Annotated in this window: 191 protein-coding genes, 5 tRNA genes, 2 pseudogenes and 1 riboswitch (2 of these 199 running past the window's edge); of the genes and pseudogenes, 80 read left to right on the top strand and 118 right to left on the bottom strand. The window is 45.3% G+C overall.

Annotated elements, in window-relative coordinates; all coding sequences use genetic code 11:
• The 5 genes from CS948_RS13400 to CS948_RS13380 all read left to right on the top strand — a co-directional run.
• Nucleotides 1–1,263: the 3' portion of a RagB/SusD family nutrient uptake outer membrane protein gene (locus CS948_RS13400; RefSeq protein ID WP_099292222.1), read on the top strand. It extends 297 nt beyond the left edge of the window; only the last 1,263 of its 1,560 coding nucleotides appear in the window; its start codon lies off the left edge, out of view; its stop codon occupies nucleotides 1,261–1,263.
• Nucleotides 1,264–1,296: 33 nt separating this feature from the next.
• Nucleotides 1,297–1,926, top strand: a complete 630-nt coding sequence (locus CS948_RS13395) for a fasciclin domain-containing protein (RefSeq protein ID WP_099294509.1) — start codon at nucleotides 1,297–1,299, stop codon at nucleotides 1,924–1,926.
• Between the two features lie 24 nt (nucleotides 1,927–1,950).
• Nucleotides 1,951–2,499 (top strand): hypothetical protein, encoded by a 549-nt coding sequence (locus tag CS948_RS13390; RefSeq protein WP_099292221.1) that lies wholly within the window; start codon nucleotides 1,951–1,953, stop codon nucleotides 2,497–2,499.
• A gap of 120 nt (nucleotides 2,500–2,619) precedes the next feature.
• Nucleotides 2,620–3,042 carry a hypothetical protein gene (locus tag CS948_RS13385; RefSeq protein WP_099292220.1) on the top strand — a complete coding sequence of 141 codons (423 nt, stop codon included), beginning with the start codon at nucleotides 2,620–2,622 and terminating at the stop codon, nucleotides 3,040–3,042.
• Nucleotides 3,043–3,080: 38 nt separating this feature from the next.
• Nucleotides 3,081–3,365 (top strand): helix-turn-helix domain-containing protein, encoded by a 285-nt coding sequence (locus tag CS948_RS13380; RefSeq protein WP_099292219.1) that lies wholly within the window; start codon nucleotides 3,081–3,083, stop codon nucleotides 3,363–3,365.
• A gap of 117 nt (nucleotides 3,366–3,482) precedes the next feature.
• Here the strand turns inward: CS948_RS13380 and CS948_RS13375 are convergent, their stop codons facing one another.
• From CS948_RS13375 to CS948_RS13360, 4 genes are read right to left on the bottom strand one after another with little or no spacing between them, the layout of a single operon-like run.
• Nucleotides 3,483–4,142, bottom strand: coding sequence for a nucleotidyl transferase AbiEii/AbiGii toxin family protein (locus CS948_RS13375; RefSeq protein ID WP_099292218.1), 660 nt, complete (start codon nucleotides 4,140–4,142; stop codon nucleotides 3,483–3,485).
• On the bottom strand, nucleotides 4,123–4,635 hold the full coding sequence (locus tag CS948_RS13370; protein WP_099292217.1) for a HigA family addiction module antitoxin: 513 nt from the start codon (nucleotides 4,633–4,635) through the stop codon (nucleotides 4,123–4,125). Before CS948_RS13370 ends, CS948_RS13375 begins: the two co-directional genes overlap by 20 nt.
• A 60-nt stretch (nucleotides 4,636–4,695) precedes the next feature.
• Nucleotides 4,696–5,079 carry a DUF3037 domain-containing protein gene (locus CS948_RS13365; protein ID WP_099292216.1) on the bottom strand — a complete coding sequence of 128 codons (384 nt, stop codon included), beginning with the start codon at nucleotides 5,077–5,079 and terminating at the stop codon, nucleotides 4,696–4,698.
• The gene (locus CS948_RS13360; RefSeq protein WP_099292215.1) at nucleotides 5,057–5,839 is read right to left on the bottom strand and encodes a HipA family kinase; all 783 of its coding nucleotides are present in this window, start codon (nucleotides 5,837–5,839) and stop codon (nucleotides 5,057–5,059) included. Before CS948_RS13360 ends, CS948_RS13365 begins: the two co-directional genes overlap by 23 nt.
• Nucleotides 5,840–5,972: 133 nt before the next feature.
• On the opposite strand from CS948_RS13360, the gene CS948_RS21695 reads away from it, so the two are divergent.
• The gene (locus tag CS948_RS21695) at nucleotides 5,973–6,113 is read left to right on the top strand and encodes a hypothetical protein (protein ID WP_176555056.1); all 141 of its coding nucleotides are present in this window, start codon (nucleotides 5,973–5,975) and stop codon (nucleotides 6,111–6,113) included.
• Nucleotides 6,114–6,353: 240 nt separating this feature from the next.
• Here the strand turns inward: CS948_RS21695 and CS948_RS13355 are convergent, their stop codons facing one another.
• From CS948_RS13355 to CS948_RS13340, 4 genes are all read right to left on the bottom strand, one after another.
• Nucleotides 6,354–6,629, bottom strand: a complete 276-nt coding sequence (locus CS948_RS13355; RefSeq protein ID WP_099292214.1) for an RNA-binding protein — start codon at nucleotides 6,627–6,629, stop codon at nucleotides 6,354–6,356.
• Between the two features lie 36 nt (nucleotides 6,630–6,665).
• Nucleotides 6,666–7,109, bottom strand: coding sequence for a cold-shock protein (locus tag CS948_RS13350; RefSeq protein WP_176555055.1), 444 nt, complete (start codon nucleotides 7,107–7,109; stop codon nucleotides 6,666–6,668).
• Nucleotides 7,110–7,131: 22 nt separating this feature from the next.
• Complete coding sequence (locus CS948_RS13345) at nucleotides 7,132–8,256, bottom strand: DEAD/DEAH box helicase (protein ID WP_099292212.1); 1,125 nt, start codon at nucleotides 8,254–8,256, stop codon at nucleotides 7,132–7,134.
• A gap of 396 nt (nucleotides 8,257–8,652) precedes the next feature.
• Entirely contained in the window at nucleotides 8,653–9,465 is an 813-nt protein-coding gene (locus CS948_RS13340) for a DUF1573 domain-containing protein (protein WP_099292211.1), read from the bottom strand.
• Nucleotides 9,466–9,704: 239 nt separating this feature from the next.
• Between CS948_RS13340 and CS948_RS13330 the strand changes: the two genes are divergently transcribed.
• From CS948_RS13330 to CS948_RS13285, 10 genes are all read left to right on the top strand, one after another.
• Nucleotides 9,705–11,111 carry a hypothetical protein gene (locus CS948_RS13330; RefSeq protein ID WP_099292209.1) on the top strand — a complete coding sequence of 469 codons (1,407 nt, stop codon included), beginning with the start codon at nucleotides 9,705–9,707 and terminating at the stop codon, nucleotides 11,109–11,111.
• Nucleotides 11,112–11,115: 4 nt separating this feature from the next.
• Complete coding sequence (gene dcuC, locus CS948_RS13325) at nucleotides 11,116–12,489, top strand: C4-dicarboxylate transporter DcuC (protein WP_099292208.1); 1,374 nt, start codon at nucleotides 11,116–11,118, stop codon at nucleotides 12,487–12,489.
• Between the two features lie 3 nt (nucleotides 12,490–12,492).
• Nucleotides 12,493–13,644, top strand: a complete 1,152-nt coding sequence (gene iadA / locus CS948_RS13320; RefSeq protein WP_099292207.1) for a beta-aspartyl-peptidase — start codon at nucleotides 12,493–12,495, stop codon at nucleotides 13,642–13,644.
• A gap of 14 nt (nucleotides 13,645–13,658) precedes the next feature.
• A complete protein-coding gene (locus CS948_RS13315) occupies nucleotides 13,659–15,005 on the top strand; it encodes a porin (RefSeq protein ID WP_099292206.1) in 1,347 nt (448 codons plus the stop codon).
• Between the two features lie 21 nt (nucleotides 15,006–15,026).
• Nucleotides 15,027–16,559, top strand: a complete 1,533-nt coding sequence (locus CS948_RS13310; RefSeq protein WP_176555054.1) for a M14 family zinc carboxypeptidase — start codon at nucleotides 15,027–15,029, stop codon at nucleotides 16,557–16,559.
• 15 nt (nucleotides 16,560–16,574) lie between these two features.
• On the top strand, nucleotides 16,575–17,798 hold the full coding sequence (locus CS948_RS13305; RefSeq protein ID WP_099292204.1) for a porin: 1,224 nt from the start codon (nucleotides 16,575–16,577) through the stop codon (nucleotides 17,796–17,798).
• A gap of 27 nt (nucleotides 17,799–17,825) precedes the next feature.
• Nucleotides 17,826–18,722, top strand: coding sequence for a hypothetical protein (locus CS948_RS13300; RefSeq protein WP_099292203.1), 897 nt, complete (start codon nucleotides 17,826–17,828; stop codon nucleotides 18,720–18,722).
• Nucleotides 18,723–18,830: 108 nt separating this feature from the next.
• Nucleotides 18,831–19,403 (top strand): rubrerythrin, encoded by a 573-nt coding sequence (rbr, locus tag CS948_RS13295; RefSeq protein ID WP_018336532.1) that lies wholly within the window; start codon nucleotides 18,831–18,833, stop codon nucleotides 19,401–19,403.
• A 160-nt stretch (nucleotides 19,404–19,563) separates the two neighbouring features.
• The gene (locus CS948_RS13290; RefSeq protein ID WP_099292202.1) at nucleotides 19,564–19,941 is read left to right on the top strand and encodes a RidA family protein; all 378 of its coding nucleotides are present in this window, start codon (nucleotides 19,564–19,566) and stop codon (nucleotides 19,939–19,941) included.
• Between the two features lie 269 nt (nucleotides 19,942–20,210).
• On the top strand, nucleotides 20,211–20,603 hold the full coding sequence (locus tag CS948_RS13285; protein ID WP_099292201.1) for a DUF6146 family protein: 393 nt from the start codon (nucleotides 20,211–20,213) through the stop codon (nucleotides 20,601–20,603).
• A 58-nt stretch (nucleotides 20,604–20,661) separates the two neighbouring features.
• On the opposite strand, the gene CS948_RS13280 is transcribed toward CS948_RS13285, so the two are convergent.
• The 4 genes from CS948_RS13280 to CS948_RS13265 all read right to left on the bottom strand — a co-directional run bounded on the left by CS948_RS13280 (nucleotide 20,662) and on the right by CS948_RS13265 (nucleotide 25,479).
• Nucleotides 20,662–21,381: a sugar phosphate nucleotidyltransferase gene (locus CS948_RS13280; protein ID WP_227214569.1), complete on the bottom strand. Its 720-nt coding sequence runs from the start codon at nucleotides 21,379–21,381 to the stop codon at nucleotides 20,662–20,664.
• 37 nt (nucleotides 21,382–21,418) lie between these two features.
• Nucleotides 21,419–22,069, bottom strand: a complete 651-nt coding sequence (locus CS948_RS13275) for a response regulator transcription factor (protein WP_099292200.1) — start codon at nucleotides 22,067–22,069, stop codon at nucleotides 21,419–21,421.
• Nucleotides 22,070–22,079: 10 nt separating this feature from the next.
• Nucleotides 22,080–23,021 carry a sensor histidine kinase gene (locus tag CS948_RS13270; protein WP_227214568.1) on the bottom strand — a complete coding sequence of 314 codons (942 nt, stop codon included), beginning with the start codon at nucleotides 23,019–23,021 and terminating at the stop codon, nucleotides 22,080–22,082.
• A 121-nt stretch (nucleotides 23,022–23,142) separates the two neighbouring features.
• Nucleotides 23,143–25,479 (bottom strand): BamA/TamA family outer membrane protein, encoded by a 2,337-nt coding sequence (locus tag CS948_RS13265; protein ID WP_255302013.1) that lies wholly within the window; start codon nucleotides 25,477–25,479, stop codon nucleotides 23,143–23,145.
• A 48-nt stretch (nucleotides 25,480–25,527) separates the two neighbouring features.
• Here CS948_RS13265 and CS948_RS13260 point away from each other — a divergent pair, with 48 nt between their 5' ends.
• Nucleotides 25,528–26,295 carry an RNA methyltransferase gene (locus tag CS948_RS13260; RefSeq protein ID WP_099292197.1) on the top strand — a complete coding sequence of 256 codons (768 nt, stop codon included), beginning with the start codon at nucleotides 25,528–25,530 and terminating at the stop codon, nucleotides 26,293–26,295.
• 34 nt (nucleotides 26,296–26,329) lie between these two features.
• Nucleotides 26,330–26,875: a porin family protein gene (locus CS948_RS13255; RefSeq protein ID WP_099292196.1), complete on the top strand. Its 546-nt coding sequence runs from the start codon at nucleotides 26,330–26,332 to the stop codon at nucleotides 26,873–26,875.
• Between the two features lie 39 nt (nucleotides 26,876–26,914).
• Here the strand turns inward: CS948_RS13255 and CS948_RS13250 are convergent, their stop codons facing one another.
• The 10 genes from CS948_RS13250 to CS948_RS13205 form a co-directional block, all read right to left on the bottom strand.
• Nucleotides 26,915–27,262, bottom strand: coding sequence for an efflux RND transporter periplasmic adaptor subunit (locus CS948_RS13250; RefSeq protein WP_141560950.1), 348 nt, complete (start codon nucleotides 27,260–27,262; stop codon nucleotides 26,915–26,917).
• 172 nt (nucleotides 27,263–27,434) lie between these two features.
• Nucleotides 27,435–27,992: a hypothetical protein gene (locus CS948_RS13245; RefSeq protein WP_099292194.1), complete on the bottom strand. Its 558-nt coding sequence runs from the start codon at nucleotides 27,990–27,992 to the stop codon at nucleotides 27,435–27,437.
• Nucleotides 27,993–28,003: 11 nt separating this feature from the next.
• Nucleotides 28,004–29,344 carry an LPP20 family lipoprotein gene (locus tag CS948_RS13240; RefSeq protein WP_099292193.1) on the bottom strand — a complete coding sequence of 447 codons (1,341 nt, stop codon included), beginning with the start codon at nucleotides 29,342–29,344 and terminating at the stop codon, nucleotides 28,004–28,006.
• A 29-nt stretch (nucleotides 29,345–29,373) separates the two neighbouring features.
• Nucleotides 29,374–30,621, bottom strand: a complete 1,248-nt coding sequence (locus CS948_RS13235) for a DUF6175 family protein (RefSeq protein ID WP_099292192.1) — start codon at nucleotides 30,619–30,621, stop codon at nucleotides 29,374–29,376.
• A 9-nt stretch (nucleotides 30,622–30,630) separates the two neighbouring features.
• Nucleotides 30,631–31,542, bottom strand: a complete 912-nt coding sequence (locus CS948_RS13230; RefSeq protein WP_176555053.1) for a hypothetical protein — start codon at nucleotides 31,540–31,542, stop codon at nucleotides 30,631–30,633.
• 49 nt (nucleotides 31,543–31,591) lie between these two features.
• Nucleotides 31,592–32,788, bottom strand: coding sequence for a hypothetical protein (locus CS948_RS13225; RefSeq protein ID WP_099292190.1), 1,197 nt, complete (start codon nucleotides 32,786–32,788; stop codon nucleotides 31,592–31,594).
• Between the two features lie 53 nt (nucleotides 32,789–32,841).
• Nucleotides 32,842–33,135, bottom strand: a complete 294-nt coding sequence (locus tag CS948_RS13220) for a hypothetical protein (protein ID WP_099292189.1) — start codon at nucleotides 33,133–33,135, stop codon at nucleotides 32,842–32,844.
• A gap of 33 nt (nucleotides 33,136–33,168) precedes the next feature.
• Nucleotides 33,169–35,451: a zinc-ribbon domain-containing protein gene (locus CS948_RS13215; protein ID WP_099292188.1), complete on the bottom strand. Its 2,283-nt coding sequence runs from the start codon at nucleotides 35,449–35,451 to the stop codon at nucleotides 33,169–33,171.
• A gap of 33 nt (nucleotides 35,452–35,484) precedes the next feature.
• On the bottom strand, nucleotides 35,485–37,224 hold the full coding sequence (locus tag CS948_RS13210) for a C25 family cysteine peptidase (RefSeq protein WP_099294505.1): 1,740 nt from the start codon (nucleotides 37,222–37,224) through the stop codon (nucleotides 35,485–35,487).
• 14 nt (nucleotides 37,225–37,238) lie between these two features.
• Nucleotides 37,239–38,678, bottom strand: coding sequence for a murein transglycosylase domain-containing protein (locus tag CS948_RS13205; protein ID WP_099292187.1), 1,440 nt, complete (start codon nucleotides 38,676–38,678; stop codon nucleotides 37,239–37,241).
• 609 nt (nucleotides 38,679–39,287) lie between these two features.
• Nucleotides 39,288–39,392: riboswitch (SAM riboswitch) on the top strand.
• A 305-nt stretch (nucleotides 39,393–39,697) separates the two neighbouring features.
• Between CS948_RS13205 and CS948_RS13200 the strand changes: the two genes are divergently transcribed.
• The 10 genes from CS948_RS13200 to CS948_RS13155 all read left to right on the top strand — a co-directional run bounded on the left by CS948_RS13200 (nucleotide 39,698) and on the right by CS948_RS13155 (nucleotide 53,271).
• Complete coding sequence (locus tag CS948_RS13200; RefSeq protein WP_099294503.1) at nucleotides 39,698–40,840, top strand: homocysteine biosynthesis protein; 1,143 nt, start codon at nucleotides 39,698–39,700, stop codon at nucleotides 40,838–40,840.
• A gap of 268 nt (nucleotides 40,841–41,108) precedes the next feature.
• Complete coding sequence (locus CS948_RS13195) at nucleotides 41,109–41,528, top strand: NIL domain-containing protein (protein ID WP_099292186.1); 420 nt, start codon at nucleotides 41,109–41,111, stop codon at nucleotides 41,526–41,528.
• Nucleotides 41,529–41,645: 117 nt separating this feature from the next.
• Nucleotides 41,646–42,395 carry a UPF0280 family protein gene (locus tag CS948_RS13190; protein ID WP_099292185.1) on the top strand — a complete coding sequence of 250 codons (750 nt, stop codon included), beginning with the start codon at nucleotides 41,646–41,648 and terminating at the stop codon, nucleotides 42,393–42,395.
• A gap of 12 nt (nucleotides 42,396–42,407) precedes the next feature.
• Nucleotides 42,408–45,932, top strand: a complete 3,525-nt coding sequence (gene metH, locus CS948_RS13185; RefSeq protein ID WP_255302012.1) for a methionine synthase — start codon at nucleotides 42,408–42,410, stop codon at nucleotides 45,930–45,932.
• A gap of 92 nt (nucleotides 45,933–46,024) precedes the next feature.
• Nucleotides 46,025–46,978 (top strand): methylenetetrahydrofolate reductase [NAD(P)H], encoded by a 954-nt coding sequence (metF, locus tag CS948_RS13180; protein ID WP_099292184.1) that lies wholly within the window; start codon nucleotides 46,025–46,027, stop codon nucleotides 46,976–46,978.
• A gap of 13 nt (nucleotides 46,979–46,991) precedes the next feature.
• Nucleotides 46,992–48,278, top strand: coding sequence for a Na+/H+ antiporter NhaC family protein (locus tag CS948_RS13175; RefSeq protein WP_099292183.1), 1,287 nt, complete (start codon nucleotides 46,992–46,994; stop codon nucleotides 48,276–48,278).
• Nucleotides 48,279–48,315: 37 nt separating this feature from the next.
• Nucleotides 48,316–49,065, top strand: coding sequence for a sulfite exporter TauE/SafE family protein (locus CS948_RS13170; RefSeq protein WP_099292182.1), 750 nt, complete (start codon nucleotides 48,316–48,318; stop codon nucleotides 49,063–49,065).
• Nucleotides 49,066–49,187: 122 nt separating this feature from the next.
• Nucleotides 49,188–49,562, top strand: coding sequence for a thioesterase family protein (locus CS948_RS13165; protein ID WP_099292181.1), 375 nt, complete (start codon nucleotides 49,188–49,190; stop codon nucleotides 49,560–49,562).
• Between the two features lie 94 nt (nucleotides 49,563–49,656).
• A complete protein-coding gene (gene uvrB, locus CS948_RS13160) occupies nucleotides 49,657–51,663 on the top strand; it encodes an excinuclease ABC subunit UvrB (protein ID WP_099292180.1) in 2,007 nt (668 codons plus the stop codon).
• Nucleotides 51,664–52,386: 723 nt separating this feature from the next.
• Nucleotides 52,387–53,271, top strand: a complete 885-nt coding sequence (locus CS948_RS13155) for an Rpn family recombination-promoting nuclease/putative transposase (RefSeq protein WP_099292179.1) — start codon at nucleotides 52,387–52,389, stop codon at nucleotides 53,269–53,271.
• Nucleotides 53,272–53,417: 146 nt separating this feature from the next.
• Here the strand turns inward: CS948_RS13155 and CS948_RS13150 are convergent, their stop codons facing one another.
• Both CS948_RS13150 and CS948_RS13145 read right to left on the bottom strand, forming a co-directional pair.
• Nucleotides 53,418–53,840: a PaaI family thioesterase gene (locus CS948_RS13150; protein ID WP_099292178.1), complete on the bottom strand. Its 423-nt coding sequence runs from the start codon at nucleotides 53,838–53,840 to the stop codon at nucleotides 53,418–53,420.
• Between the two features lie 69 nt (nucleotides 53,841–53,909).
• Complete coding sequence (locus CS948_RS13145) at nucleotides 53,910–54,218, bottom strand: DUF4491 family protein (protein ID WP_099292177.1); 309 nt, start codon at nucleotides 54,216–54,218, stop codon at nucleotides 53,910–53,912.
• 112 nt (nucleotides 54,219–54,330) lie between these two features.
• Here CS948_RS13145 and bcp point away from each other — a divergent pair, with 112 nt between their 5' ends.
• The 3 genes from bcp to CS948_RS13130 all read left to right on the top strand — a co-directional run bounded on the left by bcp (nucleotide 54,331) and on the right by CS948_RS13130 (nucleotide 58,159).
• Nucleotides 54,331–54,798 (top strand): thioredoxin-dependent thiol peroxidase, encoded by a 468-nt coding sequence (bcp, locus tag CS948_RS13140; protein ID WP_218014311.1) that lies wholly within the window; start codon nucleotides 54,331–54,333, stop codon nucleotides 54,796–54,798.
• A gap of 88 nt (nucleotides 54,799–54,886) precedes the next feature.
• Nucleotides 54,887–55,909: a recombinase RecA gene (gene recA, locus CS948_RS13135; RefSeq protein ID WP_099292175.1), complete on the top strand. Its 1,023-nt coding sequence runs from the start codon at nucleotides 54,887–54,889 to the stop codon at nucleotides 55,907–55,909.
• A 174-nt stretch (nucleotides 55,910–56,083) separates the two neighbouring features.
• Entirely contained in the window at nucleotides 56,084–58,159 is a 2,076-nt protein-coding gene (locus tag CS948_RS13130; protein WP_099292174.1) for a S9 family peptidase, read from the top strand.
• 39 nt (nucleotides 58,160–58,198) lie between these two features.
• On the opposite strand, the gene CS948_RS13125 is transcribed toward CS948_RS13130, so the two are convergent.
• The 8 genes from CS948_RS13125 to CS948_RS13090 all read right to left on the bottom strand — a co-directional run bounded on the left by CS948_RS13125 (nucleotide 58,199) and on the right by CS948_RS13090 (nucleotide 71,788).
• Complete coding sequence (locus CS948_RS13125; RefSeq protein ID WP_099292173.1) at nucleotides 58,199–59,671, bottom strand: putative Ig domain-containing protein; 1,473 nt, start codon at nucleotides 59,669–59,671, stop codon at nucleotides 58,199–58,201.
• A 116-nt stretch (nucleotides 59,672–59,787) separates the two neighbouring features.
• A complete protein-coding gene (locus tag CS948_RS13120) occupies nucleotides 59,788–62,445 on the bottom strand; it encodes a zinc-dependent metalloprotease (RefSeq protein ID WP_099292172.1) in 2,658 nt (885 codons plus the stop codon).
• 31 nt (nucleotides 62,446–62,476) lie between these two features.
• Entirely contained in the window at nucleotides 62,477–63,574 is a 1,098-nt protein-coding gene (locus CS948_RS13115; RefSeq protein WP_176555052.1) for a thioredoxin family protein, read from the bottom strand.
• A gap of 29 nt (nucleotides 63,575–63,603) precedes the next feature.
• Entirely contained in the window at nucleotides 63,604–64,542 is a 939-nt protein-coding gene (locus CS948_RS13110) for a hypothetical protein (protein WP_099292170.1), read from the bottom strand.
• A gap of 31 nt (nucleotides 64,543–64,573) precedes the next feature.
• On the bottom strand, nucleotides 64,574–66,163 hold the full coding sequence (locus CS948_RS13105) for a RagB/SusD family nutrient uptake outer membrane protein (RefSeq protein ID WP_099292169.1): 1,590 nt from the start codon (nucleotides 66,161–66,163) through the stop codon (nucleotides 64,574–64,576).
• 15 nt (nucleotides 66,164–66,178) lie between these two features.
• Entirely contained in the window at nucleotides 66,179–69,790 is a 3,612-nt protein-coding gene (locus CS948_RS13100; RefSeq protein WP_255302011.1) for a SusC/RagA family TonB-linked outer membrane protein, read from the bottom strand.
• Between the two features lie 149 nt (nucleotides 69,791–69,939).
• Nucleotides 69,940–71,103, bottom strand: coding sequence for a FecR domain-containing protein (locus tag CS948_RS13095; protein WP_099292167.1), 1,164 nt, complete (start codon nucleotides 71,101–71,103; stop codon nucleotides 69,940–69,942).
• Nucleotides 71,104–71,230: 127 nt separating this feature from the next.
• Nucleotides 71,231–71,788 (bottom strand): RNA polymerase sigma factor, encoded by a 558-nt coding sequence (locus CS948_RS13090; protein ID WP_255302010.1) that lies wholly within the window; start codon nucleotides 71,786–71,788, stop codon nucleotides 71,231–71,233.
• A gap of 311 nt (nucleotides 71,789–72,099) precedes the next feature.
• On the opposite strand from CS948_RS13090, the gene CS948_RS13085 reads away from it, so the two are divergent.
• The 4 genes from CS948_RS13085 (at nucleotide 72,100) to CS948_RS13070 (ending at nucleotide 75,900) form a co-directional block, all read left to right on the top strand.
• Nucleotides 72,100–72,786 (top strand): response regulator transcription factor, encoded by a 687-nt coding sequence (locus CS948_RS13085; RefSeq protein WP_099292166.1) that lies wholly within the window; start codon nucleotides 72,100–72,102, stop codon nucleotides 72,784–72,786.
• Nucleotides 72,783–74,051: a cell wall metabolism sensor histidine kinase WalK gene (locus CS948_RS13080; protein WP_099292165.1), complete on the top strand. Its 1,269-nt coding sequence runs from the start codon at nucleotides 72,783–72,785 to the stop codon at nucleotides 74,049–74,051. Before CS948_RS13085 ends, CS948_RS13080 begins: the two co-directional genes overlap by 4 nt.
• Nucleotides 74,052–74,153: 102 nt before the next feature.
• Nucleotides 74,154–74,999: a PepSY-like domain-containing protein gene (locus tag CS948_RS13075; protein WP_099292164.1), complete on the top strand. Its 846-nt coding sequence runs from the start codon at nucleotides 74,154–74,156 to the stop codon at nucleotides 74,997–74,999.
• A 55-nt stretch (nucleotides 75,000–75,054) separates the two neighbouring features.
• Nucleotides 75,055–75,900 (top strand): PepSY-like domain-containing protein, encoded by an 846-nt coding sequence (locus CS948_RS13070; protein WP_099292163.1) that lies wholly within the window; start codon nucleotides 75,055–75,057, stop codon nucleotides 75,898–75,900.
• A gap of 139 nt (nucleotides 75,901–76,039) precedes the next feature.
• Here the strand turns inward: CS948_RS13070 and CS948_RS13065 are convergent, their stop codons facing one another.
• The 4 genes from CS948_RS13065 to CS948_RS13050 form a co-directional block, all read right to left on the bottom strand.
• A complete protein-coding gene (locus CS948_RS13065; protein WP_099292162.1) occupies nucleotides 76,040–79,402 on the bottom strand; it encodes a hypothetical protein in 3,363 nt (1,120 codons plus the stop codon).
• Nucleotides 79,403–79,566: 164 nt separating this feature from the next.
• Complete coding sequence (locus tag CS948_RS13060; RefSeq protein ID WP_099292161.1) at nucleotides 79,567–80,748, bottom strand: transglutaminase family protein; 1,182 nt, start codon at nucleotides 80,746–80,748, stop codon at nucleotides 79,567–79,569.
• Between the two features lie 4 nt (nucleotides 80,749–80,752).
• Nucleotides 80,753–81,748: a dihydroorotate dehydrogenase-like protein gene (locus tag CS948_RS13055; RefSeq protein WP_099292160.1), complete on the bottom strand. Its 996-nt coding sequence runs from the start codon at nucleotides 81,746–81,748 to the stop codon at nucleotides 80,753–80,755.
• 125 nt (nucleotides 81,749–81,873) lie between these two features.
• Complete coding sequence (locus tag CS948_RS13050; protein WP_099292159.1) at nucleotides 81,874–82,560, bottom strand: YggS family pyridoxal phosphate-dependent enzyme; 687 nt, start codon at nucleotides 82,558–82,560, stop codon at nucleotides 81,874–81,876.
• A gap of 159 nt (nucleotides 82,561–82,719) precedes the next feature.
• Here CS948_RS13050 and truA point away from each other — a divergent pair, with 159 nt between their 5' ends.
• The 5 genes from truA (at nucleotide 82,720) to CS948_RS13025 (ending at nucleotide 87,811) form a co-directional block, all read left to right on the top strand.
• Nucleotides 82,720–83,484 (top strand): tRNA pseudouridine(38-40) synthase TruA, encoded by a 765-nt coding sequence (truA, locus tag CS948_RS13045; RefSeq protein WP_099292158.1) that lies wholly within the window; start codon nucleotides 82,720–82,722, stop codon nucleotides 83,482–83,484.
• Nucleotides 83,481–84,635, top strand: coding sequence for a DUF4105 domain-containing protein (locus CS948_RS13040; RefSeq protein WP_099292157.1), 1,155 nt, complete (start codon nucleotides 83,481–83,483; stop codon nucleotides 84,633–84,635). The genes truA and CS948_RS13040 overlap by 4 nt, the downstream gene beginning before the upstream one ends.
• A 76-nt stretch (nucleotides 84,636–84,711) precedes the next feature.
• Nucleotides 84,712–84,784 (top strand) — tRNA-Phe (locus CS948_RS13035).
• Between the two features lie 428 nt (nucleotides 84,785–85,212).
• The gene (locus CS948_RS13030; RefSeq protein WP_099292156.1) at nucleotides 85,213–87,036 is read left to right on the top strand and encodes a DNA mismatch repair protein MutS; all 1,824 of its coding nucleotides are present in this window, start codon (nucleotides 85,213–85,215) and stop codon (nucleotides 87,034–87,036) included.
• Between the two features lie 73 nt (nucleotides 87,037–87,109).
• Nucleotides 87,110–87,811 carry a hypothetical protein gene (locus CS948_RS13025; RefSeq protein WP_099292155.1) on the top strand — a complete coding sequence of 234 codons (702 nt, stop codon included), beginning with the start codon at nucleotides 87,110–87,112 and terminating at the stop codon, nucleotides 87,809–87,811.
• Nucleotides 87,812–87,813: 2 nt separating this feature from the next.
• On the opposite strand, the gene CS948_RS13020 is transcribed toward CS948_RS13025, so the two are convergent.
• The 4 genes from CS948_RS13020 to CS948_RS13005 all read right to left on the bottom strand — a co-directional run bounded on the left by CS948_RS13020 (nucleotide 87,814) and on the right by CS948_RS13005 (nucleotide 91,464).
• On the bottom strand, nucleotides 87,814–88,413 hold the full coding sequence (locus CS948_RS13020) for an aminotransferase class IV (RefSeq protein WP_099292154.1): 600 nt from the start codon (nucleotides 88,411–88,413) through the stop codon (nucleotides 87,814–87,816).
• A gap of 11 nt (nucleotides 88,414–88,424) precedes the next feature.
• Nucleotides 88,425–89,399, bottom strand: a complete 975-nt coding sequence (locus CS948_RS13015) for an aminodeoxychorismate synthase component I (RefSeq protein WP_099292153.1) — start codon at nucleotides 89,397–89,399, stop codon at nucleotides 88,425–88,427.
• An 87-nt stretch (nucleotides 89,400–89,486) separates the two neighbouring features.
• Nucleotides 89,487–90,233, bottom strand: a complete 747-nt coding sequence (locus tag CS948_RS13010) for a lysophospholipid acyltransferase family protein (RefSeq protein ID WP_099292152.1) — start codon at nucleotides 90,231–90,233, stop codon at nucleotides 89,487–89,489.
• Nucleotides 90,217–91,464 carry an MFS transporter gene (locus CS948_RS13005; protein ID WP_099292151.1) on the bottom strand — a complete coding sequence of 416 codons (1,248 nt, stop codon included), beginning with the start codon at nucleotides 91,462–91,464 and terminating at the stop codon, nucleotides 90,217–90,219. Before CS948_RS13005 ends, CS948_RS13010 begins: the two co-directional genes overlap by 17 nt.
• A gap of 173 nt (nucleotides 91,465–91,637) precedes the next feature.
• On the opposite strand from CS948_RS13005, the gene CS948_RS13000 reads away from it, so the two are divergent.
• On the top strand, nucleotides 91,638–92,210 hold the full coding sequence (locus CS948_RS13000) for an aminodeoxychorismate/anthranilate synthase component II (RefSeq protein ID WP_099292150.1): 573 nt from the start codon (nucleotides 91,638–91,640) through the stop codon (nucleotides 92,208–92,210).
• 1 nt (nucleotide 92,211) lies between these two features.
• Here CS948_RS13000 and CS948_RS12995 read toward each other — a convergent pair whose 3' ends face one another.
• The 3 genes from CS948_RS12995 to CS948_RS12985 all read right to left on the bottom strand — a co-directional run bounded on the left by CS948_RS12995 (nucleotide 92,212) and on the right by CS948_RS12985 (nucleotide 95,445).
• Nucleotides 92,212–93,855, bottom strand: coding sequence for a B12-binding domain-containing radical SAM protein (locus CS948_RS12995; protein ID WP_099292149.1), 1,644 nt, complete (start codon nucleotides 93,853–93,855; stop codon nucleotides 92,212–92,214).
• A 136-nt stretch (nucleotides 93,856–93,991) separates the two neighbouring features.
• Nucleotides 93,992–94,831, bottom strand: coding sequence for a mechanosensitive ion channel family protein (locus tag CS948_RS12990; protein WP_099292148.1), 840 nt, complete (start codon nucleotides 94,829–94,831; stop codon nucleotides 93,992–93,994).
• Nucleotides 94,832–94,848: 17 nt separating this feature from the next.
• Nucleotides 94,849–95,445, bottom strand: coding sequence for an ACP phosphodiesterase (locus tag CS948_RS12985; protein ID WP_099292147.1), 597 nt, complete (start codon nucleotides 95,443–95,445; stop codon nucleotides 94,849–94,851).
• A 160-nt stretch (nucleotides 95,446–95,605) separates the two neighbouring features.
• On the opposite strand from CS948_RS12985, the gene CS948_RS12980 reads away from it, so the two are divergent.
• Nucleotides 95,606–96,121: a C40 family peptidase gene (locus tag CS948_RS12980; protein WP_255302009.1), complete on the top strand. Its 516-nt coding sequence runs from the start codon at nucleotides 95,606–95,608 to the stop codon at nucleotides 96,119–96,121.
• Here CS948_RS12980 and CS948_RS12975 read toward each other — a convergent pair.
• The 17 genes and pseudogenes from CS948_RS12975 to CS948_RS12895 all read right to left on the bottom strand — a co-directional run bounded on the left by CS948_RS12975 (nucleotide 96,060) and on the right by CS948_RS12895 (nucleotide 114,249).
• Entirely contained in the window at nucleotides 96,060–96,959 is a 900-nt protein-coding gene (locus CS948_RS12975; protein WP_099292146.1) for a FimB/Mfa2 family fimbrial subunit, read from the bottom strand. The two genes, CS948_RS12980 and CS948_RS12975, sit on opposite strands and share 62 nt — an antisense overlap.
• Nucleotides 96,960–96,993: 34 nt before the next feature.
• Nucleotides 96,994–97,983 (bottom strand): FimB/Mfa2 family fimbrial subunit, encoded by a 990-nt coding sequence (locus tag CS948_RS12970; RefSeq protein WP_099292145.1) that lies wholly within the window; start codon nucleotides 97,981–97,983, stop codon nucleotides 96,994–96,996.
• Nucleotides 97,984–98,121: 138 nt separating this feature from the next.
• Nucleotides 98,122–99,765: pseudogene (locus CS948_RS12965) on the bottom strand (FAD-dependent oxidoreductase); the annotation flags it as partial.
• A 17-nt stretch (nucleotides 99,766–99,782) separates the two neighbouring features.
• Nucleotides 99,783–100,085 (bottom strand): thioredoxin, encoded by a 303-nt coding sequence (gene trxA, locus CS948_RS12960; protein ID WP_099292143.1) that lies wholly within the window; start codon nucleotides 100,083–100,085, stop codon nucleotides 99,783–99,785.
• A 55-nt stretch (nucleotides 100,086–100,140) separates the two neighbouring features.
• Nucleotides 100,141–101,001, bottom strand: a complete 861-nt coding sequence (locus CS948_RS12955) for a nitroreductase family protein (protein ID WP_099292142.1) — start codon at nucleotides 100,999–101,001, stop codon at nucleotides 100,141–100,143.
• Between the two features lie 166 nt (nucleotides 101,002–101,167).
• Nucleotides 101,168–102,724, bottom strand: a complete 1,557-nt coding sequence (locus CS948_RS12950) for an ATP-binding protein (protein WP_099294495.1) — start codon at nucleotides 102,722–102,724, stop codon at nucleotides 101,168–101,170.
• A gap of 178 nt (nucleotides 102,725–102,902) precedes the next feature.
• Complete coding sequence (locus tag CS948_RS12945; protein ID WP_099292141.1) at nucleotides 102,903–103,094, bottom strand: hypothetical protein; 192 nt, start codon at nucleotides 103,092–103,094, stop codon at nucleotides 102,903–102,905.
• Nucleotides 103,095–103,096: 2 nt separating this feature from the next.
• Complete coding sequence (locus CS948_RS12940) at nucleotides 103,097–103,759, bottom strand: DUF6266 family protein (RefSeq protein ID WP_099292140.1); 663 nt, start codon at nucleotides 103,757–103,759, stop codon at nucleotides 103,097–103,099.
• A gap of 34 nt (nucleotides 103,760–103,793) precedes the next feature.
• A complete protein-coding gene (locus tag CS948_RS12935) occupies nucleotides 103,794–104,444 on the bottom strand; it encodes a DUF6266 family protein (protein WP_141560949.1) in 651 nt (216 codons plus the stop codon).
• A 10-nt stretch (nucleotides 104,445–104,454) separates the two neighbouring features.
• On the bottom strand, nucleotides 104,455–105,045 hold the full coding sequence (locus tag CS948_RS12930) for an N-acetylmuramoyl-L-alanine amidase (RefSeq protein WP_255302008.1): 591 nt from the start codon (nucleotides 105,043–105,045) through the stop codon (nucleotides 104,455–104,457).
• Between the two features lie 44 nt (nucleotides 105,046–105,089).
• Nucleotides 105,090–105,461, bottom strand: coding sequence for a 3TM-type holin (locus tag CS948_RS12925; RefSeq protein WP_099292138.1), 372 nt, complete (start codon nucleotides 105,459–105,461; stop codon nucleotides 105,090–105,092).
• Nucleotides 105,462–105,769: 308 nt separating this feature from the next.
• Nucleotides 105,770–106,474, bottom strand: coding sequence for a hypothetical protein (locus CS948_RS12920; RefSeq protein ID WP_099292137.1), 705 nt, complete (start codon nucleotides 106,472–106,474; stop codon nucleotides 105,770–105,772).
• 88 nt (nucleotides 106,475–106,562) lie between these two features.
• Nucleotides 106,563–107,105 (bottom strand): hypothetical protein, encoded by a 543-nt coding sequence (locus tag CS948_RS12915; RefSeq protein ID WP_141560948.1) that lies wholly within the window; start codon nucleotides 107,103–107,105, stop codon nucleotides 106,563–106,565.
• An 11-nt stretch (nucleotides 107,106–107,116) separates the two neighbouring features.
• The gene (locus CS948_RS12910) at nucleotides 107,117–107,773 is read right to left on the bottom strand and encodes a hypothetical protein (protein ID WP_099292135.1); all 657 of its coding nucleotides are present in this window, start codon (nucleotides 107,771–107,773) and stop codon (nucleotides 107,117–107,119) included.
• 32 nt (nucleotides 107,774–107,805) lie between these two features.
• Nucleotides 107,806–109,344, bottom strand: coding sequence for a RagB/SusD family nutrient uptake outer membrane protein (locus CS948_RS12905; protein WP_176555051.1), 1,539 nt, complete (start codon nucleotides 109,342–109,344; stop codon nucleotides 107,806–107,808).
• A gap of 12 nt (nucleotides 109,345–109,356) precedes the next feature.
• Nucleotides 109,357–112,938 (bottom strand): SusC/RagA family TonB-linked outer membrane protein, encoded by a 3,582-nt coding sequence (locus tag CS948_RS12900; RefSeq protein WP_255302007.1) that lies wholly within the window; start codon nucleotides 112,936–112,938, stop codon nucleotides 109,357–109,359.
• Nucleotides 112,939–113,043: 105 nt separating this feature from the next.
• On the bottom strand, nucleotides 113,044–114,249 hold the full coding sequence (locus CS948_RS12895) for a FecR family protein (protein ID WP_099292133.1): 1,206 nt from the start codon (nucleotides 114,247–114,249) through the stop codon (nucleotides 113,044–113,046).
• A 264-nt stretch (nucleotides 114,250–114,513) separates the two neighbouring features.
• On the opposite strand from CS948_RS12895, the gene CS948_RS12890 reads away from it, so the two are divergent.
• Entirely contained in the window at nucleotides 114,514–114,777 is a 264-nt protein-coding gene (locus CS948_RS12890; RefSeq protein ID WP_141560947.1) for a hypothetical protein, read from the top strand.
• Between the two features lie 59 nt (nucleotides 114,778–114,836).
• Here the strand turns inward: CS948_RS12890 and CS948_RS12885 are convergent, their stop codons facing one another.
• The 21 genes from CS948_RS12885 to CS948_RS12785 form a co-directional block, all read right to left on the bottom strand.
• Nucleotides 114,837–116,393, bottom strand: a complete 1,557-nt coding sequence (locus CS948_RS12885; protein ID WP_099292131.1) for an ATP-binding protein — start codon at nucleotides 116,391–116,393, stop codon at nucleotides 114,837–114,839.
• 98 nt (nucleotides 116,394–116,491) lie between these two features.
• Nucleotides 116,492–117,067, bottom strand: coding sequence for an RNA polymerase sigma-70 factor (locus CS948_RS12880; protein WP_099292130.1), 576 nt, complete (start codon nucleotides 117,065–117,067; stop codon nucleotides 116,492–116,494).
• Nucleotides 117,068–117,395: 328 nt separating this feature from the next.
• Nucleotides 117,396–117,998, bottom strand: coding sequence for a GNAT family N-acetyltransferase (locus tag CS948_RS12875; RefSeq protein WP_255302005.1), 603 nt, complete (start codon nucleotides 117,996–117,998; stop codon nucleotides 117,396–117,398).
• 224 nt (nucleotides 117,999–118,222) lie between these two features.
• Nucleotides 118,223–118,870, bottom strand: coding sequence for a YiiX/YebB-like N1pC/P60 family cysteine hydrolase (locus CS948_RS12870; protein WP_099294487.1), 648 nt, complete (start codon nucleotides 118,868–118,870; stop codon nucleotides 118,223–118,225).
• 5 nt (nucleotides 118,871–118,875) lie between these two features.
• On the bottom strand, nucleotides 118,876–120,129 hold the full coding sequence (locus CS948_RS12865) for a DUF4857 domain-containing protein (protein ID WP_099292129.1): 1,254 nt from the start codon (nucleotides 120,127–120,129) through the stop codon (nucleotides 118,876–118,878).
• Between the two features lie 2 nt (nucleotides 120,130–120,131).
• Nucleotides 120,132–120,797, bottom strand: coding sequence for a hypothetical protein (locus tag CS948_RS12860; protein ID WP_099292128.1), 666 nt, complete (start codon nucleotides 120,795–120,797; stop codon nucleotides 120,132–120,134).
• A 4-nt stretch (nucleotides 120,798–120,801) separates the two neighbouring features.
• Nucleotides 120,802–121,692: an ABC transporter ATP-binding protein gene (locus CS948_RS12855; RefSeq protein WP_099292127.1), complete on the bottom strand. Its 891-nt coding sequence runs from the start codon at nucleotides 121,690–121,692 to the stop codon at nucleotides 120,802–120,804.
• Between the two features lie 15 nt (nucleotides 121,693–121,707).
• A complete protein-coding gene (locus CS948_RS12850) occupies nucleotides 121,708–122,937 on the bottom strand; it encodes a DUF4857 domain-containing protein (RefSeq protein WP_099292126.1) in 1,230 nt (409 codons plus the stop codon).
• A gap of 2 nt (nucleotides 122,938–122,939) precedes the next feature.
• Nucleotides 122,940–123,617 carry a hypothetical protein gene (locus CS948_RS12845; protein ID WP_099292125.1) on the bottom strand — a complete coding sequence of 226 codons (678 nt, stop codon included), beginning with the start codon at nucleotides 123,615–123,617 and terminating at the stop codon, nucleotides 122,940–122,942.
• Between the two features lie 4 nt (nucleotides 123,618–123,621).
• Nucleotides 123,622–124,512 (bottom strand): ABC transporter ATP-binding protein, encoded by an 891-nt coding sequence (locus CS948_RS12840; protein WP_099292124.1) that lies wholly within the window; start codon nucleotides 124,510–124,512, stop codon nucleotides 123,622–123,624.
• Nucleotides 124,513–124,776: 264 nt separating this feature from the next.
• Nucleotides 124,777–126,357 carry a PKD-like family lipoprotein gene (locus CS948_RS12835; RefSeq protein ID WP_099292123.1) on the bottom strand — a complete coding sequence of 527 codons (1,581 nt, stop codon included), beginning with the start codon at nucleotides 126,355–126,357 and terminating at the stop codon, nucleotides 124,777–124,779.
• A 12-nt stretch (nucleotides 126,358–126,369) separates the two neighbouring features.
• Nucleotides 126,370–127,092: a DUF4843 domain-containing protein gene (locus tag CS948_RS12830; protein ID WP_176555050.1), complete on the bottom strand. Its 723-nt coding sequence runs from the start codon at nucleotides 127,090–127,092 to the stop codon at nucleotides 126,370–126,372.
• A gap of 32 nt (nucleotides 127,093–127,124) precedes the next feature.
• The gene (locus CS948_RS12825) at nucleotides 127,125–128,624 is read right to left on the bottom strand and encodes a RagB/SusD family nutrient uptake outer membrane protein (protein ID WP_099292121.1); all 1,500 of its coding nucleotides are present in this window, start codon (nucleotides 128,622–128,624) and stop codon (nucleotides 127,125–127,127) included.
• Between the two features lie 12 nt (nucleotides 128,625–128,636).
• Nucleotides 128,637–132,146, bottom strand: coding sequence for a SusC/RagA family TonB-linked outer membrane protein (locus tag CS948_RS12820; protein ID WP_099292120.1), 3,510 nt, complete (start codon nucleotides 132,144–132,146; stop codon nucleotides 128,637–128,639).
• 35 nt (nucleotides 132,147–132,181) lie between these two features.
• The gene (locus CS948_RS12815) at nucleotides 132,182–133,564 is read right to left on the bottom strand and encodes a RagB/SusD family nutrient uptake outer membrane protein (protein WP_176555049.1); all 1,383 of its coding nucleotides are present in this window, start codon (nucleotides 133,562–133,564) and stop codon (nucleotides 132,182–132,184) included.
• 12 nt (nucleotides 133,565–133,576) lie between these two features.
• Nucleotides 133,577–136,366 (bottom strand): SusC/RagA family TonB-linked outer membrane protein, encoded by a 2,790-nt coding sequence (locus CS948_RS12810; protein WP_099292118.1) that lies wholly within the window; start codon nucleotides 136,364–136,366, stop codon nucleotides 133,577–133,579.
• 33 nt (nucleotides 136,367–136,399) lie between these two features.
• On the bottom strand, nucleotides 136,400–137,596 hold the full coding sequence (locus tag CS948_RS12805; protein WP_099292117.1) for a FecR domain-containing protein: 1,197 nt from the start codon (nucleotides 137,594–137,596) through the stop codon (nucleotides 136,400–136,402).
• Between the two features lie 251 nt (nucleotides 137,597–137,847).
• Entirely contained in the window at nucleotides 137,848–138,426 is a 579-nt protein-coding gene (locus CS948_RS12800; RefSeq protein WP_099292116.1) for an RNA polymerase sigma factor, read from the bottom strand.
• Nucleotides 138,427–138,779: 353 nt separating this feature from the next.
• Nucleotides 138,780–140,225 carry a TlpA disulfide reductase family protein gene (locus tag CS948_RS12795; RefSeq protein ID WP_176555048.1) on the bottom strand — a complete coding sequence of 482 codons (1,446 nt, stop codon included), beginning with the start codon at nucleotides 140,223–140,225 and terminating at the stop codon, nucleotides 138,780–138,782.
• An 11-nt stretch (nucleotides 140,226–140,236) separates the two neighbouring features.
• Nucleotides 140,237–141,316, bottom strand: a complete 1,080-nt coding sequence (locus CS948_RS12790; RefSeq protein ID WP_176555047.1) for a TlpA disulfide reductase family protein — start codon at nucleotides 141,314–141,316, stop codon at nucleotides 140,237–140,239.
• 23 nt (nucleotides 141,317–141,339) lie between these two features.
• Nucleotides 141,340–142,707 (bottom strand): TlpA disulfide reductase family protein, encoded by a 1,368-nt coding sequence (locus CS948_RS12785; RefSeq protein WP_099292113.1) that lies wholly within the window; start codon nucleotides 142,705–142,707, stop codon nucleotides 141,340–141,342.
• A gap of 126 nt (nucleotides 142,708–142,833) precedes the next feature.
• On the opposite strand from CS948_RS12785, the gene CS948_RS12780 reads away from it, so the two are divergent.
• From CS948_RS12780 to CS948_RS12750, 7 genes are all read left to right on the top strand, one after another.
• Nucleotides 142,834–143,409 (top strand): RNA polymerase sigma factor, encoded by a 576-nt coding sequence (locus CS948_RS12780; protein ID WP_099292112.1) that lies wholly within the window; start codon nucleotides 142,834–142,836, stop codon nucleotides 143,407–143,409.
• 402 nt (nucleotides 143,410–143,811) lie between these two features.
• Entirely contained in the window at nucleotides 143,812–144,945 is a 1,134-nt protein-coding gene (locus CS948_RS12775; RefSeq protein ID WP_099292111.1) for a FecR family protein, read from the top strand.
• 126 nt (nucleotides 144,946–145,071) lie between these two features.
• Nucleotides 145,072–148,710: a SusC/RagA family TonB-linked outer membrane protein gene (locus CS948_RS12770; RefSeq protein ID WP_176555046.1), complete on the top strand. Its 3,639-nt coding sequence runs from the start codon at nucleotides 145,072–145,074 to the stop codon at nucleotides 148,708–148,710.
• Nucleotides 148,711–148,787: 77 nt separating this feature from the next.
• On the top strand, nucleotides 148,788–149,807 hold the full coding sequence (locus tag CS948_RS12765; protein WP_141560946.1) for a hypothetical protein: 1,020 nt from the start codon (nucleotides 148,788–148,790) through the stop codon (nucleotides 149,805–149,807).
• Between the two features lie 17 nt (nucleotides 149,808–149,824).
• Nucleotides 149,825–153,259 (top strand): SusC/RagA family TonB-linked outer membrane protein, encoded by a 3,435-nt coding sequence (locus CS948_RS12760; protein ID WP_176555045.1) that lies wholly within the window; start codon nucleotides 149,825–149,827, stop codon nucleotides 153,257–153,259.
• 21 nt (nucleotides 153,260–153,280) lie between these two features.
• Nucleotides 153,281–154,789 carry a RagB/SusD family nutrient uptake outer membrane protein gene (locus CS948_RS12755; protein WP_099292107.1) on the top strand — a complete coding sequence of 503 codons (1,509 nt, stop codon included), beginning with the start codon at nucleotides 153,281–153,283 and terminating at the stop codon, nucleotides 154,787–154,789.
• 11 nt (nucleotides 154,790–154,800) lie between these two features.
• Nucleotides 154,801–155,778: a hypothetical protein gene (locus CS948_RS12750; RefSeq protein WP_099292106.1), complete on the top strand. Its 978-nt coding sequence runs from the start codon at nucleotides 154,801–154,803 to the stop codon at nucleotides 155,776–155,778.
• A gap of 37 nt (nucleotides 155,779–155,815) precedes the next feature.
• Here the strand turns inward: CS948_RS12750 and glmM are convergent, their stop codons facing one another.
• A complete protein-coding gene (gene glmM, locus CS948_RS12745) occupies nucleotides 155,816–157,198 on the bottom strand; it encodes a phosphoglucosamine mutase (RefSeq protein WP_099292105.1) in 1,383 nt (460 codons plus the stop codon).
• 163 nt (nucleotides 157,199–157,361) lie between these two features.
• Nucleotides 157,362–157,736 (bottom strand): glycine cleavage system protein GcvH, encoded by a 375-nt coding sequence (gene gcvH / locus CS948_RS12740; RefSeq protein ID WP_099292104.1) that lies wholly within the window; start codon nucleotides 157,734–157,736, stop codon nucleotides 157,362–157,364.
• A 298-nt stretch (nucleotides 157,737–158,034) separates the two neighbouring features.
• Between gcvH and CS948_RS12735 the strand changes: the two genes are divergently transcribed.
• Nucleotides 158,035–158,108 (top strand) — tRNA-Asp (locus CS948_RS12735).
• 28 nt (nucleotides 158,109–158,136) lie between these two features.
• Nucleotides 158,137–158,210: transfer RNA gene (locus CS948_RS12730), tRNA-Asp, on the top strand.
• A gap of 86 nt (nucleotides 158,211–158,296) precedes the next feature.
• Here CS948_RS12730 and CS948_RS12725 read toward each other — a convergent pair.
• Nucleotides 158,297–159,046, bottom strand: coding sequence for an N-acetyltransferase (locus CS948_RS12725; protein WP_099292103.1), 750 nt, complete (start codon nucleotides 159,044–159,046; stop codon nucleotides 158,297–158,299).
• A 356-nt stretch (nucleotides 159,047–159,402) separates the two neighbouring features.
• Between CS948_RS12725 and CS948_RS12720 the strand changes: the two genes are divergently transcribed.
• The 3 genes from CS948_RS12720 to CS948_RS12710 all read left to right on the top strand — a co-directional run bounded on the left by CS948_RS12720 (nucleotide 159,403) and on the right by CS948_RS12710 (nucleotide 162,637).
• Complete coding sequence (locus CS948_RS12720) at nucleotides 159,403–160,464, top strand: nitronate monooxygenase family protein (protein ID WP_099294485.1); 1,062 nt, start codon at nucleotides 159,403–159,405, stop codon at nucleotides 160,462–160,464.
• A gap of 227 nt (nucleotides 160,465–160,691) precedes the next feature.
• Complete coding sequence (locus CS948_RS12715) at nucleotides 160,692–162,041, top strand: MATE family efflux transporter (protein WP_099292102.1); 1,350 nt, start codon at nucleotides 160,692–160,694, stop codon at nucleotides 162,039–162,041.
• Nucleotides 162,038–162,637 carry a Crp/Fnr family transcriptional regulator gene (locus CS948_RS12710; protein WP_099292101.1) on the top strand — a complete coding sequence of 200 codons (600 nt, stop codon included), beginning with the start codon at nucleotides 162,038–162,040 and terminating at the stop codon, nucleotides 162,635–162,637. Before CS948_RS12715 ends, CS948_RS12710 begins: the two co-directional genes overlap by 4 nt.
• Here the strand turns inward: CS948_RS12710 and CS948_RS12705 are convergent.
• The 4 genes from CS948_RS12705 to CS948_RS12690 all read right to left on the bottom strand — a co-directional run bounded on the left by CS948_RS12705 (nucleotide 162,609) and on the right by CS948_RS12690 (nucleotide 166,038).
• Complete coding sequence (locus tag CS948_RS12705) at nucleotides 162,609–163,232, bottom strand: hypothetical protein (protein ID WP_099292100.1); 624 nt, start codon at nucleotides 163,230–163,232, stop codon at nucleotides 162,609–162,611. The genes CS948_RS12710 and CS948_RS12705 overlap by 29 nt on opposite strands.
• Before the next feature lie 9 nt (nucleotides 163,233–163,241).
• Nucleotides 163,242–163,664, bottom strand: a complete 423-nt coding sequence (locus CS948_RS12700; protein WP_099292099.1) for a Fur family transcriptional regulator — start codon at nucleotides 163,662–163,664, stop codon at nucleotides 163,242–163,244.
• Between the two features lie 6 nt (nucleotides 163,665–163,670).
• A complete protein-coding gene (locus tag CS948_RS12695) occupies nucleotides 163,671–165,542 on the bottom strand; it encodes a heavy metal translocating P-type ATPase (protein WP_099292098.1) in 1,872 nt (623 codons plus the stop codon).
• Between the two features lie 148 nt (nucleotides 165,543–165,690).
• The gene (locus CS948_RS12690) at nucleotides 165,691–166,038 is read right to left on the bottom strand and encodes a helix-turn-helix domain-containing protein (RefSeq protein WP_099292097.1); all 348 of its coding nucleotides are present in this window, start codon (nucleotides 166,036–166,038) and stop codon (nucleotides 165,691–165,693) included.
• A 165-nt stretch (nucleotides 166,039–166,203) separates the two neighbouring features.
• Between CS948_RS12690 and CS948_RS12685 the strand changes: the two genes are divergently transcribed.
• Nucleotides 166,204–166,737 (top strand): DJ-1/PfpI family protein, encoded by a 534-nt coding sequence (locus CS948_RS12685; protein WP_099292096.1) that lies wholly within the window; start codon nucleotides 166,204–166,206, stop codon nucleotides 166,735–166,737.
• Nucleotides 166,738–166,815: 78 nt separating this feature from the next.
• Here CS948_RS12685 and CS948_RS12680 read toward each other — a convergent pair whose 3' ends face one another.
• The 3 genes from CS948_RS12680 to CS948_RS12670 form a co-directional block, all read right to left on the bottom strand.
• Nucleotides 166,816–167,853, bottom strand: coding sequence for an inorganic phosphate transporter (locus CS948_RS12680; protein ID WP_099292095.1), 1,038 nt, complete (start codon nucleotides 167,851–167,853; stop codon nucleotides 166,816–166,818).
• A gap of 5 nt (nucleotides 167,854–167,858) precedes the next feature.
• Nucleotides 167,859–168,509 (bottom strand): DUF47 domain-containing protein, encoded by a 651-nt coding sequence (locus tag CS948_RS12675; protein ID WP_099292094.1) that lies wholly within the window; start codon nucleotides 168,507–168,509, stop codon nucleotides 167,859–167,861.
• Nucleotides 168,510–168,597: 88 nt separating this feature from the next.
• Nucleotides 168,598–169,596, bottom strand: a complete 999-nt coding sequence (locus CS948_RS12670; RefSeq protein WP_099292093.1) for a 4Fe-4S binding protein — start codon at nucleotides 169,594–169,596, stop codon at nucleotides 168,598–168,600.
• Between the two features lie 133 nt (nucleotides 169,597–169,729).
• Between CS948_RS12670 and CS948_RS12665 the strand changes: the two genes are divergently transcribed.
• On the top strand, nucleotides 169,730–171,994 hold the full coding sequence (locus tag CS948_RS12665; RefSeq protein WP_099292092.1) for a cation:proton antiporter: 2,265 nt from the start codon (nucleotides 169,730–169,732) through the stop codon (nucleotides 171,992–171,994).
• Nucleotides 171,995–172,066: 72 nt separating this feature from the next.
• On the opposite strand, the gene CS948_RS12660 is transcribed toward CS948_RS12665, so the two are convergent.
• A complete protein-coding gene (locus CS948_RS12660; protein WP_141560945.1) occupies nucleotides 172,067–172,531 on the bottom strand; it encodes a hypothetical protein in 465 nt (154 codons plus the stop codon).
• Nucleotides 172,532–172,722: 191 nt separating this feature from the next.
• Nucleotides 172,723–173,805 (bottom strand): annotated as a pseudogene (locus tag CS948_RS12655) (DNA polymerase III subunit gamma/tau); the annotation flags it as partial.
• Nucleotides 173,806–174,377: 572 nt separating this feature from the next.
• On the opposite strand from CS948_RS12655, the gene CS948_RS12650 reads away from it, so the two are divergent.
• From CS948_RS12650 to CS948_RS12620, 7 genes are all read left to right on the top strand, one after another.
• Entirely contained in the window at nucleotides 174,378–175,859 is a 1,482-nt protein-coding gene (locus CS948_RS12650) for a 4Fe-4S binding protein (protein WP_099292089.1), read from the top strand.
• Nucleotides 175,860–175,879: 20 nt separating this feature from the next.
• Nucleotides 175,880–177,289, top strand: coding sequence for an aldo/keto reductase (locus CS948_RS12645; protein ID WP_099292088.1), 1,410 nt, complete (start codon nucleotides 175,880–175,882; stop codon nucleotides 177,287–177,289).
• 83 nt (nucleotides 177,290–177,372) lie between these two features.
• Nucleotides 177,373–179,730 carry a TonB-dependent receptor domain-containing protein gene (locus CS948_RS12640; protein ID WP_099292087.1) on the top strand — a complete coding sequence of 786 codons (2,358 nt, stop codon included), beginning with the start codon at nucleotides 177,373–177,375 and terminating at the stop codon, nucleotides 179,728–179,730.
• 11 nt (nucleotides 179,731–179,741) lie between these two features.
• The gene (locus tag CS948_RS12635) at nucleotides 179,742–180,254 is read left to right on the top strand and encodes an ECF transporter S component (protein WP_099292086.1); all 513 of its coding nucleotides are present in this window, start codon (nucleotides 179,742–179,744) and stop codon (nucleotides 180,252–180,254) included.
• 12 nt (nucleotides 180,255–180,266) lie between these two features.
• On the top strand, nucleotides 180,267–180,458 hold the full coding sequence (locus CS948_RS12630) for a twin-arginine translocase TatA/TatE family subunit (RefSeq protein ID WP_099292085.1): 192 nt from the start codon (nucleotides 180,267–180,269) through the stop codon (nucleotides 180,456–180,458).
• Nucleotides 180,455–181,246 (top strand): twin-arginine translocase subunit TatC, encoded by a 792-nt coding sequence (gene tatC / locus CS948_RS12625; RefSeq protein ID WP_099292084.1) that lies wholly within the window; start codon nucleotides 180,455–180,457, stop codon nucleotides 181,244–181,246. Before CS948_RS12630 ends, tatC begins: the two co-directional genes overlap by 4 nt.
• Before the next feature lie 11 nt (nucleotides 181,247–181,257).
• A complete protein-coding gene (locus CS948_RS12620; protein ID WP_099292083.1) occupies nucleotides 181,258–182,232 on the top strand; it encodes a DUF362 domain-containing protein in 975 nt (324 codons plus the stop codon).
• 93 nt (nucleotides 182,233–182,325) lie between these two features.
• Here CS948_RS12620 and CS948_RS12615 read toward each other — a convergent pair whose 3' ends face one another.
• Nucleotides 182,326–182,514: a hypothetical protein gene (locus CS948_RS12615; protein ID WP_099292082.1), complete on the bottom strand. Its 189-nt coding sequence runs from the start codon at nucleotides 182,512–182,514 to the stop codon at nucleotides 182,326–182,328.
• Between the two features lie 218 nt (nucleotides 182,515–182,732).
• On the opposite strand from CS948_RS12615, the gene CS948_RS12610 reads away from it, so the two are divergent.
• Both CS948_RS12610 and tpx read left to right on the top strand, forming a co-directional pair.
• Nucleotides 182,733–182,809: transfer RNA gene (locus CS948_RS12610), tRNA-Arg, on the top strand.
• 250 nt (nucleotides 182,810–183,059) lie between these two features.
• The gene (gene tpx / locus CS948_RS12605; protein ID WP_099292081.1) at nucleotides 183,060–183,566 is read left to right on the top strand and encodes a thiol peroxidase; all 507 of its coding nucleotides are present in this window, start codon (nucleotides 183,060–183,062) and stop codon (nucleotides 183,564–183,566) included.
• Between the two features lie 135 nt (nucleotides 183,567–183,701).
• Here the strand turns inward: tpx and CS948_RS12600 are convergent, their stop codons facing one another.
• Together CS948_RS12600 and CS948_RS12595 are read right to left on the bottom strand one after the other, a co-directional pair.
• Nucleotides 183,702–185,078 (bottom strand): tryptophanase, encoded by a 1,377-nt coding sequence (locus CS948_RS12600; protein WP_099292080.1) that lies wholly within the window; start codon nucleotides 185,076–185,078, stop codon nucleotides 183,702–183,704.
• Nucleotides 185,079–185,336: 258 nt separating this feature from the next.
• Complete coding sequence (locus CS948_RS12595; RefSeq protein ID WP_099292079.1) at nucleotides 185,337–186,641, bottom strand: DEAD/DEAH box helicase; 1,305 nt, start codon at nucleotides 186,639–186,641, stop codon at nucleotides 185,337–185,339.
• 236 nt (nucleotides 186,642–186,877) lie between these two features.
• Between CS948_RS12595 and CS948_RS12590 the strand changes: the two genes are divergently transcribed.
• Together CS948_RS12590 and CS948_RS12585 are read left to right on the top strand one after the other, a co-directional pair.
• The gene (locus CS948_RS12590) at nucleotides 186,878–187,126 is read left to right on the top strand and encodes a DNA-binding protein (protein ID WP_099292078.1); all 249 of its coding nucleotides are present in this window, start codon (nucleotides 186,878–186,880) and stop codon (nucleotides 187,124–187,126) included.
• Nucleotides 187,127–187,274: 148 nt separating this feature from the next.
• A complete protein-coding gene (locus CS948_RS12585; protein ID WP_099292077.1) occupies nucleotides 187,275–188,453 on the top strand; it encodes a class I SAM-dependent rRNA methyltransferase in 1,179 nt (392 codons plus the stop codon).
• An 81-nt stretch (nucleotides 188,454–188,534) separates the two neighbouring features.
• On the opposite strand, the gene CS948_RS12580 is transcribed toward CS948_RS12585, so the two are convergent.
• Nucleotides 188,535–189,368: a PepSY-like domain-containing protein gene (locus tag CS948_RS12580; RefSeq protein ID WP_099292076.1), complete on the bottom strand. Its 834-nt coding sequence runs from the start codon at nucleotides 189,366–189,368 to the stop codon at nucleotides 188,535–188,537.
• A 151-nt stretch (nucleotides 189,369–189,519) separates the two neighbouring features.
• On the opposite strand from CS948_RS12580, the gene CS948_RS12575 reads away from it, so the two are divergent.
• Complete coding sequence (locus tag CS948_RS12575; protein WP_099294483.1) at nucleotides 189,520–190,722, top strand: MFS transporter; 1,203 nt, start codon at nucleotides 189,520–189,522, stop codon at nucleotides 190,720–190,722.
• A 149-nt stretch (nucleotides 190,723–190,871) separates the two neighbouring features.
• On the opposite strand, the gene CS948_RS12570 is transcribed toward CS948_RS12575, so the two are convergent.
• Nucleotides 190,872–191,480 (bottom strand): response regulator transcription factor, encoded by a 609-nt coding sequence (locus tag CS948_RS12570; protein ID WP_099292075.1) that lies wholly within the window; start codon nucleotides 191,478–191,480, stop codon nucleotides 190,872–190,874.
• Nucleotides 191,467–192,171 carry a hemerythrin domain-containing protein gene (locus tag CS948_RS12565; RefSeq protein WP_227215257.1) on the bottom strand — a complete coding sequence of 235 codons (705 nt, stop codon included), beginning with the start codon at nucleotides 192,169–192,171 and terminating at the stop codon, nucleotides 191,467–191,469. Before CS948_RS12565 ends, CS948_RS12570 begins: the two co-directional genes overlap by 14 nt.
• A 298-nt stretch (nucleotides 192,172–192,469) precedes the next feature.
• On the opposite strand from CS948_RS12565, the gene CS948_RS12560 reads away from it, so the two are divergent.
• From CS948_RS12560 to CS948_RS12535, 6 genes are all read left to right on the top strand, one after another.
• Entirely contained in the window at nucleotides 192,470–192,997 is a 528-nt protein-coding gene (locus CS948_RS12560; RefSeq protein ID WP_099292073.1) for a sigma-70 family RNA polymerase sigma factor, read from the top strand.
• Between the two features lie 73 nt (nucleotides 192,998–193,070).
• Nucleotides 193,071–194,123: a FecR family protein gene (locus tag CS948_RS12555; protein ID WP_099292072.1), complete on the top strand. Its 1,053-nt coding sequence runs from the start codon at nucleotides 193,071–193,073 to the stop codon at nucleotides 194,121–194,123.
• 366 nt (nucleotides 194,124–194,489) lie between these two features.
• Nucleotides 194,490–197,846 (top strand): SusC/RagA family TonB-linked outer membrane protein, encoded by a 3,357-nt coding sequence (locus CS948_RS12550; protein WP_099292071.1) that lies wholly within the window; start codon nucleotides 194,490–194,492, stop codon nucleotides 197,844–197,846.
• Nucleotides 197,847–197,857: 11 nt separating this feature from the next.
• Entirely contained in the window at nucleotides 197,858–199,327 is a 1,470-nt protein-coding gene (locus CS948_RS12545) for a RagB/SusD family nutrient uptake outer membrane protein (RefSeq protein WP_099292070.1), read from the top strand.
• A 19-nt stretch (nucleotides 199,328–199,346) separates the two neighbouring features.
• Complete coding sequence (locus CS948_RS12540) at nucleotides 199,347–200,045, top strand: DUF4843 domain-containing protein (RefSeq protein ID WP_099292069.1); 699 nt, start codon at nucleotides 199,347–199,349, stop codon at nucleotides 200,043–200,045.
• A gap of 25 nt (nucleotides 200,046–200,070) precedes the next feature.
• Nucleotides 200,071–201,672, top strand: a complete 1,602-nt coding sequence (locus CS948_RS12535) for a PKD-like family lipoprotein (protein WP_176555044.1) — start codon at nucleotides 200,071–200,073, stop codon at nucleotides 201,670–201,672.
• Between the two features lie 80 nt (nucleotides 201,673–201,752).
• On the opposite strand, the gene CS948_RS12530 is transcribed toward CS948_RS12535, so the two are convergent.
• From CS948_RS12530 to CS948_RS12505, 6 genes are all read right to left on the bottom strand, one after another.
• Nucleotides 201,753–203,819, bottom strand: coding sequence for a cation:proton antiporter (locus CS948_RS12530; protein ID WP_099294481.1), 2,067 nt, complete (start codon nucleotides 203,817–203,819; stop codon nucleotides 201,753–201,755).
• Between the two features lie 15 nt (nucleotides 203,820–203,834).
• Complete coding sequence (locus CS948_RS12525; protein WP_099292067.1) at nucleotides 203,835–205,736, bottom strand: dihydrofolate reductase; 1,902 nt, start codon at nucleotides 205,734–205,736, stop codon at nucleotides 203,835–203,837.
• A 2-nt stretch (nucleotides 205,737–205,738) separates the two neighbouring features.
• Complete coding sequence (locus CS948_RS12520) at nucleotides 205,739–206,587, bottom strand: hypothetical protein (protein ID WP_141560944.1); 849 nt, start codon at nucleotides 206,585–206,587, stop codon at nucleotides 205,739–205,741.
• A gap of 3 nt (nucleotides 206,588–206,590) precedes the next feature.
• The gene (locus tag CS948_RS12515) at nucleotides 206,591–207,265 is read right to left on the bottom strand and encodes an RNA methyltransferase (protein ID WP_099292065.1); all 675 of its coding nucleotides are present in this window, start codon (nucleotides 207,263–207,265) and stop codon (nucleotides 206,591–206,593) included.
• Nucleotides 207,266–207,426: 161 nt separating this feature from the next.
• A complete protein-coding gene (locus tag CS948_RS12510) occupies nucleotides 207,427–207,696 on the bottom strand; it encodes an HU family DNA-binding protein (protein WP_099292064.1) in 270 nt (89 codons plus the stop codon).
• A 147-nt stretch (nucleotides 207,697–207,843) separates the two neighbouring features.
• Nucleotides 207,844–209,388 carry an NAD(P)/FAD-dependent oxidoreductase gene (locus CS948_RS12505; protein WP_099292063.1) on the bottom strand — a complete coding sequence of 515 codons (1,545 nt, stop codon included), beginning with the start codon at nucleotides 209,386–209,388 and terminating at the stop codon, nucleotides 207,844–207,846.
• Between the two features lie 175 nt (nucleotides 209,389–209,563).
• Here CS948_RS12505 and CS948_RS12500 point away from each other — a divergent pair, with 175 nt between their 5' ends.
• Nucleotides 209,564–210,319, top strand: a complete 756-nt coding sequence (locus tag CS948_RS12500; RefSeq protein WP_099292062.1) for an SDR family NAD(P)-dependent oxidoreductase — start codon at nucleotides 209,564–209,566, stop codon at nucleotides 210,317–210,319.
• Nucleotides 210,320–210,469: 150 nt separating this feature from the next.
• Here CS948_RS12500 and pbpC read toward each other — a convergent pair whose 3' ends face one another.
• From pbpC to CS948_RS12445, 11 genes are all read right to left on the bottom strand, one after another.
• On the bottom strand, nucleotides 210,470–212,839 hold the full coding sequence (pbpC, locus tag CS948_RS12495; protein ID WP_255302004.1) for a penicillin-binding protein 1C: 2,370 nt from the start codon (nucleotides 212,837–212,839) through the stop codon (nucleotides 210,470–210,472).
• Between the two features lie 11 nt (nucleotides 212,840–212,850).
• The gene (gene fmt, locus CS948_RS12490; RefSeq protein ID WP_099292061.1) at nucleotides 212,851–213,807 is read right to left on the bottom strand and encodes a methionyl-tRNA formyltransferase; all 957 of its coding nucleotides are present in this window, start codon (nucleotides 213,805–213,807) and stop codon (nucleotides 212,851–212,853) included.
• Nucleotides 213,800–215,263: an LptF/LptG family permease gene (locus CS948_RS12485; RefSeq protein WP_099292060.1), complete on the bottom strand. Its 1,464-nt coding sequence runs from the start codon at nucleotides 215,261–215,263 to the stop codon at nucleotides 213,800–213,802. The genes fmt and CS948_RS12485 overlap by 8 nt, the downstream gene beginning before the upstream one ends.
• 212 nt (nucleotides 215,264–215,475) lie before the next feature.
• Nucleotides 215,476–215,853: an START-like domain-containing protein gene (locus CS948_RS12480; RefSeq protein ID WP_099292059.1), complete on the bottom strand. Its 378-nt coding sequence runs from the start codon at nucleotides 215,851–215,853 to the stop codon at nucleotides 215,476–215,478.
• 132 nt (nucleotides 215,854–215,985) lie between these two features.
• Nucleotides 215,986–217,314: a YihY/virulence factor BrkB family protein gene (locus CS948_RS12475; RefSeq protein ID WP_099292058.1), complete on the bottom strand. Its 1,329-nt coding sequence runs from the start codon at nucleotides 217,312–217,314 to the stop codon at nucleotides 215,986–215,988.
• A gap of 76 nt (nucleotides 217,315–217,390) precedes the next feature.
• Nucleotides 217,391–218,671, bottom strand: a complete 1,281-nt coding sequence (locus CS948_RS12470; protein WP_099294477.1) for a cysteate synthase — start codon at nucleotides 218,669–218,671, stop codon at nucleotides 217,391–217,393.
• Between the two features lie 94 nt (nucleotides 218,672–218,765).
• Nucleotides 218,766–219,860: a hypothetical protein gene (locus CS948_RS12465; RefSeq protein WP_099292057.1), complete on the bottom strand. Its 1,095-nt coding sequence runs from the start codon at nucleotides 219,858–219,860 to the stop codon at nucleotides 218,766–218,768.
• Between the two features lie 137 nt (nucleotides 219,861–219,997).
• On the bottom strand, nucleotides 219,998–220,963 hold the full coding sequence (locus CS948_RS12460) for a nitroreductase (RefSeq protein ID WP_099294475.1): 966 nt from the start codon (nucleotides 220,961–220,963) through the stop codon (nucleotides 219,998–220,000).
• Nucleotides 220,953–221,576, bottom strand: coding sequence for a TetR/AcrR family transcriptional regulator (locus CS948_RS12455; protein WP_099292056.1), 624 nt, complete (start codon nucleotides 221,574–221,576; stop codon nucleotides 220,953–220,955). The genes CS948_RS12460 and CS948_RS12455 overlap by 11 nt, the downstream gene beginning before the upstream one ends.
• Before the next feature lie 292 nt (nucleotides 221,577–221,868).
• Entirely contained in the window at nucleotides 221,869–222,111 is a 243-nt protein-coding gene (locus CS948_RS12450; protein ID WP_099292055.1) for a helix-turn-helix domain-containing protein, read from the bottom strand.
• A gap of 598 nt (nucleotides 222,112–222,709) precedes the next feature.
• Nucleotides 222,710–222,782 (bottom strand) — tRNA-Lys (locus CS948_RS12445).
• A 217-nt stretch (nucleotides 222,783–222,999) separates the two neighbouring features.
• Here CS948_RS12445 and CS948_RS12440 point away from each other — a divergent pair.
• From CS948_RS12440 to CS948_RS12430, 3 genes are all read left to right on the top strand, one after another.
• Entirely contained in the window at nucleotides 223,000–224,421 is a 1,422-nt protein-coding gene (locus tag CS948_RS12440; RefSeq protein WP_099292054.1) for a S41 family peptidase, read from the top strand.
• Nucleotides 224,412–224,975: a helix-hairpin-helix domain-containing protein gene (locus CS948_RS12435; RefSeq protein ID WP_255302003.1), complete on the top strand. Its 564-nt coding sequence runs from the start codon at nucleotides 224,412–224,414 to the stop codon at nucleotides 224,973–224,975. The genes CS948_RS12440 and CS948_RS12435 overlap by 10 nt, the downstream gene beginning before the upstream one ends.
• Before the next feature lie 69 nt (nucleotides 224,976–225,044).
• A complete protein-coding gene (locus CS948_RS12430) occupies nucleotides 225,045–227,567 on the top strand; it encodes an AsmA-like C-terminal region-containing protein (RefSeq protein WP_099292053.1) in 2,523 nt (840 codons plus the stop codon).
• A gap of 57 nt (nucleotides 227,568–227,624) precedes the next feature.
• Here CS948_RS12430 and CS948_RS12425 read toward each other — a convergent pair whose 3' ends face one another.
• Entirely contained in the window at nucleotides 227,625–228,596 is a 972-nt protein-coding gene (locus CS948_RS12425) for a hypothetical protein (RefSeq protein ID WP_099292052.1), read from the bottom strand.
• 678 nt (nucleotides 228,597–229,274) lie between these two features.
• Nucleotides 229,275–230,255 (bottom strand): alpha/beta hydrolase, encoded by a 981-nt coding sequence (locus CS948_RS12420; RefSeq protein WP_255302002.1) that lies wholly within the window; start codon nucleotides 230,253–230,255, stop codon nucleotides 229,275–229,277.
• An 87-nt stretch (nucleotides 230,256–230,342) separates the two neighbouring features.
• On the opposite strand from CS948_RS12420, the gene CS948_RS12415 reads away from it, so the two are divergent.
• On the top strand, nucleotides 230,343–230,686 hold the beginning of the coding sequence (locus CS948_RS12415; protein WP_099292050.1) for a DMT family transporter. The gene runs 547 nt beyond the window's last position; the window shows 344 of its 891 coding nt (coding positions 1–344); the start codon lies at nucleotides 230,343–230,345; its stop codon lies beyond the right edge, outside the window.

Here is a 230,686-nt window from a genome sequence, read left to right as displayed (position 1 = left end):
ATCTCATACGCTAATGTACCATTACCTTATATTGATAAAATTGACATGCCAAAAGAGAGACGCGATTTTTACAGGGGACAAATCTACTTCTTTAAAGCATTTGCTTACTTGCATATCGTTCGTCTATGCGGAGATTGCGTCTTGATTCGTGACGAAGTGGAAACCACCCCACAAGGGCAAACCTCTTGGATAAAAGTAATAGATTACGCCATTGAATTAGCTAAAGAAGCGGTACAACTTCTCCCCGAATGGGACAAATTAACGGACGCAAACGGCAATGCTGTAACTCATCGTGCCCGTCCATGCAAAGGTGCGGCAAATGCCTTGTTAGCCCATTTGTGCGCGTGGAAAGCTGGTTGTAAATACATGGCAAAACCGGAAGACCGAAATTATGATGAACAGGAACTGTGGAAAATAGCGGAACAAGCTTGCACGGACATCATCAAGCGGGAAGATATTTATAAACTAGCGGATGCCCCGGAAGACATGTGTGAAACAACCTTCATGGGTGGTTCAAAGGAGAGTGTTTTCGAGAGTATTTTCCGAAATTATTGGGATGAATTGGCTCAGACAAAATGGGATCAACGTCTAGCTTCAACCGATATGGCAGTATTTTATCAAGGCTATCCGGTGGTTACGGGGGCAACAATGGCTAATATACAATACATGAGATTCCGAATCACGAATGAAACCGTTGAAAAAATGTTCTCCAAAGACGATTTAAGACGAGATGCTTGGTTTTATCGGTATGAATATATGCGTGATTCCGTGGATATTGATATAACAGGCGGATACGCTTACCCTTACAAACACCGTAAAGCCTATGTTTCCACGGACGGAGGTGCGGGCGGCGGAGAATTTATCAATTTCGACGCTAATAAAATCTGGTGGCGATTAGCCGATATTATTCTATTGAGAGCTGAATGCCGGGCTAGATTAGGTGGCAGTTACCTGCAAGGTGCGATAGACGACCTGAACACGATCCGGACTCGTGCAAAAGCAAAATTATATGATGCATCCGAGTATGGCGGTAACTTGCGTTATACAATATTCAAAGAACGGGAAAAAGAATTCCTGATAGAGGGTGGACGTTGGTTTGACGTGTTACGCAATGAATACTACAAAACGGAATTATATGGCGGTTTTCGTAACGTAAGCGCCCAAGATATTATTGACGGTGTATTCTTTGGTGCCCTTCAAAGTTCAAATTTTTGGGATAACCCCTTGTTAAGGCAAAATATATATTGGCAACGAAGAATGTAAATGGAACAACGTAAATCTATTAAATTGAATTTTATGAAAAAAATATATAATATATTTGTTTGTATTAGTGCCGCAATCTTCCTGTCTTCTTGTACCGCACAAGATTGGTATGACAGCGGGGTTTCCAGCCCTTATCATGATTGTTCTATCATGGAGTATTTACGAAAAGATACATATAACTGGGAATTAACCGTAAAATTGATAGAACGGGCAGGATTAACCGATATGTTCGAGGGAAAAGACTCGAATTACAAAGAGATTACTTTCTTTGCTCCCCCGAGTTACACTATATTACGACATTTATGGAATAACGGTATGGAATCAGTGGACGAGATGAGTATAAAGGATTGTAAAGCAATCGTGCTATGCCACGTGTTGAACAAAAAATACTTGAAAGCCGACTTTGCATACCGTAATGTAGACTATATGATTGACGACGAATTACAAGACGGAGGAACGGATGTTGAAACTTTAGGCGGCAGTCATTTACGAATTTATCGAGATAAATCGGCTTATGGCGGAGTTCCTGATTTAGGTCCCGAGACCATGTACATTTATTCTTTTACAAAAGCAACAATGGTTCCTCTCGCCACCCCAGACATTCAACCTCTGAATGGAGTAGTTCATGCATTGAATTATAATTACGATTTGGGAAGAATATAATGGAGGTATTAAAAAATTAAAACTATGAAGAATATAATTATATTGACGATTATTGCCATGGTTACTTGGCTTGGAGTCGGGTGTCAAGATGTAACCATAGGCTATTTATTGACAGAAAATGCCAGTTATGAAACCGATTCAATGATTGTAAAAAAAGATTTAGATATTACACCTCCAAGTTGGGGTATTTGGTCGAACCCGGAATATTACGATTTAATCAACATGGGGATACCACCTGAAGAAATTCTCGAATGGGGAATCGAACCTACTTATGAAGGTATGGGAGGAGAAGGAGAAGATTATTATCGGTTAAAGTGGAAACAACCATGGGTAAGCGTACCTATCGAAGGCATTCAAGGAACTCAACAGATTTATGTTACCGTGAAAGAAATCAAAACAACGAATGGCGATGCTAATAAATTAGCGGATTGCCTAACTGTTAGAGGTAATGGAATATTCGAGGTTCCTATTGAACATGATATTCCCGTCGGACGTTACGTGATCTCCTTAAATTTCTCGAACGAGGGGTACTCGAAAGACGTAAATGATTGTTTCACCATCATCGTTAAATAAACCATCGTTGTGTGTCAGGAGGGCACTTTCACTAATGCCCTCCTCTACCCCTTCACAAAAATAATCCTTGTTTTCCCGGCGTTTGACAAGGAATGTTAAGCCTATAAAGTCGAAATAGACTTGAATTTATTAATCACCAAAGGAAACGAGCTCGTGTCTTTACAGGATTTGTCAAATGACCACCGGAAATATCTTGACCGGTTTCTCACCTTGCAACGAGAGTCTTTCGAAAGAACTAAAGCCAGCCTGCTCGGCACGACCTCTTTCCGTCCATCCGATTTCATGCTTGAAGGTACCGAAATAGACTTGAACGAATTAATCAATTTCCTATGGCATTCCGGTGCGGTGAAAGGCATCACTCCCGGTGTCACGAAAAAGGCTTTCGCGGGATACTTCTCGGCCATGATGAACCGGAAATGCGCCAATAATTTCGAAGATAGGATACACCAATCTCTCGGGCGTTACAACCCGCTTAAATACGTGGACAAACTGCGGGAGCAGTACCTCGATTACGCGGAGCAACGAGAACAGAGAAAAAAATAACTTCCCTTCCTTTTCACTAACCACAAATCTACAATATTATGGAAAAATATATTGACATCGAGTATCAACTCCACGTGTTACTGGAATGTAACCACACGTTATTGAACCAAGTGGAAATATTGCTCAACCGAGTGGACCAACAAACGATAGCACCGACTACAGAATGGCTGGACGGCAACGATGTCTGTCGCATTCTGAAAATATGCCCCCGAACATTACAAGTTTATTGCAACAAAAATATCCTCCCCTTCCGGCGTTTAGGAGGCAAAGTATTTTTCAGCAAAACGAACATCGAGGCAACATTGGAAGCGAAGAAATTTTAACGAAGAACACGTATTAAACAATCTGCATTTCTTGCAAATCCACTTGTTAAAAGTGGATTTGCAAAACAATGACAAGTTTATACTAAAATCAAAACCATTAAAGAATACATGAGAACCTTATTTTTCCACATATTCATCAGCAATCTCAATTAGGTCAAGTTTTATATCATCCCAATTTTTACCAAGCAAACATATAGGATCAGGAAATTCATCCGCAACACTAAAATCAGTGAACAATCGTAACAACTCTTTGGGCTCATGTTCCCACGGATGCCTTTTCTCATGAAAAGCAAACATTTCAGATAGTGGAAATCTAGCAAGCAAAAGATGTAAATCCCAGAAATCCTTTTTTCGTCCACCGCGAGACACCACATTCATTTTCATCGCAATAATATCGCTTAGGCTAGCCATACGTATATTGTCAATGATTTCAATCTCATTTATAAAAGAATCCGTGTACATCAGATCAAGTTTTATATAATTATCAGCAGACAACCCTATATAATATGATCTGCCATTTCCCACTACCGAAGTTGTATCCGTGGATTCATAATATGGAAATCTAGCACGAAGATAAGATTCAAAATTCCGGTAATTTAGACTACCGTATTCTACATCTGTGAATAAATCAATATCTTCTGAAATACGATGACCAAATCGCAAACTGAGATTAGTTCCACCAACTAAACGAAACGGGTTAAACAATTCTTCCGCCATCAGCATATCAAGAATTTCCTTCAAATATGGTTTTACCGTTTCATAATGTAATACTGTCATTAGAATGTTTCGTTTTAGTAATCCGATAATAATTGTTCGATTTGTAACTTTCAAGTTCAGTAACGTCTATATTATAGAAACGTGCTATTTCTTTCTTCTCTGCTTTATTTCCTCGTTCTAAAACCCTTTGTATTACGGCTTTTTTGTATTTACCCCAGTCTATCGAATCAAAATCTACGTCCCAAAACAAAGACTTTCGGATATTGGGAATTCCAGATACAGACCGACTTAATTCCTTATTCTTAAATTCTATTACTAAATAATACGCCTGAAGAGCATATAAGAATCCATCTTCGTATCCCAATGCCTGTTCTATCTTAAGAGATAATTCAATTGTCAGTTGCCGCCGCCCGTTAATTATAGCATTAAGAGTTTGACTATGAACACCAATAGAAGCAGCGAAAGAACGCTGGCTGAGATTTTTCTTTTTTAAATCTCGGCTAATGATCTTTCCCGGATGAATTCCTTTTAATATGTCAATTTTATGCACCATAATTCTTTTTACAAAGATACGAAAATGCAAACAAATTTGTTTGCATTTTTATAACAAAAATCACAACACTAATTCCCGAAACAGTTTCTCGAACGTCACGTCAAGGTCGGCAGAGAAACCGGGATGAGGACGGGAGGTCTGTATTGAAGTACTCCGGACGGCGGTAAGCCAACGGAAACGTTCCGGAATTTCAAATTCGGCAATAGGACCGCCCTCTTTCGCTCCGGAACAGATACGATCGAAAACACGCAGATTATTTTCTATCACCTCAACCTCCGCCTCCGGAAAAAGCGTTCTCAATTTATCCTCGTGCAGGATATATTTTGCCTTGAGGTATTTTTTCCGTTTGGAAAACAAAATGATTCCCACGTTCACAAATTCTTCCCGTTCCACCCGGGGCACAACCCGGATGACCGCATATTCATACAAGTATTTCTCTAGCATGTTGAGCTTCTTTTATAAATATTTCCGAATTTGCTACCCGCTCCACAAGGAAACGCACGTAAGTATCTTTAACCTCCGAAGGCAATACGCCGAAATCTTCCCAATTTAACCATTCGTCGGGAATCAAATGAACAATCTCCCGTACTTTTTCCGGCGTGAGCAAGGCTTTCAGTCCGGCATCCACTTCCACCAACCGGCTCGCCCGAGGCAACAAGACATGATCTTTTACCTGCCCGAAAGGACTCAAGACGTGTTTTTCCCAATTCACCCACGAGTAATGAAAATAAAGTGATGAACCGTGGTCTATCAACCAAAGTTCCTTGTGCCACATCAACAAATTGGTATTTCGTATCGTGCGGTCGATATTCGTGAGCAAGGCATCCAACCAAACAATTTTCGATGCCAATTCGGGATCAATTATATTCACCGTGGGATCGAACCCTAATGCCCCCGACAAGAAATGAAGCCCCAAGTTTAATCCCCGGCTCGCTTTCAGCAAATCCTGTATCTCCTCGTCGCCTTCCGCCTGCCCGAATGCTTCGTCCAGTTGAAGAAATACGATCTCGGGCACCCGTAATCCCAAAGCACGAGCCACCTCTCCCCCGATCAGTTCAGCGATCAAAGCTTTTGCCCCGTGACCTGCACCCCGGAATTTCACCACGTATTTGAATTCATCATCCGCTTCCGCCAATGCCGGCAAAGAGCCGCCTTCACGCAAGGGCATGATATACCTCGTAACATTTGCAGTCCGTAACTCCATATCGTTCCTTTATTTTAGCAAAAACAAAGATATAAATAAACGACAATTTTACCGGAGATTTCACTCGAAATACTCTATTAACTTTTTTTATTTAAGCAGTAATATTGTATGTACAAATTAAAAAACAAAAGATATGAAAGAAAAAAGTATGACAGACGAAAACATGAGTCTATTGTTGAAAAACAGCAGAACATTGATAGACAAAGTCAACTTGTTGCTGGAAAAACTGGAACATTACACTTACACCCCGGCAACCGAATGGTTGGATTCCTGAGAGGTATGGCGTTTCCTGAAGATGGGAAAAGAGGATATGAATTAAAAACAAGAAAGCGGTAAAAACCCCTTTTCTTCAAAAACTCCTACGTCTGCTTCGCAGCCACCTCCTCTATAAACAGAAGAGGAGCTGGTGAATCTTTCCAAAAACGGCGAGTAACCAAGCTCCCCCTCTGTTTATAGAGGGGGTACGGCGTAGCCGAGAAGAAGCTAAAATGACTTTTACCCCTTTCTTGTTTTTTTAATATCTCCGATTGTTCCCGCCGCTTCTTTCAACACGGGGACGTGCAACGGTTACGCTAATTGTCTTTCCTTCAAATTCCGTTTCATTCAATTTAGCAATAGCCTCTTGAGCCTCCGGCTCATTCGCCATTTCAACAAACCCGAAACCACGTGACCTTTTAGTTTCGCGGTCTGTAATAATGTAGGCAGAAGTTACACTACCATACGCTGAAAATAATTCTTGTAAGCTTTCACTCGTCGTGCTATAGCTTAAATTGGATACATAGATGTTCATCATTTAGGTATTTAATTATTGATAATGGGTTATCCTTTAACTTGCAAGAGCGATTCTCACGGCATTCATGCCTTTACGACCGCGTTCCAACTCAAAAGTAACCATATTTCCTTCAACAATAGGGTTTTGGACGCTGGTAATATAGAAAAAATATTTTTCCGTACTATTGACATCCTTGATAAAACCGAATCCCCTGTCCTCGTTAAAATATTCCACCCGACCTCTCAACACGGTTTCTTCGGTTTCCTCTTTCTTTAATGTAGAGACAGCAATGTCTTCTATATTAATCTCCTGTTTGTTATTCATATCAGGAGGGGTATCGGTAATAAGACCATTTTCATCGACATAAGCGATCATATCCTCAAAAGATCCGTTACCGGCATTTGCTTTACGCTCCTCTTTGCGTTTCTGTTTTTCCAGTTTCTTACTCTGTTTCTTCTTTTCTAATTCTCTTTTACTAAACGATATCGCCATAGGCATTTATAAATTATTATAGTTATATTTACGCGGAGACAGATACCGCATTCAATTCTTTTCCTGTCAGTTTCTGTATATTTTTAAGCATGATACTTTCTTCCTGTGAACAGAACGTCAGAGCAGTCCCGCTATTCCCGGCACGCCCGGTACGTCCGATCCGGTGCACGTAAGTTTCCGCCATATCAGGCAAATCGTAGTTAATCACAATCTCCAGATTGGCAATATCTATTCCCCTCGCGGCAATGTCCGTGGCAATAATCACGCGAGTTTTACCCGATTTAAAATTCGAGAGTGCACGCTGCCTGGCGTTTTGAGTCTTATCACCATGAATAGCCTCACAGCCTATGCCCTGCTTGTTCAGCACCCGGGCAATTCTATCCGCCCCGTGTTTGGTTCTTGAAAAGACCAAAACCGTCTTTTTCTTTTCCTTTGCCAGAATCTCGACAAGCAATTTGCTCTTTTGAGATTTTTCCACGAAATACAATCTCTGGTGGATAGTATCGACGACCGACGACACGGGTGCCACCTCTATTCTAACAGGTTTGTACAGAATTGATTTGGATAGGTTAGCAATTGTCACGGGCATGGTTGCCGAAAAGAAAAGACACTGCTTTTGTTTCGGTAGCATAGGCAACAATCGTTTTATATCGTGTACAAAACCCATATCGAGCATCCGGTCTACTTCATCCAAGACGAAGTGACGGATATGGCTAAGGGAAATGTATTTTTGATTAATCAAATCCAGCAAACGCCCCGGCGTTGCCACCAGAACATCCACCCCGGATTGAAGTTGTTCTACTTGTGATCGTTGATTTACTCCCCCGAATATTACCGTGTGGCGTACACTCGTGTATTTGGCATAATCACGAAAACACTCATCTATCTGGATTGCCAATTCTCGTGTCGGGGTAAGGATTAATGCCTGAATCTCCCGTTTCCGGTTCTTGGGCATCTGTTGATCAAGCTGTTGAATAATGGGAATAGCGAACGCTGCGGTTTTACCCGTTCCCGTTTGTGCCAAACCTAATAAATCACGCCCCTCCAATGCGACCGGTATCGCCTGTTCCTGAATGGGAGTCGGCGTTTCATATTTCTTATTTACCAAAGCCTTCAATATCGGCTCCGAAATATTCAATTCTCTAAATGTCATAAAATATCTGCTACTTTACAGCTAGCTCTGTCTAATTAAAAATTTAAAACAAATAAGTTGATTTTGAAGTCAATTTTGACGATGAAAAGACCTGCCTGAATACGACAGAGCAAAGCACAGCTCTAAAAGATACAATATGAACTCGATTGTTTGTTCTGCAAAGATACGAAAAATAATTTAACAATCCAACTCACTCCCGCGCTTCACTAGGGCAAACGCATCAAAACGCTTTTCGCCCGGTTCATAAAGTTGAGCTTTCAGCTCCTAAAGTTTATAAAGTTCATAAAGTAACGGGCGTCCTTCGGACAAAGTTTACCGGCAGCCATGCTGCCGTGGACAAAGCGCCCGCTAGGGTCCATAAACCTTATGAACTTTATAGACTTTATAAACTTTTAACTAAAAGGGCGAAAAGCGTTTTGACACGTTTGCCCTGCGCACTTCACCTTTGATTATGAATTGGAGGATGGGGCGGCGGGGATCGTTGCAGTAGAGCGTAATTTGTTTGCGTTGTTTGCCGATTCTTCCGGCGGAGTGGAAAACGACGTCAAGTTGAGTGGATTTGCCGGGGAGAATGACGCGTTGCCCGGGGACGACGGCGGTACAACCGCAGGTGGTTTCGATTTTGCGGAGCAGAAGGCTACCGCTGCCTGTGTTACGAATAGGGATGATGATCGATTTTTCTTCACCTTCCTTTAGCGTTCCGAAATCATATTCCAAAGAATCAACCTCTATTCGGGGAGCTTTGGCTTTTTCTTCCTCGCTCCACTCGTTAAAATTCTCCTTTACTTCAGCTTCGGCAACAACGCCGAAAGAATAATCCACTTCTCCATCAACCAAAAAACGGAGAACATTATAATATTCACCCAACAACATTTCATTTTCCGGTCGGAAAGTGATAATCAAAGTATCTATCTCACCGGAAGCAATATCATATCCTCCCAAACGCCAGTCTTGAACGCTCCCTCCTATTTTCCGACAAGTCAACTCAGGGAAATTATTAAAGCCTTCCAATCGAACAGCCTTACTCTTGGGATTATATACCATGACGGTATCCGTGTACTCCCGCCCGACATAAGTCGTACCTAAAGCAATATTCTCTTTATTGAACAACAGATCGCCCAAGGGGTAAATAAACCCTTCCGGAACTTTCTTCCCGGAACAGGCACAAACCCCCAAAGACAATATAAAAATCCAATAAAAATTTCTCATGACAAATCATAAATCGTTTATGAATTTCAAAGCTACTATTAAATTCTTAATTTCGTCCGGGCATTCTCCGAATTTTGTGGAGAAAACGTATTTTTGCCTCGAAAACAGCATAATTAATCAGAGAAAAGTAGTAATTAATGGTTTCGTTAGTGGATTATTTACTGTTCTGTTTATCCCTCCAAGATAAATTTGTTGCAGTAAAATGAAGCAAAATCTTTAATTATAAATTTTAATCCACCATGAAAACAAAGAATTTATTCATTGCACTTATTTCGATGTTGTTCGCCTTTCAAGCGTGCACGACGGATGACGTGTCATTAACAGAAACAGGTCCCGGTGACGGGACGAATCTTTATGCCATCAAAGACAATGCTTTCGGGGAATATCTAAAATACCTGAAGGTTGGCGGAGTTTATTCCCAAGTATCCAACGAGAGCGGGAACGCCGTTATCTCCTACGTGATCGACACGGTTGAATCCCAAGGCTACACGGGAGAGATCAACCTCAACAAGAGTAACAGTTCCATGACGAAACTGGAAACAGCCGGACTGACGACAGCTAAAGAGAAAATCAAAGACTTGGACGGCATCCAGTATTTTCCGGGAGCCACGTCATTAATCCTCACGTCAAACGAGTTGACATCCATCAATTTGAGCAAGTCTGTGAATCTAACCTTATTGAATTTGAACAACAACTGGATAGGTTCGTTGGATTTGTCGCAAAACACGAAATTAAAAACACTTTTATATAACGCCAGTAGCAGCGCATCTGCCCCGGAAAACAGCAAACTTATCGAGATTGATCTTACTCACAACGTGGAATTAGACACGATATCCATGACAAATCACGAGTTGGAAAATATCGACCTGTCACAGAACACGAAACTACGGGGAGTAAACTTTAAAGGTAACAGCAATACTTTGTACATACCGCAAGAAGTGTACGACAGATTGAATACGGCGACCGGATTACAGCCGAGCAAAGAACCGGAAATCCCGGGAGAAGGGGATTACTACACGATTCCGGATAAAGCCTTCGGCGAATTTTTGCACTACCGTTTAAAAGATCAGGGTATCGTGGCAGAAGAAAACGGAACGTATAAAATTGACAAGACAAAAGCCGCCGCCTACACGGGAGAACTGGATCTGACCAAAAGCAAAAGCGCTATTACTGAACTCACGGAGGCCGGACTTGAAACGGCAGAAACCAAATTAACCGACTTGAGCGGTATCGAATATTTCACGGGAATCACCTCGTTGAAACTGGTTTCCAATCAAGTTACCTCTTTAGATATCACAAAACTCGTGAACCTCACTTATCTGGATTTGAACGCTAACTGGATCGGCAGTTTGGATTTAACCAAAAATACGAAGTTAGAATACCTGCGTTACGGGGCTAGTTCAAGTAAAGATGCCCCGGAAAACAGCAAACTTTCCAATCTCGACTTAACACAGAACACAGCATTAACCACCATTTTATTAAGCGGTCATTTATTGAATGACTTGGATTTAAGTAAAAACACGAAATTGACTGTCATTGACTTAAGTAAAAACCCGGGAGTTCCCTTTGTCGTTTCCTCTGAAGTTTACGACAATGTTGCAGCCGAAGGCAATAAGAACACGGTCATCGACAGTATCAAAAAATAACACCATGATTTACATAGGAGCACTTATTTCAATTCAATTCATTGCCCTGACTGCCTACTGGCTGTTCAAGAAATATCACGCGCAGGCGGTACTGCTTTTCAGCGGTTTGGCGATGTTGACCTTAGCATTGCTGCTGGGGTTCGATATTCCCGAACTGAAGAACGCTACCGGACTGAAAGAGTTCGATCTCTTCAAAGTGATACAGGAGATTTTCAGCGAGAAAGGTGCGGGAGTGGGATTGATGATTATGACCATCGGAGGATTCGTGGCTTACATGAAGCACATCAAGGCAAGCGATGCCCTCGTGTACGTTTCCATGCAGCCGCTGTCTATTTTCCGGAAGTACCCCTATCTCGCCGCATCACTGGTGATACCTATCGGGCAACTGCTGTTTATCTGCACTCCCTCGGCGACGGGGCTGGGACTACTGCTAGTAGCTTCCATCTACCCGGTTCTCGTGAGTCTGGGTGTCAGCAAACTGTCTGCCGTATCGGTAATCTCGGCATGCACGGTATTCGACATGGGGCCCGCCTCGGCAAATACAGCCAGAGCATCGGAACTCGTGGGGATGAATAATGTGATGTACTTCATCGAACACCAGATGCCGCTGACCATCCCTATGACGATACTGCTCATGGTAGTGTATTACTTCAGTAACCGGTATTACGACAGGAAAGACGCGTTGCACAAACAACCCGAAGAACCCAAACGGGAAGATTTCAAGGTAGATGTACCTCTGATTTACGCCATTCTTCCGGTATTGCCGTTGATCCTGTTGATCGTGTTCTCGAAATACATTCAATTGTTCAACTTCTCGGTAGAACTCGACACGACGACAGCGATGTTCATGTCATTCTTTATCGCTATCATCTTCGAGCTGATCCGGCAAAAGAACCTCAAGAATGTATTCGCTTCCATCAAAACGTTCTGGGACGGCATGGGAAAAGTCTTCGCCAGCGTGATCACGTTGATCGTGGCCGCCGAAGTCTTCTCCAGAGGATTGATCAGCCTCGGCTTTATCGATTCGCTGGTGATGCTCTCGCAGCACATCGGGTTCTCCGGGGCAGCCATAGCCATATTGATGACACTGCTCATCTTCGCGGCTTCCATGTTGATGGGCAGCGGTAACGCATCATTTTTCTCGTTCGGACCGCTAGTTCCTTCCATCGCAACCAAAGTAGGATTGGATGGGGTGAACATGATATTACCGATGCAGCTTGCCTCCAGCATGGGGCGCGCGGCATCACCAATCGCCGGGGTTATCATCGCCATATCGGAAATCGCCGGGGTATCGTCCTTCGACCTTGCACGCCGGAACCTGATTCCGCTATCGGTTACCATGATAGTCATGCTGGCATATCACTTCTTAATCGGATAAGGTATGAATATTACAATTATAAGAAACGCGAATATATACGCCCCGGAAAAACTGGGGATAAAAGATCTTCTCGTGTGTAACGGGAAAATAATCATGGTGGATGAGAAGATCGAGTTGACGAGTGTTAGCCACTCGAAGATCGATGCCGGGGGCATGATCGTGACCCCCGGTTTTATCGATCAACACATGCATATTATCGGTGCAGGCGGCAAAAGCGGTTATTTCTCCATCACCCCCGAAGTACAACCGAGCGAACTGATTCGCTGTGGAACCACCACGGTAGTAGGTCTGCTGGGTACCGACGGTATCACGAAAGAATTGACCACTCTCTACGCCAAATGCAAGTCACTGGAACAGTACGGTATCGGGGCATATATGCTCACGAGTTATTTCGCCGTACCCCCGAAAACGATCATGAACAGCGTGGCAGAGGATATGTTGTTTATTGACAAAATCATCGGTTGCAAGGTAGCCATTAGCGATGAACGGTGTTCATTCCCGACCAAGGAGGAGCTACTGCGCCTGATCAATCAAGTACACACAGGTGGTCTGACTTCCGGCAAGGGAGGAGTTTTACATATCCACTTGGGAGCGTTACCTTCCCGTATGCAACTCCTGTTGGAAATCGCACGGGAATATCCCACGCTGGTAAAACACATCTCTCCCACTCACGTGGGCAGAACGGCAGCCTTATTCGAGGAAGCCGTCAAGTTTGCCCTTCTGGGAGGAATGATTGATATCACCACGGGAGGCACCAAATACGATGAACCCTACAAGATTCTGTTGCACGGTCTGGAAAAAGGAGTACCTATCGACCGCATGACTTTCAGCAGCGACGGCAACGCGGGAATGAGCAAGAAAGATCCGGAAACGGGCGAACTCGTGTTCTACAAAGCCCCCTTGCACTTGAACCTGCAACAAGTGCAGAAACTGGTGAAAGAAGGTGGACTACCGTTAGAAGAGGCTCTCCGCCCGGTAACGACCAATCCGGCAAAGAACATGACCTTGCGCACGAAGGGACGCGTAGCCCCGGATTGTGACGCCGATTTCTGTTTATTCGACAACGAACTGAACCTGCAAGGCGTGATCGCGGGTGGTGTGGAATGGATGCGCCGGGGACAGTTGGTAAAGGTTGGGAATTTCGAAACGCTTTAACTTGAAACGAAAAGATGAAAAAATATAAGTTCATATTTATGCTGTTTATGCTGGGGTTCTGTTTTCCCGCTCTCTCCCAAGAGAACGAAACGGAAGACGACGACTCGGAAGCCGTAACGGCAGATTCCGATGCAGCTAAAATCATCGTGAATAAATACCGTCCGGGTGACGGAATCACGTTCTCCGCACCGGACGGGGGGTACAACATCAACCTGCGGGGATTTATTCAAACTTCCTTTGAAACCCGCAAATACGAGGGTGACGATAAATTCTATTCCCGTTTCCGGATGCGACGTTTACGTCTTCGCTTATCCGGTGACGCTTGGGGTGGTAAAATCGGCTACCGTTTACAGACAGACTTCGCTCAAGCCAATGGCGGCGACGGCGAATTAAGCGGGATGCTACTGGATGCCTTTATTTCTTACAAACCCGTGAAAGGACTAACCTTGACTTTCGGACAAAAGTCCACCCCGACGGATAACCGGGAATTGGGAATGACTTCAAACACGCTACAATTGGTCGACCGCAGTAAACTATCCTCTTATTTCGGTTCCATCCGGGAAGTGGGTATTTTCGTGGACGGTTCTTTCCGTGTCGGACACACGGGTTACATCCGTCCCTCGATTGCCATCACGGACGGCGATGGTAGCGCCACCTTTACCCGCCGTCACGGGGGATTCAAATACGGGGCTCGTGTCAATTACCTGCCTTTCGGGCTATTCCGGGCTTACGGGGAGAGCCGTGGCGGGGACATGGTAAGAGAAGTAGTCCCGAAACTTTCCATCGGTACGGCATTCAGTTACAATGTCGGCATCAGTGACCGGAGAGGTCGGGAAAGCGGTTCTATCCTCTACTTGAACGACGAGAACAAAGAAGCATTACCGGATTACATCAAATTCGTGGCAGACTTCCATTTCAAATACATGGGATTCTCCATGCTGGGCGAGTTCGTGAAAACATGGGCGCACGTGCCAAGTGAAATCACGCAACGGGTGAGAAACGACGGGACAACCTCGACCGACTTCAGCGGAGATATGGAAAAATACGTGAAGGGACGCATGATGCTGGGTTCCGGGTACAATATCCAAGCCGGGTATATGTTCCCCTGCCGCCTGTCGATCGATGCCCGGTACACGCATTTCGATCCGGCAAAAGATTCGTTCCTGCATAACGAACTATACTTCAACCGGAACAACTTTTACGAAATCGGACTCGGCAAATACCTGACGAAATCATACGCCGTGAAAGTACAGGCTTCCGTCGTATTCGTGGATGCCGAACCGGGTAGTAAAAACGTGAACAGTGTCGTGACCAAGGGCAACGAAACGCTCTTTCAAGCTATGATCCAGTTCTCATTCTAATAACAGCAAAAGATGAATACGATGATAAGATACTTATTGACATTATTGATTCTCGTGCAGGTCGGTTCACTTTGGGCACAACAACCTGCCAAGGTTGCCAAAAAATTCTTCCCTGACCCCGAGATGGATATTCAGACACCGTGGTTCCAGAAAGGACGGAAATTCACGACATACAACGAAATGATGACATACATCCGTCAACTCGTTACGCGACATCCCGACAAAGCGACGCTGAATTTTATCGGGAAAACACAGAAAGGTAAAGAGATCCCCGCCGTCACCATTTCCGGGAAGACCAAAAATACCAAGATGAGAGTATTATTCCTCGGACGGGTACACGGCGATGAACCGGGCAGCACGGAGAGCATGCTCTACACGATGGAACGCCTGTTGAACGATCCGGAACTGGCATACCTGTTGCAACGTCTGGAAATCACGATCATCCCCATGGTCAATATCGACGGGGGCAGTCATCTGGAACGGGTAACCGCCAACACGCTGGACCTGAACCGGGATCAAAGCAAACTCGCTACACCGGAAGCCGTGGTTCTACGGGCATTTTACAACAACTACAACCCGCAAGTCGTGATCGACTTCCACGAGTTCCAACCTCTACGTGCCGACTACACGCTAATCAGCACGGATAACATCACCAACTCGTTCGACGCCATGTTCCTCTACACGGGCAACCTCAACGTGCCCGAAGAGTTGCGCAACCTCACGGCGGGCAAATTCGTCGGAAACGCTCGTGAAGCACTTGACGCCAAGGGACTTCGCCATCACGACTATTTCACGACCTCGAAGAAATTCGGGGAAGTGGTATTCAACGTGGGCGGTATCAATCCTCGTTCAACAGCCAACGCTTTCTCTCTGGGTAATTCCGTGGCTATATTAATGGAATTACGGGGCGTGAAAATCGGTAAGACATCCTTGAAACGCAGAATCAACACCGCTTTCACGCTAGCCGAATCGTACTTGAAAACGGCATATGACAACTTCGACGAGGTAATGAATATCACGGCGGAGGCTGCCCGCTCTAAAAACGATATCGTGGTCACCAGTAAAGCCAAAACGGTAGATAATTACGTGCTTCCGTTCATCAGCATGAACACGAATGAAATCGTGGAACTGGAAGTAAACGCCAACCTGTCGTTGGAGTCCACCCCTACCCTCACCCGGAAACGCCCGGAAGCCTATTATATTACCGCTTCCCACCCGGAGATCACTCAAAAACTGAAACAACTGGGGGTAACGGTCGAAACCCTAACCGCCCCGGCAACCGTCGAGGTGGAAGCATACACGGTAGAGTCGCACAAAGCGGAATACTCGTTATTCGAGAAATTCTATCCCGTGAAAGTGAAAACAAGTGTCGCCGCCAAAACCGTGACCTTCCCCATCGGATCGTTCGTGATTCCCATGAATCAGAAGAACGGTAACGTGGCGGCATCGGTACTCGAACCGGAAGCACCGAACGGTTTTATCAATTACCGGGTTTACGAAACAAAACAAGGAGAGGAATTACCGGTCTACCGGAAAATGAACAGTGAAAAATAAGGGAATTACAGCAATATGAAAACATTATTTATAGCTATCATAACATTATTATCAGCAACCGCAGTTGTTGCACAAGATAATAAAAACACGGCCAAATTTGAATTGGGCAAAGGATTGGATATCAATTTAAACAATGGCGAGTACCACTTCAACTTGAACGGATTTATTCAAGTTTACGGGGCTTACCGCAACCAGAAAGACGGCGAGGACGAATCGGTTTTCGGCGTGAAGAACGCTTTCTTCGGGTTTAAAGGAGGCGCTTTATACAACAAGTTCACCTTTATGCTGGAAGTCAATTTCGCGGATTCCAACCCGTTGATGGACGCGTGGGCAGCCTACAATTATAAAGACTACCTCACGATTACCGCCGGACAGAAACAGACATTCACCAACAACCGGGAGATGATGATGCACGAGAAAGGATTGAGCATGGCGGAACGGAGCATCGTGAGTCAATATTTTTCGGGTACGGGACGTGAACTCGGACTTTTCTTCGAAAGCAGATTCCATATCGGGAATGTAGGCTTGAAACCCTCTATCGCCATCACCACAGGCGACGGGAGAAACTCGTTCGGCTCCAGTTCTGTTGACGCGGACATGGGCGGTTTAAAATACGGGGGACGTCTGGACGTACTTCCCCTCGGTGAATTCAAACCGGGCAACGACGGCGTGGGTGCAGACTTCGCGCGGGAAGCCACCCCGAAATTATTGATCGGTGGAGCCATGAGCTACAATGACGGGGCAAGCAACAGCGCGGGTGAAGGCCATGGTGATTTTATCCTCTACGACAAGGACGGGGATACACGATTCCCGGCACTCCGCAAGATTGCAGCCGACTTGTTATTTAAATGGCAAGGCCTGAGCGTGATGGCCGAATACGTGAACTCCTCGGCTACCGACTTGAAAGGTATTTACACCAAATCAACGGGTGATCTTCCCCTCCAGCCGGAAGAGATTGCCAACTACTTGAGCATCGGAAACGGGTACAACGTACAAGTGGGTTATATCTTGAAAAACGGCTGGGCATTCGACGCCCGTTACAGCAAAGTAAAACCGGAATTTAAGGAAACCGCTAAATCCGTATTACTTGAAACCGATGAATACGCCGTGAGTGTTGCCAAATATTTCATTGACAACCGCTTGATGTGTCAAGGCTCTTTCAGTTACTGGAAAAACCCGAACCTGAAAACTTCAAACGAGAAATTAAGCGCAGAATTATCGTTACAAATCATCTTCTAAATCACAAATAATAATCAGAAACGCTTTATGAATTTAAGAATATCTATATTACTGTTGCTTTTCGGCTTTACACTCACGAGCTGTGAATGGAAAAGCGACGTGGATGATCCCATTCTGAATCAACTGGGGACAGGACGGGGAATCGTGACCTACACGGGCTACGAACCGTTGAAGGACAAACCGATAAATTTACATTTCTACATCCCGGAAGGCGATATCAAGGCAATGCCGATCGTGTTTATTTTGCCGGGGACGTCCAGAAATGCCAATGACTATCTGGATGCTTGGGTGAAACATTTCAAAGACCGGAAAGTAATTGCCATTGCCTTGGAATTTCCCCAGAATCATTATTCCACGAGCGAATACATAGAGGGAAATATGTTCAAGAACAACAAGGCACTTCCGGAAGAACAATGGTCATACTCGGTGATTGAAGCCATTTTCGATCACGTGAAATCAGAAACGGGCAATCAATCCGTGCAATACAACATGTTCGGTCATTCCGCGGGAGCTCAATTCGTGCATCGTTTCGTCACTTTCAAACAAAACACGCACCTGAACAAAGCCATAGCGGCAAATTCCGGCTGGTACACGGTGCCCGACACGAGAATAGAGTACCCTTACGGGTTGAAAAACTCCGGTTTCTCCGATCTGTCTACCCTAACACATTTATTCGGCTCCAACTTGATCGTGGCATTAGGGGATCAAGATACCGACCCGAACGACAGTTCTTTACGCCACACGCCGGAAGCCGACGCGCAAGGTCTATACCGTTACGCCCGCGGGGAACACTATTACAGCGAAAGCCAACAAATCAGCCAAACCAACTCGATGATTTTCAACTGGAAAAGAGTCATCGTGAAAGGTGTGGCACACGATTTTGAGGCAATGATGGTGGAAACGGCGGATTACTTGGGTTTATAAACTCATCGTTAATTTCTATAACTATATAAAAAATAAATATTTGTTTGCTTCCTCAAATTGTAGTAATATTGTAATGCGAAAATACAACAACAGCTAATATATAAGACTATGAGTATTAAAGGAACAAAAACAGAACAGAACTTATTGAAATCATTTGCTGGTGAATCACAAGCCAGAAGTCGTTACACATTCTTTGCAAGCGTGGCTAAAAAAGAAGGCTTCGAGCAAATCGCCGGAGTATTCATGGAAACCGCGGAACAAGAAAAAGAACACGCCAAGAGATTCTTCAAGTTCTTGGAAGGCGGAATGGTTGAAATCACGGCGTCTTACCCCGCGGGAATTATCGGAACTACCGCTGAAAACCTGAAAGCTGCCGCCGAAGGTGAAAACGAAGAATGGGCAGACCTTTACCCTGAATTTGCTAAAGTAGCCGAAGAAGAAGGATTTACCGCTATCGCTGCCGTATTCCGCAATATCGCGAAAGTAGAGGCTGAACACGAGGCTCGTTACAGAACTTTACTCGCTCGCGTTGAAGAAGGAAAAGTATTCGAGAGAGATGAAGAAATCCTGTGGCAATGCCGTAACTGCGGTTACGTGCATAAAGGCAAGACCGCCCCGAAAGCATGCCCGGCATGTGCTCATCCGCAAGCATACTTTGAAGAAAAGAAGAACAACTATTAACGAGAAAAGTTAATAGTTAAAAACTGAAAGCCGGGGATATATTTTTCCGGCTTTCAGTTTTTTATTTTTACACGTGGTAGAAAAATAACAAGGTGATTTTCGTTATATTCGCGTCGAGGAAATAGAATTATATTTTTAAATCAATAAAATAAAAGTCATTATGAAAAAAGTTATCAATTCACCGAAAGCACCGAAAGCAATCGGGCCTTACAGTCAAGCTATTGAAGCCAATGGAACGCTCTATATCAGCGGACAACTTCCTATTGACGTGAACACCGGTAAATTCGCGGAAGGTGGCGTGAAAGAGCAAACCGAACAATGTTTGAAGAACATCGGTTATATCCTCGAAGAAGCCGGATACACTTTCGACAACGTGGTTAAATCAACTTGTTTACTCGGTGATATGTCTTATTTCGCTGAAATGAACGAAGTATACGCGCAATTCTACAAGAGTGACTGCCCGGCACGTGCCGCGTTCGCCGTGAAAGCACTTCCCATGGGCGCTATGGTGGAGATCGAAACGATAGCCGTGAAATAAAAAAAGGAGGTGTGTCAAACACACCTCCTGTCTGTAATGTCTATAAAGTCGAGCCTCCGGATCCTAAAGTCCATAAAGTTCACGGCGCAATAACATAATGATATACAGTATCATAAACAAAACATTCCGATAGATTTGACCTTATGACATTATGGACATTCAGACCTTATGGACGAGAGGGCGATACATGGATCATGTCATGATTTTTGTTTTTCTCCGTTTTTTTTCGTAACTTGGACTGCACTTATAAATACATAAAAACAATGATTATGAGAACATTCGGATTTCTTCTCGTGCTTGCCTTCTTTTGCTCGTGTGCCTCACAGAAAGACATTACCCAAAACAAGAAGGGACGTTGCGCTATCAAAGACTCCGCGCAATATGAATTAATCGTTTTCGATTCCGGGTTTGACTATTGGCTGGCAACTCACCAATCCGTCGCGAACCAACACAGCAACGAATATTATCAAAGCATGAATCTGCAATACTCCATCGAATGGAACAGGCGCTATGCCATGGGCGATCCGAGGATAAACAGTTATATCGATTATAGTATGAATAAAAACTACGGCTTCGATTTTAATTACAAGCTATACATGTATTTCAAATTCTTCGAGGACACGAATCACATCAAACTGATACCGGGAAGCAGAAGCATTTAAATGATTTTAGATTTCAACCACACGAGGCTATATCTTTTTTTCAATCCGAAATCGTAAATCATAAATCGTAAATCATCCCGTTTGCCTCTTTTATCGCCTCCGGAGTTCCGAGGTCAAAGGCAAGTCCGTCATGTTGAAAAAGTTCGATAGGATGATTCTTTGCTTGTGCCAGATGTTCGTCGATGATAGAGAAAACATCCCCATGGATCATGTTATGTAAATATTCGGAACTAAGCACCTGTATCCCGCAATAGTTGTATTCTTTCGCCCTGTAAAAACCGTCGTCCACGATTTTCTGTTCTCCAGTCCGCTTGTTCTCCCAACCTTTCAATATACCGCCATTAAACTTTAACACCCGATCTGCCAGACAAGGCTTCACCACTAACGTGGCATACGCGTCGTGTTCCTCGTGCTGCCGAATCAAAGCATTCAAATCCAGATCGGTTAATATGTCCACGTTGTGTATCAGCACCGGAGTGTCAGGAAGGAATAAATCACGGGCTTTCAGAACTCCTCCCCCCGTATCGAGCAATTTTTCCCGCTCTTCGGATAGAACGATATCCATTCCGAAATTCTCATGCTCGCGTAGAAAGATCTTTATCTGATCGGCAAAATGATGAATGTTTATCACCAAACGCTCGACCTTCACTTCTTTCATTCTCCCGATCACCCGTTCCAACAAGGCTTTCCCGTTCAATTCCACCAAAGCCTTCGGGCGATCATCCGTCAACGGTCTTAGCCGTGTGCCTAATCCGGCGGCGAAAATCATTCCATTCATCAACTAATTTTAAATTTAATGATTTATCTTTTAGCTTTCAGATCTCTATTATGTTGTTCTTTATGGCGTACATAACTAACGCGGCAGTATTGCGGCATCCCGTCTTGCTTAGCAAATTGGCACGGTGTTTATCCACCGTCCGTTTACTGATAAACAACTCGTCGGCAATCTCTTGGTTGGAAAGCCCGCGACAAACGTGGTACAATATTTCCAATTCCCGTTCCGAAATGTCATTATCCACCACTTCCGGCACGTCATTTTTATTATCCCGCATATTATTCAAGATATTCACCAACAACTCTTCCGAGAAGAAACTCTCCCCTTCCGCCACCTTTTGAATCGCCGTTACCACTTTATCAATACCGGAATTTTTCAACAAAAATCCTTTCGCTCCCGCATCGATCATTTTGTAATAATATTGCTCGTCCCCGTACATGGAAAGCACGATAATTTTCAAGCCGGGCTTCATCTTCATCGCCTCGATCGTCGCCTCGATCCCGTTCATTCCCGGCATCTCGATATCCATGAGTACCACGTCACAATCCACGAACGAGAGATTCTCGATAAACTCCCGACCGTTCGAAGCCTCGTAGATATGTCGCACGAAATCCTGCGTCGAGAGCAACAGCTTCAATCCCTCGCGAAATAACTTGTGGTCGTCGACCAGATATATTCTCAATTTATCCATATTTAAACAACTACTTACATTTTATAAAAGCCCGGGCAATCATTCCCTTTCCCCGCTCGCTCAATATCTTGATATCCCCGTTACCGGAGTTCAGACGATATTGCATATTACTCAATCCCATTCCCCCGTCACTTTCCGCCAGTTTCACGTCAAATCCCATGCCGTTATCCTCGTATTCGAGGTATAGGATATCATTTTGTAATTGCAGGTCAATACTGATTTTACTCGCTTCGGCATGGCGCAACGTGTTATTGAGCAATTCGCAAACCACACGATACATGATAACCTCGACATTATAAGCGAAACGGCGATTTTCTACATTTGTTTCAAAAGTTATCTCGATACCTTCGGCCGGACGCAATTTCTTGATAAATGACCCCACGGCATCCTTTAGCCCGAAATTGTTCAATATGTGCGGACTGATATTCGCGGATATCTCCCGGACTCCCACGATGGCCTCGTCTACTGCCTGTTTCAGGTTCACCTTGATTTTCTCGTTTACCTCCGGGGTATTACTTTGGTCAAAACCGGAAAGCAGCATTTTTATCACGCTCAGCAACGGTCCCAGACCGTCATGCAATTCTTTGGCAAATCGTTGCCTTTCCTGTTCCTCCGTGCGGATCACTGCCGACAAAACCCTTTTCTCCGTTTCACTCCGTATCCCGTCCAAACGCCGCAGGAATTGAAATACTTTCCGTATATAAAACGCCCCGATGGCAAATGCCAAGGAAATCACGAACGACAGCCATACTTTCGTCTGGTATAACTCTTCCGATTCTCCCCGGTGCATGGACGGAACCAACTCTATCGCCCGGTAAATCGCCATGAGAAAAAAGCCCGTGGAAATCAATATCCACGCCGCATTGAATTTTGTCCGCTTAAATAAGCTGATTGCAAATCCCATCGCCACGATCTGCAACAACAACGATAAATATACAACGATCTGTGTCACCAAGAGATATATTAAATTAAAAGTTAAAAACTAAAAGATAAAAGTTATCTGTCAAATATCGGTATAATTTACAAATTTACCAAACGCCACAGGGCAAATACGTTAAAACGCTTTTACCCTGCTAGAACGGATACCCGATTGCCACATTAAATACCGAACGACGGAAACCTCCGCCCGAGTTAAACAACACGAAACGCTGTCCGGCGGGGAGCGCGGGATCTTTCAGTTTTATACCCAAGTCGAAACGCAGAAGGAAGAAATTAGCGTTCAATCGTAATCCGGCTCCCGTACCTATCGCTATCTGGTTGAAGAAATTGTAATTCAATTTTGCACCGTGACGGGTTTCTTTCGGGTTGATATTCCACACGTTTCCGGCATCGAGGAACAAAGCACCCTCCAGTAGCCAAAGTAATTTGAAACGATACTCGATATTGGCTGCCAACTTGAAATCCCCCACGCTATTCGGGTACTTTTCCGTTGCCAGATATGACCCCGGTCCCAGTGTCCGAGCCTGCCAAGCCCGCATATCGTTAGCCCCTCCCCCGTAAAAGGCCTCCTCGAAAGGCAACACTTTCATGTTCCCGTACGGGTAACCGCAACCGACAAAGAAACGCCCGACGAGGGAGTTCGCCCGGTTGATATACCAATTGTAACGGTATTCGGCATCCGATTTGACAAATTGCGCGTACCGTACACCCAACAACTTATAATATTTCTCGTCCAGACTCTCACCTGTCTTCTTGCCGCCGGAAAGGCGATCTATCGCGTTCAACACGTTACCGGAAGTTTCCACGTTCACCCGGAAATAATTATAATTCATTGCTTTCGCGTTCAGAAGCTGATCGGTAAAGGTCGCAGAGAACACGGCCGAAAGAATCATGTGGTCCGTGTAGGCATTCTTGATATACTCATTTTTCAGCCCGTCAATAAAACTCTTGTCGACATCCTTCATCAACACGTAATTCAAATCGATCAAATCAAAATTATACCGCCATTTCTTATCCGCTTTCCGCCACAAGTAACCGAACCGGGCGTTGGCAATCGAACGGGTATAATAAGGCGTGTATTCATAACTGTAAGAGAAAGATATCGACGTCTTCGGGGCATAATTCCGACGGAAATCTTTCATCCGCAAGAAAGGCATCCAGAACTGCGGCGTCACGAGTTTCAATTCCGCCCCGATCTCCGTGGTATTAAATAATTTTCCCTCCCCGTTCACTTGCTCCTTACGCAGGCTTCCCCACACGCTGGCAGAGATATTCTCGCCCGCCCGAAACACGTTACGGTGGTTATACGTGAAGTTTCCCCCGACTCCCAAGTTACCCGAATTATGAGTTCCTTCCAAGAACACGTTATATGACTGTCTTTTCACGGGGGACAACTGTATCGTGCAATCCAACGCTTTCACCTCCCCGTCGGATTCCACCTCTTTGAAGTCGATATTCACCAGCTTGAAAAGATTCAACGCCTGTAAACGCACGTAAGTATCAATCACCCGTTGCGCGTCGTACAATTCCATTCGCTGCAACTGTATCGTCTCGATAATCATCTTCGGCTTGATCTTCAACTTATCCTTGTACAATATCGTGTACCCGTTATACACCAATGAATTATAGGTCGCGGCAACCTGTTCCGCGCTCACGAGAGGATCATAGTCAAAGTTGACGCTGATATTCCGCACGAAATAACGCTTGTAGGCATTACTGTCCACGGCATTCTCGACAATACGCACGAAGACTTTGGCCATATTCTCTTTTTTCACGGTCGACGTGTCTGCCATAAAACGAATAAAATTCTTCGAGAAGTTGAAGTACCCCTTTTCCCGAAGCGCTTTCGTGATCCTTTCCCGCTCGTCATCCAGCACGTCCAAATCCAAAGGTGCATTTTTCTCCAACAGCGTGTTCACCGTGTCTCTCCGGTAATTCGCCATTAAGCCGCTTTCTTCCGCTATCCGATTTTCCGGCCGTCCTTCGGGGGCATCAAATTTTATACTCTCGATCGAGGTCACGGGACCGACTTTCACCTTATACTCCACGTTCGCCCTTTTCTTCTTGTAATACACCGTATCATGCACTTCCGCTTGATAGAATCCTTTATTGTGAAGGAATAATTCTATTTGCTCGACACTCCGTTTCGTTAAAAAGGGATCGTAAATCACGGGAGCCTCCCCGATACGACGCAACCATTGATTAAATTTCTTTTTTTCGTTCCGTCCGCTTAAATTATAAAGCCCCAAATGGAACCGCACGGTACCCAGAATCCGGGTGTTCGGTTTTTGTCGTATACTCCGCCTCACATCACTCCTATTCAGCTTGTAATCATCCACTTTCACCTTCACGTGATCCAACAAATACTCATCCTTCCCGACATACTTCGTCGGGGAACACGAATACAGGAAGTAGAATATAAAAAGAATAAAACTTATCTTGTACGCTCCACGCATGCTCAAAAATCTCAAAAAAATACTATGTTTGTGTTTTAATTCTAATCAGCAAACTTGAAAAGTATGCTTAGTAAACACTTAACAAATATAATCCAAAACCTTGAAAAAAAGAAATTCAGGGAAAAATATAATTTGTTCAAAATAGAGGGTGAAAAACTCGTTCAGGAATTATTCCTTTCCGACATGAAGGTTGACACCTTGATCGCCCGCCCCTCGTGGATTGAACGCAACAGGCAAAAAGCACAGTCATACAACACGATAGAAGTCAACGAAATTGAAATGGGACGAGTTTCCAACTTCAAGTCCCTCCCCGAAGTAATAGCTTTGGCACAGATTCCGGTCAAAGAACACTCGCCGGAAGAAATAAAAAATGAGCTTAGCATCGTGCTCAACGGTATTCAAGATCCCGGTAATCTCGGCACGATTCTTCGCTTGAGTGATTGGTTTGGAGTTAGGCACGTGTTTTGTGACCACGATTGCGCGAACATTTTTAACCCGAAATCCGTTCAAGCGAGTATGGGTGCAATTTTCAGGGTGAACGTGTTCTACTTGGATCTTGTTGAATTTATCCCGCGATTCGTGGATCAGGATTTCCCCTGTTACGGGGCGTTTCTGGAAGGAGAAAACATCTACCGGACTGAACTTCGAACGAAAGGATTTATCGTCATGGGAAACGAGGGGAACGGTATCAGTCCCGAAATAGAAAGGTTTGTTACCCGAAAAATAACAATCCCCAGCTTTGCACACAGCCCCTATTCGACGGAATCCCTGAACGTGGGCGTTGCCACTGGCATCATCCTCTCGGAATTTAAACGGATAGAATATAAATAGCAACAATTTATTTAATCACACAAAAAAGAACAGTATGAAAAAGATTGTAATTTTAGCGTTCTTCAGCCTTATCGGTTTAACTACCATGGCTCAATCCCTCCCTATCAGTCTGGGTATCCACGGCGGTTGGAACGACACGAAAATCAAGGCAAAACACTTGAAAGTAGATTCTCACGGCGGATACATGATCGGTGCCTTTGCCAGAATCAATTTCGGAAGTATTTATCTGGAACCGGCTTTAAACTTCGCTCACAAGGAAAGTAAAGTTACCGCCGGAAATATCGGGAAATTCAAATACAGCTCTATTGACATTCCGGTTATGGTCGGTTACCATATACTGGAACTCCCGATCTTCAAACTTCGCGGATTCGTTGGCCCGGTAGCCTCTTTCACAACAAAAAAACTTAAAAAAGATATGTTTGACACCGACAAGATGATGTGGAACGGTAAAGTCGGCGCCGGTGTAGATGTATGGAAAGTTACTTTCGATATCGACTACGAATTCGGTTTAAAGAAATTCGGTGACGGCATCAAAGCCCCGAAATCATGGAACTTGACTCTTGGATTCAAGATTATTTAATAAACTGTATATAAAATGAAGGAGTGTAAAAACACTCCTTCATTTTATATACAACCCCTCCTTATCCCGGTATCTTCCCATATCCGACAATATCACCTTCTCTCCCGAAGTCAGTCCCCGCACAACCTCCACGTGCTCAAAACCGCTCTCTCCCAACACTACTTTTCGCTTCTCGGCACGGTCGCCGTTCACTACCCACATATCGTAATCGCCTTTACCCATGTAATAAGCTCCCGTCGGGATCCGTAACACGTCGTCTTTCATGGCGTGGGTAACATGTACATCCACTTTCAGCCCGGAACGTAAACGGGTGTTGTTATGCTCCGTCAGGAACACGACAAACTTGATAATCCCGTTATTCACCGAGCTGGCTATCTTGTAATCCAATTCCAACGACCAGATTTCCGATCGAGAGGCACTTTGCTTGTTCTCGAACTTACGCTTCAGTTGCTAATACTATAGTTATTCTGTTTGCGTATCAACGAAGTAATCTCCACGGTAGACTCGTAAACCAATTATAGTCCCCCTGCCCTTCTTTTCTCCGGGCAGGGGAAATATTTTACTTTTTCGCGTTTGCGTCAATAGACTTCAAGAAAAGGCGTTGCAACAATTCTTTATCAATAGAATCCTCGTTATTTTTGCCTAATTCCTTGTAAAGAGCATCCAAATATTCAGCTCCTTTCAGTTCCAGAACAATATAATTCGTGTATTGTCCGGTTTGCTCATCCTGTGTCCAACGGTCGAATACAATAGTAGCCCCCACCAAAGTCTTTTTCACCGTTACTTTCGTCTTGTCCTGAAGCAAAGATTTGGACGCGGACGACAACCCCTCGGACAGCACCGTGGTGTATTCTTCAACGGTAGCCTCCACGGTTTTAGACAACATGGCGGCCAATTCAGCGGAAGCCATCATCTGTGCTTTCTTCCGGGCAGAAGCCTCGCTGTCGGACTTCCCGGAACCCCATCCGCGAAGCACACCGTTGCCGCTGACATATTCGGAACCGGGCATGATAAAAGTGGATACGGGAGATGTTTCCTGTACTTTCTTCGATGAGCCGCAACCGACTAACGAGAAAAACAGAACTAAAAATATTACCCACAAGGCATAATGTTTCATAATCTTACATTTTAATTGATTTTTAATTTTTTAATCCGGTCCGGTAATTCACGGTTGACACGTTTCATAACTTCCCGCACACACATTGAAATAGTTTCTTCCGCAGACTTACTGATAGGTACCAGAACTTTCACGCGATTCACCGAATAGTTTAGTAACATCTGCTGATTCTTGTTATTATAAATCTTGAGAACGAGTGTACAATAACACGCGTTCAAATCATAAATACCACCGGTAACCGTTTCCCCCATCTCCATTTTTGTTGACAAATCGACAAAATATTGTGGAGCATCCGGGTCTTCCGACAGCGTGAAATAATTGTTGGTCAATAAACTGCTGATATGGCGTTCACATCCTTCCAAGTCATTATCGTTGACATACAAGTAAGCCGTGATCGGGGCACTTTTCAACAGAATAGAAACCTTGGCAGCCGACCACGTTTGATTTTGTAACAGCCGACGATACGCTTCAGGAAGAGCGTCCGTGAACGACTCGTCAATAGAAACGCGTAACTCCTGCACATCTTCTTTAGACGTGATATTCGTCACGTAAAATTCAGCCGTCCCCGTGTGATCCGTCTGTATGGCAGGCGACACGGCACCGCTACCGGACACGAACGACGCTTTCAACTTCACATTGGGAACAACAACGCCATTCTTTGAAAGACACCCGGCAATAGGCTCAGCAACCGCCTTGAAAGCCTCCCCTTCCACTTGAACGACATTCGTGGTAATAGCCATACCGCTGAATACATTCATGTAGGCATTGTAAAGTTCAACGGGAACATTTACAGACCTTCCCCCCTCGTCCGTCGTCAAATCCATAAACACCCACGGTTCCGCGGCTTCAAGTCCTTTACCGTAAAGCTGGACGGCTTGCGTGAGATTCATGGCTTCTTCCGCGGCACGTCCCTTTTGCAGGTAATCCATACCCGTTTTTATCGCCTGCTGCCTGCGTTCCTCCGCCTTCCGGGCATACACGTTTTTATCCAGAACATAATACACGTAGTATTTTTGTCCGGATTGGTAGGTATCCTTCAACTCCTGCCCTTCTATCCAAGCCACCAGCGAACCGTGAATCTTGTCCTCGAACATCTCGCGCGACTTCCCGTCTACATCCACCCGATGTAAAAAAGAATTATTTTCAAGTTTTATCGCTATCTGTGAAACAATGTCCAACAGAGCATTTTGAGTGGCCTTTTTCATGTAGTCGGTTTCTGTCAGCGATGCCATGCCTATGCCGATATACATATCCGGCGAAGTCGGACGCTTGTTTACCCATTCGGGTTCCTGCGCTCCGGCTTGAAAAACACCGTACACGGAAAGCAACAAGCTTAAAATAATCTTTCGCATAATCCTTTTCTTTTAACTGTTATTACTCTCTACAAATCCAGCATCAGCAAAATCGTGCCGCCCTCGATACGATAAGAGGCGGAAACACCCTGTTCTTTGAGTTGCCGTCCCAGTTGACCGGCGAATTTGTCCGCGGTCATTTTGTAACCGTTCTCGTCTTGCATAGGAATCATGACATAATCAAATATAGCCGACTCTCCCATAATACCCTGCATATGATAATCCCCTTCAAAAGCGTTACGATCCAACCAATTCTGGATAAAATCCAAAATCCGCTCTCCATTAGAGCAGGAAGCATCGTTCAAGGAACTTATAGAACTTCCGCTAATGGATATTTGCAAAACGACACGTGCCGGCTGAGAATAATTCTTAACAATCTGTTCCAAGAACTTCGGAAGATTGTCCTTAACGGCATGAGAACACAAAACATCCGTGGCTCTGGTACGGAAACGATTCGTCCACCCATCTTCCGATGCCCAGATAGTTCCGCTTGCCGTTTCGTAAGCCTTCATTATCAATGATACGCGGGCATCCTGTTCCGTGACATCCTTTTTCATATCCACGGTGACATACACATCCGCACCCGACGACAGCAAAAGCTGCTTATCATTGGAATCCGCCGCACCGGCATTGTCCTCGTATTGCATACGCCGTTTCATCGCGTCGATAGTCCCCTGCAAATCCCTCGTTTTAATATCACAATCTTCAAACCCTTTCTGCACGGCAGCCACGGCAACACGAAGATCATAGTCATTCTCCAGTATGCTTTGAAAACTTTCGCCTTCCTTCTTGTAAGGAACAACAATGATTGTGGGTTTAGGCAGGCGGGGTTTAGGAGTTTCCGCCACCATCTGGTCATAACCCGTGTTCTTCCTCACGTCGTTTATCAATTGGCGAAGGCGCAACGTGACACGCGTCGTCCCTTGGTAACGTCCGCCAATCTTCGCGGCCTTGACAGCCTCTTCGGTACGCACCACATAAGAAGCGTAGCGCGCCTGATTATTAAAAAACGAATTGGTATAGGCCTCGTTAGGCTTGCTAACCAAAGGTTTCCCGTCATTAACACCTTCTACACCTTGAAAAAACAAGGTATAGATAAGTGATTTTATAGCGTCTGTTTCAATCCCTTTTTTATTCTCAGCCGCCCCCGCAGAAGAAAAAACAGCTTGTGTCCCGTTATCCGATTCCAAAGAAACAATCTGAAGATAATCCTGAGCCTTTACTGAAATTACACCCCCGAATAATAGTACACAAAATAGGCTAATTATTTTTTTCATAGCTGACTATTAAAATGATAATAAAGGCGCCACCGTCGATTTAATCTTTAGAGCTTGTTTCTTCTGTGCCGCTTCATCCAGTGCTTGAAAACTTTCCATCGCGGCAAACACTCGCTTGTCCCCTTGCACCACCTTACACTGCGACATGGTTCCGTCTACCACTTCTTCCACTCTTAACCGCCCCACTTCGCTGTAAGTCGTGCGACCGGCTCTTACGCTGGGCGACAAAACGGAAAAATAATCTCCTTTCTTAACCCCGTGTTCAGCCCCCAAATCAATGTAACACTTTACCATTTTGTCCTTCTTCACCTCATAGTCCAAAGGGATAACTGTACCTTCCAACGGAAATTCCTTGATCAGGAAATCCTGAATATCACTGGAAATCATATTAACGGCACCGGCAATTGCCTTTTCTTTCGAATCCGACATATCCAAAAGTTTACCCACGGTACCGCCTATCCCCGAAGGTGAATGATCGAACGCTTTGGTTGCAACAGTCGTTGACGTGGTAACTTCCGTCAACGTGACAGAATAATTCAAAACACAGGTGTACATCGTCTTGCCGTCTTTTTGTTCGGATTTCACGGAACAACCCAATACATTCCCGCTCAAGATATAATCATGGGCGGCGGCAGACATGGTTTGTGTACGGGCTTTTTCATCTCCCATCGCTTTCTCGTCGGAACGGCGTTCCTCTTCCTTTTTAAGAGAGCTTTCAACATCCCGGTCTACCAACTCGAAACGCTTTGTCTTGCTGAGGGCATCAATCACCGCCTGACGAACTTTATCGCCGTCCGCTTTCGATACTCCATTCGCTTCCGTGAAATACTCCACGTACAAACGCGGTTTCTTAACTTCCTGAGCTTGAACTGCAATTGCTACAACACAGAACAAGGCAACACTCAAAACAATTTTTAACATAGCGCCAATTTTAGTCATTAGTAAATTCTATTAATATGTTTTTTTATTTTCATTTCAATTTCGCTTTCGCGTCTTCATTTCCCATATCGGCAGCTTTCTTAAAATTCTGCCGTGCCATCATTGCGTTGGCAGCCACTTTACCGCAGCCGCTTTCATAAATCCTACCCAGCATATAATAAGACGTCGCACTGCCGGATTTCTTGAAAAGGCGAATGGCTTCAATCCCCTCCTTCTTATCATAAGCCGCCATTCCCGCATCATAATCAGCATCTTTCTTCGCCACCACGGGTTGTTCAGCCTTTACCGCCGTTTTTTCCGTTTTCGCCGGAGTTGTGACCTGTGGTGCGGCTTTCTGTTCCGCAGCCGGAGCCGCTTGTTTAGAAACCGTCTGTTTTTGTTCCGTCGGGGGAACAGAAGCCGTTTCTTTGGAAGAATTATCTTTCTTGCCAAAAACGAAAAAAACGCCAATCACGACAAACACGATAACAACCGCAGGAAGCCACTTGTTTTTCCCTTTGCTTGTCGAACGAGGCTGAAGAGGTTTGTCCCCGGTTAAAGCTCCCACGCCTTTTCCGGCTATTTCCGCTTGCTGAACGGATTGTCCCGTGAATGTTGCAGCACCCCCAACCAAGGGTTGTACAGCCTTATCCACCGGTTTGTACAATTCATTCATCTCCTCCTCGATAGCCTCTTTCGAGTCCTCCACGTCCAACTCTCTCGCCTTCTGATTCATCATCTGCCGTCCGGCAATACCAATATTCCCGTTCGTCGTCAAGAGCAATTGCTGAAAAGCGACACTGTATTCGTTCACGGACTTTTTCTCGCACTCCACGCAACGATTCTTGTTCTTCACCTTACAGTCAAAACATATCTGTTTGCCGCATTTCGGACAACGAGCGTGTTTCTCCCCGAAAGGATTCCCGCATACCTCACAATATTCAATCTCCCCCTTTCCCATCACTATCGTCGTGTTATTATGGACGGTAGCGGAATTATCCACATGAGAGGTATTGACATTAGTATGTGTAGTTGAAGTTTTATTGATGCCCCCGGTAACGTTTGCCCGCGCCCCCGCGCCGATGATAGATCCCTCCGTGTCCGAAGGCTTGACCTCGTTCAAAACCGCCTCCGCCGCGGCACAGTCTTTATCCGGATCACACGGTACCTCTGCCCCGCAATCCTGACAAAAACGTTCATCCGTTTCCATAGCCTGACCACATTCCGGACAATATCTCTTTTTGTTCATAATCTCGTATTTTTAATTCATTTTTTTTCTTTAAACTCGTACAGCACATAGGACTAAACAGACTCGTCGGCAACGGGAGGTTCTACCGGTTGCGAAAAAACTTCCGTTCCGTCATCCAATAGAATAGATGTTACACAAAAACTCCCTGTCGCTTCCTCCGCGTTTCCGGAAATCCCGACCCGCATCCCGTCATAAGGGATAAAAAAAGGATCCCCGGCAGGTAAGATGCCAACCCGATAGAGTTTATACGTCCTGCCGTCATCTCCTTTCAGAACCGCTCTCACGCCTTCCGACTTCGACCCGATATGCTGCAAACGACACTCTATGATTCCATGAATTATTGTCATATCCTTAACTCTTTGAAATGAGAAATTCTTTTGTTAAACCTCGGCTCCGCAATCCTCGCAAAACTTGATTCCGGCCTCCAACTGCTTCCCGCATTCCGGACACACGACAAAAGCAACTGTTTTCGCTCCCGCTTGCCGTGCTACCTGCTCCAACTCCGCGTTCTGCCTCGGTTGAGCGGGTGCGTTACCGCGGGTGCTATAATCCAACGCACGGTCGTAAGCCGTATCCATCCGTCCCTCCTGCCGCAGAATACGCTCATCGCGTTCACGCAACTGACGGTCTTTTTCCTCCATCTTTTCCCGTGTCCGACTATCCCGATCCTCCGCTTTCTGGGCTTGAATACCCCCGGTCATAGCCATCATGTCGCGCATCATCCCGAACATCTGACTCTGATTATCCCGGTGTTCGGCATCACGGGACGCGCGTTCCGCTTCCAGGCGCGCATCCAACTCGCGCCGTTGGGCTTCCAGACGTTCGCTCGCTTCCCGCTCGGCATCCGCGCTATACCTGTTCTCGGCATACGCCACGGCAGCATCGCCACCGCTTAACGCCCACACCTTCTCGTCAGAAAGTTCCTTGGAGTTCTCCCACTTCAGACGTTCCAACTCCTCGGCACTCTTCAAACGCGTTTGTTCCAGTTCCGCCTCATGCCGGCGCTGATTTTCTTTTCCTTCTTCCTCCCCCTTTTGCATCGCCATGAACTGTTGGAATTGGGTATCGTCATCCTCCCGTTCCATATCGTGCATACGCTTGACATCCTGATAGTCCATATCACGGCTACGCTGTTCCAAATCCAAATTAGTTTCGGCAAGCGTACGCTGTTTTTCAACTTCTTTATAGAAACGGCTGTCGTCATAATCGTCACGTAAACCGGTCAACTCGAGTTCCTTCTTGATAATCACTGCCGCCTTGTCAGCTTCACCTTCCAGACGAACACGCTCGAACTCGATACCGTCACGAAGTTGCATCATCTGGAATGCCATCCCCCGCTGGTAGCTGTTCGTTTGCAACTGATCCTGAAGCGCATACACTTCATCTTCACGGATCAAGCCCGTCTTGGCCAATTCCGCTAAAGCCGCGTTACGCTCGTCATCATTCTGCGCCTCACGCACGATACGCTCGTTTTTCAGGAAATATTTGAATTTTTCCACTTCATCCTCGTGCAACAACCGGTCATGATTGATCACTTCCAATTGCTTGTCCAAATCCAAATCGGACGAGGCTTCATGCAACCGTTGCGCGTTCACGGTATCGGACAATCTATTCTTGAATTCATTGGAACGACGCAGGTAATCCAACTCTTTCTCTGAAAGATACAATTCACGACTCAACGCCCTGAAACGATCCAAATCCTCGTTCGCCGCCGAAATCTCCACGATACGCACGACCGACACACCGAAGAACGCCTCGGCGGCAACCGCGTTAATCTTGTCTTTTAACATCGAGTGAAGTTCCTTCGGGATACGATTGGAAGAGAGTTCCACGTCATACAACGCATCTTGGAGTACCGTACGAACGGTATCGGTTATCTCGTCCACGATAAACGCCGTGTTCAGCACCTGCCGCTCCGTCAAATAGTGAATGATAAACCGTTCCGGGTCTGAAATCTTGAAATAGGCATTCACGCCCAATTCCATATCGAGATACCGGGTCTGAATATTCATCGGGGTAAAATCCTTGTACCCGTCAATCTGCTGCTGTTTGGAACCGATGAGAAGCGGAAACGCTTTGTCCAACAAAATGATAATTGAAAAAGCCGCTCCCCGCTTCGCGTTTTCCTGAATCACATTCTGCTGTTGCCGGTAAAGTTCCTCCCCGGTCTTATCTCCCTCCTCCCGCTTGCGGCTTTTAAATAAATTGACAATAAATTCCCATCCTTTCCGCAAATTTCTTCCCGCATTATTAATCGCTTGTTCCGATGAACCCGTAAAATCATAAGTACCGCCGCTGATAGAAGCGATAGTGCGCCCGTTAGCCCGGATATATGCTGTTGTTCCTTCCGGTATGATAATGCCTTGAATCTTATTATAAGAGTCAAATTCCGCCTCACTGATCACCCGGGCAACTTGCCCCGGTTGTATATTCCAATAAATACGCCCCTTCACCGTATTCAAGTCGGACGCTTCCGGTTGCGGTGAAGCCGGTGCTTTTTCCGCCGAAACCATTCGATGGCCGCATTGGGTACAAAACTTGGTCCCCGGTTTCAAGGGAGCACTACATTGAGGACATTCCATCGAGGCCTCTATTTTCTGTCCGCAAGAAGTGCAAAACTTTGCACCTGCACGAAGGACTGTATTACATTTAGGACAATTCATAATATTTCGTTTTACAATCTTATTTTAAATATTTCATTTTGCCGTGTAAACACGCTTGATTTCCCCGCCGACAGTGGTCGTTATGACATAACGGGCAGGTATTTTTCCCTTTTGAGCCTCCATGTCATAATTAAACTGTAATTCTTCCCGCCCGTCTTTATATCGCACTTTAAAAATCCCGTCAACCTCACGCGGTGCCACGCCATAATTCGCGTACAGGTATTGATTTATCATCGTGTGAATTTGGAGAATATTAGCATCAACGGCACCACGCACCTGTTCCAGAATGGAACCGCTCCTGTTCCCCGATTTAATTCTCTCGACAGTACACCCGATTTTAGCGTCTTCAGGAACCAGAGCCTTCTTTCCAAGCCTTTCGCCCTCCGACTTTCCCCCCTTGTAAAAATTCATCGAGAGAGTCGGGTCACCGAAAAGATTAAATTCCACGATCGTCAAAGCCGAGTATAAACTGCCCAGCTCGGTTCCCTGTAACAAAGCACTACGCGCGATAAACAACGCCTGCGCCACGGTATATCCTTGCAAAACGGCATTCATGAAGCAACTGGCGATGATATCCGCCTCGCACAAAGCAACCGTGGAAGGAGTCGCGTTCAAAGAATCCACGGAACCCCAAGCCACCCGCGACGAACCCACGAAAGCCAACGTGTTCGCGGAAAGCGAGGCCAATAACATACTGTGATACCTATCCAGCCCGATAAAACGTCCCCCGTAACAAGCCTCGCTGATAACGATATTAGGAGCCAGACAAGTCATCATGTGTTCCGGCTCGATGACCGGATAAGCTCCCTCCCCGCTTTTATGAAGCATGGCTCCGAAATAACCGCGTGACTCCACCCCTTCCCCTCCATGAAGGTTATAATAATACAAAGAAGCTCCCGCGTGGAAAACTTGGCTGACATTCTCCTCCATAACCATGGGAGAAAGAATAAGCCGGTTATAATAACAATCAGCCGGCAAACGACCGTCGAAATTACGCAAATAATTACCACTCAAAAGATCACCCGCCACACGGACGGACACATTCTTCCAGTTAGGATCGCATTGCCCGTAAGCCGCGGTCATCGGAATACCGTGAGAATTTTCGATATCCCGCTTCAGGTAATCGAGTAAATCTTCACTCGACGCATCCTCCCCGAAAGGCAACCGTCCCACGAAAAAAAGCTGTTCGTACTTGAATATCTCCTGACTTTCAAGTAAAGCAAGCATCTCCTTGCCGTAGGGATAAGCGTAAAGTATATCCGTATCGATACTGTCATCATTACTATCATCCGGGATATAATGACGGACGCACGGCATGGGAATAATATCGCTTCCTCCTATAATAAACAGGTATTGTGATTCTTCCTTTCCCGCCGCTTTCTCCCGTTGATGAACGTCCATCAGTATGTCCATATAATCCCACAACGAACTGTCGGCATTTAAACTGACCGTTCTGGTCTTCCCGAAAAAACCGCTCTTCCCGTAAGAATAATTACCGGCATCGACAAGTTTGTACGAAACGCCACACTTCCTTTTCTCCACGATAAATTTGTCAAACACGGCTGTTAAACTTTGCTCGTCAACATCCAGTTTTTCTGCCAGCAAATTCAGATTCGTGAAAAGCAATCCATGAATACCCGCTTCTTTAGACGAGGACGAACCCATGGAATCCTTGTTCATCGTGTGAACGTCCCTCTCCAATTTTGTTCCGCATTCCGAACAAAAAAGCACGTTCCCGTCTTCTATTTTATTTCCGCATTCAGGGCAATACATCGTTATTTCATTTTTTATTTGAGATACTTTTTCTGTCGTTTCGTCACCCCCGAAACATAATTCCGGGCTTCACTCGTGCTCAGACGAGTCGTGAGATGACTGTATAATTGTTCATAATTGCATTCGTTTATCAACGGGATAGCTTTATTCAGATTCGTCGCTCCCGTGAAAGCCCTGCTCACGTTTCCCGCCCCGGTATTATACCCGGCAATCACGCACAACTTGCGGCAATCGGAATTGGCAACCGACGCGAACTGGTTCGACAGAACACGCAAATAAGCGGTACCCAATTCGATATTATTACGCGGGTTGAAAAGATAACTCCGCGTGGGAATCCACTCGCGCTTGTACACGTAGCGAAACGCGTCAAAACCTCCCGACGTCGGGACAAGCTGCATCAACCCGTAAGCCGGAACCCAACTCGTTGCCTCGGGATTGAAACAGGATTCCTGCTCCATCACGGCATAAATAAGTGACGCCTCAATCTGGTAGACGCGCGAAAATTCCGCTACAAGGTCTTTATAAAGAGCTGCGTTTTTCGAGAGATTATCGGCAACAAGGCTCATTTGCACCTGCACCACTTGACGTGCTTCCTTGTTCATTCCCGTTACCTTGACCGTTTTTTTACTTTGCGCCGCGATAGCTTTCGCGATAGATGCCGTTTCCCCTTTACCCGACCATTCCTGCTTTTTTTGTTCGGCACGCTCACGAGCCTCTTCCTGTTTACTAGCGAGAGGATTACCATTTCTTTTATCGTCTTTCTCCAAAGCACGCTGTGCCATCGTTTTCCCCGTGCCGACAGTTCGTGTCAGCGAATCCTGCTTCCGATCAACCGTCAGATTTTTCCCCTTCACGGTCGGCACCGGGGGGACAGGACGGGCGGATGTCAGTTTCCTGTCCGTTGAGGCTGACGACGTATCGAATTTATACTTGGAGAAATCAACAAGCCCGTCAAGGATAGGTTTTTGCGTTAAGGCTTCCGATGCGTCAACAGAAGATTGGTAAGGACAGGTCGAACCCCTGCTGTTCAACATCCGTTCTATGGCTTCCGCCAAACGTGCGTTTATCTCGGTAGAATCCGTAACGCCGATATCGTCAAGCGTTATCTCCACGAAAATCTCCCCTTTGTCAAAATCGACAATGGAACGGCTATGATAATCATCACTGTATTCCACCCATTCCGTCCGGGTGTTGTCAATAACACTATCTTCCCCCCATACCTTTTTGATAGAACGGACATAACGAAAATAATCCGCTTTTGCTTGTGCCTCGTATTTCGCGTACTCTTCACGAGCCTGTTTACTATACGCCTCAAAATCAGACGTGATTTGCTTGGCATCTTTCTCGAACTGCACACGAAGCGAATCGGTAAGCGTCTTCGTCGATGTTACCGTCTGTGCATAACCATAAACCACTAAAATCATGATCAAAAAAACAAACACACATTTCTTCATACTCGCAACACATTGACAGTGTAAATATCCATATTAACTATCCGCAAAAACTCACACGAATCGCTCCTGTTCTCCCTTTCACACGCGACACTTCTCTAATTTTACAATAATATCAATTAATTTTTATTCACTGATACACAAAAGTAATTAATTTTTGATTAACACAAAATATAAATACATGAAAATTTGTCGTTATAAATCTTATATTTAAAATTATCACATTTATCGTAATAATATCAGTTTGTGTTTCATTTCTCGCAATTCACAAAATGTTAAATTGCGATAAACGAAACATTGCATTTTCATCCCTTCACTCACACCCGGCATCCCCCGGACTATACTTAGGCTATGGTTTCCCGCTACCAAGTTCGAAGCATGAACGTAGCATCTTCGAAGCATGAACGTAAACCAGCGTTCATGCTCTGTTAATGATATGAAATTGCAATCTTTTTGATAGAGGCCAAGGGTTGAACAGGGGTTATTCACGTGTAATGAAGAGTTATAGCAGTAAATTAGAATCCCCGATCGCAAAAAAGATGAAAAATATTTGCATTCTTCATTTATTCTTTTTTTCTTTGTCCCGATCAATTCAATCTGCGAGGATTGTTTGAATTATAAAGAGGAGTCGAGAGAACAGGCTCATTGAAGCTCCGACAACCTGCAAAAGATTTGCAAGGTGCCAAAACCTGACCTGAGAACCAGGAGTTATAATTTAAGCTGAAGAAAAATGAAAAAAGAAACAACAAACCAGAACAGCAGTTATTGCACCGCCAATTGTAGAAATCTTTTCATCCTCTCTATTGCCATGTCCATATGTATGCGCTGCATGCGCTAATATCTTTTTTACCCCGGAACTTATTCATTTTAGATTTTTTGATTTTAGATTTATGATTGATCGTTGTGTCATGACTTTTATGACACAAACAACATCTACAATCTAATAATCAGATAGTTGCAAGGCAATTATCTTGAAAAAATCATTATTCAAACATTTATTTATCAAGAAATTGGACAATATCATGGCAAAAACATACGCGGAAATAAACGACAAGATAAAAAAGGGAACGGCAGTGGTTCTGACCGCCGAAGAAGTTTCCGAATTGGCAAAAACACTCTCGCCGAAAGAGATCGCCGAAAAAGTAGATGTGGTAACAACCGCCACTTTCGGGGCAATGTGTTCATCGGGCGCATTCTTGAATTTCGGTCATGCCAATCCCCCGATTCGCATGGAAAAAATCGAATTGAATGGGATACGTGTCAGTGGCGGACTCGCCGCCGTGGACACCTACGTGGGTGCCACGGACTGCAACCCGGAGAACCCGGCATACGGGGGAGCGCACGTTATCGAAGATCTCGTGGCAGGAAAAGAAATCGCCTTGGAGGCTTGGGGAAAAGGAACAGACTGCTATCCCTGCAAACATATTAAAACCCGTATCACGAAAGACTCGATCAACGAAGCAATCCTGTACAACCCGAGAAACGCGTACCAGAACTACAACGTGGCAACAAACTCCACGGACAAAATCAAATACACTTACATGGGAACCCTACTTCCAAAATTGCGCAACGCCTCGTACAGCACGGCAGGTGAACTCTCTCCCCTGTTGAATGATCCGGAATGTCGCACGATAGGATTGGGAACCCGCATTTTCCTCTGCGGCACGGAAGGGTACGTCACATGGAACGGGACACAATTCCACTCCACCAAAGAAGTCAACGAATACGGCATCCCGACCAGTAACGCCCGCACGATAGCGGTAATCGGCGATTTGAAGAACATGAGTACCGACTTCCTGCGAGGCGTGTACTACGAGAAATACGGGGTAAGCCTGTTTGTCGGGATCGGTATCCCCATCCCTATTCTGGATGAAGACCTCGCGCGCAGGGTATCCATTCGTAACGAACAGATTGAAACAACCGTCGTGGATTACGGGGACGGAAACAAGATTCTAGGAAAAACAAACTATGCCGCCCTCCAATCGGGTGAAATAGAAGTAAACGGACACAAGATCAGAACCACCCCCGTGGCCAGTCTGGCAAAAGCCCGACAAATCGCCGATATACTGAAATCATGGATTCAAAAAGGTGATTTCCTGCTCTCGGAACCCGTTCGACCGATGCCGACAGGAACCGCACTGAAACAATTGAAAATTGAAAGTTGAAAATTGAAAATGAACTCCTCCGTCTGCTTCGCAGCCACCTCTCTATAAACAGAGGAGGAGCTGGTGACACTAGCCAAAGACGGTGAGTAATTCAGCTCTCCCTCTGTTTATAGAGGAAAACTGGCGAGTAAGAGAGAACAGACTGAGAGCTTGCTCGTTGTCTGTCGAACGAGAGCCAGTTCGAGACCGGTTTCCGGGCTCAATACCCCGAAGGAGGGAGGGAGTTCAATCTAAAATCTAAAATTTAAAATCTAAAATTATTCCGGTTATGAATAAAAAAGTAATATTGACCTTCCCGGTCGACGCAACAGACAGACCTTTGACATACGAATTGATTCGTATTTATGATATAAAAATAAATATACTGAAAGGAGAAATACAACCCGGAAGAACCGGCTCTTTACTCATTGAAATGGATGCCGACGAATTGCGTATAGAACAAGCTATCGCATTTCTGAACGACAACGGAGTCACCGTGAGTCCCGTTTCCAGCAAAATCTCGTATGACGAAACCCGTTGCATCAATTGCGGCAACTGCGCATCCGCCTGTTTCTCCCACGCCTTGACTATTGAGGCTCCGGACTGGAAACTGCAATTCAACCCGGAAAAGTGTATCGCCTGCAAGCTATGTCTGAAAGCCTGCCCGCTGAAACTTTTCAAGATTGAATTCAGCGATTCGCTGAATTAGTTTATAAAGTTTATAAAGTTCATAAGGTTTATAAAGTTAGCAGACCTTATGAAAGCAAAAATAATAACACTAGACACTTTATAAACTTTACAAACCTTATAAACTTTACGAACTCAAATGGAATACAAAGATCGTACATACAGGGAACATTTACAGGAAGAGCGCTGGCATTCTTTCACGGTCGCTTTCAAGGAAACCGATTTGTGGATAGGGATTGACAAAGTCTCGTTTCACCCGGAGATTCCCGTCTTCACGGAAACCCGTGTACGGGCGTTACGGGAGAAAATGGACGCTTACATAGCCCAAGATCCGGACTACTTGAAAGCATTGGTACCACACGAGGCACAACCGACAGCACCGGTTATCTTCCGTGAGATGGCGGAAGTGGCTGTCCGTTCGGGCATCGGTCCCATGAGTGCCGTTGCCGGAGCTGTCGCCCGCGAAATAGGCATAGAAGTCAAAGAAAAGTTCGGGGTACAAGAGATTATCGTGGAAAACGGCGGAGATATATACGCCGACATCCGGACAGACATGGATATCGCCGTGTTCGCCGGGCAATCTCCCCTGTCCGAGAAAGTCGGTTTCACGATCAACGCCGGATATGCCCCGCTGGGAATATGCACCTCATCGGGCACCGTAGGTCCATCGCTCAGTTTCGGGAAAGCGGACGCGGTAATGATTATCTGCAAAGACTGTGCTTTGGCCGATACATACGCCACTGCCTTCGCCAACCGGATACAGACCGTGGAGGACATTGCCCCCTGCATGGAAGAGATAGGAAAAAAAGACGAAATCCTAGGAGCTATTTGTATCAAAGACGATAAAATCGGTATTCACGGGATATTTGATTTGAAGATTTGGAAATGAAGAAATTTAGAAATGAAAACATACAAAGACATACAACCAAACAACACCGACACGGGAGTTCCTGTAACCTGTAACTTGCCAAAGGCAAATGCAACCTGCAACCTGCAACTCGCCGCAGGCGACAACAAACGCATCCTCATCCTCGACGGAGCCACGGGGACAGCCTTACAAAAATTCGGATTAACAGAAGCCGATTTCCGGGGAGAAGAATTCGCGGGGCACCCTATCCCTTTGAAAGGCAACAACGACGTGTTGAATATCACCCGTCCCGACGTGATTCGCCGAGTGCATCAAAGTTATATTGAAGCGGGTGCCGATATTATAGAAACAAACACATTCAACGCCAATGCCGTATCCCAAGCCGAATACGGGTGCACGGAATGGATTACCCGAATAAACCGGGAAGGGGCACGAATCGCCAAAGAAGCGGCTACCGCCTGCCGAGAACGCGAAATACTCGTGGCAGGAAGTATCGGTCCCACGGACAAATCTCTCACGCTTGCCCCCGATCCGGAACAGCCCGCCTACCGTATCGTGGACTTCGACACATTAGTCGCGGCTTACACTACCCAAGTTACCGCACTAATCGAGGGAGGCGTAGATCTCTTGCTCGTGGAAACCATTTATGACGGCCTGAATGCCAAGGCAGCCTTGTATGCTATCGCCAAAGTACAGGAGGAACGCGGGACACAACTCCCCGTGATGCTCTCGGCAACGATCAACGACAAAAGCGGTCGTACGCTGACAGGGCAATCACTGGATGCACTGTTCACCAGTTTGTCCCACTACCCCATCGTGAGTTTCGGGTTAAACTGCTCGTTCGGGGCAAAAGAATTACACCAATTCATCCGGGAACTGGCGCCACATATACCTTGCGCGATCAGCATCTACCCGAATGCCGGGCTTCCCAACGAAATAGGTGAATACGACGAATCTCCCGAATTCACGGCACAATGCCTGCAAAATATGGCAAAAGAAGGGTTAATCAACATCGCGGGCGGATGTTGCGGAACGACACCCGAACACATTCGGGCTATCGCCGAAGTGTTGAAAAACATCCCTCCCCGTGAAATCCCGGTTTCGGAACACCGGTTGAAAGTGAGCGGACTGGAAACTGTAATTGTTGATAAAGAGCAAAGCAATTTTATCAATATCGGGGAACGCACCAACGTAGCAGGTTCCGCCAAATTCGCCCGTCTGATACGGGAAAAGAATTACACGGAAGCCGCTATCATCGCCCGCAAACAAATCGAGGCGGGAGCGTCCATCATAGACATCAACATGGACGATGCCATGCTGGACGGCACGGCGGAAATGGAACGCTTCATTCGTATAATCAGCAACGAACCGGATATAGCCAAGGCACCCTTGATGATCGATTCGTCGAAATGGGAAACCATTCTTGCAGGATTGAAAAATTCGCAAGGGAAATGTATCGTGAACTCCATCAGCTTGAAAGAAGGGGAAGAAGAATTTCTGCACAAGGCGAAAGAGATACAACGCCTCGGGGCAGCAGTCGTGGTTATGGCTTTTGACGAGGAAGGACAAGCAACCACTTTCCAACGGAAAATAGACATCTGCCAACGCGCTTACCGATTACTGACTACCCGCGCCGGATTTACCCCCGAAAATATTGTCTTTGACGTGAATATCCTCGCTATCGGCACGGGTATCGACGAACATAACAATTATGCAGTGGACTTCATCGAAGCCGTGCGCTGGATAAAACAGAACCTGAAAGGCTGCCGCACATCGGGCGGAGTATCCAACCTCTCTTTCTCGTTCCGCGGTAACAATACCGTGCGGGAAGCCATGCATTCCGTTTTCCTGTACCACGCGATACGGGCGGGACTGGATATGGCTATCGTCAATCCCGCCATGTTGCAAGTGTATGACGAAATCAACCCGGAACTTCTGAAAGCAGTGGAAGATGTTGTCTTAAACCGCACTCCGGAGGCCACGGAAACATTAATCGCCCTAGCCGAGAAATATAAAGAAGTAAAGGGCGAAAACAAAAACGTACAAAACGAGGAATGGCGCACCCGCCCGCTGGAAGAGCGCTTGGGACACGCACTCGTGAAAGGCATCACGGACTATCTTCCCGCGGACATAGAAGAGGCCCTCGCCCAGTATTCCAATCCGGTAGAAATTATCGAAGGACCGCTCATGAAAGGCATGGAGCGCGTAGGCGAATTTTTCGGGGACGGCAAAATGTTCCTCCCGCAAGTGGTGAAATCGGCAAAAGTGATGAAAGAAGCGGTGAATATCCTGCAATCCGAAATAGAACGCCATAACGCGGCGGCACAAAACGTGAAACGATTGCCCAGAGTAATTCTTGCCACGGTAAAAGGCGACGTGCATGACATCGGCAAAAACATTGTAAACATTGTATTAACGTGTAATAATCTGGAAGTGATCGACCTTGGTGTCATGGTAGACAACCAAAGGATTATCGAGGCTATTAAAGAACACGAGGCGGATATTGTCGGGGTTAGCGGATTGATCACTCCCTCACTGGGGGAAATGGAAAATCTATGCGAACTGTTACAGAAAGAACAACTGCAAGTACCGCTAATCGTGGGAGGTGCAACCACCTCATCCGTGCACACGGCTGTGAAACTGGCACCCAAATATGATCATTGTGTTGTACCCGGGGGGGATGCTTCACGTACCGTGGGAATCATAAAACGTTTGCTGAACGACCGGGAAAATTATACCCGTGAACTCAAACGGGAGCAGGAAGAAATCCGGACGCATTATTACCACCGTCAACAAAAACACATATCGCTTGAAGAAGCCCGCCGAAGAGCGCCACGCTTTAATTGGGATAACGTTCAACCGACAACATTCGGGGAACACAATTTACTGGTAAAACACCTTAATATCGAAGACCTCGTGGAAAGAATTGACTGGACCCCGTTCTTCCATTTCTGGGGATTCAAAGGAAAATACCCGGAGATCGTTTACACGAATGACGAGGCTGACCGCACTTATCAGGCAGCACTGGATATGTTGGGGAAAGTCATTGCCGGCAACGAATTTGACGCTTCCATCATCGTGCGCTTTTTCGATGCCTGTTCGGAAAACGACGAAATCGTGCTGGATGGCAAATTCCGCTTCCCGATGCCCCGGCAACAGGCAGACCTGCAAGAATGTATCTCTTTGGCAGACTTCGTGATCCCCAAAGAGAAAGGGACGGAAAGTGTCGGTTTGTTCTGCCTGAAAGTATCCGACAAGCACAAGTGTAACGACTGTCGTGATTTCGAGCACCTTCTACGGGAAAGCCTGTGCGCCCGACTGACGGAAGCCTGCGCGGAATGGATGCAGGAGCAGATAAACGAGGGTACGCGTGTCATCCGTCCCGCTTTCGGTTACCCCTCTTGCCCGGATCACGCGTTAAAAAAGATCGCTTTCGAAGCATTAGATGCACCCGCCCAAATCGGGGTACAACTGACAGAAGGATATTCAATCTATCCCTCAACCAGCCTCTGCGGAATGCTGATCTCACACCCGGAAGCAAAATATTTCAGCGTGTAAACGCTGAAATAAGATAAAAGCTAAAGAGGGGGTAGTTGAAGCGTTGGTTCAAGCGCAGGGAATCTAAAATCTAAAATCTAAAATCTAAAATCATGAAAGTTATTGACATCTTAAACAAATCAGATAAAGCGGTATTCTCTTTCGAGCTGGTGCCACCGCTGAAAGGGGGAGATATTAACAAGATATACGAGGCAATTGAGCCGCTTATCGCTCTCGCTCCCCCGTTTATCAATATCACGTTCCACCGAGATGAATTGGAATACAGGGAATTACCAGACGGAACAATTAAAAAAGTTACCGTCACGAAGCGTCCGGGTACGGTAGCTCTGGCAGCCGCCATCATGAGAAGATACAACGTGGATATGGTTCCGCATATCGTGTGCGGTGGGGCTACCCGCCACAAAATCGAAAACGAATTGATTGATCTGAACTTTCTCGACATCGAGAACATAATGGCTCTCCGGGGAGATCCCATACCGGGACAGCGTTTTTTCTCACCCGAAGAAGACGGACACAAATACAGTTGCGAGTTAGTCGAACAGATATACCGCATGAATCACGGGCAATATCTTGATGATACTTTGACGGATTCCGTTCCCACGAATTTCTGTATCGGCGTGGCTGGTTACCCGGAAAAACATTACGAGGCGCCGAACCAAGCCTGTGATATCGAAAACCTGAAACGAAAAGTAGATGCCGGGGCAAATTATATCGTGACTCAAATGTTTTTCGACAACTCTAAATTCTTCCGGTTCGTGGAAAAATGCCGGGCGCAAGGAATCACGGTTCCGATTGTTCCGGGATTAAAACCGATCTCCACGCTCAAACATTTGGAGATGCTGCCCCGTACATTCAGCATTGATATTCCCCAAGAGTTGGTGAAAGAAATCCGCTCCTGTAAAAACAACAAGGAAATCAACCAAGTCGGTATCGAGTGGTGCGTGACACAAAGCAAGGATCTGATCGCGCATGGCGTTCCCGCTGTCCACTATTATACCATGGGAAAATCGGAAAACATACAAGAGATAGTGAAACAAGTATTTTGAAAAAATCAAAAAGATGAACCAAGAACCGAAACCACGCTTTTTCGCACTGATACCACTGATTGTCTTTCTACTAATCTACTTGGTAGCTTCAATTATCATCGGAGACTTCTACAAGATGCCCATCACGGTAGCGTTTCTCGTATCATCCGTGGTTGCCGTGGCAATATCTTCGGGAGGCAAGTTACACAAACGAGTAGATTTATTTTGTAGAGGAGCGGCAAACAGCAACATCATGCTTATGGTGTGGATTTTCATTCTTGCCGGAGCTTTCGCCCAGACCGCCAAAGCGGTTGGAGCCGTCGATACCACGGTAAATCTTGCTTTAGCCGTTCTCCCGGATAACTTGCTGCTCGTGGGAATGTTCATTGCAGCCTGCTTTATCTCGCTATCGATGGGAACCTCTGTCGGCACGATTGTCGCCCTCACTCCCGTCGCCGCGGGTATTGCCGCGCAAACAGACATAGCATTGCCCTACATGGTGGCAATCGTGGTTGGCGGCGCCATGTTCGGGGATAACCTTTCTTTTATCTCTGACACGACCATCGTGGCAACCCGCACACAAGGATGCAACATGAAAGACAAATTCAAGGTAAACAGTCTGCTCGTCATTCCCGTAGCCGCACTCGTCGCTCTTGTCTACCTGTTTCAAGGAACGGAAATAACCACGCATCCCGTGATCCATGAAATCGAATGGTTGAAAATAATCCCCTACATTCTGGTTCTCGCGACCGCTTTATCCGGAATGAACGTCATGTTGGTATTGTTACTTGGCATTTTATGCTCGGGCATAGTCGGCATCCTTGCCGGAAGTATCCGATTCTGGGATTGGATCGCGGCCATGGGAACAGGGATATCCGGCATGGGGGAACTCATCATCATCACGCTGCTTGCCGGGGGGATGCTGGAAATGATCCGCTATAACGGGGGAATCGCCTACATCATACAGAAACTGACCACCCGCGTGAACTCGAAAAAAGGAGCAGAATTGAGTATTGCCGCGCTCGTGAGCTTCGCTAACCTCTGCACGGCAAACAACACGATAGCGCTTATCATGGCAGGTCCCATTGCCAAGGATATTGCCGCCAGTTTTGGCGTAGATCCCCGGAAATCGGCCAGTTTATTGGACACGTTCTCCTGTTTTGTACAGGGAATCATTCCCTACGGGGCACAACTACTCATGGCTGCCGGATTAGCAGCTGTTACCCCACTCGCTATCATGCAATATCTTTATTACCCGTACCTCATGGGAATAGCCGCCCTTTTAGCCATATTTTTCCGGTACCCGAGAAAATACTCCTAACAATTGTAAATCTAAAATTAGTATGTAATTTCGCACCATGACAATAACAGAAGCACTCATCACCATATTGCTCGGCATGGCAGCCGGGTTTATCAATACAGTGGGCGGAGGTGGTTCCATGTTGGTGGTGCCCTTCCTGATCTTTATCGGTCTTCCGGCAAATGTAGCCAACGCGACAAACCGGATTGCCATTTTGTTACAAAACGTGGTTTCCGTCGGAAGTTTCAAACAAAAGAAAATACTTGATTTCAAAACCGATTACAAACTTCTGCTCCCCGTTGCCCTCGGAAGTATCGTGGGGGCTTTGATAGCGGTAGATATTAACGAGGACGTCTTCAAAAAAGTCATTGCCGGACTGTTGATTATCATGTTCTTCATGCTGCTTCTCAATCCCGACGCTTGGGTAAAAGCCAACGCGGATAAAGCAAAAATGAAACAACCGTGGCTGCGAAACCTGATCTTCTTTTTTATCGGTATTTACGGCGGCTTCATCCAAATCGGTATCGGTTTCTTTCTGCTTGCCGGACTGGTGCTGGGGTGCGGTTACGACCTGTTGAAAGCTAATGCCATAAAACTGTTTATCGTTCTCTTTTACACGATTATCGCTCTAGCAATCTTCATATACAACGATCTGGTCAACTTCAAAGTAGGTCTTATCCTTGCCTGCGGCAATATGCTCGGCGCGTGGCTCGGCGTACGCTTCAGCGTGAAATGGGGTGCGAAATACATTCGCTATTTCCTGCTCGTGATACTGGTAGTCGTGGCTATCCGCCTGTATTTTAGCTAAAAATAAAAAAATACAAATACTGGAAAATGACGGAAATAGGAAATTATTGAAATAAGTAGGCGACAAAAAAGCATCGCATACGATATATTTTGGTAACTTTGTCCTATAAATTTTACATCACCATGGAAATAAAAATAGGACACTCGTTCACGCAGGAAATAACAGTTCAGCATAAAGATACCGCGGCTGTTTACGGTTCGGGGAAATTGGAAGTATTTGCAACCCCGGCAATGGTCGGATTGATGGAAAACACGGCAATTAAATGCCTCGAAGGAATGCTCGACGCTGACAGCGATACCGTGGGTATTGAAATCAACACCAAACACGTGAAAGCTACCGCCGTGGGCAAAAAAGTAGGCTGCAAAGCCACCATTACCGAAGTCGACGGTCGCCGTATTCGCTTTGAAATCGAAGCGTGGGACAAAACCGCCCCTATCGGAACAGCCGTCCACGACCGTTTCATCATCAACCCGGAGAAATTTATGAGCAAACTTTAATAATTGAAAATTGAAAATGCAGAATTGAAAATGAAATAATCTTTCAAACACTTCAATTCACATTTTCAATTTTCAATTCTCAATTTTCAATTGTATGTTTAAGCTTACCTCAGAATTTCAACCCACCGGCGACCAACCGGAAGCAATAAAACAACTGACACAGGGACTTGAAGAAGGTACCCCGGGACAAGTGTTGCTGGGGGTCACGGGTTCGGGGAAAACATTCACGATCGCGAACGTCATAGAAAAGGTACAACGCCCTACCCTTATTTTAAGTCATAACAAAACATTAGCCGCACAGTTGTACTCGGAGTTCAAAGCGTTCTTTCCGGAAAATGCGGTCGAATATTTTGTTTCCTATTACGATTATTATCAGCCGGAAGCCTATCTTCCGACAACAAACACTTATATAGAAAAAGACCTCGCTATTAACGACGAGATCGATAAACTACGCCTACGGGCAACCGCTTCCCTCCTCTCCGGACGACGGGATGTGGTCGTAGTTTCATCTGTTTCCTGCCTGTACGGTATGGCAGACCCGACAGCTTTCGGGGCAAATATCATCTTCCTGCGCCGGGGACTGAAAATCGCCCGCAATCAATTATTACGACGTCTGGTAGACGCCCTTTACGTGAACAACGAACTCGAGTTCAAACGGGGAAGTTTCCGGGCAAAAGGTGAAACCGTGGATATATTCCCCTCCATCGAAACTTTCGAGGGCATGGCTTACCGGATAGAATTCTGGGATGATGAAATCGACCGGATCACTTCTTTCAGCCCACAGACCGGAAAGACCATGGATGAAATGGAAACATTGAACATCTACCCGGCAAACTTATTCGTCACGGACAAAGCCACGTTGGCAAAAGCCATCCACGACATAGGACACGACCTCACTATACAAGTCGATTTTCTTAATTCTGTCGGGAAACACATGGAGGCCAAACGTCTGGAAGAACGGGTAAATTACGATCTGGAAATGATTCGGGAACTGGGATACTGTTCCGGAATCGAAAACTATTCCCGTTATCTGGACGGTCGTGCCGCAGGTGTACGTCCATTCTGCTTACTGGATTACTTCCCGCAAGATTTCCTGTTGGTTGTCGATGAATCGCACGTGACGCTACCACAGGTGAGAGCCATGTACGGGGGCGACCGCTCCCGCAAACAATCGCTCGTGGAATACGGCTTCCGGCTTCCCGCCGCTTTTGACAACCGTCCGCTTACTTTCGAGGAATTCGAGGCAAACACGGGACAAACGATATACGTCAGCGCTACCCCTGCCGATTACGAACTCGAGAAATGCGAAGGCGTCGTGGTCGAACAAATTATCCGCCCCACGGGTATCCTCGATCCGGAAATCGAAGTCGTACCCAGCAAAAACCAGATAGATCATCTTGTCAACGAAATACAGCAACGAATAGAAATAAAAGAGAGAGTTCTCGTTACCACGTTGACCAAACGCATGGCAGAGGAACTGAGTAAATATTTAGACCGTATTCGCATCAAATGCCAGTACATCCACTCCGACGTGGACACGCTGGAACGAGTGCAAATCATCGAGAACCTGCGCAAGGGAATTATTGATGTCATTGTCGGGGTAAACCTGCTCCGTGAAGGATTGGATATGCCGGAAGTTTCTCTTGTCGCCATTCTCGACGCCGACAAAGAAGGATTCCTACGCTCCACGCGCTCACTCATACAAACCTCCGGACGTGCAGCCCGTAACTTGAACGGAAAAGTCATCATGTACGCCGACACGATTACCCGTTCCATGCAGGCAACCATAGACGAAACCAATTATCGTCGGGAAAAACAAATGGAATACAACCGTGAACACGGCATCATCCCCACCCAAATTCACAAAACAACCGAATCCGTGCTAAAAGAAACTTCCCGTGCTTACGTGGAAGAAGAGCATATCAACATGGCCGCCGATCCGGTTACCGCTTACATGAGCAAACCCGAACTGGAAAAGATGTTGCAAAAAACAAAAGCCGCCATGCAAAAAGCCGCCAAAGAAATGGACTTCCTCGAAGCCGCCCGCCTGCGTGACGAAATGTTCAAACTCGAAGAAACAATAAAACGGCTGGAACTTTAAGATTGTTCAACGGACAACATATCGCTGCATCTTAAGAATATATTCAAAGAAAACGAACTGGACGAAAATTCAGTTACCGAGGAATTCTCGGTAACTGAATCTGACGACAAATCTCGCTTAAATACTTTTACTCAAAAGGTTATCTTTCCAAGATAATTTTATAAAATAAAAGCAAGAAGAGAGCATAACTTTTCTGACAGCACATAAACTTTTCAACTTGGTCTTTTCTATATCTAAAAAATAATATAAACTATCCTCTATAAAAATCGGAATAAACCAACCATTAAATATCTGATAACTATAGAAGAACTATCTTTATCGGAATATTCAAATCTATTTCCGTGGTGTTTTATATACACAATCTTATACCAAAAAACAATTATGCCACGACATTTTTTTATCCTAATAGGTGTTTCATGGGGGTATGATAGGAGTATGATAGAAGTATCACCCAACCAACACCCTGCAAACAGCTTGGTATATAGCTGTTATGTTACCAACTTGCCTAGGTTTACCTATAATATACCACGAGAACACACCTCGTTCAAATTCTTGCTCTCTTCATCGAAATTATAGAATCGATTTTTTCACATGGTAATCTTGTCTATCCGATATTTTCTAAATAAAGTGTATACAAATTGATAGAATCCCCGCACAAGCGTGATTTTTTGTTTGTAAAGTAATTATACTTATATTTGTTGGTAGAACTAATAAAGAATGCATATGGAAACAGGAAACCGATATATCCGTTTTGATTGGGCCATGAAGCGCTTGCTGCGTAATAAAGCTAATTTTGCCGTGTTGGAAGGATTGTTGACCGTGTTGTTGGGTGAGCGTATTACTATCCAGAAATTATTGGAGAGCGAGAGTAATCAGGAAGACGAATATGATAAATATAATCGGGTGGATATGTTGGCTGAAGATTCCAAAGGCCAACTTATCTTGATAGAGGTACAAAATAATAATGAGTACGCTTACTTCCAACGTATGTTGTTCGGGACGTCAAAGTTAGTTACCGAATATATCAACCGGGGAGAGGGATATGACAAGGTACGCAAAGTGTATAGCGTGAATATAGTCTATTTCTCCCTGGGACACGGGAAAGATATCGTTTATCATGGTAAAACGGAATTTCACGGTATTCACACCGGTGAAGTGCTTGAATTAACACCTTTTCAGCGACAAACATTCAAGGTGGATACAGTTAGCCAACTTTACCCCGAGTATTACATCTTGAGAGTGAATGATTTCAATCAAATAGCGAAAAGTCCGTTGGAAGAATGGATTTATTATTTGAACACGGGTAACATTCCGGAATCTGCTACAGCACCCGGTTTGAACGAAGTTCGTGAACGTCTGAAGCTTGATAGAATGACTAAAGAAGAGTTAGACGCATATTATCGGCATTTGGATAATGTGGTTATTTTGCGGGATAATATTTTTACCGAACGTGCGGAAGGACGCGCGGAAGGACGTATGGAAGGACGTGCGGAAGGTGAGTTACAAAAAGCTAAGGAAATAGCATCAAACTTGAAAAAAGCAGGTTTGAATATTGAAATAATCGCTCAAAGTACAGGGCTATCGATTTTAGAAGTAGAGAAACTTTAAACTACATAAATAGGGTATTTTGTAAACATGAAAACCAGAAGAGCCCAAACAATGAAACTCTTTTGGTTTTCGTGCCATGTCAATTTTTTTCCTCATCATCCGGCAAACTTCCGATTTTTTGTTTTTTCGGCAAAAATTATAACTTTTTATTTGTGATCTGACGACTTCGGCAATACCACGTTCGTGATACGGCACACGGAAGCCAAGTTCCCGAATTCATCCGTCACGTTCACGGCAACCACGTGGGTTCGTTGTCCCTTATGGATAAATTCAGCTCGCCCGATAACATAACTCCCTTGGGCTTTACGGATATGATTGCCATTAATCTCGATTCCGAACACGTGATTTTCTTCCAAATTTTCCCCGATATAGGTTAATCCACTTCCCACGGTTTCCACCAATGCCATAATCGCTCCACCGTGCAACAATTGTCCCGGACGCATCGTGCGTTCATCAATCGGCATCTTTGCTTCCAACCAATTCTCTCCCACCCCGATAAACTCAATTCCCAAACTTTCCATCAATGTCCCCCGGCGTTCCCGGTTCATCTGTTCTATAAGCTCTAACATGTATTGATTTTAGATTTATGATTTTAGATTTTAGATTTCCACCCACAACCCAAGGCTTTTAATCGTAAATTAATTTCTCTTTTTTTTGGGATTCGCGGGAAACCATCCTTTCTTTACCCTTTCTTCCTGCTCGAAAACTTCCTTAATCGTCCAAAAAGACGAGAAGGCAAATACACCCAGCAAAGATGACCACAACACGTTGGTAACCCACAGGGCAGCAAGCGTTCCGGCGATTCCCAATACAAGGAATATCCACCAACATTTTGTACCCCAGTAATACTCCGCTTTTACTACCACGGGATGAAATAACCCGATAATCAGGAAGGTACAAATCCCGATAATTAATCCAGTCAAGTTATATGATTCAATGAATTCCATAAATGTTTTTTTAGACTCCCGCAAATGTACAAATATTCCCAAAACACTACCTTATTTCTCCAAAATATTCCTACTTTTGTATGGAAGTACGAGAAAAAACTAAGCAACTATGATAACACTGAAAGAAGGAGAAAAAGCCCCTTATTTCGAGGGCATAAATCAAGACGGCAAAAAAATTACCTTGGATGATTTCAAGGGGAAAAAATTAATACTTTATTTCTACCCGAAAGATAACACTTCAGGATGCACGGCAGAGGCTTGCAGCTTGAACGACGGGTATTCCTCCCTCACGAATAATGGCTTTGAGGTTGTAGGAGTTAGCCCCGATTCGGCAAGTTCTCATCAGAAATTTATAGCGAAATACAACTTGTCGTTCAACCTTATCGCCGACACGGACAAAAAGATACTGGAAGCTTACGGCGTATGGGCAGAAAAGAAAATGTACGGCAGAACTTACATGGGCGTATTACGCACCACGTTTATCATTGACGGAAACGGTATTATTCAAAAAATCATCACGAAAGTGAACACGAAGGAGCACGCGAAGCAAATCCAAGAGCAATTGAAAATTGAGAATTGAAAATTGAAAATGAAATGCGAGAACAACAACTTGTAACTCGCCGAAGGTGAACAAAAATCATAAATCTAAAATCATAAATAAATCAAGTATGGCAAATGCAGAAACCAACCAAGACAAGTTAAAAGCACTTCAACTCACGCTCGACAAGATCGAGAAGAATTTCGGGAAGGGAAGCGTCATGAAACTTGGGGATAATGTCGTAGAAGATGTTATGGCTATCCCCTCGGGTTCTATCGGACTGGACAGAGCTCTGGGCGTAGGCGGTTATCCCAAGGGACGCGTCGTAGAAATCTATGGCCCCGAATCTTCAGGTAAAACAACACTCGCTATTCACGCTATCGCTGAAGCACAGAAAATGGGTGGTATCGCCGCTATTATCGACGCGGAGCACGCTTTCGACCGGGTATACGCGGAGAAACTGGGCGTTGACGTGGATAATTTATTTATTTCACAACCCGACAACGGGGAACAAGCCCTTGAAATAGCGGAACAATTGATTCGTTCGGCTGCTATCGATATCATCGTGATTGACTCTGTTGCCGCCCTTACCCCGAAAGCTGAAATCGAGGGAGAAATGGGTGACAGCGTGATGGGATTACAAGCCCGTCTGATGTCCCAAGCCCTACGTAAATTAACGGGAACAATTAGCAAAACAAATACTTGTTGTATCTTTATCAACCAATTACGTGATAAAATCGGTGTTATGTTCGGTAATCCCGAAACGACAACCGGTGGTAACGCACTGAAATTCTACGCTTCCGTGCGTCTGGATATCCGCCGTATCGGTCAGATCAAGGACGGGGAGGAAATTTACGGTAACCACACCCGCGTGAAAGTAGTGAAAAACAAGGTAGCTCCTCCATTCAAAAAAGCGGAATTCGATATCATGTACGGGGAAGGTATCTCCCGTTCCGGTGAAATCGTTGACATGGGTGTTGAATACAACGTGATCAAAAAAAGCGGAAGTTGGTTCTCTTACGGGGAAAGCAAACTGGGACAAGGACGGGAAACCGTGAAACAACTTGTCATGGACAACCCGGAATTGGCAGAAGAACTCACGCAAAAGATCGTGGAAGCAATAAAGAGTGGTGTGCAACCGGCAACGAAATAAGTTATAAAGTTCATAAGGTTCATAAAGTTTATAAAGTAATTGTTTTTCCCCACAGGATGCTTTTCCACGGTAGCTAAAGCTACCGTTAAATACTGTCCGAAGGACACCCGTCACTTTAAGAACTTTATAAACCTTATAAACTTTACAAACCCTATAAAACAGCTGAAATATACAATGAAAAATCGTTTATTTTCTGCACTTATCCTGCTATCCGTTGTGTCGTGCGATAGCCAGAAAGAGGCAGTAAAAACAAGTTATAAAACACCGGATATGAAATTAGCATCCGACGTGATGACTCCCGAAGTGTTATGGTCATTTGGCAGACTCGGCGGAATAAGTGTATCCCCCGACCAGAAATCACTCGTGTACGAGGTGACTTACTTCAACAAAGAAGAAGACCGCTCGTACAGTGATGTCTACCTGATGAATCTTGCTGACGGAACATCCAAACAATTAACCGACACGGATTACAAGGAATTCGGGACAACATGGACTCCCGACGGTAAAATTGCCTTCATGTGCAGCAAATCGGGTTCCGTCCAATTATGGGAAATGAACCCGGACGGCAGTAATCTCAAACAATTGACCAACGTGGAAGGTGGTATCGGGGGATATATTTTCTCCCCGGACAAATCCAAACTTCTCTTCTTGAAAGATGTGAAACTGGAAAAAGATGTACACGACTTGCACCCGGACCTCCCGAAAGCGAATGCCCGCTTGATCAACGACCAGTTCTATCGTCACTGGAATGATTGGGTGGAAGCGTACACCCACCCGTTTGTCGCCGACTATATCGCGGGACAAATGATTACCTCCGGTAAAGACATCATGGAAGGCGAGAAATGGGAATCTCCCGTTCGTCCTTGGGGTGGCACCGAGCAACTGACATGGACAAAAGACGGTCAAGGCGTTATCTACATGGCACGCAAAAAAGAGGGTATCGATTACGCTTTCTCTACAAACACGGACTTATACCTTTATAACGTGAAATCCGGGAAAACCGAGAATCTCACGAAAGGTATGATGGGGTACGACCAAAATCAAGTGATCTCTCCCAACGGGGAATTCATGGCATGGGAAAGTATGGAACGTGATGGATACGAGGCTGATAAAATCCGCCTTTTCGTGATGAATCTGAAAACAGGCGAGAAAAAGGAGTACACGAAAGACTTCGACCAAAACGTGGGTGGTCTTACTTGGGCTGACAATAACACGCTCTATTTTATTTCCGATCACCACGCCACCGACGAGATTTACAAGTTGACGTTGAACGACGGGGTTATCACCAAATTAACCGAGGGCGTACACAACTATACTTCCGTTATCCCGGTAAACGATTACCTGATCGCTACCAAAGTATCCATGAGCAAGCCGGCAGAAATCTACAAAGTAGACCCGAAAACCGGAAAGGACACGGAACTCTCGTTCGTGAACAAAAAGATACTGGATCAACTGACCATGGGTAAGGTGGAATCCCGTTGGATAAAAACTACCGACAACAAAAAGATGTTGACATGGATTATCTATCCTCCCCATTTCGACCCGAACAAGAAATACCCGGCAATCCTTTATTGCGAGGGCGGACCGCAAAGTACCGTCAGCCAGTTCTGGAGTTTTCGCTGGAACTTCCAGATGATGGCAGCCAACGGCTATATCATCGTTGCTCCTAACCGCCGCGGTTTACCGGGATTCGGTCAGGAATGGAACGAACAGATCAGCGGGGACTATTCCGGACAAAACATCAAGGATTATCTTTCTGCCATCGACGAGATGAAGAAAGAACCTTATATTGACGAGAATCGTTTGGGATGCGTGGGAGCCTCTTATGGAGGGTACTCCGTGTTCTACCTTGCCGGACATCACGACAAACGTTTCAAAGCGTTTATCGCCCATTGCGGTATCTTCAACATGGAAATGCAATATTTCAACACCGAAGAGATGTGGTTCGCACAATGGGACATGGGCGGTGCGCCTTGGGACAAGAAAAACAAGGTGGCTCAACGTACTTTCGAAAATTCCCCGCACAAATTTGTCGGAGAATGGGACACCCCGATTCTGGTGATCCACGGTCAAAAAGACTTCCGCATCGACGCATCGCAAGGTATGGGAGCTTTCAATGCCGCACGTATGCGTGGCATTCCGGCACAATATTTATATTTCCCGGAGGAATGTCACTGGGTACTCGGATGCCAGAACGGTATTTTATGGCAACGAACTTTCGCCGCTTGGTTGGACAAATGGTTGAAATAATATAAAAAAAGCCTCGTTTTTCACGAGGCTTTTTTATTTCTATTCCAGCTTAAATACGGCTGTCACGTGCGGTTCTAAATTGAGTTTCAATTGCTCAAATTCTCCCACGTTCTGATGTAACCAGACATCTCGCACGAACGCTTTCCCGAATCCCAATAAATCCAATGGTACCACGACCTCTTCCGGTTCATCCCCCCGATTCATCACGGCTAAAGCGACACGCCCGCCATCCAGCGGTTTCATCCATATCTCGCAATTTCCCTCTTTCTTCATCATTCTCCCTTGCAGTCCTAGCACATCTTGATTAATCGCGATAATCTCCGGATTTGTCAATATTCTTAAAACAGAGTCGGGCATATTCCGAACATCGTTCCCGCATAACAGAGGGGCAGCCATCATACACCACATACTCATGTGTGTACGATACTCTTTTAAGTTACAACCATATTGCACGTCGCCGGAGTTAATACTCGAACTCTTCCCGCAAATTCCGACAACCAACATATCCGGGTCATTCCATGCCCCCGGGAAAGCGTAATCGGCCAATTTAGCGTTCTTGTCAATAATATCCAGTATGCCGTATAATCCTGTTCCCGATTCTCTCAAATCCCAAGCGTCACGAATATCCTCCGTTGTACGCCAATAATGCCCGCCGACTTCTCTCGCCCACTCCCACGGTTCACGACGTCCCCACTCGCAAACACTGTAAATAATCGAACGATCGGTAGACCGCAGAGCCTCTCCCATCTTCCGATAACGTGCAATCGCCGTATCCCGTGATGCCGGAGCACCACAATAATCATATTTCAACAAATCCACTCCCCACTCGGCGAAATCACGGGCATCTATTTCCTCGAAGCCGTAACTTCCGCACACGCCCGCACAAGTATATTTCGAGGCGTCCGAATAGATACCTAAACGGAATCCTCTCTCGTGCAGGTAATCGGCAACATATTTTATTCCTCTTGGAAACTTCGTCGAGTCAATGACAATATGCCCGTCCGCCCCTCTCTCTTTCAACTGCCACAAATCGTCAATATTAATGTAATTATATCCTAAATCACGCATTCCGTTCGCGATCATCGCCTCTGCCGTTTCGATAACCAAGGCTTCCGTCAAATCTTGTCCGAAAGTATTCCAACTATTCCACCCCATCACCGGCGTCAGCGCCAACTCCTTGCCAATCTGTATTTTCAACTCGCTCACCCTGCTTCCCAGCTTATTAGTAGCCGTAATCTTCACCTTATACTCCCCGGCATTCTCCACGATACCCCGTATAATTCCCGTCTCGCCATTCAAGGTCAATCCCCCCGGTAACCCTTCCGCCGTCCAAGTCATGGGACGCTCACCCGAAGTCGGAATAGCGAAAATAAACTCCGTACCGGGATAATTCCCCACCACGTAAGGCGGATTCACACGAGGCTCCCCCTCGAAGACGCCCTCGAACTTCCCTCTCTTCCCCGTACACCCGAACAGGGCAAATATCAAAACAAACCACAATACATTTTTCATATACTATATTTTAACAATCATGCACAAATATAATGCTTGTTAATTGAAATATTCATGAAAAATCCCGAAGAATTCAAATCATTCCCCGGGATTTTTTCAAAAAACAGTAAATTCTACTACATTATCGCTTTCATCACTCGTTTCAACTCGAATAACATCATTTGATAATGCTCCCTAGAATTCCGATCCGGAGCGGAGCCTACCGCTTGAGCCAATAACTTTTCTAATTTTATCGCTATCGCGTACAAACTGGAACTTGTTTCATCAATCGTTCCCATTTCCACGCTCTTCTGCCAGCCATAACCGGAACCGAATTGATCGAGTCCCAATTTCTTGGCAACCGCCCCGTGTCCCAGTTCAGCCTCTATCAAGCGCAATTCATCAATATATTGTTCAACCACTCCGCTTTCGTCCAACCCATACAAGTAGATTTCATCAACAGACGGTAAAAACGATTCGCCCGAAGTTATTCCCAACGTGAGCTTCTGCTGATTTTTATCAGCTAATGAAGTGGATATGGAAGCAAGCATCATTTTTTGCAAAGCCCGATCGCCCGCCGTCACTTTTCTTCCCTTAATGGCACTTTCCCACACGCCATTGTACAAATCATCAAAATACTCGCTTAACGTGTATGGATTCTTGGCGATATGAGAAGACAACATCACGTTTTTACGGATATCAAACAACATTTTTGCACCTAGAGCCTGAACACGGGTAGAAATAGCCACGTCCAAACCGATTTTTCCCGTAACGTCTTTATTATCCAGCCAATCACAAGACTTTACTTGTTTCAAAACCCATTTTAACGCGGTTCGCTGAGTTTTCTCCGGCACGGGCTCAAAACGTTTCCCCGGGGTTCCGTCTTTTACCTCTGTCAGATAAATACCTCCCACGTTATAGATCACGTTTTGCAAGTAACGCACGTATTGATTAGCCATAAAATTATACACCAATTTTCTATGCGAACCATCCGGGTCATCCGTAATCCATTCATTCACGTGTGCCAATATATATTTCAAGTTTCTTATCCCGTAATCACTGGCTTTCATGGCATCATCACCCAAATCTTCTTCCAATGCCGTCGGGTCAAAGCGGGCTGCAACCTGTTGTTTCCCGTAACGATACATGGGATCACCCGCTTTCTCGTCCACCCAATTTTCCAAAATCACCGCTTCCTCTTTCTCGTCCTTCGCTTTCGGAAAACAAGTATACAACCATTTAATGGCATACTCGTCGTATATACCCAACTCGGGTGGTGACACGTTAACACCTTTATCCGTCGGTTGAGCCACATAATTATAGCGGGCATAATCCATGATAGAAGGAGTTGTACCGTACTTACTTGTAAATGACGCGGAACGCAAGGAATCTACCGGATAAACCGAAGATGCCGACATATTATGCATCAGCCCCAACGTATGCCCGATCTCGTGTGCCGTGGCATAAGCAAGTGACTCGTGTACCACGTCATCCGGCATTTTTTTCGTCCGCACTCTCGGGTCCAACTGAGCCGTCTGCGTGAAACGCCATTGATTGATCAAACGAATCAAATCGTTATAGATAATCACGGAAGCATTAACAATTTCGCCGGTTGTCGGGTCAACCCAAGAAGGTCCCATGGCATTTGCCGTGGTACTGGGAATATAGCGAATACAAGAATATTTCAGGTTATCCGGATCAAAATCAGGATCATCTTTCGGGAAATCGCGTACCTGCATCACGTTCTTGAAACCAATTTTCTCGAAAGCCTTGTTCCAACGCAATACCCCTTCTTTAATAGGTTGGATCCAAGACTCCGGAAAAGCATCATCCACGTACCAAACAATAGGTTTTACCGGCTCCACCAACTCGCCGCGTTCATACGCCCCGACATCCGAGGGTTCTAGGCGCCAACGATGAGCGAAAGAAATTTTCCGTATCCGGTCATCATCATTCGAGATCAAATCTTTTTCCGTCAAAAAAATCCCCACTCTCGAATCAGAATAACGCGGGCGCATTTTACGCTCCGGCAATAGCAACAAGGAACGAGTAGCTTTAATTGTCAGGGGCTCATTCGTCATCAAGGTGATCATTCCCATCATATTCAACGAAACGCCATACGCGTACCACGTCTTAACAACCACGTTATCCTCGAAAGCCTTGATCTCATCCAACTTCACGCCATTGGTTTTCGGGGAAGCTGTTATGGTAACCACCCCTCCTCCTCTCGAGACCGGCGACATCTCCCCGCCGGTAAACAACGCCGTCATATCAAACACGACGGCAGAACTATCTTTATTGTAAGCCTCTACCTTATAAGTATTAATCAACGGATCTATGAAACTCCGGCTTCGGATAATATCCTCGCGAGCCTCGTTCATCCTGAATTCCGCGGCAGCGTTCACTCGCCTCATACACACGCTGCTGTCCTCCAAAGTGAACTTGATATGCATCGGATCGTTTTCCTTGAATCCCATCTTACAGAAAATATCATTACTGGACTCCGACGCCACGGAAGCCAGCAACATCTCTCTTCCCATGTACTTCAAAGGCAACTCGAAATAAAGCTTATTACCCACCTTGTGCAACGTCATAAATCCATTTTCCGTGGCAACATGCCCGCTCTTGTTGAATAACTTCTCGTACTTGCTCAACGGCTTGGGTGCCGGTTTCTTCTCCACGACTTCTACTTGACCCTTTTTTTTCTTTTTCTTTGATTTTGTATTCCCGTACGAGCTTTCACTCAAAGAAAATACAAACAATGCAATTACAAACAATACAATACAATTTTTCATACATACTTTATTTAAGTTTATAAAATCCATTTCAGTCAAGCCCCTCGCCTAACCCGTCGATAATCTCTCCGTACTTCTTTTTATCACTCTCCATCGAAAACGTGTCCAGTATTTTGTCTTTCATGGCAATCACCCCGGATGCAAGCACTTTATTTCCTTGCTTCCGAATGATCCGCAAGATTTTAGGCAGAATCATCGTGTTCCCCCTCCGCGAAACGACCATCTCTTCCAAAGCTGCCAGCTCCCCCCGCGCGTCATCTCGTAAACAGGCTTCCACGAAAGATATTTGTTCCAACAACATCGCCTTGCTCTTCATATCAATCGTTGCCAATAACTCACGCGAATCGCTCATCTCCTTCTCGGCTGCTTCCTTGTCCGACCATTCCCCTTTTTCAAGCTCATCCATATATTTGTTGATCACTCCCGAATAACACTGGTTTAGAAACATATCCACTTTCCACGCCCCCACGTTCTTTCTCAGGGTATCCAGATTCGCCATCACGAACTCAAAACCTTCATCTTTATATTCCCGGTTCTCGAACAAAAACCAATACTCGGCTTGAACTTTATCCCCATCAGTCAAACGGGTCCAAAGTTCCCGCAGTACCTCCGCCGCACGTTCCCCCTCGGCTGTCTCTTTCAACAAAAAATAGTATTTCCGTAACTCTTTGTTATTCATTCTGCCGGACACGTGCAACTTCTCCAAGTAACTGAAAGAATTCTCTTTCTCCATGCCTTTCTTCACTTTGGCTACAAAATCATCCGCGGAAAGACTACTCCCCACAAGCTTATGATAAAGCGTTCCATCCGGGTGAATAATCAGATACGTGGGAAACACCCGAACCCCAAACAGCTTCCCCAACTCCTTCCCTTCCCGTTCCATATCGTACTCGACACATACAAACTTCGGGTTAAAATACTCCCCCGCACTCGCCCGGGTAAGTACATGTTCCCTCATCTGTTTACACGGTCCGCACCACGTCGTGTAACAATCAACAAAAACATACTTGTTTTCCGCTTTCGCTTTGGTCAAGGCCTGTTGAAAATTCAACTCTTGAAAATTCACACCCTGACCGAAAGCAAAAACAACAGGCATGATAAAAACCACGATGAAAATCATTCTTTTCATAGTCATACCTCTATTCTAAAATAAACATTCTACCGAACACTTTGACTTGCTTCGAATTGCTCGACCAAAGCCTTCATTATATCGAACTTACGTGTTACTTTCGTGTAATTCTCATATCTCTCCTTCAATTCAGCCTCTATTCCCCGGTAAGCATAGACATAAGCAATATACTCCGCAATATCCTCTTCAAGTTTCGGGGATCTATACCCTTTATTATCCCATAATTTCACCTGCCAACGGAAAAAACCTTGCTTTTCCGGAGCATCCCAAGGAGAAGTACCCACGTTCTGGTCGTAATAGGAACCAAAAAACTTATCTTCATTCGTGATCTTCTCGAAATCCTCAAGTTCCTTCCCGCAATTTGCCTGTATCCAAACCGAACTTTTAGCTGCCAATATACGCCCCGCCCATACTGCCAACTCATCATCGTTCATACCCGGTATCTCGTACAGTTTCCCGACCGTAACTCCCTTCAAACTTCCGGGATATATTTCCACTTCCCCCCACAGCATAGATCCCATCTCATTATACCCTTTATACAAAGAATCTACCAAAAATACAGACGAAGGCCTATACAGCCCGCTCTCGGGCAAATAGGGAACGACCTTTTCCCGAATCACCCGCAACGCTTTCAACATTGCCGCCGAATCGGCAGACAATTTTATAGACACGAACACATCCGTGCTAAAAACATAATACCCTGGGTCAAAAAGTACCAGATCTGCCACGGGATTCCCGAAATAATCCACGCCCCCGTCCCCGCAGTAAATCGTATCATTGATAAATACCGTCAAGTGATCATTTTTATATATATCATATATCAATTGATGCACATCACCCGGTTTATCCTGCACCGCGAACCAATCGATCATATTTTCTGCGGCAAACACATCATCATCGTCCCCCGTGCTACACGCCCCGAAAAGAGAGATAAAAAAAACGCCATACAATAAATAACTCTTTAACATATCTTCATTATTAAAGTATTTCACTAAAAAATCAGTCGCGATCTATCCTTTCCGGATTATCTTTCATCACGCCATTATTAAACACAAGCTCCTCCTGAGGAATAGGCAACACCCAAGCCGGGTCCTCACCGTAAGGTTTCAACACGTAAACTCTGTCCAACTCCGCTTTTCCATTATAACTAGTTGCCGACCGGTAAATATTATGTGATATCGACTTCTTTTCCGGGTATTTCGGAGACACGGCATAACGACGCAGGTCAAACCAGCGATGCCCCTCGAAACACAATTCCTTACGACGTTCCTCCCGAATAAACGTTACCAATTCCTGTCCCGTCAACCCGTCGACAGACGGGCACTTGCCATCCGCGTACCGCTTTTCCATAAGCGCTTTCATCGTGTTCGCCGCTTCCGGTTGATCAAGCATAGCCTGGGCTTCCGCCATATTCAGGTAAACTTCTCCCGCGCGAAGAATAAACGAATCGAAAACCGTGGGATCAGGTTTTGGATAATAACCGGGTTCCTTCTCCGGACTCTTCCTCATGTAATAGTGAGTACCCTCCCCGGGCATTTTGGACACTTCCAAAAAGCATTTTTTACGCAAATCCTCTATTCCCCGCGATTCATATTTTTTATACAAACCGGCCAACTCGTCGGAAACACGATAACGCGTTTTTTGGTACTCGTAATTCTCCAGCAACAAACCGACCGTCGGGGACCCTTGCGTGAAGAAAACTTCCGGCGAATCGGATGTATTAAAATAATCGCGGGTACTGCCACCGGCTATCCCGTTCCCGGCATCAAAACCATTCAGATCCCGCAACACGCATCCCGATTCCATGATTTTGCTACACTCGTTTATCGCCAGTTGCCACTCGCCCATGTACAAATACACCCTGCTCAACAACGCCCGGGCTGCCACTTCATCCGCGCGATAAATCGTGGGTTGCGTTATCCCGGACAAATTCTCGATGGCATCTTTCAAATCGGCCACAATCTGCTTATAAACGGCAGCCACAGACTCGCGCCCGAAATACTTTGCCTCGATATACTCCGTGAGGTTCAAAGGCACTCCCGGGTCTTCATCTGCCGTTTCCTTGGAATAAGGATTAGCGTAAAGGTTCACGAGCATAAAATAATACCCGGCACGCAGGAATTGCGCCTCGCCTTTAACCCTGCGGCGCGTCTCTTCCGGGTCGGACTCAAATTCCTTCACGTAAGAAATAACCACGTTCAAATAACCGATATGGCGATATATCCTTTTCCAATCCACATCCGTCATCGCCGAAGCATTGTTATCCCTGAAAGGGTTTTTAGCCCAAGTGTAAAAACCGCGCATGTAAAACACCGGAGTTGAAGCAGAACTTGTCAAATACACCTGCCCGGTAATACACTCCTCCGTGTCATCATCCATCAAATGAAGATAAGGGTAATACCCGTTTTCCTCGGTATAATAAAAACTACTCAAATTCTTTGCCTGCCTCATATACCCGTTCCCGATCAATATCTCGTCCAGATCGGCACACGAATTGGCATACGTCAAGTCTTGTGAATACTCCTGTAAAAAATCCCCGCACGAGGTCAAAAGCAAGCCCCCTATAATATAACCAAATAATCTTTTCATAACATCTTAATTTACTTAAAATGTAACATTTAACTGCAACGAATAAGTCGGTCGTACCGAAATATTAATTAATTCCGAGGTCCCGGACTGCGACGGGTCCTGCCCTTTCAGCTTACGGCTGCAGATCGTGAACAAATCCGTTCCGCTGATACTCACGTAAGCCGATTTCAAACGCAACTTCTTGCAAAAGGCGTCCGGAACCACGTACCGGAAAGAAGCACTTTGTAACTTCACGTAATTTCCCGAAACCACCCGCAAATCGGAATTATCATACATATCCCAGATCGTTTGGGCGAACTTGTACGGTTCGTTACTCCACCACGGGTCTTGTGTCTTGCTCCACTCGCTGTTCGGCAATATGGCGGGCACGCTCGTGTGAGCCTCGTCACCCGGGCGCTGCCAACGTTTCGTGAACTCCCGGCGCAGATTCCGTTCCGGACCTACAATATTCCCCGATGAAGAGTACATCCTGAACAAACGTATTTTAGAACCGAAACTGTAACTCAAGTTAAAAGAAAGCCCGAAATTCCTCCAGCCCAAATAGTTTGAAAGTCCGCCTTGCAGGAAAGGCTCCCGGCAACCGGAACGCTTCATCACGGTCGTGAACACCTCTTCTTTATCCATTTCCGCATACACCTCTTTCATATCGATCTCCTCTTCTCCCTGCTTCACGAACCGGTCGGTATCATAAAACATCGCCGAACCGTCCCGCGGATTCAAACCTTTAAACTTGTACGAGTAAAACGTGTTCAAAGGACGCCCCGCAACCTGTACCGTCCCGTTCACGTAGTCAGCGTACGTTATCTCGTCCTGCAACACCTTATCCTTCGGTTTGATCTTATCCACCAGCTGATTGAATACGGAACCAAAATTCGGGTCGAAACGCCACACGAAACCTTTTCGCTCGCCACTCGCGCTCATCGTGTTAATCGGCGTAAAGTTGAGCGAAAGCTCAAAACCTTGGTTACGCAACCGACCGGCATTCACCGTGTAATTATCTATCCCGTTCACCGTTGAAACCTTCTTCGCCAGAAAAGCGTCCGTCGTGTTGCGGTAATAGTAACCGATCGAACCCCTCACCTTATTCTTGAACATCGCGAACTCCAGATCGACATTATACGTCGAAGTCTTTTCCCACTTCAAATTCGGGTTTGGGTACCTATCAACCAAAGAATAGAACTCCTTGAAAAGATTATTCGTCCCCTGCCTTTGAATGATCAAACGAGGAGAATCCTGTGCGGACATATTTCCCTGGTACCCGAAAGACATCTTCAATGCGAGCATATCCAACCAACTCGTGTTGCGCAACACGTTTTCATGCATATTCCAACGCCCCGAAACAGACCAGATAGGCAACAAGCGATCGTTACTCGCGTCCCCGAATTTATTGGAAGCGTCTATTCTCATGTTAGCGTTAAGGATATAACTATTCCGGTAAGCGTACGTCACGCTCCCGATCAAGCCGACCAGATTCGTCAAGTTATGCGACAAACGGCCGAGTGCGCTCTCGGATTGTAACCAATCCCTGTAATTCGGGTAATTCGTGCCACTGATATCCACGCCGTCAAATATCATCCCCCGTTCCGGCAAATAGCCTCGCCGGGTAATCCGGAACCCCGTGTATTTGGACGAACTCAACTCCCCGATAACGCTCGCGGACAACTGGTGAAACTGCTCCTTGTCCAACATCCGGTTGAAATTCAGCGAAGCGCGCACGTTGTAGAACTCGTTTTTCGTGTTACTCAATTGCAATTCACCTCCCGCCGGGCATTCCGAATAAAGAGGGATCTCCCCCGTCGCCGCAATTTTCTTTCTAAAATTAGAAATATACCAGGTATCCTCCCCGAAAAAAATCTTCTCGTCCGTGTTCGACACGTTGTAAGCGAAAACAAGTTCGGCTTTCAGGGAAGGAATAATCCTATACCCTAAAGCAAGATTCAACCCGACCTGATTCGTGCTGATATCATCATACGAATTCTTACACTCGTTTATGATATTGAACGAGTGCTCCTCCATCGTGTTGGCAGTACTGTTCAATCTTTGGTAATACCACAAATCACCCTCTTCCGTGTAAGCCGCCACACTTCGTGAAGTATTGTACGCGTAGTCGGTCACCGCCACGTCTTTCGGCGTGTACTCCTTTTTCTGCGAATTCGCCTTCAACCCGAAACGCATCGTGAAACGGTCATAATCCAGATTCAAATTTACCATACCCGAGTAGCGCTTATTCTCCTCGTTCCTGATATTCCCCAATTCATCCAAATACCCCAGGGAAGCGTAATAACGTATATTCTCCGTACCTCCCGAAATACTCAACGAATGATTGTGTGAATACGTGTCCTGCATCAAAATATCCAACCAATCCGTGTTTGCGGTTTCCATCCCGCACACCCGGTCCACGAACTCACCGTGCGTGATCACCTTATTACAATAATCGTAGTAAGCCGACTCGTACCCGACCCAACTCTTCAAGTCCGGCACCGCCAACTGCGCGCCTATCAACTCCCGGGAATAAGCGATACGTTCCTGTGAATTCATCACGTTCACCGAACGATCCGTGTAACGGGGGCGACGGCGATAAGTACCCGACACAGAATAAGACACCGAGGGCTTTCCGACCTTGCCTCGCTTCGTGGTAATCACGATAACCCCGTTCGAAGCCTTCGGACCGTAAATAGCGGTAGCGGAAGCATCTTTCAACACGTCGATCCGGTCAATATCATCCGGGTTTAACCCGGAAATAGCGTTACCCAACAAATTCACGAAATCCAAATCATTGATAGAAGCCGGATCCACGTTTACCGGATCTGTCAAAATAACCCCGTCCAACACCCATACCGGGGCGGTAGAACCCAGAATAGTGGTCGTTCCCCGTATCTTCAACTTCGGTGCGACCCCCACCTGCCCGGAATTCTTCATGAAAATCATTCCCGGCACGTGTCCCTCCAGCATTTGGTCAATAGTGCTCACCCCGGGCAACAGAATATCCTCCGCTTTCAACGATGTCACAGAACTCGTCATGTGACGCTTGTCCACTTGATAATACCCGTAAGATACAACCTCGTCCAACATCTCGGTATCCTCTTCCATGACCACGTGAATAGATTCTCCCGGACGGAATTCCTTCTCTAGTTGCTTCATCCCGATAAAGGTAAAAACAAGCGTTACCCGCGAGTTCGATTCCGGGAGCGGCAAAGAGAAATTACCTTGTGCGTCCGTCACTGTCCCGACCGTCGCACCCTTCAATCTCACGGTCACACCCGGCAGGGGCATAGAATCCGTGTCCGTCACCTTCCCCCGCACAGGAACGGGTTTCTTCACTTGTTGTTGTCGTACCCGGATAACAATCGTGTTATCCACCAATTCGTAATACAATCCCGAACCTTTCAAGCAATCATCCAACACCTCGGACACACTCTTGTCAACAACATCAACAGTAACTTTCCCCACTTTCGCCAACTGCTCGTGATTATAAACAAACACGTAATCCGACTGTTGCTCTATCAATAGAAATACCCGTTCCACCAGAGAGTTTTTCACTTGAATGGAAACCCTCTTGTCCTGCGCGCATACAGTTGCAGACACTTGCATAAAGCTGGCAATCAGCAAAAAAGATGTCAATTTCATAATGTTCACCACTTTTTTTAAAATACGATTCCTGATAAATCGCATTTGTCGATTTTTTCTCATAAATTTGTTTCGCTAAAAAATTAAACACTTATTGTTTGTCCAAGCTGTTGAAAAATTGGTCCTTTTCAACAGCTTTTTATTTCATCCTATTTCGACACGATTAACGTCTTTCCTTCCAATGTAAATTTCACCATATCCGTTTTCTCCAAAAACTTCAACACATCGGCAATATCGCTATGCCGTTTTATCGTACCCGTGAAATGCAAATCCTGCAAACCAGGATTCCGGTAAAACACGGCAACATCGTACCAACGGGACAATATATCCAAAACATCCCGCAATTGCCGCCTTTTAAAAACAAACCACCCGTCCTTCCAAGCCACAAATTCCCTCGTATCCACGTTCGACATGGAGACGTTGCCATTCTCTACCCGGATCTGCATGGAAGGTTCAAGAATATACTTCTGTTTACCGACATGCACCCCCACCTTCCCCGTTACCAAAGTGGCGGCGAACTTCCCGTTATAATCGTTTATATTAAAACTCGTACCCAACACTTCAACCTCCTTATCCCCGACTTCCACGACAAAAGGTCGCACCGTGTCTCCCGCCACTTCAAAATACGCCTCCCCGGTCAACCTCACCCGCCGTTCCTCCCCCGTGAAACAGGAAGGAAACTCCAGATTCGAGGAAGAATTGATCCAGACCCCGGTTCCATCAGCCAAAACCAACTTGTATTCACCTCCCCTCGGAATCACAATCCGGTTATACTCGACCTCTTCTTTTACATTTTCCAACTCCTGTTTCTCCACCACCACAACTCCTTTATCCCCGGAGCGAATACGAGTCCCCCCCGCATTTGCGCTTATCGTGCTTGAACTATCCAACACGAAACACTCGCCATTCGCCAACTCCAGGTAAGCCTTGCTCCCTCCTTTCACGACAACGGAACCCTCGTGGGACAATTCAATTTTACTCGTATTCCCTTCCCGCAACAAATACAACATCCCTCCCGCACATGCGATAACGGTCAAAACTGCCGCGTAACGCATCGCGTACCAAAAACGCCTCCGTCCTCCATGAATTTTCCTTTGCACGTTCTGCCACCCCTTCTCTTTATCATTCTTCTCCCGGAAATGCAATCTACTCAATAGTAACCGATCATCCTGCAACCTGCGCAACAACTCTTTATTAGAAGCCGACTCCTCCAACCAACGTGAAAAATCCTTGTCCCCGGATGGTGTTAACGTCCCGTCTAAATAAGCCTTTGCCAACCTGATTCTATCCTCTATGCCTAAATTCTTTTCCATTATAAAACAGTTACGGCTAATTTCATCACATAACTACTCTAAATACAAAGAATTCCCCCATGAGGATGACAAGGGATATAATCTTTTTTGAAAAAAGAATTGCAATTCAATTAAAACAAGTTGAAAATCAAATTCCTAGAATAACAGAAATAATAAAAAGATCATTCAATTTTATTCTCAATTGTTGACGGGCACGAGCCTTATGAGTCTTTACGGTATTCACGGTAACTTTCATAATCTCCGCTATTTCAATATTATTTTTCCCCTCGAGGTGCATTAACAACACCCGGCGCTGCTCATGTGGCAAAGCATCGATCTCTTGCATGACCAAACGATACACTTCCTCTTCAACAACAGCATTGACAAACTCCCCCTCGGAAGTTAACATCATATACTCATCCCGATAATTCGCCTCCAATCTTTTCACTCGGATGTAATTCAAGCAACGATGACGCATGGATTGATACACGTACATTTTCAAATGCAACTCGGACTCGATCCCCTCTCTTGCCTTCCATAAATTGACAAAAACATCCTGCGCTATATCTAAAGCGACCTCTTCCTCCTTCAACATACGCATCCCGAACAAACACAATGAATCATAATACATCTCGTAATAATAACGAAACGCACTCCCATCCCCTTTTTTAAAAGGCCCCAACATCTCCTCTGAAACAATCCTCATCCTCTAAATCTATAATATCAAACACTCTATTCGATACAAAAGTATATAAATTCCTATCAGTATCAAATAAACGAATAAAAAACAACATTGTTCCGGTTTCCCACACGGCTAAAAACAAAGAAAATAATTCTTATCTCGAAATAAAGAAGCATCGGAACAGATCAAACACATCAAAATAAAATAACAGTAAAGATTGAACTTTTTTCACTCGCATTCGGGCCAAAAAACTTTAACACTAGTTTACTGATCTTTTATTCCTAATTCTTTCCAGAATATTTTTCTATTTTTGTGTAGACTAAAACCGGAAAGCCATGAAGATACTGATTGTCGAAGATGAAAAAGGATTACGGGAAGTGATGACACAATCACTCGAAAAAGAACGTTTTATCGTGGAAACCGCCACGGACTACGCCACGGCATTGCAGAAAATCAATGATTACGACTATGATTGCATCCTGCTGGACATCATGCTTCCCGGTGGCAACGGACTGTCGATCCTCGAGGAACTGAAAAAACTACGCAAACGCGAAAGCGTTATCATTGTTTCCGCGAAAGACTCCATTGAAGATAAGGTGACAGGGCTAGACCTCGGCGCAGACGATTATCTGGCAAAACCTTTCCATCTGGCGGAACTCCACGCCAGGGTAAAGTCCGTCATCCGGAGAAAACAAAACGACGGGGATATCAAAATAGAGATCGGCAATCTAATTGTCTACCCCGACAATCACACCGTCTTTATTGATGGTAATGAACTGAAATTGAACCGTAAAGAATTTGACCTTTTGTATTATTTTGTCGCTAATCCCGACCGCCTGATCAATAAAACCACTCTCGCGGAATCCGTTTGGGGCGACAACATCGATCAGGCAGACAGTCTGGATTTTATTTACTCCCAAGTAAAAAATCTACGCAAGAAAATGAAACAAGCCGAAGCTATTCCGGAAATCAAAGCCGTTTACGGCTTCGGCTATAAACTGATAACCACCCCGGAAGCATGAAACTCATCCACTATACCATAAGCAAACTCTCTGTCGTGTTGATCATCATCCTCACGACATGGGCTTGTCTTTTCTATTTTAACATACTCGATGAGATTCTTGATGAAACGGACGATAGTCTTGAAAACTATAAAAACCTTATCATCCGTCAGGTACTCACGGATACATCCGCCATTGACAATCATAACGATCTGATGAGCCAATACATGCTCAAGGAAATACCCGAGGAAGAAGCCATCCATTACCGGGAACGCTATTTCGACTCCACCCGCTTCTACGAGACAGAACTGGAATTCGACCCCGTGCGGGTACTAAAAACCGCATTCCGGGGACAGGACAAGAGATTCTACGAGTTGACTGTCATGATCTCCACGCTGGAACAGGACGACATGATCGAGGCCATCCTGCAATGGATTATCATTCTCTATTTCACCCTTCTCGTGTGTATTATACTCGTATCCGAGCTCGTGTTTCGCCGGAGCCTGTCGCCTTTCTACAAGCTGCTTCGCTGGCTCAATACATTTACTCTCGGGGAAAAGAATCCCCCGTTGGACAATCCCACGAAAATCAAAGAATTCAAACAGTTAAACGACACGATACGCAAAATGACTCTACGGAGCGAAGAAATGTATTCCCAACAGAAGCAATTCATCGGGAACGCCTCCCACGAGTTGCAAACCCCGTTGGCAATATGCCGCAACAAACTCGAACTCTTCGCCGAAAGACCGGACTGTACCGAGGAACAATTGCAAGAAATTGCCGATATTCACCGCAACGTGGAACGCATCATTAAACTCAACAAATCCCTGTTGTTCCTTTCCCGCATTGAAAACGGGCAATTCCACAACGAGAAAGAGGTAGAACTCAACCCGATCATTCGGGAACTTATCGAGGATTTTCAAGAAATATACGAACACAAGAAACTCCGGGTACACCTCGAGGAAACGGGCATCTGCAAGATTCGCGCGAACGAATCTTTAGCCAATACCCTCGTGACAAACCTGCTCAAAAATGCCATGATACACACTCCGGTAAACGGCGAAATTATGGTCAGCATACTTCCTTATCAAATCACCATTTCCAACAGTGGCGAAGGAAAACCTTTGGATAATTCCCGCCTTTTCACCCGCTTCTATCAAGCCGACAACAAGAAACCGGACTCCACAGGGCTGGGACTTGCCATCGTGCAAAGCATCGCGAATCTTTATGGTATCCGTATCACCTACTCGTACGACGGGATGCATCATTTCACGGTAAAAATCTAAAATTTTTCAATTCCTCTCTTTTTTCCCAAATCTTTCCCAAATTGCCCCTTTACTTTGTTCTCAGAAATTGAATTAATACATGAACATTAAAAATAAAAAGCTATGAGAACAAAGAATTTTCTTTTTACCGCACTTTTATTATCAGGTTTCGCTTTCACGAGCTGTGATGATAACGACGACAACTACACCCCGGACGGGAAGATACAGGAAGCATTTATCACCAAGTACCCGAACGCCCAACGCGTGGAGTGGGAAAAGAAATATGACCATTACGTGGCAGACTTCTATCTCGAGGGTATCGAAAGAGAGGCTTGGATCAACGCGCAAGGAGAATGGGTAATGACCGAAAGCGACATCCGCTACACCGATCTCCCGGCAGAAGTACAGTCAGCATTTCAAGCAAGCGAGTACAAGGATTGGAAAATTGACGACGTGGATATGCTCGAACGAGTGGAGATGGAACCCGTGTACGTGATCGAGGTAGAACAAGGGAAACAGGAATTTGACCTGTACTACGCGGCAGACGGCACGCTCCTCAAGGCCGTGGAAGACATGGACAACAATAATGAACACCACCCGACAACTGTCCCCGAAGCGTTAAAGACAGCTATCGACAACCGCTATCCGGGAGCCGTGATATTGGATATAGACGTTGAGAAAGGTATCACTGAAATTGATATCCGCCACGAGGGTAAGTCCAAAGAAGTACACTTCAACGCCCAAAACGAATGGTTGTACACCTCATGGGACGTAAGACAGTCGGAAGTTCCAACAGAAGTGATGACCACTATTAATAACGCTATTAGTCAAAATCATAAAGGCTACAAAATCGACGACATCGAATACGAGGAAAGACCTAATGGCGATGTGTATGTATTCGAATTGGAGAAAGAAAATGACCGAGATATTTACGTAACCGTGGACATGGAAGGAAACATCGTGAAGTAATCACACGTAAAAGGAGTGAAAAGCTATATTGTAAAACAAAAACTAACATGAAATTATGAAAACAACATTTATCGCTGCAATAATCATGCTCTCCTCCATGTTCGCTTTCAGCAGTTGCAAAAGCGACGGCTACGTCCCCGCCAAGAACATCGTGAACGCGTTTAAGGCCAAGTACCCGAAAGCCAAACAAGTGGAATGGGAAGTGAAGAACACGTATCAAGTCGCCGAATTCCGCATCGGATTCACGGAAGCAGAAGCTTGGTTCGACAACAACGGCAAATGGGTGATGACGGAAAGCGACGTATCCTTCCGCTCTCTGCCCGCCGTTATCCGTAACAGTTTTGAAACCGGGGAATATGCCAAATGGAAAGTGGAAGACGTGGATAAACTCGAGAGAGACGGTATGGAAACCCTTTACATCATCGAGGTGGAACTCGGCGAACAGGAAGTAGACCTACATTACCTTGAAAACGGTACTCTCGTGAAAACGGTAATGGACAAAGAAAACAAAGGCTATTTCCCGGAAACGATGCCCCAAACCGTCCTGCAATTCATCAAACAAAAATACCCGCAAGCAAACATCGTGGAAATTGATCAGGAAAAAGGACTGTTGAAAATAGAAATCATCGACAACCGTCTCAAAAAAGACGTGGTATTCAACCACAAGAACGAGTGGGTGGTCACGACATGGGAAGTTCGCCAAAGTGAAGTCCCCACCAACGTGATGAACGTTCTGAAAACCTCGGCATACGCCAATTATCGCATCGACGACATCGATTATGAAGAAAGAGCCGACGGAACGAATGTCTACATCTTCGAGGTAGAACAAGGCAACAAAGAAGTTTATGTCACGATAAACGCCAATAGTCTGGAAGTAATATCCACGACACCGAAAAATTAATAAAAGGGACTCTCGTCCCTTTTATTAGTCCATAAAACACGGGTGTCCTTTGGACAGAGTTTAACGGCAACCCGAGCAGCCGTGGACAAAGCACCGCAGGTCTATTGACCTTATAGACTTCATGTACTTTACAAACTTCCTACATTCTCACCCACTTCACGGCATCCGCCATAATCACGATATCTTTTCGTCCCCGCTCGTCTTTATCCGAAAGAATCACGCTGACCTCTCCCGCCGGAAAATCGAATTCCCCGAGAACCATCCAGTCGTCAATCGTTCTGTTTTCTACCCCTTCACCCATGTTAAAGTCGATCTTTTCCTCTTGATCCCCGTGTTTTATCGTGTAAGCTAAAGTGAAATCGGAGTAATCCAAGCCCATTTCTCCATAACTTATTTTTTCCAAGTTGGTCTTAACCATCACCCGGTATTTCCCTTTTTCTTTCAAGCGGGCAGTCCACGTTGCAGAACAATCGCCCTTGCCGAAGCTCTTGAAATACGCCCGCCGAAGGGAATCCCCCTCGTAATTGTTCCTGATCACGGGAGTCCAATAGCGCAGTTCTTGCCGCCCGACAAGACCGAAAACTTCTTCCCGGCTAACCCCGAACCATTTTTGCAAGATCGTCTGGTTAGCCCGGTCGTCAAACGAGAACCCCTCGTCCGTGTCGTCCACCACGGTCACATTCGGGTCAGGCAGGAATGCCGCAATATCCGTATCTACCCATCTTCCCGGGGTTTCCGCCAACCCCGCGGGTTTACTTCTTTCCTCGTGCACGAACTCGAAGTCGACAGGTCGATTGATTGACATTCCCGAGTTGAAATTCCCGTACAAATCATACGCCCTTTCCACCCGCCGTGCCATATAAAAAGCCTTCGCCTTTCCCGGCTCCACGTAACAACTATAATATTTTTTCTCCCCTTTCTCGCTCATATCCATGTACACGAAGCCTCCTTCTTTTCCGCAATTCATGACCTTCGCCTCAATCTCTATCCATCCCGGCCCATACACTTTATCATCCGGGTAAAAATAACTGTTCATATCGGCTACTTTAAAATATTGGTCATGCCGAACCCCGATCCATTTCTCGAACACCCGTTCCAGATCACCTCCAACCCGCTCGCCCAATACCCGCGATAATTCGTCAAAATGAATCACCCCGGAACGGGTATGATAAATGTCATCCAAAGCTCTGAAAAGGGAATCCACGGAAACCTCCAACCCGAGATAATTCACGAGATCCCGAACGTTCGACAGCATCATCCCAGCCAGCAATACCCGCGGAAATCCCCGCTCGAGGAAGGCTTCTTCCAGACTGTGCTCCCGTGCGTACGCATTGATTTTTCGGGCATCTTCCAGCGGAACGTACATCCCCACGTGCCCGAGTATAAATTTGCGCTCGGAATATAACTTGTCGATCAACACGCCAACATAAGGATATTTCTCGGAATAAACAGACAAACGAGGGGATGCGAACAACGTATGTATATTCCAAAGATTGAACCCGGTTCGTTCCCGATCAAAACCCAACTGCAGTATCGGATGGCTACATTCATGATTGTCAAATAGATTATCCGAGCTACCGAATAACATATTCATGTGTCCAGCCGCCCAAGGCGTTCGCTCAGGAAGCGCCACACCTTCACCGAGAAATGCCAGATCCGGTTCCGTTTCCTCGATGGGCATATTCAACACCGTCATAAGTTTCATATCGAATTCCTTTTCCGGCAAAAATACCACACCCGGCTCCATTTGCCCGCTAATCAATCGCCCCTCGTTAAACTCGGTTCGAAAAGGAAGTGGGGTTTCTATCAAGCGATAACAAGGTTGCTCCTTCTCGTACCAACTCAAATCGGCGAATTTCATCACGGGTTTAAAAAAGTACTCAAAGTACCCTTTGATTCCATTCAAGTCGAGAGCCTCGAAATGCTCCGACAAGGGAGCCGGAATCCCGAAAGACGACACGACAAATTTCATACTGTCAATATCCAATTCCACCGTTTCAAATTGTCCCCCGCAAAGCGAAATCCCGGACAGGACGTGGGAAGGACGGAAATAAGAAGAATCCGCCCCGGTGGAAGCGATCCCCTGGGAAAACAACTCCCGCTGCCGGGGATGAGCCACGGTCAAGCGAAAACGGGTCATATCCTTGCCGCTGCATACCGGGTATACCGGGTTCACGGGAGGCAATGCCGTCGGATACCACCCGCAAGCGGAGGTCACCAGAAGATAATCATCCGACACGAAAGCGCTCCGCCGTCCCGTGGGAAAGAAATTGTCAAACCGGAAACTATCCTCGTAACTATCATCCGGTATATGCAAATCGGTAAATCGTTCATCGCTCCTACCGGAATATGACACCCGCAAACGCAAGGTATCGCCACTTGCCAAGGAACGATCGATAACAAGTACCTGCCCGTCCCGAGTGAAAGGCAACGCCCGCCCGCTTTCCTCCAACGCAGTCACACGCAATCCCGGGTTCAGGAAGAGAAGTGGCTGTTTCACCTCCTTGCCATTCAGGTTGCATACCACCAGATCACTACGCACATCAAGATTCTCACCTTCCTGCCTCAGCGTAATATCGTGGCTGCTGACATGACAAGGCATGCCGATCCAATGTTTCCGGAAACTCTCCCGGTAACTTTCACGGGCACTCCGGGCAGGTATATAACTTACCGCCATCACCACCCCGCAAAGAAGCCCCGACACGACAAGCGTCACGCCCCCGAGCGAGTAACGCCTCACTTGCTTCAAGGTACTTGGCAGGCGTTCCACGCCCCACACGCTATAAGCCAAAAGTCCCAGTCCCAGCAATAGGAAACCCAGCCGATGCAACAGGTAATACCACAATCCCACGTGTCCCGTCACGCCCGAGAACAAGTTAGGTACTCCCGTACCCAAGAAATCCAGTATCCCATGCAACCGATAAGGCAACCAGATAACAGATACCACACACCACAAGAACAAAAGCACCATAGTCAGGTAACGCCACCTGAACACCCGTGACAACCACAAGCTCAACCCCATCACGAAGACCAGCGACGGGATGTTCAAGGTGACGAAATAGAATATATAATATTGGATACCGAGAGGCGCCATACTATTCAAGTTCACGAAAAAGACGCAGCACAACATCACGAGCAGGTTCACCGCACCGAAAAGTATCATATTACCCAACACCCTTCCCCACGTGTATTCCCCGTTCTCCATCGGGCGGGCATGAATAGGGTCAAGCGCCCCGCCCAACTTTTCCCGGCGAGGAAAATCGGTAACCATCAGAATCACGAACAGCGATTGCACAACACTATACAAGTAAGCATTCACCAGCGGTACGGAACAAGGCAAAGCCACCATCTTCCAGTTCGAGCAGTAGCCCTGCCCTTGCAAAAAGAACTGGTACAACGTTATACCAATCACCGCAATAAAAACAAATAAACGAAATTCCCATTGCCTACGCTGTTGCTTCGCCTCGTACAAGGCAACATGTAAAATGTCATGTAGATTCATAGCTTGAATTTTAATAAAACATCGACGCACAAAGCTTTACCACCTATCGCTCAAATATAGGGATATTTTATTAAAAAAGGCAATTATTGTAACACAAATAATAATTCAAGAAAAATCCCGGAAGTTTACGCTTCCGGGATTTTCTATTTAGAATATTTCATTCTTTACAGATGCAGTTTCACCTCTACCGGTTTTTCTTTCACTTTCACGTTCTCTCCGACCCACTTCCCGTCTTTATTGAAATAATACAAGGTGTATTCTTTATTCTTTTCCACGACAAACTCCAACACGTCATTCATATCCTGTCTGGGGCCGGCTGTACGTCCGCCACCGATCTGGTCTTTACCGCAGAAAATGTCCACGTTGGCTGCAACCCGGTCGTCCGACTTGCGCGTATTACGCTTGTCTTTGTACATCATCACTTTCATCTTCACGTAATTTCCGCCTTCCAGTTGCTCGTTATACACTTGCTTGTAAATATCAAGGTAGCGTTGAGTCACGTTTAACGCAGGTACATACTTGATGTTGAAATCCCACACGAGCGGGAAACTCTCCCCGGTCGGTTTGAAAGAGGAAGCCCAGATAGCGTGCATACGGTCATTCGGGTCCGCTTTCCCGGCATCGGCAAGGAACCATGAACGATCCAACTTGTTGGGATAATACTCCGTGAAGTACCATTTCCCGTCCAACCACACCTCACACCAGTTATGGTTTCCGCGATTGTCATGCCAGTTGGCAGTACCGGCAATGCGCGACGGAATCCCGACAGAACGGAAAGCATCCGTCAACAAAATAGACAACCCGCTACAAGAAGCCATATTCTGGCGCATGGACTCGAACGGACTCTGGTCCGGTTTTTCACGGCCGGTGTTGTAATCCACCTTTACCTCATCCCGGATATTCCTGTTCACGGCAGCAATCGCCTCGTCCAACGTTTTACAATTCTCCACGTACGGGGCGAATCGCCTGTAAAAATCGGCACGCCAATTCTCGCGAGTTTCGTTCAAGGAAGCGTACGGCAACACGTCATTCAAGAAAATTGAATCCGGCACGCTCTTCGCCCAAGCAAAACGATTTCGAGCCTCGTAAGCCAATTGAACGTTCGACAACAAATCGTCGCCTGTCATGGAAGTCAAATCACGCTCCGGCATATAAGCAATAAGGAAAGCAACCCCTTCTTTCATCTCGGGTGCGGCAGTCTTCAGAGCTTTCACGAGCTCGGTTTGATTAGCACCCGCTTTGTCCAAAGCTTTGTCCAGTAACGCATGGTATTTTTCCGGTACTCCCGGATATTTCGCGCATGCCACGCACACGCAACACAACAACAAGATAAATAGGTTTTTCATTAATTTAATTGGATTTATTACTAAAGTATTTCATAAACTGTGCTCGCTCGTATAAATCGGGATTATCGATGGAAGAGTAAGACAGCATGCCCCGAAAGTCATCAATACTCTCGAAAGCTTTGGACTCCATCCACGTCTTGATAAAAGTATTCATCTCACCGATCACGCTTATCCCCTTCTCGTAAAGCACGGAGCACAATTGCACGGTGGTAGCTCCCGCCAACAGCAGTTTCACGACCGCCTCACCGCTATGCACTCCCGTCGAAGCAGAAATCTCCAGATTCTTGTCCTTACCCGCCAGAATCCCCGTCCACCGCAACGTCGTTCTCAACTCCGTCGCCGTACTGAACACGGAAGCCGCTCCTATTGTCAAGCTATTAATATTAATATCCGGTTCGTAAAAACGGTTGAATATTGTCGTGGCATTCGCCCCGTAAGCTTTCATCTTATCCACGAAAGCCGATAAATTCGTGAAATAATGACTTATCTTGATGGCAACGGGTATCTTTACCTGTTCTTTAATCGATTTCATGATCTCATAATATACATTCTCCACCTCCGCACTCTCTGTAAACTCGTTCACAGGCAAAATAAAAACATTCAATTCCAAAGCATCAGCCCCGGCATCCTGCAATTGACGGGCAAAACTAACCCATTCACCACCACTGAAACAATTCACGCTGGCAATAACGGGAATCGATAAACGACTTTTGGCGTTGCGCACCAATTCTACATATTTCTGTATCGTGTTGGAACGGATATAAGCCTTGATGTAATCCTCCGCTTCCGGGTAACCATCACTCATCCCATATCCGGCATTAAACACACCGCTCGTTTCTTGGTTTATCTGTTCCTCGAAAATAGATTTCAACACGACTGCCCCAACGCCCGCTTCTTCCATTTCCACCATCTTCTCAACATCGGAAGTCAACCCGCAACTCGCCGCGATAATCGGACTCCGTAATTCCAGTCCCATGTACTTCGTCTTCAATTCTGCCATAATTAATTTTAAATTTATGATTTATGATTTTTGTTCGCCTTCGGCGAATTACAAGTTGCAAGTTACATTTGCCTTCGGTAAGTTGCAAGTTGTTATTCTCTCATTTCATTTTCAATTCTGCATTTTCAATTTTCAATTGCTTTGTATTGCCTTGCCCCGAATATCGAACTTCCTACCCTCACCATCGTGCTTCCTTCTTCAACAGCAATCTTGTAATCCCCGGACATACCCATAGATAACTCTTTAAATTCCGATTTATCCGCAAAATACTGTTGCTTCAACTCATTGAATATCCTTTTTAAATGCCGAAATTCCTCCTGAACCTGCACCAGATCGTCCGTGAAAGTCGCCATTCCCATCACACCCTCAATCCGCACGTTCTTCATGTTCGCGTAACTCTCGCTTTCCAATAACTCCCGGGCTTCTTCCATGTTCAACCCGAACTTCGTTTCCTCCTTTGCCACATGGAATTGTAACAAACAAGGGATCACCCGGTTGTGTTTTTTTGCTTCCTTGTCTATCGTCTCCAGCAACTTCAAGCTTTCCACGCCGTGAATCATTGCCACGAATCCAGCCACGTATTTCACCTTGTTGGTTTGTAAATGTCCTATCAGATGCCATTCTATATCTTTCGGGAGCACCTCGTACTTCTCCGCCAACTCCTGTGCCCGGTTCTCCCCGAACACCCGTTGTCCGGCATTATACGCCTCTTCTATCGCCTCTACCGGCTTCGTTTTTGACACAGCCACCAGCTTTACCCCTTCCGGCAAACTATCGGCTATACGTTTCAAATTTTCAGCTATACTATTCATCTCATTTCAACGTTTATCGATGTCCGTGAAACTATGGACTTACAAATATAACGTAAAATCCATAATGTCGGGATAAACATCTTAAAATTTTAAGACTTTACACCGACGGTTGCAAGTCTCCCCGAATTGTGTTAATTTTGGACTTTCAAAAGGAAAAATATGCACAGGTATTTTATAGAACTAGCTTACAACGGAAGTGGTTATAACGGTTGGCAAATCCAGCCTAACGCTCCTTCCGTGCAGGAAGAGATAAACAAAGCCTTGTCCCTGTTGCTAAAGCAAGACATCAACGTAACCGGCGCCGGACGTACCGACACGGGTGTGCATGCATCCTTTTTTGTCGCCCATTTCGACAGCGTCACTCCCGTAGCGGACACGAAAATCCTGACCGATAAGCTTAACCGTTTCCTAGGGAAACACATCTCCATAAAAGAGATCTATCCCGTTCTTTCGGACGCTCATGCCCGGTTCTCTGCGCTCTCGCGGACATACAAATATTACATCAATAAAACAAAGAACCCGTTCATCTACCCGTTTGCTTACACACCTCACCCGTTACCCGATATCCGGTTAATGAATCAAGCATGCGAGTTACTTACACGTTACGAGGACTTCACCAGTTTCTCGAAACTCCACACGGACGTGAAAACCAATATTTGCCGAATTATGCAAGCCGGATGGGAAGAAACCGACGAACAACTTATCTTCACGATAAAAGCAGACCGTTTCCTGCGAAACATGGTACGGGCTATCGTGGGAACCCTGCTAGACATCGGTCAGAAACGGATCGACTTGAAACAATTCCAACAAATCATCGAAAGCAAAAACCGCTGCAACGCGGGCACTTCAGTCCCCGGAAACGCACTGTTCCTCTGCGATATCGAGTATCCGCCATGTAAAACACAACTAACACCCGAAGCATGAAAACAAAAATATTCATATTATTCATCCTTTTTCTATGTATGTTTGCCCGAAACACATCGGCAATCAAACTAACGAAAGATGCCACGATCAGCATCCTCACGTGCGCACCGGGAAATGAACTCTACTCTCTTTTCGGGCACACGGGCATCCGTGTCACTGACAAGGCAAATAATTTGGATATCGTATTCAACTATGGCACGTTTGATTTCAACACGCAAGGTTTCTATTTCAAGTTCGCCCGAGGATTACTTCCCTATCAATTGTCCTGTTCGGATTTCGACCGCTTCATGGCCTCTTATGTTTACGAGGAACGTAGCGTGTACTCGCAAATCTTGAATCTGGACTCCATTCAGAAACAACGACTCATGGATCTACTCGTGGAAAATTATCAGCCACAAAACCGGACTTATCTCTATAACTTCCTTTACGACAACTGTACAACCAGAGCGAGGGATATTGTCGAGAAAAGCACCGACAACAGTATCACGTGGATAGCAGAACCTTCCACCAAGAGTTTCTGGAACATGTTGGACGAATATCTCTGCCGCTCCCAGTGGACGCAATGGGGTATCCATACCATTCTAGGTTCCCCTGCAACCTCTATCGTGACCACCCGGGAACAGATGTTCCTGCCCGATTACCTCATGTATCGACTGGACTCTGCCTATTTCAACGGCAAGCCTCTGGTTGAACCGATTAAAGTGATTTACCAAGCCCCAGACCAGACTCCCAATAACCCGTGGTACATTTCCCCGTTTTTTGTCTTTGCCGTTTGCACGTTAGCACTTATCCTGCTCCTGCAAAAATACAGAAGCAGACGCTTGTTGAAAGCCATTGCCATCCCGTTTTTTATCATCACGGGTATCATCGGTTGCCTTATCGTCTTCCTTTGCTTTTTCACCAAACATCCCACGATGTACCCCAACTTCAACGCTCTTTGGGCTAATCCACTCAACCTCATCGCCGCCTTTTTTATCGGCAAAGAGAAATTACCGTGGATTATCAACAAATACATCTTCGTATATCTCTACGTCCTAATCATCGGCTTCCTGCTCTGGTTCCTTTTCATTCCGGCAGTACCTTACGCCTCCATGGTCATTTTCGTGTGGATGATATACCTCTGCATCCGTTTGCGACAAGTACAGAAATAATATTTTTCCACTTTTTGCATCCCACGCCTTGCAAGTTCAAATAAAACCTCTATATTTGCACTCGCAATTCCAAAATGGTGCCATAGCTCAGTTGGTAGAGCAAAGGACTGAAAATCCTTGTGTCCCCGGTTCGATTCCTGGTGGCACCACTGAATCAGAGAGAGTTACAAAAGTGACTCTCTTTTTCTTTTTGGTTATTTTTAGGTGTTTTTGACCGTTTTGTCAACCAATTTGTCAACCAGAAACTAGAATTCAGACATAAACATGGAGTAATCAAATACAAAAGATACTTAACCACTATTCTTGTGAAAAATTGAAATTTAACATACTCCAAATACACTTCTTTACTCTACAAACTCCTATAGAGAACCCACTGTAAACCTACCCAAGACCTAGGGTAATAAGTACATAGTGCCGATGCTACTCTGCTTTAACTCCAGCATTTCTATATTGGAGATAACAGGAAGTTCAGAGGATAAACGGAGCATAACTGAAGATGAGGTAGGATTACGGTATTACTTGGGTAGGTTTACAGTGGGTTCTCTATAGATTCACCATAAAAAACAATGAAAATTCCATGTTTAGCCGTATATTCGCGAAAAACAGCACACGAGTCATGCAACAACCTGAACAATACTATCACGGCAAATTAGAAGAAGTAACCGCACTGTTGAAGAATCACAAACAGAAACGGAACGGGATCACGCTAGTAAAAATCATCCTATTCCTCTCGGCCGTCTTTTTTATATACACGTTTGCGAACACGAGTGCTGTCGTTTACCTTTGCGCTTTCTTTGTAGCGATTGCCTTGTTTATAGTTATAAACATTTTTGAAACCAAATTATTGAAGAAGATCGCATTCCTGAGTGAATTGAAAAAATGTTCGGAAGTGGAGTTGGAATATCTGGCGGGAAATCTGCAACACCTCCCCGCGGGAAACGAATATAAAGATCAGACGCATCCTTACGCGCATGATCTCGATCTTTTCGGTGACAGCTCGCTTTTTCAAGCGGTCAATCGGACGGTGACTCCTCACGGGAGGGAAAAGATGCGCCAATGGTTGCTCAATCCCTTGAAGTCAGCAAAAGAAATCACCGCACGGCAACAAGCGGCAAGCGAGTTAAGCGGCAACCCGGACTGGTGTCACGCATTCCGTGCCACGGGAAACAGTCAACGGGTATCCCCTCTCGCCATACAACAAATCGAAAAATGGCAACAAGAGCGGGAATCATTGCCCCGTTGGATCACACCGTTTCTGTATATTCTCCCGGTAATCACCATTTCCGCATGGATATTGAATATCTTTTCCGTGATAGCTTGGAATCTCCCGTTCACGCTTTCCTGCTTCTCGCTCATTCTTTGCTATGTCCCGGCGAGCCGCACGCTTCGGGCGCACCTGCGGTTAGATGAATTTACACGTTCGTTCAGCAACTTGCACGAATTAATTCATCATTTTGCCGACTTCCCGTGCCATAGCAGCCAACTGCTATCCGTTCGAGAGCAATTGTTCTCCATCTCCTCGAACGCGGACACGGCACTCCGTTCCCTGCGCAAGATTCAAGAAGGTTTTGACCAGCGTACTAACGTATTGGTCGCCATATTACTGAACGGGCTACTATTACGGGAATTGCATTTACTCAAACGACTCGTGGCATGGAAACGGGAATACGCCGAAGCCATCCCGGCATGGGTAAACGCCACGGGAGAACTTGACGCTCTTGTCAGCCTCGCCAATTACAAGTACAACCACCCGGATTTTGTCACTCCCGCGCTGAACACGGACGTGATCCTGCGAGGTGCGGCTATCGGGCATCCCCTGCTATCCGCCGAAGGTTGCGTGACAAATGATTTCGGGATTGACCGTCTTCACGAGTTCTATATCATCACGGGGGCTAATATGGCAGGTAAAAGTACATTCCTGCGTGCAGTCGGGGTTAATCTAGTGCTGGCTTGCTGTGGTGCGGTGGTACGTGCCTCCTCGTTCGAGTTTCAACCGATGGCGATATTTACCAGCATGCGCACGGTTGATGATCTTGCCAAGGGCACCTCTTATTTTCATGCCGAACTGCTTCGCCTGCAAAAGCTGGTTACCATGGCAGAGCGGGAAGAAAAAACATTTATCATTCTCGACGAGATACTGAAAGGAACGAACTCCCGCGACAAACTCAACGGTTCCCGTCGTTTCCTGCAAAAACTACTGACACTTCCCATTGCCGGACTCGTTGCCACGCATGATCTGGAACTCGGTGCGCTTGCGGATACTCAACCGGAGCACTATTTCAATCGTTGTTTCGAGATCACTCATACCGATGATGACATCGTGTACGACTACAAGTTGAAACCCGGTATCAGTCAAAATATGAATGCTTCAATATTATTGGAAAAAATGAAATTGGTCTAAATACCCTATCTAAATTCTAAATACGTGAACCTTTCAAGCTTTTTCCCCGTTTTACTTCTAAAACAAAAAAGCAATGAAAACACACGCATTATTATTCGTATCTATCATCATCGTCCTTTGCGGATGCAAAAATAAAACAAAAACAAAAGAAGCACGGCAACCTGCAACATCCGTGGATACCGTGTTAAGTGCCATGCCGACCTCCGCGGCCGATTACTATTTTGCCGGAGAATACGTGCTTACAGGCAAAGAAGCAACACTAAAAGATTGTGCCACGGGGAAATCGCTTTCGATTACCTTCGGTGAGGTGGCCTACAAGGTTGAGAAAGAATACAAGGCATTACATCTACCCGAGGGGACTCCGGTATACGCTCAATTTTATGGTTATATTACCCCCAACGATGAGGTTGAACAAATTCCCGGACAGCAGCTCGTTATCACGCGTGCCATCAGTCTTAACCCGGAAACAAAATGTCAGGCATCACGTCTTTTAACCGGAAGTTATATCACCTATATTCCCAATAATATCAAACCGTCCGAGAGATTCACGTTCACGCTTTATCCCGACTATACTTATAGATTCAGCATTCTCGATATCGCAGCCAATACCACAAGAGAAGCCAACGGGACATGGTATTTGTTAAAAGAAGATTACATCCAGTTTGCCAGCAACCCGCTCACGAATTTCCGTAGCGAGGCCTTCGTCAATTACGATAAAATGGAATTGATATTCAAAACCAGCAAACGGGTGTATTACCGGACAACGGCAGAATAATATCAGAATCTCACCGCACTCAACGGAAGTGATATGTTGTCTTCAAGTCCGATCATGGCATTAATCAAGTATAATCGGTCATAACGACAAAGTTCACTCAACGGAACAGCACGCTCCCGCACGACACCCTCGTCAAGTAATCGCTGACGCCGGGTACCGTTGAGTAAAAACGTATCGGGCGTGTACAACCCCGTGGCATCTTCCAGCACGATATTAGAGAAAGAAGTGTCGGTAATCATCCCTTGCCGCACGACAAGTACATCGTCACACCCGTCCCGTCGCGCAAATACATGTTCAAGCGCGACACGATCGGTTGATTTGAAACGGTAGTCTATCGCGTTATCTTCAATCAACCGTAAAGAACCGATACGCCGAAAAGTATAGGGAGAGAAAGTCACGTCCCTTATTACCGTATCGTACACGACACGACACTTCACCACCCCTTGGCGTGCCTCATCAGGTACAACCATTCCGGCAACATCCCATTCCAAGGGACAACCGAACACAGCAAGGGAAGTAGCCCTAGCCCTGTATTCGTGATAAGCCAAATGGCAAAATTGCCCGTTATTCACTCTGATTGTTTCCACGAAACTACTTTCCATACCGTATATATTTAATTATCACAAAACGGCAGATACACCTTTTCCAACACTTCTTTATATTCCGCTTCCCGGTCACTATTGATCGTGATTCCCCCGCCACTACGGAAATAGAACTTTCCGTCCCGTTGCTCGATAAACCGGATCATTACCGCCGAATCGAATCCTTCGCCGTCAAAATAACCGAATACACCCGTGTAATAACCTCTGGGTTCCTTTTCCGCACGGGCGATAATATTCAGAGTCGAGGGTTTCGGCGCCCCGGAAATGGAACCGGCAGGCAATAGCCCGAACACGATATCTCCTAAACGGGAGAAACAATCTCCAGTCAGATCTCCCGCCACTTCGGAACTCACTTGAAGTATTTCCCCGTTACTTGTACCCAAACGATCGATATAACGGAAACGAGGAACCCGCACCCGCTCGGCAACCCGATTCAAATCATTACGGATTAAATCCACGATGGTATAATGCTCGGCACGCTCCTTGTAATCTTCAAGAATCACCCGCTCGGCATCCGGCACACGGGCATCAATGGTTCCTTTCATCGGAAAAGATGAAATCACCCCGTCCTTGATTCGCACGAAAATCTCGGGAGAGAAGCAGACAAATTCACCCGGCACCAACAAACGATACGGGGAACGTGCCCGATAAAATATCCCCTCCAAAGTCCAATCCGTTTCAAGAGCGGTCGCGACAGTCAAATTTAGTAAAAACGAATCCCCTCTCATCAATCCTTGCCTCACGACATTAAACTTCCTCTCGTATTCCTCACGGGAAACCGGATGTCGCTCGAATAATCCTCCTGTCGGAACATTTTTGCTTTCCGGTACATTGGTCACACCTCCTACTTCAAAAAGAATGTCCTGCTGTTGCAAAGGAGAAGGTATAAAAAAGCCTTTTGTCAACTCGAAATCCACCCCGAACAAGAATGGTTCCCGCCGACCTCCCGACAGATTCATTCGCTCTCTTATTTCATTCGCGGTCATCCTATTTTAGATTTATGATTTTAGATTTATGATTTCCGCCCCGCTTACCGACGAAAGAGTTCATTTTCAATTTTCAATTCTCCATTTTCAATTATAAAAGAGGTGCTTCAAATAAAGCGGCTTCTCCTCTCCTTCCGCGTTATAAAAACTCTCTAGATAGCGGTTAAAAGGCAGTCTTCCTTCTTCCGCATAACGTACGGCGTCCCCCGTGATATCTTCAAAGGTAATTGTCACATCCCGACGAGGTACGAAAAAAATGAAATTCGCCAATACGTAAAAGATAGCTTTCATATAAGTCCACAAGAAATTAGGAGATTTCCCCGTCTTGGCCCTAGACCACATACTCCCCCACAATCCTTGAATCCGCATACCGACCACTCGCGTTCCGTTCGGCAACTGGCGGCACACTTGCCACGCACCCTGTTTGTTGCCGACATGCTCCAGCCCGCCGTTGGTCAACTGTCCTGCCGGATAAATCAACACGTTTCTGCCTGCTGCCAAAGCGTCCACCACGACCTTGTTCAATCCTGCCACGACTTCCACGCCCCGACGGCTTTTTTCAAGATCGGGAACCCGCACGGCTCCCATCAAATGAAGTATCTGTGCCACAACGGGAATCTTAAAATACCCTTCTGTCACTAACGGGGATACATCCGTGTAACGCAATAATTGAGAACACACGATCTGCGGATCGACCGAAGCCTGATGATTCGGCAGAAACAATGTTGTCTTCGACTCCGTCAACAATTTCGCTCCTTTCAAATGTACCCGGTAACGGGAACTCAACACGCCCCGGTAAAAAGCTGCCAATACTCTTTTATACCTTGCTACCATAAAAAAACTTTACTATCCTCAACTTACGGAACCGTTCCCGGACTTCAACCACCCTGACAAACAGGATGAAAGTTATCGCGAATGTCAGTACCGCAAGAAAAATAAACACAATTCTGGAATCAAAAAACATATTTATCGCCCCGAAACATCCCGAAGCAAAAAGCATAAACAAGAATGTGATCAAGTTAGAATAAGCCAACATATCCCCCAACTCCCGTCCTTTCACGTTTGCCTGAATCCAAGCATCCAACGGAACCTTGAACATCCCGCTGAAAAACGCCGCGAAGAATACCAGTACGGCAAAGAACACCCCCCCCGCGTCAAAAATAAAAATTGCCAACAACATCAGTCCCGTGGTAATCCCCCCGCACGGCACCAACCCTAATTCGACATCATGACGGGATAACACTCCCGCCAGATAACATCCCGCCCCGATACCGATAGCCGCCAACGACATCACGATACCCGTTTCCGAATCACTCATCCCTAAATCGGAACGGCAATACACGATAAGCACCATCTGTATCATGGAACCGATAAACCAAAATGTGGCAAGTCCTACCACGATAAGGTTCAATCCTTTAAAAGCTTTCGCACGCAAGAACATATCTTTCACGAACTTCAAGGGATTCAACGTCTCGTGACTCTCTTTCAACGGTTCGCTCTCGTTCGCACGAATCGTCAGACTCGACAACCAACCGAATAACGCCATCCCGAAAAGGATCGCACACAACACCGGAATACCCGCGCTTTCCGATAGGAAAGCAGCCATCAGCGTTCCGGTCAGAATCCCCACGAAAGCAAACATTTCCATTGCACCCGAACCGAAAGAAATACCCTCTTCACCCCCGATATCTCGTATCAATCCGTATTTAGAGGGCGAAAATAAAGCACTTTGCAATCCCATGAGAAGGATAGAACCCAACACGAGCGATGTCGAGTGCGCCAGAAACCCTGCCGCGGCCACGAGCATGATCAACATCTCCGCGAACTTTGCCCATACCACGATTTTCCGTTTCTTGTATATCTTCGCCAAACGTCCCGCCAACGGGGAAAACAATAAATAGGGAATTACCAATGCAGCCGATGCCAACGTGACGACCATTGACTCGTTCTCTTTACCCACCCAAGCGATACAAATAAAGCACGCTAATGTCTTCAGGAAATTATCATTCAATACTCCTAAATAATTCGTGAAGAACAGGGAGAACCAATTTTTTCTTTTTGCCATAACATACACTTATAACCAACAGACTACAAGTTGCAAATTCATTGCAACCCCGGGAATCACGCGCTTCTCCCGAAAAACTGTCAGGTCAAAGGTAGTTTATTTAGCTCCGAATTCCTACTTTTGCAACCGAAAGAGTTTATAAAGTTTGCAAAGTAAAAAAACAAATTGCCTTCATGAAACGCATTCTAGTCATTGACAATCACGATTCTTTTGTCTACAATCTCGTTCAGATTTTACGGGAATGTGAAAATTGCCAATTCGATATTGTCTACAATGATAACATAGACTTTTCCGCTCTTGACCGCTACGACAAACTTCTGCTCTCGCCCGGTCCCGGCATCCCGACAGAAGCAGGCAACCTGCTCCCTCTCATAGACCGGTGCAAACATACACACTCCATACTTGGCGTATGTCTTGGACATCAGGCAATAGCCGAACGTTTCGGGGCTCGCTTACAACAATTGGATCATCCCAAACACGGGCACGCGAGTCCTCTTTTTATTACCGACTCCGCGGACACGCTTTATCATGAAATCACCACCCCCGTGCAGGTAGGACGTTACCACTCTTGGATTGTTGACCCGCGAACGCTTCCTCCATGCTTGAAAATAAGCGCCGTTGACGAAGAGGGCAATATCATGTCTTTTTATCACGAAAGCCTCCCGCTCCACGGAGTCCAATATCACCCGGAATCCATCATCACTTCTCATGGAAAGGAAATCATAAGCAACTGGATCACCTTGTAATTCAACCTATTCCCCGACAAGCGACAAAGAGAGGCTTCGATGCTGACTTTCCCCGGTCAAAACCGAACCAGTACTCCTTTACCCCATCCATGAAATAATATACCCTCATCACTTCCGTGTATTCACCCGTTACAACCGTGATGCCTCCCGGAATTTCACTATTCCAAGGTTTCAACCGTTTGCCCGGTTCTTTGGCAAAAGGAATACCCGCCACGATCCACGCCACGGAAATATCCGTTAAAAATGCCGGATAACGATCTTCACAAAATTCATATAACAGGACTCCCCGTTTTTCCAGACTCAACGGTTGTTCCAGTAGTTCCAACCTCTCCAACCACGACAAGAAATCCGGCAAGAAATGTTCATCATGAACTATCAAGCGGCGCACCACTTCCTGCCATGCCGCGGCGTTATAAAATCCGTCTATCAAGCGGGACAATAACCGGGCTTGCCGTAAATCCTCCACGCTCATCTCCCGGGTACACAACACCTCGTAAGGTACATCCGGAGAATATATTATTCCCAAGCTCTCTGCCTCCTCCCGCATCACCGTGCCGGGTAACAATTTCAACAACTCCAATTGAATTTCACCCGTGCCGAATGAAGCCAGCCCCCGAACGTCAGCAACCATCTGTTCCAAGGTATATAAAGGCAATCCCGCTATCAAGTCGGCATGCACGACAAGATTAGGCAACCCCGCCAAATAACGCAAACCATCCAAAGCCGCCTGTAAATTACCGATTCGACGACAGGCTTGCAGTACTTCTTCCCGCAGACTTTGTATCCCCGCTTCCAAATGCAATAAACCCGTCGGTAACTCCCGCAACAACACCTTCACCTCATCGGAAAGCAAAGCGGGGTGTATCTCCAGATGAAAATGCATCGCGGGGGCAAACTCCCGGAACAGTTGCAATAAACGAATAGCCCGTTCCGAGCTCCCGTTAAACGTGCGGTCGAGCAAACGTATATCCCGGATGCCATGCTCCCGGATAACAGTTAATCTCTCCCGTATTCGCTCCACGGAAAGCACCCGCACAGGTTTCTCCGCACCACTCACGCAAAACGCGCAAGTATTAAAGCACCCCCGTGTCGTTTCCAACTGCACGAAAGGCTTTGACCAATCAAAGAACCGACTGGTTTCCGGTACTTGTAACTGCTCAAACTCCATCACCCTCGCTAATCCGCCGTCATGATACACTCCTTCGGCATCCAACCAGCAAAGTCCCGTCACCGAATACCAATCCTCCGAACGATCATATACCCTCAACCACTCGTGAAAACCGATCTCCCCTTCCCCGCGGAACACGCAACTCACGAAACGGTATCTTCGTAAATACTCCCCGTTATCACCCAACATCTCCGGCCCGCCGAATATAATCGTACATTCCGGCAGCAGAGCTTTCACCCGCGAAGTTATCTTCAATAACACCTCATGAGTAAACAACCATGCCGTGGCAGCCAATATATCCGGTTTCTTCTCCACGATCTCCGCGACCACACTCCCCACGTTTGAATTAATCGTCGCCGAAACCTTACTCCACGTGACATCCCCTTCATCTCCTTTCACTTGCGCGTGAATCGCCGGAAGAGCCAAAGAAGAATGAGCGTATGACGAATTCAAATCCAACCAAACTAATGAGTTCATAAAGTGTATAATGTTATAAGGTTTATAAAGTTCCGGAAGACTTCCAAGATTTCGAGGGCGAAAGATAATAAAAAAGTTCATAAGGTAATCCTTCAAACAGAATCTTACCTTATGAACTTTACCAACCTTATTAAACCTATTGATGCAAATGTATATCCATTTGCGGGAAAGGAATATTCAGATTCTCCTGCGCGAAAGTCTTGTACACTTTTTCGTTCATATCGAAATAAACACCCCAGTAGTCGGCGGAATTTACCCAAGCACGAACCACGATATTCACGGAACTCGCACCTAATGAAGTCAAGGCTATAAAATAAGGCGGCTCTTTCAACACACGGGAATCAGCATCTAATAAACGAGCTAATACCTCTCTCGCTTTCGTGTAATCATCCCCGTAAGCGATACCGAACTCCCAATCCACCCGACGAGTCGGTTCCTTGGAATAATTCTTCATCAAGCCGGTTGACAAACCGCCATTCGGGATAATGATCACCTTATTATCAGCCGTGGTAAGTATCGTATTAAAGATCTGTATCTCTCTCACCGTACCGCTTTGTCCTTGTGTTTCAATAAAATCGCCCACCTTGAAAGGTTTAAACAACAAAATCATCACTCCCCCGGCAAAGTTCTGAAGTGTACCGCTCAACGCCATACCGACAGCAACACCGGCAGAAGCGAAGAGGGCGATAAACGAACTGGTTTCAATTCCAAGTATTCCAATAATCACGATAACCAATAACAAATTCAACGTGATACTCACCAAACTCCTTACAAAGGTAGTCAATGAAGCATCCACTTCCCGTTTGGTCAGAATCTTGTTCACCAACTTGTTCAATCGCCGCACGATCCAACGCCCCACGATCAGAACAATAACAGCAAATAAAATTTTAGAGCCAACGGTAATCCCCAAATCTACCATCCTGCTCAAAAACGCATCCATAGAAACATTAGACGGATTTGTAAATAATTCTTCCATACTCTTTTTTTATTTATCTAGTTAATAATTAAATTTTCATTCAACTTCTCTCGACTCATTTCCTGTAAATCGGGAAAAAATCGTTCGAATATACCCTGCAACTGTACCCGGTTCGCCGCGAGAAATCCAATGGCTTTATCCGGGTCTACTCCCAGATTTTTATACTCGACCATAATCTCCAAAGAACGCCGGATTCCCGCTAATGAAGCATACTTCACCAAACGGTTGGTGAGAATAAAATGCCACAGGAATCCTTTGAAACGCTCCGGTAAATAACGGTAATTCACAATCAACGAAGCGTAAAACCCGAAAGCAAACCGTCGCAAAGATTTTCCCGTGTAGTGTCTGAAACCCGTTGCAAGGAAATAATCAAAAAAAATATCCGTCATCACCCCGGCGTATCTGCCAAATTCTCCTCTTGACAGTTCGATAGCTTCATGCACTAACGGGTGGTGATCCGTGTAATCATCTATCGCCCTGTGCAGCAATATTCCTTTCCGGAAATCGGGGGAAAACTTTTTATAGGCATGCCCTTTCACCGCATCCCCGACAAAATTTCCAATTTGTATCTTCCGGTTATCTCCTGAAAGAAATATATGTGCCAAATAATTCATCTTACTACTCGGATTCAACGTTAATTGCCTATAACAAGTTTCAAATGAATAGGACTATTTTTAACAACTCTACCCACGCGAAAATAACAAAAACCTCGGACTATTTAATTATCTTTGTCAAATAAGCAGGGCAAATAAGCATATAAACGTTGTAAATCAAATGAAAAAGATTCTATATTGGAGCATCCTTTTTTTGGCATTGGCACTATCCTCTTGTAGTTCATCGCGGCAACTCGCCGTCCAAAAAAGTAAAACAGAGCAATTATCACGTAAATTGGGCTTCACCGTGAGCAAACGGGACAACCTGCCCCTGTTTGAAGAAGTAAGTCTTTGGCTGGGCGCCCCCTACCGTTACGGGGGAACCACTCGCACGGGAGCTGATTGTTCGGGCTTCGTGGGAGCGGTGTACAAGAATGTCTATCATAAATCATTGCAACGTACGGTCGCAAACATGTATAGCAAAGATTGTCAACGCATCGGGAAACGAAGGGTAAAATCCGGTGACCTCGTGTTCTTCAACTTCTCCAAAAAGAAAAGGCGAGGATTAACACACGTCGGTATATTCCTCAAGAACGGCTATTTTGTCCATGCCAGCACCTCGAAAGGAGTCATCGTTAGTCACCTGAGTGAAAACTATTATAAAAAGGGGTGGAGAAAATCCGGAAAAGTCTGGTAGTTCCCGTTTCCTCCCAGCGACCGGAAATAAAAACATCATTATTCGGAACAAGACCGGAAACGGGTATTGTTTTTTCTTTAACCACCCCGGTTCCGGCAAAAAACTGAAACCCGATCTTTGCACCGGAGCCGGGAAATAACAGTAAACGAGAAATCACCGTATCGGCAGACGCGGGAATATCTCTCGAATATATCCCCGTGTAGGAAGTCGTATCGCCGGCTGTTGCTTCTGTCAACAACACGCGGGAACTTATTCCCTCCACCCGATAGCGTACCGAATCGACTTGGTCGGGAATACCCGTTATCACCACGGTCAAACGGCTTACCACCCGACTTAACACGACAAAAAGAGGTGTACTCTCGTCAGCACCCGGTTTCATCTCCACTTCTCCCATGAAATAAGCCTGTTCCACCCCTACCGGGGGAAATGGCAAATACCCCTGCTCCACGCTTCCTCCCCAGGGTGGTTCCACATACTCGTTCGACAGGTCATTAGCCAGATAATAAAATCGATACAGTCCTGCCGGCAGAGTCATTTTCAACATTTTGGAATTTGCAACCGATGCCATACCCGATTCCAAGTTATGGATATCCCCCGCCGTCAAATCCGCCACCTTTTTATAATAAACAAAAGAATCGTCCGTCTCTTGAAAAGCGAATACGGCAAGAGAATGAATATACTTTTCAAAAGACGCTCCCTCCTCTATCGCCATCTGTATACTCACTCTCTTCAATCCTTCCGTGTTACTGGTTCCTCCTTCCCAATCCGATTCCTTCTCGCAACCTAATAACCCGAATATTATAACAATCCCGTATATCCCTATTCTTTTCATTGCCATTCGTCACCCGACGATTTCTTTTTAACGTTATGAACTAAATCACAATCGACGGTTCCTGATCCACGTTCCATTCCACGTTTACCATCAAATCAAAAGTCAGATCAATCTTCCATTGCTCACCCGGTTTCTCCGTGTTCACCGTTGCCGTCAACCGAAGAATTGTATTTTCTTGCAATGTATATTGCGGGAGAGTCGACGTTATCTCTTGCCCGTTATCCAAAGTGAACGTCACCGAAAACGTGGAACGGGTAACCGAAGATGCCGTGGGAAGAGAGATAGAAGCCACGATCACGCTATCTTGAACACTCGAGAAATTATAAGAAGAACTCTCGCTCACATCGATCACGGGAGTCGCTTGAAATTGTCCGCTCATATCAAAAGCCCCGTAAGTATTCTGTGTTTCCAAAGTTATTTTCGACACGACTTCGGGTACATCTTTCAAGGTAAGTACAAACATGGATACTTTTCTATTCAACGTCAATGTCGGCGTTGCCGTCATCTGCTCTCCCAAAGTTACGGGATCTGTTATTCCCCAGAAAAAACGGGGAGCCTCGGTTCCGTCTGACACGGAGGCAATCACTTCCTCCATCGTATTACCTATCGTCACACCGCTCAACGAGGCGTTCGGCAACGCTTCCCCGGTTTCACTCAAAACATTCGCCAATCCCACCACTTGATAAGTCCCCACGGGCAACTTACCTATCGTCACATTCTTCTTCGCCGTGAATCCGGGTGCGACAGCTCCGTCGCCAGCTTCAAGCGCTTTCAATTCTGCCTTCGTCAATACGGAACTCTGGTATAACACGTATGTACCCTGACGATTTTTCCGAAAAGTCAACAAATTCAACGATTCCACGTAATTGGTAAGATCATCGTTGATGACCGTCCCGACTCTACTCGTAACGGTTAAATCAATACTTTTATTCCCTGCCGGAATAACCGTTTCCTTGTCATCGTCATCACTACAGCAACTAATTGCCATACCCATGATGACCGCCAAAATTAATAATGCAAATTGCTTCATGCCTTCATTCGTTAGTTTAGTTTCCTTTTATAGCGAATGAAGACATTCAATTGTTTCAATATCCCGGAGAGTCGTTCATTTTTTGTTTACAGGTCCCGAACACGGTACGCTAAAAAGATTAACCGGATTACCTTTTCCTGCCGTAACCGCAGCATAAGTACGGTATCCCCCGTTCAAGTTCAGCACGTTGTATCCCAATTGCATCAATACCCGCGCAGCAATGTATCCCCGTAAACCGATAGCACAAAAGACCACGATCGTTTTATCTTTCGGTAAATTCCGATACTCGGCACGCGATCCGTCCAAAGGAATATTCACGGCACCTTCTATACTACCTTCCGCGAATTCTCCCGGCACACGGACATCGACCACGAGCGTGCTTTCGGTATCCATCGCTTGAAACTCGCGCCAGCTAATCATCTTCACCTTTCCGCTCAACATATTATCTGCCACGAACCCCGCCATGTTCACCGGATCTTTTGCCGAAGAATAAGGGGGTGCGTATGCCTGTTCCAATTCCATCAGATCGTACACGGAACCACCTTCCCGTATCACTGCCGACATCATTTCCAATCGCTTGTCCGCCCCGTCCGCGGCGACCACTTGCGCTCCCAGCAATTTCCCGTCTGTCGGGGAAAAATTAATCTTGATATCCATCATGATTGCCCCCGGGTAATACCCCGCGTGCGAAGCCCCGTGAATAATAGCTTCCCTGTAAGGGATCTGCAACCGTTCGAGCATCTTCGCCGACAAACCCGCTGCCCCTACCGTCAAGTCGAATACCTTCGCGATAGCCGTGTTGATCGAGCCTTTATATTTTCTCCGGTTACCGTAAACTGCGTTATCCGCGCAAATTCGTCCCTGTTTATTAGCGGGACCCGCCAAAAATGCCAGAGCCGGACGACCGCTCACGGGATTGGGAAACTCTATGGCATCACCCACCGCGTAAATATCCGGATCGGAAGTCTGCAAATACTCGTTCACCTTGATTCCTCCCGTTTCCCCGATCTCCAACCCGGCAGCTTTTGCCAAACGGGCATCCGGACGAACCCCGATAGAGAGCAGTACCATGTCTGTTTGCAATATCAACCCGCTTCGCAGCACGACTTCCATACCTTCCCCTGTCTGCCGAAAGGCTGTCACTGCCTCTTGTAGGTAAAGTCCCACGCCCTTTGCTTTAAGATGCTGGTGTACAATCGCCGCCATCTCGTAATCCACGGGAGTCATCACCTGATCGGCCATTTCCACGATCGACACGTCAATTCCGTACTCGTGCAGATTCTCCGCCATCTCCAAACCGATAAAACCGGCACCAACAATCACTACCCGCTTCACGTCACGCTCCTCCACGTACTCTTTCACCCGATCCGTATCGCTTACATTACGCAAGGTGAATATCCCGTCGCCATCGATTCCCGGTAACGGGGGACGCACAGGCTCCGCACCCGGCGATAGAATCAACTTGTCATACGACTCCTCGTAACGTTTTCCCGAATTCAAGTCGCACACCGTTACCACCTTTTTCCCCGGTTCTATTCCCTCCACTTCAGAACGTATCCGAGCTTCTATATTAAAACGAGCGGCAAAACTCTCCGGCGTCTGCACGAATAATTTTTGTCGCTCATAAATCACATCTCCAATATAATAAGGTAATCCGCAATTCGCGTAAGAGATATACTCACCTCTCTCGAAAAGGATTATTTCAGCATTTTCATCCAGTCTACGCAAACGGGCTGCCGTAGAAGCTCCTCCCGCCACACCACCGACTATCACATACTTCATACAATTTATTTTAAATGTCACATATACTGTTCTATAATTTGCTGTAACTGTGCGGCCTGTACCACACCGCTATTATTCCACAACATACGTCCTCCTTTAAACAACATGAGTGTCGGTACCGACTGAATATGATATTGGTACACCGGCTGACGATTAGCCGGGACATCCACATCCACCTTCAGAATAACCACCTTATCCCCCAACCGTTTCTTTACCTCTTCAAGTATCGGGTGCATCATCTTGCAAGGTCCGCACCAAGTAGCGAAAAAGTCTACCAATACCGGTTTGTCACCATTAATCAATTCGTTGAACTTGTCCATAGCTTTATTGTTTTCGTTAATTCATATCCGATATACGTCAATCGGCGAAGACAAGTTATTCCAATTTCGTCACTTTTATATCTTTACGGTCAATGTAATTCGGATAACGGAAAGCAGGCATCCCCAGTGCCATGATAGCATGGATATGTCCGTCTATCCCCAACGATTTCGCCAACCCTCTCTTGTTGTCCTGCTTGACGGCAGACATCACGAATCCCATATACACTTGACTGATGCCAAGGCTCTCCGCCATCAACGAGGCATTCTGATAAGCCAGATTACAATCTTCACACCCGAAACGATTCGACTCAGGTGTATGAATGAAAAGCAAAGCCGTGGCATGACGCAGTATCGGGTCATTCCCGGCTCGATCTTCCCGGAGCAAACGTTCAAAAACAGGCACATACCTGTAAACCCCTTTCAACAAAGGTTTCAACAGAGGTTTCAATATCGGATTCTTCAATTTCTTCAACACCCCGCCAAAAATACCAAGCGTATACTCGCTTACTTCACGCACCCGTTTCGGATCTGTAACCAACGTGAACGACACGCTCTGCGCGTTCGTCGCTGTGGGAGCCCGATGTGCCGCCTCCACGATCATATCCAACATCTCCGCCGGAACAGGTTGCTTTGTCATCGTCCGGTTCGAACGCCGTGCCTTGCACAAAAGCATCATCTGCTCAGGGGTCGGCAACAGCGTGTAATCAATCGGGTGTACTTTCTCCGCTGGGAAATCACTATGCTTCACCGCACCCGTCGGACACGCCGCAGCACAATGCCCACACCCGATACACATCTCCTCGTGCTCGATCCCCACGACTTCCCCCACCTTTACCTGTGTAAAAATCGCCGCCGGACAAACCTTCACGCACTTTCCGCATTTTATGCAACTGCTTTGGTCTATACTTAACGTCATATCATATCATTTTAAAGTTTATTTGGCTTCAATGATTATTACCACAAAAGCATCTTTTTATCCATGTACTTCTTCAATGAAAAACAACTCCTGCATCACGTCTCTTCCACCGTGTAAGGGGGGGAGCCGGAGGGGTTGTCCTCAATCTAAAATCATAAATCTAAAATTAATAAATCCACTTCCCGATATTCCGTTCCGCGGCGCTAAACTCCACGCCGACTTTTACCAGCTCACGCCCGTCCGCTTGGTAAGGGAGCAAGTATTTCTTGTCGTCAATTTGCTGTAAAGCCTCCTCGGCTGTCCCGTTCAACTTGAACTCGAAAACGTAAATGTACTTCGGCGTCTTCACCACGGCATCCGCCCGTCCCACGGCACTCTTCACCTCCGCGTCCGTGAACTGCCCCATTAACTTGAACACGAGGTAGAACACTACTTGGTAGTGTCGCTCCGTCTTGGTATTGAGTTCATACGGGAAATCCGCGAAGAAGGCTTGCAAACGTGACATGAAATCATCCACCTTTCCCACACGAAGCTCCTGCACGAACTTACCGATATAGAATCCCTTATCCTCGTCGGGAACCGAGGTGTAAAAAGGAACGAGGAAATTCATAAACCCGTACCGCACCTCATCATTGGGAAACTCCAGCAGATAATTCCCGAATTCCGCGTCGTAACCCTTTATCGTCAAGTACCCGCTCTGGTAAATCAGCGGGATCGGGTTATTGGCATCCACCCGGTACTCGGCGAACGAGGAAGATGGTGCTTCAAGACCGTCGAGCAATACCCGCAGGTCGTAATCGCTTTTCTTAAGCAACTCGACGAGGAAGGTCGGCGTACCCGTCTGGAACCAGTAATTGCTGAACTTGTAACCGTCGAACACGTTCAATACGCTGAAAGGGTTGAACACCCCTTCCGAGAACTCGCAAAAATGATAACCGTCATACAACGCTTCCATCTTGTCCAAGGCATCCTCACGCGTCAACCTGTTCGCCTCCGCCAACCGCTCCAGCTCCGGCGCAAACGTCGCTTCCAGTTCCTGCCGCGTGATGCCGCAAATCGTGGCGTACTGCGGTTTCATACTGATGTCGTTCAATTGATTCAAGTCACTGAACACGCTCACTTGCGCGAACTTCGTCACGCCCGTCAGGAACACGAAACGCAAATAACGGTCTGAACTCTTCAGTACCCCGTAGAATGCCTTCAACGTCTGGCGGTAATCTTCCAGCAAAGCGTCGTTACCCAAGGTTTGCAGCAGGGGCTTGTCGTACTCGTCCACCAGTACCACCACGCCACGTCCCGCCCGTTCACTCGCCCGGCGAATCACGCCCGAGAAACGAAGCGAAAGAGTCGGTTCGTCCTCTCCCTTGCCGTATTCAGCCTCCCATCGCGTCAAGTTATTGCTCAATATATCATTCAATTTCCGGGGAGAATCATACTTCTCCGCGTTCAAATCCAGATGCAACACCGGGTACTCGTTCCATTCCTTCTCCAACCCGGCAATCGCAAGTCCCTCGAACAACTCCTTCTTCCCCTCGAAATAAGCCTCAAAAGTCGACAATAACAGGCTTTTGCCGAAACGGCGAGGACGACTTAGGAAATAAGGGGTTTCCGTGGAAGCGATCTTCCAAATAAAGGCCGTTTTATCCACGTAAACATGGTTGCCTTCTCGAAGTTTTTCAAAAGTCTGTATCCCGATGGGAAGTTTGCGTGACATATTATCCATAACTGCTTTTCCGTTGTTTATCATACAAAGATAAAAATAAATTTAGAATTTAGAGTTTAGAATTGAAGTTTCCCGAAGACAGTAGTAATTCAGCTGAGGGCATCTCATGTTTTTTTGAGACACCCTCTTAACTTCTCGCCACCACGATAACAGTAGTCTAAAGTACCGTGGCATCACGTCACAAACTTTTCTTCCTTCCCCACCGATCTCTCAACCACGCGACCACCACGGCACTTAACACACCCCCGACAATACTCACCACATGTGAAAGCATTGCATCGGTTACCGAAACACACCCCATGCGGACAAACGAAACGTTAATACAGTACGTGGAGAACAATCCGACGACAAAATGACCGACTCCTTCCATACTTATTCATTTGAAGTCGGTTGAAGTACAATACTTCGGGATGCTTTCCGCTTGTCTTTCGACAACATGAAAGCATAAATCACCAGATTCTCTACCGCCCAATTCTTTCCTAATGCGATACTGGTTGAACCCGATTCCTTCCGGTTGCGGCAGCCCGTAACAACCATCTCCTGTTTCTCTTTTTCATACATCGCCACGTACAAAACATCGTTCGGGTTCGCCACTGCCGACCAATATGTTTGAGCTTCCTGTGTCACGTTTACTTTTTTAGCAGCCGTATCCACAGTTACCTCCACATTCGCCAGCGAGGTCAAGTAACCGGACGCACAAACCACTTGATCGTAATTCACCGTAGCCACGACCTCCCCACTCTCCGACTCCGTGGCAGTGATCGCCCCCATGTTCTCTTTCACAAATGCGTTATAACAGGAAGTTCCGGCTGTACGTCCCGGAAAACCAAGTTCCGCGGCGGGAGCAAAATAAAGAGAAAGACGCAACAGTTCCTTCATTTTTGCCCGTTGTCGCAACTGTCCCGGGGTTTTGGGATTGCGTATCTTCATGCGCCGGGTTCTGCCCACGCTATACCCTTTTGCTCCCGAATAAGTCGTCACATTACCAATCGACTTCCTCACTTCTCCAAAAAACAATGACCTGAATAAAACCATAATTCTACTTTTTTAAATGAAACATTAAACCTCCCTATCGGACACTCTCTGCCGAATCGGGTATCTCTAAAAACTGATTATCCGAACACTTGTCCCAATTACCGGCAACAAAAGCACAATACAGATACTTTACCTCTTTCGTCCCCTCCGGCAAACACACCACGGCTTCCTCATCCCAACGCATACTCCCCGGCACCTTTGGCAATATCACGTCAAACAAATCGTTTTCCATCATAACTATTACCAACAACCGATCCCATTTCCGATCCTTATTCAAAACAGCGATATTCTTCCATGTCAACAACACCTCTCGTTCCGACAAACGCCTCACCCTCATTTCCTCCGCCAGCGGCAAACTTCCTGCCGTGAAATGCAATCTGTCGTAGAAAATACCTTTCTCCCCGTTAAAAGCCCGGATATTCATTTTATTGAACAACACGTTTGCACCCGTGTTCACCTCCCGTGCAGCAATCCTCCATATCTCAGCCAAAGGAGTCTGCCTCACCGCACTGTAAAACGTGTTCACCCTCCGTAAACGTGCCCTGTAAAACATTTGTAACTCTGTTCGAGGATTATTCACCCGAGTCGGACACATTCGCACGAATCCTTTCCCGAATCTCGTGTACAACACCACGTTTCCCAACTTTCCCGAGAAACAATCAAATAAAGACTTTCTAGTTGCCATACTTCCTCCTTCAATATACAAAACCCGCTCTTTTCTTCACCTCTTCAAACGGAAACGCCGGTCCCGGATCCACTTTTCGGGAAGTAATATCCGAATGACGCACGAGATACTTGATCCCGTAATGTACCCGCAATAATCGACATAACCGAATAACCGCCTCCACTTGCTCCGCCGTGTAAGCATGCCAATACACCGCCCGTCCGTTCTCTATTCCCGTGTACACCTCGTCAGGCATATACTCCCGCCCGAACGACGAGAAGAAACGGTTTCCTTTCCGTTTCAACTGTCCCCCGTTATCCATCTCCACCCCGATAGAAAAGTCATTTACATTCGCTCTTCCCTGATGCATGCTCACTCCCGCGTGCCATGCCTTAATCACGTAAGGTACCATCTGATAATAATCACCATCCCGTCCAACAACCGTATGTGCCGCCACCTTCGTCCCCGGATTACACAAATGTACCACAGACGACATCGCACTTGCTCCCCCGGTTCCGTGCAACACAATCGTGTCCACCACTTTCATCCGGGTCTTACACTTACCGCACGAAAAATACTTTACTTCTTCTCCGCACAAAACATCCGATACAATACTCAACATAAATAATTATTTAATTGTAAATCATAAAAATAAAATGAATCAGATCATTTTATTTTTCTCCTGAATAAATTCCCTGTAATCTTCTCCCCACTCCTTCCGATCACGTATCCTCCCAACCCGATTTCAAGTAAGTCCCAAAAACGGGATGTTTCGGACAAAAGCGGAGAAGGATTAAAAACTCCTAATAAAATAACCAAGGTAAACACAAGCATCACGATCGGACGCCACGACCTTTGCAACCAATTTCCTTGCGCCTCCCGATCGACGACTTCCAGCCTGCCTCGTGTCAATTCACTCTCGTGGCGATATAACAAGGCTATAATATCTGCCTGAATCTGTTGTTTTTCTTTTGCAGACACCGATAAACCGTTAATTACATCTCCGATTTCTTGAAATACATTTGAAAATACACCCATGATAATCAATATTTTGGTTTGATACAATATTACAACCATATCAACCCGAAAACATCATACTCCCCCACGGCAATTATTATTTTTTTAATAGAAATAATTCAACAATTCCTTTTCTGATTGTTTTTTTATTACGAACAAGGCAATGAATCCCTTACCCATTGCGGTTTCCAATAGGTACATCACGTTATTCTATACAAGAGTAAAAAGATTTTCAAACAACCTTTACACAAACAAAAAAAATAAAAATGCTGACTTGTTAGTCAGCATTCCGAGTCACATTTAACATTTTTTCAATCACAACACTTGTACTATTCTTCCTCACTTTCTCCCAAACGCTGTTGAATCCACTGAAGATACTTGTCTGAAGTCTCCGACCAAAACTTGTGGGGATTCTCCCGATTCTCCATCCGATACAACTCCCGATTGTAATTCGAGGGAAATGATACATCATAAAACAAACACAAATAATTCAGAAAGGCCTTTTTCGTGTTCACACCACCATTCGCCACCACAATTTTCGTTTCCCATAGAATATTCCCCATTTCCAACAAACAAGACGGACTCTCCGTCCAACGGTAATACCCCGGCACCAGATATCTCTCCCGTCCAAAATGCTCCCTCAACCTTCGTACTGAATTATATTGGACTATCACAAACCGCCAAACCCGTAATTGCTCCTCTACACTCAAATCCGTCCATTCCGTAAGTTTGTCCCCTCGTAAGAAAACAATTCTCTCCCTCGGTTTACTTACATCCGTCACGAACAACTCCTCCAATAATTCCAAATGATTACGAATCTCCTCTTTCGCTTCCTCCGGGCAGTCACTTTCCTCAATCCGGGCTCCTATTTTATAAAACAGCAAACTTTCCCGTTCCAGCATACGCCTCATATACATTCTGCAACTTTTCTCTTGATTAAACCGTAACGATTCTTTCGAATTTACGGGTAATTGTACCACAACATCAAAAATGGCAAACTCGTAATCTGCCAGATAATTCAAATTAAAACTCATACTTTTCTACTTTAATTTAAAGGACGGACTGACAACAAAACACCAGCCCGTCCCAAAAAACTTTACACCATAAACTTAACACTCAACGTTACTTCACGATAATCGTGAAACAATCATCCACATCTTTTGACCATCCTTCGTTCCAAAAAGTCAAAGAAACAAGATAACGTCCTACAGGAATATCATTTTTCAATGGGACCTCTATTATTCCATTGCCCCGTACCGATATACATTCCATCAATGGCACAGTATTACCATTTGTACTCTTAACCTCCTTCACTCTCACCCAAATAGGAGTAGATCCTTCAATCCCTTCAATAGCACTACCCGTCCAAGGCTGCTTATTTAGTACTCGGTAATAATCTACTCCCGCACCTAGTAAAATCATAGGTTTCAAATTGGGAAAAATCGTTTTAATCAATTCCGGAGTCCACCCCTTATTCAAGTATTCTTCATATTCAGGATTCAGTCCCCAATAAGGTTCTGTTGCATCTAACTCTTTCCGAATTACCATGGAATCCAAACTATAACTGGCATATTCCGTAACCAAGAAACCGATCTCCACATCTTGACATCCCTCCAGCAACAGATAAACCAATAACACCAACATTCCTAATTTCATTCTTTTCATAACTCTTTCCTTTAGATTTTACCAAACTCAAAACCATATCCCAAGGCATGTACCACCCCATTCGTAGGTTGAATATCCGGTGAGGCAACCTCTACAAATGTACTCCTCGTGATAGACCATAATTGTAACGACACCGGTCCTACATCTGGAACCCCGGCCCAATCAGATTTCTCGCGACATGCACGGAGTCGATTCCCATCCAAAGTAACAAACTCCCTTCCACCATTCTGTTCTTCATCTGAGATTCGATACATCTCGTTCCTGAAACCGATACTATCTTTCAAGAACTTACCTTTCACCACACATCTTAAAATATAACTCCTACAAAGGTCAACAGGAATCTCTCCAACACTCCTATAAGTAGCCTCCGGGATAGCATCTTGTTGTGATTTTAACAAAAATCGTAATATAGAATAAGAAGACGGGGCCCAAAACGTGATCTCCGGCACATTCTCATCATTCCCCTCGAACAAATCAACCAATCCGGCTCGTTCAATCATCTCTACAGTCAAACTCCAATTCTTTTTGTCCGCTCTCAAATAATCCAATACAGTCCCTTCAAAATAAGGACTAGAAACACCAGTGTATATCACCTCCTGCTTTGTGTCACACCCGACAAGAAATAATAATACACAAATATTCAACAATACATATCGTAACATTTTCATATCAAACCATAGATTTAAATTCTAAATAACTTCTACATTCTTCTAAACCAATAAGCATTCTGTCGCATCAACGGATTATTCGTGAAAGCCATGTTTCCTATACACATAAACAATGCTCCATCCTTTATATCTTGTACGCTAAGCGTTCCAAAATTTCCTTTTAATTCTGTATTCACATACCCATTACGAATCACGTCAAAATAACGATGTCCCTCCAGCAATAACTCTTTCTGTCTTTCCAAAAATATCGTATAACGCAAATCGCCGCTATCTTCCGAACTTTCGTAACATTTCGCCCCGGCACGTTCCCGAATCTCATTCAAATCGGCAATAGCCCCATCCATATCACCTAATCTTACCCGACTTTCTGCCCTTAAAAGATAAATGTCAGCCAATCTCCACCAAACTCTATTTTGAGTTAATCCACACATAGCTCCACTCTCTTTCATGTATGTAATTCCTCTATATTTATATACATGCGCATTACCTCCGGCCTTTTCCGCCAATTCATCTACTTTATAAAAATATGCCTCCTTACGTAAATCTCCATTTGTGAACCACCTATTGACGGTTGCCACTTTAATTTTATAATCACTGTTTTTTATTGTTTCCTCATTTGCAAAAGGATTAAAGGGATATCCCACATAATGAGCTCCATAAAAAGCAAGAAGATTCACTAAAGCCATACTTTCAAAATCACTCAGTTCATATTCATACCCTCTATTTATAGTTTCATATATACTTTCCTGACTATTTTCTATCAAACCACTTGTACAAACAGCTTCTGGATTCGGTTCCAAAGAATAAGTGCCAGAACCAATAATACTTGTACAAGCTTTTTCCACTTGTTCCCACAATAACTTCTCATCATAATTTTGATTCGATGCAAAATACTTGCAGCCAGCCTTCCAAGCACAAAGATACGCTAACAATGCATTAGCCGCTCCTTTACCGGGCGTAGCCTTGTTTGCATAGTTTTCCCCTTTCCAATTGGTCATTTTATCAAATTCTGGAAGTAAATCTACCGCTTCCCCAGACAACTCAATAGCATAATCCGTTACCTCTTCCCAAGGGGACTTTGCCGTCGGTTTATAAATCACATCATCTTTTACTAAGATACAATTCCCCCAACGTTGCACTAAACGTAAATAAAACACCGCTTTAAAAAACAACGCTTGCCCTTTGTAGATATTCCTTCGTTCTTGAGAAAAAGATACATCATCCACCCGATTCAAAATTGCATTAGCCGCAGCAATCCCGGAATAATAGCCATGCCAATTGTTCATATTACTTGCCACAATTTCTTCTGAAGTATATTCATTTGTACTCCATCCTGCAACCCAATCAGCAATCTCATCCACGTAAAAACCTTTTAGTTCTTGCGTCATTGGAGAATTTTCTATAAACGTATACCTCAATTTTTGTTCTACGCCACTAATGGCTGATTCAAAATCTTGTGGAGTTGTCAAAGCATTATTTAATGTTAATGAGTTTTCCGGCAAGACATCTAATTGATCGTCACAACTAATCATACACAAACCTAAAACCAGTAACAATATTACTATTTTCATTATCATTCCTCCTTAAAATTTTACAGTTAAACCTAACGTGAATCTTCGAGCAAGAGGATAATTTAATCCGGAATCTATCCCCGTCTGGATACTTACAGTTTCTGGATCTATTCCGGAATAATTCGTCCATGTCCAAAGATTCTCTCCCGTGACAAACATCCTTAATTGTGAAATACCCCAACGTTCCACGAACTTTCCCCGCAAATTATAACCGATAGTCAAAGTCTTGAATTTTAAATAATTCACATTCTCTACCTGACGATCTAAAACAGAAGAACTACCATACTGATACTTCCCTGCCATTTGAAACAAAGGATATTTTGCATCATTATCGCCTGTCTCTTTCCAAAAAGAAACCTTTTTAATATCCAATAACAAAGGATGAGCATAATACATATGATCCGGTCTTGTTATAAATGCCAGAGAATTCATATCTAATTGATTCACCATGTGTCGCCCGACAGAATAGTGCATTACAAGATTCAAATCAAAATTTTTCCATTGGAACTCATTCACAATGCCCCCGTTGACTATAGGTAAGGCACTTCCTAAACTCACATAATCATCATAATCAATTTCCCCATCTCCATTTACGTCTATAAACTTGTAATCTCCAAGTGTGTAAAAAGTTGATTTTCCTGTATTCGGATACAAATAACAATTTTCTCCCCCACTTGAAAATGTGGCTGCCACATCCCCTTGTTGATTAATAAATCCTTGTGTCAAAAAACCTTGAATACGATTCAACGGTTTTCCTATAACAAGTCCGGTATTTAAATCCTTACCTGTTTCAGATTTCTCTACCCGATTCCAATTTTTCGCTCCATTAATGGATATTTTCCAGTAAAAATCAGAATTGCATAAAATTTCATACTTTATTAAAAGTTCTAATCCTTCATTTGAAATAGCTCCGGCATTTCGCCACTGAGTAACATAACCATTATAATCTCCAACAAGAGGCATGGGGAACAATAACTTATCCGTGTAACGATAATAATAATCCAAAATAACCCCAAAACGATGATTAAACAAGTCCAAATCCAAACCGAAATCATATTGGTCTGTCTCTTCCCAAGAAAGATCATTATTAAATAATCCCCCACCCTCGTTAGGTAACAATATGGAATTTCCATATTCCGAATGCATTCCTGATGTCATCAAACCTAAAGCTAAATAAGCATCCTCAAATTGTTTTCCGGACTTACCCCAACTAGCACGTAATTTTCCAAAAGAAAGCCACCCGAAGTTACCTTTTATAAAATTTTCCTCTGAAAACGTCCATCCTGCCGCCACGGAAGGGAATGCTCCCCATCGGCAATCTTTACCGAAAACAGAACTTCCATCTCGGCGATAGCTGACAGAGAAAAGATACTTCTTTTTGTAATTGTATTCCAGACGCCCAAAATAGGACATCAACTTTTTCTCTACCATATCTGAACGATAATGTTGGAAAGCCACAGGTACCTGTTGCCCCCATTGATCAATATAACCGATATCCGGCATCCCCGAGGGGGCATAATAAATCTTATCACTTGGAGAATTTTCCGCACTTCCCCCGTTGTATTCCATTTGATCATATTCATAAGAAAAACCAGCCATCAAACTTAAAGAATGCTCCTCTTTAAAAATCTTTTGATAGGAAACTAGGTTCTCGTTCAACACCATTAGGTTAATACTCGTTTCCCCGATAGATTTAGAAAATCCATCATTATCCAAATAAGAAGGTTGGAAATAATTCCGCCGATGAATAGAATAATCTGCAGCCAAAGAAACCGAAACATTTAATCCGGGAATCACATCATAACCAATTTTAAAATTACTTCGCAAACGTACAGCCCGATTCTTTTCTTTGGTTCCGCGCAATGCATCCAACGTGGCTTGCCACGATTCAGACCCCTCTCCCGGATAAAGAGAACTCAACCAATAGGGATCACCCGGCACGACTTCTATAGAGGGAGCCGCCCACCCTAATTCATCAGTTTTCTCCCCCCTATCCCGAGTTAAAAGTGAAGCGTTCATTCGTAAATCCACGTTCAAGCGATTCACTGGAGTCACATTCAAGGTTGCATTCAAATCCACCCGTTGAAATCCCGTACCCACGAATACGCCCGATTCATCATAAAATCCCAAACCAATACCATAATTCATATTTTCTCCACCACCATAGGTCTGCATATTCGCATTCAACACCCTACCCGTACGGAAATAAGTAGGAAAGAAATTTGTCTGGTTATTATAAAAAGAATTTAAACTATCTTGATAAATCAATGCTGCCGGACCACCCGAGAACGCAGAAAAAAAATAATCGAAACTTCCCTCTTTCTTCTCAAACACCTCCTCGTTGGAAATCGGGTACTTATACATCTGTGTTAATGGATCATAATAAGCTGTTTTAGTATTTGCAAGAGCCAATAAACGAGTATTCCGTTCCCCTTTACCCACCGTAATCGTTGGCAATTCCGGTACCCAACTCCAAGAATACGACACATTAGCCGAAAAAGTCGCTTTCATATTCTTCCGACCTTTTTTTGTTGTCACGATAATCACCCCGTTCGCCGCTCGAGAGCCGTAAAGAGAAGCAGCTGAAGCATCTTTCAATACTTGTATGGATTCAATCATATCCGGATTGATATCTGATAAAAGATTCGTTCCCGTCACAGGAGAATCAAAAGCATTCAAAGGTACACCGTCAACGACCCAAAGCGGATCGGAAAAACGATTTTGCTGAGAAATATCAAAAGAATTGTATCCCCGAATGACGATTGCCGTACCCCCACCACCGGGAGAACCGGACATCTGGGTTATATCCAATCCGGCAACCCGTCCTTGTAGCAATCCGGCAATACTCGTGGAAGGAATTCCTTTCAATTCATCCGCCTTCACCACCGAAATAGCCCCCGTAGCTTCGCGTCTTGTTGTTGTCCCATACGCCACCACAACCGTTTCGTCCAACGCTTGGACATCTTCTTCCATAACGATCCGAAGCGTGTCTTTAGCCGTCTTCTCCGAAAACTCTATTATTTTCTTTTTAAAACCGACAAAAGAAAATTCCAGTGTTCCTTTTACCAAAGGCAATTCTATCGCAAATCGCCCTTTCTCGTTCGTTGCCGTACCCACGGGGAGTCCAACAACTTTTACGGTTACCCCCGGCATCGGTAGCTTTTTCTCGTCAACTACTTTTCCCACGATCCGCAAACTTTTTCGTACGGAATCTTGCCCCCATATCCGAGGTTGTTCCTTTATAATCACCAGATTATCGTCAAAAGTAAATCCCAATCCTAATTTGGTCAATAAATCGTCGAGAACAACTCCCAACTCTTTATCAACCACTTGAACACTCACCTTTCCTCGCACTTCTATTACCCGATGATTATAGAGAAAACTATAACCCGTTTGCCGTTCCAACTCCTGAAAAACTTTTTCCAGCGTCACATTTTTTAATTCCACAGAAACTTTTGATTGCTGTGAATACACCGCAGCCTGTACCTGTACCAAGCTACAAATCAGGAAAATAAATACAAACTTCATCATCATCATCCATTTTCGGACAAAAATCCTTCCTCCGGATCTTGCTCCGATTCGATTTTTTTTCATACCTTTATGTTTTGAAAATTCTACTTTGCATGTTGGCTAAATAACCACATTCTCGCCTTCATGCTTTAACTAAAAGCTGTTCCACGTCCATGCGAACAGCTTTTTTTATTTTACTCTAATAACAACGTTGTTTCCTTTTATATCAAACACCACATTTTCCGTTTGCTCGAACTTATTCAACAAGTTCCGGACATCCTCGTACCGTTTCACTTTTCCAGTGAACTCTATGTGCTTCGCATCCTCATTCTGATAAAACACGTTCAACCCGTACCACACCGAAAGTGTCGTCATAATCTCTTCCAAAGCCGCCTGCCGGAACTTATAATACCCATCTTTCCATGAAGTATATAATTCAGTATCCACTTCCCTCACGTCCGACTCCCTACTATCTTTATCATACACGAACTGCTCTCCCGGCACAATTCGAAAGTTTTTCCCTTCACATACAATCTCCACGCACCCTTCAACAAGAGTCGTTGCCACAGTTCCCAATTTCTCGTAGGCTTTCACGTTAAAAGAAGTTCCCAACACTTTTACATTCATTTCTCCCGCGTGTACCCAAAATCCCCGTGTACTGTCTTTCGCCACTTCAAACCACGCTTCGCCTTTCAGAAAAACCTCCCGTCGCTTTCCTCTAAACATCGCCGGATAACGAATCTCTGAACCGGAATTCAAAAACACCTTTGTCCCGTCAGCCAAAACAAGACAATATTCCCCACTTACCGGAACCGTCAACGTGTTGTGCACCACATCCTCCGCTTTCCCCTTGCTTTCAACCTTCGTGTACACCAGCGTATTCCGTTCATTCATAATCCGTAATGCCGTATCCGCCACGATCAGCTCATTCGTGTCCCGTTTCAACGGCACCACCTCACCCCGCCCTAATGTCAACATCACCTGCCCACTTCCCGGCACAATCCGCTCCTCCGTCACCTTTTCTCCATCTCCTCCTGACTTCATCCACATCATCATCCCGACTCCCAACATCAACAACACCCCAGCCACACTCGCCCCGTATCTCCACCACGCCATCCTTCTCGCTTTCCCTCTTCCACTTTCTCTTTTCCCACTCCTTTCTACTATTCTCCTCCGCATCTCCTCTTCCAACCTCACATACGCCCCTTTCTCATCCAATCCTCCCTTCGCCTTCACCAACCTCACCACCTCTCCCAATTCTCCCACCACCATCCTATACACCCTCTCGTTCTCCTCCTTCTCTACCCGCCACCTCTCCACCTTTCCTCTCTCCTCTTCTGTCACCTTCTCTCCCGCCATCTCCGCCGCAATAATTTTAAAAATCTCATCTTCCATAATCACTATTTTCTACTATAACACCACCACCCCTCAAATCATGTGACAGGAATATTCATTTTTTTTGAAAAAGTGCTTTCGTAAGAAATCTTTTAGAATATTCGTGGCACACAAAACCAACACGTCATGATATTCCGAGAAAAAAGTCTTGAAATCCATTCTTGTAGCAAATAGAGTCAAATATTTTTCCTAATTTTGTTCGAAAATCAAGCATTTTAAAATTATGTGCCAAAACATAGTCCTTACCTTATTAACTATTTAACATTGGCTATTAAAGCAAATCAAATATTTGAACTTTCTCAAGGTAATGAAAATATCAAGAAGCAACTATCTAAAATCATTCCCGAAACTTCCTATGTCAAATCTTCAGATTTAAATATATATGAGATTAAAGATAATGGTATTGCTTCTAAACTAGAATTTGTAAGAGGACTTCCTTCTGATAATAATTTTTTAAATAATCTATTAGCAGAAACAAACAACGTGTTTAATGATTTATTAGATATAGAAGAACAATGTCAAACATAAATTTCTTTCACGCCAAATATCGCAAAGCAACCCCTCGTTCTGAAAACAGATAACTTTCCCTATTCAACAAGCCAACGCTCGATATTGCGAGTTTGGTCACTGAAATTAACCCCTACCCGGAAAAGTTTTCGCCGATCAGCGAGAAAAGGAGCTGCATAATGTTTATCACGAATCTGCTGAAGAGCCTCTTCTGCCGTACCGTCAAGTTTAAATTCCATTATATAGATAAAACGGTCTGTTTGAAGCTCTAGATCCACTCGCCCTTCACTTGTATGATACTCTGCTTTGACATAAAAGCCTACAAGCTTAAAAACGATAAACAACACGTTCTGGTAATGGCGTTCAATCTCTCGTTTTTGAGTCAATTCATAAGGAATATCCGCGAAAAAACTTTGCAAACGCCGGAAAAAGGCATCAATATCACCATGTTCCACTTCACGCACGAATCGTTGAATTTCAAAAGGCGATTCAACCTTATCTACATCAGTATAGAAAGGCATTAAATAACTTACAAAACCCTCTTCCACTTCTCGATTAGGAAAACCTAAACGGTAAACACCAAAACGACGGTCATATCCTTTAATTGTCAAATATCCACTCTGGTATATAACCGGAATCGGGTTCGTAGAAGTTGAGTCTACACTATTCAACACATCAGCATTCGTTTCCTCGTGGGCCATACGATAAAGGTCATAGTGATGCTTACGAAGCAATTCCACAAGATAAGAAGGAGTACCCGTTTCAAACCAATAACTACCGAATTTCCGTTTATCTAGCGTATTAAGCAAACTAAAAGGATTATAGATACCGGGAGTATTTTCTTCAAAATGATACCCGTCATAACATTCCTTTAACTCGGCACACGCCTCATCATAGGTCATATTTTGTGCAGCGGCTAAAAGACGAATATCATCTTCAAAATAGCTATACAATTCCTGTTCGTTAATACCACAAATATCAATGTAACGCCCGTCCATAGAAATATCTTTCAAGTTATTCAGAGCACTGAATACACTGACTTTCCCAAACTTAGTCACACCAGTCAACATGGCAAACTTAATACTGCCATCCATTGTCTTGAGCGCTCCATAGAAAGGTTTTAACGTCGAACGAAATTCTTTTTGCAATTCTTCATCACCAATAGCCTGTAGCATAGGCTTGTCATACTCATCGACAAGAATAACAACACGTTGCCCAGTCTGCTCGTGAGCCCGGCGAATAACACCGGCAAAACGTAAAGAAAAAGAGGTTTCAGAGGGACGGCTACCATAAATACTTTCCCATTGTTTCAACGTATCATTCAATATATTATCCAAACTCCCGGGTGTATCATACCTCTCTATATTAAGATCTAAATATAGAATAGGATACCGGTTCCACTCCTTCTCCAACCGCTCAACAGCCAACCCTGCAAAAAGTTCCTTCTTTCCTTCGAAATAAGCCTTTAAAGTAGATAATAATAAACTCTTACCAAAACGACGCGGACGACTGAGAAAATAATAACTGCCGGTTTTCACCATTTGGTACATTTGTGACGTCTTGTCCACGTAGACATAACCGTCACCCCGAAGTTTTTCGAAATTTTGAATACCAATAGGATAAATCCTCGCTGTCATATCATAGTCTCCTTTCTCATTTATTATCTCATTATGAAACAAAGATACGGAAAGTATCTTACAAATATATCCATACAGACATATTTTAAAAGACTCTACTAAAACCTAATCTTCACTTTCTTCCAACAAAACAGTAATATTGAAAACATTTGCTCTTTCAATTTTTCACGTAGAAATTTTAAAGAACGCATCAATTGAGTGCGGACGGTATTAATGCTGATTTGTAGTTGGTCGGCAACTTCCTGATATTTTTTTCCTTCGGCACACACCATCATAAAAATACGACGGCGTTCCGGGGGAAGTTGATTAATCGTGGTGTATAAAATATCTATTTCAGTCTGCTCGTCTTCTTTCATCATTTCCACCACAGGCATTTCTGCCATCATTTTTTCATGACGAGCTTCTCTGCGTTTGCTGCCCCGCAGCTCGTTCAAGGCAGCATTCTTGACCAAATGGAACATGTATTTATCCAAACCGTTAGAAAGGTTGTCATAAAGAGAGTTTTCCCAAACATTCATGAAACAGTCCTGCACGACATCCTCTGCCGCATCGACATCTTTTAGAATATTCGTGGCATACAAGACCAACACGTCATGATATTCCGAGAAAAAAGTCTTGAATGCTTTTTCTTCGCCGTTTTTCAACGCCGCTAATATTTCCTCTGCCCTTTTCATACATACACCGTTAATTTCACAAATTAAATAAATATATTACAATAATGCATTATATCTAGTCTACTTTTTTTCAAATTGACGAATCAAAAGACATTCCCCACCTTAAAGAACTACTGTCTTCGAAGCAGAATCGTAGGTATAGCACTCGACAAGCGCAAAAGAGCAAAAGAAGGGCTATAGTAAGCTTCGCTTAGTTCATAAGGTCTGTAAAGTCTATAAGGTACGTAGGATGTTTAATCATGATAGCATAAGCTATCAATAAACTTTGTCCGCAGGACACCCGTGACCTTATGGACCTTACGGACTTTATGGACTTTACAGACCTATATCAATCTTCTCTCATAACACTGTAATAGTAGAAATCGATCACCTTGCCGTTTTTAACAGCAGCTTTGTGCAGGACGGCTTCCAGTTTGTAGCCTGCTTTTTCCAATACCCGCATGGAACTGGGGTTGTAATCGAACACGAGGGCGTATAGTTTCTGATAACCAAAAGTTTCAAAGGCGTATCGGGTAACGGCAGCCACAACCTTGTGCATGATACCTTTTCCCCAGTAAGGCTCGCCCAGCCAATAACCGATCTCGGCGGTCACACGTTCAATATCGCCCTCGGAGCCGAACCCGATACTTCCTACCGCCTTTCCGTCTACCTCAATGGCAAACCGTGTCGGTGGGGCGGGTAAAACATGAACCATACTGATATAATCAAAAGCATCTTGTTTCGTGTACGGATGCGGAAAGTGATCCATCACGTTATTCCAGATCTTTTCATTGTTGGCATTCTCGGCTAATGAATCGCAATCCGAGAACCGCCATTCGCGCACGACAAATCCGTCCCCTTCTATCCTCACTTCATGCGCTTTCTTCCGTAACATTAAGAACTCATTTCCCTGACTCTCCGATCGGGGTAAATCGCTTATACTTGTTTTCATAATTGCCAGATTCGCTCAGAATCTCTCCTTTATCATGGTTTGTTTTTGTATTTAAAACAATACAAACATACATAGTTTAACGATATTGTGTACCGCAACCGTGAAATATTTTTTCATGCAATCATTCAGCATCTTAACATCTGAATAGACAAAAAAATAATCCGGATTACGGTACTAATATCAATAAAATATTCCCAACAAACACTTCCTCCGGCAATTCGAGATTAAAAGAAGTGATGCACGAGCTTGATCGCCTTGGAACGGGACATCTCACCCGGACTTGTTCCCGGCACCCCCTCGGGAATCGGCGTTTTATGCCGTTCAAAATGTTTTACCCACAACGGATTGGTTTCCCCGGTTCTCTTGTCCTTGAAAGACATAGGCGACGCCTTGAAAATAGGCTTTCCGTTACGTCGGAGAAATGCCAGATAGATAATCTCACTACAATAATAATCATCGTTATCCGGCAAAAAGACATAATCGTAAGGTTTTCCCAAAAGGGATTTCATTATTTCGATCGCCTTCGGGATAGACTTCCGGAAACGGGGTTTCAAACGTCCGACGACCACCAACGGTTTGCCGTTTACCAACTTGGCTTGTTTGAGATACTTTTCCAAGGGTGTTTTACACACCACGGGCATCGTGGCTTCCAGCACGAAAATCTCACCCTCTTCTATCACGACGACTCCCACGTGGGAAAAATTCAAATCATCCGCACTTGTCGTCACGTTCTCGATCGCTTTCACGAAAGAGGTCTGCGCCTTATTCGTCTGGAACAGGATATCCCCTGTTTTCAGTTCAAATGTTTTCTGCGCGTAAAGGGTTACTGACAGTGCCAGTAACCACGTTATCCATAATAGTCTTCTTATCATCATTTCTATTTTCTATTGGGAAATATCAAAACAGCCAAAAAGCCGTAAATACCGCACACGAGAACCACCGCAAGATCCAAGTAATTGAATACGTCACGGAAATTCCGTCGATGATACAACTTGATGAACAAAAGACAAACAGCCAAGGCGATATTGAGGTACATAAACCGATGCATATCGTAAGACTCGATCTTCAATTCCTTGGGAGCGCTTCGGGTAAACCGGGCCTTAAAAGGGAAAAGATAATTTTCCCGCTGTCCTTCCCTAGAGTTCTCGTACAACGGATATACCTGCAATTCCGACGCCAACAAATTATGCTCTTTATCCATAACATATATCTTTGCCCGGTCTGTCCCGTACAATTGATACGTGTAGAAGAAAAGATCCTCGCTCATCGTGACCAGACTGCCGTACTCTTTATAATCGTATATCGGAAGCTGGAAGAAACTGTAATCTTTTATTCGTAACAGGTAGATATTCAAATCCTGATCATACACGTACCCGTAGTTCACGGTATCCACGAGGCAATTCATTCCGTCCACTTTCATCCCGGCAGGCAACGGTATATTATGGCAAACGGGAGCCCCGTCAACCATTTTCAAATGATAGAATTTATCCTTGCTGTCTATCATAAAATACCCGTCATCTTTGGATTTAGAAGTAGAAGGCATCCCGTAGATGTTCTTTATCGGGAAAAGCATTCCCTCCTTTTTCATCGCTTCCGTGAAACGGTCGCTTTTCTCCCGGTTCACACTCTTTACCCGGTTGAGCGCGGTTTCTATAAATTCAATCCCGTTTTCCGTCAGCCGGAACATATCTTGAGGAAGTTCCATCTTTACCCGATCGGTATGTGACTCGAACATCCATAACAAACTTTTTCTTCCCGGCCCTGTTCCCAAAAACAAAGGGAAACGTGCCGCATCCTGAATCATCTGCAAGGTAACGTGTTGCCCGCGGATCGTGTCGGGAAAACGGTTCTCGTACATCAATTGCCGGCAATTCCGCATCGGGAAAACATCCATCAGAGCCTCCGTATTATACGTGTTGCCCGTGCGGTCATACCCTACCTGTATCTGGCGCAATTGTACCGTGTCGTACTCGTATTTCAACCACACGAAATCATTCAATGTTTCGCTGAACGCGAGTTGCGTGCGCCTCTCCCGTTGTTCAAATGTTTTCTTGTATATCTTCGGGAACTCAAGAGCCATGACCAACACGGCTAACATGACCAGAGCCAATCTTATCATTTTAGGTATCATACTCAATTCTCTCCTATTTTAAAACGGTTTGCAGTATATATCATTCCAAGGCTCGCGATAACGAGGATCACGGTCAGTAACGGATACAGATCGGACATATCACCGCCCAACAAGAATATATCCAATAAATAGTACACCACAACAGCGTACAGGAAACGGAATTTCCAACTCGGTTCCATGGCAATCATCGCCACGAAAAAGTAGGTGGCAAAACCTCCCAGAATCCAAGGAATAAAGGCTTTTATCGCCATCAGGTGCATCTCTCCCGGGAAAAAGTAAAGATCAATCAGGAAAAATACAGCCATAAAGATCACCATTAACCCGAGAATCACGAGAAAACCGTATAAAACCATCGTGTAGAGCATCACGATCTCGTTCAGCGGCAAGTGCAAAGTCAATTTGATCCGTTTTTGCAACACTTCCGGCAGATACTGGGAAACCCCTACCAACAAAGCGATAATAAACGGTATATTCCGAAATATACCGTAATGTGGTCTGCCCCCTCGGGTAAACCACTCGAACACGTATTGCGAACCGCCTTCCGCGTTGATAATATTACTGTTCAAACCGATGAAAGCATAGAGGATTGTACCGATTCCCAGCACGAGGGACGCCAGCACGAACCATTTTGTTTTCAACCATTCTTTATAAAAAAGATGTAATGTCATAATCTTAATATTTACCCGTTAAACCAATAAATGCATCTTCCAACGTCATGTTTACCTGTTCGAAACCGGAAAACGCCAACCCTTTGCCCGTCAACATCGCTTGCACTTCTTCTGCCGATGCATAGGTATAAAGTTCATAATGATTCTTTATCCGGTCTGCCTCCACCGTCAACGCTTCTTCTTTAAGGTTTATGTCATCTCTTTCCAGATCAAAGGTAAACTGATGAAATTTCTCCATAAATTCGGACGCAGAACCTCTCAACAAAACTCGGTTGTAGTCCATAATCAAGACATCGTCAATCAAGCGTTCCATGTCTTGAATGATATGAGAAGTCAGGAATACCGTTTTGTTACCCGCCTTCGCGTATTCCCGCATGTGATCCACGAACAGACGACGATAACCGGGGTCCAATCCCAGCGAAAAGTCATCCAGAATCAAGAGATCAGGATCTTGTGCCAGAATCAATCCCAATGCCACCTGAGCCCGCTGTCCACATGACATACTGGACACTTTTTGCGTCGGCAATATCTTCATCCGGCTCATCAATTCGAAATAAGCATCCCGATTCCAGTTTTTATAAAATCCCGAGTAAAATTTCTCTATCTGGTAGATATTCATAAACGAATACTGGATATGTCCCTCGATGAGGTACCCCAGACGTCGTTTGGTTTCCGGGCTTAAATTCCGGGTTGACTCCCCGTAAATCAAACATTCCCCGGAACGAGGCTGAAGGAAACCGTTCAGAATATTGATCGTGGTTGTTTTCCCGCAACCATTTTTCCCCAACAGTCCCATGATATGACCTTTTTTGACTGAAAAATTCAGATTCTCGTAAATCAACCGTTTCCCGTAATAGTGAGTCAGATTTTTACATTCAATTATATTTTCTTCCATGAGTTTTCATTTTTATTATTTCCGAATCGGATATATCAACACACCAACAAACCCGAAGATTCCGAATACCGCCACGAGCAACACGTCAATCACGTTGAACACGTTTTTCACGTCCAGTCCTTTCCGGCGTTTCATCCATAAAAGTACTCCCGCCAAAACGAGGTTTAACCATATAAACTTGACGAACGGTTGCCCCTCGGTACTGATATAGTAACCATTGACGTACGAGAAAGTTGTGGTCACAAAGGGGAACAGGAACCCTTCCGCCATCCCGGCTCCCGATTTCTCGTACACATCGGAATGGATACCGTATTTGTCCACTAACTTATAGTCCCGATCAAAAATATATAACTTCTCAAAACCGTCCTTCTGTATGGAAACCATGTGATAAAAGAGGTTGCCCATCACGTCGAATACTTTGAATGAATCGTAATCAAAATCATCCAGTTCCAATTTAAGCACACGATCATCTACCGTCAATATATACACCCCGTTGTTGTCACCGAAAAGATAAGCCACCACTTCCGGGTGATCGGGTTCGCACTCTACCCGTCGCAATTTAATCCCGTCGGGCAAATCAATCTTGCGACACACCGGCTTGTATGCCCGGTAACGTACTTGAAACAACTGGTCTTTGCTATCTACAAAGAACAATCCGTCATCCCGGTTACGTCCCGTACTGGACTGCCCGTACAACTTCTTTGCCGGGGGACAATAACCAAATCCGCGTAACTCTTTGTCAAACAAGGCACTTTTTTCCTCGTCAACCCGATTGGTTTCGCAGTTATAAAACTCGATACCGTTCCGGTTCACCCGCATCATGTCATTCGTGTAGATATAACCCACCCTATCGGTTCCCCCGTGTACCAACGGCGTCATGGCATAATAGCGTCCCCGTTCCGTTAAATTCACGATATGGCGATAGCTGTTTGCCGCCACCAGTTGCGGAGTCACGGGAACGCCGTCCACCGTGTCGGGAAATTCACCCCGTTTCATTAATTGCGCCATACTGGAAAAAGGTACCATCCGTTCATATTCCTGACGGGAATATTCGTTTCCCAATGTATCGAGCAACCTGTCTTTTTTCAATCCCCAAATCACAAACTGTTTTGTCACCTCGCTATAATTCAAACTCACGTACTTCACGTTCCGTTTGAAAGAGGTTCTGTAAAAATCCGGTATCACGATTGAACCGATAAACACGGTCAACAATACCATTATTATTCGTACTACCTTTGCTGTCATAATTATCTCTCCCCTTTAATAAACCGATATGATGTATATAAAAGCGCCGTACAAGGCACAAATGCCATAATAGCCAAAGCCGGAATAATATGACGCGTATCCGCATGTTCCACCCCGATATAAAATTGTTTCACGAGGAAAAAAGCCACGATGCCGTACAAAAACTGGTAAAACAAATTCGGCTCCATGGAGATCATGGCAATCATAAAATAAACGGCGACACCACCCAACAACCAAGGCATCAAGGAAGTCAATACCGCCCAACTTTCCTCAAAAGGAAAATACTGGTTATTCAAGTAAAAGAAAGTTCCGAACACGAGCACGTATGCCGTCATCAATAAAAGGAATCCGAAACAGAGCATCATGTAAAGGGCTACTGTATTGTGCATCGGTAAATGAAGCGTCAATTTGATACGCTTGTCGATGACTTCCGGCACGTATTGCGACAACCCGATACACACGCCCATCAACAGGGGTACATATTTTATCAGCGAATTATAATAATTCGCCTGTGGAATCCCGTAAAACACGTTCATCAAGTAATTGAACGAACCTTTCATCCGCACGTTATTATCCACGTCAAGGAATATATACGTGACAATCGCCAACCCCAACAACACGATGAAAAACAAACACCACCGCGTTTTCAACCATTCTTTATAAAAAAGATGTAATATCATATTTCTAGTATTTTCCGGTTAAACCTATAAATGCATCTTCCAATGTCATCTTCACAGGTGTAAAATCACGATACACCAGTCCTTTTGCCTGTAACATCGCTTCCACTTCATCCCTCGAAGCATAGGTATAAATTTCATAGTGATTTTTAATACGATCAGCCTCCACGATCATCGCTTCCGTTTTGAAATCCAGATCATCCCTGTCCAGATCAAACGTGAATTGATGGAACTTCTCCATAAACTCGGTGGCGGATCCCCGCAACAATACCCGGTTGTAATCCATGATCAGCACGTCATCAATCAGACGCTCCATATCCTGTATGATATGAGAAGTCAGAAACACCGTTTTGTTTCCCGCCTTGGCATACTCCCGCATATGATCCACGAACAGACGACGATAACCGGGATCCAGTCCCAGCGAGAAGTCGTCCAGAATCAACAGGTCGGGATCTTGTGCCAATATCAATCCCAACGCCACCTGCGCCCGCTGCCCGCATGACATACTGGACACTTTTTGTGTCGGCAATATCTTCATCCGATTCATCAGTTCGAAATACGCTTCCCGGTTCCAGTTTTCATAGAAACCGGAATAAAACTTCTCGATCTGGTAGATATTCATAAAAGAATATTGTATATGTCCTTCTATCAAATATCCCAACCGCCGTTTCGTGTCCGGGCTCAAGTTCCGGGTACTCTCGCCATAGATCAGACATTCCCCGGAACGAGGTTGCAGAAAACCGTTCAAAATGTTGATCGTGGTTGTTTTGCCACAACCATTCTTTCCCAATAGTCCCATTATATGCCCCTTCTTCACGGAGAAATTCAGATTCTCGTAGATCAGACGGGTTCCATAGTAATGAGTCAGATTCTTACACTCGATTACATTCTCTTCCATAAATAATTTACATTAAATACACATTAATTACACACATACGTTACCCTGTTTCCTCGTGCGAGGAAAGTTAAAAGAAAGGATGTGTCAAGAACTCCTCCGTCAGCTTCGCCGCCACCTCCTCTATAAACAGAGGAGGAGCTGGTGATTCTTACCGAAGACAGTGAGTAACTCAGCTCTCCCTCTGTTTATAGAGGGAGTACGGCGAAGCCGGGAGGGAGTTTTTGATATAGTGATAAGTTTTTGACACATCCTCCATAAATTATTTTAATTACTAAAATACGGTATATACATCAACACTTTACCGGGCACAGCCCCCACGCAGGAAGAATACTCCGCCACATCCTCTGTCCGGATATTCACGGTATACATGGAACTGGTTTTCGCACCCGTGTTGTAAGTAAATACAGCCGTGTACAACTCCTCGTCACCACCGATCAATGAAGCCTTAGGCACCGGAACCACCTCCACGATATCATCCGCGAAACTCTTGACCACCGTCGGGGTTTCCAATCCTTCATAACTAAACCGCCACAAATCCTTACCTTTCGCGATATAGGCATAATTCCAACCCACCGGAACCACGGAAGTAAACCAGATGGCATCCTTATTCATACCTCCCGCCCAAGCGGTCACGTCTTTTGCCTGTTTGAACTCTATCACATGCGGAGTCGCAGTATATTGCACAAACGAATAGATATACATCGTGTAGATCGCCCCTTTCCGTCCGATAACAAAGAACCGCAAATTCTGTTCGGAAGCATTAATCGCTGTCGGTTCACGGAACAACCCGACAATCTCGTCCACGTTCAGCGTGCCGCCGTTTCCGTCGCTCACCGCTTGTCGCATATAGCCTCTGGCTTCACTGTAATTGTAATAATACACGTCGCCATTCGTCATTCGTTGCAAAGTCACATGAGCGTTACGCGTATAGGGTAACGCACCGATCACCTGTGCCACCCCCGATTCATTCCCCGTGGAATTCGGATCGAGTAGCTGATACGGGTAAGAACTGGTCATCGGCAACATGAACAACTCATTCCCGATCAATATCTCCTGCATACTATTGTAATACCCATGCTTCGCATTGATCGCGGCAGTCGGCACACTTGTAAATGTTTGATCTTGAATTGTCCCCATGTAATTCCCGAACGGAAATCCCCCGGTATTGGTCGTCTGGATCATCACCCCGTAATCCGGGGCTGCATTCGTGTAAACGGATAACTGACTCACGTCCAGTGTTGCCCCCACGAACGGTCCCTGTATCGTCCGGCTAGGATTGTAGCGATTGTACATATCCGTCAATATCGTGGTGAAATTCTGTGGTTGTGCAGGATTGGAGCCTTGTATGGAACCCCATTCCAGCGTCCCGTCCGCTTTCTCGTAAACCATCACACCAATTAACGGCATTGCCGTCGGCGTAATCTTCACTTTCACCATATAATAGCCGTCATTGGAAGTCGCGTAACATTTCCATGTTTCCCCGGTATTTTTATTACCGATGGCAAGCCAGAAATAGGCTTCCCCGCTCAATAACTCCACGTTCGTCGGGGTGATCGTCCATGCCAGATTTAAAGTAGAAGCTATCGTATCGCCCCCCATCACCCAATGGAATTCAAAATCCTCCGGTTTCACGCCCGCCTTGTATTCCACGATCGGGTTGATGCGCAACACTTCACCTTCCGAGAGCGTCACCCGCCCGTAGGAACTACCCGGAATTTCAATCCCCGTGATGGAGATAAAATCCGTCCAACTCGTGTAATCGTAACTTCCCTTGTCCTCGTAACACCCCACGAATCCGACCACGGCAACCAGAAGTACATGTATAAATCTATTTATCTTTTTCATAGGTCGTTCCTTTTAAAATTCAACAACACCCTTAAATACTACACGCTCGCCATTATCATACGTCGGATTGGCTTCAAACCACTCGTATGTTTTCTTGGCATAAGCAAACAGGACAGATTTGTTAGGCGCCAGCCAATCGGCAGCCGGGATATTATTCAATTCGATAAACTTTTCCGCCTTGATTGCCGAATAAGTACCACCGTAATTACCCAAGCTGTTCTTGTTCCAGAATGTAGGTTGTGAAGTCAACCCCGCCCCGGAAATCCGCACGATCATGTATTGATAGAAATCAATCCCTTTCTCAAAATTCTCGTTCGGCACCAATTCAATGTATAACCGTCCGTCCACTTTATCTTTCATCACCTCCTTCGCATCAATCTTCAAAACGGTAGAATCAATATATCGTCCCGCCCGGAATACCTGTTCCGTTTCCAGCGTGAAATGTTTTCCTTCCGTCACCCCGAACGACTCCTCCGGAATAATACGCAATTTGTATTTCCGGTCTGTATCTGCAATCTTTCCCGACAAACGAACCGGAATATACAGTACGGCTTCTTCCACGCCGCTATTGAACAAGGCCAAAAACTGCAAACTATCGTTCTTGTACTCGGAAAGGTATTTCGTTTTCGGGAAATTCAGACTGGCCACCTCTTCATCCACTTTCATAATCTCTTCCCGCTGGCAAGCCCACAATGTCCCAAAACAAATAATCGCTAATATAAATCTCTTTCTCATATTCATTGTATTACGATTTATTTATTACCCGATCAATAAACACGTCCGCCGTCATATTCCGAGGACGGAATATCCGGGGTGTACTTTTCAACATTCATGGTAATCACACCGGAAGCTAAGTATCCCTTTTCTATCTCCGGTGCATTCCGGCGTTTATAGGCGTAAAATACCTGACCGTCACCGATCATTTCACGCCGGTACTCTTTCAGTATTTCGGCAAGAATCGCCTCCTTTTCGGTTCCCGTGAACACGCCCCCCAAACGGGAAGACTGCAACACGGTCAACAAGCGGAGCGCCTCTCCCGTGGATACCGCATGAGCCGCAGCCTCGGAAGCAATCAGGTACATCTCACCCAGTTTCAACATCGAAACCACCGGACGAGGGTACAAAGCGAGGTCTTTCTCCAAAGTGGCACGTCCGTATTTCGCCAGATACATATTGGAACCTGACCCTTTTTTCCACGCCAGCATACGAATATCTCCCGTCGATGAATAAAATTTAGGATAACGGCTCGACTGCAACCGGAAACGCTCGAAATACGAGAAACTGGTACGGAAATAATAATCGATATAATCACCGATTTCATCCACCTGCAACCCGAAGATATACTCCATGGGGCAACTCCGGTTCACGTAATCGTTCTGCGAGTCCTTCGTGCTCAAATCATCCATCGTCAGGAAACGTACTCCCAATCCGTCCGCCGCCCCGATCACGTCCATTGCCGCATCATAAGCCTCCCGGTAATCCCCTCTCCACAAGTACACTCTTGCCTGCAAAGCTCTCACGGCGTAATAATTCATCTTCAACTTCCGGTCGCCGCTCAAATAAGTAGCCCGATAAGTCTTGCCGGAAGAGATAGGATCATTATCCTTCATCATCATCTCCGCCCGTTTCAGATCAACAAGTATACGATTCAATATCGTGTCGGAATTAGAAGAAGGAGTAAAATCCATCCCGTAAGTTTCCTTATAGGGTATTCGCTTCTGTGTCTTTCCCTCCTCCGTCGTGTAAGGCGGTTGGAAAATCCGTAACATATCGAAATGCATATACGCTCTCAAAGCGAGAGCCTCGCCGAGCAACACTTCTTTCGCTCCCGGTTCGAACAAACCCGCGTCCTGCGTTTCCAGATTCTCCAACAACAGGTTGTCATTGGCAATGGCATTGTACGTCATTTTCCAAATCGCCGTGAGCGTATTTTCAATATTCCCGAAGCGGGTCTGCAAGGGATAGTAATAGGTAGCGAAACCGTTAAAATCACCTTGGTCATAATAAGGTTCTATCAAGGATGCCTGCGCCATACTCATCGTCTGTCCCATGATTTCCAACTGGCACACGGTCATCGAATTCCCGTAAGCATCCTTATCCGCCATCTTCAAGTACACCCCGGACAGGGCGGAATAATAACCGTCCTCGTTATCAAACACTTTCTCCGACGTGATCTGCGACTGTGGCAACACTTCCAACCAATCACCGCAAGAACTGCATAACAAGTGACCAACCAATACAAATACAAGTATATTAATCTTTTTCATAATCTCTACCTTTTAGAAGTTAGCTTGAATAGAAAGATAGAACGTGCGGGCAAAAGGATAATTCAATCCTCTCTCCTGTTTGATCGTCGACACGTAGAACAAATCGTTCGTCGATAAACTGACTTTCAATAAAGACAATCCCAGAAAATCAATATCCCGATCATTCAACGTGTAAGTCAATCTCAAAGAAGTCATCGACAAGAAATTATCTTTCTGCACGAAACGGGAAGTCGGCTTCAACTGTGCCAGATTACTGTATCCCTTGTATCGGGCAATATCTCCCGGTTGCGTCCAACGTCCTTTCAAAGCCCGGCGATCCATATTCTGGGAGAAATCACCTCCCTCGATCTTCTCGTATAAAGTCTTGTTATACTTGTCGGCACCGAACGAGTATTGAAGATTCATACCCAAACTCCACCGCTTGTAATCGATATTCACACCGAAAAATCCTTTCAAATCCGGTTCCGTGTTTCCCACGACCACTTGATCTGCCGAATTCCACGTGAAAGTCCGTTCCCCGTCCACGGTCATGAACACCTCTTGTCCCGTACCCGGATCAATACCTGCCGAACGCACGGCATAAATAGAATTCAGTGATTTACCCTCTTCAAACATGAAAACCCGCTCCAACTTCGTCTTTCCCGTACCCGTGGTTTGGTTCTCCTTTACCGTTTCGTTATAATCCTTCAACGCATCGGAAATACTCAACAACTTATTCTTGTTGCGAGCCCCGTTCACGAACACGTTCACACGCCAGTCCTTCGTCCGCACGGGAGTTACACTCAACGCAAACTCTAATCCTTGGTTGCGCACCTTACCCATGTTGGCTTTATAAGTCGTGAAACCCGTTGAAGGCAAGATAGCTATATCCGTCAGGTTGTTGTTGGTCGTGTTGGAATAGAAGTTAAAATCAAAATTCATCAACCCTTTCAGCATACTGAATTCCAACCCGATATTACGGTTTGTCGTGGTCTGCCATTTCAATTTACGGTTGGCGATGGACATGATCTCCGCACCCATCACACCGTCGTACATCTTCATATAGTTATAAAGAGTCATGATCTGACTTAATTGGAAATTAGAATTTCCCACCGTTCCGATATTTGCCCGAATCGCCAGATTCTCGAAAATACCGTGTGACCGCATAAAACTCTCGTTATAAATATTCCACCGTACCCCGACAGACCAGAACGGAGCCGAGCGCTGATTGCTGGCAAAATTGGAAGAACCGTCCAGACGTCCCGTTATATCCACAAGATAACGATTGTCCCAAGAGTAGTTGAAATTACCGAAAACCCCGGCAGAACGAGTGGTAGAACGATTTCCGGAAGGTCCCTTATAAGGGTCAAACTGCACGGCATACGAGGGATATCCCAAAGCATCATCCAAGAACCCGACAGAAGTGTAACCGTCACTCTCCGAATTGGTTTCCTTCAACTCCCCGCCAATAATTCCTTGCAACAAATGTCTTCCGAAAGACTTCGTGTAAGCCACGGTCAAGCGCCCGTAATAATCAAACTGCGAACTATTGGTCATATTATAAGTTCCCCGTTTATAGATATTCTTCAATATATACCCTTCACTGGTCGATTCGCCATCCGTAACCGATGTATAGTCAAAGAAATCAGCCGATAACGGCGAACGATAGACTTCAGATTTATCCTGTACATTATTCACAGAGAAAGATCCCTGCACACGCAATCCTTCCCACGCTTCCCAGTTAAATCCCAAGTTAAATGTCAGATTCGTGGTTTCTCCTTTACTAAAACTACTCAGGTATTTCGCCTCATAGATCGGGTTCAACTGTTCCGAGAATGTATTACCCGTGAAATCCGGTCTGGGGAAACCCTCGTAAATAGGTATATTACTATAAGAAAGCATCGGCAAATATTTCCCGTTCTCGTCTTTCATCCGGTAGAAAGGCAACAAATTGGCATACGTGGAGAAACTCCCGTAAGGAGAATCCGTGTTGTCCACCAGTGCAAATTGCAAATCACTGGTTACCTGCAAACGGTTGTCATTGTACAGCAACTTCAAACCCGCCCCGTAACGATTACGGTCGGAACCTTTCATCACGCCTTGACTGGGAGCTGCCGTCAGATTTACCTGATAACGGATATTACGACGCTCTTTTTCCCCGAAACGGGTACCGCCTTCCAACATGATCGTGTGAGTATGCTGAATCGCCGTTTGTAGCGGCTGTGACAGCCAATAAGAATCCACCCCATTCGCCACCTCCTGTTTCAATAACATATAGAGATTCTGGCGTCCCGGGTTTCCACCCAACAAATCCTCGTAAATATTGGTTGCCGTGTTATCCCCTTTATTCCCGTTCGTGAATAAATTGGATCTCTCGTAATATTCCAATAATTCCGAAGCGTCCATCAAGTTGTAAGAAGACAAATCCGGTACTTGGATACTCCCGTTAAAAGAGTACGAGAAACGTAATTTACCACCCTCCGGCACCTTGGTTTCTATCACGATAACCCCATTCGCAGCCCTCGAACCGTAAATGGAAGCCGCCGCCGCATCCTTCAATATGGTCACGGACTGTATCCGGTTCATATCGAGATCAAAAACCTGTTGCACCGAAATCTGGAAACCATCCATGATAAAAATCGGCAATGAAGTGTACGTCTGCAAATTCCCTTGCGAGATATCCGGCATACTACTCTGTCCGCGAATCTCGATCTTATCCGGTACCCGGTTCGGGTCGGAACCGAACAGCCCCTCGTCGTCCACGATCGAGAACGAGGGATCGAACACCTTCAACGCATCAAAAAGATTTGTCGGGTTCACGTTACGCAAGTCCTCCCCTTTCACTTGAATAGCCGTACCAGTGAAACTATTTTTCGCTTTCGTACCGTATCCTGTAACGATCACATCTTCAATCTGTTCTACTTTATATACCATCTTCACGTCAATAACACGACGTCCTTTGATAGCAATAGTCTGGGTTTCCATTCCGATAAACGAGAACACGATCTCCCCTTCCAAGGATGGCACCCGTATGCGGTACTTTCCTTCGGCATCGGCAGAAGTTCCTTGAGTGGGAGTTTCTTTATAAACCACTGTCACACCGGGTAATATTTCGCCCTGTTGATCCCGGACTGTTCCGGTAATCTCGAACAACTCCACGGTCTTCACACCCGTTTTAACCGGGGCTTCCTTGGAAATGACGATCGTTTTGTCTACCGTTTTGTAAGTCAGATTCAGAGGCGTCAATAATTTACGCAACGCCGTATCCAACGGGACATTCGTCACTTGAATTGTCACCAGTTGAGTCGCGTTCACCAGTTCGTTATTATAGAATATCTTGTATCCTGTCTGTTCTTGGATAGACTGGAATACCGTTTCTAATTTCACGTCTTTTACATCCAAGCTCACCATTTCTTTCTGCGCGTAACCCGCCATCACGAGGAAGCTTTGCAGAAATAAAAACAGGAAACTTTTCAAGAAGAATTTCCGAATATTCATCTTGGAATTTCCGGCTTCAAATATATTACATAATTTCTCCTTCATAATTCTGTTCCTTTTATATAGTTCCATATTCCGATTCAATTCACGGGAATAGGCCACGTGTACTTGGCAGCCGTCATATCCGTGCTTCCCCCGGTATAAGACGGTATGGAAGAAAGGTTCCACCTCTTGTAGTTATAGAATAACTGTCCTTCACCCAAAAACTCGCGAACATACTGGGTACGAATCTCCGCCCGGAATTCCTCCGGGGTTGAATGCTCTGTCAATGTCGTTCTGGAAAAACGTTTATTGATAAATGTACTCAAGTAACCGTATGCCCCTGCCAAATCACTCTGTTGTAACGCCGCTTCGGCCGCAATAAGATATGCCTCGCCTAGTTTGATCATCGGGATACGGGGCGACGTTTCACTGTCTTTCACCAAACTCGTGGAATCGAATTTAGGAAGCATACTAACCAGATCCGTCTTGAACCATTTGAAACGCAAATCGTCCGCCGCGCTTGCTTTCCATGACGCCGCATCCACTACGTCGGACAACGGGATGCCCCGTTCGGCAAACAATTCGTTTGAAAGCACGCTAAAGTCTTTATCCGCGGGAGCTAATCCCCAGAGATGCTCTACCGAGAAACCCAAATCAGTTCCCGCCGTCGTGGCAAAGGCAAAATACCCGTCGTCGATTATCGCATCCGCACAACTCCGTGCATCCGTGTATCCGGCACTTGTTCCCAACACGAGGGAAACCCGTGCTTTCATACCGAGAGCGGCGTAATAATTCATTTTCCAAACCCGGTCTGCCGGCTTCGTGCCGAACAAAGCATCCGTGTTATAGCTTTCGCCCGTGGAAATCGGATCGTATTTCTTCAGTTCATCGATTGCCGCGGTGAATTCCTGCACAATCTTTGTCACAAGTTCCAGATTCGTCAACGATAAAGGCTCTGCCTTCGTACCTTCCATCCACACCACACCTTTAAAATTAGCATCGGCGGTTACCGAAGGATGGAAAAGACGCACCAACTCATAATGCAAAGTAGCGCGCAACGCTTTCAACTCGGCGAGCATCATCTCCCGCGACCCCTCGACAAAGACCACTTCTTTTTTCTTTTGCAACAGCCGGGTCAGATTATTACAGGAGTAAATGGCATGATACATCTTCACCCAAATACCCGAAGCCATTCCCCGAACCAATGAAGATTCATAATTGAAATCGGAGATCGGTTTTAATGCCTCGTCCGGGACAAACGTCTGTCCCAGAAACTCCACTCCGCCCAACGTCAGATTAGCTCCATACAAATCCCTATCGCGGATTTCGGTATATATTCCGTTCATGGCATTCCGAAAAGCGGATTCGCTACTGAACAATGCCTCTTCATCAATATAATCCTCCTTAGGCGCAACATCAAACCAATCGTTGCAAGCACTAAACAGAAGAAGCAACAATACTACAATATAATATTTCTTCATAATCATTCTCATTTAAAAAGTGGCTTGAAGAGAGAAAGTAAAACCGCGGGCGAAAGGATAAATCAATCCCCGTTCCATCTTCGCGGACGAAGAGTAAAACAAATCATTGCAACTTACCCCCAGTCGTAAACTCTTCATGTACATCTTTTCCGCCAAAGCCGTATCAAAACGGTATCCCACGTGCAAAGAAGAAAGAGACAACACGTTCCGGGTTTCCACGAAACGGGAAGTCGGCAATGTTAAAGTGTTCTCAAATCCTTGCCATTTTGTATTCTGTCCGGCTTTTTGCCATTTGTTGCGCATCTGCACGGGACCATTGGCGTACAAATCCGCCATATCCACGAACTCGGCCGCTTCTTGGTTATACACCTTTCCGCCCAGCGAATAGCGGAACATACAATTAAAATCCCAATTCCCGTAATTCCCGGATAACCCGAAACTACCCGCAAGCTTGGGCGTAGGATCCCCTTGACAGGTAATATCATCGACATTCCACACGCCGGTCTTCCCGTTCGTACCGACATAAATCTCTTTCCCGGTAGCCGGATCCACCCCGTCTGATTTCACGGCATAAATAGCATTCACCGCTTTACCCTCCGTCAACTGCCGTCCCGTTTCCGCGTACGCTTGATTGTATTTCTCCCGGTAATAATCGGGAACCGTCACCAATTCATTCTTGTTCATGATCCCGTTCACGAGCAGGTTCAAAGAAAGTCCCTCTTCGTCCTTCCATATCCCGGCATTCAAAGAAAACTCCAACCCGGAATTCCGTATCTCACCGTCATTTACCCATTTCTCGTCAAACCCGGTCACGACATCGCTCTTTTTCAATACCACCAGATCTTTGCTCAAAGTATTATAATAACGGGCTTGAATATCAATCCTTTCCCACATGGACAGCTGTACCCCGACATAAAAATTACGGTCGCTTCTCCACTTCAAGCGAGGATTATAGTTATTAATCTGTGATAGAGTTACCAACCCCAACGAATTTTTGATCCCGTTCAAATAAGGATTGTCGATATCATAAGCATACACCGGATTCACTTGATTATAGTCAAACTGGTATCCGGGTACTACCCCCACTCCCGCCTGAAGAGTCAGACGATTCAATAATTCACATCCCGCGAACATCTCTTCCCGGTGAATATTCCAACGCCCGTTAATCCCCCAAGAAGTCGCCACTTGTTTTTTGGGCGCCAAACGGGACGATTTTTCCACCCGCAACACGGCATCCGCCATATAACGATCGGCATAATCGTAACTGATCACGGCATAGCCACCGAACAAACGGTCACGAAATTCCCTTCCCCCCGGTTTTCTGTCAAAAGCGTATTTCTGGGCAAAAGAAATGTAATTCATGTGATCGCTGGCAAGCCCGACACCGGTATAATTATCGCTATACACTTTAGAGGCATACGAGTGAATCCCCAACAAGGTATTCAAACGGTGATGCCCGAATTCATTCCGGTAATTCAGCATCAGTTTCTCCTCGTAAACCGTCGTGTTGTTCCGACGCACGGCATATTCCCCGGCAAACTCGGAATCCTCGATCGGCAAGCCCATAAACCGGTATGACTTCGGGGAAACAAATTGATCTTGCTTGTTAAAATCCTTCGAGAAAGCAAAATGTCCCGACAAAGTCAATTCCTCCGTGATCTGCCACGCCGCTTGCAAGTTATTAATCACCCGTGTAGTCCTGTTCTTGGAAAAACCGGACAGCGTCGTCTCGTAAAACGGAGAAGGCTGAGGATTAAACGTCCCGCTACCCAACTCGGCCTCCGCAACTCCATCCTCAGAATACTTCCGGTAATACGGGTTGATAGCCATATAATTCATAAAAATCCCGTAAGGAGAATCTTTACTATAAATCACATCCACTCTCAACTCATCCGACACGGATATCCCTCGGTGGGAATAATTCAAACGGGTACCCACGGCATACATATCCCGTTTGGAACCTTTCATGATTCCCTTGTTTCCGGGGGTTGCCAATAAATACACTTGATAAAGCATGGAATTATCACCACCCTCCACTTCCAGACGGTGTTTGTGGCGGAAAGGCTTCTGAAGCGGTACCTTCAACCAATTCGTGTTACCGTTTTTCAAACGTGTCCGGTACAACTCCTCGTTCCCGTCATACAATCCCATCTCCTTCTCTAATGCCAACTTTTGCTTGGCATTCATCAGATCGTAACTACTCAAGTCAGCCATATCCACTCCCCCGTCAAAATGATAACGTACCCGCAACGTACCGGGACGGGTTTCATTAGTCGTGATCACGATCACGCCATTTCCTCCCCGTATGCCGTAAACCGCCATAGCCGCGGCATCTTTTATCACACTCACGCTTTTTACCCGATGTATATCAAAATCAGCCAATCGATCGATCGAGATTTCGTAACCGTCAACCATAATCAACGGTAAAACATTCTCCTCCATGTCGGAGCCGAGTATGGATTTCTTTCCCCGTATATCAATCGTTTTGGGTACATAATTCGGATCAGAACCATATAATTCAGCGTCACCTGCCACCCTCAGAGATGGTTCCATCACCTGAAGAGCCTTTAACAGGTCTGTCGGATGAAATCGTCTTAATTGCTCACCGCTAAAATAATCTCCCGCACTCCACGTCTTCCCCTTTTCCCGTGAATTCTGCACCTTCTCCCCCGAATCCACTTGAGCCATTGTAACAGCGGTGCTCCCTAAAAGAATCATTCCGAGCAACAGACCCCGAACAGAAGCATTCGAACGAAAAATTCCCGGATACTTCCTTTCCTTCACACGCAAAAGTTTAATCATAAGTTACTGTTTAAATGAATTAGATAATAATGTTTAGACATTATTCCTCCTGATGATAATTTTACCGTCCCGATAATCCAAGCTGAAAGGGATACCCGTGGAACGGATAACTTCCAACACACTGTCCAGATTATCAAAACGCTTGAACTCACCAGAGAAATGGTAATGATCCAGAATCGAATTATCTGCCTCGTAATCAAAGTTGTACCAACGAGATAATTGATGTATCACTTCGCGCAAAGTGGAATAATTAAAGACAAAATACCCCTCTTTCCACGCCGTGTAAACGCGAGGATCCACCCGACGAATCGAGATCCCTTTATTAGTCGGGTTATAGGCACTCTGTCTGCCTCGTTCTGATAAAACTTGATGAATATCGGGGTGATTCACAACACCCACATCTACACATCCTTCTAATAAAGTAGTGTAAACAAGAGATTCCCCGACATAGGCATTTATATTAAACTCTGTTCCTAAAACCTTTACCACGTGATCTCCGGAAATCACTTTGAAAGGTCTTTTCTCATTTTTTGCAATTTTAAAATACGCTTCTCCTTGAAGGTAAACAACACGCTCCGCATCAACATCATTCACGAAATACCGTAACGTGGACTCCGAATTCAACCAAATTTCACTACCGTCCGCCAACACCAGATGGTACTCCGCACCCTTAGGTACAACCAATTTATTATACTTTTCCTGTACTTTCGCTTGTTGTTTGGAATAAATGAGAGTTTTCACACCAACCTCAATCCCTTCTTTTTCTTCTATAAATTGTACCCTTGCATTCAACTCTATCGAGGTATTATCTTCCAAGTACAACACGGGAACACCCCGTCCCGGCACGATTTTGGCTATCGTTTGGTGCACGTCCTTCTCCTCATCCCCCCTCACGTCGCGTAACATCCAATACATAGTAACACTCAAGAATATAACCGCAACAGCTGCTGCCGCACTCCAAACAAATCTCCGTCTTCCGACACGGCGTCCCGTGGAAGCCTGTTCTCTCACTTTGGCTTCTTTCCACGCTTTCGTCACATCAAAATTCTTGTAGAATAACGCTTTCTCTTGGATAAAATCGGGATTGGAAATCTTTTGAAACAATTCATCTTTCTTCTCCTCAGCTCCTTCCCAACCGGCTATCGCCCGGTTATCCTCCTCCGTGGCTCTACCCAACACTTTCTTTCCCACACTCTCGCCAATCTTGATTGCTTCTACGATCTTTTTCATCTGTCTGTTTTTTTATTGTTCCTTTTCGACGGTTACAACACCCAAGTCGAAAAGTAAGACGACACCTATTTCAAAAAAATTAGAATTTATTTGTACACATAGATACAAATACAGGAACAACACACTGTAATTCAATTAAATAAAATTTTACAGCATGATTAAAAAAAATAAATAAAATACACACTCAGCCCTAATAACTGCTGCTTTTAACACTCGTCATCCGATCTATTCCCTCCCGGTAAAATTAATTTTTAATACGGAAACAGGATTAAAAGCAAAATTCTCAATTCACCTAATCTTTCCCGAAGATATTGATACGTCCGGGCTTTATGAGTTCTTACCGTATTCACGGAAATACCCAATTTCTCGGCAATCTCGTCATTCGAGTAACCGTCCAACGCCAGTAACATTACTTGACGTCCCATGTTTGACAATTTTAAAATCTCTTCATAAATCATACGGGAAGCCTCTTCTTGGATGATCGTATCGATAAAATAAGATTTATCGGCAAGATCATTCTGCATCTGTTGCTCCTCGCTCGCGTGTCGTGAAGTAATCTTTTGGTGTCTGATGTAATTCAAGCATTTATGACGTATCGTCTTGTAAAAGAAAGCCTTCACGTAATAAATATTCTTGAATGAAGCACGTTGCTCCCAAAAGGCTACAAATGTATCTTGTACAACATCCTCACACGTATCGTCCTGTCCCAAATAATTACGGGCAAAAGCAACAAACAAGGCAAAAGAATCATTGAAAAATTCTTTCAATTTTCCCGGATCACCTTCTTGCAGTTTCTGAAAAAAAATCTCGTCCGTAAATTTACCTTCCATTCTTTCTGATATTTAAATTCGTACACGTCGCATGAAATACCATGTAAACAGATACATCCGGGACAAATATATACAAAAACCTTATAGAATCAAATTTATCTTTAAAACCATTATTATCTATTTTAGTGCAAATAGAATGATACCCAATACAGTATAGATTTACATTGCATCGGAGGAATATAATATCTTTTTTACGATAATCAGGCATAAAAATAGAGTGGGACAAAAAAGTAGTCGGAAGAAAAATCTTCCGACTACTTCTCTTTATTTAATCGTTTTATATTCCATCGATTACATCCACACTTCTCGGATATCTTTTTTAAGCATTGATAATCCATACCACACCCGCATTGCTATTTATCACCCGGAAGGGGAGTATTTGAAAGGTTTGGTGTTGTACGTGGAGTAGTATCCAACAATTTTTTTAAAGTCCCGACGAGCTGATCCCAATGATCACCCCCGCTGATATCCAATATCACGGTACCGTCGGGACCAACCAGTACCAAACGGGGAATCCCGGTAACGGACTCGAATTGCACGGGATTTTCCACCACGCATTCTTTCATCCGGATATTATCCCACGACACATTTTCTTCTTCCAAAGCCTTAAGCCACTTGCCGCGATCCTCGTCCTTGGATATACCGATAATATCAAACTTCCCCGTCACATGATATTTCTCGTGTAACATCTTCATTTTCGGAGTCAATCCCCGGCAGGGAGAGCACCACGACGCCCAAAAATCAAGCAAAACATACTTACCCCGGTAATCTGACAAACGAACGGTCTTTCCCTCGGGCGTTTTAGACACGAACTCGTGCATCATACCCGTCAACCGGGTACGATACATCTTTTCCATGCGCCCGGTCAACTTATCCAACAAGGTATCCCGTTTCACCCGAACGGGCAACTCCATGTGTACTCCTACATAATCATTCAAATCCATCAATCCGGACGCACTTCTTAAATCTTCCAAAGTAGTCGGTTCCTCAATCCGATTACACACCGTATTATAATATTCTTGTTGCATCAACATTCTCACCTTCCGTACCAACTCACTCCCCCTCTCATCTTCCAAAGCCAAAGTATTCAATTCCCCGCCCCACGCATAAGGATAGTACAAATTACAATAAACATATTCGGGTGTATAAATTTTCGTGTACAAATCCAATTGACTTGTAACCCGTCCCGGAATCTTGTATCCTTTCTCCCCCAATTCTTGAACCACCTTGTGCTTCAAACTCAAGGGCATATTCGCTACCACTAATATATCCCACAACCGTCCTTTCCCGAAAGCCCGTTGAATCACCTCGCCATACTCCCCGTCACGTTGACGTCTTAATTCCTGAAGCATATCTTCAATACTATCCAGCGTATTCTGGTCTTTCGCCAACCACCCATTCATATACTTTTCTGCCAAAGCAAGTTTCTCTCTCGTGTATTGTTCCGTTATCGTGTTGATCTCGTAATAAAGCACACCTGCCACATCCCCTCGTATCTCCACTTTCAATGGTTCCACTGTTTCCACGGCAACCGTCACCCGCTCCTTTTCTCCGACAAAGAACACGGAAGAAAACCCGGACTCGGTCGCCAACCTCAATACCTTGGGTGCATAACGGACATCATAAACCGCCCGCCCGTTCTCGAAAGACAAAGGCACCATTTTATCCCACACGAACTGATATTGTTCAGAAATCCACAACGGCTCATCCCCTTGATAGAGAATCTCTACGCGTTGCCCGCGAACCACCATCACGACCAACATGATTCCGCACAAAATACAATATTTTATCTTTTCCATCATTCACTTGTTTATAGATTAGTACTCATCGCTTTCCGGGGAACATTATAAATATCTTCCCCTCTCAACTCTTTGGCAATGATCCGTCCTTCCGGATCAAGCAACAAAATAAACGGTATAGCCGTCCGGTTAAAAAATTGGCTCAACACATCTTCCGTGTCATGCAAATTCATGAAAACATCCATTTGTTTTTTCCGCAACGCCTCTTTCCACGCACCCTCTTTCTGGTCGGTAGAAATGGTTACCACTTCCAGTCCCTTGTCATGTAAAAGTTCGTAAGCCTTCCGCACGTTAGGCAACTCGCCCATGCAGGGCCCGCACCATGATGCCCAGAAGTCTATCAACACGTATTTTCCCCGGTAATCCGCGATAGAAACTTTCTCGCCATCCTCCCCGGGCAAAACAAAATCAGGTATCACGGCACCGATCACCGTTTTCAACTCTCTTTCCCGGTAAGTCGCTATCCTTTTATAAAAAACATCTTCCCGTATGTCTTCTCCGGTAAACATCTCTAAAGCTTTTCCTAACATTTCCAACGAGAAACGCTCCTTGATATCGTGCAATATCATCACTAGTGCCCATGAATCCGGGTTCTCCTCGATCATATCCAAAAACATCTCGTTCTTCACGGAAACTTCCCGGTAAAAAGCATTCCGGGCAAGAAACATACGTTCCATTGCACGATAAGCACTCAAAATATCAGACTCCCGTCCCCCATCCACGACCATATCCCGTCGTGTAAACCGATAACCGCTTGAATTAAAAAAATCAGGTTTCCCGTGCAATAAAACATTATAAGCGTACATTTCCGTCGTGTCTAATATAAAATCAGTTGATGCACCTTTCCCCTTCACGCCTATCGCCACGCAAACAGGCGCCAAAAACTCTCCCGTGAAAACAACTTGCTGCCGTTCATCCAACACGGCAGAATCCCGCCTTTCATAACTTTGCCCGTCAAACCCGAACAAATAAACCGTATCCCCCGGCACGCTACCATTCCCGTAAATCGAAACCGTTAAACGATAAGACGGGGCGGAACACCCCACCAGTAACCACACGTAACATCCAATGAATAATATAATACTTTTCATCCTGTTCATTTAAAATTAAAAAATCATTTATCTCCCACCTCGCGTAATATCCGGTAAATCAAACCGCTCGACACGAAAGGCAAATTATTCCATCTCAACACCCCTTCCGGGTCAACGATCGCGAAGTGCGGTATTCCCGTTATACCCAACATCTCGTGTACCCCTTTGGCACGCCCGTTCCAACGCAACTGCACGCCCTCCATTTTCTTCTCCCGGAGCAAATTCTTCCACTTCTCCCGATCAGCCGTCTTATCTACCGACAAAGACACAAACACGATGTTCTTTCCCCGCAACTTTTCCTCCATCTTCTTCAAATAGGGTATCTCGCTATTACACGGCCCACACCATGTTGCCCATACATCCAAAAATATCCAAAAACCCCGGAAAGAAGACAATCTCACCTCCTCCCCGTTCACGTCCTCCCCCGACAACTCCACGACACATCCCGGCATTACCCATTTTCGCTTCGCCCGGGAAACATCCTGCTTGTCCAAATTCTTCCGGATAAACTCCGCGTAACGGGAAGGCAAACGCCGGATACATTTCTCCACGCTCTCTCGTTCATACGGTTTCACCCAGTACAAAACATCAAGAAAATTCTCGTACACGAGCCGCTCCCTTATCTCTTTCGCGGCATAATACTTCGCCAGCCGTACCTCATTCTCGTACATCTGCCGCCCGGGTCCCAACAATCGGCGAGGATCCTCCACCCTTAAATAATCGGTATAAACCTTCAACACCTTCCAGTAAGTCGGAGAGCAGATCACCCGCTTATCCTTGGAATCCGGAATCACTTCCGCCAACTGTTGCAACACCTCCCCCGGAAATTCATAAAACGTTCTCCTCCCTCCACGCGCTCCACAAGCTTCATACATCCGGTAATACTTCAATTCCGTGCGAATAACTTTCCCGAAATCTTTCGCCTCCCCCGGGTGCATCCCTAGATAACGTTCCAAACGAGCGTGCAATGTATCACACACGCCATCCAGCGTCAGATCTCGTACACTCTCAGATACCAATTCCGGCACCGCCTTGGCATAATAAAACTCTTGCTGGAAACCCGCCATCTCGTGAAGGAACAAATTCCGTTCGGCACACAAACTCCCGTCATCTTTCACTTCCACTCGTTTGTTCTCTTTTAAAACAATTTCCAAGCACTCCCCCGGGCAAAGAAAAAAATAATAATCGTGGAAATTCACCCGAAACACCTCCCCGTAACACGGCATCCCCTCCAGCACGACATCCCATGTATCCCCCGCCTTTAATTCATAACGCTTTTCCTCGTGATTCACGATACAATCACTTTTCACGTCCAGTTTCACACGTGCCGGTTGCCCCTGCCCCGTGGAAAAAAGCCCGATAAACAGGCAACAAAATAACAAGTACTTCATCAAAATTTGGTTTTAAGGTTGATTTATCTGTCACATCCTAAAAACAACTCACCCCGTGAAAGTGTCTAAAAGTTTTTCCCACCAATTGATACAAAATAGCACAAAAATCCATAAGTTTGCATCGGTATGAAATCATCCGAAACAGATATAACATTTTTGAACAGACTGAATGCACGAAACCACGAGGCATTTCAACTCTTGTTCCGGGAATACTTTCAAGATATTGCCTATTACGCCGGCAAAATATTGAAAGACATGGACGTTGCCGAAGACATAGCCCAAGACATATTTGTACGTTTATGGGAAAAAAATAATCATTTTGAAAACTACTTGGCGCTGAAATCATACCTCTATCTCTCCGCCCGCAACAGTTGTTTAAATTACATCAAACATCACAATATAGTGCTTGAACACGCACAAACCCAAAAACCGAAAGAAACGGAAGAGAACACGTGGAACACCATCGTAGAAACGGAAATCATCAGCCTCCTGTCCGACTATATCCGTCAACTCCCCGCGGAATGCGCCAAAATCATGGAACTCGTGATGCAAGGATACAACAGCACGGAAATTTCTACTTTGACAGGAGCCTCATCCAGCACCGTGAGATCCCAAAAACAACGGGGTATCGCCCTTTTGAAAAAAATAGTGTCGCCCGAATTATACGCCCTGTTCATCCTCTTTATGCAACAGACACACTAATCCCTGACAACCACTTGTTCTCTCTCAAAAAAACAAACACTCCGCTTGGACTTTCACATGTAAAACTGAAGTATTCCCGTGAATATACTACCTTTATTTTACCGCGACAAGACACCTACATGGGGAATAATTTAAAAGAACAACAATCCAATTACAAACAAAATACAATATTTTTTATTGTTATAGGAGTTTCATGGAAGTATGATAGAAGTATGATAGAAGTATCTCCCACTGAACTATAAAAAAATGGTAAATAATATCCCCGTCACGGGTAAGTTCTAGCGGGGATTACCTATAATAATGTACAGTTATTCCTATACGCAAATTTAAAAATCACAAAAAAACACCATTCCTTTTAGACACTTTCCTTATGTCAGTTGTTTTATTCATAAAAATACAGACATGAAAAAGGTCGAAGATAAAATAAAAGAAGCCCAAGAGATAGCCCGTCAAGTCGAGGAAGCCTTGACAAAAGGCAATTGGGAACAGGTGGCACCCGACAGTCCCTACCTGCACGAGGAAGTAGGTATCCCCGAACAGCTACACGAAAATATAAAGCTACACGCCAGCTTCGACACGGAAAAGGCTCTGCGGAAATTCATTTCCGCTACCCGTCCGGCACGGCGCTTCCCCGTGCTCTACAAGTACGTTGCCGCTGTTGCTTGTTTCCTGATATTCGGAATCGGTTATTATCTTTACCAAAGCACAAGGTCATCAACGGGCAAGACCGAACTCATGGCAAAAAGTGCCTACCTCATCTTGGACGACGGACGTCAAGTTGATTTGAGTCGACAAGTGCAACTGGATTACAACGGCACAAGGATTATCAATTCCGACGCGGGAAAAGTTTCCTATCAAAAAGCACAAGATTCCCCTTCTACTTCTCCCAACAAGTTGATTGTACCGGAAGGAACAGAATATTCGCTGCAATTAAGCGACGGAACAAACGTATACCTGAACGCGGGAAGCACACTTGTTTTTCCTTCTACTTTTGACAACGCATCCCGCGTAGTAGAACTTTCCGGCGAAGCCTACTTCGAGGTAACACATTCCGGTGTCCCGTTCATTGTCAAAAGTAATGTCATGAACGTGAAAGTATTAGGAACCACGTTCAACATGACTGCATATCCCGGCGATCCGACGGCAACAACCACCCTCCTTACCGGGAAAGTTGCCGTTACCTGCCATACGCCTTCGGATACGCTTGGTCAAACAACCGTACTGACACCGGGGCTACAAGCCTGTTTCCATGTACAGGAAAACATCTTGAAAGTGGATTCGGTGGATACGGCAGAGCGGATAGCATGGACGAGAGGCGAATTTGCTTTCGAGGATGTCGAGTTAGGAAGGATCATGACCATCATCGGAAGAAGTTTCGCACTGGATGTTGTTTTCGATAACCCGGAATTAAAAGATATCAAATGCTTTATATCCATACAAAGAGATAAAGGATATAACGAGATATTGAAAATACTCCACCTCGCGACGGGAGTAAAGTTCAAAAAAGAAGGCAATGAAATCCGAGTATATAAATAAAATCGGGAAATGGTGACACATCTCCCGACTTAACAGATTAAATTATTGACCAATAAATTAACCCTTAAAACCATTACAAAGCTATGAAATAAATTAATGTTTTCCTAACGAATAAAAGTAATGGGTGTGAAAAAAATTATGCTACTGACGTTTTTGTTAGTCCTGTTGGGGACTTCCGGGGAAGCGTGGGCTCAAAAAATCAGCATCCATGTGAAGAATGCCACACTGGAAGAAATACTAAAAAAGATAAAGAAAAAGACAAAACACGATATGGTGTACAAAATGGAAGACGTGAGAGAAATACAAACCCTAAAGTCCGTGAATCTTGATAACATGGAATTACAGGCAGTTCTGGAGCATTGCCTGCAAGGGACTTTTCTGACTTTCCGTGTTTACAACCAAACCATTATTATCACGAAACGGCAGGAAAAGCCAGTCCCCTCCATGCGTACAATCACCGGGATCGTTCGGGACGAAGACGGATTCCCGCTTGCCTCCGCCACGATTCTGGTGAAAGGCAGTACACGGGGCACCGTCGCCGACAAAAGCGGATGTTTCATCCTCCGTATCCCGGAAGGCACGGGGGCAATTCTGATCGCAAGTCACGTGGGGAAGAAAACGAACTACACGCCCGTTTCCCCCGAATCCGATTACCGGATCACTCTTTTGAACGACGTGTCGCAGGTAAAGGACGTGATTGTCAACGGGTACCAGATGATCGCCAAGAATGAAATGACGGGGGCGACCTCCACGGTAAAAGGCAAAGACATACGCACGCCGGGAAGTACGTCACTTGAGGCAGCGTTCCAAGGAGCCATAAACGGGTTGGAAGTGATGATTCCTTCCGGGAATATAGGAGCCACGGGACGCATGAAAGTCCGGGGCACTTCCACTATTGTCGGGAACCCGGAACCCTTGATCGTGATAGACGGTATCATCCGGGAGAATATCTGGCCGTTCGATCGCAACTCGTTATATGACTTATTGAATAACAACGACTTGACAAACTCAGCCCGCTCCAGTATCATGGGAAACAATCTTTCGGGTATCAATGTTGACGATATTGCCAGTATCACCTTGTTGAAGGATGTGTCCGCCACGGCAATCTACGGAATCCGGGCATCGAACGGGGTGATTGTCATCGTCACGAAACAGGGTGACGAGCAACGGCCTACCGTGAGATTCCGTGGCGATATCACGTTCAGTCCCATCCCGACATACAGGAATACCGGGGTTATGAACTCCGCCCAACGCGTACAGCTATCGAAAGAAATCATCGAGACAGGTATCTCTTTGCCGGCTTTTCCCCGGGAGATCGGTTACGAAGCGGCATACCTGAGAATGATCAACAAAGACATTTCCTATGCCGAATTTAACGAAGAGGTAACCCGGCTTGAAAAAATGAACACTAATTGGTTCAAAGCATTGGGACGCACGGCGATTAGCCAAAACTATCATTTGAATTTCAGTTCCGGGAAAGACGGAATGGCTTATTACGCCTCTTTCGGGTATCGTAAAGAAAACAGTTCCTATATCGGGAATGACAGGAACACTTACACCGGAATGTTGAACTTCAAGTTCAATTCATCCCCCAAAATAAAATTAGCGCTCCATATTTCCGGTTACCATATCACGACATCCGGTTACTACACGGGAATCAATCCCGAACAATACGCCTTAACCACGAGTCGCGCGATCGCTAAAGAGCAATTTTACTCGAACGGAAAAGCGGTGTTATTATCATACCGAAAAAATGGCGTGTTACAATATACCAGAAATGACGTTCATTTCAACCTGTTGCATGAACTGGAATACACGGGCAATGACAACAAAACCTCGGAATTAAATCTGGGTGCCCATCTCACGTGGAAGCCTCTGCCCTATTTGAATCTGACGGTTACCCCTGCATGGTCTCAAGGCTCGAATGACAGCGAGTTGTGGGCTGACGCTCGCTCATGGAACGCGGCTCTTTTACGAGGTGCCGATTACGGGACTACAAGTTCCGGTGAAGTGGATGATCTGATACCATATATCAGTCCGCTTCCCTCGGGCGGTGTACTCGATTACATGAAAAATACCCGCCAATCTTATACGCTGAAAGGACAATTGGATTTCCGGCAAACGTGGGGAGAAGCGGTATACCATTCTCTGACAGCAACCGTCGGCGTCGAAATACGCGAAAACAAATACACGGGGAAACAAGGTATCGAATGGGGATACGAGCGGGGCAAAAACAAGACGTTCACGCACGACTACACCTCCGCGGCGGAAAGATTCCGATCGGTACAAGATTATTTCCCCGGCACTGAACTTGCAGAATCGTACAATACCTTGCCGGACGACCACGACCTGACTCTAATCGACAGGGTGGAGAACACGTTCTCCCTGTACGGGACAATCGGCTACACTTACGACAGCCGTTACACCCTCTGCATCAACGTCCGGAATGACGCTTCCAATCGATTCGGGGAACGCACGAACAATCGTTTTTATCCCGTGTGGTCTGCCGGAGTCCGTTGGGATATCCACCGGGAAAAATGGTTCCCGTCAAAATCGTGGATCAATGAAACAACCCTACGAGCCTCCCACGGCAGACAGGGAAACGTCGTTACCAACGTTTCGCCGCAAGCATTAGTCAGTCATGTCCCGAGCGATCCGATCACGAACGAAAACTACTTGCAATTGGAACAATTGCCCAATCCCGATCTGAAATGGGAAAAAACTATATCATGGAATTTGGGATTGGATTTGTCTCTACTCCAAAATACACTGGATATATCATTTGATTATTACAAAAAAGAAACCGAAGATATCGTGGTCGAGAAAGAGATTCCCATCGAGAACGGTTCCCGCAAAATGTACATCAATAGCGGGGCTATCGCCAGCGAAGGGTACGAATTACAAATAAAAGCCACCCCGGTATCCACTCGTGACTGGACTTGGAATATTGCATTCACGATGGCTTACATGAAAGACATTTTGAAAAAAAGTTATACCGACGAACCAATGCTTGAACGTTTCACGAATGGCAATGCCGCCTTGGACGGCTTCCCCGTATCCGGATTTTGGTCTGTCCCGTTCATCGGGTTATCCCCCAAGAACGGGGCTCCCCTGTTCTCGGTCATAGACCAGATCAGTGGAGAAATGCAAAAAGTGTCCGGTTCCCTACTGGATTATCTTGTTTACAGCGGGGACAGCGAACCCCGCGTGTCCGGGGGACTGAACACGACTATTCGATGGAAGCGGTTCTCGCTGAATGCCATGTTCAATTACCAACTAGGGCACTACAAAAGACTCAACCCGTTCATGACGAGTAACGCCAGCGGGATGCTTGCCATCCCGAATGCCGCACAAAACGCTTCCACCGAATTGTTGAACCGCTGGCAACAACCGGGAGACGAGAAATTCACGAATATCCCGGCATTGCAAATAACCGATGAAGATATATCCGCTTATCTCCCGGATAACTCGTTGAGTTTGGGGGATTACAACGCCGTGTACCGTTATTCATTGTACAACCGGAGCACGGCACGTGTTGTCTCCGCCAGTCACTTACGGTGCAATCGGATGTCACTGAATTATCAAACAAGCATTACCCGGGTGGCAGATATCAACCTCGGCATAACGGTAACTAACCCGTTTATTATCAAGAATCATCGATTACGAGGACAAGATCCGGAAGTCATGAACATGAATGCCGAATCATATTCCCCGACGATGAAGCGACAACGGAATTATTCCATCAGTGCAGAATTTATTTTTTAAACCAAGAATATAAACCTAAAATCAAATTAATGACAGACAAATTATCAGATCATTTATTAAACCTTAAAACCAATTTTATGAGAACAAGAAACTATCTGTTAATCATTAGCCTCCTGCTGACACTCTGTCAAGGATGCGTAAAAGAACTCCACGAGTTGCCTCCTCGTCCGGGGTTGGTCGTGAAATTAAACGGCATCGAAAGAGATTCCATTATCGTCGCACCCGGCGAGGAAATCACGGTTGACGTGGAATTTATCGCGAACCAAGGCATCATTCAAGAATTATATATCAAGGACAATGCCGGAGTGTATTTACCCGATTTTCCATTGACGATGGACTCGACCGAACTACAAAACAAAAACCGATACACTTACTCGTTCTGTGCCAACGACTATCTGCCGGAAAGAGGATCGCATTATCAATCGTATAATTTTCAAGTAGTTTGCAAAGACAACAATCAACCGAAACAGTTGATTAATAAAACAATAACAATTCTGATCGCGGACGAGTTAAAATCTTACACGGTAACTTTAGGCGCACAAGGAAATACTCAATACGGTAATTTCCTAAACATCAGCACAGGTGAAGTATTTACATTGGAACAAGTACGCCAAATGAACCTAGAAGAACTTTTGCACATCGATGTATGTTATTTCTATGGTGAAGAGGATGAAGTAACCAGCTCTTATCAAGAACAACACTTGTACCCCCTAGCAGGTGTACAAAGTTACACAGCAAGTTGGCTAAATCTCACGAACACATTTGAAGCGATGGCCTCTTATAAAATTCCGGCGTTGGAACAAATCAACGGAATAACATTCGCACAACATATAATCAATGCCTCACCGAAATATATCGATGAATATCAATACACCACGGATCTGTCGAGTTACGGTAATCCAACAAGTAGCAATGCAACCAATCATCCCACTTGGGAAGGTATTTATATTATGTCCATGTACAGATACTTGAATTGGCCGTCAAACACGACGGAAAAGGAACACAAAGTTGCCGTTTACCAAGTGAAAGAAATCGTGCCCGGTAAAAAAGGATACATTACCTTAAATATCAAGGCTGCACCGCAATACCTTTATTAATATAAATGAAAATTCAAATGAAATCGATATATATAAAACAACTTGTAACCCGGATATTATTTATCCTGTTGTTTACACTATCGGGGATCGTACACGCCCAAAACAACACGGTCAAAGTGACCGGAACCATTTATGATGAAGCCAGTGTCACTTTACCGTCTGTCACTATTACCGTAAAAGGACAAAAAGGAGTCGGAGTACTTTCCGATAAAGATGGAAAATTCACGATTTCCGTCCCGGAGGGAACAACGCTTGTTTTCTCGTTCGTGGGAATGAAAACCCAAGAAGTGATAGTCAATCAAAAACAAGTTCCCTACAAAATTACTCTCAAAGAAGACTCCCAAGCCATAGAGGAAGTGGTAGTCACGGGTTACCAGACACTGAAACGCCATGAAGTCGTGGGTTCCACTTACACCGTGAAAGGCGATGATATCCGCATTGCCGGTATCAACCGGGTAGACGCGGCGCTCCAAGGCATGATCCCGGGAGTCAGTATCACGATCCCTTCCGGTCTTATCGGTACCGCACCTCAAGTAAGAGTGCGGGGAACTTCTACCGTAATCGGAAACGCTTCTCCCGTATGGGTAATTGACGGCATCATTCAAGAAGATCCTCTTCCTTTTGCCGGAGCACAATTGAATGACATCCTTAGTTCGGGCGACTTGAGCAGTTCTATGGCAAGTATCTCCGCGAGTAGTATTTCCGGTCTTAACCCGGATGACATCGAAAGTATCACTTTCTTGAAAGATGCCTCGGCCACTGCCATTTATGGAGTAAAAGCCGCTAACGGCGTTATCGTAATCACAACCAAAAGAGGTTCCAACACGAATGGAAAAATAAATGTAAATTTCCGGTCGGATATTTCCGTCACCCCAAGAAGAACGTACGGCCAAACCGACCGGATGAACTCTGCCGACAGAGTAGCCTTGTCTAAAGAGATCGTCGAATCGGGAGTCCCGTTCACCAAATTTCCACAAAATGTCGGATACGAGGGTGCTTACCTGCAACTTATCAACAAGGAAATCTCCATGGAGGATTTTAATGAAAAAGTTACCCGTCTTGAAAAACAAAACACGGATTGGTTCAAACTACTCGCTCGTAATGCCGTCAGCCAAAATTACTCGTTAAGCCTAAGCGGTGGAAATGACAAAATCAATTTCTACGGTTCCGTGGGGTTCAATAAATCGTTGAGCAGTTACAAAGGCAACGACCAAAGTAACAAAACCGTCAATTTCAGCGTGGATGCCAAACTACGTAGTAATCTGCGTACAAAATTTCAATTCTCCGCCAGTCAATCCGAAACGAACGCTTTCTACACGGGAGTCAACCCGGAAGATTATGCGTTGAATACCAGCAGAACAATCGCTTCCGATGAATGGTACACGATAAACGAGTCAAAAGCTCAATTCTATCTTTCTGACATTACAGCAATTAATAGAGATATCCAATACAATTTCCTGAATGAATTGAAGCATACCGGGAACGAGAACAAAAACACAAAATTCCAAATCACGGGAAACATCATTTGGAATATTCTTCCGGAATTAAGACACGAGCTGACCGGTGCATTTACAAGAAACAGTTCCGAAGCCAACGCGTGGGCGGATGACCATTCCTATGCCGTTTCTAAAATTCGGGGAGCCAACTACGGGGAACTTGTCACCGGAGAAAGCGATTCATGGCTCACTCTTGCATCTGTACTCCCCTACGGCGGTATCTTGAATTACAATTCCATAACTCAACAGAGTTACACTGTCCGCAACCAGCTCAACTACGGGAAAGCTATTGATAAGGAAGGGAACCACGCAATCAATATCGCCTTGGGACACGAGATCAGAGGCAACAGCTATATCGGACAGGAAGGAACTGAATACGGGTACATGCCCAATAGAGGTAAAAGCGTGGATTACAATTACAGCCAGCAAGCAAACAAGGATTACGTTTTGTCCATTTATCCCGATTCAAAATACAGTGAAACCGTAAATGTACCAACATACGCGGAACGTCATTCCATGAAACTGACGGACAAGATAGAAAACTATATGTCATACTATGCCACCGTGGGATACTCCTACGCCACGAAATACACGCTATCTTTCAGTTTCCGTCAAGATGCTTCCAATAAATTCGGGCAAAACACCAACAATCGTTTCAACCCGGTATTGTCTGCCGGAATCAGATGGAACGTCAGCGAAGAAAATTTCATGCGTCGTTTCGGGTGGTTATCCAACCTCACGCTGAAGGCTTCCTACGGTACACAAGGAAAAGCTCCGGATATCAGTCCTTACCTGATCGCCAATTTCAACATCGCACCGGATATATTAACCGGAGAGCAATATTTATCCATCAAGAACTTACCCAATAAAGACTTGAAATGGGAAGAAACCCGAAGTTTCAATGGCGGTATCGAATTATCTATACTGGATGACCGGATATACGGAAGTATCGACTATTATTACAAAAAAACAAAAGACGCGATCACGTACGTGAACATCCCTATCGAAAACGGAACAAGTAATATGGCTGTGAACAACGGGACATTGGTCAACAAGGGATATGACATATCTTTAACCGTTATCCCCGTAAAAACAAAAGATATCAGATGGAGCATCAGTGCCACTTCCGGCTTCAACCGCAACAAAGTAAAAGACAACGTGGACAATGCCACACTCGAAAAAATCACGGAAGGAAGCGTCATTATTGACGGGTTTGCATTGAACAGTTTCTGGTCATTCCCGTATATCGGGTTATCCGACAAGGGAGCCCCGAAATTCGCCGTCATAGACCAGACTCCCGGTACCACGACAAAGGTCGAGAGCGGAACTTTATTGGATTATATGATTTACAGCGGAGTAAAAGACCCGATATTCAGCGGCGGACTATCTACCCTATTCCGGTACAAACAGCTTTCATTATCTGCCTCTTTCAATTTCCAGTTGGGACATCACAAACGCTTGAACCCATTCATGAAAAGCCAAACGACAAGTGGCACGAACGGGCAATTAAGTATCCCGAACCCAGAGAAAAATGCCAGCACGAAACTAAATAAACGTTGGAGGCAACCGGGTGACGAAAAATACACGGATATACCGGCGCTTCTCACGCAAGACGAGGATTTGAGCAAATATTTGCCAGATAACTCACTGACATTAAGCAATTCAGGTCAAGTATATCGTTACCAGATGTATAACCTATCCGATTTCCGGGTAGTAAAAGCCGATCACATCAGATGTAACAGTATTTGTCTGGCATACGCTTTACCCAGAAAACAACTGGATAAAATAAAACTCACGAACCTCACCTTTGCATTGACAGTAACCGATCCTTTCGTGATTAAAAGTAAAGGACTCGGCAAACAAGACCCGGAAACCCTTAGCACGAGCGCTACCAGCATTATCCCGGTCGTTGACCGCCAACGCAAATTCTCGTTAAGTGTAAGCCTTGGTTTTTAATCATATTAATATAGAGAGATTATGAAAAAAATGATAAAGAAAAGCATATTATTCCTGTCTGTCATCGGATTGTGCTCTTGTAACGACTTTCTCAAGGAGGCCTCCCAAGATGAAGTAATCCCGTCAACCATTGAAGATCTGGATCAATTACTAGCTTACGAGGGATACCCGCGTTACGATCGCCAACTAATGCCTTATCTGGATATTTTAGCCGATGATGCGACTCAATACATCACAAGCAACAACCAAATATCCACTGTAACCAAGTATAGCCCCTTGTATCTCTGGGGAGGTCGCTCTTCAGCAAATAACGAAACGATGTTCGAGGATTACCAGAATCTGCCGAATCCGACGAATGGTACGAAATCTGTCGACGTAGACTCGTACGAACGCTTTTACAAAATGATCGCGGGATGTAATGTCGTGCTGGACATGATCGGTGATGTCGACGGCGAAAGCAATATGAAAAAAAGAGTCGAAGGAGAGGCTCGCGTGCTGCGTTCCTTCTACTACTTTAATCTCGTGAACCTATACGCCTACCCTTACAATGCACCCAACGCACCCGAAGGTAAATCAGCAGGAGTACCGCTAAAATTAACAAGTATTATCGACCAAAACTCTGTCCCCCGTAGTACCGTGGCAGAGGTATACAATCATATCATCTCGGACGTGGAGAAAGGAATCAGCCTATTGACAGAAACCGCTACTAAAGGTTCCAAATTCCGTATTGGTATCAGCACGGCACACCTGTTGGCAAGTCGCTACTATCTTTTCATGGCAAACTGGGAAAAAGCCGCGGAACACGCTACCGCCGTATTCTCCACTCCCGGCAATAATCTTTTATTGCTTGATATAACGACTACCGATTATCCGGAAGCTATCAACAATGGAAATTTTCCTTATCCTTTTACCTTGAACACTTCGGAAATCATGTTCTTTTACGCGAATAGTGCCGAGCATTACGCAGTTGAATCCCTCTATGGATCGACTTGTTTCATGGCATCCGATGAATTACTGAATTGTTACGCAGACGATGACCAACGACTGAAAGCATACTTGACCCCGTACGACAAAGATGCCAATAGAAAAGCATCCTCTAAATTTGCCGGAGAACTGAAATTCGGTGCTTGTTTACGCCTTAGCGAAGCATATCTTAACAGGGCAGAGGCATACGCACACATGGCTAAAGCCGGACAACACGAATACATGGAAAAAGCCATTTCCGACTTGAACACCATCAGAGAGAAACGTATCAAGAATTACACCTCTCAAGTATGGACAAGCAGCACGGTCGACAATAATGCAGACAAATTGATTGAAAAATGCCAAGAAGAACGCCGTCGAGAATTCTGTTTCGAAGGTATGCGCTGGTTTGACATACGCCGCTATGGAATGAAATCTTTCTCGCATTATGTCGATGAATCCGCAAACAGCGGAGACGAATACACGGTTGAAATCGGTACGGCTACCCCCAGATGGGTATTACCTATTATGAAAACTCACAAAGAAAGTAATCCTGCACTAAATTAAAACGAAATATCATGAAAAAAATAAATGCATACATACTGATATTAGGGGCTATATTCCTTTTTACTCTTGATTCTTGCAGTGATGAAGATAATCTGGTGATCCCCGACAAAAAAGAAACCCGATTCGACATCCCGCAAGGAGACCATGATTTTGATAATCAAATAGTGGAATGGTATGCTAAATACGGGACATCTGTATTATACAAATTTACAAATCCGGACCTGAATTATCAAATTATAAAAAATGCAGACTATGATATAAAAGCCGAGGCGGATGAAGAAGGGATTGCAGCAGCAGTACAATTTTTGAAAGAAGACTTTTTTGATTTGTACCCGGATAAAGTAAAAAAAGAATTGTTCCCCTCTAAAATCCTGATGGCAGGGAAATTATACACGAAAGGCAACTATGTACCTTTATGGGATACTATCAGCTATGGTAGCTATTATTTTCAACGGGGAATTATGGTACGAGGAATTGACCATATTACTTTGCCACTCGTGGATAAACAATTCGGACAAAGAATCAGTAAACCCAAATATCGGGAAAGATTGAAAATAGCGATCAATCGCACGTTCATTTTATTCTTAATGCAACCCTTTAATGACATTATGTCTAAAATAGACTACGGCAACATTATAAATACTTGTGCGTCCTATTCCTTGGTTGAAGAAAGCGCTGCCCAAAAAGGAGTAACCAATGCGTATTCTTCCGATAACAAATGGTATAAAGAAGAAGATATGTACAAATTAGGATTTTTGGAATACGGTACGTATTGGTATTTTTGGGAACCATATTACTGGAGTGCTCCGACAGATAAAGTACATGATTTATTCTCGTTTATTGAATTCATCTTCTCTCAAACCAAAAGCGAATTACACGCTAACCCAATTTACGTGAATAACCCGCCAATCCAAAAGAAATGCGACTACCTTATTAAAACTTTTGCCGAATATGGTATTGATTTACATTGTGTAGGCGGAACAGAATAAATATACAAAGGGGAGTCATCGAACTCCCCTTTGTTGTTTAGCACAAACTCTGTGCAACCTTTATCACTTCTTCTGCCAATTGATTGGCGGCAGCTTCGTCTTTTGACTCGGAATAAATACGGATAATCGGTTCCGTATTAGACTTCCGCAAGTGTACCCACCCGTCTTTGAAATCGATTTTCACGCCATCAATATCGGTAATCTCTTCCGAAGCGTATTTTTGCTTCAACCCTTCCAGAATCTTATCGACATTCATGTCGGGAGAAAGAGTCAATTTATTCTTGGAGATAAAATATTGGGGGTAGGTAGCCTTCAATGCTGTCATTGTCTTTCCCTCCGCCACGAAATGAGAAAGGAACAGACCAACACCCACCAAGGCATCACGTCCGTAATGACTTTCCGGGTAAATGACTCCTCCGTTACCCTCACCACCGATCACGGTATGTGTTTCTTTCATTTTGGCGACCACGTTCACTTCTCCAACGGCAGCGGCACTGTAACTCTGCCCGTGAGCCAGCGTCACGTCACGCAACGCACGGGAGGAAGAGAGATTGGATACCGTGTTTCCGGGGGTATGCTTCAACACGTAATCGGCAACAGCAACCAGCGTGTACTCCTCCACGAACATCTCCCCGTTCTCGCAAACCAACGCGAGACGATCCACATCCGGGTCTACCACGATTCCAAGGTCTGCACCACATTCTTTGATCTTTTCCGATATCTGGGTCAGATTCTCCGGTATCGGTTCCGGGTTATGACTGAAATGCCCGGTAGGTTCACAATTCAATTCCACCACTTCTTTCACGCCCAAGGCACGTAACAAAGCGGGAATCACCGTTCCCCCGACCGAATTCACGGCATCTACCACCACTTTCAAGTTAGCTTTGGCAATAGCTTCCGGATTTACTAATTTCAAATCCAGCACATGCCGGATATGGTAGTCCGTGTAATCTTTACAAGTAACCGTTCCCAAATCATCCACCTCGGCATACTCGAACGACTCTTTTTCTGCCATCTGAAGAATTTGTGCCCCATCCTCGGCAGACAAAAATTCACCCCGGTTATTCAACAATTTCAAAGCATTCCATTGTCTCGGGTTATGGCTCGCGGTCAAGATAATTCCCCCGTCTGCCCCTTCAGCCGTCACGGCAATTTCCGTTGTCGGCGTGGTCGCCAACCCGATATTCACCACGTCATGCCCCAAGCCGCACAAAGTGGCTTCCACGAGTTTAGCGTACATATCACCGGAAATACGGGCATCGCGTCCCAACACTATCTTCGCCTTCTCTTTCCCGGCACCGATTTTTAGCCAAGTGGCATACGCAGAAACAAATTTCACGATATCCAACGGAGTGAGATTATCTCCCGGTTGTCCCCCAACCGTGCCGCGAATACCGGATATAGATTTTATTAAAGTCATAACAAGCAATTGAAAATTGAAAATTGAAAATTGAAAATGTCACACATTACCAACTCAACCTTCAACCGTTAAAATCATAAATCATCAAATCACGAAATAAAAAAAGACTGTATCCATTACCCCAAAAGAGATAACGCATACAGTCCTTGTCTTATCAAAAAAATTAGATAGATGCCTTATAAGCGTCAGCGCTCAACAAACCGTCTAATTGTGCTTCGTCACTAATCTTTATTTTGATAATCCAACCCTTTCCATACGGGTCTTTATTTACCAAATCAGGTTGGTCTTCCAGTTCTGAGTTAAATTCTAAAACTTCTCCGGAAACAGGCAAATACAAGTCTGATACGGTCTTTACAGCCTCGATAGTTCCGAAAGTATCACCAGCTTCCAGCTCATCACCTTCTGTTTCAACCTCAACAAACACGATATCACCTAATTGACTTTGTGCATAGTCAGTAATACCAACATATGCTTCTTCACCTTCAACACGAATCCATTCGTGTTCTTTAGTGTACTTTAATTCTGCAGGTACGTTCATTATCTTATAAGTTAATTTAAATTTGACAATTATTATGAGGCACAAATATAAGGAAAAATTTAAACTCCAATCACTGAAACTGAAATTTTAGAGCTGATTTATCACTTTTACATTTAACCATTTCATTCTCAACAAGAATATCCTGTATTCCTTTATCCATAAGCGTTCCGAAACGCTCAAACTTTAGTGAAATCGCATTTTTTTTCTATTTTTCGGCATCAAAATGTTGCAGAATAAGAAAAACTACCTATCTTTGCACCGCAATTGAGAACAACAGCGGTTGTTTGATGCAAAAAAAGGTTCGGTAGTTCAGCTGGTTAGAATACATGCCTGTCACGCATGGGGTCGCGGGTTCGAGTCCCGTCCGAACCGCCTTTCATTATTGAAGAAAAAACTACTTGGTCTGGTAGTTCAGCTGGTTAGAATACATGCCTGTCACGCATGGGGTCGCGGGTTCGAGTCCCGTCCAGACCGCAAAAGTCTGTAAATCATATAATTTACAGACTTTTTGCTTTTAACTACATGACGATTATCAACGAGGAAAAGCTAAAATGATAATTTCATTTTTTGAGAATTCTCTCCAAATAGCTGACATCCAGTAAATTCACTGTCTCGAAATTTCCTTTATAAAACACTCCCCAGTTATTGAAAACGCAAGGTAATTCCTTTGCTTTTTGCAACGTATCCACTTGAATTAAAGACACGGGAACGTTGTTCGTTTCACAATATTGTTTTATGAGCTCGATTTTTTGATAGATATAGGGACATTGCATATCGTAATAAATTGTCAGCACGTTGCTTTCAATCTTCTGCTTTTTGGCATTTGGCGCGAACGCCGGTATTGTTCCGTCAAAAGAAAGTGCAAGCAATTCATATCCATCATCGGTAGCATCAACAATCTCGAAGCCGAATTTCTTCGCAAATGATTGGTCGGAAAGCCAAGATTTTTGCTTCTTTGCCCCGAGCATACAAATGCCAGATTTACCTTTCTCTTTGGCATCAGCCAAACAATACTCCATCAGTAATTTTCCATACCCTTTTCCCTTATCACTACCAAGAACCCACAAGCAATAGACGTAATAATAATTGTTTCCAATCACGGGAACCCAAGCAGTTTCAAGAGGAGCGTATTCAATAAAAACCGTAGCCTTCGCGTTCAATTTTCTAAAGACATGACCTTCACTCAGCCTGTCCGAGAGCCATTGTCGTTTGGCGTCAATACCCTGATGGGGCTTTTTACTGCGGATGATGCAGCATAAATGCTCGTTGGTCAGGTTCTCTGTTGTTAAGTTTACAAAATCAGTATTCATGTGCATCTCGCTTCAAATTAGATATTATCAATCAACCGGTTGCAATTGTATCGATCTACTATCCATGTTATAAAGTCCAAATGTAGTGAATTTATACCGTTTTCCCGTGTACCCTCATCAACTTATTTAGCCTAAAGCTAGTATATTTCATAAATTTATTATTACCTTTACACCGTGAACAGTGTAAGTTTATTCTGATCGTTATCGTATGTATTTTTGTCGGACTGGTGACATCCGCTCTTTTTTCATCGTTGAATCAGACCAGTATAACTTTCCTTGTTTTGTTAGTAATAGCCCCAAAAAACTGTCGTGCGGACTGAAAAGGGCACATGTTAAATATCAACGATGTTGTAAAAATGAAATCATTTTTTATTGGTAAATACGAGATCAAGCTGCCTATTATACAGGGCGGTATGGGTGTCGGTGTATCATTGAACAAACTGGCTTCCGCCGTGGCTAACGAAGGCGGAGTCGGAGTTATCTCGGCAGCGGGATTAGGACTCCTTTACCCTCAATTCAAAGGGAATTATCTGGAAAAATGCATTTACGGGCTTAGCGAGGAACTTCGGAAAGCCCGTGAAAAAACATACGGTGTTATCGGCGTGAATATCATGGTAGCCCTTTCCAACTTTTCGGATATGGTGCGGACGGCTATCGCGGAGAAAGCCGACGTTATCTTTGCCGGGGCGGGGCTTCCGTTGAATCTCCCGTCATTCTTGACAAAGGACAGCAAAACCATGCTGGTACCCATCGTATCCTCGGCACGGGCAGCAAAGCTGATTTGCGAAAAATGGTTGACGAATTACAACTATCTTCCCGATGCACTCGTGGTGGAAGGTCCGAAAGCCGGCGGACACTTGGGTTTCAAAAAGGAACAAATCGAGGATGAAAATTACTCTCTCGAACATTTGATCCCGGAAGTAGTGGAAATAGCGAAAAGTTACGCCGAACAGAAAAACATTCCGGTTATTGCCGCCGGGGGTATATCCACCGGAAAAGACATTGCCCGGTTCTTGAAACTCGGCGCCTCGGCAGCACAAATGGGTTCCATCTTCGTACCCACGGAAGAGTGCGATGCCTCCACGGAATTTAAAGAAGTGTACATTCACTCGGATAAAAAAGACGTTCGCATCATTCAAAGTCCGGTAGGAATGCCCGGTCGTGCTTTCGACGGGGAGTTTATCCGGGACATTGCCGAGGGTAAAAAGAAACCTAAATCCTGTCCTTTCCATTGCATCAAAACTTGCGACTACACCAAAAGCCCTTACTGCATTATCAAGGCGCTTTACAATGCTGCAATCGGAAACCTAAAGGAAGGATACGCTTTCGCCGGTCAGAACGCCTACTTGGCGAATAAGATCAGCAGCGTGAAAGAAGTTATCGCCAAACTAAAGGCGGACTTTTCATTGAGTTTATAAAGTTCATAAGGTTTATAAAGTAACGGATGTCCTTCGGACAATGCTAATCGGCAGTTTGAGTTGCCGCAAACAAAGCACCCCGCGGGGGTCTACGAACTTTATAAACCTTATGAACTTTATAAACTTTATGAACTAAATATATTTTCCCCGCTTTTTTACCATAAAGGTAACTTTTCCCAAAGATCATAGCCGTACCTTTGCAGCCGGAAATAAAAAACGAAAAGATTATGATGCAGGACAGTATTGATTTCGGGACGATGAATATTCCCAAGTTGTTTCGCAAGATGTTTATTCCCACCTTGTTGGGGATGGTTCTTTCGGCCACTATCACGATTATCGACGGGATATTTGTGGGACGCGGCGTGGGGAGCGACGCACTCGCGGCGGTAAACATCGTTGCCCCGTTCTTCATGTTGTCGGCGGGTATCGGTCTTATGTTCGGCGTCGGAGCTTCTATCGTCGCATCCATCCACTTGGCACACAACAAGGTGAAAGTTGCCAGTATAAATATCACGCAGGCAATTACCGTATCGTTAAGTATCACGGTTCTGCTGTGCGCCTTGGTCATGCTATTCAGAACGGACATGGCTTACCTGCTCGGCAGTTCCGACCTCTTGTTGCCTCTCGTGTTGGAATACATGAATTGGATCGTGCCTTTCCTTGCCTGCAATATGCTATTGAGCGTGGGATTGTTTGTCATTCGTCTGGACGGTTCCCCGACGTTCGCCATGATGTGTAGTGCCGTTCCCGCGGCGATAAATCTAGTGCTGGACTACGTCCTCGTGTTCCCGTTGCAGCTCGGTTTGGCGGGAGCCGCCATCGCTTCGGTAATCTCGGTCGTGGTCGGGAGTATCATGATACTGGTTTACCTGCTTAAATATAACAAGGTATTGTATCTTTACCGCCCGAAATTTTCCCTCAAAAGCATACGCTTGACGATAAGAAATATCGGGTACATGATAAAACTGGGTTTCTCGGCATTCCTCAACGAGGCCGCCATTGCCTGCATGATGCTCGTCGGCAACTACGTTTTCATCCATTATCTCGGAGAGGACGGCGTGGCGGCGTATAGCGTTGCCTGCTACTGGTTCCCGATTGTTTTCATGGTAAACAACGCCATCGCGCAATCCACCCAGCCGATCATCAGTTACAACTACGGTGCGGGACAATGGATACGGGTGAAGCAGGCATTCCGGCTCTCGTTGAAATTCGCTATCATTTGCGGGGCTCTGGCTTGTCTCGTGACCATCGTGCTATGCCCCGCGGTGGTGTCCCTCTTCCTCGGCAGCACGGGTAACGCGCGGGAAATTGCCATACAGGGCATCCCCTACTTCGCGCTCGGCTTCCTGTTCTTCGCGCTTAACATCGTGTGTATCGGGTATTTCCAGAGCATCGAGAAATTCAAGCAAGCGACGTTCTTTACCGTTCTCCGGGGTATTGTTATCATCACCGTGTGCTTTGTCAGCCTCCCGCTCCTCTGGGGAATAAAAGGGATATGGCTAGCGGTACCGTTCACGGAATTGATTACCTTTGCCATTATCATATCGTACTATTTACGCCAGCACTTTAAAAGATGAAAGATACCACTTTGCAGATAATAACGAGTCGTTTGTCCGCCACCGAGCATGAAATACGGACACTCTTGGAGAATGCGGAGGAACAAACGTTCTCCCACAAGGATATCATTGTCCACGAGGGGGAATCGAACAGCAACCTTTATATCATCACCCGCGGCGTGTGGCGTGCTTACACGTTCAAGGACGGTTCGGAAGCCACTCTGTGGTTCGCCGGCGAAGGCGAAATCGCTTTCTCCACGTGGGGATACGTGGCAAACATCCCTTCCCGTCTGACCTTGGAAGCCGTGACGGACAGCGAGGCTTATTGCCTGACCAAAGAGAAACTGGAACAATTGTACCGTTCCTCCGTGCAGTTGGCAAATCTCGGGCGAAGGATTCTTGAAAACTTCATGCTGGAAATCGAAATCTCTTGGCTGGACTCGTATAACCGCACCGCTTTCGAACGCTACGTGATGCTCCTGCAAAAACAACCGGAAATCATACAGTCCGTTCCCTTGAAGCATATAGCGTCGTACCTTGGTGTCACGGCTCAATCCCTCAGTCGCATCAGGGCACAGTTGGTCCGGCTCACGGAATCCACTCCACCACTCCCGTGACTGGATGCCGTTTACGCCAGTTCATGAAATCGGTGTACGTGCGGACGCCGTCCCGAAGGACTGCCTGATAATACTCCACGCCCATGATTTTTTCGTCATCGGGAGTTTCGTGTTTCAGCCTCAATATAGCTTCTCGCGTTTCCGGTGTCAGTACTTGAGTGATTCGCTCCGCCATCCGCTCGAAAAAACCGTCATAACGGGAACCACCCAATATATGAATCATGTCAATCTGCCACTCGTCACCCTCCCGGTCGAGGTAATAAGCGTGCCACTCGATACAGTGCTCGTCGGTATCCAATGAATTGATACATTCCACCCGCCGGATAGCCGGATGCTCTGCCAGCTTCGCCATGGCGGCAAAACTGTCGGCAATCACGACGGGATTGGAATAGACGTGAAAGTCGATATCCAGATGCTTCACCAATAAACCCGTTTTTACCGATCCTACCAACCGGGGTTCCACTCCCACCGACCGCCAAATAGCCTCGATGCCGGTATCCGCAATAATTTCCTTGGCTCGCCGCAGGTTACGGAAAGCTAAATTTTCGATCGTTTGCCTCGGGCAAGTCGCAGGTTGCAGGTTCTTACTGTTCATAGATATATCTCATTTTTTCAAGGCACAATCTTCACACAAGCCTTTTAGCACGTAATTGATGCTTTCGAGGGTGAAGTTCATCGGTAAATCGACTGTCGGCACGTGTATTTTTCGCAGGCAATAGGTCTTGTGACAATTCCGGCAATAGAAATGGGCGTGCAGGTCGTCGATAGAACAGGTACATTCATTGCTGCACACGGAATACTTCAATGAACCGGAACCGTCGTCGATACAATGAATCAAGTGATGATCCAGAAAAAGATTGATCGTCCGGAATATCGTGGACTTATCTACCGTGTCCAGCTCGTTCTCCAGATCAAGCAGGCTGAACGCCCGCGTAAACCGTAACATACCTTTTAATATCAGCAGCCGCATGGCGGTGGGTTTAATTCCCCGCCTTTCCAGTTTATCCAAATATACCGTTTCTTCCATAATCCTTTATTTTACCTGTATCCTTATCGCATTGAGAATCGCCAACAGGGCAACCCCGACATCGGCAAAGACGGCCTCCCACATGGTAGCGACCCCGAATGCCCCAAGCACCAGTACTACCAGCTTCACGCCGAATGCCAACGCAATATTCTGCCACACCACGCGGCGGGTAGCTTTTCCGATCTTGACGGCGGTTGCAATCTTGCCCGGCTGATCGGTCTGTATCACCACGTCGGCAATCTCTATCGCGGCATCGCTCCCGAGTCCGCCCATGGCAATCCCCACGTCAGCGAGGGCAAGTACCGGGGCATCGTTGATCCCGTCACCTGCGAAAGCCACTTTCCTGCCCGGCTCGGCTTTCAACTCTTCCAACCGAGCCACTTTATCTGCCGGGAGTAAATCGCCGTAAGCTCTGTCGATACCCAAACTTTTCGCTAATTTAGTAACAATTGCCTGTTTATCTCCCGATAATAACTCAATATTATTAATATTTAAACTTTTTAATGCCGCGATCGCATCCGCCGCATCTTCCTTCGGTGCGTCCGCCAACAGGAGATAGCCCGCATACACGCCGTCCACCGCGCAAACGACTACCGTTTCCGGCACGCTCGCCAAACCCGCAGGATACGTCACCCCGTTCGCATCCAGCAACCGCGTGTTCCCGACCAACACTTCCCGCCCGTCGACACGGACACTCAACCCGTGACCGGGTAATTCTTTCGCATCCGTCACCGCCAGCGGCTCGATTCCCCGAAACCGGACGTACCGTACGACCGCTTTCGCCACGGGGTGCGTGCTATTTCCCTCTGCCGCCGCCACGATTGCCAGCATCGTGTCCGCCTCGAAACCGTTCCCGGCGTGTGCCTCCCGTACCTCGAACTCACCCCGCGTGAGTGTACCCGTTTTGTCAAACACGACCGTGTTTACCCGCGTGATCGCATCGAGATAGTTTCCCCCTTTGAACAGGATCCCGTGACGGGATGCCGCCCCAATTCCCCCGAAATACCCCAGCGGGATACTCACCACGAGGGCACACGGGCAAGAGATCACCAGAAACACGAGGGCACGATACAGCCAATCGTCAAAGACATAAGCAAATCCCGGCTGCGCCAGCGAATAGATAAAGGGCAACAACACGATCAATACCGCCAACCCCGTCACCACGGGCGTGTAAAACCGGGCGAAACGACGGATAAACAACTCCGTCGGTGCTTTCCGTTCCGTGGCGTTCTGCACCATTTCCAGCACGTGCGCCAGCTCGCTCCGGTCATAAGGTCGCATCACCCGCACCCGTACCACCCGATCCATGGCGATCATCCCCGCCAACACGGATTCACCTTGCCGGATATCCCGGGGCAAACTCTCGCCTGTCAACGCCGACGTGTTGAATGCCGCCGTTTCGCCCAGCATCACGCCATCGAGCGGCACCCGTTCACCCGCCTTCACCTCCACCGTCTCGCCGACCTGCACGTTTGCCGGGACTTCCGCCACGACACTGCCCCCGCGAACCACCGCCGCCACTTCCGGACGCACGTCAAGCAACGCCTTCACGCGGGAACGGGCACGTTCCACCGCCGCGTCTTGAAACTTCTCCCCGACGGAATAGAACAGCATCACCGCCACTCCCTCCGGGTATTCCCCGATATAAAAAGCCCCGAGTGCCGCCACGCTCATCAACATAAACTCGTTAAAATACTCCCGTTCCCACAGGCAGCCAACAGCTTCCCGCAACACGGGCAAACCTACCGGAAGAAACGCCACCGCATACCACATCGCCCTCACGTGTCCCTCCCCGAACCACGCCGCGTTTCCCCATGTCATCCCGATCCCGCTAACCAACAGGATAAATGACACGATCTCTTTCACGTATTGTTTCATAACCTTTCGTTTTATTGCCGGTAAAGGTACAGAGATAATCTTGCAACCAAATTGCAAAAAAAAACAGAACACACGCATTCCCGGCATTACCGTTCACACGCGTGTTCTCCGAGTTGACACTCTGTATCCGCTTGAAGACGCTAATGCGTCAGTGTCCTTCCCTGCTTTCCACGATCTCCGGCATGTGCTGCATCGCCCAATCGACAAGCGTCCGGATATGGGGCATCAAGCTTTCGCCCGTTCTCGTCAGTTGATACTCTACCCGCGGGGGTACTTCGGCGTACACCTTGCGCGACACTAACCCGTCCGCCTCGAGGATACGCAGGGTCACCGTCAGCATTCGCTGCGAGATATCCGCAATAGCGTTGTGAATATCCCGAAAACGCATTGTTCCGTTCGCTTCCAGCGTCACCAGCACCAGCATCGACCATTTGTCCCCCAGACGACTCAACACGTCACGTATAGGACATTTCCCGTTAGCGTGAAAATTTTTCATTTTTTTATCAATATATCCCGTTTAGTATCAACATTACTAACATCCGTGTAACTATCTTATCTCCAAGTACGTTCTTGTTTTTACGAATTAGATAGCATACTTTTGCTATACAAAAGTAATAAACTTACTTAATAGAACTATTGTTTCACGCTAAAAAAATACATTATGGCAAAGAAAGTTGCAGTTTTGGCAGTAAACCCGGTCAACGGGTTCGGTTTATTCCAGTACTTGGAAGCGTTTTTCGAGAACGGGATACCTTATAAAGTATTCGCGGTTGCCGACACGAAAGAGATCAAAACAAACTCCGGTATCACCCTGTTTGCCGACGACGTGATCGCTCACCTCAAGGGACACGAGGATGAATACGACGCACTCGTGTTCGGTTGTGGCGACGCCATGCCCAAGTTCGGCGAGAATGCCGGGAAACCTTACAATCAGGATATGCTCGCCGTCATCAAGGCTTTCGGCGACAAGGGGAAAATTATTATCGGTCACTGTGCCGCAGCCATGATGTTTGATGCCACGGGTATCAGCACCGGCAAGAAAGTGGCAGTCCATCCGCTGGCAAAAGCCGCCATACAAAAAGGCATCGCTACCGACGAGAAATTCGAGATCGATGGTAATTTCTACACTGCCCAGACTGAAAACACGATCTGGACGATGATGCCGCAATTGATCGAGAGATTGAAAACGAATTGACCCGGTGATTGCCGAATCCCTCATTCTTGAAGTCCCCAAGTGTGGGGACTTCAAGAATAAAGGTGTTAAAAGTCAATTTCAATTGCCCGGCATCGTCATGAACAACCCCATGATCCAGTACACGAGTCCGGACATCACGATGGTTGCGGGGATAGTCAATACCCATGCCGCCACGATATTCGTCGCCGTTGCCCAACGGACGGATGCCACACCTTTCGTGATGCCGACGCCGATGATGGCACCGGTGATGGTATGCGTGGTACTCACGGGAATACCCAGAACTGCCGTTCCCATCAACGTCAACGCACCGGATGTTTCGGCACAGAATCCTTGGACGGGTTTCAACCGTGCCAACCCGTCGCCCAAGGTCTTGATCACTTTCTTTCCCCCGACGATGGTACCCAAGGCGATCACCGAGTAGCAAGTGACGATCAACCATACGGGCACGTGGAACGATCCCGTGTTCTCGTACAGGTATTCACTCACGAAAGTGTTGCTACCTGCCACGCTATAAAGCAAAATAGCGATGATACCCATCGTTTTCTGGGCATCGTTCGCGCCATGTCCCAAACTGAATATAGCGGAAGAAAATAATTGCAATCCTTTGAACAAGCCCTCGACTTTCAACGGGTGTTTGCGTCTGAATATCAACATCGTCAGGCACATCGTGAAAAAACCGAGTATCATACCGATAAGCGGGGAAAGCACGATGAACACTGCAATCTTGATAATCCCGGAAGCCACGAGAGCATCGCTCCCGAAGGTGAACCACACGGGACCGATCAACCCGCCGATCAAGGCATGGGACACGCTGATAGGCATCCCGAAATGAGTACACAACCATACCCAGATGACCGAGCCGATCAAAGCGGCGAAAATCAGGTATTCATTAATCCGGGAGGCTTCCACAATCCCCTCTCCCATCGTATGCGCCACGCTCACGCCGAAGATAAAAATAGCGGCGAAATTCCAGAACGCCGCCCAAAGCACTGCCATAGTGGGAGAGAATACACGAGTGGCGACGATCGTCGCTATCGAATTTGCCGCATCGTTCATCCCGTTCAGGAAGTCGAACAAGAGAGCGATCACGATGGCTAAAAGAACTATTGTCAGCATAACGATCAGGCAAATTTGATGATAATACCCCTCACGATGTCACTCACGTCCTTTGCCCGGTCGGTAGCATCTTCCAGTACCTGTCCTATATTTTTCAATTTAACCAACTCTATCGCGTCTTTCTCGTTGGCAAACACGTCGCTCATGAATTCTTCATACAGGTTATCCACGTCATGCTCTATCTGCTTGATCCGGACACATTTCTCGTTAATCTCCTGCGGTCTTTTCTGGAGTTGATCCAACTCGTCCATGATCTGCCCCAGAATCCGGGCATCCTCGACGATACATTGCGCCATGGCAACCATCAACTGGTTGACGTTTTTCGGCCGATACATCAATACCCTTTTTGCCGCGTCATGGATAAAATCCAACAAAGTATCCATGCTGCTTCCCAGACGGTTGATATCCTCCCGGTCGAAAGGGGTCACGAATGTCTTGTTCAATTCCTCGTAGAGCCGTGCCGTGATCTGATCACCACTATGCTCGTAATCTTTGACCTTCTTGTACAAAGTCTTTTGATTTTCAGGTTTCCGCTCTTGCAAAAGTTCAACCAGAAGTTTCGCGGCAGCCTCGATATTAACGGCTTGCTCGATATATAAAGGATAAAACTTTTTTTCCTTTACGACAAATAATTGAAGAAATCGGTCTATTTTCATTTCATTATTGATTAGTACGCAAATGTACAATCCTCCCGCGTATTACAGTGTTAAATTATTACAAAAATATTACATTTTCCGCGAACGTTTACACCCGGGCGATCGAAAGAAAACAAGTGAAAAAGACCAGCGTCGTACCTAGCCATAAACGTTCTGCGGCAAGAGGCGAAAGTCCCCAAAAACGATATTCCAAAGCACCGTGGCGGCACACGGCGAGGCAATCGCCGCACAACGTGCAATTCACCGCCGGACGCCCCTTGAGGATGCTCTCCCGGGGCAAAGCATCATAGCGGCATACCCGCGAACAAGCCATGCAACGCGTGCAACGGTCGTTTACCCGGAAACGCCACGGGGATATATACTTCAAATAAGACACCAAGGTACCCGCCGGACAATAGGTTGAACAATGCGCAGCTATTTTCCGTCCCCGGGATACAAGCACGATTATCCCGACGCCTGCCACTCCCGCAAAGGCAGCTATTAGCGAGGCATAAATCACGGGAACATGAAATAATCTCAATCCCAAAGCCACAAGGATAAACACCGCAAGTACCGTCCAACGGATGCCGGCTCTTGTGCCCGGCTTTATCCCCTGCCGCTTGCCGTTCTTCCCCGCCGCCAGACTGTCCCACGCCCCGAAGTAACACAACTGACTGCACCACGCCCCCCCGGAAAGCAATATCGTGATCAAGAACAAGAAGGGCATAAAGGACATTTCTCCCCGGTAGAATACCCCGACCGGAATCAATCCCGGTATCGGGAAGTGTAACTTGCCGGACATGAGGAAAACGGTATCCGCAAAAATACCCAGTGCCAGTTGAAAGAAAAATACCACGGAAAACAATAACCATATCCGCCGCCGCCAAACGGCACGCTTCGCCCTGTCGAACATCTTTAAATAAAGCCACCCGCCGAACAGTGCCGCCAACACGACCTGCAACCAACCACCGCCGGGCAACAGGCGTTCCGCCAGCAATAGCGGCGGTCGCACCATTACCTGCACGAGCGAGAGCAACGCTCCCGTGACCAGCATCGTCACGACGGCACCCGTAACTCCTTCTTTTTTTACATGGTTATTTTTAATCATAACGGGGCAAAGATAATATTTTCGAACCGTAAGCTTTATCCTCGAAATAGAAAATATACAAAAACATGCCGTCATCCCGTATATCCAATCCATAAAAGCATTAACTTTGTCGTCGATAATAATAAACAGCTATATGTCGGGCATTCCTGTTTTAATTTCGGATCTGGCGGTCATTCTTTTTTCTGCAGGACTGATAACCATTATTTTTAAATGGCTAAAACAGCCGGTCGTGTTAGGATATATCATGGCAGGCATCATCGCGGGACCTTACACGTTCGGCGGCCCCATGGTCACAGACTCGGCAAATATCCAAATATGGGCCGATATCGGGGTTATTTTCCTCCTGTTCGCCTTGGGACTCGATTTCAGTTTCAAAAAGCTGATGAATGTCGGCGGTACCGCCATGATTAGCGCCCTCACGATCGTGGGAGCTATGATGATGTTGGGATACTCTGCCGGACTGGCACTCGGCTGGGGGCACATGAACAGCCTCTTCCTCGGGGGTATGCTGTCCATGTCGTCCACGACGATTATTTTCAAGGCTTTCGAGGACATGGGATTACGAGGGCAACGTTTCGCGGGGGTAGTCTTCGGTATCCTCGTCGTGGAAGACCTTTTCGCCGTTGTCTTGATGGTATTGTTGTCCACCTTGGCGGTAAGCAAGCATTTCGAGGGAATGGAAATGGCAAACAGCATACTGAAACTTGTCGCTTTCCTTGTTTTTTGGTCGATCACGGGTATTTTCCTGATACCCACTTTTCTCAAAAAAGCGAAACAGTGGTTGAATGCCGAAACACTGCTCGTCGTGTCGCTAGGTTTATGCCTCGGCATGGTTTTATTGGCAGTTAAGGCGGGTTTCTCTGCGGCATTGGGGGCATTCGTCATGGGTTCGATTCTGGCTGAAACCGTAGAGGCGGAGAATATCGAACACTTGATCAAGCCGGTAAAAGACCTTTTCGGGGCAATATTCTTTGTTTCCGTCGGCATGATGATCGATCCCGCCATGCTGATCGAGTACTGGTTCCCGATCTTGTTGATCACCGTCGTGGTCATGGTGGGACAAATTACCTTTTCCGCTTTCGGAATACTACTTTCCGGTCAGAACTTGAAAATAGCCATCCAGTCCGGTTTTTCGCTCGCGCAAATCGGCGAATTCGCGTTTATCATCGCGTCGCTGGGAATGTCGCTGCACGTGACGGACGAATTTCTCTATCCTATCGTTGTTACCGTATCGGTCATTACTACGTTCTTTACCCCCTACATGATCCGGCTATCGGAACCGGCTTACCGGTTCGTGAATAATCATCTGCCCCAAGCATGGATTCGCTTCCTTGACAGGTACAGCACGGGAACAAACACGATACACCATAAAGGGATGTGGACCCGGCTACTGAAGGCCTTATTACGTATCGTGATTACCTACACTATACTCTCTATCTTCACGATCGTCCTTTTCCTGCAATACCTCACGCCGATTATCCGACAGGAATTACCGGGGATACAAGGCGGAATAGTCAGCGCTATTGCCATATTGTTGCTGATTTCCCCGTTTCTCCGTGCCATGATGATGAAGAAAAATCACTCGGAAGAGTTTCAACACCTCTGGAACGACAGTAAATACAACCGGGGACCGCTCGTGTCGCTCATCGTGCTGCGTATAGCCTTGTGTATCGGAATTGTCATGTTCGTGATTTCCAGCCTCGTGAACGTGGCGGCAGGACTTTTATTGCTGATCGCGAGTGCCATTATCCTGTTTTTCATTTATTCCAAACGACTGAAGAAGTATTCTATCCTGCTGGAAAGGCGTTTCCTGCGTAATTTCACGGCACGCCAACAGGAGCAAGAACGCAAATCACCTATCAAACAACGTTTCGTGCAACATTTGCTCAACCGGGATCTTCATTTGGCAGATTTCGAGGTGTCACAATCCTCTCCCAGCGTGGGGAAAACATTAAAAGAATTGAATTTCCGCCAATCCTGCGGGGTAAGCGTGGTAACTATCATCCGCGGCGAGGAACGCATCAATATCCCCGGCGGCGAGGAACGTTTGTACCCGTTTGACCATATCATCGTGGCAGCGACAGATAAAGAGATCGAAGTATTCCGTAAGTTCGTGGAAGACCGGGTGGAAAAAAGAAAACAGGAACTGGAACAGCAACGCCCGCCCGAAGTCAGTCTGGAACAATTCATGATCGAAGAAAACACCCCGCTGGTAGGGCATTCCATCCGGGAATCCGGCATCCGGGATAAAGCCGCCTGTCTGGTCATCGGTATCGAGCGCAACGGCACGTCCACCATGAATCCCACCCCGGACACCATTTTCGAGGCAGGGGATGTCGTGTGGATCGTGGGCGAAAGGGATAAATTAATCCATTTGGCAGACGGGGAAACAATCTAAATTCCTCCACACAAGCTGACGCTTATTCTGTGATTTAATGCTTTCAGTTCCTGTCATTCTCTAATCACAGAATCACTCTATTTCCAACCCGAAAAGGGCTTTCAATTCACCGACAGCGGGATTAATAGTCACGAAATGTTCAAACTTATCTTTAGAGGTAAACAGACGCTTCTTTTCCTCCCCGTTATTTTTTTCCACGTAGATTTGCACGTTCAGCGTGATATACCCGTTATTCAGTTTCTTCATCAAGAAAGAAAGTAATGCCGGATGTAAATCCATGACTCTGGTCAACAGGAAATCATTATCCACTTCAATCGTAATGACAAATCCCTCCACTTTAGGCGCGTGGGACAAAAGGGCGATCTTCGCCGCCTTATCCTCCTCACCCAAGGTAGCGAGGAATGTTTCCAACGCACCCGACACGTCGGCAAGAGAGAATTCACTTTGAGCCTTCACCCGGTTATCATCAGTTTTTACACTCTGTCTCTCCCGCGGCTCGTTGTGTTTCTCCTTCGTTTCTTCCAATGCCTTTTTCAAATTGAAAGAATGTATATTCTCGGGCTTTCCGCCTGTTTTCGGAGTTACAACGCTGACACGCTTCTCCTCCGCGGGTGGCGTCACACTTACACTGTCCCCGTTCGCTTGCTGGAATTTACCGCTAAATCCTTCGATCTTTAATAACCCGGCAAACTCCTCTATACTAAGGCTTTTTTTTTTAGCTCATTAATCTGGCACAATTTAATCAGAGTGAGTTCCACACACAAGCGTTTCTCCATGCGAATTTTATACTGCATCTCGCATTGCTCGATGACTTTCAAGGCGTCGAAGATGAAATCGGGCGTTACCGCCTGCGCCTGTTGCAGGTAACGCTCCTTGATAGAAGCGCTCACTTCCAACAACTGCACTGTTATCGACTCTTTCGCCACTAACAAATCTCGGAAATGTCGACCGAGCCCCGATATCAAGTTTCCAGCATCGAACCCCTTTTCCATAATCTCGTTGAAAAGCAAGAACGTTTCGGCCACCTTCCCGGCATAGAACAAATCGGTTAACCTGAAATAGTAATCGTAATCCAACACGTTCAGATTCTCGATCACTTTATCGTAAGTCAAATTCTTACCGCAGAAACTGACAACCTGATCAAAGATAGAAAGAGCGTCACGCATCGCCCCGTCAGCCTTTTGGGCGATCACGTTCAAAGCCTCCTCCTCTGCCTGTATTCCCTCCTTTGCCGCAATACGCTTCAAATGCTCGATCGTGTCGGGCACCTTAATCCGGTTGAAGTCATATATCTGGCAACGCGACAATATGGTCGGCAGAATCTTGTGCTTTTCCGTCGTCGCCAGAATAAATATGGCATGGGCGGGCGGTTCTTCCAATGTCTTCAGAAACGCATTGAAAGCCGAGGCACTCAACATATGCACCTCGTCGATAATATACACGCTGTAACGCCCCACCTGCGGCAATATCCGTACTTGGTCTACCAATCCGCGGATATCATCCACGCTATTGTTCGAGGCGGCATCCAGTTCATGTATGTTCAACGAACGCCCGCTGTTAAACGCCCGGCAGGACTCGCATTCGTTGCAGGGTTCCGCGTTGGGTTGCAAATTCATGCAATTAATCGTCTTGGCAAAAATACGGGCACACGTCGTTTTCCCAACACCACGCGGTCCGCAAAACAAATAAGCCTGTGCCAATTGTTTATTGAGGATAGCGTTTCTCAACGTGGATGTAATCGAGTGTTGCCCTATCACTGTATCGAAACTTGCAGGTCTATATTTACGCGCCGAAACAATATAATTCTCCATGAATAATAACTTTCTATTTACTTGTGATTTTCTTTGAACATCAGTCTACAAAATTACAAAGTAAAATGAATTATTACTCTACAAAATCAATTTATTTTTCCTACCGACATCAAACAACTGACATTCCACGATTTATGCCCCCTTCCCCCCGACATGTCAAAATATTTTCAGGTTTCCTCCCGTTTTCGAGAAAAAATTCTAAAACGCTCCATAATATTATTCTTAATATAAATGATAATAACATGTATTTCTGAATTATTAAATTTTATTCAAATACAATTTAAATTCTATTATTTTTCTATTATAATAGGCTTTAAATAGGAGTTGAATGGGAATTGAATAGGAGATGCTACAAATCAACTATAAGTATAATACATTATATATAAACACAAATTAACTTATCTTACATGAAACTCTAGAGAAAACAGAGTCATATTTTCTCACGACTCCGTTTTAGTGGAATTGATTTATTTTCGTCATTAGTTTACATTTTTTCGCTTTAAAGCAACAAGTGTATTAATCAGAGTATTACCCGGATATCTTTGCCGTGTAAACTCAAAAACAAAGACGTGATGCTACGAAAACTCAGATTGACACTTGCTATGATTTGCCTCGTGCTCATCACCCTCCTCTTCCTCGATTTCACGGGAACGTTGCACGGGTGGTTCGGCTGGCTGGCAAAAATCCAATTCCTCCCCGCCGTTCTGGCACTAAACGCGGGAGTTGTCGTATTCCTCGTCCTCCTCACCCTGTTGTTCGGACGAGTGTATTGCTCCGTGCTCTGCCCCTTGGGTGTATTTCAAGACGTGGTGGCATGGTTCGGGAAACGGCGGAAGAAACTACCCTACTCCTACTCCCCCGCTCTGTCGTGGTTGCGGTACGGCATGCTTGGAGTCTTCATTATCGCGCTCGTCGCCGGGATAGGTTCCGTGGTCGCCCTGCTCGCGCCTTACAGCTCTTACGGGCGTATCGCCGCCAACCTCTTCGCCCCGGTATGGCAATGGGGTAACAACCTACTCGCTTACATGGCACAACGGGCGGACAGCTACGCTTTCTACGAGACGGACGTGTGGCTGAAGAGTCTGCCGACCTTCATCATCGCCGTCGTGACTTTCGCGGTAATCGCCATACTGGCATGGCGCAACGGGCGCACGTACTGCAACACCGTCTGTCCCGTGGGCACCGTGCTGGGATTCCTCTCCCGTTACTCGCTCTTCCGGGTAACGATTGATGCCGACAAGTGCAACGGGTGCAGCCTATGCGCCCGCCAATGCAAGGCAGCCTGTATCAACCACAAGGAACACCGCGTGGATTATAGCCGTTGCGTGGCATGCATGGATTGCGTCGCTACCTGCAAACATGGCGCTATCCGTTACGAACGCCGCCATGCGCAACCGTCGCAAGCGGGTGAAACATCCGCGGTAAACAAAACACGCCGCGACTTCCTGTCCGTCGCCACGCTACTAGCAAGCACCACCGTGCTAAAAGCACAGGAGAAGAAAGTGGACGGCGGACTTGCTGTTATCGAGGACAAGAAAATCCCTCATCGCAACACGCCACTCACGCCTCCCGGCTCTCTCGGGGCTCGTAACATGAGCCGGCATTGCACTGCCTGCCAACTATGCGTGACGGCTTGTCCCAATGGAGTGTTGCGCCCGTCGGGCAACCTGCTCACGCTGATGCAACCGGAAATGTCCTACGAACGGGGGTATTGCCGACCGGAATGTAACCGTTGTTCCGAAGTATGCCCGGCAGGAGCCATCCTCCCCATCACGGCAGCAGACAAATCCTCTATCCAAATCGGTCATGCCGTGTGGGTAAAAGAAAATTGCGTGCCGCTGACCGACGGCGTGGAGTGCGGCAACTGTTCCCGCCACTGCCCCGCGGGAGCTATCGAAATGGTGGCATCGAACCCGGACATGACGGACTCTCCCCGGATACCCGTGGTAAACACCGAACGCTGTATCGGCTGCGGTGCCTGTGAAAACCTGTGCCCGGCACGTCCCTTCAGCGCCATTTACGTGGAAGGACACGAGATGCATAAAACCGTTTAACGTTTAAAAGAGGAAAAGATATGGACAACAAGAATAAAAAAGAGATAAACCGACGGGAATTTTTGAAAGTACTAGGCGCGGGAACGGTGGTCACGACAGCCGCGTTACACGGTTGCCGTCCGCGGAATAACTCCGCCAACGGCAACATGGCAAACCAACAAACGGGTGAAATGACCTATCGCGTCAACCCGACAACGGGCGACAAAGTTTCGCTGCTCGGGTACGGTTGCATGCGTCTGCCGACCATCGCCAACTCCAGCGCGAGAGATAGCCAAGACGAAATCGACCAAGAAATGGTAAACCGGCAAGTGGACTACGCCATCGCCCACGGGGTGAACTACTTCGACACGTCGCCCGCCTATTGCCGGGGACTCTCGGAACACGCCATGGGCATAGCCCTCAGCCGCCACCCGCGGGACAAGTATTTTATTGCCACCAAATTGTCGAACTTCTCGCCCGACACGTGGAACCGGGAATCATCCCTCGCCATATACCGCAACTCGCTTAAAGAATTGCAAACGGATTACCTCGATTACATGCTGCTCCACGGCATCGGCATGGGGGGAATGGAAGCCCTGAAAGGACGTTATCTTGACAACGGCATGCTCGACTTTCTGGTCGCGGAACGTGAAGCGGGACGCATCCGTAATCTCGGTTTCTCCTATCACGGTGATATCGAAATTTTCGACTACCTGCTATCACGACACGACGAAATCAAATGGGAGTTCGTGCAAATCCAACTCAATTACGTGGACTGGAAACACGCCAAGGAGGTAAACACTCGCAACACCGATGCCGAATACCTGTACGGGGAACTCTCCAAACGAGGTATTCCCACCGTCATCATGGAACCCCTGCTGGGCGGACGTCTGGCAAACGTGCCCAATCATATCGTCAGCAGGCTGAAACAACGTCGCCCGACGGATAGCGTGGCATCGTGGGCGTTCCGCTTCGCGGGCTCGCCGGAAGGAGTATTAACCGTATTAAGCGGCATGACTTACATGGAACACCTGCAAGAGAACCTTGCTACTTATTCCCCGCTGGAGCCCTTGACCGATGATGAAAAAGTGTTTTTGGAAGAGACTGCTCAACTGATGCTGAAATACCCCACGATTCCCTGCAACGACTGCAAATATTGTATGCCCTGCCCGTACGGCATCGACATCCCTTCCATCCTTATTCATTACAACAAATGCGTGAATCAAGGGAATATACCCGCCGGAAAACAGGATGAAAATTACCGTAAAGCACGACGTGCATTCCTCGTCGGTTACGACCGTAGCGTCCCGAAACTACGGCAGGCAAGCCATTGTATCGGTTGCAACCAATGCGTGCACCACTGCCCGCAGAACATCGACATTCCCAGCGAACTGCACCGCATCGACAGGTTCGTGGAACAATTGAAAATTGAAAAATCAATTAACCTGTAAAAATGGTAACAACAACTGTAATTCATGTCACAACAAAGTAAACCGGATAACCTAACTTCGCGTCAAAACAAAAGAATCACATCATGACAGAAAGCATAACAGAACTACAACATGCTGATGCGCGTAACCCGCAACTAGCCGAAGGCTCCCCCCTCATCGACTTATTGCACGACGGCGGGTACTCCTGCGTTATCGCTAAAGGAACGGAAACCCGTACTTTCAGCCAACGCGGCGTTGCAGACCTGTACGACCTGCTGGAACAAGAGCCCTCGTTCATGAAAGGAGCGCGGGTAGCGGACAAAGTGATTGGCAAAGCGGCAGCGGCGCTCATGGTGTTGGGCGGCGTGGAAAGCGTCTACACGGACACGATTAGCGAACCCGCCCTCGCGCTGTTACGTGAAGCCAACATAGAGGTACGCTTCACCAGATGCGTCCCTCTCATAAAGAATCGCACCAAAACAGGCTGGTGCCCGTTGGAATCCGCCTGCCTCGATATTAAATCGGCACGGGACATCTTCCCCGTGATACAAAACTTCATATCAAAAATAAGAATGACCAAAAAATTGGCATGCGCCTTGTTTACATGTATGCTCCTTGGCACGGGTTTACAGGCACAATCACGAAAGGACACGACCGAAGTCGCCCGTAACTACACTATTAACGAGGTGGTGGTCACCGGGACACGCAACGAAACGGATGCACGTCAGCTTCCCATGACCGTCTCCGTCGTGAACCGGGAAACAATAGAAAAACGCCTTGAACCCTCGTTACTCCCTATCTTGACGGAACAAATCCCGGGACTGTTCATCACCAGCAGGGGTATCTTGGGATACGGCGTATCGACAGGGGCTGCAGGGGGCATGAACTTACGAGGTGTCGGGGGAAACTCCACCACCGGGTTGCTCGTGCTCATTGACGGTCACCCGCAATACATGGGACTCATGGGACACCCCATCGCCGACGCCTACCAATCCATGCTAGCAGAACGCGTGGAAGTTGTACGGGGTCCGGCATCCGTGCTCTACGGGTCGAACGCCATGGGCGGTGTAATCAACATCATTACCCGCCAACAACGGGATGACGCGGTGAAGACAAGCGCCCGCCTGAGTTACGGCTCGTACAATACCCTCGTGACCGAAGCCGCGAACAGCGTGAAACGAGGCAGATTCAGCAGCATCGTGACAGGTTCATACAACCGCACCGACGGTCACCGCGAGGACATGGAATTCGAACAATACGGCGGGTACACCAAACTGGGATACGAGTTGAACAACACGTGGAGCATGTACGGCGACGTGAACATCACACACTTCAACGCCTCGAACCCCGGTACGGTCAACGCCCCCCTCTTGGACAACGATTCCCGCATCACCAGAGGCATGACCTCGTTCGCCCTAACCAACCGTCACGAGAAGACATCCGGCGCGTTGAGTTTCTTTTACAACTGGGGACGCCACGAGATTAACGACGGCTATTCCAAGGGAAAAGAACCGCTGGCATACCGCTTCCACTCGAAAGACATCATGCTGGGCGTATCCCTTTACCAAAGTGCAACCCTGTTCAAGGGCAACCGGATAACCCTAGGCGTGGACTTCCAACACTTCGGCGGTGAAGCTTGGAATCGTTTCGTCACGGACGGGCACGAGGAGGAGATATCCGACAAATCGGAAAACGAGGTAGCCGGATATGCGGATTTCCGGCAAGCATTGACAGAATGGCTCACCGTAGATGTAGGAATACGCGTAGACCATCACTCGGTAACGGGTACGGAATGGATACCACAAGCCGGATTGTCGGCATACCTGCCCAACAACAGTAGCCTGAAAGCGATGGTAAGCAAAGGCTTCCGCAACCCGACGATAAAAGAGTTGTACATGTTCCGTGTCGCCAACCCGGATTTATTGCCGGAACGGCTGTGGAACCACGAGCTATCTTACACGCAACGCCTGCTGAACAACAAGCTTCATTACGGGATAAATCTTTTCTATATCAACGGGGAAAATATCATCAGCCCGCAAATGGTAGACGGACGCCGAATGAACATCAATACCGGGAAAATAGAAAACTGGGGAGCGGAAGCCAACGTGGCTTACCGTATCCACCCGGAATGGAATATCACCGCCAATTACAGCTGGCTACGCATGGTACACCCGATAGTGGCGGCACCGGAACATAAGCTATTCATCGGGGCTGACTTCACGAGGGGACGGTGGAGTGCATCGACAGGCGTACAATACGTGGCAGGACTTTACACCACGGTTGACCCGGTGGAGAAGAAAGAGAATTTCGTGCAGTGGAACGCGAGAGCCAGTTATCGCCTGAGTCCCTTCGCCCATGCCTTCGTGCGGGGAGAAAACCTTCTGGCACAACGGTATGAAATAAACGACGGCTTCCCCATGCCCAAAGCTACATTCATGGGGGGAATAAATTTACACTTCTAAAACGAAAAAATATGAAAACAACAGTTATTCAATTGTACACCTTAGACTACAAAGAAGCGAAAACCTATCTTGCAGTATCGCTTTTCATCGTCGGCAACATGATGCTGCCACAATTATGCCATCTCGTGCCGCAAGGCGGGACCACGTGGCTGCCGATATATTTCTTTACCCTTATCGGTGCTTATAAATACGGTTGGAAAGTAGGACTGCTCACGGCGGTATTCTCGCCTGTGCTCAACTCCCTGCTGTTCGGTATGCCGCAAGCGGCTGCCTTACCGGCGATTCTGTTGAAATCCGTGCTACTGGCTATAGCCGCAGGGTACGCCGCCCAACGGTTCAAACGTGTTTCCATCCCACTTCTCCTTACGGTTGTATTATCTTACCAAATCGCAGGCATACTCGGGGAATGGGCTATGATTGGCGACTTCACCCGTGCCGTGCAGGACTTCCGTATCGGATTGCCGGGAATAGCCCTGCAAATCTTCGGGGGATACTCGTTTATTAAATACATTATTAACAAATAAAAATTCCAGCTTATGACATCCATGATTTTATTCCTTATCGGGACACCGGAAATATTGTTTATAGCGCTTATCGTACTGTTACTTTTCGGCGGAAAGAAAATACCCGAATTAATGAAGGGCATCGGTAAAGGTGTCCGCAGTTTCAAGGACGGAATGAACGGTATTGAAACCAAAATAGAAAAAGACACAACCGAAGAGAAATGAACGCGACGGACAACATAAAGGAACAGACCTTTTGGGAGCATCTCGACGAACTGCGCGGCTGCTTGATACGAATAGGCGCAGTCGTCGTGATATTCGGGATAGCGGCGTTTCTGTTCAAGGACGAAACGTTCGCTATCATTCTGGCTCCCAAAAGCGACAGCTTCATCATTTACAAAGCATTCGCCTTTGTAAGCGAACGGCTGTCACTGCCGGGTGTCGCCCCGGAAGCCTTTTCCGTCAAATTAATCAACACCGGACTGGCAGAGCAATTCGTGATACATATGCGGGCAGCCATATACGCGGGCATCCTCATCGCTTCACCCTATATCATCTACACCTTGTTCCGGTTCATCTCTCCAGCCCTGTACAGCCAAGAGAAAAAATACGCCGCACGGGTAGTCGGGAGTAGCTACGTGATGTTCATGCTGGGTGTCGCACTAAGCTATTTCCTGATATTTCCACTGACATTCCGCTTTCTCGGTACATATCAAGTGAGTGGCGAGGTGGAAAACATGATTTCCCTGCAATCGTACATGGATACCCTCATGATGATGAACCTGATGATGGGCATCGTCTTCGAGATACCTATCCTATGCTGGCTGCTAGCTAAATTCGGGTTGCTCTCTGCCGCTTTCATGCGCCGTTATCACCGTCACGCGATAGTCGTAATCCTCGTGCTCGCCGCTATCATCACTCCCACGTCGGACGTCTTCACCCTGTTAATGGTATCGCTTCCCATGTGGCTACTGTATGAAATCAGCATTTTAATTGTTAAACATACACGTTAAAAAGTTTATATATGAAAACGAATCTGTTACCTATTTTAATTATGACACTCGTGTCACCACTTACAGCATCCAGCTACAATTCACCCTCGAAAGAGGAAAGCAAAAAAAGCCTTCCCAAAGTTTACATGGTCAAAGAAATCAGCCCGGAAAGCCTTCTCCGCATATACGAAGCACTTGGGCGGGAAGCCACGGGAAAAGTAGCCGTTAAGATTTCTACCGGAGAACCGGGCGGCAACAATTACTTGAAACCCGCACTTATCGGCGAGCTCGTGAAAAAAGTAAACGGTACCATTGTCGAGTGTAACACCGCTTACGGCGGCGGACGGGCAAACACGACCGCCCACCTGCAAGCAGCCAAAGACCACGGTTTCACAGCCATCGCCGAAATCGATATCATGGACGCAGAGGGAGAAACAGCACTCCCGATCAAGGGTGGCAAGCACCTGAAAGAAGACTTCGTGGGTTCGCACTTCCTGAATTACGACTTCACGATTATCCTTTCGCACTTCAAGGGACACGCGATGGGTGGCTTCGGTGGCGCAATCAAAAATATGTCAATCGGCATCGCTTCCTCGGCAGGAAAAGCATGGATTCATAGTGCCGGAAAGACAAAAGACGACCCGTGGAGCAACCTGCCCGAACAAGACGATTTCTTGGAATCCATGGCTGAAGCCGCCAAAGCCATCGCCGACCATTGTGGCGAAAAGATTCTATACATCAGCGTAGCCAATAACCTATCGGTCGACTGTGACTGTGCCTCTGCCCCCGAAGATCCAAAAATGGGCGACATCGGCATCCTCGCCTCCCTCGACCCCATGGCTTTGGACAAAGCGTGTGTCGATCAAGTGTACTCTTCACCCGATCACGGACGTATCCACTTGATCGAACGGATGGAATCCCGCCACGGCATACACACGCTTGTCCACGCCGAGAAATTAGGCATGGGCAGCCAAAAGTATGAATTAATCCTACTGGACAATGAATAACAAAGGAAGTATTAACCCTCCTCCCTGTTTATAAAGGAAATTAAAAACCGCTTACCGGACTCTACCCAAATTAAGAGGCTGCCGAACAGCCTCTTATTTCTCCCGAATCTTCTTCAAAAACGTCATAAAACCATAAACCGTATCAAATATACATCTTTTCCTTCCCGCTACTTTTAACTCCGCTTCCAAAACCTTTTCCAACGCAGACAGCACGTTATCACAATCCGAAATACCAAATCCCGACACTTGGGATACTTTTTCCATCAATTCTATTCTGTTCATACCTCCATTATTTAATTATAAAACAAAAATATCCCCTATCTTAATACCATTTCAAATAATAAGACAAAACCACTGATTTACGAGACAAACCACCCCAATTACCAGACAATATCTATTTCCTTCTGAAATTTCTACAAATAATATAATAAAAAGTATCCCTCAAAGTTTGCATTTATAACGGAAAGCACTATATTTGCACCGTCAAAAAAATGACACCCGGTTCGGTAGCTCAGTTGGATAGAGCAACGGCCTTCTAAGCCGTAGGTCTTGGGTTCGAATCCCAACCGGATCACCACATTTAAAACAACTTACTTATTTCTAGTAAGTTGTTTTTTTATTAAGAACATATTTAAAAACGTAACTCTTTACTCTATTTTTAGGTCAAGTTCCTATAGAGAAATATATTTTCATTCTTCATCTCTTTTCGCAAACTTTTTTAAGGAATAACCCGTAGAATAAATTGTAAAATTTCTTTTTGCGAAACAAGAATTAAAATTATACATTTGAAGATACATATTAAGTCAAACATTTAAATTTTAAACACTATGGCAAAAGTAACACTTGCTGGTAACAGTATAAACACGAAAGGTAACTTACCTTCAGTAGGTTCCGCGGCTCCGGATTTCTCGTTAGTAAAAACGGATTTGTCCGAATTGACATTAGCCGACCAAAAAGGAACACGTGTTGTCCTGAATATTTTCCCGAGTCTTGATACAAGCGTATGCGCTACATCCGTACGCACTTTCAATAAATTAGCCGCAGAGATGAAAAATACGGTGGTACTTGCTATATCAAAAGACCTCCCTTTCGCTCACGCACGTTTCTGCACGACGGAAGGAATTGATAAAGTAATCCCTCTATCTGCATTCAGGGATCATAAATTCGGGGAGAAATACGGGGTGGAAATGATTGACGGCCCATTAGCAGGTCTATTGGCTCGCTCGGTTGTCGTTATTGACGAAAACGGGAAAATCGTTTATGAAGAACTCGTACCGGAAATCACACACGAACCTAACTATGACGCCGCATTGGCATGTTTGAAAAGTTTATAAGGTCCATAAAGTTATAAAGTTCATAAAGTACAAGTAAACACCCAAAGCTTCAACAAGCTAACTTTATGAACTTTAAATTCCGAAGGAATAACTTTACAAACCTTATAAACAAAAAGGGGCTTTCGCCCCTTTTTATTATTTAGCACGCTCTAATTGAACAGTAAAGTGACGCATTAACGGTGCTTCCCAAGTAATTTGGAAACCACGAGTAATCTGCTCACGACGATCAAATACATTTTTCAAGGCAACGGCTATCACGTCCATGTGATTGTTCGTGTACACTCTTCTCGGGATAGCCAGACGCAAAAGATCCAAACCACCGAAACGGTTTTCACGAGTTACCGGATCACGGTCAGCCAAGATATAACCGATTTCGCAACCGCGAATACCGGCCTCCAAGTACAATTCTACCGTCAACGTCTGAGCCGGGAATTCTTCTTTCGGTACATGAGTCAATACTTTCGGGGCATCGATAAACAAAGCGTGACCTCCGGCGGGACGTTGATAAGGAATACCAAATTCATCCAGACGTTTTGCCAAGTATTCCACTTGTTTGATACGGGTTTCAAGATTATCGAACTCTGTATTTTCATCCAAACCGATAGCCAGAGCGTTCATATCGCGACCGTTCATACCACCATAAGTCAAGTACCCCTCGAACTGCACGCAGAAGCCCTTAGCTCCCTCGAACCAGTCTTGGTGGCGGGTAGCGATGAAACCTCCCATGTTCACGATAGCATCTTTCTTCGCGCTCATGGTCATACCGTCAGCGTTATCGAACATCTCTTTCACGATCTCTTTGATCGTCTTATTTTGATAACCCTCTTCACGAGTCTTGATAAAATAAGCGTTCTCAGCGAAACGAGCCGAATCGAACAACACGCGTTTGCCATATTTATCGGCGATAGCACGCACTTCCTTGATATTTTTCATGGAAACAGGCTGTCCTCCTGCCGTGTTGTTCGTAACCGTCACGATAATAAACGGAATCTTGTCAGCATGTTCTGCCAACACTTTCTCCAATTTCACCGGATCCAAGTTTCCTTTAAACGGAATCTCCAATTGGGTATCTTTTGCCTCGTCGATAGTCACGTCCCAAGCGATAGCCTTACGTCCCTCGATGTGCCCCTTCGTGGTATCGAAGTGAGAGTTACCGGGAACGATATCGCCTTCTTTTACTAAATAAGAGAAAAGCACGTTCTCGGCAGCGCGTCCTTGGTGAGTCGGGATAATATAATCGAATCCGGTCAAACGGGTAATCATATCCTTCAACTTGAAGAAAGAAGATGCCCCGGCATAACTTTCATCACCCAACATCATTCCTGCCCATTGGCGGTCACTCATGGAACCGGTTCCGGAGTCCGTAATCAAGTCTATATACACTTGCTCCGAACGTAATTGAAACACGTTGTAGTGAGCCTCTTTAATCCATTGTTCTCTCTCTTCACGAGTACTTTTACGGATGGGTTCAACCATCTTAATCTTCCAAGATTCTGCAAAAGGTAATTCCATAATCTTTAAACTTTAAATAGTTAATGATATAAATAATTATAATATGATTTTCCAATCAAACAACCTTAAAAGGTCATCATGTTAAATAAGGAAATAATAAATGTGAGGATACGAAAGACCACCACCTCTAATCAACAAAGGTGTCGCGCTTCTTAATATTTAAGAAAAGTTTACTTACTAATATGACGCACTTATCTTTCATCGAAGCAAATTTGGGAAAAATAATAAAAAAGACCAAGGAAATCTTGGTCTTTTTTATTATTTCTTTTTTTTCTTCGCGTTTCGCTTCCGCATCACGTTTCGTCGATTATCTTCCGCCGTGTAACTATTTTTGGCTTTCTTCTGGTGGAAAGCACCTCCCCCTTGTTGTCGTCCCTGCTGGTAAACGATATTACTTGTTTGCACCTGTTCCTCTTCCAGCAACAACTGGGATATTTCCAACTTCTCCGGCAAATCCAACACCTCCACGCTTTGATTAATCAACCGCTCGATATCCGTGAAGCGGTCTTCCTCTATCTCGGACACGAAACTGATTGCCACTCCCTCTTTTCCCGCACGAGCCGTACGCCCGATACGATGCACGTATTCCTCCGCCAAAGAAGGAATATCAAAGTTTATTACATGAGTCACATCCTGCACGTCAATACCGCGTGCCGCCACGTCTGAAGCCACGAGGATACGAGTTTCCCCTTCTTTAAAAGCACGTAAAGCGTTCAACCGGGTATTCTGTGCCTTGTTCGAGTGTATCACGCTCAACTCTCCTTTCCAATGATCCGCCAAGCGTTCCACGATCCGGTCGGCATTCTTCTTTGTCTCCGTAAATATCATCACTTTCTTGTATCTCTCCTTATCCGCGAGCAATACTTTCAACAAATTGATTTTCGTCGTGATATTCGGCACGTCATAACGGAATTGCTCCACGTGTTCCACCGGGGTTGCTTGACGTGCAACTTCCACCCGCACCGGTTCTTTCAAGAAATCACGGGATAGACTTTCTACCGCTTCCGAGAATGTAGCCGAAAACAACATCGTTTGATGCTTCTCCGGTAATACTTCGAATATACCCTTTAATTGCGGCAAGAACCCCAAATCCATTAACCGGTCGGCCTCATCCACCACGACCGTTTTAATCATTTTCGTCCGGATGATACCATTATAATATATATCCATAAAACGACCGGGTGTGGCGACCAATAAATCTACCCCCTCGAACACCTTATCTTGTTGAGTCCTTATATTCGTACCGCCATACACGCCCACGCAACGGATATCCATATATTCCGTCAGCAATTCAACACTCTCGCACACCTGCACGACCAACTCCCGCGTAGGCACAACCACCAACGCTCTCGGCACCAACCCTTGCGCGTAATGCAACTTCATCAACATCGGGATCAGATAAGCCAGCGTCTTTCCCGTACCCGTCTGTGCTATACCGATAAGGTCTTTCCCGGAACGACTGACAGAAAAAACCTCTTCCTGAATAGGGGTCGGGTTCTCGAAACCAGCCTCTTCCAACGCCATTAAAATCTGCTTATTTATATTCAAATCCTGAAATCCCATAGGTATCATGTTTTAAGTCTATTTATCCGCGAAGGTACAAAAAAGTAGGCACTCGGCAGAAATAAATTTATTTATAAAATAAATTGCATCTAAATATCAAAAATATCACACTCATATTCAAAACGATACAACAAGACATACCCGTTACAAAAAACGCCATAATCAATCCTATATTTGTTTTTTTCAAAATAATGTTCTAAATTTATTGCAGGTAAAACCTCTAAAATTACTACGCTATGACTTATACTATTACTTTTAACGAGTTAAGGAAGATCAAAGACATGTTACCCCACGGAAGTATGCAAACTATTGCAGACGATTTGGGCATCAGTACTGACACAGTGCGTAACTACTTCGGAGCCGATAATTATGACAACGGAGGTTCTAGTGCCGGAATTCACGTGGAGCAAGGACCGGACGGGGGAATTGTAGTCTTAGATGACACTACCATTCTGGACAAGGCCAAGGAACTCCTGAACGTGTAGAAAAAAATTAGAGCCGGGAACTGTCGAAAAAACGTTCCCGGTATTTTTTTACCGCTTTTTTATCTACTTTTGCAACGGCAAGTTCACGGTATAAACTTGTAACCTGCCAACTTGTAACCTGTAACGTCGCACGGCGACATAATATATTATGAGCAAAATAGTACTAAAAGCCGGTAAAGAGAGATCCTTGTACAGACTTCACCCGTGGGTATTCTCGGGTGCCATCGCCAAAAAAGACAATGACATCCAAGAGGGAGATGTCGTGAAAGTATATAACCACGACAATGAATTTCTTGCCGTCGGGCACTACCAGATCGGGAGTATTGCCGTGCGTGTGCTCAGTTTCAAAGAAGAAACGATTGATTATCCTTTTTGGGTAGAACGCATCCGTCAAGCATACCACACCCGCGTTGCCATCGGTCTGGCAACGGCATCGAATAATAACGTTTTTCGTTTGGTACATGGTGAAGGAGATGATCTTTCCGGGCTTATCGTGGACTATTATGCCGGGGTAGCCGTGGTACAATTCCACACCGTGGGCATGTACAAGGCAAGAGAAGAGATCACGAAAGCCCTTCTCGAAGTCATTGGCGACAAAATCACCGCCATATACGACAAATCGGAAGGAACTCTCCCCTACAAAGCAGGACTGAACCCGGAAAACGGCTACTTGTACGGGCACACCGATAACTTTATCGCCACCGAAAACGGACTGAAATTCAACGTGGACTGGCTCGAAGGCCAAAAAACGGGTTTCTTTATTGACCAACGGGAAAACCGAAGCCTTTTGGAACAATACTCTCAAGGAAAAAACGTACTCAACATGTTCTGTTACACGGGTGGCTTCTCTTTCTACGCCATGCGAGGCGGAGCAAAACTCGTGCATTCGGTTGACGCCTCGGCAAGAGCTATTGAACTGACCAACCAAAACGTGGAACTGAACTTTCCCGGTGATTCCCGCCACGAGGCATTCGTGGAAGACGCTTTCAAATTTTTGAATCAATCCCACGACAAATACGACCTCATTATCCTTGACCCCCCGGCATTCGCCAAACACCAAAACGTACTTGACAATGCCATACAGGGTTACAAAAAACTCAACCGCAAAGGTATCGAAGTCGTAAAACCGGGTGGTATCATCTTCACCTTCTCTTGTTCTCAAGTGATGACGAAAGACCTGTTCCGCCAAACCGTGTTCACCGCAGCGGCAAACACCGGACGCAAAGTCAAAATATTACATCAATTGACACAACCAGCCGATCACCCGATCAGCATTTATCACCCGGAAGGGGAGTATTTGAAAGGATTGGTGTTATACGTGGAATAGCATTTAATGAAAAGAGTATCCGAAAAGTTATTTTTGGATACTCTTTATCAATCTAAAACAGTTCACTAGAAAACAAATATCTTAATCTAATCGAATACTACCATCGGGATAAATCTCCACGGATATATCCATTGAATGTTCTTTTTTTAGCAGGAAATGATACACGTTATCACCGGAAGCATACTGGATAAAGTGTATATTGTCTATCGAAAAAGTATTATACGCTTCACCTTTCAGCACATCCAATACCACTTGCGGCACATTTGCCTCCAGTACAGGCCATGAAGTTTTGATCCAGCTATTATCGTGAGCGAACAGAACTTCTTTTACTTGATTTTCATCAAGGATATCCACTTCCAAGATTCCGTCTTGCCAACGTTCATCATGGACAACCAATGCTTTCGGATAATTTTGCGTGATAAAACTGCTAACTGTTGCCGGTAAATCTACCGCATTTTCCTCCGCTTGTTTTATCAATTCACCCTCTTCATCAAAATAAAGATACATCTCTTGATTAGCATTTTCTATCTCCAGACGATACACGGGAGATGTATTCACCCGATCCACGTACTCCACATCCTCAACTTTCCAAGAGCCGTATATACTTCCGGTAAATCCGGTTTTTACCTTTTCCGGCAGATTAGCGTACAGCATATCTTTCTCCGTCATCACCCATTCGCCGTCTTTACCGAACCAAGCCTCACATTCCTGCCCCGCCTCACGGAATTCAGCTTTCTCATACACACCGTTTTTCTCCCATGTCACGGCTGTCGCGTTCGGGAACTTCGCCGTAAAAGCTTCCACGACACTCTTTCCCGGCTTGTAATTCTTATCATCATCATCGTCATCATGACAAGCGGCAAAAACAAATAACGAGGCAATCCATAGGGTTACCATCAAAATCTTTCCTCTCATAATCTTTCCTATTTATCTGTTTAACATTATGTTCCTACTATCCCTTCTAACGAAAAACAGGAGCAGAAGGTTTCTATCGAAAAAAAACAAAATAACAGGACAATCTGTTCGCGGATTGCTTACTTTTGCACCGGAATTTAAGGACTATGAAATGGATAATTGTCAAGAAATAAGCACATCCGGGAAAAGCACTAAAGACAATATCATCTCGATATGTGTCTTCTTGTCGGGATTCTCTTGTTTTGCACAGTTGTATTATTTTCAACCGTTATTGCCCGATCTTGCACACGAGTTCAACCTATCGGCAAGTTATAGCAGTCTGGCTATTTCGTTTTCAACCTTAGGTATGGTCATCGGACTATTTACCGCCATGTTCGTGGCGGACAGTATCCCAAGAAAAAATTTAATCAGTGCGGCACTATTGTCCTCTTCTGTCGCCTCGGTAATCTGTTCGTATTCAAATTCCTTTTTCTTGCTCGTGGCGCTCAGTGCCTTAAAAGGCTTTTTGCTATCGGGAGCGACATCCGTATCACTGGCATACATATCGGAAGAAGTATTACCCAAGAACAAAGGTAAAATCACCGGGTTATACATCGCCGGAAACGCACTCGGGGGAATGGGCGGACGCGTGATTTCCTCATATCTCAGCACGGAATTCTCGTGGCGGACAGCATCCGCTTCTATCGGAGTGTTATGTGCCGTCTTCGCGATCTTATTCTTGATTTTCAGTCCTCGTTCCATTAATTTCAAGCCGAAGAAAGAGAACTTCAAATCACTCATCATTTCCAATTTGCATTTGCTCACTTCAGCCAAATTACTCCCGTTCTATCTGATTGGCTCACTTATGCTGGGAATATTCGTGAGCCTGTACAATTATCTAGGTTTCTACCTCGTGAAAGAGCCTTTCAATTTTCCGGATTACTTGATTCACTACATTTACTTCATGTACATTTTCGGGGTATTCGGTTCTATCGCTACCGCAAAACTCACCGCACGATACAACCATTTCAAGATACAGAAAACCATCGTATTATCGTCCGTGGCGGCACTCCTGTTGTTGTACGTGAACAATTTCTGGATCGTCACTCTGGGGCTAGCCATTTTCACGTTCAATTTCTTCGTGGTGCATGTCATCTGTAACCGTGTCGTGAGCGACTACAATCTACAAAAACGCTCTGTCACCATATCCATATACCTTCTCTTCTATTACATGGGTTCCAGCGTATGGGGATCAGCCACCGGCGTCGTCCTCGACAACTTCGGCTGGCAATGGTTTATCGCCACGCTCATCGCCCTAACGTTCATCCTATACGCCATCGCTTACAGGGGCGCACGGTTGATGCGGGAAAATTAAAAAGCTCCCGTCTGTACGACGAGAGCTTTTTGGCAAAATTTTTTCAATGGCTTACGTTGAAAAGAAAAATCATATTATTAACATTACAAAGATCTCGATTTTACTCTTTCCCCACAATCCCCTACATTAGGTATATTTTCGACAAAAAATCATTCCACCTCATTAATATCGATGAGATTATTCAAAATAGCATACACCGTAAGTCCCGATACGGACTTAATCCCGGTTTTCCGGATGATATTTTTCCGGTGCGTGATGACCGTGTGCACGGATATATGATGCTGGTCGGCAATCTCCTTATTGATTTTCCCTTTTGCCAATGACACCAATATTTCTTTCTCCCGCTCGGAAAGTTCATTTTTATCTGCCGCGTCAGACGGAGCATTCAGCGCATCCAGCGATTGCAACAACTTTTGTGCTATCTTCTCCGAATCATCCGAGATGTCGATCACCGTGTGATATTGTTTCAACACTTCCGGTTCTATATATTGATATACCAAAGCTACTAAAGCCGCATTTCTCATTCCCTCGAACAACTCTTCCAAGTGTTGTCGCCTTTTCGGCTCCACGGTCGAAGGATTAATAATAATAATATCCGGTTCGAGATGATTTATCTTCTCCACACAATGATAGCAATCGGCAAGTGAGGCAACAACCTCAAAATCATGCCTAATCTCTATTAACTTCCGCAAACCGGTCGATATGATCATTGACGGCTCAATAATAACAATCCGATAACATTTATTATTGCTTGCCATACTGTTGTTCTAATTTCTTGACTAACGGGATTAGAATTTTATCCTCGATTAAAGAATGTTTGCTTAAATCCTCTTCTAATGAAAATATACCGAACAGCACCCGGATACGCATTTCCGACAGCGCATCTCCTTGTAAATACTTCATTATAATATTTTTCAAGTCATTCAGTTTATCATCTATATTACTGTGATTCTCCTTGAATTCCTCGATCTCGTAATTTCCCGAACGACTCCCGTGCACGATACCGGAAATATAGGGGAAAACCGTGTCCTCCTCGTAGGCGAAATGTCGGATAACCTCATTCTTATACTCGTTGAAAAAAAGATGAAGTATCTTTTTATGATGTTCCTCGCAATTCTCGGAAATCTCCTTCAACTGTTCCTCTATCACGAACATCCGGCTATTGAGATAATAATCATGAGAATTTTTCAAGTAAGCAATCAACTGGTCTACATCCGGCCCGATACGCTCGATTTCCTTATCCGTGGGCAAATACGCTTCATTGCTGTACACGTTACAGATCATCAGAAACAGAGGGCAAGATACATGATTCGCCTCACAACACTCCTTTACGGTCTTGTCCCCGAATCCCAGATTCAACCCGAAACGATGCAAAAGCAACAAGAGCGAATAATCGGCATGAATAACATCTGCCAGTTTCATATCAGCAGAAAATAAACGTGAATTCATAGTAGTATTTTTATCACAAATATTGGAAATATTCGACTCTCCACCAAGTTTATTCATCAGTTTATAGAATTATTTATAATATTTCACGACATCAAAAGTACAAAAGTATCCGAAGCAATAACATCCTCAAAATCGGGTAAAAGCACGGGCACCCATCCCCATAAATGGGGATTATATCCCTGTAAATCGAATTATCCTTCGTATTTCACACAAGATCGCCAATATATAGTAAATGAAATTTATTGTTCATTAAAGAAGAAATTATAATTTTGTCAGGAATATATCACATAAAAAACAAATGGAAAAGGATCAAGTCATATTACTGGAACAACTTTTCAATCGTTATTTTAGTCATCTGGTTCTTTATTCCAGAAAGCTGATCGGAGCACAAGAACCGGCGGAAGACATTGTTCAAGATGTATTCCTGCACTTGTTCGAAAGTAAACGCCTGAAGTTCGCGACTCCTTCATTTTTATTTACTTGTGTGAAAAACGCTTCTTTAAATTACATAAACTTCTCGAAAAAGAGAATGGTTCCCCTCTCTCCCGCTCAAGAATTTATCCCGGATAAAGATGTACAGGAAGAAATCGCCCACATGCAACAACTGGAACGACTGGATACTGCCATTGAATCTTTACCTGCCAAATGCAAAGAGATATTCAAGCGGGTATATTTACAAGGTCAACGCTATGAAGATGTCGCCACACAGTTGGAAATCTCTTATCACACCGTGAAGGCGCACATGACAACCGCCTTTAAACATTTACGAAAACACCTTTTAGTATTACTTTTCCTTCTTCGAAATGTTAAATTCAAGAGAAAGTGAAAAAAAAGTTGGAAAAATGACTAGGTAGATTCTGCGTCATATTTGTTATTATTATAAACAATATCACAGAACCATGCCAAACGAGCAAGAAAATATAGACGAACAAATCATCCGGGATTGGGTTGAAATGAAAAAACTACAACATCCCGGATATTGGACGCAGATGAAGGATAAACTTCAAATTGCCATCCGCCGAAAGTATAAAATACGAATAGTAAAATATGCTGCCATATTCATGTTACCTGTTTTAGCATGCGGACTTTATCTCTTGCTGGATAATCCTCATCACACTCCCCCGCGGACAGAACAAACTTTGGCAAAAATATTACCGGGTGATAAAAAAGCTATTCTATATACATCAGATGGTAGTTCACTCGTCCTTTCCGAGGATACACTCTCGTTGACAGAGATCAACGGAACCCGGATACTATCCGCGAAAGACGAAGGAATTGTCTATACCCCGCAAACAACAAGTAACACGATAGAAATCTATAACACACTTGTAGTTCCTCTTAAAGGAGAATATAACATCACTCTCTGCGACGGAACCCAAGTATGGCTAAACTCCTCTTCCTCATTGAAGTATCCCGTTATCTTTTCAGATTCCGTTCGGGAAGTACACTTGGAAGGCGAGGCTTTCTTTATCGTGACCGAGAATAAAGAAAAACCGTTTATCGTGACAACAAAAGATTACTCCGTCAAAGTACTGGGAACAGCTTTTAACGTGATGGACTACAATGATGACAATTATTCTCACACGACACTGGCAAAAGGAAAAATCGAAATATTACACGGGGACAAACGCCAAATATTAATCCCGGGCGAGCAGGCAGTTCTGAAAGACGGGAAAATATCCATAAAGAAAGTAGACCCGCACTATTACACCACGTGGATGAACGACCGTTTCTACTTTGACAGCGAATGTCTGGAAAACATCATGAAAAAATTATCCAGATGGTACGATGTACAAGTAACATTCAAGGATGAAGCGGCAAAACAATATCATTTCGAGGGAAGCGTACCTAAATACAGCAGCATCAAAGAAATTTGTAATATTATAGAATTAACGACACACGTGAGGTTTGAACTGGAAAAGAATAATATAATTGTTAAACTAAAGGAATAGAGGATGTAAATGTCATTTCTGTATCTTGATATCAATCTGAAATGACACGATAAACGAATCATTAAAAAACTTAATACTGAACTGAAAAGTATCGGTAAACGGGAGAATTATACAATGAAGTATCACTATCTAAAACGAGAATTTATGTCATTAATCCAACGTTTATTACTTGTTTAAACGCACGTTTCAAAACGCCGCACAAATAACAAACTATCATCTATATATCAAGTAATTAGCATTTTACTGCAATCCCTATAAAAAAGTTTTTTTCTCTCCTTTTTTACGATTAATAAACGTTCGTTTATTGAGCATGACTTTTATGGTAATTAATACTTAAGATAATTAACATAAACCATAACACAACTTATGAAAAAAAATATCAATAACCTACTAAAACGGTATCTGTTAATTACATTTACCCTATGTTTTGTCTCCCCCTCGTTTGCAGGGAACGGAACTCAAATTCAGGACAAAATCATCAGTGTCGATTTCAAAAATGAAACTTTGGCAAATGTCCTCAAAGAACTAAAAAACAAAACAGGTTACGAATTCCTGTATAACTTGGAAATAGTTAATAAAGCTCCGCTCGTCACCGTGAAAGCAGAAAAGAAACCTTTCACGCAAGTTTTAACCCTCTGCCTTGAAAATACAGATTTCACGTATCAGATTATCGACGATACGGTCGTTATAAAATTAAAGGAAGAAAATGATAATACACCACAGAATAAAGAAATCAGCGGTGTCGTACTTGACGAGAACAACTCCCCTTTACCCGGAACAACGATCATGATAAAGGGAACACAAGTAGGTTCCGCCACGGATAAAGACGGCAAATTCAAACTGACACTTCCGAATATCAAGAACATCACACTGGTGGTTAGTTTTCTTGGTTTTGAAACACAAGAAATCGAGCTATCAAACCAGAAAGAGATCAAGATCATTCTCCGGGAGAAAAAAGAAAGTCTGGAAGATGTCGTGGTTACCGGTTACGCTAACGTAAAAAAATCCAGCTTCACGGGATCAGCCATCCGGGTAGAGAAAAAAGAATTGTTAAAGGTTGCTTCACGAAATGTCATATCGGCATTACAAGTTTTCGATCCCTCTTTGCGCATCATGAAAAATAACGACATGGGGTCCGACCCGAATACTGTTCCCGAATTTTACATCCGCGGACGTTCCGGCGTGGGCGTTATGGAACTCGACAAAAATTCCGTATCCAAAACGGCCTTACAGAACAACCCCAACTCCCCCCTGTTTATCATGGACGGGTATGAGGTAAAAATAGATAAAGTGTACGATTTCGACCCGAACCGGATAGCGAACATCACGATTCTGAAAGATGCTGCCGCAACGGCCTTGTATGGTTCCCGTGCCGCCAACGGTGTGATTGTGATTGAAACCGTGGCTCCACAACCCGGCAAACTCCGTGTTTCCTACGACTTCATGGGAGAATTAACTGTACCGGATATCTCTGACTACAACTTGATGAACGCAAGTGAGAAGTTGGAGGCTGAACGCTTGGCAGGCTTCTTTGACTCTGAAGCTCCCGTAGAATACCAAAGCCTGCAACAAGAATATATCGAGAAAAGAAACAACATCATGGCAGGCGTGAACACCGATTGGATTTCCTTGCCCTTGAGAAATCCCTTTAATCACAAACACAGCCTGTTTGTCGAGGGTGGTTCCAACGATTTTCGATTCGGCATCACCATGCGTTATGACGTACAAAACGGAGTAATGAAAGAGTCCGGGAGAACTCGTATCGGCTCTTCTTTTATGCTGGATTACCGGGTAAAGAACTTACAATTGCGCAACGAAGTCAGTTATGATGTTACCAAAGGTACAAACTCACCTTACGGGGATTTCAGCGAATATACCCGCCGCCTACCTTACGTGTCTTACAAAGATATTGACGGAAACTACGTGAACGACTTGAAATGGCATATTAACGATACCCGTTTAAATCCTTATTACGAGGCAAAACTAATGAAGAATTTCAGTCACAATAATTACAGTTCACTGACGGATAATCTGGGTGTGAACTGGTATATCATGGACGGATTCCAAATGAAAGCCCAATTCTCAATCACGAAAACAAACGAGTGGTCTTCCGTTTTCGTCGATCCGGAATCTGCCACGTTCAAGAATAGTACCGAGGACTTAAACGTACAAAAAGGGACATTAGACAAGAGCGATTCCGAAACAATAAACTGGAACTTCAAAGCATTCGCCAATTACGTGAAGACGTTAGGCAATCACAACATCAACTTCTCGGTCGGAGTCGAATTAAACGAGAACAAATACAGCTACGAGAGCACCACTTTCCGCGGGTTCCCTTCCGGAGAGCTAAGTTCCCCCATGTACGCTGAAAAATCGGATGCTCCCACGTTCTCCGATAATCACACCCGTCTATCCAGCGTGTACGCCGCTTTAAATTATTCTTTTCAAGATATTTATCTACTAGATGCCTCCTACCGCATGGACGGTTCTTCCGAATTCGGGGTAGATAACAAAACAGCTTCATTCTACGCTATCGGTGCGGGAGTCAATTTCCATAAATACGATTTTATGCAGAAATTGGATAAAATCAGCCAGCTAAGATTAACCGGTACTTACGGACAAACCGGTAAAGTAAACTTCCCCGCTTACGCCGCAAAACACACGTATAAAATCTCTGACAAGTATTACGGCACGGGCAACGGACTGACGCTATTCTACATGGGTAATGATAAATTAACATGGGAAAAGACAAACGAATTAAACCTCCGTCTGGTTCTGGGATTATTTAACGACAACATCACATTGGAAGCCGATTGGTATAACAAATTGACTAAAGATTTGATCACGGACGTGACTATTCCGGTATCCACGGGATTCGAGTCTTACAAGGATAATCTTGGAGAAGTACGAAACCGGGGATATGAAATAATCCTGCGTGCCAACGTGTACAAAACGCAAAACTGGGATGTTATCCTGTACGGGAACATGGCACATAACAAGAACCGGATCATGAAAATCTCCGAGTCGTTAAAGGCATACAACACCCGTGTTGACGAGGAATTCGCCAAATTTGAAAATGATAAAAAGAACTTAACCTATGCCAAACCGCTTATAAAATACGAGGAAGGCGGTTCATTAACAGCTATTTGGGGTATGAAATCCTTGGGTATCAACCCCAGCGACGGAAAAGAGATATTTGTAAACCGGGACGGAACAATTTCTTACGATTATGTTTCCTCCCAACAACAGATTCTCGGAGACAAGGAACCGGATGCACAAGGTAGTTTCGGGGTAAACCTGCGTTACAGGAATTTCTCGTTGTTCGCTTCCTTTATGTATGAATTCGGCGCACAAGTATACAACACGACTCTCGTGGAAAAAGTGGAGTGCGTTGACCTGCGTTACCAGAATGCGGATAAACGCGTACTGACACAACGCTGGGAATCAGCCGGACAACGTACCACACTAAAAGACATCAAGGATAGAAGCGAAACTACACGCCCGACGTCCAGATTCGTACAAGACTACAACGCGATAGATTTCACCTCATTGAGTTTAAGTTATGATTTTAATCGTGAATTAATCCATCGTTTCGGTTTGAGTATGCTCCGCCTGCAATTCCAAATGGGTGATGTCGCTCACATCTCGAATGTGAAACAAGAAAGAGGACTATCCTACCCTTTCAGCCGTACATTTAATTTCTCTTTAAATGCAACTTTCTAAATCATGATGCTATGAACAAAATAAAATACTATATCATTCTGGCAACCATCACTTTGTTTACCTTGAACGGTTGTGGAAACTGGTTAGACGTTTCTCCTGAAAATCAGGTAACGGACGAGAAATTATTTGATGATTATTCAGGCTTTCGTAATGCATTGAACGGAATATATCAGGAACTTTCTCAACAAGGTCTATACGGGCGGGAACTATCGTGGGGATTGATAAGCGTACTCGCACAGGATTACAATGCCGACAGGTTGAATAAAGCTTACCCGGAAGTCGCAACTTACAACTACGATCTGGCAGATACCAAAAAAATGATTGACAATCTATGGATACAGATGTATAATACCATCGCGAACTGTAACAAATTAATTGAAGAGATTCAAAAAAAGGACGGAACATTCTTCCCGTTGGGAAAAGTAGAAAAAGACTTAATCGAGGGAGAAGCCCTTGCCTTGCGCGCATTCATTCACTTCGATTTATTACGTTTATTTGCCCCGTCCCCAAAAGTGAATGCAACCGGTACGTATTTACCTTATTTCACGACTTACCCGTCAAAATATGAACCGAAACAAAAAACATCCGATTTCTTGCAACTCGTGATCGGTGATTTGTCGAAAGCCAAAGATCTGGTAGCCCACTTTGATTCTACCCATGTAACAGAAACCGGTTTGTATTCCGCTACATGGAGATACACCCCGCAAAGTATAAATTTAGGTCGTTTCTTCAATTCCCGCGGTATCCGACTAAATTACATAGCCATTCACGGTTTGCTCGCCCGGGTATACATGTATGCCGGAGATGAAACGAATGCCGAAAAAGAAGCTCGTTTCGTTCTGGAACATTTTGTAGCATCAGAAGGTGGTGAAGATGCGTTACGTTTTGCCTCAACAAGTGAATTAACTTCCGGTAAAGGATTGCATACCAAGTATAAATCGGAAATTATGTTTGCCTTGTATGATGACAAATTAACGGACTTATACGACGAATTTAAAACCACGAACAACACACGTTTCGCACTAAAGGCATGGACGGACTTCTTCACGGAAGACGGGGACGATTCGAGAAAGAATCTGGGTGAATATAATTATGAAACAGGATTGTATAACTTATTAAAGTGGCAATCTTTCGACACGGAAGTTCCCGATGTCACACCGAATTTTAACCTGATTCCGGTATTGCGTCTATCTGAAATGTATTATATCATCAGCGAATGTCGCTATAATACCAGCGATGCGACGAACGCCCAAATATACTTGCAAAAAGTCAGGGACGCATACCAAGCTGACAACCGGACAGTTGACATGAATCGTTACCAGAAGGAATTAACGCTGGAAATGAAAAAGGAATATTTGACGGAAGGTCAACTGTTTTTCTTTTACAAACGCTTGAACATAGCCATCGAGAATGGCGGAGAAACCGTAAACGTGGGAAACAAATTTGTACTTCCCATCCCGGAAAAAGAAGATGTATTCTAAACGATAAAGGAGAACAACTATGAAAAAAATATTACTATTCGGTTTATTAGCAGGATTATTGAACGCTTGCAGTAAAGAAAATATCCCTTTATATGACTCACAACATTACGTGCAATTCGTGAATGATTACACGGACTCGATGGAGATATCGTTCTTCTTCTACGGTTCGGCACAACAAATAGAGATACCACTACCCGTAAAACTCGTGGGTATGCCCTTAACCGAGGCAAAAGAAATAGTATTAAAAGCAAACAGCCAATACACGACGGCTTCATCCTCTCAATTCGCACTGCCAGACAAAGCTTTGTTTAAGGCCGGACAAACAATGGACACGCTTTACATCACGTTAAAACGGGAAGGCTTGAATCAAAAAGTACGGCTGGTTGTCGATATCGCTGACGGTACGGAAATACTTAGCGGACAGAGCCTGTATTCCCGACAAATTATATGGTTCAGCACGGAGATATCCCGTCCGGCATGGTGGGACAGTGACGTGGAAGACGTTTTCTTGGGAAAATATTCCATACCTAAATTCCAGAAATTAATTGATGTCACGGGAACCGGTGACTGGGAAAACAAAAACTATGACGAACGTAGAGCCCTTGCCTTGCAATTCAAACGGGAATTATTACGGTTACGTTATGCCGGAACGCCTTATCCGGACGAAGAATTGGGATTAGACGATATGTCCACAGATATCCCCGTGTTAGGTTATTAATCATCACATGAAAAGAAAGAATATTATGAGAAAATTAATGATATTATTTTTGGCATGGTTCATCTGCGGATTAAGCGCATGCGTGGACGACGACGGGAATTACAATTATTTGCCTCAAGATTTAGTGACAATAGAATTACCGGGAAGCTCAAACTCCGGCTCCTCCTGTATCGAGGGAACGGAATTTGTTCTCGAACCCAAAATTACTTGGAAGAATCCGGAAGATGAAGCCCACTTCACTTACACCTGGCTCGTTGACAAGGACACCATTTCACATGACAAGGTGTTGAAATATGTTTTCCCGGAGATCAAAGACTTTTACGTGTCATTATACCTGACAGACGAGAGGACAAATATTTCCTATAAAAACAGCGGAATGTTTATCCTCCGCGTGGAAACTCGTTATAAAACCGGATTCATGGTACTTTATAAAGAAAGTAGCGGAACGTCCCGTCTTGGATTCATAAAAGTACCCGGTAACGGTGAAACACCGGATGGATTTGAATACTGGAACGAAAAAGAATTGTACAAACAATTCCACGAGGGAGAAGACCTGGGAAGCAACCCGGTGAGATTAATTCAACATTTCTCTTCAAGTTACAGTGCGGATGATCAGGTTCTCGTTATTCAACGCGGTGGACAAGGTCCTTTAGAACTGGATGGAGTAACCCTAAAGAAAGTTATACTGACAGAACATGAATTTGTAAATGAAAAAGTTCCCGAGATATTCGAACCCGTGGATGTTTGCTACAACGAGAGAATAAACCTGTTGTTAAACAGCGACGGGAGCCTGTACAATCGCATGATTACCGTTTCGAATGCTTTTCAATCCAATGCTTATAGCAATATACCTATGAATATAGACGTGGATAACGGTGTCAGCGGTGGCAATATCACACTATTGGCACAACCGGCAAATTCCTCGATGACAAACACGATTTTAGCGTATGACGCCACACCGGAACACAAACGTTTCATTCTGGTTTCCATGGCAGGAAACAACCGTGCGGGAATGGCTGTCGTATCCTCAAGTACGGGGGAATGGCCGGAAAATTATGTACCACTGGACAATCTGGGTGATTACAATCTGGTATACGCCTGTCCTTGTAAAGACGACTTGATGACCAGTTGGAACGACTCCTATTTTTACTTCATCTTAAAAGATGCAAACGGGAAACACTGGATACAATCTTGCTACATGCCGTCTTCATCTATCGGGAAATTACAAATTAACCCCGTTAGTGACATATTGAAAGAATTACCTAAAGGAGATCAGATCACCTCTAAAACAAAATTCTTATGCCACCGCTCCGGTGATTATCTGTTCTTCACAGGGGGCATAAATAACGATATACTCTATTGTTATCAAGTGAACACGAACAAAACAACCGTATTCTTCAACGCGGGAGCCACGATCACGGCTTTAAGTTTCAATGAAGGATACACGATGTTCGGTTATACCGGAATTGCTATCGGAACCGCAAACGGGAAAGTTCATTTTGTCGATGCTTCCAGAAATTCCATTATATCAGAGGGCAACCCGACTATATACAAGGAATTTGAAGGATATGGCGAAGTTGTCGATATTATCTACAAACACACGTCGGCCATGATGCAATACAATTAATTCACCTAAACATAAACACAACGAAGGGGTGACTATCATTTAGAAAGTCACCCCCATTTCTATTTATCTTGTAAATAGCACTAAACAAGATACCTGTTATCCGTTTCTCCCGCCTGAATGGGGTACACCAGCACAAAGCCGTTCATCTGGAAATACTTGCTCAAGTAATTCGGGATACGATTCATACTCGCGTGGTAAGAAATCCGATCTCTCCGGCTCATGATCACCCACAACATATCATTCTCTCTCGTTTCACGGAAAATAATCAAGAAATCGTCCCAATCGTCGAAAACGGTAAATTCCGCTTCAATCGGACGCTTTTTATAGATATCCTTCAAATATCCCAAAGTCGTTTCCGTCCCGTAAAATATAGCCTTACCTCCCGTGTTCTGAATAATATTCCAGACCTTGTTTACCCACATGGAAAAACCGACCTCTTTCTCCGCCTGTTCCGGGACAACAATCAAATGCCGTTTCACCGTGGCAATAGGCTGCATCGGACGATACACCAAAGTATTCACGTTACTCTGCCCTAATATTCCCTCGGTCATATTACCCAAAAATGAAGAAGTCGCTCTTTTTCCTTGGTGCAATCCCAACACGAGATCCGTGATCCCTTGTTCCTTTATCACGCTGATAATAGCGTTTACCACATTCAAATCGTAGCGTAACAAATCATTTAACCTGTTGTCCGTCGCGGATGCCGTCGTCACTGCCATATTCAGCACTTTCTTTGCCTGTTTGAAAGCAGCCTCATCCGACACTTTATTATTAATGACGTTCAAAGCAAATAACCCGTCCTTATTCTTTTTCGATTTAATCGCCGTACTCAAATTTACCAGTTCCGTCACATTTCTTTCGTATGACACAGGTATCAAAATACGCTCTTTATGTTCCTCCATCTCCCCGTTGTCCTCCGGTTCCTCTGCCATCGCTATATTGTGCGCCCCCTTTTGTGCGGCAAAAGAAGCCATCGTACAAGTAACCAAAATCATCAGAATCGTACCGTTCAACACGCTTTCGTTCAACAGCCGAATCGGCTCTCCCGCGGGTGTTTCTCCCAAGATCACGTTATATCCCACCATAACGGCAGCCAAAGTTGCCGCTGCCTGCGCATTACTCAACCCGAAAATCACCCGGCGTTGATCCAGTGACAAGCGAAAAGTCTTTTGTGTCAACCATGCAGCCGCGTATTTAGCAACCGTGGCAACCACAATCATAACGACTCCAACCTTTATTGTTTCTATATTCGTGAAGAAAGCCCGGTAATCAATCAACATCCCCACCCCCAACAGGAAAAAAGGAATAAAAATAGCATTCCCGACGAACTCCACCCGGTTCATCAAAGGAGAAGTCGAGGGTATCAACCGATTGAGAGCCATTCCGGCAAGGAACGCCCCGATAATGGATTCCAGTCCTGCCAGCTCCGCCAGATAAGCACCGAGGAATACCATAACCAACACAAATATATACTGTGAAATATTATCGTCACATCGTTTGAAAAACCAACGTCCGACCAAAGGAAACACGATCATCACGAAAGCGAAGAAAATAATAATTGCCGCCCCCAGCCGATACCAGAACCAATCATCCATATCCCCCACCGCCATCTCGACAATAACCGTCAACACCAACAGCGACAAGGTATCCGTGATCATGGTTCCCCCCACGGTAATCCCCACGGACTTATCTTTCGTGATACCTAATTTGCTGATAATCGGGTAAGCGATCAACGTGTGCGACGCAAACATACTCGCCAGCAAAACGGATGTCAACATCGAAAAATTCAACACGTAAAGTCCCACCAATGTCCCCAATGCCATGGGAATTAAAAAGGTGTACATACCGAAAGTCAGACTCTTCCATTTGTTCTTCTTGAAATCGCCCAAATCAATCTCCAGTCCCGCCAGAAACATAATATACAGCAATCCAGCAGTCCCGGAAAGAATGATACTACTATCTCTCAATACCAGATTGAACCCGTTAGGACCAATCACGGCTCCCGCGATAATCAATCCCAACAAATGGGGAATCCTCAATTTATTCAGCAACAACGGGGCTGCCAATATAATAATCAGAATCAACAAAAACTTTAATACCGGATCGGTCAACGGTAAAGTAATATTAGCAAGTATTATTGGTATCATATACATTCTTTATAATCACATATTCCCGTATTCCAACATCTGTGCCAAGAAATCCGTCGGATACGTTATTTCCACATCCGTGATGTTTCCTTCTTTTTCTACTAATTTATATTCAGGATTCACGAAACCGGCATACGGGGCAACATTCAACTTTCGGTAACGTTCCAAAACTTCTTGATGCAAAACGGGATCAATCCGCACACCATACCCCTCGATCAAATTCCGGGCTCCCTCGAAATCCCCTTCCGACTTCACCCGCTGAATCTCTGCCAGTAACTTACCGAATAGTTGACGTAACGCATCATAATCCCGAATGGTGAAATAAGTCTTACCGTCACGTACCACCCGTTCAATCACGTTTGACGCTTTCCCTTTTTCATACACCCAAGACGCTATCAATTGACGGTTGCGCATGTGCGACTCTTCCAGATTATTTCCTAACTTCACTCGTGTAAGTTGCACCATCAAGCCATTGCGTATATAATTGCAATACTCGCTTTTAGCCACATCCAAAGACGGGATAACCCCCAGTTCGACCAACTTCGGGTCCATGACATAATAGAGCGCGAACAAATCAGCCCTCGTTTCCTCTATCGTGGAATAATAATTCTTCAAAGCCTCTTGTCCCACCCCGGGCAACATTTTGCCGGAACCATGTCCCAAGCATTCATGCAAATCCGTGTGCACGTTTCCACCCAGATAACCGTATTTCCGCACCAACTCCTTCTCCTCTTCCGAATAGGCGAACTCGTCCAGCACGCCGGAAGTCAACGAGGTTTGATTGTACGCGTACGTGATATTATCCAAAGTCACGGATTTACTCCCGTAGCGCTCCCGTATCCACTCGGCATTCGGGAGATTGATCCCGATAGGAGTTGCCGGATGACAATCCCCGCCCAACATGGCAGCCTGTACCACACGGGCAATAATCCCCACGACCTCGCTCTTTTTAAAACGTTCGTCTATCGGGGCATTCCGTTCGAACCACAAGGCATTATCCGCCAACTTACGAGTGCGTTTGCAAGCCTCTTCATCCATAATCTGTACCACAGACTCCCAACTTGCCTTGTACGCCAGAGGATCACCGTACACCTCGATAAAACCGTTTATAAAATCAACGGGGGCAGCACTTTCTTTCACCCACTCGATCGAATACCGGTCAAAAAGTGCAAGGTCGCCCGTCCGATAATATTGTACCAACAAATCTATAATTTCCTTCTGATGCTCGTTACAAGCGTATTCAGCCGCTTTCTCCAAGTTTTCCACAACACGGGTAAGTTCTTTACTATACTTTCCCCCGACATACCACACCTCTTCCCGTAACCGCCCCTGTTCGTCACGCACAAGCGTGGAATTTAATCCCCAAGAAATCAATTCATTCTGTTTCTTTTTCTCCCGATAAAATTCCTCTACCTCCTTTTGCGTCACTCCCTCGTAATAATTATTCGCGGAAGCCTGCACGAGATCTTTTCCATCGTCAAGCACCACCCGTTTAGCCATATAGTCCGGATCAAAAATCACTCTCTCCAATTCCCCGTACATTTCCTCTTCTCCAACCGCCAACAGAAGCGATTTAAAGTATTCCGGGGTAAACTCCGGGATAAATTTCTCCATCGAATAATGATGATGAATCCCGTTAGCAAAAAACACTTTCTTGGCATACACCAGAAAATGCTGAAATTCCTGTGCTTCCAGATCTCCTTTATAATCCCGCAGGATTTTTTCCAACACCTTCCGCAAGCGAAGATTATACCTGTTATTCTGGTCCCAGAGGATGTCCCTTCCCGCCAATGCCGCACGACTCAAGTAATAAACAAACAATTTCTCCTTCAACGTCAAACTGTCGAACACGGGAACATCATAACGCAATATCTTTATATCATCAAATTGCTCCAAAAAATACTTCTTCTCATCCATTTCTACTCTGTTTTAGATTCTTCATGCCCGGCAACTTTAAACGAATCATATATTCGCCGGACAACACCCCGGGCAATATCGTCACCTTTTTTATTACTTGAAACCAACTGGTAAAGTTTCAGTCCGTCGGCATAAATCGTGATATTAAATTCATATTCCGTACCCCCTTTCACGAATGTTCCCTGCATGACAATACCAATCATGTCCCCCATCTGTGCATACGCCTTATCATTCTTAAAATCAAATACTCCGCGCTGATTCTTTGCATCATTCAAAGCCCCCTCGGCCGCTCCTTCCAAATCAGCTTTTCCGACTTCCGGGACATATTCCGAAAACATGAACGTTAAATCCACCCCGTAACCCGAATACGAATACACATCCATCTCTTTGATTAAGGCTTGTATTTCCTCCGGCAACCGGTTACGGAGCATTGCACCGGCTGATTTCATTGCTTTCGGGGTTGTCAGTGAAACCCCACCGGCATAACTTCCCGTGTACCATTGTTGTTCCAACACCGGAACATCCGAACCCCCGAATTGTGCCTTATATGTTTTGGTAAACTCACCTACCAGCAAACCGATAAACAACACCATCAGCAAAGCCCCTATTGCCCCGGCTATAATCCCCTTCTTGTTTTTCTTTCCCGCGGGTTTTGACAAATCGCCTTTCTTCACCTGCTCTTCCGTCAAACATACCTCCCGTTGAAAATCCTCAAACGTTTTTTCCGGGTGACGGACTTTCCAATCTTTAAAGTTATCCTCCAGTTTCCGGTTACACAAGCCGCAAACCACCATGTATTCCGATTTCACCTCGTTAAGATGATTGCAATGTTTACATTTCAAATAGTACATAACTTACTGATTCTGATTAAACCGTTCTAATATCTGTTTTGATGCTTTAACGGAGCGTTTATACCAAGTGAACAACACCCGTTCCCGCTCCTCTTCCGACAGATGCCAGTCGATATCCGTCTGTCGCAACCGTTGCACGACACTATACATCAATAAAGCCGCGCATACACTTACATTATAACTTTCCGTGAAACCGTACATGGGCACTTTCACAAATTCATCCGCTCTCGCCAATACCTCGTCCGACAATCCGGTCAACTCCGTTCCCATGAAAAAAGCCATTTTCCCCGCTTGCAAATCCAACTGATCTATGTATGTATCCCGCTCGTGCGGAGTCGTTGCAATAATCCGATACCCTTGCGCACGCAGCGTTTCGATTGCCTCTATCGTGTTATTCTCTTTCTGCCTGTGCCGATGTATCGTCAACCAATCGGAAGCTCCCATAGAGATTTCCGAATTATCGTGAAAACTGTTCTCCCCCTCGATAATATGCACGTTCTGAATCCCGAAACAATCACAAGAACGCAAGACTGCACTGCAATTGTGTTCTTGGTATAAATCCTCCAGCACCATCGTGACATAACTCGTCCGCTCGTTCACCAATCTTGTAAATAAATCATTTTTATAGTCCGTCACGAACTCGCTCAAATACTCTACTTGTTCTCTAATCGAATGCATATAAACAGTTTATAAAGTTACAAAGTTCATAAAGTTTATAAGGTAAAAGTACAAAATTTCATGAATAATACGAACTTTATGAACCTTAAGAACTTCATAAACTTTACAAACACAAAAAAAGGGTGTCTTTCAACACCCTCTTTTTATCTTCAAAATGGTAATTATAGTTGGCCTTCCAATTCAGCACCAGGTCTAAATTTCACCACTTTCTTTGCCGGTATCTGGATAGTCTTTCCCGTTTGTGGGTTTCTTCCGCTTCTTGCACTTCTCTCAGAGATAGAGAAAGAACCGAAACCTACTAATGCTACTTTATCCCCACTTTTCAAAGATTCACCAACAGTAGCAACAAAAGCCTCTAATGCTTTTTTAGAATCTGCTTTAGTCAAACCAGCTTTTTCAGCAATTGCGTCAATTAATTGAGCCTTATTCATAATCAATAGTTTTAGGATTAGAACTAATAAATTTTCTTATATGTCGACAAATGTAGGTATTTTCTCGATTAAAGCAAATTTTTTACGAAAAAAACAAATCAAATTAATACTCGTACAGCCGCTAAGTCGCAAAATCACCCTTTTCTTTTAACAAATGACCTCGGCACACCCTTCCCCGTCCATCGCGGCGGAAACAATCCCTCCGGCATATCCCGCTCCCTCACCACACGGATACAATCCCTTTATTTGGGGATGCTCCATACCTTCCGCCTCCCGCGGAATCCTTAAAGGTGAAGACGTCCGACTCTCCACGCCTAACAGAACAGCCTCTTCCGTGATAAAACCTCTCGCCTTCTTCCCGAATTGCTCCAATCCCGTACAAAGTCGACGGTACACCACTTCCGGCAACCACTCCCCGAACAACGTGGCACGTACTCCCGGTTTATAAGATGTCTTCGGCAAATTCTCGCTCAAATGCCCCCGTAGAAAATGAGTCAATCGTTGTGCCGGAGCGTATAAATTTCGTCCGCCTTCTTCCCATGCCATTCGTTCCAAATCCTCTTGGAACTCCATTCCGGCAAACAAACCGTTATAATTCATCCCGACCAATTCCGCCTCCCCGATAGAGGTCACCATGGCAGAATTTGCCCATGCCGTGTTCCGTCTCGAAGCCGACATACCATTTACCACCTGTTGACCGGGTCCCGTGCAAGCGGGTACAACCACACCTCCCGGACACATACAAAAGGAATAAACACCCCGACCGTCCACGTTTGTCACGAAACTATACTCCGCGGCAGGCAAGAAATCCCCTCTCCCTCGCGGATTATGATATTGAATCCGGTCAATCAAAGCCTGCGGGTGTTCCAGCCGTAATCCTACTGCAAACTCTTTCGGCTGCATCAACACGTCACGGGCATGCAGCATCCGATACACGTCACGGGCAGAATGTCCCGTCGCCAAAATCACATGCTCCACCCTAATCTCCTGATTACCAACGACAACACCCCTCACCCGATTTTCCTCTATAATAATATCCGTCACCCGGCTGTTAAACCGTACTTCTCCCCCGTATTGCTCTATCGTTTTACGGATATTGACAATCACCCGCGGCAACTTGTCCGTACCGATGTGCGGGTGCGCGTCTATCAATATACTCTCGGAAGCCCCATGATATACCAGAATTTCCAGAATACGATTTACATTTCCCCGCTTTTTGGAACGTGTAAACAATTTCCCGTCCGAAAAAGTCCCGGCTCCGCCTTCGCCGAAACCGTAATTCGAATCCTCATCGGCAAGCCCGGTTTTATACAGACTGTTCAAATCCAACTTCCGATCTTCCACACGTTTACCTCTCTCCAGCACAATCGGTCGTTTCCCCCGCTCGATCAGCCTCAACGCCGCGAACAATCCCGCCGGACCTGCCCCCACGACTACCACCGTTTCCGCTTGTGATACATCTTTGTACAACGGAACAAATTCCCTCTCTTTCTGTTCTATCCGGTCTATATGCACTCCCACTTTCAACTGTATCACAACTTGACGTTGCCGTGCATCAATAGACTTACGAAGAATCTCTATATGTTTGATTCTCTCGCTATCCACGTGCAATCTTTTCGCTAACAAATCATCGACGATTTCTTTATCATGCGCCTCTTCCGGTGTTATTCTTAATTCTATCTCTTTATACATAGTCTTATGTGGCTTCGCCACGTTGCAGGTTACAAGTTACAGGTTACAAGTTGTAAGTTACAAAATCCAAAAGTAAGAAAAATTTCAAGCCCTACCCATTTTTCACATTTCCAAATTTCCAAATTCATCAATTAACACCTACCTTCGCACAACAGATTTTTAAATAAATGTACTTATGAGCAAGATAGCATTAATCACAGGAGCAACTTCCGGTATCGGAAAAGCAACAGCCATTAAATTAGCTGAAATCGGGTATGACATCATCATCACCGGACGTCGGGGTGACCGTTTAACCGCTTTTGAAAACGAATTAAAAGCTAAAGGAACCCGTGTACTGGCACTTCAATTTGACGTCCGCAATCAACAAGAAGTTCACGATGCCATTTCCGGTCTGCCGGATACGTGGAAAAATATAGATGTACTCTTGAACAATGCCGGACTTGCCGTGGGTACTTCTCCTATTCAAGACGGTATTCTGGATGATTGGGAACGCATGATCGACACGAACGTGAAAGGCTTACTCTACATCACGCGCAAAGTCGCCCCCTTGATGATTAAAAATAATAAAGGACACATTGTAAATATAGCCTCTGTCGCCGGTAAAGAAGTATATCCCGGCGGAAACGTTTATTGCGCCACCAAACACGCCGTAGACGCCCTTTCCAAAGCCATGCGGATTGACATGCTGAAACACAACATCAAAGTAACCAACATCGCCCCCGGCATGGTAGAAACCGAATTCTCCGTTGTTCGTTACAAGGGTGACCAACAAGCTGCCGATAATGTTTACAAAGGGATCATCCCGCTCACGGGAGAAGACATCGCCGACACCATCGTCTTTGCCGTCACCCGTCCCGCGCATATTTGCCTGAACGACATCCAAATCATGCCTACCGCCCAAGCAAGTTCCAGAGATGTGAATAGACAATAATGGAGTCAAAAGTTCATAAGGTTTATAAAGTTCATAAGGTTCATTGACCCTGCGGGCGCTTTGTTGATGACAGCAAAGCTGTCAATGAATGCTGTCCAAAGGACACCCGTAACTTTATGAACCTTATAAACTTTATGAACTTTACAAACCTTACTTTTCTCCATCCACCACCACAAAACTCTGTCGTAGCGTATTCCCCTTGGCATCCACTAAATGCAGAACATGCCGTCCCGGCGCAACATTCACCTCTAATTGGTGATGATAACGGGTTGTTCCCAAAAATTGATTGTCAATATGCCAATAAACCACTGTCGACGGCTCCCGGTGAGCCATTTCAAATACAACCCCTCTCACGATACCCCCTAAATCTTTAGGAATAAACACTCTTAATCCCCGTTGAGGATAAATCATTTCCATCACGTCATCCTGTCCCCGTTGGCAATCCGCACGATAAGGCGGCAATTTCTTGTAATCCGCATGCGTGCGGGCATAATACCACTCCTGCACGGGCGATAACACGAACCAAGGCTCTATCTTCATCCGATTGACGGACTCGCATTCCGAATCGACGCGATACTTCCCCGCCAAATCCAAATTTACCAAACGATGATAAGGACAAACGGCTGTCTTCTCTCCCGCACGGGCTATCCACACGGTATCCGTTTCCGGGCAGATATCGGAAGCCCGATAGCCACTCTTCCGGCACACGGTCATTTCCACCATTTCTTCCCTCGGCATATAAAAACGTTCATCCGTTCGCAACAGGGATGCCACTTCAAACAATATCGGTGCGGCAGCTCTCACCCCGATCAGTCCGGGACGCCCTTCGCCGTCCGCGTTACCAACCCACACCCCGACCACGTACTCCGGGTTCACCCCGACCGCCCAAGCATCCCGAAAACCGAAACTCGTTCCCGTCTTCCAAGACAAATTCATTGAAGATGCAAAATTCTTCCACCCCGACTCTAAATCCGGTCGTTCCACGTCCTGTAACGCCTTGAGAGTAAGCCAAACCGCCGAAGCCGTTACCACATTTTGCCTAATAACCGTACTATCTGTCACCTCGTCCCCCCATACCCGCAAACGCCTAAATTCGTGGTCAAAACCAGCCCCGTCACATTCCGAATAATGCCTCAGAATAGAAGCCATCCCCCCGTACATATTACACAAATCCCACAACTTACATTCCGCCCCGCCCAAAATAAGGCTCAACCCGTAATTCTCGGCCTTACGATCCAAGGTGGTTATTCCCATCTTTTTCAAATCATCATAAAAATGCTCCACCCCGTACTCCCGCAGCAAACGAACGAACGGAATATTCAAAGACATGGACAATGCTTTCCCCGCGGGTACAATCCCTTGAAAATCTTTATTAAAATTAGAGGGGGTATAACTCCCAAAACGGGAAGGCACATCCGACACGATTGTCCCCGGCAGGATGTAACCGGATTGCTGCATCAAAGCATACAACGCCGGTTTCAAAATACTACCGGAACTTCGGTTAGAAGTAATAATATCCACTTGATTGCCCCCGTTTTCCCTCACTTTCGGACTATTCCCCACGTATGCCCGCACTTCCCCGGTCGGGATATGTGCCACCAACACGGCAGCGTTATAAATATGATTATGCCTCAATACCTCTATATGCCTCGCCACGATCTCGTTCACCCTAGCCTGCAATCGCGAGTCTATAAAAGTAGAACTGATCTGTCCTCTCCTTTGCCCGTAAGCCTTCGCCAACAAATGCGGGGTTATACACTCCGGGCTGTACACCTGGTCGGGCAAAGGTTCCGCTATGGCAACCGTCAGATCATCTTCACCGAAATACCCCGTTTCGTGAAGCTCCCGCAATAACTTATCCCTTTTCGCCTTCAGTTCCGGCATATTCTTCCCCGGATACATTAACGCGGGAGCATTCGGCAATACCGCCAAAAGAGCCGCTTCCGCCCAACTCAATTCATCCGGTTGACGATTGAAATACTTGAGTGCCGCCGTCTGTATCCCCACGATATTCCCCCCGAAAGGGGCATAATCGGCGTACATATTCAAAATCTCCCATTTATTGTAACTTTGTTCCAACCGAAGCGCGAGGAACATTTCCAGAATCTTCTCCGGAATCGTTCTAGGCGGGTTCTCTCTGGAAAGGCGTACCACCTGCATCGTCAAAGTACTCCCCCCGCTTACCACCGAACCGCTTCGCACGTTCAGCCATAAGGCACGTGCCACCGCCAAAGGGTCAACCCCCTCGTGCGTAAAAAATCGTTTATCCTCAAAACAAAGTAAGGCTGCCACGTACTTTCCCGACAGACGCCCCCGACCGGATACCCGAAACTGCCCGTCCCCGGCAACAGTCATTCCCATGATCTCACCCTCACGGTCAAGAATCACGGTTGAATAAGGAACCCGAAATAAAGGGGCGGGCAAGAAATACCACCATCCCAAGACAAAAGCGAGTAACACGCTCCCCCCGATGCACCTTCGGAGCATCGGTCTTCGCATCTTATCCCGCCCGATATGCATACGCGATTATATTACAAGGTATACTCTCCGATATGGAAGCCTCGCAAAAACTCTTCCGTTCCCATCCGCTTCTTACCGGATAACTGCAATTCTTTCACCCGGATAATTCCCCCGTTCACGAGGATATCCAAACTCTTTTTCCCGTCAGACACCAATACAACTTCCTTACCATGCTTTTCCGGAATCCGTTCGGCTACAAATATCTTCAACGAGATACATTCTCCCGTAGTCTTGTGTTTCAATTCCGTCCACGCGGTCGGGAACGGCGACAACCCGCGGATATGGTTATATATCGTATCCAGCTCCCGCTGCCAATCTATCTTCATATCCTCCTTAAAAATCTTGGGAGCATGTTTCGGCTCACGTCCCGACAACAACCCAATCTGATCCTGCAAAGGATACTCCCCCTCTGCCATAGCCTCCACGGTCTTTACCAACAAATCCGCCCCGACAGTCATCAATTGATCATGCAACTCTCCGGCAGTCATGGTATCGCTGATATCCACCCGCTGTTGAAAAATCAGATTTCCCGTATCTATCTCGTGTTTCAAAAGAAAAGTAGTCACCCCGCTATATTTCTCCCCGTTTATCACCGCCCAATTGATCGGTGCAGCCCCACGGTAATCAGGTAACAAAGAAGCATGTAAATTAACCGTACCCAAGGGCGGCATATTCCAAACCACTTCCGGCAACATCTTGAACGCCACCACCAACTGCAAATCCGCTTCAAATGCTTTTAACTCCGCCAGAAATCGCTCGTCACGGAAACGTTCCGGTTGCAACACGGGCAATCCCCGCTCCACGGCAAATTTCTTCACCGCGGACTCCTGCAACTTTTGCCCTCTCCCCGCAGGCTTATCCGGATTCGTCACGACAGCCACGATATTTTGTCCTGCCTCCAATAACTTCTGCAAAGGATACACCGCAAAATCCGGCGTTCCCATGTACACGATTCTCAATTTACGCATCCTTTTTCTTTTTTTTAAAGAATCCGACAATCTTCTTGATAAAATTCATGTAAGACTCACTGCTCATTATAGCCGAATCGGTCATCGCCGTGTAGGTCAATATAGCCCCCAACGGCAAAAGAATCACGGAAGAAATCCACATTCCCTGCCACGGCTCCAATGCTCCCTCGCGTGCCGCACGCTCTCCCATCATCCATATAATGTAATACATGATAAACAAGAATATCGACACAACCACGGGTGCCCCCAAACCTCCTTTTCGGATAATACCTCCCAAAGGCGCACCGATAAAGAAGAAGATAAAACAAGCGAACGAAAGCGTGAACTTCCGGTGCCACTCGATATTGTACCTGCGGATACTCGCCTCATCCCTAGAATTTACCTGCAAATCCCATCTATGCTTTTCCTGCGCACTCTTGGCAAACTTCAAAGCTGCATCCACGGCACTCTTCTGCTCCTGTATGTCAAAATTCTGATACAAACTATCCAAATCCCTCACTTCCCCTCTCGTTTCCTCCACGAACACACTATCCCGTTGTGGATTCCGTTCTTTCTTTATCAGATAATTATCACTCAACATACCTTTGATTGTTCCTTTTTTCTGTCCGCTCAATCGTTTCTGCAAAGAATCAACGGCATTCTCCAACTGAACAATATTCAACATCCCGTAACTATCCTTGAACAAATCATCATCCGAACGTTGCAATTGATTATCAGCCAACGGGATCACGAAAAACTGTTTATCGAATTTCACCCTCCGGAAAGGATATGTATCCTTATTCCCCGACTTTCCGCCCTCATCCGTGTAAGTAAAACCGTTATACAACTGCACTTCCATAAACAGTCCGGACTTATCGGCTTCCATTATCCCGGAATCGGCTATCGTCGTTTCAAAGTTTCCCCTTCTGGTGTTTTTCGGGTGACTGTAAATCAGCATGTCATACATCATCCCCGTCTTCTTGTCTATCTTATCCACCTTAATACTATACCCCTCGATATCATTAATAAACACCCCTTCCTTCAACGACAATTCCGGTTTCTGTTTCTTGATATCATAAAGCAAGGTACTGGCTTTCAAATTCGCGTAAGGAAGTACGTTATTGGAAAAGAAGAAAGCCGCAATCGTGAACAGGATAATTAAAAAAATCAACGGTTGCATGATCCGGTATAAAGAAATACCCGCCGCCTTCAATGCCGTCAACTCGTAATTCTCTCCCAGACTCCCGAAAGTCATGATAGAGGCCAAAAGCACCGCCAGAGGCAATCCCATCGGAACCAAGGTCAAAGCCACATAAGACAACAAATGTATAATCACGTCACCATCCAATCCTTTCCCCACGAGATCGTCAATGTATCGCCACAAAAATTGCATAATCAAGACGAACATACTAATAAAAAACGTCGCCACGAAAGGACCTACAAAGCTTTTCAGCATATACAGGTGTAGTTTCTTCATCTTTAGCACCTTATATTATTTTTTCTATTTTTATATCTAACTCTTCACGAATGAATTTACAAAGATAGGAAAAAGTTTATAAGGTTTATAAAGTTCGTAAAGTTTATAAGGTCAATAATTCAATTGACAGCTTTACTGTCATAAACAAAGCACCCGCAGGGTCTATGAACTTTATAAACCTTATAAACTTTCAACCCGATGTGCGAAGCACGTCATCCCCCCACCGTCCGATGAAGCATCTCGACTTGTTTATTCCACAACTCGATTTCGTCCGCTTCCTCGTCATCATCTACAAAGTCCGTGATAATCAGAGCAACCTCTTCCGTTAAAGGTTCCACGTGCAGAGAAAATTCGAAAAACTCCTCTTCATCGTCCGCGTCCAGCCACTTGAAACGCACGAATGAATTCTTCTTCATATCCACAAGCTCGGCTTGCTCATCAACACCATCCCACACGAATGTGAAGATATTTCCGGCATGTTTCACATCATCGGAAAACCACTCCGCTAACCCCGGTGCGGTACTTAGACGAGAGAACAATATACTTACCGATGATGAGAAAATGTACTCTAAATCGATTCTTTTCCTCATACTTCATTCTATTTGTTCGACAATATATGAAAGTTTTACGGAATATGCAAAAAAATGCTACGTTCCGCCCGTCTTTTTTATCAAGAATCATAGATTGTCCCTACAAATCTGCATGTTACAACTATTTTATTTTCACACCAGAGAATCCCCGGCAAATCCCTTTTGAATAGCTTCCGAAAATTGTTTTTTCCATGCCTCGTTCCTACTCTCGTGGACACGCGAAAAACGAATAATGATATCCCCGACAGACATCGAGTGCAGGTCAAAAGCCGGGTAATAAAAATAATCTTCCTCTTCTTTCGCCTCCACCAACAAATGCAAATCCACCAATTCTTGAAGCACCAGACGCAACTTTCCCGTGTTAATTTTCAATTCCTTGTTAATCATCCCCAGACTGGGACCGCCGTCACCGTTAATATACACCCGTGCCACGTACTTCATGATTTTTAAAGCACATTCCAGCGTTTCCATCCACGCCTCGTCACCCAGCAACTCATTCCTGTACATGAAATGGCGATTGCGAAAAATATAGCACAACTCCGTCCCCCACAACACGACACTCCAACTTAACTGCAACCACACCAACAACAACGGCAACGCTGCCAAACTACCATAAATCGCGTTATAAGAACTCACCCCTATCTGGAAACGGATATAAAACCATTGTATCACTTGATACACTGTCCCCGCAATCATCGCCGCCACAAAAGCATGCTTGAACTTGACCGGGGTAGCCGGCATAAACATATACAGGAAAATAAACAACATCCACACCAACAGATAAGGCAACAACTTGATAAACATTGTCAACACGGAACTGATCAAAGGAAAATTATCCTGCCAATAAGAAGAGGTCAGGAAAACATTCACACTACTGATCAAGATCATCAGAATAGGAGCAATAAAAATAATCGAGAAATAATCCGTGAACATCCGCCTTAAATTGCGTCCCTTACGTACTCCCCAGATCCGGTTCATTGTCAACTCCGTACTATTCAGCACCCGGATAACCGCCCAAAGCAAAATGACAATTCCCACACCGGTCACCACTCCGCCTTTCGCGTTCTGTATAGCCCCGTTCACGTATCCCAACAACTGTTGCGCGAACTCCTGATTATCCCCCAAACGTTTCAAAAACTCATCTTCAAGCGATTTATTCGCCCCGAAACCGGTTGCGATAGCGAACGCCAACGCCATCAAAGGTATAAATGCCAACACGGAATAAAACGTAAGAGCCGAAGCCGAAATCGTACACGCATCCTTTACAAAACGATTGAGCGAAACGACAAGGATAGACAAGGATTTTTGTAAAAACTCCGTGATAATAAAACGGTTCCCGTAATCCCGGCGCAATACCATATAATGATAATCCAAATCCAATAAACAATCCGTACGGCGGGCAAACTCTTGCCGATACCGCCGGAATAAGTCCATAACCTTATGTTCCTTGAATACATTCATAATCTCACATTCAAACCCCAAAGATACAAAAAAGGCTTGTTTAACACAAGCCTTTTAGTTTATAAGGTTCTAACCCCTACCGTCCGATCAACTCCCGAACTTGTTTCTTTACCATTTCCGGGTCGGGATTCACGGGGAATACCAAATGGGGCTTCTGTTGCACGGGCTTGAATTCCTTCCTGTAACGCCCGATACCACCACCCGTGATATTCAGCATAATCACGGCATCTTCCTCAACCCGCTGTTCCTTTACCGCTTGCATCAAAGTAGCCGTAGCTACCCCGGCGGCAGGTTCTATATCAATACCTTCCAGTTTCTCGAACAACTCCTGCGCCTTCATGGCTTCCTCGTTCGTTGCCAACATCACGTCCCCCCCCGTCGCTTTCAACGCATCGTAAAGTCCTCCGGTCAAAGAATAAGGCGGTTTACGGTTTGACAACACCTTGGCACACATCTCCTTCACTTCCTCGCGCGCCGTATTCTCGTCCAGTTCCACCAATGCTCTGGAATTTGCTTTCCACGAATCATATATCAACGTGAAAGGAATATTCTGAGAAACAATTAATTTCATCAAATTCGAGCCGTAGCGTCCGTCTGCGATAAAACGCTTGTTAGCTTCCCACGCGGCAATAGCACCCGTTCCGCTTCCCACGGCTTGGAAATAGTAATCCGGGATACGACCAATCTCCTGCACAGCCGACAACACCGTCGTTCCCATCCCGTCACGACGGGCCACGTTCTTGGCTCCTCCCTCCGGAAAAAAATACTCCATCTCACAAATAATATTGGAAAGATGTATCGCATCAAAATAATCACACCCGGCTCCCGCGCAAACCAACTTCACGCAATCATTCCAAGGCTCATCAGCCCAGATTGCATTTAAATTATCTTCCGGTATACACAACAACAACGGAATCCCATTCTCAGAGCATACTCTACCGAAAGCCCTCGCCGTGTTTCCGGCAGAAGCAACTACCATGATCTTATCGCTGTTCCTGTTAATACGGGCACACACGGCATACGCCTCGCATTCCTTAAACGAACCCGTCTTCATCAAAGCACCCCGCTCCGGCCAATAACCGTTGAACGTGATGTACAAATTCGACAATCCCAAATATTCCGCCAGCCCCTCGCTCTTGTAAGTCACGGGCGCACCCGAACCTTCCAGCGTCCGGCAAATCGGTAACCAATTAGCATACTTGTATATACCGGGCAAATCATTTCTCACTTCAAATTGACGATTCGCGTAATTAGCAAAAATCAACGCCGCACCATCTTTATGGGGGCAGTCCAACTCCCATTGCCCGTCCTCGAAAGATGTTCCACAGCACGATGATTCTAAATGATAACGTGTCATATCTTCACTCCTTGAATTGTACATTTCTTCAGTACAAAAGTAAAGCATTCCGAACACCCGCGATAGGGTATAAATACCACTTTTTATTTTAGATTTAAGATTTTAAATTCTCCACGTATTCCGGCACCGTCAACCGAAATATATCCCGCTCCGTCACGCGGCTGCCGAAAAAATTCTTGTACCGTTCGGCTTCCGCCTCCACGCTGGAACTATGGGGATAAAGCACCACTTGAATTTCAGCATCCGGGCGAATCATCCGGGCTAACAACTGCCGGATCTCGAAATCGGCAGAAGGCAACGAGTAGCCGATAAACACGATACGCTTCGCCTCCGACAGTTCTATCGCCGCATTCTGCCATACCAGCTTGATTTGTATATTACTCAAATTCTTCAAATAGGTCGGCAACAAAAGATTACTCTGCAATTTAATCGAACTGATATCCGGCATCCCGTAATTCTTCCGGCAATGCCGGCAATACGCCGCCTTCATAATAGCAATCTCCTCCCCGAAACGCACGTACATACGCTGGCACAAAGGACATTGGAACCAATTCATAGAACCATGCAACTTCAATAACTTGATATTATACCCGCCGTATCCCACGGCAAGCAATCCCGGTTTAATCGTGTCGTCGTTCGCGTCCCACGAACTCACGTAACAACAGTAATCCACCACGCTCAACTTCTCCGGGCGCGTATTCTCGATCGCCCGCTTCAAAGCATGATCGAACAACACGTCCCAATTCGTGGTAATCACCGACACCCGGTCTTCCCCGTCCTCCATGCGACGTCGGGCAATCCCGTTGATATACTCCGCAAACTCGTCGACATAATCACTGCACGCTTCGTTTTTCTTGAAACTATAATTTACCGCGGCACCCATCAGCGCGTTAAACTCCTCCCGCAACTCCACAAGCGCCCGGGAACTGTAACGCCCGATAGAAAGTCCGTCCCAGATACAGCGGTCGATAGGCGTGAACACGTCCTCCAGTTGCACCTTACAATAATGATCCTTGTAAATATGTAACTCCTCCTTCAAAAAACCGATAAAACTATCTCTCGCCCGAATCAACCGTTCATCATCCCGCGTAAAATTCTCGTCGAGAATAGTATCAATGATCTCACTCTGAACCAGACCACCTGCCTCTTTCGAAAACCCCGAACCCAAAAAATAAACCGTTTTATTCATATGATCGCATTCTAGTTAGCCTACACAAAAATAACATTTATTCCGTGTATCTTTATGACATTCCGGTTAAATTCACAACTCAAAACTCTATTCCCACCTTCAAGGATATCCCGTCATGATAAAACCTCTCTTTAAATTCAGCCGTGACATACCAACAACTCCCCCACGTTCTTGCGCGGAGAATAAGGCACGGGCTTCGCGTACCCTATCCTGAGAATCAGCGTCGGATACTCCCTGTTTATCGGAAGCAAATCCCGCATTTCCGCGGCTAAAGCATACACTTCACACGGCTGGTTCAGATACGCACAAGCGACACCCGCTTCTGTCGTTTTCAGCAAAAAACGCTGTAACGTTCGTCCCAAACCTATCCACTCCATGAACGTGTTGCTCCGGGTAGTAAACAGAATCAAATGAGAGGACGATTTTATTTTCTCCCCGTCTGTCTTATTCTGCACCGCCGCCTTCAAAAAACAACGGACTATCGGCTTCGCCATCATCCTTGGCAGAGGCGGATTACCGAAGACCTTGTAACTCAATCCGTCGTTAGTCCCGTTAATCTGTTTCGCGTTAAAACGCATCCAAGAAAGCAACTCTCTTTTAAACGCCTTGTCATTCATCTGTACCTCATTACCTTTAATAATATACCCTGTCAAGCTATCGGCAAATGCAGAACCGACAGGCGTCGAATACAACCGGATATTATCCTCCACGGGAAGCGATTCAAACAATCCAAGCACCTCTCCCGACAACTTTCTGCCGTCATAAATACTCCGATTCGTTTGCCGTTTCTCTATCTGATAGAATAAATAATCCTTGGCGACATCTTCATCCTTCACGCACCGGATTTCTATTCCTTCCGGGTTACATCCGACGACACAAGCCTTGTAACCGAAATGACGGGCAGAGATTAGCAGATTTTCCAACGCGCATCCCAAACTGATAAACAATTCCCTGTTATCAGCATCGACCACAGGCAGGGCAACTTCAAACTTCGGCAAAATAACCATTCCGTCACCCGCGAGCGCAAACCTCCAAGGCTGTGTATTATGTCCCGACGGAGCCTTGGAAGCATATTCAATCATGCTCAGAAAATCAGCGTTCATCACCACCATTTTCAAAATACTTATCCACGAGTGCATCTATTCCTTGACCGATTTGCTCCCAACCGGAATCCTGATTAATGGCAATCCCGTTAAACACCGGGCAGAACTCCTCCAACATCACCAAGTAAGTAATGGAAGCCGTCAGCATCGACGCCATCACCTCTATTTCCTTACGCGGGTAATCGGTCAGTTCACACACCTTCTCTATCAAGTTCACCCCGATCTTTTCCCGCTGTTCCCTCAACTTCACGATCATATCATTACCCGAAGAGAGTTCCCAACGGTAAAGCCTCTTCAACGTGGGATTACTCCGCAATTGTTCGATTTGTCCCCGGAACATTTTTTTCAAGAATCCCGGCAATTGCTCCCGGTCAAGAACCTCGACAGGAAAATTTATCCAAAAATCATGCTGCCGTATATAGGCAGCCATAAGTCCGTCCACCGAACCGAAATAACGATATATCAATATCTTGGAAACACCGGATTGAGCGGCAACGGCATTAACGCCTATCTTCTCGAACCCGTTCTCGATAACCATCTTTTCAATCGTATCAAGCAAACGTCGTTCCGTCGCCTCCCGATCCCTCTCTCCAAAACTATTTTTTTCTTTCATACATCAATATGTTACCATTCGGAAACAAAAGTATGTTACTTATCGGAAACATACAAGCATATCGACAAATATTTTATTCGATCCCCCTAGATTCCCAAGGTAATCCCACCATACTCCTACCTCTACGGGGTTACAAGCTCCTTCTAAAACCCTTACAGCACTATTAACAAAAGGCGAAATAACGGAGTTCAATCCGGTTTGGAAGTAAGTTGAGGTAGGATTACCTTGGAATCACGCTAGGATATACCATTATAGATAGTCACCTAACTCGATCACCTGAACCTAAAAACATCTATTCGTTTGAAAATTCGGATATTGGAATATCCTTCAAGAAATCGCTCACTGAAATTTCAAAATAATCACAAATCGCTTTTAAGGTAGACACGGTAATATTAAATTTTGCAAGTTCTATCCGCCCGATATTAATATCTGTCGCAATTAAAAAGTCTGCCTGAGAGATACCATGCATCTCCCTCAGTTTCTTAACCCTTCGGGCTATCTCCTTCAACAATATATCATCCCTACGCTGTTTCATGCTCTAAAGAAAAGAACGTTTAAATAAAATTTCCCTTACGAATATGTCTTCGTTTACGAAATAAAATATATCTTTGTAGCGCAGTTTTCGTTAAATACCACACATCGAAAATAAATTTTCTTCTAAAAGCATTTAACGGGACTGTTTAAAACCGTGATTTAAAGGGAAAGCCGCAGTGATGTACCTTTCAACCAACCTTTATCTCGCAATAACGGGAACCTTGGGGGTGTTTCTTCTGACAAGTTGGCACCCTCATTTTTTTTATATACAATATCAAAGAATCCCCTTCCCGACCCTTAGTCCCCCCTTTCTCCCGACTAAGAACACAGCAACATCGTAGCAAGATGCCTACTGGTACATACTTTTACGACCATGCTGTGACTCTACTGTAATCATGAAGCCAATAAGGTGGAGAGAAGAGATAGACAAACAATAAAGAAAGGATTGGATTATCGATAAGCATCCTAAAAGAAGGGCAATACACACTTTTGGGGACACTATCCTATCCGTTCGATCGAGCCAAAGTATTCTCGTGTTACCATTGTGATACCAAATATAAAAAAAGGCTCTCTAAACGATTGTTTTAGAAAGCCTTCCGTGATCCAACTGGGACTCGAACCCAGGACCCCAACATTAAAAGTGTTGTGCTCTACCAGCTGAGCTATTGAATCCTTCAATTGTATTTCTCAATTGCGGATGCAAAGGTATACCTTTTTAGTTTTCTCACAAATTTATTTTCCATTATTTTCTCAGTTTTTTATCTAAACAGAGGTAAAGGATTCATTTTAATTTATTTAGAGCGGAAATAATTTTATTTTATAATTTATCCTTGGAAGTCTCGTTAATTTTCACGAAATTTAAAAACTCATAACTTAAAACTATACCTATATGAACGGCGTAAGAAAAATCACGTATTTATTCGTGTTATTATCAGTATTTATCGCTTGTCAAGATGATGATGATAATGACAAACTCACGAAAGAAGAAGAACTAACTCTACGGGCTAATCAATTCATTCACGACAACATGTCGATGTTTTACCTTTGGAACAAAGAAATGCCTGCCATTGATCCTCAAAAAGAAAAAGATCCGATTGAATATTTCGAGAAATTACTGTCATCGAAAGACTCTGCCTCCATTATCACGGACGACGCGCAAGGGCTCATGGAATCCCTTACCAACACGGGGGAAACATTCGGTTATGACTTAGCTTACTATGGTGTTGGCAAAGACAATTACGTAGCCATTGTCAAATACGTGTATCCCAATTCACCTGCCGACGGAAAATTAAAAAGAGGCGATATCATACTCAAAATCAATTACACGTATATCACCAAAGATAATATTGACAAACTAACTCAAAACGGAACAATTCAACTCACCAAGGGTAAAATCATAAACGGCAATGAACTAACTGATGAAGGTACCCCACCCGTTACGCTAACTTCAAAAAAAATGGAAACAGATCCTGTACTCATTCGCAAGGTTATCGAAAAAGGAAACCACAAGATCGGCTACCTCATGTACACGGACTTCGCCTCTTCTTTTAACAATAGTCTGGAAGACGCTTTTAATTACTTCAAAACAGAAGGAATCACGGATCTCGTTCTTGACCTCCGGTATAACCACGGGGGTGACGATGCAGCATCTGCCCTGATGTGCAGTGCTATCGCTCCGCCGGATAAAGCGATTGAAGGAGAACTTTTATCATATGAAAAATGGAACTCCGAATGTCAAAAAGCCTTTGAAAGTGATTCCCGATTCGATACACAACTCCACCGTTATTTCAAAAAAGTAGATTGTAATTTGAATTTACCCAACAAACGAGTTTATATACTCACTACCAGAGAAACTATCTCGGCATCCGAATACACAGCAATCTGTCTGGAACCGTTTATGAAAGTCATCCGAATCGGACAAAAAACATATGGCAAGTTTACCACAATGGCATTAATGCAACCCACGAAAGAAGACACTAACGGCAAAATTGTGGCAGATGAAGAACTCTCGAATTGGCTAATGGCACCAATCGTTTCAAGATACACGAATGTCGACGGGTATCCCTCGGACGCAGTGAAAGGATTAGAACCCAACTATGAAGTGGAAGACCAACTCTTACCCCCGGCCTCGACACTAGGTGCGGAAAATGAACCCTTGTTGGCAAAAGCGATAGCCATAATCACGGGAAAAAACAAGTTAAGCCCGAGAAGTGCCTTGCAATCGACACCGGATTTCAAACAAATACACAGAACGTTTAATGATATCAGAAGCAATCGTATCATTATAAAGAACAACAAACTATGCCCTTAAGGAGATCGGAAAAAAGAGGAATTATATTCTTAGGTATCATGATACTTGCCCTTTTCGTCCTGCCCCAAGCAAGCCGAAAACCGGAGTGCGGGTTATTCCTGCTCGCGAGTCCGGAAACACCCGACACAACAACAGCCTCCATCCCGTCCGCCCAAAAACATCTCCCCTCCCCGATTGAATTAAACACAGCGGACAGTTCCGTGCTGGTAAAAATAAAGGGAATCGGTCCCTACTATGCCGCAAAAATCATTCGCTACCGGGAACAACTCGGGGGCTTCCGTTCCGTCACTCAACTCAAAGAAATCAAATTCCAATACCTTGATATAGATACCCTCCTCTCCCGCTTTACGGCAAACCCAGACCTGATCAAGCAAAGAAACCTTGACACAATGGACTTCAAAACCGTACTGAAACATCCCTACCTCGCCTACGAAGACGTGCAACTCATTTTCAATGCCAAACGGAAATTCGGTAAAATCAACTTCTCGATTTTAAACTCGGAAAAAATTTTACCGTTATATAAACTGCAAAAAATAAAACCTTACTTCAAATAATTTGTATAACTTTGTAACAATGGCTTGAATTTGCCTTTGCAATAACACACACGTAAATATATATAAGACATGAAAAAAGTATTTATCACATTAGCAATTATCATCGTGCTGATTATTGTCGCTCTTATGGTTATCCCCGTCTTTTTCAAAAGCGACATACTTCGATTGATCGAGGAAAAATCCTCTAAATATATTCAAGCGGAACTGGCCATCGGCGACGTTGGCTTGAGTATGTTCAAGAATTTCCCGAATCTTAGCGTTACTTTAGACGACGTGATGATTTCCAAGGAAGAAAATAACACCCGCGATACGTTGATCAACATCCCGTATTTCGAGGCATCGGTGAATTTAAAGTCCCTTATTTCAGGGAATGAAATTATTATTAATAACGTTTTGCTCAAAGACTGCTTCTTCAGTCCAAAAGTTAATGCCGAAGGAAAAGCCAATTGGGATATCATGGTACCTTCCGACACAACAGACGTAAAAACGCGAGAACCGGAAGCGACAGAAGAAGAACCGGCTTCCGACTCTGAAACCGCTATCGCTTTCAACAATATCGAGGTCAGAAATCTAGTATTGGATTATAAAGATTATCAAGCCTCAACGTTCGCTCACGTGGACGCGGTGAATTTGAACCTGAAAGGGAACTTCTCGGAAACGAACACCATTCTCAACGTGCTGCTTTCCCTAAAAAACATTTCTTTACGTCAAGGCAACAGCGTGTGGGTAAACAACACGGATTTCAACTGGCAGGCGGACATCGCCGCGAATCTAAAAGAGATGCAATTCAACATTCAGAAGAATGACATGGCGCTCAACGATTTAAAACTTGACCTGATCGGCAGCTTCGGTATCATGGAAAACGAAAAATACTCCATGGACTTGAAACTGAACGCTCCCGACACGAAATTCGAAAGTTTACTCGCTTTAATACCTAAAGATTTCCAAAAAGAACTCGAGGGAGTAAAAACTTCCGGTGAATTCCAACTGAGCATGGAAGCCAAAGGAGAATATTACGAGAATCATCTTCCGGCTATCAACCTGCATTTCAATATCTTGAACGCGAGCCTAAAATACCCGGAATTACCGGAATCGGTAGAAAAAATAAACCTGAAACTGAACGTGACCAACCCGGGCGGGACGGTAGCACAGACCGTGGCAAACCTAAGTACGCTCACGTTCACCGTTGCCAACAACCCGTTTAACATGAATGTATTGGTTTCCAACTTGGACGATCCGACATTCAAAGGTGGCATGAAAGGAGTTATCAACTTCGAGAGCTTGAAAAAAGCACTTCCTCTTAAAGACATCACTCTTAGCGGAATATTGACGACCGACCTTTCTTTCGACGGGAAATACCAGTATATAGAAAAAGAACAATACGAGAAATTTACCGCTAACGGTAAAATAGCGTTGAAAAACGTACTGTTCAAGAGCGCGGATTTCCCGGAAGGCATCTCTGTCCCGTCGGGAGAAATAACGATCACACCCGCACGTCTTAACTTGCAGAATCTACTGGTCAAAATCAAATCTTCGGATTTCGGGTTACAAGGATACGTGGCAAACTATCTGCCCTACGTGTTTAAAGACCAGACATTAAAAGGTAACTTCACGCTGACATCCAACACGATCAACGTGAATGAATTTATGACAAGCACGACATCCGGTTCGACATCTGATGCCGAAGCCGCCCCGGTAAAAGACACGACGGTAGTTCAATCTTCTGGTGCCGAAGCCCCGGAAGGTATCGCCATTCCCAAGAATATCCAATTGGCTTTCAACACGAACATCAAACAAGTCCTGTACGACAGTCTGGTTATCAAAACCATCAAGGGAAGCATCGAAACAAACGGCGGTATCGCCACGCTAAAGAACTTGAGCATGGATATGCTGGAAGGCAATCTGATCATGAACGGTTCGTACAACACCGCGAATCCAGCGAAACCATCCGTTGATCTCAACCTGCGGATATCGGATATTGATATTAATTCCGCTTACCACGCTTTCTCGTTTGTCAAAGAAAGTATCCCGATCGCCATGAATTGTAGCGGTAAAATCTCGGCAGCCATGAAATTCAGTTCGGAACTGGACAAAGAAATGAGCCCGATCATGACCACGGCAAACGGTGGCGGCAGTTTGTCCACAACCGGATTCTTGATCAAGGATAACCCAGCCATGCTGCAACTCGCCAGCTTGCTGAAAAACGACGAATTAAGCCGCCTCAGTATAGCGAACTTGAAAGTTGATTTCAAGATCAACAACGGAAACATCACGGTTGAACCTTTCACGACAAATATAGCGGGTAACCCGACCACGTTCCAAGGAACACAAACGGTTGACGGCAAAATGGATTACGTGATGTCAATGAACATCGCCCGCAAATATTTCGGGAAAGACATTGACAACGTACTCAAAGCCATTCCCGGCGCCGACAATATCAAATCTCTCGACGTGGACGTGAAGATAGGCGGAACCTTATCCAAACCCACGGTGACACCAGACTTGAGCAAGGCGTTGAAATCCATTCAAAAAGAAGCCGGCAAAGAACTCAAAAACAATATCCTGAAAGGATTAGACAAACTATTCAAATAAATAATGCAATTTCCGATTAGGTGGGTTGATACTCACCTAATCGGAAATCATAAACCATCAAAGGCTTCCCACCAACCTCCGTTGTTCTTCGAAAAACATCACCCGTTGTTTCTCTCCGCTAACGGTTATCAGCGTGGAAGAACGTTTCAACGACTGCAACCAACAACGCAATCGCTCGTAAGTATACGAATCCCGTGAAGTGACCATATTCAAGGTAAAAGCCTTCAACATGCTCAGATGAAAATCACGAGAACCGAAATAACAATAATTCGTGTCGAGATTAATATTGGACAGATAAATAAGCATCTCGTTCCCCGTATCCGTAAAACGTCCCTTCGCAGCGAAATGCTCCATATCATCCAACAAATGCATCAAATCCTCCTTCAAAGCAACAACATCTTCCGGGGTAATCAAATTGATACTGGCGAAAAACTTGATATCCGTTACGAGGTAATGGAACACAAGATGATCAAAAATAAAATAACTTGATTTAAGCTGTCGGGTAACCCGCAAGTACTCCTGTTGCATACTTGCCAACTGTGGCGTGATTTTCACTTCACTGTAATGCTTTAATGAATCGACATGGCTATACTGGTACAACCACTTGAAAAGATAAAAGCGTGTAATGTTGGAATAGTAATAACAAAAAGACCTCGGCAGAATATTGGTCGACTGTCCGGCTTCCCAATCCTCCCCGTCCTTTACCATGGCAAGCAAATTGATAAACTCTCTCATCATCTTATAATCCGACTCTAACGGATTCGCGTACTCCACCAATTTCAATTGAAAAGGTCTGCTCTTCCCGGTATCCGCCTGTGCCAGATTATCGAGCGAGATACCCAGTTCTTTCGAAACAGTCATTACCTCGATAAAAGTAAAAGGAACTTCGCCCCGCAACCTTCGATATACAGCCTCGCGTTCGATATACAGCATATCTACCAAGGTGTTTGTCAGCTCGGCTCCTCTCGGAATTCTCTTTCGCAATTCCGAGAGGAAACCATCATACAGTGTAACTTCTTTCATGTTCATGTGCGATAATTTATTTAACAACCCTCTACAAAAGTAGAGGATTTTCAAGCGAAACCTCTGAAACAAAATAACGATATTATGACTAATTTCGACACAGTACCCTGTTTTTTCCTCTTGAAATAAACATCCAACATTAGCCCCATTCACCCGCTTCTTAAAAATGAAAATCTGACAGGGATGTCCTTTCCTTCTGTCAATCATTCAAGCGAGAAAAAGAACTTCTACTGTTCACGTAAAAACGCTCCCGCGAGTACTTGATTTACGTCTACAAAAACAAAACAATCTTTCATAACTTTACATCAGTTCAAAAAAGATAAATATTAAATAAAAACCTTTGCCATGAAAGCTAACCCTCGAAACACGAATGACCATCACGAATTTAAATATATTATTACTGTATTCGGTTCATTCTTTTTTTCAAATTTGTTTAACACGGGGACAATAAGTCCCCGTGCTTTACACCCTTGGAGTACTTTTACCAACGTAAACGATACAAACTATTCAAATTGTTCACCTCAATGTGTACACGAAGATCTCCAATCGTAGGCAAGAGGACACCTCGTTCCGAACGCGGACTAACGGAACGGGGTTCAAAAGAGCCTCTCGGGGTCCACGCTTCCTTTCGATGATGACCCAAATACTCCATTAACCACGCGTGGACCCCAACCTTACGAATAATTACCCTAAAATCTCCCACCAACGAAAGATTTCCCGGTACACGTTTTCCCGTACCTCTTTCCCGGAAAGCACCAAATCGTGCAAACCGCCGGGAATAGCGACAATATCGACATCGCCCCGGATATTTCGGGCAATCCGTTTGATATCCTCCACGTTCAGAATAGAATCGCGGGTCTGAATCTGTTCCTTGTCTTTAATATCCGTAACCGACTTTTCAGAATATAGTATTAAAAAGGGAGCATTTACTGAAAACGGCTTCATCAACTCCCGTTGCGCTTTATATATCGCCCGCACCCATCCCAAATTAACACGGGGTGCAACATGCGGTTTCCATGTCAAATCATAATCCCACTCCCCCAGACACGCCTGATGAAGGTACTTCCCGTACTCCTCCGTGAATCCGCCCACGACCTTTATTTCCGGCATATATTTACCCACCCAAGCGACCAACGGCAATAACTTTCGCACCACCCGACTCTGGTTAAATTCGAAAAACGGGCTATTCAGCACGAGAGCGTCAAAAAGCGGATTGTCCCGCTTTTCCTTGGCAAAGAGCGTGATGATCAACCCACCCGTGGAATGTCCCATTAACACGGTTTTCCGGATCCCCTCCTCGCGGATAATCCTCAACGCCTCCTCTATCTCTTCAAAATAGGTTCTCAAATCCCGGATATCATTGAATTTCTGGTGAGGCAGCCACGAACGACCGTATTTTCTCAAATCCAAAGCATAGAAATGAATCCCCCGTTCATTAAACCGGAATGCCATCTCTTTTTGGAAAAAGTAATCATTAAAACCATGAATGTAGAGTACCGCCTGTCCCTTGTTCATTATTGCCAAACGACGTACCAAAACGCTCACAGCCTTTCCCTCGTAATCATCCCGCAACGAAATACTCCGTTGTTCAAATCCGTCTTTCAAAATATCTTCCGTGTAAGAAGTCGTCATGGCATTCATCGTATTATGGATTACATCTTCCAAATGTATAATTATTTACCGTGATTCATCCTTCTTTTAGAGATTAAATTATAATTTCGCTCCGGATGAAAATCATACAAATAACATAAAATGAAAGAAGCCTTTATCAAACTACACGTATCTATCATTCTTGCCGGGGCAACGGGAATATTCGGGAAACTGATAACGCTGAACGAAGGATTGCTGGTTTGGTATCGCATGATGTTCGCCACTCTTTTATTCTCGATCATATTGTATTTCAAGAAAGAATTACACAAGATCGCTTTCGGGGATACACTCAAAATAGGTGGTGTCGGATTACTCCTTGGGTTTCATTGGGTTTTCTTCTACGGAAGTATCAAGGCATCCAATGTATCGATCGGGGTGGTATGTTTCTCGCTGACTGGATTCTTCACGGCATTTTTGGAACCCCTGATCTATCGGCGTAGAATATC

The organism is Butyricimonas sp. Marseille-P3923 (assembly GCF_900184685.1).
GTDB lineage: Bacteria > Bacteroidota > Bacteroidia > Bacteroidales > Marinifilaceae > Butyricimonas > Butyricimonas muris.
This window is presented reverse-complemented; position numbering and strand designations above follow the sequence as displayed.

Coding starts and splice junctions, on each gene's coding strand:
- CS948_RS13395 (WP_099294509.1), top strand. CDS start 1,297: ATGAAAAAAATATATAATATATTTGTTTGTATTAGTGCCGCAATCTTC.
- CS948_RS13390 (WP_099292221.1), top strand. CDS start 1,951: ATGAAGAATATAATTATATTGACGATTATTGCCATGGTTACTTGGCTT.
- CS948_RS13380 (WP_099292219.1), top strand. CDS start 3,081: ATGGAAAAATATATTGACATCGAGTATCAACTCCACGTGTTACTGGAA.
- CS948_RS13375 (WP_099292218.1), bottom strand. CDS start 4,142: ATGACAGTATTACATTATGAAACGGTAAAACCATATTTGAAGGAAATT.
- CS948_RS13370 (WP_099292217.1), bottom strand. CDS start 4,635: ATGGTGCATAAAATTGACATATTAAAAGGAATTCATCCGGGAAAGATC.
- CS948_RS13365 (WP_099292216.1), bottom strand. CDS start 5,079: ATGCTAGAGAAATACTTGTATGAATATGCGGTCATCCGGGTTGTGCCC.
- CS948_RS13360 (WP_099292215.1), bottom strand. CDS start 5,839: ATGGAGTTACGGACTGCAAATGTTACGAGGTATATCATGCCCTTGCGT.
- CS948_RS21695 (WP_176555056.1), top strand. CDS start 5,973: ATGAAAGAAAAAAGTATGACAGACGAAAACATGAGTCTATTGTTGAAA.
- CS948_RS13355 (WP_099292214.1), bottom strand. CDS start 6,629: ATGAACATCTATGTATCCAATTTAAGCTATAGCACGACGAGTGAAAGC.
- CS948_RS13350 (WP_176555055.1), bottom strand. CDS start 7,109: ATGCCTATGGCGATATCGTTTAGTAAAAGAGAATTAGAAAAGAAGAAA.
- CS948_RS13345 (WP_099292212.1), bottom strand. CDS start 8,256: ATGACATTTAGAGAATTGAATATTTCGGAGCCGATATTGAAGGCTTTG.
- CS948_RS13340 (WP_099292211.1), bottom strand. CDS start 9,465: ATGAGAAATTTTTATTGGATTTTTATATTGTCTTTGGGGGTTTGTGCC.
- CS948_RS13330 (WP_099292209.1), top strand. CDS start 9,705: ATGAAAACAAAGAATTTATTCATTGCACTTATTTCGATGTTGTTCGCC.
- dcuC (WP_099292208.1), top strand. CDS start 11,116: ATGATTTACATAGGAGCACTTATTTCAATTCAATTCATTGCCCTGACT.
- iadA (WP_099292207.1), top strand. CDS start 12,493: ATGAATATTACAATTATAAGAAACGCGAATATATACGCCCCGGAAAAA.
- CS948_RS13315 (WP_099292206.1), top strand. CDS start 13,659: ATGAAAAAATATAAGTTCATATTTATGCTGTTTATGCTGGGGTTCTGT.
- CS948_RS13310 (WP_176555054.1), top strand. CDS start 15,027: ATGATAAGATACTTATTGACATTATTGATTCTCGTGCAGGTCGGTTCA.
- CS948_RS13305 (WP_099292204.1), top strand. CDS start 16,575: ATGAAAACATTATTTATAGCTATCATAACATTATTATCAGCAACCGCA.
- CS948_RS13300 (WP_099292203.1), top strand. CDS start 17,826: ATGAATTTAAGAATATCTATATTACTGTTGCTTTTCGGCTTTACACTC.
- rbr (WP_018336532.1), top strand. CDS start 18,831: ATGAGTATTAAAGGAACAAAAACAGAACAGAACTTATTGAAATCATTT.
- CS948_RS13290 (WP_099292202.1), top strand. CDS start 19,564: ATGAAAAAAGTTATCAATTCACCGAAAGCACCGAAAGCAATCGGGCCT.
- CS948_RS13285 (WP_099292201.1), top strand. CDS start 20,211: ATGAGAACATTCGGATTTCTTCTCGTGCTTGCCTTCTTTTGCTCGTGT.
- CS948_RS13280 (WP_227214569.1), bottom strand. CDS start 21,381: ATGAATGGAATGATTTTCGCCGCCGGATTAGGCACACGGCTAAGACCG.
- CS948_RS13275 (WP_099292200.1), bottom strand. CDS start 22,069: ATGGATAAATTGAGAATATATCTGGTCGACGACCACAAGTTATTTCGC.
- CS948_RS13260 (WP_099292197.1), top strand. CDS start 25,528: ATGCTTAGTAAACACTTAACAAATATAATCCAAAACCTTGAAAAAAAG.
- CS948_RS13255 (WP_099292196.1), top strand. CDS start 26,330: ATGAAAAAGATTGTAATTTTAGCGTTCTTCAGCCTTATCGGTTTAACT.
- CS948_RS13245 (WP_099292194.1), bottom strand. CDS start 27,992: ATGAAACATTATGCCTTGTGGGTAATATTTTTAGTTCTGTTTTTCTCG.
- CS948_RS13240 (WP_099292193.1), bottom strand. CDS start 29,344: ATGCGAAAGATTATTTTAAGCTTGTTGCTTTCCGTGTACGGTGTTTTT.
- CS948_RS13235 (WP_099292192.1), bottom strand. CDS start 30,621: ATGAAAAAAATAATTAGCCTATTTTGTGTACTATTATTCGGGGGTGTA.
- CS948_RS13230 (WP_176555053.1), bottom strand. CDS start 31,542: ATGTTAAAAATTGTTTTGAGTGTTGCCTTGTTCTGTGTTGTAGCAATT.
- CS948_RS13225 (WP_099292190.1), bottom strand. CDS start 32,788: ATGAACAAAAAGAGATATTGTCCGGAATGTGGTCAGGCTATGGAAACG.
- CS948_RS13220 (WP_099292189.1), bottom strand. CDS start 33,135: ATGACAATAATTCATGGAATCATAGAGTGTCGTTTGCAGCATATCGGG.
- CS948_RS13215 (WP_099292188.1), bottom strand. CDS start 35,451: ATGAATTGTCCTAAATGTAATACAGTCCTTCGTGCAGGTGCAAAGTTT.
- CS948_RS13210 (WP_099294505.1), bottom strand. CDS start 37,224: ATGTATTGCCCTGAATGCGGAAATAAAATAGAAGACGGGAACGTGCTT.
- CS948_RS13205 (WP_099292187.1), bottom strand. CDS start 38,678: ATGAAGAAATGTGTGTTTGTTTTTTTGATCATGATTTTAGTGGTTTAT.
- CS948_RS13200 (WP_099294503.1), top strand. CDS start 39,698: ATGGCAAAAACATACGCGGAAATAAACGACAAGATAAAAAAGGGAACG.
- CS948_RS13195 (WP_099292186.1), top strand. CDS start 41,109: ATGAATAAAAAAGTAATATTGACCTTCCCGGTCGACGCAACAGACAGA.
- CS948_RS13190 (WP_099292185.1), top strand. CDS start 41,646: ATGGAATACAAAGATCGTACATACAGGGAACATTTACAGGAAGAGCGC.
- metH (WP_255302012.1), top strand. CDS start 42,408: ATGAAAACATACAAAGACATACAACCAAACAACACCGACACGGGAGTT.
- metF (WP_099292184.1), top strand. CDS start 46,025: ATGAAAGTTATTGACATCTTAAACAAATCAGATAAAGCGGTATTCTCT.
- CS948_RS13175 (WP_099292183.1), top strand. CDS start 46,992: ATGAACCAAGAACCGAAACCACGCTTTTTCGCACTGATACCACTGATT.
- CS948_RS13170 (WP_099292182.1), top strand. CDS start 48,316: ATGACAATAACAGAAGCACTCATCACCATATTGCTCGGCATGGCAGCC.
- CS948_RS13165 (WP_099292181.1), top strand. CDS start 49,188: ATGGAAATAAAAATAGGACACTCGTTCACGCAGGAAATAACAGTTCAG.
- uvrB (WP_099292180.1), top strand. CDS start 49,657: ATGTTTAAGCTTACCTCAGAATTTCAACCCACCGGCGACCAACCGGAA.
- CS948_RS13155 (WP_099292179.1), top strand. CDS start 52,387: ATGGAAACAGGAAACCGATATATCCGTTTTGATTGGGCCATGAAGCGC.
- CS948_RS13150 (WP_099292178.1), bottom strand. CDS start 53,840: ATGTTAGAGCTTATAGAACAGATGAACCGGGAACGCCGGGGGACATTG.
- CS948_RS13145 (WP_099292177.1), bottom strand. CDS start 54,218: ATGGAATTCATTGAATCATATAACTTGACTGGATTAATTATCGGGATT.
- recA (WP_099292175.1), top strand. CDS start 54,887: ATGGCAAATGCAGAAACCAACCAAGACAAGTTAAAAGCACTTCAACTC.
- CS948_RS13130 (WP_099292174.1), top strand. CDS start 56,084: ATGAAAAATCGTTTATTTTCTGCACTTATCCTGCTATCCGTTGTGTCG.
- CS948_RS13125 (WP_099292173.1), bottom strand. CDS start 59,671: ATGAAAAATGTATTGTGGTTTGTTTTGATATTTGCCCTGTTCGGGTGT.
- CS948_RS13120 (WP_099292172.1), bottom strand. CDS start 62,445: ATGAAAAATTGTATTGTATTGTTTGTAATTGCATTGTTTGTATTTTCT.
- CS948_RS13115 (WP_176555052.1), bottom strand. CDS start 63,574: ATGAAAAGAATGATTTTCATCGTGGTTTTTATCATGCCTGTTGTTTTT.
- CS948_RS13110 (WP_099292170.1), bottom strand. CDS start 64,542: ATGTTAAAGAGTTATTTATTGTATGGCGTTTTTTTTATCTCTCTTTTC.
- CS948_RS13105 (WP_099292169.1), bottom strand. CDS start 66,163: ATGAAAAGATTATTTGGTTATATTATAGGGGGCTTGCTTTTGACCTCG.
- CS948_RS13100 (WP_255302011.1), bottom strand. CDS start 69,790: ATGAAATTGACATCTTTTTTGCTGATTGCCAGCTTTATGCAAGTGTCT.
- CS948_RS13095 (WP_099292167.1), bottom strand. CDS start 71,103: ATGGAAAAGAATTTAGGCATAGAGGATAGAATCAGGTTGGCAAAGGCT.
- CS948_RS13090 (WP_255302010.1), bottom strand. CDS start 71,788: ATGAGGATTGTTTCAGAGGAGATGTTGGGGCCTTTTAAAAAAGGGGAT.
- CS948_RS13085 (WP_099292166.1), top strand. CDS start 72,100: ATGAAGATACTGATTGTCGAAGATGAAAAAGGATTACGGGAAGTGATG.
- CS948_RS13080 (WP_099292165.1), top strand. CDS start 72,783: ATGAAACTCATCCACTATACCATAAGCAAACTCTCTGTCGTGTTGATC.
- CS948_RS13075 (WP_099292164.1), top strand. CDS start 74,154: ATGAGAACAAAGAATTTTCTTTTTACCGCACTTTTATTATCAGGTTTC.
- CS948_RS13070 (WP_099292163.1), top strand. CDS start 75,055: ATGAAAACAACATTTATCGCTGCAATAATCATGCTCTCCTCCATGTTC.
- CS948_RS13065 (WP_099292162.1), bottom strand. CDS start 79,402: ATGAATCTACATGACATTTTACATGTTGCCTTGTACGAGGCGAAGCAA.
- CS948_RS13060 (WP_099292161.1), bottom strand. CDS start 80,748: ATGAAAAACCTATTTATCTTGTTGTTGTGTTGCGTGTGCGTGGCATGC.
- CS948_RS13055 (WP_099292160.1), bottom strand. CDS start 81,748: ATGGCAGAATTGAAGACGAAGTACATGGGACTGGAATTACGGAGTCCG.
- CS948_RS13050 (WP_099292159.1), bottom strand. CDS start 82,560: ATGAATAGTATAGCTGAAAATTTGAAACGTATAGCCGATAGTTTGCCG.
- truA (WP_099292158.1), top strand. CDS start 82,720: ATGCACAGGTATTTTATAGAACTAGCTTACAACGGAAGTGGTTATAAC.
- CS948_RS13040 (WP_099292157.1), top strand. CDS start 83,481: ATGAAAACAAAAATATTCATATTATTCATCCTTTTTCTATGTATGTTT.
- CS948_RS13030 (WP_099292156.1), top strand. CDS start 85,213: ATGTTTAGCCGTATATTCGCGAAAAACAGCACACGAGTCATGCAACAA.
- CS948_RS13025 (WP_099292155.1), top strand. CDS start 87,110: ATGAAAACACACGCATTATTATTCGTATCTATCATCATCGTCCTTTGC.
- CS948_RS13020 (WP_099292154.1), bottom strand. CDS start 88,413: ATGGAAAGTAGTTTCGTGGAAACAATCAGAGTGAATAACGGGCAATTT.
- CS948_RS13015 (WP_099292153.1), bottom strand. CDS start 89,399: ATGACCGCGAATGAAATAAGAGAGCGAATGAATCTGTCGGGAGGTCGG.
- CS948_RS13010 (WP_099292152.1), bottom strand. CDS start 90,233: ATGGTAGCAAGGTATAAAAGAGTATTGGCAGCTTTTTACCGGGGCGTG.
- CS948_RS13005 (WP_099292151.1), bottom strand. CDS start 91,464: ATGGCAAAAAGAAAAAATTGGTTCTCCCTGTTCTTCACGAATTATTTA.
- CS948_RS13000 (WP_099292150.1), top strand. CDS start 91,638: ATGAAACGCATTCTAGTCATTGACAATCACGATTCTTTTGTCTACAAT.
- CS948_RS12995 (WP_099292149.1), bottom strand. CDS start 93,855: ATGAACTCATTAGTTTGGTTGGATTTGAATTCGTCATACGCTCATTCT.
- CS948_RS12990 (WP_099292148.1), bottom strand. CDS start 94,831: ATGGAAGAATTATTTACAAATCCGTCTAATGTTTCTATGGATGCGTTT.
- CS948_RS12985 (WP_099292147.1), bottom strand. CDS start 95,445: ATGAATTATTTGGCACATATATTTCTTTCAGGAGATAACCGGAAGATA.
- CS948_RS12980 (WP_255302009.1), top strand. CDS start 95,606: ATGAAAAAGATTCTATATTGGAGCATCCTTTTTTTGGCATTGGCACTA.
- CS948_RS12975 (WP_099292146.1), bottom strand. CDS start 96,959: ATGGCAATGAAAAGAATAGGGATATACGGGATTGTTATAATATTCGGG.
- CS948_RS12970 (WP_099292145.1), bottom strand. CDS start 97,983: ATGAAGCAATTTGCATTATTAATTTTGGCGGTCATCATGGGTATGGCA.
- trxA (WP_099292143.1), bottom strand. CDS start 100,085: ATGGACAAGTTCAACGAATTGATTAATGGTGACAAACCGGTATTGGTA.
- CS948_RS12955 (WP_099292142.1), bottom strand. CDS start 101,001: ATGACGTTAAGTATAGACCAAAGCAGTTGCATAAAATGCGGAAAGTGC.
- CS948_RS12950 (WP_099294495.1), bottom strand. CDS start 102,724: ATGGATAATATGTCACGCAAACTTCCCATCGGGATACAGACTTTTGAA.
- CS948_RS12945 (WP_099292141.1), bottom strand. CDS start 103,094: ATGGAAGGAGTCGGTCATTTTGTCGTCGGATTGTTCTCCACGTACTGT.
- CS948_RS12940 (WP_099292140.1), bottom strand. CDS start 103,759: ATGGTTTTATTCAGGTCATTGTTTTTTGGAGAAGTGAGGAAGTCGATT.
- CS948_RS12935 (WP_141560949.1), bottom strand. CDS start 104,444: ATGGCAACTAGAAAGTCTTTATTTGATTGTTTCTCGGGAAAGTTGGGA.
- CS948_RS12930 (WP_255302008.1), bottom strand. CDS start 105,045: ATGTTGAGTATTGTATCGGATGTTTTGTGCGGAGAAGAAGTAAAGTAT.
- CS948_RS12925 (WP_099292138.1), bottom strand. CDS start 105,461: ATGGGTGTATTTTCAAATGTATTTCAAGAAATCGGAGATGTAATTAAC.
- CS948_RS12920 (WP_099292137.1), bottom strand. CDS start 106,474: ATGAGTTTTAATTTGAATTATCTGGCAGATTACGAGTTTGCCATTTTT.
- CS948_RS12915 (WP_141560948.1), bottom strand. CDS start 107,105: ATGAAAAGAATGAAATTAGGAATGTTGGTGTTATTGGTTTATCTGTTG.
- CS948_RS12910 (WP_099292135.1), bottom strand. CDS start 107,773: ATGAAAATGTTACGATATGTATTGTTGAATATTTGTGTATTATTATTT.
- CS948_RS12905 (WP_176555051.1), bottom strand. CDS start 109,344: ATGAAAATAGTAATATTGTTACTGGTTTTAGGTTTGTGTATGATTAGT.
- CS948_RS12900 (WP_255302007.1), bottom strand. CDS start 112,938: ATGAAAAAAAATCGAATCGGAGCAAGATCCGGAGGAAGGATTTTTGTC.
- CS948_RS12895 (WP_099292133.1), bottom strand. CDS start 114,249: ATGGAAGATGAGATTTTTAAAATTATTGCGGCGGAGATGGCGGGAGAG.
- CS948_RS12885 (WP_099292131.1), bottom strand. CDS start 116,393: ATGACAGCGAGGATTTATCCTATTGGTATTCAAAATTTCGAAAAACTT.
- CS948_RS12880 (WP_099292130.1), bottom strand. CDS start 117,067: ATGAAAAGGGCAGAGGAAATATTAGCGGCGTTGAAAAACGGCGAAGAA.
- CS948_RS12875 (WP_255302005.1), bottom strand. CDS start 117,998: ATGAAAACAAGTATAAGCGATTTACCCCGATCGGAGAGTCAGGGAAAT.
- CS948_RS12870 (WP_099294487.1), bottom strand. CDS start 118,870: ATGATAAGAAGACTATTATGGATAACGTGGTTACTGGCACTGTCAGTA.
- CS948_RS12865 (WP_099292129.1), bottom strand. CDS start 120,129: ATGATACCTAAAATGATAAGATTGGCTCTGGTCATGTTAGCCGTGTTG.
- CS948_RS12860 (WP_099292128.1), bottom strand. CDS start 120,797: ATGACATTACATCTTTTTTATAAAGAATGGTTGAAAACAAAATGGTTC.
- CS948_RS12855 (WP_099292127.1), bottom strand. CDS start 121,692: ATGGAAGAAAATATAATTGAATGTAAAAATCTGACTCACTATTACGGG.
- CS948_RS12850 (WP_099292126.1), bottom strand. CDS start 122,937: ATGACAGCAAAGGTAGTACGAATAATAATGGTATTGTTGACCGTGTTT.
- CS948_RS12845 (WP_099292125.1), bottom strand. CDS start 123,617: ATGATATTACATCTTTTTTATAAAGAATGGTTGAAAACGCGGTGGTGT.
- CS948_RS12840 (WP_099292124.1), bottom strand. CDS start 124,512: ATGGAAGAGAATGTAATCGAGTGTAAGAATCTGACTCATTACTATGGA.
- CS948_RS12835 (WP_099292123.1), bottom strand. CDS start 126,357: ATGAAAAAGATAAATAGATTTATACATGTACTTCTGGTTGCCGTGGTC.
- CS948_RS12830 (WP_176555050.1), bottom strand. CDS start 127,092: ATGAGAAAGAGATTTATATTAGCGATTATTTGTTTTGGGACATTGTGG.
- CS948_RS12825 (WP_099292121.1), bottom strand. CDS start 128,624: ATGAAAAAGATTAATATACTTGTATTTGTATTGGTTGGTCACTTGTTA.
- CS948_RS12820 (WP_099292120.1), bottom strand. CDS start 132,146: ATGAAGGAGAAATTATGTAATATATTTGAAGCCGGAAATTCCAAGATG.
- CS948_RS12815 (WP_176555049.1), bottom strand. CDS start 133,564: ATGAAGAAATATTATATTGTAGTATTGTTGCTTCTTCTGTTTAGTGCT.
- CS948_RS12810 (WP_099292118.1), bottom strand. CDS start 136,366: ATGATTAAACTTTTGCGTGTGAAGGAAAGGAAGTATCCGGGAATTTTT.
- CS948_RS12805 (WP_099292117.1), bottom strand. CDS start 137,596: ATGAAAAAGATCGTAGAAGCAATCAAGATTGGCGAGAGTGTGGGAAAG.
- CS948_RS12800 (WP_099292116.1), bottom strand. CDS start 138,426: ATGGAAGGTAAATTTACGGACGAGATTTTTTTTCAGAAACTGCAAGAA.
- CS948_RS12795 (WP_176555048.1), bottom strand. CDS start 140,225: ATGGAAAAGATAAAATATTGTATTTTGTGCGGAATCATGTTGGTCGTG.
- CS948_RS12790 (WP_176555047.1), bottom strand. CDS start 141,316: ATGAAAAGTATTATATTATTCATTGGATGTTACGTGTGGTTACTGGTG.
- CS948_RS12785 (WP_099292113.1), bottom strand. CDS start 142,707: ATGAAGTACTTGTTATTTTGTTGCCTGTTTATCGGGCTTTTTTCCACG.
- CS948_RS12780 (WP_099292112.1), top strand. CDS start 142,834: ATGAAATCATCCGAAACAGATATAACATTTTTGAACAGACTGAATGCA.
- CS948_RS12775 (WP_099292111.1), top strand. CDS start 143,812: ATGAAAAAGGTCGAAGATAAAATAAAAGAAGCCCAAGAGATAGCCCGT.
- CS948_RS12765 (WP_141560946.1), top strand. CDS start 148,788: ATGAGAACAAGAAACTATCTGTTAATCATTAGCCTCCTGCTGACACTC.
- CS948_RS12760 (WP_176555045.1), top strand. CDS start 149,825: ATGAAATCGATATATATAAAACAACTTGTAACCCGGATATTATTTATC.
- CS948_RS12755 (WP_099292107.1), top strand. CDS start 153,281: ATGAAAAAAATGATAAAGAAAAGCATATTATTCCTGTCTGTCATCGGA.
- CS948_RS12750 (WP_099292106.1), top strand. CDS start 154,801: ATGAAAAAAATAAATGCATACATACTGATATTAGGGGCTATATTCCTT.
- glmM (WP_099292105.1), bottom strand. CDS start 157,198: ATGACTTTAATAAAATCTATATCCGGTATTCGCGGCACGGTTGGGGGA.
- gcvH (WP_099292104.1), bottom strand. CDS start 157,736: ATGAACGTACCTGCAGAATTAAAGTACACTAAAGAACACGAATGGATT.
- CS948_RS12725 (WP_099292103.1), bottom strand. CDS start 159,046: ATGAATACTGATTTTGTAAACTTAACAACAGAGAACCTGACCAACGAG.
- CS948_RS12720 (WP_099294485.1), top strand. CDS start 159,403: ATGAAATCATTTTTTATTGGTAAATACGAGATCAAGCTGCCTATTATA.
- CS948_RS12715 (WP_099292102.1), top strand. CDS start 160,692: ATGATGCAGGACAGTATTGATTTCGGGACGATGAATATTCCCAAGTTG.
- CS948_RS12710 (WP_099292101.1), top strand. CDS start 162,038: ATGAAAGATACCACTTTGCAGATAATAACGAGTCGTTTGTCCGCCACC.
- CS948_RS12705 (WP_099292100.1), bottom strand. CDS start 163,232: ATGAACAGTAAGAACCTGCAACCTGCGACTTGCCCGAGGCAAACGATC.
- CS948_RS12700 (WP_099292099.1), bottom strand. CDS start 163,664: ATGGAAGAAACGGTATATTTGGATAAACTGGAAAGGCGGGGAATTAAA.
- CS948_RS12695 (WP_099292098.1), bottom strand. CDS start 165,542: ATGAAACAATACGTGAAAGAGATCGTGTCATTTATCCTGTTGGTTAGC.
- CS948_RS12690 (WP_099292097.1), bottom strand. CDS start 166,038: ATGAAAAATTTTCACGCTAACGGGAAATGTCCTATACGTGACGTGTTG.
- CS948_RS12685 (WP_099292096.1), top strand. CDS start 166,204: ATGGCAAAGAAAGTTGCAGTTTTGGCAGTAAACCCGGTCAACGGGTTC.
- CS948_RS12680 (WP_099292095.1), bottom strand. CDS start 167,853: ATGCTGACAATAGTTCTTTTAGCCATCGTGATCGCTCTCTTGTTCGAC.
- CS948_RS12675 (WP_099292094.1), bottom strand. CDS start 168,509: ATGAAAATAGACCGATTTCTTCAATTATTTGTCGTAAAGGAAAAAAAG.
- CS948_RS12670 (WP_099292093.1), bottom strand. CDS start 169,596: ATGATTAAAAATAACCATGTAAAAAAAGAAGGAGTTACGGGTGCCGTC.
- CS948_RS12665 (WP_099292092.1), top strand. CDS start 169,730: ATGTCGGGCATTCCTGTTTTAATTTCGGATCTGGCGGTCATTCTTTTT.
- CS948_RS12650 (WP_099292089.1), top strand. CDS start 174,378: ATGCTACGAAAACTCAGATTGACACTTGCTATGATTTGCCTCGTGCTC.
- CS948_RS12645 (WP_099292088.1), top strand. CDS start 175,880: ATGGACAACAAGAATAAAAAAGAGATAAACCGACGGGAATTTTTGAAA.
- CS948_RS12640 (WP_099292087.1), top strand. CDS start 177,373: ATGACAGAAAGCATAACAGAACTACAACATGCTGATGCGCGTAACCCG.
- CS948_RS12635 (WP_099292086.1), top strand. CDS start 179,742: ATGAAAACAACAGTTATTCAATTGTACACCTTAGACTACAAAGAAGCG.
- CS948_RS12630 (WP_099292085.1), top strand. CDS start 180,267: ATGACATCCATGATTTTATTCCTTATCGGGACACCGGAAATATTGTTT.
- tatC (WP_099292084.1), top strand. CDS start 180,455: ATGAACGCGACGGACAACATAAAGGAACAGACCTTTTGGGAGCATCTC.
- CS948_RS12620 (WP_099292083.1), top strand. CDS start 181,258: ATGAAAACGAATCTGTTACCTATTTTAATTATGACACTCGTGTCACCA.
- CS948_RS12615 (WP_099292082.1), bottom strand. CDS start 182,514: ATGAACAGAATAGAATTGATGGAAAAAGTATCCCAAGTGTCGGGATTT.
- tpx (WP_099292081.1), top strand. CDS start 183,060: ATGGCAAAAGTAACACTTGCTGGTAACAGTATAAACACGAAAGGTAAC.
- CS948_RS12600 (WP_099292080.1), bottom strand. CDS start 185,078: ATGGAATTACCTTTTGCAGAATCTTGGAAGATTAAGATGGTTGAACCC.
- CS948_RS12595 (WP_099292079.1), bottom strand. CDS start 186,641: ATGGGATTTCAGGATTTGAATATAAATAAGCAGATTTTAATGGCGTTG.
- CS948_RS12590 (WP_099292078.1), top strand. CDS start 186,878: ATGACTTATACTATTACTTTTAACGAGTTAAGGAAGATCAAAGACATG.
- CS948_RS12585 (WP_099292077.1), top strand. CDS start 187,275: ATGAGCAAAATAGTACTAAAAGCCGGTAAAGAGAGATCCTTGTACAGA.
- CS948_RS12580 (WP_099292076.1), bottom strand. CDS start 189,368: ATGAGAGGAAAGATTTTGATGGTAACCCTATGGATTGCCTCGTTATTT.
- CS948_RS12575 (WP_099294483.1), top strand. CDS start 189,520: ATGGATAATTGTCAAGAAATAAGCACATCCGGGAAAAGCACTAAAGAC.
- CS948_RS12570 (WP_099292075.1), bottom strand. CDS start 191,480: ATGGCAAGCAATAATAAATGTTATCGGATTGTTATTATTGAGCCGTCA.
- CS948_RS12565 (WP_227215257.1), bottom strand. CDS start 192,171: ATGAATTCACGTTTATTTTCTGCTGATATGAAACTGGCAGATGTTATT.
- CS948_RS12560 (WP_099292073.1), top strand. CDS start 192,470: ATGGAAAAGGATCAAGTCATATTACTGGAACAACTTTTCAATCGTTAT.
- CS948_RS12555 (WP_099292072.1), top strand. CDS start 193,071: ATGCCAAACGAGCAAGAAAATATAGACGAACAAATCATCCGGGATTGG.
- CS948_RS12550 (WP_099292071.1), top strand. CDS start 194,490: ATGAAAAAAAATATCAATAACCTACTAAAACGGTATCTGTTAATTACA.
- CS948_RS12545 (WP_099292070.1), top strand. CDS start 197,858: ATGAACAAAATAAAATACTATATCATTCTGGCAACCATCACTTTGTTT.
- CS948_RS12540 (WP_099292069.1), top strand. CDS start 199,347: ATGAAAAAAATATTACTATTCGGTTTATTAGCAGGATTATTGAACGCT.
- CS948_RS12535 (WP_176555044.1), top strand. CDS start 200,071: ATGAGAAAATTAATGATATTATTTTTGGCATGGTTCATCTGCGGATTA.
- CS948_RS12530 (WP_099294481.1), bottom strand. CDS start 203,819: ATGATACCAATAATACTTGCTAATATTACTTTACCGTTGACCGATCCG.
- CS948_RS12525 (WP_099292067.1), bottom strand. CDS start 205,736: ATGGATGAGAAGAAGTATTTTTTGGAGCAATTTGATGATATAAAGATA.
- CS948_RS12520 (WP_141560944.1), bottom strand. CDS start 206,587: ATGTACTATTTGAAATGTAAACATTGCAATCATCTTAACGAGGTGAAA.
- CS948_RS12515 (WP_099292065.1), bottom strand. CDS start 207,265: ATGCATTCGATTAGAGAACAAGTAGAGTATTTGAGCGAGTTCGTGACG.
- CS948_RS12510 (WP_099292064.1), bottom strand. CDS start 207,696: ATGAATAAGGCTCAATTAATTGACGCAATTGCTGAAAAAGCTGGTTTG.
- CS948_RS12505 (WP_099292063.1), bottom strand. CDS start 209,388: ATGTATAAAGAGATAGAATTAAGAATAACACCGGAAGAGGCGCATGAT.
- CS948_RS12500 (WP_099292062.1), top strand. CDS start 209,564: ATGAGCAAGATAGCATTAATCACAGGAGCAACTTCCGGTATCGGAAAA.
- pbpC (WP_255302004.1), bottom strand. CDS start 212,839: ATGCATATCGGGCGGGATAAGATGCGAAGACCGATGCTCCGAAGGTGC.
- fmt (WP_099292061.1), bottom strand. CDS start 213,807: ATGCGTAAATTGAGAATCGTGTACATGGGAACGCCGGATTTTGCGGTG.
- CS948_RS12485 (WP_099292060.1), bottom strand. CDS start 215,263: ATGAAGAAACTACACCTGTATATGCTGAAAAGCTTTGTAGGTCCTTTC.
- CS948_RS12480 (WP_099292059.1), bottom strand. CDS start 215,853: ATGAGGAAAAGAATCGATTTAGAGTACATTTTCTCATCATCGGTAAGT.
- CS948_RS12475 (WP_099292058.1), bottom strand. CDS start 217,314: ATGAATGTATTCAAGGAACATAAGGTTATGGACTTATTCCGGCGGTAT.
- CS948_RS12470 (WP_099294477.1), bottom strand. CDS start 218,671: ATGACACGTTATCATTTAGAATCATCGTGCTGTGGAACATCTTTCGAG.
- CS948_RS12465 (WP_099292057.1), bottom strand. CDS start 219,860: ATGAATAAAACGGTTTATTTTTTGGGTTCGGGGTTTTCGAAAGAGGCA.
- CS948_RS12460 (WP_099294475.1), bottom strand. CDS start 220,963: ATGAACGCTGATTTTCTGAGCATGATTGAATATGCTTCCAAGGCTCCG.
- CS948_RS12455 (WP_099292056.1), bottom strand. CDS start 221,576: ATGAAAGAAAAAAATAGTTTTGGAGAGAGGGATCGGGAGGCGACGGAA.
- CS948_RS12450 (WP_099292055.1), bottom strand. CDS start 222,111: ATGAAACAGCGTAGGGATGATATATTGTTGAAGGAGATAGCCCGAAGG.
- CS948_RS12440 (WP_099292054.1), top strand. CDS start 223,000: ATGAACGGCGTAAGAAAAATCACGTATTTATTCGTGTTATTATCAGTA.
- CS948_RS12435 (WP_255302003.1), top strand. CDS start 224,412: ATGCCCTTAAGGAGATCGGAAAAAAGAGGAATTATATTCTTAGGTATC.
- CS948_RS12430 (WP_099292053.1), top strand. CDS start 225,045: ATGAAAAAAGTATTTATCACATTAGCAATTATCATCGTGCTGATTATT.
- CS948_RS12425 (WP_099292052.1), bottom strand. CDS start 228,596: ATGAACATGAAAGAAGTTACACTGTATGATGGTTTCCTCTCGGAATTG.